Consider the following 227683-nt stretch of genomic DNA (forward strand, 5'->3'; position numbering starts at 1 on the left):
CGGTCGGTCGATTTTCCGCTGGAGGCGCCTGGACATCCCTTCGCGGCATCAATGTCTCTTGATGAAGCCGAGGAAACCGTCCGTACCAATGGGTCCGTGCTGACCGACGGGTCGGTCCAGTATGCATCTCTCAATTACGTCGATCCGCGCCGTTTTGGCTCGAACCGTATGGAGCTGGATTTCAGTGCAAGCCTGAACGCGCGCGTTATTGCCGAGAACGTTTCGATCTCATCCTACTCGCCCGAGACCCAGCAACGCCTCGATTACATCGATGACATCATTCCAGTGCGCAAGGCAGCGGCACTGTCCGACATTCTGGATGGCTCCGGCTATGCGGCCGAACAGTACCAGGCTGCACTCGATGCCCTGACGCAGCAGATCAAGACCGACAAGATCCCCGAGCAAGCGGTGATTCGTGTCGGCGTCGAACAGTCTGGCGAAAGCGCGCGGATCATCCGCATGAGCGTTTACCAGAATTCCAGCCACATGATCACCGTCGCCCTCTCTGATCACGACGGATTCGTCATTGGCAACGAGCCACCGCCAACTCCGACAATCAGATCGGCATTCGACGATACTGCAACGCCAGTTGTGACCGCGCGCGACCTGCCCAACATCTATGACGGGATATACCGTTCCGCCCTGCTCTACGGCATGTCGGCAGACATGGTTGGGCAGATCATCAAGATGCTGGCGAGCAATGTCGATTTCCAGTCCCAGCTGCGCCCGTCCGACACGCTTGAAGCTTTCTTCTCCGTGGCCGACGATAGCGGCACCGCAACAGATGAATCCGAATTGCTCTTCGTCAATGCCAAGTTTGGCGGCAACTCGATCCGGCTCTACCGCTTCCAGCATCCAGAAGACAATTCGATAGACTATTATGACGAGGAAGGTCGCAGCGCCCGGCAGTTCCTCCTGCGCAATCCGGTACCCAACGGCAAGTTCCGCTCCGGCTTCGGCATGCGCCGGCACCCGATCCTGAAATATTCGCGGATGCACACCGGCGTCGACTGGTCTGCTCCACGCGGCACGCCGATCATTGCAGCAGGCAATGGAGTCGTCGAAAAGGCTGGCTGGGATTCTGGCGGATACGGGCGGCAAACCATCATCCGCCACGCCAACGGCTACAAATCGAGCTATTCGCACCAGAACAGCATCGCCAAAGGCGTTGTGCCGGGTGCTCGGGTTCGTCAGGGCCAGGTGATCGGAACGGTCGGGTCGACCGGCCTTTCGACCGGGCCTCATCTTCATTACGAACTGATCGTCAACGGCAACAAGGTAGATGCGATGCGGATCCGTCTTCCTGACGGCAAATCGCTCAAGGGTGACGCCTACGCCATGTTTGCCCGCGAGCGCGACCGCATCAACGCGCTGCTGGATATCGAGACGTCAAACAAGGAACTCGCGAGCCGCTGAGGCCACCCAGCAAGGCGAGGGTATTTTCATAGCGACCAGATCAGCGCTTTGAAGACAGGCCTTCACCGACGTTTCCTTAAGGGAGTTTTCGGATTCACTCCTGCGTCGTCTGGCCTTGCAGTGCCAATCGCTTTTTCCTGCTCAGGCCGGCCAGCACCAAGGCATGGGACTGGCGGACATAATCACACAAGGCCTGATCATCCAGCGTCCGGTCATCAAGACGCTGCAACCATTTGAACCCGCGAGACGCCAAATACGGCGCGGGCCGCACTCCAGGCTCGGTCTTCAACATCTCGAAACTCATCTCCGAGGCCTTGAAAGTAACCCGCGCGGAGTCAGCTGAATCCGTGCGGGTAATCGCGAAGACTTTGCCACCCACCTTGTAGACATCTGAGCCACCCCATTGGACGATATGCGTCGCGCCACACAGCGACATGCAGAATGTGTGCAACGCGGTCAGGTCGTTACCCAAGTGGCCCAAACTCCTCTTTCAAGCCGTCCCTCTCTCAGGAGGCGGAAGTACGTGAAAGTATAATGCTTGCCGTCCTGAAGCTGAGGGGGCCAACAACCATCGACAGGACGAATACAATTGGCCAGGCAATGATGAATGTCGAACTCCAGATATGAAGCCATTCCATTGTGAAGCCCAGATGAAAATAGCTGAATATACCGCTCATGAGTAAGGCCATGAGGCAGGAGATAAAGACCTGGGCGACGATGACGAGTTTCTTGCTGTTGTGCACGTTTGGCTCCATTCGGCGTAAATGAGGAGCGCTGCATCTGCATAGATATACCACAGCGCCCCCTGTTGAGAGGTCGCCGTGGGTTCAAAAAAATCGACTAAATCCCGCTACTGCGAGGGCCGGGATAACCAACCGGCCTGACATTTTTCGGCGGACGAGTGAATAACTTCGACCCGGCAGCACGTCAATTGGCCGCAGAGTTCTTGCTTAACAAGTGAGATGGACCGTGCGGACCTGAACTTCAGAACTAAAAAGGCGGATCCCGGGACCCGCCTTTTTCAGTTCACGCAGCTTAGGCAGCTTCGCCCTGTTGCTCTTCTATGTCGTTGGCCTTCTCTTTCGAGACAGAGAACACCAGCCGGTCGGAGCCTGCGCTCACAGCGACATGGGTACCCTCGCCGACCTCACCGAGCAATATCTTCTCGGCGAGCGGATCCTGCACATATTTCTGTACCACCCGCTTGAGCGGACGAGCGCCATAGGCCGGGTCATAGCCTTTGTCGGCAAGCCAGACGCGGGCTTTATCGTCAAGCGTGACCTCGATCTTGCGGTCGACCAGCAGCTTGCCCAGACGCTTGAGCTGGATATCGACGATCGCGCCCATTTCCGACCGGCGTAACCGGTGGAACAGGATGATCTCGTCAATCCGGTTCAAGAACTCCGGCCGGAACGACGACCGCACCACATTCATCACGTCGGCGCGAGCGGCATCGGCATCCTGATCGTCGGTGAGCGCGGCAAGATACTCCGATCCCAGATTGGACGTCATGACGATCAGCGTGTTGCGGAAATCAACAGTACGCCCCTGCCCATCTGTCAGACGACCATCGTCAAGCACCTGCAAGAGCACGTTGAAAACATCGGGGTGTGCCTTCTCGATTTCATCGAACAGGATCACCTGATAGGGCCTGCGCCGCACGGCTTCCGTCAGCGCGCCGCCTTCGTCGTAGCCGACGTAGCCGGGAGGCGCTCCGATCAGGCGCGAAACCGAATGCTTTTCCATATACTCGGACATGTCCATCCGGATCAGCGCGGTTTCATCATCGAACAGGAACTCAGCCAAGGCCTTGGTGAGTTCCGTCTTACCGACGCCGGTTGGTCCCAGGAAGATGAACGAGCCCATCGGCCGGTTCGGATCCTGCAAACCGGCGCGGGCACGCCGCACAGCCTTGGAAACAGCCTGAACCGCTTCACCCTGGCCGACGACACGCTTGCCGATCTCGTCTTCCATCCTAAGCAACTTGTCGCGCTCGCCTTCCAGCATCCGGTCGATCGGAATACCAGTCCAGCGAGAGACGATATGGGCAATATGATCAGGCGTCACGGTTTCCTCGACCATGGCAGTCAAATCGCTTTCACCGTGGGCTTCCGCTTCCTCGATCTGGCGTTCAAGCGCGGGAATTTCGCCATAAGCCAGTTCACCGGCCCGCTGGTACTCGCCACTACGCTGGGCAATGGCCAGATCATTGCGCGCGGCCTCAAGCTTAAGCTTGAGATCAGCGGCCAGACCCAGCTTCTGTTTTTCAGACTGCCACCGGGCTGTCATTGCGCTGGACTTTTCCTCGATGTCGGAAAGCTCATTGTCGAGCCGCTCAAGCCGATCCTTCGATGCCTGATCGGTCTCTTTCTTCAGAGCCTCGCGCTCGATCTTGAGCTGCATGATGCGCCGGTCGAGCTCATCCAGTTCTTCGGGCTTTGAATCGACCTGCATCCTGAGACGTGCGGCCGATTCATCAACCAGATCGATAGCCTTGTCGGGCAGGAACCGGTCGGTGATGTAGCGGTTGGAAAGAACAGCAGCAGACACAAGCGCCGAATCGCTGATTCGAACTTTGTGGTGCTGCTCGTATTTTTCCTTGAGCCCACGCAGGATGGATACCGTGTCCTCGACTGAAGGTTCTTCCACCATGACCGGCTGGAACCGACGGGCCAGAGCGGCATCCTTCTCCACATGCTTGCGGTACTCTTCGAGCGTAGTGGCACCGACGCAGTGCAGTTCACCACGCGCCAAGGCAGGTTTCAGCAGGTTGGAGGCATCCATGGCGCCATCAGCCTTGCCCGCACCGACCAGCGTGTGCATCTCGTCGATGAACAGAATGATCCCGCCATTGTTGGCTTGGATTTCGGATAGGACCGCCTTGAGCCGCTCTTCGAACTCACCGCGATATTTCGCTCCGGCAATCAGCGCGCCCATGTCGAGCGACATCAGCTGCTTGTCCTTGAGCGATTCGGGCACATCTCCATTCACGATCCTGAGCGCCAGGCCCTCCGCAATAGCGGTCTTGCCAACGCCCGGTTCACCGATCAGCACAGGATTGTTCTTGGTCCGGCGCGACAGCACCTGAATCGTGCGGCGGATCTCGTCATCACGGCCTATCACCGGATCCAGCTTGCCTTCGCGTGCAGCCTCGGTCAGATCGCGGGCATATTTTTTCAGGGCGTCGAAGCCTTGCTCGGCACCCGCGCTGTCAGCGGTACGGCCCTTGCGGATGTCATTGATGGTCTGGTTCAGAGACTGCGCAGTGACACCTGCATTCTTCAGGATCTTGGAGGTTTCAGCCGAAGCTTCGATCACCAGTGCCAGCAGGAGCCGCTCGACGGTGACAAAGCTGTCACCAGCCTTCTTGGCGGCGTCTTCGGCAGCCTGAAAGACCTTCGCGACAGGCTGGGAAAGGTAAAGCTGGCCATTGCCGCCTGTGACTTTCGGCAACTTCGCAATCGCTGCCTCATTGGCGAGCCTCACATCCGCTGGACGGCCACCGGCGCGTTCGATCAGCGATGACGCCATGCCTTGGTCGTCATCCATCAACACCTTGAGCAAATGCTCCGGCATGAACTGCTGATGACCTTCGGCGAGAGCGTATGATTGCGCGGATTGGATGAAACCGCGAACCCGTTCCGAGTACTTTTCAATATTCATGGTCTTCTCCTTTACATGCCCCACCCTTTTCGGCGCAGGACATTGGGTCCGGATGAGCTCCCGTTTGCGGCAAGCCCAATTATAAAATGAATATGGGTATTCACAGTTGCGTGATAAAGGCCTCGTTGGACAATAAAAAACCCCGGTTGCGAACAACCGGGGTTTGCCATTCAATTTCTCAAAGCCTGCGCCTATTCAGCCGCGGCGGGCTCAACAGGAGCCGGCTTGTCGGCAGCCGAACCTTCTGAATCCGCGCCCTCTTCCGTGCGAACCCGCTTCGGACGGCCCCGACGGCGAGGGGCTGGACGTGCGGCCCCATCTGTATCCGGCACCACCTGCTCTATAGCCACTTCCGCCGGCACGCCTTCGATTACTGGCTGCGGTGCGTCAGCATCATAAACTGGCTTCGACGGCTGTTCGGGACGTGGCTTGCGTTCCGGTCGCTCGGATCGGTCGCTACGCTCCTGCCGCTCGGAACGCTCGCCGCGATCCTGACGCTCTGAACGATCCGGGCGCGAATGCCGCTCGGGCCGATCCTGCTGATCGTTCCGGTCGTTGCGCTGGTCCTGCATGTTTCCGTCATTATCGTCATCGGAATCGCGATCATCATCCTGATCCTGCGAATCACGGGACTGTTGTGACGCATTGTCATCGCGCTGGAAGCGTTCCTGCATCTGGGCCTGAGCTGTCAGAATGATCCGATTGTAATGCTCGGCATGCTGCAAATAGTTCTCGGCCATAACGCGGTCGCCGGAACTTTGCGCGTCACGCGCAAGGTTCATGTACTTCTCCGCCACATGCTGGGCGGTTCCGCGGATCTTCACATCGGGACCGGAGCTGTCGTAGGAGCGCGAAAGCGGGTTCTGGCCTTTGCGATTGCCCCCACCATTATTATTATTGTTGTTGTTGTTGCTGCTTCCGCTGCGTCCGCGACCGCGCTTGTTTTGCTGTCCTGGCCTCATTCGATAGTCACCTGGTTTGGTTGTTTTCCTGAAAAAAATCTGTTGGGCGCTTTGGCCAGGGTATCTGGCTCGCAGGTTGCGCCGCGACAAAGGATCGTACTCCGATCCCGTCACCGTTATGGGTTCAAATTCAGATACCCGCGCCAGAGGCTTTCCTGTGAACCAACAGCCAAAAAAGGCGGGTTCCTAGAGCCGAGCCATATCGGATCGAATCTGTTTCAAGACTTGCTATCCGGCACTGCCCCGGAAACTAGCCATGTTTGCCTGTAATTCCAAGCCTTTTCTTGCACACCGCACTAAAAGTCCCAAACCCCGGACATCAGCTAAAGGCGCATTCTGAATAAAAGAACCCTTTCAACGCCTCCAAGATCTGCAAAAGCACCAGCCGGTTCAAACCCGGCATCAACAAACAACGCGGTCACCATGTCGCCTTGTCCGATCCCGATCTCAAGCCCCACATGCCCAGCCGGCTCTAGCCGTGCAGCGGCACCTGCCGCGATCACACGGTAGGCATCGCCCCCGTCAGAACCGCCATCCAGTGCGAGCATGGGATCATGATCAATTACTTCGCGCGACAGTGTCGCCAGATCAGCGGTTGGAATATAGGGAGGGTTTGAAACGATCAGGTCAAACGTCTCCTCAAGGCCGGAAAACCAATCTCCAACCAAGGCTTGATACCGATCTGAAAGTCCGTTGGTCCTGGCGTTTGCGAGAGATGTATTGACCGCCTCGGCGGAAATATCGATGCCGAGACATCGCGCCTCCTCGCATTCGGCAACCAGCGCCAGCCCAATCGCGCCCGTCCCTATTCCAAGATCGAGAATGGAACACACACCTTTGGCTGCAATCGTTGTTCGTACCAGCGCAACAGCGGCATCGACCAGGGTCTCGGTATCGGGTCGGGGCTCAAGCGTCGCAGGCGAAATCCCGAGTTCCAGCCCGTAGAAATCCCGCGCACCGAGGATGCGGTGAACCGGCTTGCCTTCTAGCCGCGTGCTGGCAGCATCACTCAACCGGTCGCGCAGGTCATTGCTGAGCGCCCGGTCGCCGTCAGTCACCAGTTGATGCGATTCCAGGCCTGACAGTTTGGTGACCAGGAGCCGTGCATCAAGGTCAGCAGTTTCAAGTCCGGCGGCGCGAAAGGCAGCTCGTAAAGCCAGCCAGGCCTCCCCGATTGTACCCGCGCCTGACAGCTCAGGCGTCATTGGCGCCCAGTGTGGCCAGCTGCCCCGCCTGATGGTCGGATATCAGCGCATCGACGATCTCGTCAATTTCGCCAATCATCATCCGGTCAAGCTTGTAGAGCGTCAGGTTGATCCGGTGGTCGGTGACCCTGCCTTGCGGGAAATTGTAGGTCCTGATCCGTTCCGAACGATCGCCGGAACCAACCTGGCTCTTCCTATCGGCCGAACGTTCGTTGTCGGCTTTCTGTCGCTCCATATCGAACAACCTTGAGCGCAGAACCTGCATTGCCTTGGCGCGGTTTTGGTGTTGCGACTTTTCTGAAGACGTCACAACGACCCCGGTCGGCAAATGGGTAATGCGAACGGCAGAGTCCGTTGTATTGACGTGCTGACCGCCGGCGCCCGAGGCCCGCATGGTGTCGATCCGGATATCCTCGGACTTGATCTCGATGTCGATGTCCTCCGCCTCCGGCAGAACCGCAACGGTCGCGGCCGACGTGTGAATTCGGCCGCCTGATTCGGTCTCCGGAACACGCTGCACACGATGCACGCCTGATTCGAATTTAAGACGCGCAAACACGCCCTTGCCCGAAACGGTGGCAATGATCTCCTTGTAGCCGCCGGCTTCTCCCTCGCTCGACGACAGAACCTCCACCTTCCATCCCCGTGAGGAGGCATAGCGTTCGTACATGCGAAACAGATCACCAGCGAACAACGCCGCCTCGGAACCGCCGGTACCGGCGCGGATTTCGACAATGGCGCTGCGCTCGTCAGCGGCATCCTTCGGCAACAGCATGATCTCGATCTGCTGTTCAAGCTTTTCAATTCTGCTCTTGAGCGCCTTCAACTCGTCTTCGGCCATCTCCCGCATCTCGCGGTCCGTCGAGCTGTCGGCCATCATCGCCGTCAGATCGGCCCGTTCGGCCTCAACTTTCGCAAGCTCCCTGATTTCGCCGACAAGCGGCTGCAGCTCGGAATACTCGGAAGCCAGCTTCACATAGGTTTCCGCATCCGGCCCCGCAGACATGCGCGCCTCTACCTCGCCGAAACGGCGTTCAAGTTCACGGATTTTCTGGGTCGGCAATCGCGCCATTACTTGATCCTAGAGGCTCACGCCATTGGCGTCGGCAAAGTCCATCAGGAACTCGCGAACGGTTTTTTCGCTTCGCGTATCGGCGATGATTGGCAACAGGGCTTCTTCAAGCTTGGCCAGATCAAGCGACAACAGCATCGATTTGACCGGACCAATTGCTGCCGGCGACATCGAAATGTTGCGGAAGCCAAGCCCCAGAAGCGCCATTGCAGAAAGCGACTTGCCCGCGATTTCACCGCAAAGGGTCAGCGACGTATTGGTCCTGTTCGCCGCTTGGACAATCTGTCGCAACACACGCAGGAACGGCCTTCCCAAAGTGTCAAACCGTTCCGAAACGCGGGAATTGCCCCGGTCCACCGCCATGACGAACTGGAAAAGATCGTTGGAGCCGACGGAAACAAAATCCACCTCCTCCATCAACTCATCAAGCTGCCACAAGAGGCTCGGCACCTCCAGCATCGCGCCGAACTGCAGGCTGCGCGGCAACTGATACCCGAAACGGGAAAGATGTCGGACCTCTTTGTTCAGGAGCTCGCGCGCCAGGCGAAGCTCGTTGACCTCGGTGATCATCGGCAGCATCAGCTTGAGCTCGACGCCTGCCGCTGCTTTCAAGAGTGCCCTCATTTGGGTGCGCAGCAAACCCGGCCTGTCCAGCGAAAGCCGGATGGCACGCCATCCCAGCGCCGGGTTTTCCTCCTCGGCGGAGCGGAAATACGGCACCACCTTGTCACCGCCAATATCCAGCGTCCGAAACGTGACCGGACTTGTGCCCGCCTGCCTCAGAACACTGCGATAGAGATTTTCCTGCTCGTCGACCTTTGGCATGGTCGAGGCAATCATGAATTGCAGCTCTGTCCGGAACAGACCGATACCGCTGGCGCCGGACTCACTCAGTTGCGGCAGGTCCACCAACAAACCCGCGTTCATCTGCAACGTGATGTACTGGCCGTCCCGCGTGCGCGGCTCAACTGTGCGCAACGCCCGGTACTGCTCCTGACGTTTCGCCCGGAACCTGACCTTGTCGGCATAGGCACTCTGAACTTCACTGATTGGCCGCAGGTGGACGATGCCATCCTCACCATCAACGATGATCGAATCACGGTTTTCCGCCAGCGACGCGATGCCCGGCACCTGCCCGACCACCGGAATACCCATGGCGCGAGCAACAATCACCACATGGCTGGTAACTGCGCCATCCTCGAGCACAAGACCGCGGATCGCCTCGCGCGGATAATCAAGCAGTTCCGCCGCACCCATGGCGCGCGCAACAATGATCGCATCCTGCGGCAAGCCCTTGCTGCCCGGCACAAATCCGGTCAGTTGCCTGAGGAGACGGTTTGCCAGATCATCAAAATCGTGCAGCCGCTCGCGCAGATAGGAATCCGTCATGTGGATCATGCGGGCGCGGGTATCGCTCTGCACTTTCTCCACGGCCGCCTCGCAGGTCAGCCCGTTGCGAATCGCTTCCTCAAGCTTCCGCACCCAGCCACGGTCATGGGCAAACATCCGGTAGGCTTCCAGAACAGCCCGGTGCTCACCCTCCATCGACACGTCACGTCGCGACAGCATGTCGTCGATCGAAATTCGCAGCGACCCAAGCGACTCTTCCAGCCGCTTGAGCTCGGAGTCGATATCATCATTGAGAAGCTCGGTCACAACAATGCGCGGCTCGTGCAGTATGACATGGCCAAGGCCGATGCCGTCTCCGTAAGCGTCACCCTCGATTGTTACAGGGCGGTTCAGATCAAGCTCCAGCCCCGGTCGGGTAATTTGCTTGAGCTCGCCCGTGGCGATCATCTCGGCAAGCACCATCGATGTGGTCTCGAGTGCCTCGACTTCGTCCTCACGGTATTTCCGGTGCGCCTTGTTCTGAACCACCAGAACGCCCAGCGAGCGGCCGGCCCTGAGAATCGGCACGCCGAGGAAGGAATTGTAGATTTCTTCCCCTGTTTCCGGCAGGTAGGTGAAGGCGGGATGGGACTGAGCGTCAGAGAGATTGAGCGATCGCGCGCTTGCCGCAATAGTGCCGACCAGACCTTGACCCAATTTCAGTTGAGCCAGATGCACCGCGTCCTTGTTCAGGCCTTCGGTGGCGAACAACTCCAGAGCTCCATCGGCGCGCAGCACGTAAAACGAGCACACCTCGGCAACCATATTGGCCGCGATCTGGCGGACGATCTGGTCAAGGCGCTCCTGCGGCTCAAGGGGCTCCGCCATCAATTCGCGCAGCCGCCTGAGAAGGACGCGCGGACCTGCGGAAAGGTCTCTCATCGCGCTTCATTCTCCCAATTCGTGTGGCCCGCCCGAGACGGTCCCGACCGGCTTGCAGAGTTCGGCTTATGCCGTCTTATCTTGATCCCGTTGGCTAAGTCTTATCCAGACCGTAGGCGGAATGCAAAGTCCTTACCGCGAGCTCTGCATAAGCACCGTCGATCAGAATCGAAATCTTGATCTCGGAAGTTGTTATTGCTTTGATATTGATCGACTTTTCAGCAAGAGCCTTGAACGCACTTGCGGCAACACCCGCATGGCTGCGCATACCGATACCGATAACGGATACCTTCGCCAGGCCTGATTCGCTCTGAACCACGTCATAACCGATCAGTTCCTTCTGACCCGCAAGCACCGACAGGGCCTTCTCGGCATCGGTCGACGGCACCGTAAAGGTCATGTCTGTCCGCGATCCGTCTTCAGAGATATTCTGAACGATCATGTCGACATTGATGTGCGAATCCGCAAGTGGACCAAAAATTGCCGCCGAAACGCCCGGGCGGTCAGAAAGCCGTCTCAGGGAAATCTGCGCTTCATCCTTGGCGTAGGCAATGCCGGTAACGACTTCCTGTTCCACGATTTCTTCCTCGTCGCAAATAAGAGTTCCGGGCGGATTGAGCAGATCCCCCATTCCTGGCGCATCCGGATCGTCAAAGCTTGAGCGCACAAAGGTTCTTACCTTGTGAACCATGGCCAGCTCGACCGACCGGACCTGCAGCACTTTGGCGCCAAGAGATGCCATCTCAAGCATTTCCTCGAACGCAATCTTTTTCATCCGCCGCGCTTTTGGCTCGATCCGCGGATCGGTTGTGTAGACACCGTCTACGTCGGTATAGATATCGCAGCGATCCGCCTTGACCGCCGCCGCGATGGCCACTGCGCTGGTGTCAGACCCACCGCGCCCGAGCGTCGCCAGCCGGTTGTCGGGGCCTACTCCCTGAAAACCTGCAACAACAGCCACCTGCCCCATTTCGAACCTGCGGATCAATTCTGATCCGTCAATATCCACGATCCGCGCCGCGGCATGGGCATTGTCGGTCTTTACAGGAATCTGCCAGCCCTGCCAGGAACGGGCATCCACGCCCATCGACTGAAGCGCAATGGCGAGCAATCCGCTGGTCACTTGCTCGCCCGAGGCAACGATCGCATCGTATTCGCGAGCGTCGTAGAACGACGCACTGGCACCGGCGACCTTTGGCATCTGCTGGACCCAGGTCACAAGCTCGTTGGTCTTGCCAGCCATAGCTGACACCACCACGGCGACCTGATGTCCCGCATCGGCTTCACGCTTGACGTGCCGGGCGACGTTGCGAATCCGGTCAAGGTCGGCAACCGACGTGCCGCCAAATTTCATCACTATGCGGGCCATATTCAATTATCCGCTGACTAACCCGCTGCCGGGCAAGAAAAACCGCCCCGGGATTCCGGCGCGGAAGGTGGCGGTCTCTTAGCCAAAAAACCGGCGGGCTGCAACAGGATCGCTGGTGCGACAGCGCCAACTCTTGACAAGATGGGGCTGACGCCCGAGTTGGTTGTCATAAATGCAACGGTGGAGAGACCCATGAGCCAAACTGCACAGACAACGATCGATCAGGACGAAGTCGCGCGTTTCTCGGCCATGGCGGCAGAATGGTGGAACCCGAAAGGCAAATTTCGTCCGCTGCACAAATTCAATCCGGTTCGCCTGACCTACATTCGCGACCACGTTGCAGCGCACTTTGACCGGGATCCGAAAAGCGACAAGCCGATGGCGGGCCTTAGAGTGCTCGATATCGGCTGTGGTGGCGGGCTTCTTTCGGAACCGATGGCCCGAATGGGTGCCGAAGTGTTGGGTGCCGATGCGTCCCGAACCAATGTCGAAGTCGCTTCCATCCATGCCGAACAGAGCGGCGTCAATGTGAGCTATGAAGCCGTAACATCCGAGGAACTGGCCGCCCGAGGAGAACGCTTTGACGTCGTGCTCAACATGGAAGTTGTCGAGCATGTTTCTGATGTCGATCTGTTTCTCACGTCCTGCGCCGAGATGGTAAAGCCAGGCGGCATGATGTTCGTCGCCACCATCAACCGGACCATGAAAGCACGGGCGCTCGCAATCATCGGCGCGGAATATGTGCTGCGCTGGCTGCCGCGCGGCACTCATCAGTACGAAAAACTGGTGCGTCCGGAAGAAATCGAAACCCCGCTGTCAGCGTCGGGAATGAACGTTATCGACCGTACTGGCGTGTTCTACAATCCGTTGCAGGACCAGTGGAACCTGTCGCGCGATATGGACGTCAACTACATGATGCTCCTGGAGCGCCCGAAGAGCGTCTGAACCACACGGCGGCGAGCCGGCATTCAGACCGGAATGCTCTCGAGTTGCGCCAGCAGATCGCGTTGACCCGGCGCATTCGCCTCGACTAGAGCCTTGATACGGACGCGATCAATCTCCAGACGTTCGCCCTCAGGATCATAGGCCTGCTTGAAAGTGAATGCCCTCGGACCTGGGCCATTGTCATGCAACCACTCCAGCTTCTCGGCGCCCTGTCTCCAGTCCGGACGGCGCCCAGTTCCAACCCACCACAAGACCAGAGGCGGCCAGTCATTCCTGGTGTTCCAGTTGCGCGCGTTCTTGAGCGCCTCAGCGTGAACCCCTGAGTAGGAAAAAGCCATCAAGCTTTCCACGTCCTCCCAAAGCGAGAGTGAGGACGGCCCGCTGTCGAACCCGCTGCCCTTTATGAAACGTGGGAAAACCTGCACGCCCCAGCTAAGGGGACCCGGTTCATCGTCATAGCCGGAACGTCCGACAAACCCGGAAGCTTTTTCAGCCGCAGCAAAATTCAAAGGTTCCCGGCGCAGGAAACCCTGCACCTCGGGCGCATCATAAGGCGCCACGTGCAGACCAAAATTGTACATCGCAAGATGAAAACCGGATGCGTCCATCTCAACTCAGATCTTCCGGAAATTCCGGCAGTGGCGCGATCTCGATGCCTTCCTCGATCAACGACTTTGCATCATCGCTTGAGGCGTGCCCGATAATGCCCCGCGCCTCGGCTTCACCGTGATGGATCTTGCGCGCCTCATCGGCAAACCGGTCGCCGACATCCTCGGAGTTCTGTTTCACCGTCTGCACCATGTCCCGCAGCTTGCGCATCATCTCGCGTTTCTCAGGGTCCATCGCCAGCGGGCGCGGCGTGTCTTCCCGGGAAACCGCCACAGCCGGTGCCATCAGCGCCTTTCCTACCTGCTTCGATCCACAGACCGGGCACTCGACCAGTCCACGTTCACTTTGGCCGTCAAAGTCCTTGCTTGAGGAAAACCATCCCTCAAATTCATGATCCTTGTCACAGAGCAAAGAAAAGCGGATCACGCCACTCTCTCTCCCGCTTTCGCCGGTTCTCCCGTTTCAATTCGATAGCTGCGGGCGTTCTTCAGGTTGGGGATCTTGGCGCGCGCAGCTTTCACCTCGTCAAGCGACAGAGTGGCGACAATCACACCTGGTTCATCGCCGTCAGCTTCCGCGACCACACGTCCCCAGGGATCAATGATCAGCGAATGCCCATAGGTTTCGCGCCCGTCTTCGTGCACGCCGCCTTGCGCCGCCGAAATCATGAAGGCTCCGTTTTCGATTGCTCTGGCGCGTTGCAGCACATGCCAGTGCGCCTCACCGGTCTGGCGGGTAAAGGCGGCAGGTGCTGTCAATATATCAGCGCCGGCCAGTGCCAGATCCCGGAAAAGGTGCGGAAAACGGATATCGTAGCAGATGCCCATTCCCAGCCGCGCCACATCGAGATCAACAGTGCAAGCCGCTTCGCCGGGTTTATAGACGGAGCTTTCCCGCCAGCTCTCGCCATTGTCGAGGTCCACATCAAACATGTGGATCTTGTCATAATGGGCAAGAGAGGCGCCATCAGGGCCGAACACCACACCGCGATTGGCCGCCATGTCGTGGCCGACGTCGATAGCAGTCGATCCGACATGCAGGTAGATGCCAAGTTCGGCAGCAAGAGACGAGGCTGCCTTCAGGACAGGATCGTCGGCTTCCGTTCTGAGGATACTGCGCAGGCCAGCACGGTTTTTCTGCACAGCACCCGTCATTTCCGGGGTCTGCACATAGCGTGCGCCGCGCGACGCAGCTTCGCGAACAAGAGCCTCCATGGCTTCGATGTTCACCTCGGGCGAAACGCCCGAGCGCATCTGAATGGCAGCGACAACCAGTTCACGCATGTTTCAGCCTCCTGTCAGCATCGGGTCAAGTTTTCCGGCGCGATCAAGAGCGTGCAGCTCGTCGCAGCCTCCAACGTGAACACCATCAATGAATATCTGCGGAAATGTCGCCCGGCCGTTTGCCTTGCCAATCATTTCCTGCTTCAGATCCGGAGAGAATGTGGCGTCATGTTCCGTATAGCTGACGCCTTTTCCATCCAGCAAACCTTTGGCCGCGGTGCAAAATCCGCAAAACTGTCGTGTGTAGATGATTACGTCTGCCATGCGGGTCTCCGTTTGTTCTACGGCCTCTGCGGCCCTTCAAGCATATAGGGTTTCCTCGCCCTGGCTTGCAACCCTGGCAAAGGTCAGCACGTTGACCTGAGCCGCACCTGCACGCAACAACGAGCGTGTGGCAGCCTCCACGGTTGATCCGGTGGTCAGCACATCATCGACCAGAAGCACCTTGAGCCCGACAAACCTTTGCGCCTGTTCGGGCACGGTTAAAAAAGCTCCGCGAACATTGTCCTGCCGCGCCTTCAAACCCAGCCCGACCTGTTGGCGTGTGGCGCGAACTCGCCGCAAGACGCCCGGCAGAAACGGCTTGCCCGCGATACCCGCAAGCGTGCGGGCAAGCTCCGCCGACTGATTGTAACGCCGCGCAAATAACCGTCCACGATGCAATGGAACGGCAATGATGACATCGCTGTCATCCACGACGTCCCGCCCTGCCCGTATCATCCATTCGGCCATCATCGCGGCCAGGTCGGCACGGTCAGAATATTTGAGCCCGTGAACTATCTTGCGGGCAACGCCATCATGAAACACCGCAGCCCGCGCCTTCGCATAAGCTGGCGGATTGGCGATCGCCTGAGGCGAAATCAATCCCTCGCCACGATCATGATCAAAAGGCACACCGGTGATATCACAAAATGGCCGCTCTATGAACCGCACCGTCGCCCAGCACTCCGGGCACAAGGCAGCGGGACGCCCCACTATCTTGCCGCAACCTGAGCAAACGGGTGGATACACCAGTTGAATGAGACCCATTCCCGCAGCCTGACAGGAAGCCAGCAATCTGTGCCTGAAGTGAAGGAGATACGCGCGGTCCATCGGTTGACATTACAGCCGTTCCATCCAACAAGCGAGCCACAGCAAGGCAGACAGTGCTTTGCTGCATCCGAAATAGACCGATAGGCCCACGATCATGGACCGCCTCTTTGATCACAGTTTGCTGCGTCAGCGCCGTTTACGCGCCTTGGCCGACTTTGAGCCGGGCGCAGATTTCCTCATCAGCCGAATCGCCGAAGACTTAGCCGAGCGGCTCTCGGTGGTGGAAAGACATTTCGAGAACCCGGTTCTGGTTCACGCTGGCTTACCGCTTGCTGCTGCCATGATGAAAGCAACCGGCAAGACCGGCGATTTCAAGTACGTCGACATGTGCGCGTTGCCCGGCATTGACCCAGGCAGGCAGATTTTCGCCGAGCCGGATTTGGTGCCGTTGGAGCCCGGCAGCGCTGATCTGATCGTTTCAACGCTTGCGCTGCATGTGACCAATGATACGCCAGGCGTGCTCGTACAGTTGCGCCGCGCCTTGAAGCCTGATGGATTGCTGCTTGCCGCAACGCCGGGCGCAGGCACGTTAGGGGAACTGCGTGAATCCCTGCTCGCGGCGGAAAGTGAGCTGACCGGTGGCGCCAATGCCCGGGTTCACCCCTTTGCCGATATTCGGAATTATGGCGCCCTGCTCCAGCGCGCCGGTTTCGCACTGCCGGTCGCCGATATCGATGACATTGTAGTCAGATATGCCGATATGTTCGCGCTGCTGAAAGATCTTCGGGCAATGGGCATGACGTCAATTCTGACAGACAGAAGCCGAAGTCCGATAAGCAGGCAGGTCTTCCTGAGAGCCGGACAGATTTACGCAGACCGATTCTCGGACCCGGACGGCCGTATCCGAGCCAGTTTCCCGGTCATTCATCTCTCAGGCTGGGCGCCCCATGAAAACCAGCAGAAGCCGCTCAAGCCGGGCTCTGCCAAGGCTCGTCTCGCAGACGCGTTGAAAACGCCCGAAAAAAAGCTGCCGCGCTAAAAAAGCAAAAGCCTATTGCGAATCTTTCAGATGGTTCGAGGTGCTATCCATCAGACCATTTATCGAGTCACCCAGCACCGTCGCCCCGCCGATCAGCGCAGCTGTGATCAAGGCCGTAATGAGACCGTACTCAATTGCAGTGGCTCCGGAACAGTCTCTGACAAACCTGGAAAACAAAGATTTCATGACTAATTCCGATTCCGCTCAAATAACTCTTTGGGGTGGTTCAGCAATCGCCGGTCTTCCTGCCATCACTTCGAATGATGCAAAGCGCACCTGGATTGTCCTGAAGGATGGATTTACGAACGGTGTAGGATGTGGTTTTCGAACGTGACGGAATGGATCCGGTCGTGATGTTGTCGAACCTGTCCGGCGCCCACGCAACACTGGCAGAAGGCGATCGATCCGCAACAATTGGCGTCAGGATTGCGGCGATTGCAATCGCCGCAGTACCGAACAGCAGAGCAACGCGGACCGCACCAAATCGCTTTGGCGGGTTCTCCTGTCCATCTCTGTCCATTACCGTCATCCAGAAATCCCCGTCGGTCATAACGCCTCCACTGAGAATCCTTCCGGATCCGTCACACGAGCTATTCTTGCGTGAAGTAAATTGAAGTTTCATTAACGCTAACGACAACATGCGGCAGATTGAATGTCATTTTCATCGCGCAATGCGCAAGCCGTCGCGCACGCGCCGTCACAAAAGGTCGATGAGATACGGAATGAGGGGTTCATCGGCCGGCGGCATCGGATAGTCGCGCATATCGCGCGGACGAACCCACTTGAGGGCTTGGCCTTCGAGGCCGCGAGCCGTTCCTTCAAACCGGCGGCAGACAAAAAGCGGCATCAGCAGATGAAATTCATCGTAGCTGTGGCTGGCAAATGTCAGCGGCGCCAGGCAAGCTTCCTTGGTGATGATGCCGACTTCTTCGGAAAGTTCGCGGATCAAGGCTTCTTCGGGTGTCTCACCCGGCTCCACCTTGCCACCGGGAAACTCCCAGAGACCGGCCAGTTTCTTGCCTTCAGGCCGCTGGGTCAAAAGCACCCGCCCATCTGCGTCAACCAGGGCACAGGCCGCAACCAGCAATATTTTCTTACCGCTCATCGCATCAATACCCCGGCTTCTGGCGATAGGCGTAGCGGTAGACCTCGCCAAAGCCCAGTCCCTTGTAGAGCTCCACCGCGGCAGTGTTGGCGCTTTCGACCTGCAGCCATGCCGTATCGGCACCACGATGGCGCGCCCACCTCAGTGCCGCAGTCACCACATCACGGCCGTGCCCCGCACGACGCACGTCTGCCCGCGTGGCCAACTCAAACAAGCCGGCGAGGTCATTGTCATGAACACAAAGAGCCGTCGAGACCGGGCCGGTCGTCTCTTCCTCCAGCACGAACAGGCCGCTGGGTGGGCGTATCGAACTCAACACTTCGGTGAGTCCCGGCTTGAGTGACTGATCACGGCCATGCACGGCAATGGACGCATCGACATAACGTCCGATGTCGCGCATCGGCAGGTGATCCATGCCATTGTCGATGTCGAGGCTGTCGATCGCGCCGGTCATGACGATGGTTTCGTCGAATCTTCGCCAGCCGAGAGCATCCAGATAAGCCTCCAGCGGCCGCGGCGCCAGGGGCGATTGCCTGAACACCAGCGGCCGGTCATAGGAATCGAAACGGCGAGCAGCACGCTCGACTCGACCTTCAATGCCATCGTAGTCAGACGGATCAAGCGGATTGACGGAATTCAGGCGTTTTGAAGGGTGGCCTGCAGTCAGACGGATCTGCCAACTGCCGTCATACTGGATTGATGCTGCGGGCCAGGCCCGAAATCCAACAGCTTCAAGCCTTCTGACGATTGCAAGGTTTGGCAAAACAGGCCCCGTACTTCTGGTATGTTGGCAAGCCGCTCAACTGCGGTAATCACCGTTGATCTCGACATAAGCCTTGGTCAGATCGCAGGTGAACACGCGGGCCTTGCCGCGACCAATACCGAGATCAACCCTTATGGCGATCTCGTCCTGTTTCATGACATCGGACGCTGCGGCTTCACTGTAGTCAGGATCGCGCTCGCCATCGACAGCCACACGGACATCGCCAAACCAGATCGCCAGCTTGTCGCGTTCGGCCTTCTCGCCCGCCTTTCCGACAGCCATGACGATACGGCCCCAGTTTGCGTCCTCACCGGCGACAGCGGTCTTGACCAGCGGCGAATTGGCGATGGATCGCGCAATCCGTCCAGCTGCCTTCGCCGATGCCGCACCCGTCACCGTGATCTCGACCTGCTTGCGTGCGCCTTCGCCATCACGGACGATCTGGATTGCCAGATCTTCCATCAGATCCGCCAGCGCTTTGGCAAAACCACGTGCCCTCGCATCCGAAGCGGAACTGATCATCCCCGCGCCACGGCCTGCAGCAGCGCCTGTTGCAAAAGCCAGCAACGTGTCCGAAGTCGACGTATCACTGTCGACAGTCACCGCATTGAAGGTCGAACCGACATGACGGCTGAGCATCGCCTGCAGTGCAGAAGGTTCAATGGCGGCGTCGGTCACGATAAAAGACAGCATTGTCGCCATGTCGGGCGCAATCATGCCCGCACCCTTTGCAATGCCGTTGAGCGTCACAGTCTTGCCGTCAATCCGCGCCGTCCGGGTAGCGACTTTCGGATAGGTATCGGTTGTCATGATCGCACGCGCAGCATCAAGCCACCGGTCGCCGGTGGCAGAGACCGCCATTTGATCAAGAACGGTCGAGAATTTGGTCGCGTCCAGAGGTTCGCCGATGACACCGGTCGACGCGAGAAAGACTTCGTCCTCGGTGCAATTGACCGCCTCTGCTGCGGATTTCGCGGTCAGCTCTGTGGCGGCACGCCCCTTTTGTCCGGTAAACGCATTGGCGTTTCCCGAATTGACCACCAGGGCCCGCGCCTTGCCACCAGCAAGATTTGCGCGACAAAAATCAACCGGCGCGGAAGGGCACTTCGATGTCGTGAAGACACCCGCCACTGTCGCCGGTTTGTCGAACACCATCAGCATGACATCGGTGCGGTTCTTGTACTTGATCCCCGCCGCCGCTGTTTCGATACGAACCCCCGCGATTGGCGGGAGTTCGGCATAGGACTTCGGAGCCAGGGGCGAGATGTCGGTGGACATGGAACGATCCTTGAGGCGTCAGTTAGCCTGAAACGGCTGTTACTGCTGCGGTTGCTGGCTGATGGTGTCGTAGGCTGCCTTCAGTTCCGGGTCGAGCACATCGATCTCGATCTCGGTGCGCGCAGCGCGGATGAGTTCGGCGTAACGTTCGCGCATCACCAGCTGTCGAACCTGATCAGCCACTTCCTCAAAAGCCGGCGGCGCTGTTTCACGGCGTTCCTCGACCTTGATGACATGCCATCCGAACTGGGTCTCCACCGGCTCCTTGGCATACTCGCCAGCCTTCAGTGTGAATGCGACGGCTTCGAATTCAGGAACCATGCGGCCCTTGGTGAAAAAGCCGAGATCTCCGCCTTGCGCAGCACTTGGTCCCGTGGACTTCTCCTTGGCCAGTTCTGCGAAATCCTTGCCGGCATCCAATTCGGCAATCACCGCCTTGGCCTCTTCTTCTGTCTTGAGAAGAATATGGCGTGCGCTGATTTCCTCTTCAGGCGGAACCGCGGCAATTTCTTTCTCGTAGCGCGCCTTGATGTCTTCGTCGCTGACAGGGTCAACCACCGTCGACTTGAAGATGGCATTGTGCAAGGCGCGGTCGCGCTGGAACGCCATCAGCTTTTTGAACTCATCTGTCTCGTCAAGCTTTTCCGCTTCAGCCTTGCGAGCGAGCGTCTTGATATCGATGACTGCGGCAAGAGCAGCCACACGACGCTGCTGATCCGGCAGGCGGGCAAACTGCGGGTCTAGGTCACCTTCAGCCAATGTCAGCTCTGATGCACGGATTTCGGCACCGGCGACAGTTGCCACCACCGGATCGGCCTCATCAGCCGCGAAGCTGTGAACAGGAAGAAATGCGACTGAAGTCAGGAATAGTGTGGCTGCAAGCTGCGATAGGCGCATGGATAGACCTTTCATTGTGAGGCTTTTTCTGGTTGGCCGTCCAAGTGCTCTTGGATTTTGGCAACCTTAAGACGGCCTTTCGCCGCCGTTGACATCGTTCGAACCCCCTCTTATCTGTCAGCCAACCGTCCGTCCAGACGGCTTTCACTGGATGAAGGCTATCCGGACAGCGATTTCCAACCGATATACCGGTCGCAGGCCAGCGCCGGTTTTCAACACTGCAGACCGTGCAGCCTCAAGAAAGGACCATTGAAATGGTCAAGTTCGGCGCAATCGCCCGCAAGATTTTCGGCTCGTCAAATGATCGCCGGATCCGGGCCTACCAGCCAAAAGTTGACGCGATCAATGCTCTGGAAGCTGAACTCGCAGGTCTTAGCGATGCTGAGTTGGCGGCCAAGACGGTAGAATTCCGTGAGCAGCTCGCAGCAGGAACAAAACTGGACGACCTTATGGTGCCAGCCTTTGCAACCGTGCGCGAGGCAGCCCGACGCGCCATCGGGCTCAGGCCATTCGACGTGCAGCTGATTGGCGGCATGATCCTCAACGAAAATTCCATTGCGGAAATGAAGACCGGTGAAGGCAAGACACTTGTCGCGACCTTGCCGGTTTATCTGAATGCCTTGTCCAGCGACGGTGTTCATGTGGTGACGGTCAACGACTATCTGGCGCGGCGTGACGCCGAATGGATGGCCAAGATCTACGGCTTTCTAGGAATGACCACAGGCATCATTACCCATGGCATGGACGACGACGAGCGTCGCGAAGCCTATGCCTGCGACATCACCTACGCCACCAACAACGAGCTCGGCTTCGACTATTTGCGCGACAACATGAAGTATGACCGCGCCCAGATGGTACAGCGCGGACACAACTTCGCTATCGTCGACGAAGTGGACTCCATTCTTGTCGACGAGGCCCGCACACCGTTGATCATCTCCGGTCCGCTCGATGACCGCTCGGATCTCTACAACAGCATTGATACGCTGATCCAGAAGCTTGAACCCGACGATTACGAAATCGACGAAAAGCAGCGCTCCGCGACCTTCACCGAATCCGGTACTGAAAAGCTTGAAGGCATGCTCACGGAAGCCGACATGCTCAAGGGTGAATCGCTTTACGATGTCGAGAACGTCTCTGTTGTCCACCACATCAACAACGCCCTGAAGGCGCACCGGCTGTTCACTCGCGACAAGGATTACATAGTCCGCAATGACGAGATCGTCATCATCGACGAATTCACCGGACGCATGATGCCGGGACGCCGCTATTCCGAAGGCCAGCATCAGGCGCTTGAAGCCAAGGAAGGCGTCAAGATCCAGCCGGAAAACCAGACGCTGGCATCGATCACCTTCCAGAACTATTTCCGCATGTATTCTAAGCTCGGCGGCATGACCGGTACGGCCTCCACCGAGGCCGAGGAGTTTGGTGACATTTACGGGCTGGAAGTGGTCGAAGTGCCGACCAATGTGCCGATTGCCCGTCTTGACGAAGACGACGAGGTCTACCGCACCGTCGAGGAAAAATATCAGGCCATTATCGACGACATCAAACAGTCGCGTGAGAAAAAGCAGCCGGTTCTGGTGGGCACCACGTCGATCGACAAGTCCGAAATACTGGCCGAACTGCTGCGCAAGGCAGGCGTCGAGGACTTCAAGGTGCTCAACGCCCGCTATCACGAGCAGGAAGCCTACATCGTCTCCCAGGCTGGCGTCCCCGGCGCGGTCACCATCGCCACCAACATGGCCGGCCGCGGTACCGACATCCAGCTCGGCGGCAACGCCGACATGCGGATCGCCCAGGAACTTGGCGACATGCCCGAAGGTCCCGAGCGGGAGGAAAAGGTCAAGGTCATCCGTGCCGAGATCCAGGCGCTGAAGGACGAGGCCCTGGCGGCCGGAGGCCTCTACGTTCTGGCCACCGAGCGGCATGAGAGCCGGCGCATCGACAACCAGCTGCGTGGCCGTTCCGGCCGTCAGGGTGACCCGGGCCGCTCCAAGTTCTTCCTGTCGCTGCAAGACGATCTGATGCGCATTTTCGGCTCCGAGCGCATGGACGGCATGCTCAAGACCCTTGGTCTCAAGGAAGGCGAGCCGATCATCCACCCCTGGATCAACAAGGCGCTTGAGCGGGCGCAGAAAAAGGTCGAGGCGCGCAACTTCGACATCCGCAAGAACCTGCTCAAATTTGATGACGTGATGAACGACCAGCGCAAGGTGGTGTTCGAGCAGCGCAAGGAACTTATGGACTCGGAATCGATTTCCGAAACCATCGAGGACATGCGCAATGAAGTGATCGACGGGCTGGTCAAGCTTCACATTCCCGAGCGGGCCTACGCCGAGCAATGGAATGTCGACGAGCTCAAGAAGGGCGTGCAAGCCTATCTCAACCTTGATCTCCCCATCGAGCAATGGGCTGCCGAAGAAGGTATCGCCGAAGACGACATCCACACCCGCATTGTCGAAGCCGCAGACAATCTCTCCAAGGAAAGAGCCGAAAGGTTTGGCGCGGAAGTCATGACTTACGTGGAGAAATCTGTTGTTCTTCAGACACTTGATCACCTGTGGCGCGAACACCTGGTCAACCTCGATCACCTTCGCTCAGTCGTCGGTTTCCGCGGCTATGCACAGCGCGATCCGTTGCAGGAATACAAGTCCGAAGCCTTTGAGCTGTTCCAGGCACTGCTCGCCAACCTGCGCCAGGCCGTCATGTCCCAATTGATGCGGGTGGAGATCGTCCGCGAGGCAGCGACGACGCCAGAGCCTGAGTTGCCTGAGGGTATGGAAGCGCACCACATCGATGCCACCACCGGCGACGACGAATTCACCGATACGGATTCACAGTCGGGTCTTGGCATCGTGGCCCCTGAAAACCGCGATCCCGCTGACGAATCCACATGGGGCAAGGTTGGGCGAAACGAAGCCTGCCCCTGTGGATCAGGCAAGAAGTACAAGCATTGCCACGGCGCCTACTGATCGTCGACCGTAGCATCTGAAATAGGCCGGGATCGCCAATGTCGATCCCGGTTTTTTCGCCCGTAGCTGGCTTTTGACACCAGCCGGGACCGGGCACGGCTTCAGACTTTCAGACCCGAATTTCAATCAATGCCTAGCTAATACAACGACAATGGCACAGGTGCAGACCACGATCAGGCTCAAAACAGCCACAATCCGTGATTGTTGGAGGATGGGGTCAAACCGTTTCTTAACGTCGCCATGACAGTGTGGCGCCACAATAACGGGATTGAAGCCTGACCATGACGTTGATCGACACCGCTGGCAGATTGTTGCCTCCGCGCTACGTGGCGCGGCTGACGCCGGTGTTTGATCGGCTCTCCACGATTGCGACTGCGACCGACGGCACCAGCGTCGCGCAGCGAATGGCGATGATTGCCTTCGCCATCCGCATCTTCAGCGCAGCCATTGCGTTCGCCTCCCAGATCATCCTGGCTCGGCTGATGGGTGATTTCCAATACGGTGTGTTCGTGTTCGTCTGGGTCATTGCAATTATCCTAGGCAACCTCTCCTGTCTCGGATTTCACACCGCCGTCATCCGCTTTCTGCCGCAGTACCGCTCTGCAGGCGCCGATGAGGCAGTGCTCGGCCTAGCCGTGACCGCGAGGATATTCTCGATGGTGTCGGCAACACTGATCGCGGGCACAGGCATCGCAGCACTTCATTTCCTGGGCGACCGGATCGAATCCCACTACGTCCAGCCGCTTTTCGTCGGCGCCTTCGTGCTGCCAATGATAGCGTTGGGCGACGTACTGGATGGAACCGCAAGGGCAAATGGCTGGCCCGTTCACGCCCTCAGCCCGACCTATATTGTCCGCCCCCTGCTCATCCTGACCTTCGTCGCCGGTGCCATCTGGCTTGGCCGCATGGCCGATGCCAATACCGCCATCATAGCTGCTCTTGCTGCAACCTATTTCACCACGCTGGCCCAGTTTCTGGTGATGACAACCCGGCTTAGAAAGCGGTTTCCCGCACAGCGCCTGGAGATCCATTTCAAGACCTGGTTGATGGTGGCCTTTCCGATCTTCCTGATCGAAGGTTTCTACTTCATGCTCACCAATGCCGATGTCATTGTCGTCGGTATTTACCTCCCCCCCGAAAAGGTGGCGGTCTATTTCGCCGCGGCCAAGACCATGGCCCTGGTGCATTTCGTCTATTTTGCCGTCAAGGCAGCAGCCGCTCAGCGCTTCTCGACACTCGTTTCAGGCGCGGACCGCATGGCTCTGGCTTCCTTTGCCAAGCAGACAGTGCAGTGGACCTTCTGGCCCTCACTGCTGGTGGGTGCACTGGTCATCGCCGCAGGACCATTCCTGTTGTCGCTGTTTGGCCCAAGCTTTCAGGAAGGCCATATGATCATGGTCATTCTGTTTGCAGGCATTATCGCCAAAGCAATGATCGGCCCCGGCGAGGTGCTTCTGACCATGGCGGGTGAACTCAAGATCTGCGCAACAATCTATGCTACGGCGCTCGCGGCAAATCTTGCTCTCAATGTCCTTTTGATTCCCGTATGGGGTCTACACGGCGCAGCAACAGCCACGGCTGGCGCAATGATGATTGAGGCTGGTCTGCTCCACCTGATCGTCAGGCGGCGACTGGGCATCATCATGTTCATAGCCGCCGCTCCAGTGTCGGGGCGCGACGCTTCTTCCACAGAGGCGAGATAAGCCATGGCCTCCAGTCCCATTGTTCAGGAAGAGGTCGGAAGCCAGGCCAATGCACTGATCGGTGAATTTGCCGATGTGGAATCCGGTCGGCCCTTGGCAGAACGCGAGGTCGCCGTTGGTCGTGAGGGACGGCATCTGACAATCTATCCGGCGCGCGCTGGCTATGAATTGCAGGAAGAACTCGATTTCCTGACCAACCGTGCGCTCGAACCCAACGTTTTCTTTGCTGGCCGCTTCCTGGCCCCCGCGATGCCAAGGCTGGAAGACCGGGTCATCCGCCTCATGCTGATGCGTGACGAAACCGAAAACCATTCCCGCATGCGCATGCTGCTGCCGTTTTCGGTCGAAAAGCCGGGTTTTTCCGTTGGCGCATCCATCATCCGCGCCTGGGCCAATCCGTTTGGTCCATTGGGCACTCCCCTTCTGGATCGCGAAGACGCGGCCGAAACGCTCGACAACATGCTGGAAGGCCTTGCGCGTCCTGATATGGGGCTGCCGGGCATCCTCGTGCTTCCCGATATGCGGCTCGATGGGCCAGTCGCGGGCCTCCTGCGTGCTGTCGCAATGTCCCGCAGCCTTTCGGTCTCTGTCACCGACCAGGCCCAGCGGCCGTTCCTCGACAGCACGCTGGATGCCGACGATTATCTCGCCAAATCCATGTCTCCCCATCACCGTCGTGAAATGCGTCGGCAGTGGCGCAGACTGTCCGAACATGGCGAACTGAGCTACATGGTTGCCCGCCAGCCTGAAGAAATCCGCTATCACCTCGAGGAATTCCTGACGCTTGAAGACACCGGTTGGAAAGGCCGACGGAAATCGTCAATGGTCTCGGATCGCTACCGCGCGGCCTTTGCCCGGGAAGCCATCAACAGTCTGGCCGAGACCGACAGTGTGCGCATTCACTCTATGGCGCTAAATGGCGAGGCCATCGCCTCGATGATCGTATTCGTTTCAGCAGGCGAAGCCTGGACCTGGAAAACCGCCTATAACGAAGAATGGGCCCGCTATTCGCCAGGCAAGCTGTTGGTCGACAGGCTGACGGAGTGGCATCTCGATGACCTCAACATCCGCCGCACGGACTCCTGCGCAGTGCCGGACCATCCGATCATGAGCCGCATGTGGTCGGAGCGTGAGAACATGGGCACCATGGTCATTGGCCTTGCTCCCAAACATGACCGCGATGTCCGCCAGGTAGCGACCCAGCTCCACATCTACCGCAACACCCGCAACATCGCCCGCCTCCTGCGGGAGAAGATCCGCGGCATGGCCAAACGCTGACCAGGCTTCAGTCAGATGTGGCGCTCTTCCTGGCCTCGGCAATCGCCTGATCCCTCAGGATCCGGCGGATGACCTTGCCCGTCGTGGTCAGCGGCAGGCTGTCGACAAATTCGATCTCTCTTGGATACTCGTGCGCAGACAACCGCGTCTTGACCCATTCGCGCACGGACTCGGTGAGTTCAGCGTCGGGTGTGATCCCGGGCGCCACCACGATATAGGCCTTGACGATTTCAGTGCGCATCGGATCCGGTTTGCCGACCACAGCCGCGAGCGCCACAGCAGGATGACCGGTCAGACAATCCTCGATTTCACCCGGTCCGATCCGGTAGCCCGACGACGTGATGACATCATCATCGCGGCCGAAGAACGAGAAGTACCCTTCCGCGTCGCGCACGCCCTGATCTCCGGTGATCATCCAGTCGCCAATGAACTTGGCGTCCGTCGCGGCCTCGTTGCGCCAGTAGCCCAGAAACATCACCGGGTCCGGACGCCGGACGGCAATCTGACCCGACGTGCCATCCGGCACAATGTTGCCCTCATCGTCGATCACCGCCACCTCGTGGCCGGGCACCGGTTTGCCGATTGCCCCGCCGCGGCTGACGCCGAGCATCACACTGGAGGCCAGCACCAGATTGCACTCTGTCTGGCCGTAGAACTCGTTGATGGTCAGGCCCAGAACCTTTTGCGCCCACTCATAGGTCTCCCGCCCCAGCGCCTCGCCACCCGATCCGACAGTGCGCAAATCGAGGCTGTGACGTGACAGCGGATCTGAAACCGTGCGCATGATTCTGAGCGCCGTTGGTGGGATAAAGGCATTGCGGACATTCATCTCGGCCATGATCCGGTAGGCCAATTCCGGATCGAATTTCTGCGCCTGCGACGACACCACCGGCACGCCGAGCAGCAATCCCGGCAGCAACACATTGAGCAACCCTCCAGCCCAGGCCCAATCGGCGGGCGTCCAGAGCTTGTCCCCGGGCTGTGGCATGAATTCGTGATGGATCTGGACCCCGGGAATATGACCGATCAGCACACGGTGCCCGTGGAGCGCGCCCTTGGGCGGGCCGGTGGTTCCGGATGTGAAAATCATCAGCGTGGGATCATCAGCCCGGGTCTCAACCGCAACAGGAGCGTCGGAATGACCGTTTTCAAGCCCGTCGAAACTGACTGTATCCGCCGCACCATCATCGCCGAGACCAGCAACCACGAGGGCTTCAAGGTCGGTCAGCCGTTCCCTGATCGCCGAGACCTTCTCCTGCCCGTTGGGCGTCGTCACCAGGACCTTTGCGCCCGAAGCGGAAAGACGGTGTTCAATGGCTTCCACCCCGAACAACAGCGCAAGCGGCACTGCAATGCCACCCAGCTTGTAAATCGCCACATGCGCGATTGCCGTTTCGAACCCCTGTGGCAGCATCAGCGCCACCCGGTCGCCAGCCTCGACGCCCAGAGACTTCAATCCCCGGGCAAATGCATTGGAGCGTCGTGCGAGGCCATCATAAGTGAGCTGATCCGGCGGACCATCAGGATTGAAATGTTCGAGACAGACGCGGCCCGGCTCGCGTGCAGCCCAGTCATCCGACACCGCACGGCCAATGTTGAAAAACTCAGGCACATCCCACCAAAATCGTGCGGCAATATCTTCAAGAGTTTCTCCGGCTGGCAACAACATGAGCAAAAATCCTTGCGCTAAAGCCCTGAACCGCCCGCAGAAAGGCTGCTCGGCGGCAAGACAGCATATGTGGGCAATCCCTATCAGGCGCTGATCCCGGAATGAAGAGGCCCAGCATTTTTAGCGCAGGTTCGGTTCCAGTAGAGTGATGGTATCGACCAGTTATCATGGCGGCGGCGACTATCAGCACCCACAGGCTGATCCGGATTGATGTCCATCAAGGCAGCAAAACAGGATCAGGCTATCCTTTCACATCGGCAACAAGCCCAAGCTCTGTTCTCCCATGCGTCCGGAAGACAAGCGATTGGGTGTCGGGAACACTTTTCTGCGGCAAGAGGCGACAAACCAATGATCGAGTTCTTGAATGAAAGCAGCGGCAATACAATTGGCATTCGTGCCACCGGCAAGCTGACGAAAGCGGACTATGAAACCGTTCTGATTCCGCGTTTGACTAAGCTGTTCAAGGAACACGGAAAGCTCAACCTCGTCTTCCTCATGGATGAAGGCTTTGAAGGCTGGGATTTGGAGGCCGCATGGGACGACGCCTCTTACGGCCTCATGCACCAAGCCGATTTCGGAAAACTGGCTGTGGTCGGCGGCCCGGCATGGGTCGCCTGGAGCGTCAAACTAAGCGCAATTCTGATGAAGGGCGAGATAAGGGTTTTCGATGCCGGCCATGGGGATGAAGCCTGGCAATGGGTTGGGACTTGATCTGCCGCGACGGCCAGTCGCCCAGATGCCGAATCCTGGCAATGACAAAATGGAGTTTCACCTGATGAACGAAAGCAAAACATTTCGGAAACGCTTGAGAGAATCCAAGCCGTTGAAAAACGATTGGCAGAAAAGCTCGGCGTGATCTTCGGCGCCAGGACGCCAGTCCCTGATGTATCAGACAAAGCAGACGCGATCCGCAGCAAATCGGGTGAGCTCACGAGGAAACTGACCGAAACGGATGACACGGTGTGGGGCGGCATCAAAGAAGAGGTCAATCGCGATCTGCATGCCCTTGAAGGCGATTTTGAGCATTGGATTCAATATCTTGACAATCACTACAGGGACTAGTCAACACCCATTGCGCGAAAGCTGATCTCCCCGCCTGCAATGTTGATCGTCACAAACCAGAAGCACGCGGGCAGCAAAGTGCCGCAAGCGCAAACTACTTGAACAAGGCTTTCAGAGAGGTGGTGCCCCCTTCCGGACTCGAACCGGAACTCCTTTCGGAACCGCATTTTGAGTGCGGCGCGTCTACCAATTCCGCCAAAGGGGCATCCTGCCGGGTGAACCGGTGCGGACGGCGGGACTATAGTCAGCGATTTTCTCCGGTCAAACGCTTTTTCAACATCCGGGCCACATAGAATGATATTGGCGACAGTAACGCCATCGTGCGGTTTACCCCGCAACACTTTCGCCCTAGAAGGCTGGCGTTGCTGCTTGGAAAAGAAGGCCTCCCATGCTCCTGCTTCGCAGACTCTATGACTGGACCATGTCGCTGGCGGCCACCCGTCATGCCGAGAAAGCGCTTTTCAGCGTCTCATTTGCCGAAAGCTCGTTCTTCCCGATCCCGCCCGATGTGCTGCTGATTCCGATGACGCTGTCAAAGCCGCGCAGTTGGGTCCGGTTCGCCGTGATCTGCACAGTTGCGTCGGTCATTGGCGCCTTTGTCGGCTACGCCATCGGCATGTTTCTTTACGAGAGCATCGGTGCCTGGATCCTCGAAACCTACGGCGCCGCGGATAAATTCGAGAAGATTTCAGAATGGTACAACACCTGGGGCGGCTGGGGTGTGCTGTTTGCCGCGATTACCCCGTTTCCCTACAAGGTGCTGACCATATTTTCAGGCGTCACCGGGCTCAATCTGGTCGTGTTCGCCACGGTCAGCGTCATCGGTCGCGCCTTCCGGTTTTTCCTGGTCACCTGGCTATTGTCGAAATTCGGCAAACCTATTCGGCTGTTCATCGAAAAATACCTCGGCCTTCTTTTCACCCTGTTTATGGTCCTCCTGCTGGGTGGATTTTATGCAATCAAATATGTGTTCTGACCATGACAACTTCTGACCTGACTTCGTCCGCTGCCATCCGCACCCGGACGATGACCGCACTTTTCCTTGCTATGGCGATGGCGCTGGTGGTCGGCACAGCGCTGGGTTTTGAGCATATCGGCGGCTACATCCCGTGCGCGCTGTGCCTGGAACAGCGCATACCCTACTATATCGGCGTACCGCTGATGCTGGTCGCAGCCCTCATTTCCAGAGCAGGCGGACCGTCATGGGTCGTGCGCGGATTGCTCGCTGTCGGCGGATTGCTGATGCTTTACGGGCTTTACCTCGGCGTCTACCATTCCGGCGTCGAATGGCATTGGTGGGAAGGCCCTGCGTCCTGCGCGACTTCGGCTGATGCCGTGACCAAGGATGCCGGATCCCTGCTTGGCGATCTCAGCTCGAAGAAGCCTCCATCCTGTGATTCGGCGGCTCTGCGCGTGCTCGGTCTGTCATTCGCCGGATGGAACGTGCTAGCAAGCGCGGCGCTGGCAGCCATCGCGCTGCGCGGCGCATCAATCAAAGGCTGAGCAGCCGATCACGGCTGCAGCTCAACATCCCAATAGAGATAGTCCATCCAGCTTTCATGCAGAAAGTTTGGCGGGAACATGCGTCCGTTGTTGTGCAGATCCTGCACGCTCGGCCGATAGGGCTTTTGCTGCGGTATCATGCCAGCCTGCTTGGGCATGGCCCCACCCTTCCTGAGATTGCAGGGCGAACAGGCCGCCACCACATTTTCCCAGGTTGTTTCTCCACCGCAGCGCCGAGGGATGACGTGATCGAACGTCAGTTCATCGGGCGAGCCGCAATACTGGCACTCAAAACGGTCACGCAGGAACAGGTTGAAACGCGTGAATGCCGGGAACCGCGATGGTTTGATATAGGTCTTCAGACAAACCACGCTTGGCAAGCGCATCGAGAAGGTGGGCGATGAAACCGCGTGATCATATTCGGCAACGATCTGCACGCGATCGAGGAACACAGCCTTGACTGCGTCCTGCCACGACCACAGTGACAGCGGGTAGTAACTCAGTGGTCTGTAATCAGCGTTCAACACGAGCGCTGGCAAGGACTGCGGGGATACAAAAATCGTCAACTTGTTCTCCTGAGAGATAGCGATTCGGCATCTGCGGAGACCATATTAGGCTGGACGTGACAGGATTGTGAAGCACTTGATTTTCGAATCGTTTTTATCCGTACCGGGGGCTGTCTTCAGCCTTCGACAGGGGTCGCATCGCGACGCATAACTGCGGCATAATAAGCCCACAACAGCCTGGCGGCGACACCACGCCAAGGGCTCCACTCTTCTGCCAGAACAGACAGATCCCTTAAGCTGGGTCGCCCCTCCATACCCAAAGCATGGGCCGCAGCAGCCTGCAGCGCCACATCGCCGGACGGGAACACATCGGGATGTCCGGCGCAGAACAACAGATAAACCTCTGCGGTCCACGGCCCAACGCCCTTGATCGCTGTCATTGTGCGGATAGCAGTCCGTCCCTCAAGATTGCACAGATGCTCAAGATCAAGCTCGCCCGCCAGCACCGCTGACCCCACCCGGAAAAGCGTCTCCGCCTTGGCCCGCGAAAGCCCGGCCTGGCGAAGCGCCTCCGGGCTTAGCGCCAGGATCGCCGCCGGGCTGATTTCGCCGGCCGCCAATTCCAGCTTCCGCCACAGCGCATTGGCGCTCGCCTTGGAAACCATCTGCGAAAGGATAATCTCGGCCAGCGCCGCGTAGCCCGGCGGCTTCCGCCGCAACGGCACCGGCCCGGCAAGTTCGATCGCCCGGGCGAGCCGCGGATCAGACTGCGCCAGGACAGTGAGGCCCTCGGCGATATCGTCAGTGCTGTCGACACGGCGCATGCCTGGCTTCCTGCTTTTGTTTGAGCCCGATGATGCGGCTCAACACCCAGTCCGGTGACGAGTATCGTGACGAGCTTCGCGAAAAATGACATGAAACACCATGCCAAACGACAACACCACAGCCAAGCCGCGCTTCAGCGCACCTACCGTCCGCTTTGCTCCCAGCCCCAACGGGTTGCTGCATGTTGGACATGCAAGGTCTGCCATGTTGAACAGGAGCTTCGCGAATGCCCATGATGGCACCTTCCTGCTGCGCATTGAAGACATCGACACCACCCGTGCGCGGCCCGAATTCGAGGCCGCCATCATGGAAGACCTCGCCTGGCTCGGTATCGAATGGCCAAGCCCGGTTCGGCGCCAGTCGGATCACTTCGAAGAGTATCAAGCGGCGCTGTCCGAATTGCGCAAGCTCGGACTGCTCTATCCTGCATTTCTCAGTCGCGCGGAAATCTCGACCAAAGTGTCGGAAATCGAGAGCTCTGGCCAGCTCTGGCCCCGCGATCCCGACGGTGCGCCGCACTACCCCGGCAATGACCGCACGCTATCTGAGTCCGCACGCAACCGCAGGATCTCGGACGGCGATGCCCATGCCTGGCGCCTGGACATGCAGTCTGTGCTCAACGGTCTCGACACACAGCTCTCCTGGGATGAATTCGGATCCGGACCGGCAGACGAGACCGGCCAGATCAATGCTGACCCCGAAGCGTGGGGTGACGTCATTCTGGCAAGGCGCGATGTTCCGGCGAGCTATCATCTCTCGGTGACCCTGGATGACGCCTTCCAGACCGTCACCGACGTGATTCGCGGCGAGGACCTGTTCGCAGCCACCTCGATTCACCGTTTGCTGCAGCACCTGCTCGGCCTTCCCGCACCCCGCTATCACCATCATAGCCTGGTGCTCGATCAGGACGGGCGCAAACTGTCAAAGAGTGACGGGGCCACATCCATCGCTTCACTCCGGCAGCAGGGCGCAACCCTGGAAGACATTCTCGCTATGGCAGGCCTGGCTCCACCTGACTGACGCCGTGTGGCACCGTCAAGAAATCAAGTCTCTTGAGATGGCTCTTTCTTGACCTCGGCAAGTGCGCGTGCCCGCGCCTTGAGAATGGCGGCATTGATTTCCGCGCCGAGAATGAAAATGGCGGCAATGATGTAGAGAAACACCAGTGCGATCATGATCGAGGCAAGCCCGGCATAGGTTGAGACGTAAGTCGCAAATTCCTCAAGGTAACTGGCAAACGCCAGAGCGCCCGCGATCCAGGCAATCAGCGTCACTGCGATACCGGGGATCACATCCATAAGCCGCCTTTTCCCTGCGGGCAGCCACATATGAGACATCACCAGGGCGGTAACCAGAACTGATACAGCTATGAGTATCCGCCAATTGTCGACCGCAGAGATCAACGTGTCCATCCATGGTGCAAACTGACGCGCCAGTTTCAGCGCCAGCGGCGCCAGCACCAGCAGAAAGCTGATCGCGGTGATCACCATCACTGCTATGACAATGAATCCCAGGCTCTGCGCCCGGTTGACATACCAGGCGCGCGTTTCGGTCATGCGGTAGGCGCGGTTGAGTGACACTCTCAGCGCTTCGACGCCATTGGACGAAAAGAAGGCTGCCGCAAGCACCGAAACTGTCAGCAAACCGCCGCGTTCGATCGTCAGCACGTTGATCACCTCGCGCGAAATCGGCGCGGCAATGGCATCGGGCCAGGTATCAAAAATCAGATGCGAGGCTGTTTCCGCGTAGGCATTGGCGCCAAGGAAACTCGCCAGCGCCGTCCCGAAGATCATGAACGGGAACAGCGCCATGAGGATCGACAATGCAACATGACTGGCCATCGCCCAGCCATCATCATTGTTGAAATGGGTAACCGCATCGAGGATAACAGCGCGCGTGCGTCGCAATGGTTGCTCCTTGGCTGACTGACACTCAAACCCAACCGGCATTGTCAGCCTGGCTTGATTATGGGATTTGAATCGCCTCAAGAACAGGGCAGATGACGCAATGAGTGGCAATAACCAACAAAAGACCATCCTCGTGACGGGCTGCTCCAGCGGAATCGGCGCCTATTGTGCCCGAGCGCTCAAGGCCGAGGGCTGGCATGTGATTGCATCGGCTCGAAGCGAAGAAGACATCTCGACACTCAGGAACGACGGAATTGAGGCCTATCGCCTCGACTATGCCGATCCGGACAGCATTGCCACGTTTTTCGCGCAAGCAATGGAAGCCACTGGCGGACGCTGCGATGCGCTGTTCAACAATGGCGGATACGGTCAGGTCGGCGCGGTCGAGGATCTCCCGGTTGATGCGTTGCGAGCCCAGTTCGAGGCAAACTTTTTCGGCTGGCATGACCTGACGCGGCGGGTGCTGCCGGTGATGCGGGCACAACGCCACGGCCGCATTGTCCAGTGCTCATCTATACTCGGTCTGGTCCCGATGCGGTTCCGTGGCGCCTACAACGCCTCAAAACATGCGCTCGAAGGCCTCTCGGTGACACTGGCTATGGAACTTGAAGGAAGCGGCATCCATGTCAGCCTGATCGAGCCCGGCGCAATCAAGAGCAAGTTCAGAGCCAATGCCCTGAAGCTTTTTCACCGCAACATAGACATCGAGAACTCTCTGCACCTTGAGGATTATCAGGCCCAGCTGCGCCGCCTCGAAAAACAGGAACAGTCAGACAGCGGTAAACTTGGACCTGAAGCGGTCCACGAGGTGCTGCGCCATGCCCTCACATCGCCTCGCCCGCGGTATCATTACCCCGTGACCCGTGCGGCGAAACTGGGTGTCCTTGCCCGCAGAATCCTGCCTGCACGAATTTTCTACCCGTGGCTCGCCACGCAGGATTGATCAGACCGCTCTGATGGACTTGCCAGCAAAAGCCCCTATGTTCCCATCCGAAATGCGTCACAAGGAAACTGCCCGATGTCGTCCGTAACCTATGTCCTGTCCATTATCGTCATGCTGGCCGTAGCGGCCGTGCTGGTTCGCGGTCTCGTCAATATGGCGCGCGGCGGCTCGGGCAACCTGTCCAACAAATTGATGCAGATGCGCGTGCTGCTGCAATTTGTCGCGGTGGTTTTGATCGTCGCAACTTTGTGGCTCACCGGCGGCGGTCGCTAACCTTGACGACCCTCACGCTACGCATCCCGCATTAAGTTTCAGAAAGCTTGCTCCATGGTCAAACTCAACAAGATTTACACCAGAACCGGCGATGACGGCACCACAGGTCTGGTGGCGGGCGAGCGGCGCCCGAAATACGATCTGCGGATTGAAACCTACGGTACGATCGATGAGACCAACGCCGTCATCGGAATGGCCCGGCTGCACACAGTCACCATGCCTGACCTCGACGCCATGCTCATGCGGATCCAGAACGATTGCTTTGATCTTGGTGCGGATCTGGCGACGCCTGATACCGGTGAAAAACTGGACTACGAGCCCTTGCGGATTGTTGATGCTCAAGTTGACCGGATCGAAGCCGATATCGATCTGCTTAATGCCGATCTCGAACCGCTCCAATCCTTTGTGCTGCCGGCTGGAACTCCGGCTTCAGCGCATCTGCACCTGGCACGCACAGTGTCACGCCGCGCCGAGCGGCTGATGGTCGAGCTCGCAGCCAGGGACAACGAAACCGTCAATCCGGCTGCCATCCGCTATGCCAACAGATTGTCGGATTTCTTTTTCGTCGCCGCGCGCTGGGTCAACGACAAGGGCCGCACGGATGTGCTTTGGGTTCCGGGCAAAAACCGCTAGGGTCCGTCACCATGGTTTGAGTGCCACCCGCCCATAGGAAAATCGCGCGATGTTCATACCGCTCTACGATTCCAACGATCTCAAACACATCAAATTGCAATGGGTCACATGGTCGTTGATTGCGATCAACTTGCTCGTGTGGGCGGTGACCGGCCTCGCAGGCGATGACAGCGACTTCACCAACGCCGCATTCCTTGGGTTGGGTTATATTCCCTCGGTGGTCAACGATATCGCCGAACTGCCACCTTCGCTCGTTCTGGTGCCGGAAGATGCCACCTACATCACCTACAGTTTCCTGCACGGAAACCTGCTCCATGTCGGCTCGAACATGCTCTTTCTCTGGGTGTTCGGCGACAATGTCGAAGACGCCATGGGCCATATCAAGTTTCTGATCTTCTATTTCCTCTGTGCCGCCGCCGGCGCGTTCATGCACGGATTGCTTCTGCCTGACTCGAACGGCCCGTTGATCGGCGCTTCAGGCGCTGTTGCCGGGGTCATCGCGGCCTACCTCATGCTTCATCCAAGGGTCAGGGTCTGGGTTCTTGTCATGGGCCGCATCCCGTTACCACTGCCGGCCTACATTCCGCTTCTGTTTTGGGTGGGCACGCAGTTCGTCATGGTCTTCACCGACCTTGGTGGCGAAGTCTCTTGGGGAGCTCATATCGGCGGCATAATTGCCGGTGCGGTTCTGGTTCTTGTCTTCCGCCGTTCCGGCGTTCCACTGTTTGACAGGACCATCAAGAGTCCCAAGGCAGTGATCCATGAAACCCAGCCGATCATTCCCGATAAAGCCACCTCGCAAACGCCGCCGCAGAAGTGGGGACGCTAGCAGCTGGAGCGCCAGAATTGACGCGGACGTAAACGTCATTTATCTCGCATTGCAAAATCTCCTGTGCTGTTGCGATTGAATTTGGAGAAAAATCGCGTATCCATGTCGCCAATCGGCTATCCGGCTGGCGTCTGCAAAGGCAAAAATCCGGAGCAACGGTCTGATGCCAGGGCTATCCGGGCTGATCAGGACGCGGCCGAACAGTGAGGCCTAACAAAGTGAGGAAGGCAAACCGATGAAAATTCTCGTGCCGGTCAAGCGGGTTGTTGACTACAACGTCAAGATCCGGGTCAAGCCAGATGGCAGCGGCGTCGATCTCGCCAATGTGAAGATGTCGATGAATCCATTCGACGAAATCGCCATCGAAGAAGCCCTGCGGTTGAAAGAAGCCGGCAAGGCTACGGAAGTGATCGCCGTTTCCATCGGACCGGCCAAGGCCGAGGAAACCTTGCGCACAGCACTCGCAATGGGCGCTGACCGGGCAATTCTCGTCGAAGCCGATACGCTGGTCGAGCCGCTCGCAGTCGCCAAGATCCTCAAGGGAATTGTGGGCGAAGAGAACCCCGATCTTGTGATTCTCGGCAAACAGGCGATCGATGATGACGCCAACCAGACCGGCCAGATGCTGTCCGCCCTGCTCGGCTGGAGCCAGGCCACGTTCGCTTCCAAGGTTGAAATCGGCGATGGCTCGGCCAACGTCACCCGCGAGGTCGACGGCGGCCTGCAGACCATCTCGGTCAAGCTGCCGGCGATTGTCACCACCGATCTGCGTCTCAACGAGCCGCGCTACGCTTCTCTGCCCAACATCATGAAGGCAAAGAAGAAGCCGCTCGACAAGAAGACAGCCGCTGATTACGGCGTCGACATCGCAGCCCGGCTCGAGGTTATCAAGACCGAGGAACCAGGCGGCCGCAAGGCAGGCGTCAAGGTAGGCTCAGTGGCTGAACTCGTCGACAAGCTCAAGAACGAAGCAGGCGTGCTGTAAGCGCGGGAAAGGAAGATCAAATCATGGCCATTCTCATCATAGCCGAACACGACCACGCTTCGCTGTCCGACCAGACCGCAAAGGCTGTCAGCGCCGCAGCAAAGATCGGCGGTGACATTCACGTCCTCGTTGCAGGCAAGGATGCCAAGGCAGCAGCCGATGCGGCAGCCAAGCTCGACGGCGTCGCCAAGGTGCTGCATGCCGAGGGCGACGAATACGCCAACCGGCTTGCCGAACCGCTCGCTGCCCTGGTCGTCTCTCTTGCAGGCGACTACGACACGCTGATGGCGCCAGCCACAACCTCGGGCAAGAACGTCATGCCGAGGGTTGCAGCGCTTCTCGACGTCATGCAGATCTCGGACATCATCGAGGTCATCTCCGCTGATACCTTCAAACGGCCTATCTATGCCGGCAACGCCCTGCAGACAGTAAAGTCGACCGATGCCAAGCGCGTTATTACAGTCCGCACGGCGTCCTTCTCAGTCGTCGGCGAAACTGGATCGGCTTCGGTCGAAACTGTTGCCTCGGCTGGAGATCCGGGACTGTCGTCCTTCGTCAAGGACGCGATTGCCACAAGCGACCGTCCGGAATTGACTTCGGCCAAGATCATCATCTCCGGTGGTCGCGCACTTGGTTCGTCAGAGAAGTTCCAGAGCGTCATCTTGCCGGTAGCTGACAAGCTGGGTGCCGCCGTCGGCGCATCACGCGCAGCGGTCGACGCCGGCTATGCCCCCAACGACTGGCAGGTGGGTCAGACCGGCAAGGTTGTCGCCCCTGATCTCTACATCGCCTGCGGCATTTCAGGAGCCATTCAGCATCTGGCGGGCATGAAGGACTCAAAGGTCATCGTCGCCATCAACAAGGACGAGGAAGCGCCGATCTTCCAGGTGGCCGACTATGGACTGGTAGCCGACCTGTTCGAAGCACTTCCAGAGCTCGAAAAGGCGCTCTGATCCGTCAGAATCTGACGGCGAGATCAATGGCCGGGCTGGACGTCTCCATCCCGGCCATTTAGGTTCAAAATCCGGGCAAGCTGAAATCGATGCACCCGGCAGCATCCTAAAATCAGTCAGGCGGGACAAATGGGCAACCAGATCAAGAGTGTCGGCATTATCGGCGCAGGCCAGATGGGCGGCGGCATCGCACATGTCTGCGCCATGGCAGGTTACAATGTCACCGTTCACGATGTCTCTGCGGACACACTTCAAGAGATGCTCGCCACCATCAGCGGCAATCTGGCTCGACAGGTTTCTTCTGGCAAAACCACGGAAGCCGAACGTGAAGCTGCACTGGCGCGGATTCACTTCGCACCGGATATGAGCGGGCTCGCAACGATGGATCTGGTCGTCGAAGCCGCAACTGAAGACGAGACCGTCAAACGCAAGATTTATCAGCAGCTCTGCCCGCTGCTCAATCCAGAGGCAATTCTTGCCACCAACACTTCATCCCTGTCGATCACTCGCCTCGCCTCGGCGACGGACCGGCCGGAGCGCTTTATCGGCATTCATTTCATGAACCCGGTACCGGTGATGAAACTGGTGGAACTGGTGCGCGGTATCGCCACCGAGGACCTGACGTTCAAGGCAGCACGGGGCTTTATCGAGTCACTCGACAAGACCATCACCGTGACCGAGGATTTTCCGGCGTTTATCGTCAACCGCATCCTGTTGCCGATGATCAATGAGGCAATTTATACGCTTTACGAAGGCGTTGGCACCGTTGACGCGATCGACACCGCCATGAAGCTTGGCGCCAACCACCCGATGGGCCCATTGCAGCTGGCTGACTTCATCGGCCTCGACACCTGCCTGTCGATCATGCAGGTGCTGCATGATGGCCTCGCCGATTCCAAGTACCGCCCTTGCCCGCTGCTGGTCAAATATGTTGAAGCCGGCTGGCTCGGACGCAAGTCCGGCCGCGGATTTTATGACTATCGCGGCGAGACGCCGGTTCCCACCCGCTAGAGTATCCAATGAAAGCCAATGCCCTCCGCCGCGGGATGAACCTGTGGCCGCCATTGCTGTTTTCCGGCATCCGGATCCGCAACATCAGTGACGATTTCCGTGCGGTTGACGTCGAACTGAGGGAGCGGTTTTACAACAGGAACTATGTCGGCTGTCATTTCGGTGGCTCACTGTTCGCCATGACCGATCCGTTCTGGATGATGATGGTGATGCGCAATCTCGATCGCAGCTACACCGTCTGGGACAAATCTTCCGCGATCGACTTCCTGCGTCCCGGTCGCGGCACTGTTTCAGCCCAGTTTCGTCTTACCGATGAAGCCCTCGATGATATTCGCGCCAACACGGAAACTGAAGGTACGCGATATCTCAAGACCTTCTCGATTGATGTTATGAATGAAGACGCAGAGGCTGTCGCGCGGGTCACCAAGACCCTGCACATCCGCCGGAAACCTGACAACCGAAGCCGTATCGGCGGCTGACCTGCACCAGCCTGACTTGCAAGATCTCAGCAATCATTGCTAAATCATTTATATAAAACATATTGAATATATAATATTTAATTGCTATGTATTGCTCATGAAGGCCGCTGGAAACCCAGCGCCGCGGGCAAGACCCGATCAGAAACGAAGGAAATGAAAATGGCGCTTGATCGTGTAATTTTGGCATTCGCGGGATTCATGATTCTCGTATCAGTGGCCCTCGGCGTTTATGTATCGCCTTATTGGTTCTTCCTGACAGTCTTTGTCGGCCTCAACCTGATCCAGTCATCGTTCACTGGTTTTTGCCCGGCGGCCATCATCTTCAAGAAGTTTGGCGTCAAGCCCGGTTGCGCGTTCAACTGACGCCTGCAACACTCGAGACTTATCGCTTGGGCGTGGACGGATTTTTCCGCCCGCGCCCTGTTTTCAGACCCCCTTCAGGGCTCCGACCAAGGCCTTTGCATCCTTGCTGGCCCATTCCGCCGGACCGTTCATTGCGCCCAGCATGCAGCCATCCTTGCCGACCATCAGTGTCACCGGCAGTCCGAAGGCCAGGCCTTCTTTCTTCAGCGTGTTGAACACACCCATGGATGCATCGCGGTAAAGCCCGAGATTGGCCACACCGATCTCGTCAAGAAATGCCTTCGGTTTCGCCGCATCGCCAGTGTCGATATTGATTGTCAGCACCTTGAACTCATCGTCACCCAGTTCAGACTGAAGTTCCGCCAGAGCCGGCATTTCCTCACGGCAAGGCGCACACCATGTCGCCCAGAGATTGACCAGCATGGCCTGGCCGGCAAAGTCGGCCAGTGTCAGCGCATCGCCTTGCTCGGAGACAAAACTCAGGTCAGGAAGTGCCACCGGTTCTTCCCTGACAGCCATCGCAGCCACCTCGCCTTTGGCCAGTGGCTTCAGCTTTGCAAGCATCTCCGGGTCCACCATGCAGGCTGCACCATCAGCAGATGCGAGACTTTCCGTAGCTGGTGCATTGCCAGACGGCGATGCTTTCCAGTATATCCCGGCAGCCCCGACAACGGCGCCCAAGGCAATTGCGATTGCAACCGTGGCTCCGATGGAAAGGCTTTTGCGCGATTGGCTCATGACAAACTCCAAGGCAGGCTCATGTCGACAGATAAGGACAAACAGGCGTCAAACCAGATGTGGGGTGGCCGATTTGCTTCAGGGCCAGACGCCATCATGGAGGAAATCAACGCCAGTATCGATTTCGACCGCAAGCTCTATGCCCAGGATATCCGCGGTTCCCTCGCACATGCGGCCATGCTTGCCAAGACTGGCATAATTTCGAGCGACGACTGCGACAAGATTACTCACGGATTGAACACGATCCTGTCAGAGATCGAAGCAGGCAGCTTTGTCTTCTCACGCCAGCTTGAAGACATCCACATGAACATCGAGTCCCGACTTGCAGAACTGATCGGACCGACAGCCGGACGGCTGCACACAGCCCGTTCGCGCAACGACCAGGTCGCGCTCGATTTCCGCCTCTGGGTCAAGGAAGAGCTGGGCCGAACCGAAGCAGCGCTCACACGGCTGATTGCTGCGTTTCTCGACAAGGCCGAACAGCACGCCGATACGGTCATGCCGGGCTTCACCCACCTGCAGTCGGCGCAGCCCGTCACTTTCGGCCATCACTGCATGGCCTATGTCGAGATGTTCGGCCGCGACCGCCAACGCGTGCGCCACGCCATCGAGCACATGGACGAAAGCCCGATCGGCGCGGCGGCCCTTGCCGGCACCGGCTTTCCGATCGACCGCGAGATGACGGCAAAGGCTCTGGGCTTCCGTGAACCCACCCGCAATTCGATCGATACGGTTTCCGACCGCGATTTCGCGCTGGAATTCCTCTCGCTGGCTTCGATCTGCGCCGTCCACCTGTCACGGCTAGCCGAGGAAATTGTCATCTGGTCGACGCCGCAGTTCGGATTTGTCCGCCTTTCCGACGCCTTCTCCACCGGCTCGTCGATCATGCCGCAAAAGAAAAACCCTGATGCAGCTGAGCTGGTGCGCGCCAAGACCGGTCGCATCAACGGCTCGCTGATTGCCCTTCTGATCATCATGAAGGGGCTTCCGCTGGCCTATTCGAAGGATATGCAGGAAGACAAGGAACAGGTCTTTGACGCTGCCGAAAGCCTTGAGCTGTCGATTGCCGCGATGACCGGCATGATGAGCGATATGGAAATTCGCGCGGATCAGATGCGCAAGGCTGCCGGATCGGGCTATTCGACGGCGACTGATCTCGCCGACTGGCTGGTGCGCGAGGCAGGTTTGCCCTTCCGCGATGCACATCACGCTACAGGTCGCGCTGTCGCAATGGCGGAAGAAAAGCGCTGCGAACTGGCAGAGCTGTCGCTCGCTGACCTTCAAACCATCAATCCGGCAATCACCCAAGGCATCTTTGACGTCTTGACGGTGGATGCGTCTGTCGCCAGCCGCCAGAGCTTTGGCGGCACGGCACCTTCGCAGGTCCGCAAGCAGATTGCCTGGTGGCGCGCGCGCAACTAGATTTTGACGCCTGATGCGCGCGGACAAACCGGGTGCACTTTGCGCTAAAAACTTGTATGCCAAAAACCCGTATGTAAGCCCCCGCGCATTGGAAACTGCGCAGGCCAGTTTGAGGAAAAGCCAATGACGAGCGGCCCGTGGATCAAAACCATATGCGCAGTGGCCCTGCTGAGCGCGATCCTGACCGGATGCGGCCGCAGGGGAGCCCTCGAACGTCCCGGCGTCACAGTCGCCCCCGCAGCCACGGCTGAAGAGGCGTCGACTCCGGCAGCAAAAGAACGGCATTTCATCCTCGACGGTCTTCTCGAATAGGCACACCCAGTGAACCACTTTGAATATCGCGATGGCATTCTGCACGCCGAAGGCGTCAGCCTGCCTGACATCGCAGCCCAGGTCGGCACCCCGTTCTATTGCTACTCGACCGCAACCTTGACCCGACACTACAAGGTGTTTGCGGGCGCGTTCGCAGACATCGATTCAATGGTCTGTTACGCGATGAAAGCCAATTCCAATCAGGCTGTGCTCAAGACGCTGGCGCAACTGGGGTCAGGCGTTGATGTGGTCTCCGAAGGCGAACTCCGCCGCGCGCTGGCTGCGGGTATCCCCTCCTCCAGGATCATGTTTTCCGGTGTCGGCAAGACCGTGCGCGAAATGGACGCTGCCCTTGCCGCCGATATCTCCTGTTTCAACATTGAATCCGAGCCCGAACTCGAAGTGCTCAATGCCCGCGCACTTGCCATGGGCAAGGTCGCGCCGATTTCCTTCCGCATCAATCCCGATGTCGACGCCAAGACCCACGCCAAGATCTCGACCGGCAAGAAGGAAGACAAGTTCGGCATTTCCTGGCAGCGAGCTCAGGCGGTCTATGCCCATGCGGCAACCCTTGAAGGTGTCCGGGTGACCGGTATCGACATGCATATCGGCAGCCAGATCACCGAACTGCAGCCCTTTGACGACGCCCTGAAGCTGATGGTCGAGCTGATTGGCGTTTTGCGCGCAGAGGGCCACACGATCGATCATTTCGATGTTGGCGGCGGCCTTGGCGTACCCTATCGCGACGACAACGCCACGCCACCAGATCCGGACGCCTACGGCGAGATGGTCAAGGCGCGGCTGCGCGGTCTTGACTGCAAGGTGATTCTCGAGCCCGGTCGCCTGATTGTCGCCAATGCGGGTGTTCTGGTGTCGGAAGTCGTCTATATCAAGGATGGCGGCGACAAGACCTTCGTCATCGTCGATGCCGCCATGAACGATCTGATCCGGCCGACCCTCTACGAAGCCTGGCACGAGATCCGGCCTGTAAAGTTGTCGGCCGCAAGCGCACCTCGAATTCGTGCGGATATTGTCGGCCCTGTCTGCGAAAGCGGCGATTACCTTGCCAAGGACCGCGAAATGTCGGCGCTCAAGGCCGGAGATCTGATCGCTGTCGGTTCAGCGGGCGCCTATGGGGCGGTTCAGGCTGGAACCTACAACACACGGCTTCTGGTGCCGGAAGTGCTGGTCAATGGAGATCAGTTCCATGTCGTGCGACCACGCCCTTCCTATGACGACATTATCGGTCTGGATTCACTTCCCGATTGGCTCGATTGAGCGTTCAGCTTTGCCTTAGCGGCATCTCAAGCCGAAGATATTTTCCCTGAGGGCGGCAATCCGCCTTCACTTTCTTGGCACAGGCCTCGCCTTGGCCGCAAAGACTGCTATCTTCAGTGTTGAAGCTGAAGGAAAATGAGATGGCAGGCAAAGCCGACGGCAGACAAACGCACTCAGAAAGCCGAAATCCAGAAGCCCGGGACAACGACACTCGTCGCTCGGTCGCCTTTGGGCGGCTGCGCATGCGGCTCAATTTGTCACTTGGTCGCATTCTCACCTTGTCAGCCCCGCTTCTGGCGGTTGTCGCGCTGTATTTCAGTTTTTCGTGGTTTGGAATTTTCCGGATCGTTCCCGATTGGCTTCGTCTCGTCACTCTTGTCCTGTTCGGCCTCGGATTTCTCGCCTCGCTATGGCCCCTGATCCGTTTCACCTCGCCCAGCCGCACGGAAATCGACGAGCGGCTCGAAGCCCAGAACCAGATCGCCAATCAGGCAATTGCGACCCAGGACGACAAGCTTGAGGCTGCAGATCCGTTTGCCCGCGCGCTCTGGCAAGAACATCGCCGCCGGATGGCCGAGAAGATCGGGACACTCGAGACCGGCATTCCGCGGTCGAGCCTGCCGCAGCGCGATCCATGGGGCATCCGTGTCGCAGTCGCTCTGCTGCTGTTCGTGGCGTTTGGCTATTCCTTCTCCGGAAACGCCGGCAAACCGTCAGATGCCTTCGTCAGCCATGTTGACAACCAAGTGCCCGATGTCCGCATCGACGCCTGGATCACACCACCCTCCTACGTCAATCAGGCGCCGGTCTTCCTCACCGGCGTAATGCGTCCCGATGGCGAGCCTGTGAGTGCCATTGAGGGCAGCGAGATCACCATTCGCGTCGGCGGAAGCGCCACCGATGCCGAAGTGCTGTGGGGCGCCGACGCAAATTCCCTCAACCCGGTCGAACAGTCGGACGCTGCGTCAACGAACCCGGCAACTCCATCCGGTGCAGCAACCTGGACAGTCAAACCGGATGCCGATGGTGAATTAAAGATCAGCGCAGGCAGATCTCAAACCGTCTTCGCCATCCGCCTGATCCCCGACGAAGAGCCTGTTGCAACCTTCGTAGAAACGCCGCGCCGCGCTGCCAATGGCGCACTGGAACTCGACTACACGCTTTCTGACGATCACGGAATTGCGACCGCAGAGGCAGAAATTGTCGCTGGATCCGAGCCTGCGACCGACGCCAGACCGCTGTTTGATCCGCCAAAATACCGGCTGACACTTCCCCGACGCTCATCGACTGACAACCGTGCCACCGCCAGCCATGATCTGACGGAACACCCGCTGGCCGGACAAAAAGTGCGCATTACTCTGGTGGCGACCGACGGCGCGGGTCAGGAAGGCCGCAGCGAAACACTCGAGACCGTGCTTCCGGGACGGCGCTTCTCCGAGCCATTGGCCGCTGCCGTCGTCGAGCAGCGCGGTGTGCTTGCGCTCGATGCCAACAATCTGCAGCGAGTATTCGATCTGCATGACGCGCTGACCATCGCGCCGGATGAAACAATCCCCAATCTCACCCATTACCTGCTGCTGCAATCAATCCGCGGCAGGCTCGAGAATGCCCGTTCGGATGAAGATCTGCGCGAAGCCATCGACTACATGTGGAGCGTTGCCCTGCAGATGGAGGACGGCAATCTCTCACTGGCCGAGCGCCGGTTGCGCGATGCCCAGAATGCGCTCGCAGAAGCACTGGAGAATGGTGCCACGGATGAAGAGATCGCCCAGTTGATGGACGAGCTGCGCGAGGCCATGCAGGAGTATCTGCGCGAAATGGCCCGCCAGAACCCCAATAACCAGAATGGCGAAAACCAGCAGGCCATGCCCGAAAACATGCTGCGCCAGCGCGACCTCGACAACATGCTTGACCAGATCGAGAACCTTGCCCGCTCCGGCGCCCGGGATCAGGCCCAGCAGATGCTGCAGGAATTGCAGCGCATGATGAACAACCTGCAGGCCGGCCGTCAGCAACAACAGCAACAGCAGGGCGGCCCGATGCGCCAGCAGATGGACAAGCTCGGCGAATTGATGCGCCAGCAGCAACAGCTCATGGATGAGACCATGCGCGCCGATCGGAACCGTCAGAGCCAGTCCGGCGAAGGTCGTGACCGGCAGCAGCAGGGTCAGCAACAACCCGGCCAAGGTCAGGACCAGGGGCAGCAGGGACAGGGCGAGCAGTCGCTAGAAGACATGCTCGGAGCGTTGGGCCGCAGCCAGCAGCAACTGCGAGACGCACTTGGGCAGTTGCAGAGCGATCTCGAAGGTCTTGGTATCCAGCCGTCGGAGGGATTTGGCGAGGCCGGAGAAGCCATGGGCGATGCCGCCGGAAATCTGGAGGGCGGAGAAACAGGTCAGGCGCTTGGAGACCAGGGCCGGGCATTGCAGGCGCTCAGGCAGGGCGCCGAGGACATGATGAACCAGATGATGCAGGCAATGGGCCAGCAACAGGGCGAGTCCGAAGGCGAAGGACCTGACCGCAATGGCAACCGCTCGGCTGATGATCGCGATCCGCTCGGCCGACCGCGCGCGACCACCGGGCCGGATTTCGGCAGCCGGGTAAAGGTTCCCGACGAGATTGATATCCAGCGCGCCCGCGAAATCCTTGATGCCATTCGCAAGCGTCTTGGAGACCAGTTTTCCCCGGACGTGGAGAAACGCTACCTGGAGCGATTGCTCGATCTGCAATAGGCCGGCTAACTAAGCTCAGGCAGCCTGTTTTGTGAGCGCGTCAGCGACTGCCTGGCGGATGTCTGGCAGAGAAAACGGCTTGGGGACAACATCGACCACGATCCGCATCAGCGGCTCGGCCCGTTCGCGCTGCTCGGCATAGCCGGTCATCAGCAGGATCGGCATGCCGGGGCTGTGTTCGGCCGTGGCGGTTGCCAGCGCAATGCCATCCATCACCGGCATCCGGATATCGGACAGGAGCAGATCGAAGCTGCTTTCCATCAGATGGTCCAGCGCCTCGGCACCGTCACCAGCTTCGACGATCTCATGCCCGTCCATAACCAGGGCCCTGGCTACAAAGCGTCTGAGAGAGTCTTCGTCTTCGGCGATGAGAATTCTGGCCATGTCTTTTGTTCCCCTCGTGGTCGTGGGAACCTAGAACGCAAAACTTGCCGCAAAGTGAACGTCCGAACCATTCTTCAGACCCGGGCACTCGAACGGCGGTTCCATTCCGTTAAATCACGCGTCGCCCTTGACCACGCCAACAAATGGCAACTCGCGAAAAGCATAAGCCACGTCCATGCCATAGCCAACGACAAAGTAATCCGGACACTCGAAGCCCACATAGTCGGCATCGAGACTGCCTTCGCGACGCGATCGCTTGTCCAGCAAGACTGCAATATCAACATTGCTGGCGCCACGTTCATACATCAGGTCGCGCGCAAACCTGAGCGTCCGGCCAGATTCGAGAATGTCATCGATCAGCAGCACGTCGCGTCCGCGCACATCGCTGTCGATATCCTTGATGATCTTGACGCCCTGGCTCTCGGTTCCGCGACCGTAGCTCGACAGGGTAATGAACTCGACCTCAGGCGCCAGCCCGGCATCATGCAATGCCCGGATAAGGTCGGCGGCAAAAATGAACGACCCCTTGAGGATCGAGATGACCAGAAGATCATTCTTCGGACTGGTCGCAATCTCTGCTGCCATGGTGCGATTGCGGGCCGCAATCATGTCCGGTGTAAACAAGGGTTCGATGATTTTTCCGCGCACAACCGGCATTCGCGCTCTCCCGGACGTTTGGCCAATAATTCCAGCCCACTCCTAGAGGTCTTCGCCATCAATTGAAAGCAATTTGATCCTACATTGTATCTAGGAGGACTCCATTCCATTGCCCGGAACTGTGCGGTCCGGAGCAGCAACCATGAAGCAAAGGCAATTCCGTTTGAAACTGGCCGCCTCTAGTTTCCCGCGGGGCGGATCATCAGGATCGATCCGGCGCGTTCGATACGGGCCGGACGCGGCATGGGGGCTGAGAAGCCGGTGCCAGAGGCCGGGGCCTTCTTGACCGGAATGGAAGACGTGACAACCGGGTCAGGTGGCAACACGGTCCGGGTCGTGATCGAAATCGCCGGCGCACTTGCCCTTGCAGTTGGCTGTTGGCTTCCCGAAGAGAGGACCAAGGCATGGCCCGCTCCCATCCAGAACACGGCAAACGCCGCCGCCGCACAAACCAGGAGTACAAGCACCGACACCGGTGACATCAATGAGCTGGCTGCGTGTGCATGTCCGCTGCCGCTGAACACACCCAGGCGTTCGCTCGGCGCCATGGTTTTACTGGCAAAATCACGCGGGATGGGACCATCAGCCTCGGGATGCGTGATCCGGGATTTGAAAACTCCGCTGGCAGGACCGGGATGTGGCCGCGTCGAAAACACATCACGCGGCACAGAAACCGATTCAAAACAGGCGTCCTCAACGTCACGTATCCGGGCGGCATGGAGCCTCCGGTTTCGGTCTGGCATCAAAAGATCGCCGCTCGCCGGCTCAATCGCATGTGTCGCACGGTTTGAAACGCCCATGAGGCACCCCTTTTCCACCCCTGTCACGCAGGAGGCATTGAAACATCCCTTACTGATCCGTAAATGGAAATGATTAACGCTTGGCGAACAAGCCGCGTATACCAACCGCTTAGGCAGGTATATTAACTCCGCATTAACCATGCCCGGCGACTGTGCGGCGCGGTCGATGCGCCGAATGACCACCGGGACAGGAAGTGACCGTTGATCCATTTCGAAAATGTCGGTTTGCGTTACGGTATGGGGCCTGAGGTCCTCCGCGACCTCACCTTTGACATCCCCAAGGGATCCTTCCAGTTCCTGACTGGGCCGTCCGGCGCAGGCAAGACCACGCTGATGCGTCTGCTGTTCATGTCGCTCAAACCCACGCGCGGCCTGATTCGCATGTTTGATCGCGATATCTCAGTCATCCCGGGCGAAGAATTGCCGCTGCTGCGACGTCGGATCGGTATTGTCTTCCAGGATTTCCGCCTGCTCGATCACATGACCACCTATGAAAACGTCTCCCTGCCCTTGCGCGTGCGCGGCAAGGACGAGGCGAGCTACCGCTCTGATGTGATCGAACTGTTGAAATGGGTCGGATTGGGCGAGCGCATAAACGTGCTGCCACCGGTGCTGTCGGGAGGCGAGAAACAACGTGTGGCCATCGCCCGCGCCCTGATCGATCAACCCGAGGTTCTGCTTGCTGACGAGCCGACCGGCAATGTCGATCCGCCGATGGCAAAGCGCCTGCTCAACCTGTTCACTGAGCTCAATCGGCTTGGCACGGCTGTCGTCATCGCAACTCACGACCTCACCCTGATGGATCGGGTCAATGCGCGCAGGATGATCCTGACAGAAGGACGGCTCGACATTCATGACTGAGCCCGCCGCCAGAACCAGCGACAACCAGAAACGGGAGCGCCTGGTCACCTTGCGCCCAATGGCGCCGATTGTACCGCCGGTCAATGTATCTGGCCACGCACTGATGGTGGTCATCGCCATCATGTCGTTTCTCTGCGCCATGACGCTCGGCGCGGTGACCATGGTGCAGGAGAAGGCCGAAACCTGGCAGGGTGATGTGTCTCGCGAGATCACCATCCAGGTCAAACCCGACGATGGCCTCGATATGGAAGCCGCGCTCACCGAGGTGAGAAATATCGTCCTTGCGTTCCCCGGCACTCTCACTGCCGATATTGTCGACCGCGCCTCCACCGCACGCCTGCTCGAGCCATGGCTCGGCGAAGGCTTCGATATGGATGAACTTCCCGTACCTCGCCTGGTCATCGTCACCATAGACGAGACCGCACCACCGGATTTTGCAGCCATTCGGCAAAACCTTGCAGACAACGTGCCTGCTGCAGCACTGGATGATCATCGCGCCTGGGCCGACCGGTTGATCTCTATGGCCCGGATCACGGTTCTGATCGGAGTCGGCATCCTGACACTGATGTTTGCCACAACCATGCTGACTGTCATTTTCGCCACCCGTGGCGCGATGGCTGGCAACCGACATATCGTCGAGGTGCTGCATTTCGTCGGTGCCGAAACCAGTTTCATCGCATCCGAATTTCAAAAGCGGTTCTTGTTGATAGGCCTGAAGGGCGCAGCCTTTGGCGGGGGCGTTGCCGCTCTCGGGTTTCTGCTGCTTGGCGCCTGGCAATCAAATTCGATGGCTACAGCCCTCAATGATCAGGTAACCGCCTTGTTTGGCCGCTTCACCCTCAGCAGTGCCGGCTATTTCGGCATCGTCGGAATCGTCGTGCTGATATCAGCGATGACGGCGGTTACAACACGCCTGACCGTCACGCGCACGATCCGTGAAATTGATCGCGAGCGTGCTGATCCGTCGTTGGCGGAAATAGGTTAAATTGCCCGGTTTTTGCCGCAAATCCGACTGGCCCTTGCCGGAATCTCGGGGTATTCATGTTTTATGAGCGTGGATACCGCACACCCTGATCCGGCGACGTCCGGAGCCGCCAAGACCGATGCGATCCATCGTCTCCGACGGGTGGGTCACCATGGTCTGCGCCTGCTTACCATCGCCTCAATCATCGGTATCGCCCTGATTGCAATGGGTTTTTTTAAATTCACTGACACTATCGCTGAATTGAGAGCCACCGAGACAACCGATGACGTCGATGGCATTGTGGCGCTGACCGGAGGGTACCAGCGAATCGATCAGGCACTGGCGCTTTTGGAGAAAGGGGTCGGCGAACGTTTGCTGATCTCGGGGGTCAACCCTTCCACCAGTGGCGCTGCGCTGCGTCGAGCCACGGGCACGAAACTGGCCACCTTCGCCTGCTGTGTCGACATTGGCTACGAAGCGCTCGACACCATCGGCAATGCCAACGAAACCGCCAGCTGGATCCGCCAGCGCGGATACAGCCGCGTTCTGGTGGTCACCAACAATTACCACATGCCACGCAGCCTGCTTGAGCTTTCCCAGGCGAGCCCCGACGTGACCTTCCTGGCTTACCCGGTCACCCATGCGGATCTGAAAACCGAGACATGGCTTGCCGATCCGGTGGCGTTGCGGACCCTGTTCGTGGAATACACCAAGTATTCGCTCGCCAGATTGCGCTACTGGAGCGGCACCAAGACCGCGAGCGGCTTGCGGGCGGATGCCGGCGGCAAGTCACCGATGACGGCCATCGTTCACTGATTTTTCCGATGCAACAGGTTTTCGGTTGCCCATCGATGGTGTAACCCGGACGGTAGATTCTGCCCCAGGTGCTGGCAGAGCCCTACGCAAACCCGAGTTCCTCGATGATTGTCTTTCGGTCCATCCTTTTCAACACGGCGTTCTACATCAACCTGATCGTTCGCATGATCGTGTTTTCGCCCTATTACTTCCTGGCCGAGCGCAAGGCGGCATGGAGCGTTCCAAAGAACTGGGTTCGGGCCAACCACTGGCTTCAGGCGAAGATCGCCGGAACGACATTCGAGATTGAAGGCCTTGAGAACATCCCCGAGGGCGGCTACATCTTTGCCCCGAAACATCAGTCGTTCTGGGATGCCTACGCATTGCTGCCATGGCTTGATGACCCGTTCTACATCCTGAAGCGAGAACTGATGTGGATCCCGCTTTTTGGCCAGTACATATCGAAGATGGACATGATTCCGGTCAACCGCGGCGCTCGCGGCAAGGTAATGGCCGAAGTGCTTGAACGCACAAAACAGCAGATAAACAACGGACGCCAGCTCATCATTTATCCGGAAGGCACACGCCGCCCGGCCGGCGCACCGCCGGATTACAAATACGGCATTGCCCGGCTTTACCGGGACCTTCAGGTTCCCGTGGTTCCGGTGGTCATGCATCCCGGCCTGTTCTGGCCACGACGCAAGTTCCTGCGCTATCCGGGGCATTTCAAGGTCCAGATCCTGCCACCGATCGCGCCCGGCCTGCATCCGGATGCCTTCATGGACAAACTGGTCGAGGTCATGGAAACCGCCAGCGACAAGCTGCTTGTCGAGACCATCGAAGCAAATCCGCAGATACCGCTGCGCGAAGACGCGCGGCGCAGGCTGACGGAACTTGGGGCGCTAGCCTCTGATCCCAGGCTTCATTGACTGGCGAGGTCGTTCTGCGGCCGCAGTCGATGAACCACCGCCTCAAGATGATGGTCGCGAATATTCAGTGTCCTGAGATGATCGACCGTGTTGATCACATAGTCTTCGTTGGGTCCTGACTGGCCAACAGCACCCGAGACCTGGGAAAGCGCATCCTCGATCGACAGGGCTCCGGCATACTGCGTATGCGCCCGGTCAACGACATAGGTGAGTGCCCGGACGTCCGCCCCATTGTCCAGCCGCACCCTGCGGGTGGTCTCGAGATACACATTCGTCACCAGTTCCCTTTCGCGCAGATAGTCCGTGACCACATCCCGGTCTTCCTGTCTGACCCTGAATGCAACGCCATGGCAGGAACCGCCACGATCAAGTCCGAGCACCAGTCCTGGCCGCTCTGGCGTGCCGCGATGAACAAAGGAACGCACACACAGTGCCCGATGATAGCCAAACAGCTGCGCCTGACGGGTTTCCTCATGCTCAAAACCTGGCCGCCACATCAGCGATCCGTAGCCAAACACCCAAAAATCGTCCATATCCCGGTCCATGTTGTCGAGCGTAAGTCGCTGTAACAATTCATATCAAGCATCACTGCCCTGCCCGCCCTTATTGCAGCCCATGCCCGGAGAACGCAATGCCATCATCCGCCAACGCCTCGTCTTCGATATCGCGAAAATTTGTCTGGCTGGCGGGCGCGATTGTCGCCGGGGTCCTGCTCTGGACAACCGGGTGGTACTTCTTCGCTACAAAAATCGAGGATCACCTGCCCGCCACGCTGACCGAACTCGCAGGCCCAGGCGCCAGCGCGGAGTGCACCAACGCCGAAGTCCGCGGATACCCATTCCGGGTTGGCCTGTTTTGCGACAATCTGTCTTATACAAACAGTGTGGAAGGAATCAGCGCTGCTGCCGGTGCATTCCGCTCGGCCGCACAGGTCTACAGCCCGCAACATGCGGTCGCAGAGATAGACGGGCCACTTGTGGTTGATGCTACTGGTCTGGTGTTGCGTGCAGACTGGCAACTTATGCAAGCCAGCATTCAGGCTGTTTCCGACGGGCTTGATCGCGGATCAATCGATGCAAGAACCGCCAGCATCAACATCGATGGGGCGGGACTGACGCAGCGCCTTTCCTTGCAGGCCGACCGGATAACGGCCCATGCGCGGCGAAACGGCACGGATCTCGATATCGCAGCCTACGGCGAAAATCTGAAGAACGGCCTCATAGCCGGGTTGAGCACCAAAGCCTTTGCGTTCGAGGCAACCCTGTCCGGTCAATCGGGCCTCCTGCAAATGCCCTTCACCCCGCTCCACGGACCTTTCGATGCAGTGCTGCACCGCGTGGCTATCGAGTTCGACGAAGCCTCATCGCTCGAATTGGCGGGCCCAGTTCAGGTCAGTGCCGACGGCCAGATATCAGGCAATCTTGAACTCACCATCAGCAATTTGCAGCAGTTCTCGCGACTCGCCTCGGATTTCAATCCGGATATTGCCGGGTTGCTCAGCCGGTTCGGCCCGATGATTGCCGCCCTTGACACAAAGCCGGGCGACGATGCCACAACCCTGCCACTAACGATCAGAAACAATCAGGTGTCACTGGGTTTCATCCCGCTTGGCAAACTGCCGTCATTCTGAGATCTACTCAGCAGCACCCGGCGCGTCAGATTTGGTGGCGTTGCGGCCGAAGTTGGGTACATCGGTGTCCTGTCCGGCCTCGACAATGGAGCGGCGAATACCACGCGTTCGGGTAAACAATTCGAACAGCTTGTCGCCGTCACCCCAGCGAATCGCCCGCTGCAGCGAGGAGAGATCCTCTGAAAACCGCGCCAGCATTTCCAGGATCGCGTCCTTGTTGTGCAGGCAGACATCGCGCCACATCACCGGATCGGAAGCGGCCAGGCGCGTAAAATCTCGGAAACCGGACGCGGAGTACTTGATCACCTCTGACTGCGTCACTGCTTCCAGATCATCGGCGGTGCCGACAATGTTATAGGCGATGATGTGCGGAAGGTGCGAAACGATCGCAAGCACCATGTCATGGTGATCCGGATCCATCTGCTCGACCGTCGATCCGCATGCTTCCCAGAATTGCGCCAGCCGTGCGATTGCTTGGGTATCAACACCCGCGGTCGGCGTCAAAATGCACCAGCGGCCTTCGAACAATTCGGCAAAACCCGCTTCCGGTCCGCTTTGTTCGGTGCCCGCAATCGGGTGACCCGCTATGAAATGAACCGTCTCCGGCATGTGGGGCTGCATCTGCCGGACCACTGACGCCTTGGTCGAGCCAACATCAGTAACGATTGCACCTGGTTTCAGATGCAGTCCTATTTCCCGCGCCACCGCCTCCGATGCACCAACCGGAACCGAGACAATCACCAGGTCGGCATTGGCAACAGCTTCCGCGTTGGAGCTGCAATAGCTGTCACCCAGACCAAGCCCGCGTGCCGTCTCAAGCGTCGCTGCACTTCGGGTGGCGACAACGACATGACCGGCCAGTCCCTTGGCACGGATCACGCGCGCAAGGGAGGAACCGATAAGGCCGATGCCGATCAGGGCGATAGTCTCGAATTGCGGTTTGGTCATTTCACTCAGGCCATAAAACTCTTCAGCGCATCGATGACGCCGAGATTGGCCTCCTCGCTACCGATTGTCATTCTCAACGCATCCGGCAGGCCGTAGCCGGCCACACGGCGCAAGACAAAGCCTCGCGCTCCCAGATACTCATCCGCCTCCACCGCGGTCTTGCCCGGTGTATTCGGGAAATGAATCAGCACGAAATTGCCGACCGACGGCGTCACCGACAACCCCAATGCCTCTACGGCCTCAACGACACGGCCAAGCCATGCTTCATTGTGCTCGACTGCGCGGTCTATATGCGCCCGGTCGCCGATCGCGGCAGCACCCGCGGTAATGGCCAGAGCGTTGACATTGAAAGGTCCGCGCACACGGTTGCAGGCGTCGATGATCGCTTCATGCGCATACATCCAGCCAATCCGAAGACCGGCAAGCCCGTGGATCTTCGAAAAAGTCCGCGTCATCACCACATTGGCGTTGGCCGAAACAAGCTCGATACCCGCTTCATAATCATTGCGCCGGACATATTCGGCATAGGCCGCATCCAGCACCAGGATCACGTTGGCAGGCAATCCGGCATGCAGCCTCCGAACCTCGCTGACCGGAATATAGGTGCCGGTCGGGTTGTTTGGATTGGCAAGGAAAACGAGCTTTGTCCGCTCGGTAACGGCTGCAAGAATGTTGTCGACATTGGCAGTCAGATCGGTGTCGAGAACCGACACCGGCGTGGCGCCTGCAGCCATGATCTGGATTTTGTAGACCAGAAACCCGTGCTGCGTGAAAAGTCCCTCATCACCGGGAGCAAGGTAGGTCTGGCACAACAGGCCGAGCAACTCGTCCGATCCATTGCCGCACATGATATTGCCGGGATTGAGGCCGTAGGTCCGGCTGATCGCATCGCGCAGCACATGCGCCGAGCCGTCAGGGTAAAGCGCCAGATCCGCATTTTTCGCCGCGATCGCTTCGGCAACCTTCGGGCTCGGGCCCAATGGCGATTCATTCGATGACAGCTTGTAGACCTTGGCTGCCCCGTGGGCGGTCTCACGCCCTGGCACATAGGCCGCGATTTCCATAACGCCCGGTTTCGGACGAGGCATGTCGGTGCTGCTCATGAAGAAGTTTCCTTGCAAACGAAAAACCAAGGCTGAAGGGGCCGAAATAGCCTCTCGCAGCGATCTTGTCGAGAGCGAAGATCAGTCAGACCGAAGCCTTGTGCGGTTTGGCGTGGCGGGGCGAGGTGCGGGAGGTTTGTGGCGATAGTACCGGGACAAACACCCGCCGCGATGCGCGTGCTGCCACCGGCAAGCCCTGATAGAGCCGCTTTTGCGCCTCAACGATGATCACCCCGGAGAAAACCGGCCACAACTGCCGTCCGATCCGCTCGAAAACCCGCTGCATGCGCAAGATCACTCCGCGTTTGGAGGGCGGAAAAAACAGCGCCTCGGCGAACGCCCCCGGCGTGAAGTTGCTGTCCCGCAAGATACTCACCAGCTGGCCACGCGAATAGGGCCGGCCTGCGCCAAATGGCGTATGTTCGAACCGCGCCCATACGCCACGCCGGTTCGGTGCGACAATCACCAGCCGCCCACCCGGCGCCAGCACACGCCATAGCTCCTTGAGCGTCTCACGGGGGTTCTCGGCAAATTCCAGCGAATGCACCATCAGGATCCGGTCGACAGACGCATCAGGCAAAGGCAGCTCTTCATCGAAAACCAGCGCCGTGGCGGAAGGCCCGCCAGCCGGCCAGTTTACTGCGCCCTGTCCCGCAGGCATGAATGCGAACGTTCGTTCCGTGTCGGGACGAAACCGGTCGAGATAGGGCGTCGCGTAGCCCAGCCCCATCAACCTCTCTCCCGGCAGATTTGCCCAGATCGAAGACAACGCCATGGCCACCGAATGCTCGGCAACCATGCCAAGCCGGGAATGATAGAACTGTCGCAAGTCAACGATATCGGCATGCATGACGGTGGGCCTGGTTGGATCGAACGGGTCTCGAGACCAACACTACACCTGCGGCCTCAAACGAACACCAGCATAAAATCAACATTTACCAGTGTCATACTAATTCCTGACGTTAACCGTAGCAATTCACGGCCTGCAAAGGTGACGGAGCAAGCACTGATGGCTATGCTCGCAAAATTGATTCAAAACGCGCGGTAGGAAAAGCCATGACAAGCCTCATGATCGAGCAATTCACCTGCAGGCAGGACAACTTCGGCGTCATCCTGCGTGATCCTTTGACCAGCGAAACCGCAAGCATCGATGCACCGGACGGATCAAGAATTGCTGCGCGCCTGGATCAGGATGGGTGGAAACTTACGCACCTGTTCATAACCCATCACCACCCCGACCATGTCGAAGGCATCCCGGCCCTTGCACAATCCTATTCGCCAAAGGTCATCGGGCCGGAAGCCGAGGCATCAAAGATCTCCGGACTGACGCAAACGGTCAGTGATGGCGACACATTCGAATTCGCGGGCAGAACCGTGAAGGTCATTTCGACGCCCGGCCACACCTCAGGCCATATCTGTTTCTACATCCCCGATGAGGGGTTGCTTTTCGCCGGCGATACGATGTTCGCGCTCGGCTGCGGTAGGCTTTTTGAAGGATCGCCCGAAGACATGTACGGCTCGCTTTCCCGGCTGGGCGAGCTTCCAGATGAGACGCGCGTCTATTGCGGTCACGAATATACCCAGTCGAACGCGCGGTTTGCGATGTCCGTCGATCCCGACAACGTGACACTCGCCAAACGCATGGAGGACATCAACGATCTCCGCTCGAAAAGACTGCCAACATTGCCGACCACGATAGGGTTCGAAAAGCGAACAAATCCGTTCATGCGAACAGGCGATCCTGCCATCCGCAAACAGCTCGGCATGGAAAAAGCCAGCGATGTCGAGGTTTTCACTGAATTGCGCCGGCGCAAGGACAGTTTCTGACCATGAATGCACAGCTCACCGCCCGCGAAATCATTGATCTTCTCGAAATGAAAGAGCATCCGGAAGGCGGCTGGTATCGCGAGACTTTCCGCGACACGGCAGGCGGCGACCGCGGCAATTCAACCGCCATCTACTATCTGCTTGAAGGCGGCGACTGCTCTCACTGGCATCGCGTCACCGATGCGGTGGAGATCTGGCACTGGCATGGTGGCGGACCGTTGGCGCTCACTCTCTCGTCTGACGGATGCAATGCCCAGTCCTACCGGCTCGGTATGAACCTGGCGTCAGGCGAGCGGCCGCAGATTGTTGTGCCCGCCAATTGCTGGCAATCGGCCGCCTCGCTTGGGGCGTGGACACTTGTGGGCTGCACGGTTGCACCGGGCTTTGAATTCTCAAGCTTTGAAATGGCTCCGCCCGACTGGCGTCCCTCGCCATTCGAAGGCGCACCTATCAAGCCAGAAGGCCAAGCGTGATCAACATCTGTCCTGCATAATACAGCACCCAGACAGCCGGGCTCGCCAACCGACGCAGCGAACTGGTCTCGGACATGAGAAACTTCTCCGATCCCAGAATGGCATCGGACGCCATGAACAGCACAGCACCGATCAGCGCCAGCCCGCCGAGCGTCACGCCGCCAAGCCCCATGCCGGCGATTGCCAGAACATAGGCCGCTACCGGCAGCGCCAAGGCGCCCGCGTTGCGGACCATCACAATTCCCATTCCAACAGCAAACACCATTACAGCTAGGAGGCCCGGCGGCGGTGCGGCGGCAAGCCCCGGACCGGAGGAGACGAACAGCACCGCATAGACAATATGGGCCACGAGAAAACTGCCCAGTCCGCCCAGAAACGCGGAATCGCCTTCGTGGGCCAGGAAAGCATCTCCAACCGCCGAAAGAGCCAGCGCAATCACCAGCAGCATAGGGCCGCCCAGATCCAGCGCCAGCCCAGCAATGGCACCCACGGCAACCGTCTTGGCGATCGTCCGCACCAGGGATGTGTGCTGATGAAGCATGAAAAGGTAGAGCACGAAACCCAGCCCGGAAATCGTCAGTAGCCCGGCTCCAATGGTGTCCAGAGTGGCGAACAACCCGCTCACGCAGACAGCTTCGCTCTATCTCTATCCGCCGCCTTGCCTCTGAGGAGATCCTTTGCCGCCAGAAAAGCCCCTCCGGTAATCAGCAGGCAGGCAACGGCAATCGTGATGCTCGCCTTGCCATGACCGAACAGGATAAGGATCAGCGTCGAGAGCAGGGGCGCCGCGTAACTCGCCACGCCAAGAACCTGGATGTCGCCCTTCTTGACCCCGTAATCCCAGGCGTAGAATGCCAGTCCTACAGGTCCGAGACCAAGGCCAATGACCGCGAGCCATTGACCAGAAGTCTCCGGCCAGACAGTGGTCTCAAGAAAGACATGGCAGACCGCTGAAAGCACTGCCGAGATGACGCAGAACCCGGCGATGACATCGGTTGGCGTCGCCCCAAATCGCCTCGACATCAGCGAATAGCCCGACCAGGTCAGCGCGCAAAGCCCAGCGGCCCCGTATCCGATGAGACTGCCGCCGCCGAAACCGCCTTCAGCGCCCCGCATCAGGATCAGCGCTGTTCCGGCCAGCCCCATCACCGCGCCGGTGACATGGTGCCAGCCGAGCCGCTCACCCGGCAGCAACGCAGACCCGACAACAATCAGCAATGGCCAGAGATAGGCAATCAGCCCGGCCTCAACGGCAGGCGCGTTTCTGAGCGCAGTAAAGTAGAGAAAATGATAGCCGAACAGGCCAAACAGCCCGAGCGCCCATACTTTTGCCGGTTGCCGGAAAGCCCGGAAACGCTTCGGATCCCGAACCATCGCGGTCAGACCGATCAGTGATCCAATGAGGAAGCAGATCGCCGAAAGCTGAAAAGGCGGCATCGTGCCCGATGCGGCAGTCAGCACCGCCAGCGCCGACCACATCACAACGGCGGAGAAGCCGATGAGTGTTGGGATGTTTCGCAATTTCCGCCCCGCTTGCCGGGCACTAGGATGGCCCGGCAATACCTATCGAACAAACGTATGAATGATGTCGGCTTAACCGCGAATCCTCGTGGCGGCAACAATCACCTTGCCAATCTTCGTCGGCACCTTGGCGTAAACCGGTCCATACAGCCCCACGCTCTCATACTTGGCAAACCAGACTTCCATGCCCTTGAGCCCTTCAAGGTACTTGATGCTGGACGAATTTTTCCGATAGCCGGAATTTGGCTCGAACCGAACCGTGCAGACAATCGCATCGCCCTTGAAGCCCTTGGTGCTGTAGGGGCGCACGCTTTTTGGCGTCAGATGCAGGGTGGCGCGGGATTCGCCATCAAAGATCGGCAGACTGCGCGGACAAACAGCAGAACCGGCAGGAAAGACCATGCCTGAGAGCGGATCAAGCACTGCGCGCAGATGGCCTTCGAGCAACGGCACCCAATCGTCAGGCTTTGTCTTGGTCTCCGGCTCAACGGTCGTTGAGCGAACGTTGCCGTTGGCGAAGGTGATGGCTGTCCGGTGCGCCTTCTTGCCGCTCGTGTAACTGACAAGGAAGTCCGACGCCAAAAGCTTGTCCGCGGCCACGGTTCCCGAGACGCTGGCATTTCCGCGGGTCTTGGAAAACAGATCCGAGAAAGCCGACGACCGCATATCGCCCGATATCTTGAAGGACTTGCCATCCACTTCGGTGACGAAATTGGCTGATGCCACGGGAAAGCCAACCAGCGAAACCCGATAGTCGGTTTGGACCTGAACCGGTTCTGCTGTCGCTTGCTGGGTTGCACCCAGCGCCATGACCACTGTCAGACCTGAAAGAACCTTGTTAAAACGTGTCATAGGGTTTCCTTTCCCAAGATCTCATCGACCGCGTTTATCCATTCCTGACGATGAACCCAGGCTGAACATGGTAGCATTTCCATCCCACAGTCACTATAAACGACTTTGTTGCGGCTTTGAGGGCTCGATCACCGGTTTCAGATCAATGGCGACTTGACGCGGCTGGCTGGTCTGACTATAGACACGCGACTTCCGATAAAGGCCTGCGGTCCTTTGGGTGAGCCTAACATCTGGCTCGGCCCGTCCGCTGGCGAAGAGATAATAGGTGCAAAATGTCACGCAGCTGTGAATTGACCGGCAAGGCTGTACAGTCCGGAAACAATGTCAGCCACGCCAACAACCGGACTCGTCGCCGGTTCCTGCCGAACCTGTGCAACGTCACGCTGATCTCCGATGCACTCGGCCAGCGTTACCGTTTGCGCATTTCAGCAAATGCTTTGCGCACGGTTGAGCATCGCGGCGGCCTCGACGCATTCCTGGCGAAAGCCAAGGACGGCGACCTTTCGATGCGCGCACGTCTGCTCAAGCGTCAGATCGCCAAGAAAGTCGAAGAAAAAGCTGCTGCCTGAACAAGGCTGAAAGCTTATCGAATGTGATGGCGGGCCTTGAGCCCGCTTTCATCGTTTTCCACTGGTGGCATCAACCCAGGATAAAAAAATGCGAATGATCTCCTCTGTATTGCCGTTCATGGCCCTGATGGCTGCTGTCGTCGTGGCGTCCAACTTCCTGGTTCAGTTCCCGGTAGATTACGCTATTGGCGCGCTCAATCTTGCCGATCTCTTGACCTGGGGCGCGTTCACCTATCCGGTGGCATTCCTCATCACCGATCTTGCCAACCGCCGCTTTGGCGCAGCAACCGCCCGTCTGGTGGTGTTCTGCGGCTTCGTGATAGCTGTCGCCTTGTCGGTATGGCTTGCCACGCCACGCATCGCTGTGGCCTCGGGATCAGCCTTTCTGCTGGCGCAGCTTCTTGATGTCTCGATCTTCGACCGGTTACGCAACAGGATCTGGTGGCTGCCGCCGCTGGTCTCGACCATCATTGGCTCCGGTCTCGACACCGTGATCTTTTTCGGCCTGGCATTCTCTCAAGCCGCCAACATCATCGGGCCTGGCGACGCCTTTGCCAGCGAAGCCGCTCCTTTGCTAGGCGTCTTCGCCATGGAAGCGCCGCGCTGGATGTCCTGGGCGCTGGGTGATCTTGGCGTCAAGCTGATCGTCGGATTGTCGATGCTTCTGCCCTATGGCGTCCTGATGCCGGTTCTGGCGCCTCAGAACCGCGCCTGATACTGTCGGCTCCCGAACCGGGAACGCAGCTGACTACTTGTTGTCGCCGAGGTAGCGGAACTCCAGAACCAGGTTCCGCTGCAGAATTGAATGGTTGTCGTCAGACACCAGCGTGACAAAAGTCTGGCCCGCCTCATCGGTGCTCACGTCAAGGCCTTCCATATTGTCGATCTGGTCGCCGAAATCGGCCTCCAGCAGAACCGGCCCGTCTACCAGGTTTCCTGGCACCAGACGGCTTCCCTCAATCCGGCGAATACGCATGCCGATGCCTTCGGCGATCGAGAATCGACGCTCGAGCAGAAGCAGGTCGCCATTGGGCAGGAAGTCGCCATCCGTGACATCGTAAGGCGCATGCCGCTTGACGAAGAACACACCTTTCGACGGCCCGGTCAGCACGGCGGCATAGATATCACCATTGGTGTTCAGGCTTTTCTCAGAGACAACAACCACCTCTCCCGCCAGCGGCGAAGCGTCCGGGGCGACCATGATCGCCTCCAGACCGCGATTGTTGCGAAGCTCGTTGAGCGGAATCTGCAACGGCAGGGAACCCAGCGGCCTTGAGTTGCCGGGAGCGTTGGCGGGATAGATATCCACCCGGCTCTGGCGCTCGAAACTGACAAGTACCTCGTCACCGCGCAATGCCAGGCCTTCCGCGTCGACCCGCCATTTCTGGTCTGAGGATTCACCGTCCTTGTCCAGAATGGGAGAGACTGAAAAATCGGTTATTCCCGTCGGCACGCCATCGGGATCACGTTCGAGGCGGCCGGCATACCAGAAGCCGGTATCCATCACGCCAAGAAACCGATGCCTGTCTGCGGACAATCGAATGGCCGACATCGCTCCCAGCGCCGCACTGGAAGAGCTGAGCTCAAGTCCGCCGACGAATTCGAAATCGCCAAACCGGGTCTGATCGGATCCAACCTTGAAAGTTGAGATCAGCCGCGATCGGATCTGCAGCATCTCATCGTCAGCGCGAAGCGGGAGAACAGTGGAGGCCGTCAAGACGGCAACAGCGCTGGCCAGCATCGACAGCCGCGCCATGGTGCGGAGTCTGATCACGCCCGCTTACGTCCACGGCGGGATTGCCGGTCGCTGGCTTCATCAGCAAACAGCGCGGCCAGTTGCTCGGTCATTGCACCGGCAAGTTCCTCGGCATCAACGATGGTTACGGCCCGGCGGTAGTAGCGGGTCACATCATGCCCGATGCCGATCGCAAGAAGTTCAACCGGTGACCGGGTTTCGATTTCCTCGATGACCGCACGCAGGTGCCGCTCGAGATAATTGCCGGGATTGACCGAAAGCGTTGAATCATCAACCGGTGCACCATCGGAAATCATCATCAGGATTTTCCGCTGTTCCGGCCGACGCGCCAACCGGGAATGCGCCCACATCAGCGCTTCGCCGTCGATGTTTTCCTTGAGCAAGCCTTCACGCATCATCAGGCCGAGATTGCGTCGGGCGCGGCGCCACGGTGCATCGGCAGACTTGTAGACGATATGGCGCAGATCATTGAGTCGACCCGGCGTTGCCGGCTTGCCACCGGTCAGCCATTTCTCGCGGCTCTGGCCGCCCTTCCACGCCTTAGTGGTAAAGCCCAGCAGTTCAACCTTGACGCCGCACCGTTCCAACGTGCGCGCCAGAATGTCGGCGCAGGTCGCAGCTACTGTAATCGGGCGACCGCGCATCGAGCCGGAATTGTCGATCAGCAAGGTCACAACGGTGTCGCGGAAATTGGTGTCGCGCTCCATCTTGAATGACAGCGGCTGCATCGGATCGATGATCATGCGGGTCAGCCGCGCGCTGTCGAGATAGCCTTCCTCGAGATCGAAATCCCAGGCCCGGTTCTGCTGCGCCATCAGACGGCGCTGAAGCCGGTTGGCAAGCCGCCCGACAACGCCCTGCAAATGCGCCAGTTGCTTGTCGAGAAACGCGCGCAAGCGTTCCAGTTCAGCCTCGTCGCAGAGCTCTTCCGCTGAAATTTCCTCGTCGAACTCGGTGCTGAAAACCTTGTAGTCGATCTTCTCGTTGAGATCACCGAAAGGGTCGCTGGATTTACGGGTCTCGCCCGGCGTGTCGGCGTCCTCATCGCTGTCGTCGATGGTGTCATCGTCACCGGCTTCGGCGCCATCCATTTCGCCGGAGTCCATCTGCTCTTCGGAGGTTTCGCTTTCCTCGGCCGGGGCGGCATCAGAGCCGGCCTCCTCCTGCGAGGACTGGTCGTTCTCCTCGTCGCTGCGTGGCTGATCCTCGTCCGAGACCTCGTCCTGATCGTCCTGCTCGCTGTCGTCGTCGCCGTAATCCTCGGCCATCTCCATCGCCGAGAGCATTTCGCGCACAACGCGGGCAAAGGTCTGCTGGTCCTCAACCGATCCTTCGAGCGTCTCAAGCACGTCGCCGGCCTTGCCCTCGATGAAATCGCGCCACAACTCGACCACCTGCCCAGCCGCATGCGGTGGCTTGCGGCCGGTCAGCTTCTCGCGCACCATCAGCGCCACCGCTTCTTCAAGCGGCGCATCCTCGCGGTTGACGATACCCTGATAGTTGGCGCGCTGGTATTTGTCCTCGAGCATCGAGGTCAGATTGTCGCCGACCCCGGTCATACGCCGTGCGCCGATCGCCTCTACACGGGCCTGCTCGACCGCATCATAGACCGCACGGGCATCAGGGCCCTGCGGCGCCATGCGCGCATGCACCACATCATCGTGGCAGGCCTTGCGCAGCGCCATGGAATCACCGAGCCCGCGGGTGACGGCAAAATCGTTGCGTGTCGGACGCTTTGGCAGATCAGGCAAACGAGCCCGCTCGCCCGAGATCCCCGGTCGGTCTGTGCCGAACGCAACCTCAAGCTCATGATCGCCTGCAATCGCGCGCACGCAACCAGTCAGTGCCCGCCGGAACGGCTCGGCGTCAACCATTCCAGTTGGTTTGGATCGGGAATTGTCGCCGCGTCCGGCCATGGCATTATCCGTCAGGCGGTTGCGCTGAGAACGATATTGGCGGCGCTTTCCTTCAACTCGACGCCAAACGCCCGTTGATAGTGTTCGGCCACCAGCGCCCGTTCCAGCTCATCGCATTTGTTGAGGAAGGTCAGGCGGAAGGCAAACGCCACATCGCCGAAGATCTCCGCGTTTTCAGCCCAGGTGATCACGGTACGCGGGCTCATCACCGTGGAAAGGTCGCCATTGATGAATGACGAACGGGTCATGTCGGCGACCCGAACCATGCGTGAAATGGTCTCGCGACCCTCGCCCTTGGCAAATCCCTTGACCTTGGAAGCGACAATATCGACCTCCTGATCATGCGGCAGATAGTTCAGCGTAGTCACGATCGACCAGCGGTCCATCTGGGCCTGGTTGATCTGCTGTGTGCCATGATAGAGCCCCGTGGTGTCGCCAAGGCCAACGGTGTTGGCAGTTGCGAACAGGCGGAAGGCAGGGTGCGGCCGGATGACGCGGCTCTGGTCGAGCAGCGTCAGGCGACCTGAAGATTCGAGAACCCGCTGGATAACGAACATCACGTCCGGGCGACCTGCGTCGTACTCGTCGAACACCAGCGCCACGTTGTGCTGGTAGGCCCAAGGCAGAATGCCATCCTTGAATTCGGTGACCTGCATGCCTTCGCGCACGACGATGGCGTCCTTGCCGACAAGGTCGATACGGCTGACATGGCTGTCGAGGTTGACACGCACGCAAGGCCAGTTGAGGCGCGCAGCGACCTGTTCGATATGGGTCGATTTGCCGGTGCCGTGGTAGCCCGACACCATCACGCGGCGGTTATGGGCAAAGCCGGCGAGAATGGCGAGCGTAGTGTCACGGTCGAATAGATAATCCGGATCAAGGTCAGGCACATAGGAGTCCCGCTCCTTGTAGGCCGGGACACTGATGTCCGAGTCGATGCCGAACACCTCACGTACTTTTACGGTGGTGTCTGGCAGGTTGGTGATGTCGAGGTCGATCTTACTCATCATATCTCCAAGGCCTGGCTTAATAAGCCCGCGGGCCGTCTCTCCTGTCCGATCCTGCTTAGACTGTTCGCTTAGCAGAAACCAGACTGCTTTAACAATTGGTAGGCCTGGATGACGGCGCGAAAACGGTCTTCAGAACCGCGGTCGCCGCCATTGGCGTCAGGGTGGTGTTGCTTGACCAGATCCTTGTAACGGGTCTTGATCTCTGCCGATGTCGCATTTGCGGCCAGACCAAGCGTATCAAACGCCTTTGACTCCAGCGTCTTGACCTTGCGCGCACGAACCGGTCGGTTGGGTCGGGTATCGTTGAAAAGACCATGCGGATCACGCATCCGGGCCTGGGCCCCTGCAGAACCCGATTTCGCCTTCGATTGCGTTGGCCCGCTTGCTGCGGACCGATCCACGCCCATTTTCCAGGTCGGCCGGTGTCCTGTCAGCGCCTCTTTCTGATAACGCGCAATCTCGCCATCCGACAGGCCGGAGAAGTAATTGTAGCCCTTGTTGTACTCGCGCGCATGGTCAACGCAGAACATGAAGTACTGTCCTTCCGCATCGCGGCCCACAGGAGCGCGGTGGGTCCCCGGCTTGCTACACCCGTCCCACTGGCATTCGGGCGTCTCGGGCTCCGCCGGACGGGCACCTTTGCGGCGGACCCGAATGCGGTCAAAATATTTGGAATCCAGTTTCATATCGACAATTATGGTGCTCTACAGGTTTGCGAACAAGGATTGACAAGGGTGATTCAAGCTGCGTACCCCGTCTCGACTTCGAATGCCACCACGCAAATGGAGACAGTCGAAATTTGTGACCGTATCTGATACCCTAGGAGCATCTTAATGTCCCGCCAGAACCGCATTGAATCTGCACTTACCGAACGTTTTCATCCAGAACGGCTTGTGGTGATCAATGAAAGCCATCTGCACGCCGGGCATCATCACACCGACAGCGATCATCATGATACATTCGACGGCACCGGAGAAACCCATTTTCGCATTCGCATTGTAGCGCCTGCGTTTTCCGGCATGAGCCGTATCGAGCGCCACAGGGCCGTCAACGACGTGCTCAAACAGGAGCTTGACGAAGGGCTCCATGCCTTGGCGATTGAAGCCTCGGCTCCCGGCGAACCCACCCGCCGGTAACCTCTCAGAGCCTCTGGCCGTTCAGGACAGTCAATGACAAGATCAGGTCAGCGTCATGCCTTGTCCATCGGCTTGATTCTCAGCCGCGTAATCCTGTTTCGATCCCGCTTCATCACGATAAAGCGCTTGCCGTGGAAGGTGAACGCCTGCTTTTCCTCGGGGATAGTCTGGGATTCATGGATCACCAGACCCGCCACAGTTGTGGCCTCGTCATCAGGAAGCGACCAGTCAAGCGCCCGGTTGAGATCGCGAATCGGAACCGACCCGTCGACGACAATCGAGCCGTCCGCCTCCGTCCTGACGCCTTGAACCTCGGTGTCATGCTCGTCGGCAATGTCGCCGACGATCTCTTCGAGAATGTCCTCAAGCGTCACCAGCCCTTCAACCTCGCCATATTCATCGACGACGATGGCGATGTGGGCCTTGCGCCTCAAGAACGCATTGAGCTGGTCCGGCACACTGGTGGTGTCCGGCACAAACCAGGGTTTCTGGGCAATCTTGACCACGTCCATCTTGTGCGGCTCGGTCGGATTTTCGGCCAGCACCCGCAACACGTCCTTGGCATGAACTATGCCGATGATGTTGTCGGTTGAGCCGCGCCAGATCGGCATTCTGGTATAGGGGCTCTCAAGAACCGCCCGGACATTGGTTTCAGGCGTCTCGTCGGCATTGAGCATCCGCATCGAGGTGCGGTGAATCATCACATCCGAAACTTCCAGCTCGCCCAGGTCAAGCACCCCGCCCAGCCGGTCACGGTCCGCCTTGATCACCGATCCCTCGCGATGCAGCAGATCAACCGCGCCCCGAATTTCCTCATGGGCCGACAACATCGAGGTTTCCGACGCAAAGGTAACGCCGAACACCGACATGATTTTGCGCACGATCCAGTTGATGAAGCTCGACAAGGGACCAACCACGACGACGAAGGCCTTGACCACGGGCGCCACGAACATGGCGAAGCGGTCGGGTGCCGAGATCGCCCAGCTTTTTGGCAAAACTTCGGCAAAGATGACCAGCAGCAAGGTCATGGTCAGCGTCGCCACCGCGACGCCTGAATCACCAAAGATCGACAGGAGTACGCTCGTCGCCAGCGCAGATGCCAGAATATTGACCAGGTTATTGCCGATCAGCAGCGCACCGATCAGCCTGTCCTTGCGCTCGATCAGCGTGTTGACAGTCGCCGCACGCGCATCACCGCTCGTCTCGAGCGAATGCATGCGGGCACGTGATGCCGCGGTCAGGGCTGTTTCGGACCCCGAAAAGAAACCCGACAACCCGATCAATACCAGTATCGCCAGGATGGTCAGGCCATTATCAGCCAGGATTGCGCCTATGGTTTCGAAAATCATGATGCCCGCTTTTCCTCAAGGAATCGAAACACTTCATCAGCCGACACATTGTCGGCAACAAAGGATTGGCCGATGCCGTGCGTCAGGATGAAGGTCAACGCACCGCGCCTGACCTTCTTGTCCTGCCCGATGTGTTTCATCAGTATATCGGTCGGCGGCAGCTCACCTTCAATATCCGACATCCGTGTCGGTAAGCCAACCTCTTGGAGATGGCGCTCAACGCGCGCCGCGTCATCGGGGCTCGCAAGGTTGACCCGGGCTGAAAATTCATGTGCCAGCACCATTCCGATAGCCACCCCTTCGCCATGCACCAGCCGTCGCCCGTCGTAACCGGTCGCCGCTTCCAGCGCGTGGCCAAATGTATGGCCCAGATTGAGCAGGGCCCGCGCGCCTGTTTCGCGTTCATCGGCGGCCACAACGTCCGCTTTCGCCTGACAACCGGTGGCGATTGCCTTGATCCGCGCCTGCCCGCCGGCAAAAACCTCGCGCCAGTTCTGTTCAAGCCAAGAAAAGAACTCGGGCCGGTCAATCAGGCCGTATTTTGCCAACTCGGCATAGCCAGCCCGGAATTCACGGATCGGCAAGGTGTCCAGCACATCGGAATCGGCCAGCACCAGATCCGGCTGATGAAACACCCCGATCAGGTTCTTGCCATGGGAGGAATTGATCCCGGTCTTGCCGCCGACCGATGAATCGACCTGCGCCAGCAAGCTGGTGGGCACCTGGATGAAGCGCATGCCGCGCCGGACGATGCCTGCCGCGAAACCCGACAGATCGCCGATCACGCCGCCACCCAGCGCCACAACCGCGTCGCCGCGTTCCAGCCTGGCGCCCAGCACATGATCGCAAACCCTGACAAGCTCGTCGAACCTTTTGGTCTTTTCGCCGGGCTCAAGCACCAGCGGCGCCGCATCCACGCCGCTCGCAGCAAGGCTCTCGAGTAGCGCATCGAGATGCGCCTCGGCGACATTGCTGTCTGTCACCACCGCACAGCGGACACCGGGATTGCGTGCCGCGATCTCTGCACCAGCCTGGGCGATCAGTCCGGGCCCTATGACAATGTCATAGCTGCGCTCGCCAAGATCAACACGGACAATTTCGCGAGGAGAGGTTGGGGTCATGCAATCGGCACCGTTTCCTGGCCACTGTCCAGCCGCGCAAGCGCCAGAACCGTTTCAGCAGCGATAATATCCTTGTCGTCGTCACGTGACTGCACCGTCACGTCGGCCTTGGCATAGACCGGGTAGCGCTGGTCAAGCAGATCAGACAGCGTTTGTTTCGGATTTGCGGTCTTCAGAAGCGGTCGCGAATCCCGCTTCGAAACACGAGTCCACAACACATCAAGATCCGCTTTCAGCCAAACCGACAATCCATTGGCAATCACCATCCCGCGGGTCGTGTCATTCATGAACGCCCCGCCTCCAGTCGACAACACGCGAGGACCGGTTTTCAGGAGCCGTTTGATCACGCGCGCTTCCAGAGCCCTGAACTCAGGCTCGCCATAGGCTACGAACAGCTCGGGAATCGTCATCCGGGAAACCCGTTCGATCTCATGATCTGAATCGACAAAGGGGACTTCCAGCATCTGCGCCACCAGCCGGCCGATGGCCGATTTGCCGGCGCCCATCAGGCCGACGAACACAAGATTGCGTTGGCCGAGCACACGCCGCGCCTTCTCGATATCCTGCTCCAGCTTGATCGCCTGCGGTTGCGTCAACTCTCTCCCCCGGCCCTCGGGTCAACAATCAGCGCTCTCTATTGGACATGTCCGGCGGCGCGTCAAGCACACCCGGGTTTCCGTATCAACCTTGAAACGGCGCGCCTGCTGCCGCATAACACCCCGGTCACCAGTTCGCCGGAGTTTTCATGCCATCCCTGTTTAGGTTCCTTTTCCTGTGCGCTGTGCTTGCCGGCATTGTCTATGGCGCCATGTTCGCATTGATCATCTATGTTGAACCCGTGGACCGCGAAGTCACCGTGCGCGTGCCGACCGAAAAACTCAACAACTGACAGGACCCGTCCAACTCATGCGCGATCTCAGCGCCGCCAACGCCGAAGCTTTCCTCGAAATGATGAGTGCGGAACGTGGTGCGGCCGACAACACGCTTGATGCCTACCGCCGAGACCTTGATGACGCATCCGCCGTGCTCAAGTCGCTTGGAACCTCGCTCGTCAAGGCCCAGGCCGATGACATCCGCGGCGTGATCGGCGATCTGGCAACCCGAGGCTTCTCCGCCGCTTCCCAGGCCCGACGGTTGTCCGCCCTGCGCCAATTTTACAAGTTCCTGCATGCAGAAGGGTTGCGCGGCGATGATCCGACCGGCGTGATCGATTCCCCGCGCAAGACCCGTTCCTTGCCAAAAGTGCTCAGCATAGATGATGTATCGAGGCTGCTGGCTCAGGCAGAAACCGACATCACGATGGCACAGGACAAGGAGGAAACCCTGCGACGCATCCGTTTTCGCGCGCTTCTGGAACTGCTCTATGCCACCGGAATGCGGGTCAGCGAACTGGTCAGCCTGCCCTATCGCGTTCTCGCCGATGACGGCCGGTTTCTGGTCATTCGCGGCAAAGGAGCCAAGGAGCGCATGGTGCCGATGTCACGGCCCTCGCGCGCAGCCCTCGACGTCTGGCTGGCGGCAATCGGGGATACGGCCGAAGAAGCAGGCTTTCTTTTTCCGGCAAATTCAGCGGAGGGGTATCTTTCGCGCCAGGTTTTCGCCCGCGAATTGAAAGAGGTCGCCGGACGCGCCGGCATTCCGGTGGCGAAAGTCTCGCCGCATGTGCTGCGACACGCGTTTGCGAGCCATTTGCTGGCCGGCGGCGCCGATCTTCGCGCTGTTCAGGAATTGCTCGGCCATGCCGACATTTCAACCACTCAAATCTACACGCACGTACTTGATGAGCGCCTGCGGCAGCTGGTCAATGAACACCACCCCCTTGCAAAAGCCACAAAAAGTCGCGATTAAGCCCGCTCGCAACACGCCAAACTAAGGCGTGACAGACATGTCAGACTAGGCTTGACTGGTCTCGGCGACTAAAAATGCGATGGCCCGCGTGGAAAAGCTCAATGCACAATTATCTTGATTTCGAAAAACCGATTTCCGACCTGGAAGGCAAGATCCTCGAATTGAGGAAGCTCGCGACTGAGGATGAGAGCATCGACACAGGCGATGAAGTTGCCCGGCTCGAAACCAGGGCCCGTGATGCGATGGCCGAGATCTATGGCAAGCTCAATCCATGGCAGAAGACGCAGGTTGCGAGACATCCCGACCGGCCGCATTTCAGTGATTATGCCAAATCGTTGTTCGACGAATTCACACCACTTGCCGGTGACCGCAAGTTTGCCGAGGACGCCGCCATTCAGGCAGGCTTTGCCCGCTTCCGTGGACAGCCGGTTGTGGTCATTGGGCAGGAAAAGGGCCACGACACAAAAACCCGCATCCGCCACAATTTCGGCTCCGCCCGCCCGGAAGGCTATCGCAAGGCCATCCGCATCATGGAGCTGGCCGACCGATTTCAGATTCCCGTCATCACGCTTGTCGACACCGCAGGGGCCTATCCGGGCGTCGGTGCGGAAGAACGTGGCCAGGCAGAAGCCATTGCCCGCTCGACCGAGACCTGCCTCAATCTCCGCGCGCCGCTGATCTCGATTGTCATTGGAGAAGGCGGTTCTGGCGGTGCCATAGCGATTGCCACGGGTAACCGGGTCTACATGCTCGAACACGCAATCTACTCTGTGATTTCGCCCGAAGGCGCGGCCTCGATTCTCTGGCGTGATTCAACGCGGGCGCGCGATGCGGCCACATCAATGAAAATCACAGCCGAAGATCTGCTCGGCCTAGGCGTCATTGACGGCATCATTCCCGAACCGGTTGGCGGCGCCCATCGCGATCCTGAAAGCGTGATTGCGCGCGCTGGCGACAAGATCGCGGCCGCCCTGGAAGAGATGTCAGGGCGCACGGGAGACGAGCTGCGGGCGGACCGCCGCAAGAAATTCCTAGAGATCGGTCGGCATATCGGTTGATGATCGCCTAATTGGGGCCACATTTGGAACGCCAATAAAGCGATCTGCTGATCAGCGCAGTGGAACCCTTGGGGTTTCCAGGATCGCCGCTGATCTGAAATGACCTCGTGCAATCCGGTGCTTGCCTGATTGGCAGGCGACGGGACATGCCGCAATGCCACCCGAATGGTAATGCTTCATGAACCATGTTGGTAGTATTATTGCGTTGAAATGCCTGACCTGAGATTGCTCTCGACGCGATCCAGGAGGTCCAGAACTGGCAACTGCAAAGTCCAAGAGACCCAATGAAACCGATCCGTACGCTGCGCTTCCTTCCTATCCTTCTCCTGGGCCTGACCGGCTGTCAGGATGCGCTCGATTCCGTTTCCAACAAAGTCGAACACCCGCTGCCCGCCAAGCTCGTCAACAAGATGAAGGCTCAGGACATGAGCACGCGGTCGCCGATCATGATGCGTATTTTCAAGGAAGAGGGCGTTCTCGAGGTCTGGAAGCAGAAGGGCAACGGCCGTTTCGAAATCATAGCCTCCTACGAGATCTGCAAATGGTCGGGCAAGCTCGGCCCCAAGTTCAAGGAAGGCGACCGCCAGGCGCCTGAAGGCTATTATCGGATTTACCCGGCGCAAATGAACCCGAATTCGAGCTATTACCTGTCCTTCAACATGGGCTACCCCAACAGCTACGACCGCTCCTACGGCCGCACCGGGTCCAATCTGATGGTTCATGGCGCCTGCTCTTCGGCCGGCTGCTACTCGATGACTGACGAGCAGGTCCTGGAAATCTATGGCTTCGCCCGCGATGCCTTCAAGGGCGGGCAGGAATATTTCGTGGTCGAGGCTCTGCCGTTCCGCATGACACCGGAGAACATGGCACGGCATCGCGACAGCGAGCATTTCGAATTCTGGAAAATGCTGAAGGTGGGCTACGATCATTTCGAGCTGACCAAGCGGCCGCCTAAGGTCGATGTCTGCGATCGGCAATATGTGTTCAACCAGTTCCCGCAGCTCGAGAACGCCAGTTTCCAGGCGAACGCGGCTTGCCCCCCGGCAAGCGTGCCGGCCACACTGGCTTCCGCCTATTACGCCTTTGAGAAAAACTGGAACCAGGACTTTATCAAGGCGGTTGCCAAGTTTGACCGCGAGGAAGCCAATCAGATCGCCGCCAACGAAGCAAAGGCAGAAGCCGAAGCAAAACGGGCCGAGCGCGAAGCCGAAAAAGCGGCGCGCATCGCCGCCAACGGCGGCCAATCACCCGCCGTACCGGTTCTCAGCCTGTTTTCAACCGGCAATCCTCTCAAGGCCCTGGTCCCGAATTCCGCCCCAGCCGCACAGGTCGAAGACACGCTTCCTGCTGCACAGGCGTCAGGTGAAGCTGCGACCGCGCAAGCCGTTCCGGCTCCCGCAGCAGCTGACGTGCCCGTACCCACGCCAAATCCGGCGATCTCGCCACAGATCGCGAACGCCGGACCAGCACCTCGGGCTGACCAGTCCAACAAGCCGTTCTGGAAAATCTGGAGCAGCAATTGAGTGGTGGCAATGAAAGCGTGCTCGACCTTCGCGGTCTGAAATGCCCACTTCCGGTCCTCAAGACCCGCAAATACATGCGTGATCTGTCTACCGGCACGCAGATCCGGATTGAAACCACTGATCCGCTGGCCGTAATTGATATTCCACATTACTGCCGTGAAGACGGGCACCAGTTGCTCGACAGCAGTCCTGTTGAAGGCGGCCACGTCTTCGTTATCGAAAAAGGCTGACAGGGTTCAGCAGGCATCTGCCGAAGACCTTTGCTAGCGCCGCGCCGGCATCCCCGGAATGGCCAGCGGATTGTCAGTGAGTGCATCACGGTCGGGCCGCCCAATGCCAGGCTCCCCGGCGAAGGCCGAAAACAACTCCGCAACAAACCCTTCCGGCATGTCGCGTGTGATCACCACGAGCCTCGTCTCGTGTTTGGCGCCGTCCGGCCAGGCATGCAGTCTCATCGGCTCGGACATCAGGGCCTGCACAGCGTGCAGCACCAGAGGCCGTGACGGATCATCCGCGAGCTTGATGATGCCTTTCATGCGCAAGAGCTTCGGCCCGTGAGCCGATCGCAACAGGTCAAGAAACATCGCAAGCGCCTCGGGGGCGATAGGCCTCTCGAAAACAAGCGAGTCCGCGCGGATATGCTGATCATGCCGGTTCACATCATGCGAGTGGGCGTGATGCCCCCCATGATGATGGCCGGAATGGTCATGTGCGTGATCGTCCTGCCCCGAGCTCAGCCACCGCGCCACATCAAGGCTATGGGCCACAGGATCATAGGCGCCAGTGTCGAACAGGCCTTGAGCGGTCAGGTCGGCGCCCTCGGCGCTGATTACACGCGCCAGCGGATTGAGGGTCTCAAGGCGAGACCTGAGATCATCGCAGTTGGCCGCTAGGGATGTTTTTGACAAGACCAGCGAATCCGCAACCGCCACCTGCCTGCGCGCTTCCTCGTGGTCCGCGAGCGTCGCCAGACCATTGACGGCATCAACCACCGTCACCAGTCCCTCAAGCCGGTAGGACTGGCCAAGTGCCGGATGCCCGATCACCGACTGCATCACCGGCACAGGATCCGCGAGACCCGTGGTTTCGATCACCACGCGCGAGAACGGCCTGATGCGCCCAGTCTGCATGCGGTCCATCAGATCGGCCAGCGTATCCACCAGATCGCCGCGTACCGTGCAGCAGAGGCAGCCGTCTGACAGTTCAATCACGCCATCGTTTGAGCTTTCGACCAACAGGTGATCAATACCGACATCGCCAAATTCGTTGATGATCAGCGCTGCATCGCTGAGCCACGGATCGCCGATAAGGCGGTTGAGCAGCGTTGTTTTACCCGCCCCAAGAAAACCGGTCAGGATCGACACAGGAACTGCGCGCGGAGCGCTCCAGGCGCGCGCTGGTTGGGTCTCGGCAGTCATCGGCTGTTTATCCCTCGGGATCAGATTTCTGGACGCGGAACAGGAACCGGTACTGTTGGCCTGAGCGGCATCACATCGGCGGCCTTTGATGCTTCAGCAGGCGCAGTAAAAGCTGACGCGGCAAAAGGCTCGACCTGGCCGGAAAGCGTACTGCCTGGTCGCGGCACCGGAATAGGAATTCGTGAAAGGGCAACTTCGACACTGGCGCGTGGAAGCCCTGCTGGCGCCTGCACCAGACGCGGTTCGCGGGTCATCGGCACCAGATAAGGCGAATTGAGCACCATCTTGCCATCCTCATCGCGGCCCTCGAAGCGAGCGGCGCGCGCTTTGGGCGTGCAGATGTCGCCGGAAATATCAGCTACCTGATCGCGACCATCACCATAGGGCGCCAGGGTCCGAATGGTCGAGCTGCCCCAGGCAGTGGTCGTCAGCGCCTTGTGAAGAAGCGCTGCGGATTCTTCCGCCCGCGCCTCCAGTGAAGGAGCGCCAAACACTACGCTGACCACGGTTTTCCCCTTCCGGGTCGCCGATGAAACCTGGTTGAAACCCGACGCACAGATAAACCCGGTCTTCATGCCGTCGGCATCTGGAAACCGTCCAATCAGCAAATTGTAGTTGGTGTAGCTCTTTTTGCCATAGGCGAAGCCTTCGTAGCTGAAGTAATGCGCATACTCGGGAAACTCGCGCCTGAGCGCAACGGCCAGCAGCGCCATGTCGCGCGCGGTCGAGTACTGCCCATCACCTGGCAATCCGTTGGGATTGACGAACCGCGTCGAATTCATGCCCAACTGCCGGGCGGTGACATTCATCTCCTGAACGAACGCTTCCTCCGTGCCTGAGACCGCTTCCGAAATGGCCACGGCGATATCATTGGCCGATTTGACCATCAGGTATTTGAGCGCCGAATCCAGCGGGAATCGTTCTCCCGGCTTGAAATACATCTTGCTCGGTGGCTCTTTGGCGGCATTGACCGACATGGTCACCGGTGTGTCCGTCGCCAACTGACCCGATTTGAGCGCTTTGAAGACGATATAGATGGTCATGAGTTTCGTCAGCGACGCCGGATACCAGCGCTGGAAGGCCTGTTCGTGTTCAATGACACGGCCTGAACTTACATCCACAGCAATCTTCGGATTGGCAACTGCATTGCCCGGAGCCATCGATACAGACACAAGAACGGCCAATGCTGCGCCCATCAGGCGCGACTGTAACAGTAAGCTCATTCCGGGGTTCCGATTTTCCAGTGTTTAGACGATTTCTCGATGCGATTGATGGCAAGCAACGGTAGGTTCGCAGTCGCTAATCCACCGCTTTTCGCTCGTCATGATCTTCTACTTAGCCTATATGGCAGACAGATGGCAAAAGGCGACTGCAAGTTTTCCCGTTTGCCGGACATCGCAATTACACAGCCACAGAGGTGAAAAATGCAGCTGGTCGATGATGTTGTTTCAATGAAGGACGAAGTTGCAACCTGGCGCCGCACTCTGCACGCCGATCCGGAATTGCTGTATGATGTGCACAACACTGCAGCTTTCGTTGCCGACAAGCTGACATCATTCGGATGTGACGAAGTCGTGACCGGCATTGGACGGACCGGCGTCGTCGGCATCATTCATGGCCGTCCCGGCGGCAATGGACCTGCGATCGGCCTGCGAGCCGACATGGACGCACTCCCGATCACTGAAATCACCGGCGTGCCCTGGGCCTCCCGCACGCCCGGCAAGATGCATGCCTGCGGTCACGACGGCCACACTGCGATGCTCCTGGGTGCTGCCCGCCACCTTGCTGCGACCCGCAATTTCACTGGCTCCGTTGCCGTGATCTTCCAGCCTGCAGAAGAAGGTGGCGCCGGTGGCCGCGAGATGGTCAATGACGGCATGATGGAGCGTTTCGGCATCACCAAGGTGTTCGGTATGCACAATCTGCCCGGTCTTCCGGTTGGCCAGTTCGCCATCCGCAAGGGTCCGATCATGGCCGCGACCGACATCTTTGATATCACCGTCAAGGGCCGCGGCGGCCACGGCGCGATGCCGCACCAGACCATCGATCCCATTGTCGCAGCATCGGCAATTGTAACTTCGCTCCAGTCGATCGCCTCGCGCAATGCCAATCCGCTCGAATCGGTGGTTGTCTCGGTCACCAAGTTCAACGGTGGATCGGCCTACAACATCATCCCCGAGACGGTTGACCTGGCTGGCACGGTTCGCACGCTGTCACCGGAAATGCGGGATATGGCCGAAAGCAGGATCAACGAGATTGTTCAAGGTGTTGCCGCAGCCCATGGCGCGGAAGCCACGGTGAATTATCTGCGGAATTACCCGATCACCTTCAACCATTCCGAAGAGACCGATTTCGCCGCCGACATCGCCGAAAGCGTTGCTGGCGCAGGCATGGTCGAACGTGAACAGCCGCCGACAATGGGCGGCGAGGATTTCTCCTTCATGCTTGAAGCCCGCCCCGGCGCCTTCATCTTCATGGGCAATGGCGACACCGCAGGTCTGCACCACCCGGCCTACGACTTCAACGACGACGCCATTCCTGTCGGCGTGTCCTACTGGGTCAAGCTCGCCGAAAAGGCGCTGGCCGCCTGAACCTGACGCCCGGCGGAGCGCGTGAACACGCCACCCGCCGGGCCTCGCAAATCCTTACAAGGTCTACAGCATCCGTTGTTGAAGTCGGGCCGCGGTTTCTGTATGCAGATTACCGCGTGGTCCCGTAGCTCAGGGGATAGAGCACAGGATTCCTAATCCTGGGGTCGAAGGTTCGAATCCTTCCGGGATCACCAATTTTTAGATATTTCTAATATTAAGACAACCCCGCAATCTGGCTGGGAAGAAGCGGCTCAATAAGTTTCGGCTAAAACCGTCCATGGCCATTGCGTAAAACTCCCCTACTTCATCAAGTCTGAAGCTTGGCAAGAGGACTTGATGATCATGCAAACCCGGACGGCTTTGACATTTGGTCGATCAGAAGCACTGGCACATGAGTGACAAACCCGGCCAGGGTCGACCATCCCCGGTGCCCTCGCATCGCCTTTCTCGCCTTGCAGGCTTTGGCTTGTTGACGGCAGGCATCGCTACCCGGACCATGTTCGAGGGTGCGCGCAGGTTGAGCCGCGGCGAGCTGCCCACACCCGCAGATCTCCTGATCACCCCCACAAACATCCTGCGGGTCTCGGATGAATTGGCGCGAATGCGAGGCGCTGCGCTGAAACTTGGCCAATTGCTGTCGATGGATGCGGGGGATTTTCTGCCGCGCGAACTGGCCGAGCTGATGGCGCGATTGCGGGCAGATGCCGATTTCATGCCGCCACAGCAACTCAATTCCGTTCTGGTCAGCAATTGGGGACCCGGCTGGAGAGCCAGGTTCAACCGTTTTGACATGCGTCCGCTCGCTGCGGCCTCGATTGGCCAGGTTCACCGGGCAACAACAGTCGATGGCCGTGAACTGGCGATCAAGGTGCAATATCCAGGCGTGGCGCGGAGCATCGACAGCGACATCGACAATGTCGTGTCACTGTTCCGGCTGACCGGACTCGCGCCTCCCAAAGCAAGGCTCGAAAGCCTGATTGCCGAAGCCAAGAAACAATTGCATGAGGAGGCGGACTACATACGGGAAGCTGACAACATCAAGCGCTTTACCGAACAGCTTCGCGGCATCGATGGATTTGTGATGCCCGTCGTGCAGGAGGATTTCAGCACCGGCAACATCCTTGCCATGACCTTCGTCCCGGGCCTGCCGATCGAAACATCTGAAGGTCAAAGCCAGGACATCAGGGACCGGACCATGACGCGGCTTATCCGCCTAGCGCTTGATGAGCTGTTCAGCTTTGCCTTTGTGCAGACCGATCCAAACTTCGCAAACTACAGCTACGATGCAGCCAACGGGACTATCGGCCTCCTCGATTTTGGCGCAGCGAAAGAGCTTTCGGCCGAAACAGTCAGCCTCTACAGGCAGTTGCTTTGCGCCGGGCTGGAAGGGGATCAAGGCAGGATTGCAGAAATCGCAGTCAAGCTGGGGCTGTACAACGAGCAGACCCGCCCGCATCACCGAACCATGATCATTGAGATCATCACGCTTGTGTTCGACGCGGCAAGGCGGAGACCGACTTTTGACTTTGCCAATGATCAATTGCTACAGCGTCTGCGGTCGATGGGAACGGACATGGCGCTCGATCAAAGTTTTGACCAGATCCCGCCGGTGGAGGTGCTGTACCTTCAAAGAAAGGCAGCCGGGCTCTACCTGCTCGGACGCCGCTTGCGCGCATCAGTGCCGCTGCTGGAGATTTTGCGGGACTACACCCATGACACCGTACCGCCTTCAGCCGAACGGCAAGACTAAATTGCCGGCCCGCTGATTTTGGCCCCTGACGACGTAACCCAAGTCAGAGATCTGAAGTGGTGTCAGGCAGGCACCACATCCCCACGTCTTGCCCGCGACTTGATGAGGATCAGGCTGATGATCCCAATGTTGAGGAAGTTCCAGGCGATCCCGTTGAGGAAGGCGGCCTGATAGGATCCGGTCAGGTCGTAGATCCATCCCGACATCCAGCCGCCGAGCGCCATCCCGAGGATGGTCGACATGATGACGAAGCCGACCCGGGCGCCGGCTTCCTTTGCCGGGAGATATTCCCGCACGATCAGCGCGTAGCTTGGAACGATCCCGCCCTGCGACAGGCCAAAGATCAGGCTGACCAAATAGAGCGGCACCATCGCGTCAAACGGCAGATACAGAAAAAGCGCGATGCATTGCAGCGTCGATCCGATCAGCAGGGTTCTGACCCCGCCCAGCTTGTCGGCGATCAGTCCTGAAACCAGTCGCGAGACGACGCCGCCCATCAGCATCAACGACAGCATCTCCGCGCCAACCGTCGGACCATAGCCGAGGTCAGTACAGTAGGAGACAATATGGACCTGTGGCATGGACATCGCCACGCAACAGCCGATGCCGGCAAGTCCCAGCATCCATTGCAGCGCGGTTGGCGAAAACCGCACCGATTGCGCATTGGCGAGCGACATCCTGTTGGCGTGCGCCGTTGCGTCGTCAGGAATCCGGCGCTTGAGCAGCAGCGACAGCGGAATGATCAGCACTACCGGTACGATTGCCAGCACCATATAGGCAGAGCGCCAGCCATGCTCGGTTAGCACGCCGCTCAGAAGAAGCGGCCAGATTGCCCCCGACAGATAATTCCCGCTTGCGGTGATCGCGACCGCAATGCCGCGCCGTCGGTAAAACCAGTGCGAGATATCGGCAATCAGCGGACCGAAACCCACTGCTGTGCCAAAGCCGACAATAAACTGCATCGCCGACAGCATCACGATCGACCCGCTCACTGCTGCAAGCCCGAAGCCTGCGGCCATGGTGAGCGCTGATACGATCAAGGCACTCGTGACGCCAAACCGATCGACGGCGCGTCCTATCACCAGATTGCCCAGCGCAAAGCCAACCATGGTCAAAGTGTAGGGAAGCGATGCATCAGCGCGGGCAACGCCAAATTCTGCCTGCACTGCCGGCATAATGACAATGATCGACCACATGCCAACATTGCCGAGCACGGCTATGGCCAGGGTCACGCCCAGCCGCGTCCACGAATACCGGCTGTCAAGAATTTCAGACTCACTCATGTCCGGCACGATATTTGGGACAATGGCGATTGTATAGGAAATTGCATGATCTCCGCATCCGTCGGTCCACTCTGCGCACAACACGATTGGAAATTGCCACTTCCCTCTGGCATCTATACTGCTTCCAGCGACAATGGGATGCGTGAGGGGAATTCAGACATGACAACATCGATTGCATTGCTCGGCACCGGACTGATGGGGCTGCCAATGGCGCGCCGACTGCTTGGCGCAGGGCATCAACTGACGGTCTGGAACCGCGATGCCTCAAAGGCCATACCACTTGCGGGTGAAGGCGCCCATGTGGCGGCCAGCGCCGCAGATGCGGTCAAGGGTGCAAACCACATCATCACCATGCTGACCGATGGTACTGTCGTGGAAAAGGTTCTGTTTGAAACCGGCGTGGCCGAGGCCATCAGCGCCGGCGCAACTGTCATCGACATGAGTTCGATCCAGCCGAGCCAGGCCCGCGCCCACGCCGAGCGTCTCTCCAGACTGGACATTTCACACCTTGATGCGCCCGTCAGTGGCGGCACCGGCGGCGCGGAAGCAGGCACACTGGCAATCATGGTCGGTGGGGACAGCAAGGTGTTCGATAACGCCGCAGGTATGCTGGGCGCCATGGGCCGCGCCATCCGCGTTGGCCCCACGGGTGCCGGTCAGCTTGCCAAACTCGCCAACCAGGCCATCGTCGGCATCGCCATCGGCGCGGTCTCGGAAGCAACCCTTCTCGTCTCCGAAGGTGGAGGCGATCTCGACGCATTCCGGGCAGCACTCGCTGGCGGCTTCGCCGATTCGACAATCCTTCAGGTGCATGGCCAGCGGATGCAGGCTAACGACTTTGCACCCCGCGGTCGCGTATCCGTTCAGATCAAGGATCTCGACAACGTCCTTATCGAAGCCCGCGCGCTTGGCATCAAACTGCCGTTGGTGGAAGCCGTGCGCGACCGTTTCGTGCGCTTGGCGGGCGAACTTGACGGCGGCAATCTTGACCATTCGGCCTTGTACGTCGAATTGCTTGATTTGAATGGCCGTTCGACAGCGCCGCGCGTTTGACCGCAATATCCCAGTCCTCCATGGTAAAGCATGAACACTAGCTCCCTGACCACCAAACGCCGCATCTCCATTCTCGGATCGACAGGCTCTATCGGCTGCAACACGCTTGATATCATGACCCATCTGGGTGGACGTGAGATGTTTGAAGTGCCCGCCATCACCGGAATGGGCAATATCGAGCTTCTGGCCAAACAGGCGCGGCAAACCGCTGCCGGCTTTGCCGTCACTGCAGACCCGGATCGCTATGAAGATCTGAAGTCGGCTCTGGCGGGGTCCGGCATCGAGGCGGGTGCCGGTCCGTCGGCACTCGTCGAGGCAGGCGCAAGAGACACCGATCTTTTGCTCGCTGGCATTGTTGGCATTGCAGGTCTGGCGCCGACGCTGGCGGCGGCTGCAGGTGGCGCGGATATCGCGCTTGCCAACAAAGAGTGCCTGGTGTCCGCCGGCGATCTGTTCACCGCAGCAATTGCCAAGGGCGGGGGCAAGCTGCTGCCTGTCGACAGCGAGCACAACGCCATCTTCCAGGTGCTGGAAGAGCACCAGCGTCACGCCGTCGAACGCATCATCCTGACCGCATCCGGCGGACCTTTCCGCGATTTCACCCGCGAACAGATGGCTGCCGTCACCCCGGAGATCGCGGCAGCCCATCCCAACTGGTCTATGGGCCTCAAGATCTCGATCGACAGTGCGTCGATGTTCAACAAGGCGCTCGAGATGATCGAGGCGCGCCACCTGTTCGGCATGCGCCCGGACCAGATCGAGGTCATCGTCCACCCGCAATCGATCATCCATTCGATGGTCGGCTATACTGACGGCTCGGTGCTGGCCCAGCTCGGCGCCCCGGACATGCGGCACGCGATCGGTTACGCCATCTCCCATCCCCGCCGCGCCAACCTGCCGATCGAACGTCTGGATTTCGCCAAGCTTGCCCGCCTCGATTTCTTTGCACCCGACGAGATCCGCTTCCCTGCTCTCGCCCTCGCCCGCACCGCCATGCAGCGCGGCGGCCTTCAGGGAGCGATCCTCAACGGCGCCAAGGAGGCTGCCCTCGAAGCCTTCATCGCTGGCCAGATCGGTTTTCTCGACATCGCCGACATTGTCGCCTCTGTCATGGACCGGCTCAATGACGGGCGTAAAGCCCAGTCCATCGAAGAGGTATACGCGGCGGATCGGGATGCCCGCAGGGTCGCGGCGGAGTTGATGCGAAAGTCAGCCTGAATGCTCCCTTCAATGAAAAAGGGCAGATCTGAGGATCCGCCCTTTCTCATTGATACTGATTCTTTGAACCCGATCAGCCTGCAGCTGTCACCGCCCGCTTGGCCATCACCTTGACCAGGTTGGCGCGATAGGCCGACGAGGCATGGATATCGGACATCAGGTCCGAATCGTCGACCGTGATGCCATCAAGCGCACCGGCCGAGAAGTTCGAAGCCAGCGCCTGCTCCATATCCGCAGACCGGAACACACCATCCGAGCCAGCTCCGGTGACCGCGACCCGCACAGATCCATCGCCGTGCTTGGCCACAAACACACCGGCCATCGCGTAGCGCGATGCAGGGTTGGGGAACTTGGCATATCCAGATTTGGACGGAGCATTGATCTCGACCGCCACGATCAGTTCGCCGTCCTCAAGCGCCGTGTCGAACATGCCGGTGAAGAACTCATCGGCACCGATGGAGCGCTTGTTGGTAACGATTGTGGCATTGAGCGCCATCAGCCCCGCCGGATAGTCCGCCGCCGGGTCGTTGTTGGCAATTGAGCCACCGACAGTGCCCATGTGACGCACATGCGGATCTCCGATATGGGCAGCCAAATGAGCAAGCCCCGGGCAGGCTGAAGCGATCTCCGAAGAGTTCGCCACTTCCGCGTGGGTGGTCGCAGCCCCGATCCGGATGGCCCCGCCATTGACCGAGATGCCTTTCATCCCGGCGATATGGCGAAGATCGACAAGGTCTGAAGGAGCGGCGAGCCGCTGCTTCATTGTCGGCAGCAGGGTTTGCCCACCGGAGAGGTACTTGGCCTCGTCATTGGACGAAGCCAGCTTGACTGCATCCTCGACCGAGGAGGCGCGGTGATAGTTGGTTGCATACATGATGTCTGCCTCCCTTTCCTACTGGTTTGACCCGAGCGCTGCCCAGACCCGTTGCGGGGTTGCAGGCATCGTCAGGTCATTGTTGCCGATTGCGTCGGTAATGGCGTTGATCAGCGCCGGCGGGGATCCGATCGCACCGGCTTCGCCGCAACCCTTGATGCCAAGCGGGTTGGACGGGCACGGCGTGGTCTGGTGCGAGACGTTGAATGACGGCAGATCGTCGGCGCGCGGCATGGTGTAATCCATGTAGCTCGCTGTCAGCAGCTGACCGGTTTCCGGATCGTAATGCGTGCCTTCCAGCAGCGCCTGACCGATGCCTTGCGCAACCCCGCCATGCACCTGGCCCTCGACAATCATCGGGTTGATGATGTTGCCGAAATCATCGGCGGCCACAAACTGGATGACTTCGGTTTTCCCGGTTTGCGGATCGACCTCCACTTCGCAGATGTAGCATCCGGCCGGGAAGGTGAAATTGGACGGATCGTAGAAAGCGCCCTCTTTCAGTCCCGGCTCCATGCCTTCGGGCATATTGTGCGCGGTATAAGCCGCCAATGCCATCTGGAACCACGGCACGCTCTTGTCAGTGCCTGCTACCTTTAGCTCGCCGTTCTCGATGACGATATCGCTTTCATCGGCTTCCATCAGGTGCGCTGCAAGTTTCTTGGCCTTGAGTTCGACCTTGTCGAGCGCCTTGACCACTGCCGACATTCCGACGGCACCCGATCGCGACCCGTAAGTGCCCATGCCCATCTGCACCTTGTCGGTGTCGCCATGAACGATGGAAACCGTGTCGATGCCAACGCCGAATCGATCAGCGACAAGCTGGGCAAAGGTGGTCTCATGGCCCTGGCCATGGCTGTGCGACCCTGTCAACACTTCGACCGTGCCCACAGCATTGACCCGTACTTCAGCCGATTCCCAGAGCCCGACGCCGGCACCGAGTGATCCGACTGCGGCTGACGGCGCAATGCCGCACGCCTCGATGTAACAGCTCATGCCGATTCCGCGCAGTTTGCCGCGGCCCTTGGCTTCAGCCTTTCGTGCGGGGAAGCCGGCATAGTCAGAAGCTTCCATCGCGGCGTTGAGAGACGCCTCGAAATCACCGGCGTCGTAACACATGATCACAGGCGTCTGGTGCGGGAACTCCCGGATGAAGTTGGTCTTGCGCAATTCAGCAGGCGAGACACCAAGCTCACGCGCTGCAGTCTCCATCGTACGCTCGACCAGATAGGTGGCTTCCGGGCGCCCGGCACCGCGATAGGCGTCCACCGGCACAGTGTTGGTGTAAACCGTGCGCACATTGGCGTGGACCGCCGGGATATTGTATTGGCCCGAAAGCAGCGTCGCGTAGAGATAGGTCGGAACCGAACTCGAAAACAGCGACATGTAGGCACCGAGATTAGCGATCGTGTCGACCTTGAATCCGGTGATCTTGTTGTTGGCGTCAAATGCCATCTTGACCGTCGAGACATGGTCGCGGCCATGCGCGTCGGTCAGAAACGCCTCGGTCCGATCGCAGTTCCATTTGACCGGGACACCGGTGCGCTTGGATGCCCAGAGGCAGACAATCTCTTCGGGGTAGATGTAGATCTTTGAGCCGAAGCCGCCACCCACATCGGGTGCAATCACCCGGAGCTTGTTTTCAGGCGCCACGTTGTAGAATGCACTCAGCACCAGCCGCGCCACATGCGGGTTCTGCGACGTGGTCCAGAGCGTGTAGTGATCTTCACCCTCGTCATAGACCCCAAGCGCAGCACGCGGTTCCATCGGATTGGGAACCAGCCGATTGTTGATGATCTTCATTTCAGTGACATGCGCCGCCGAGGCGATTGCCGCATCGGTTGCAGCAGCATCACCGAGCTCCCAATCGAAGATCAGGTTGTTCTTTGCCTCAGGATGGAGCTGCGGAGCGCCGTCCTTCAGCGCCTCTACCGCAGACGTCACCACAGGCAGTGTCTCGTAATCAACAACCACGGCCTCAGCCGCATCCCGCGCCTGTGCCTTGGTGTCCGCCACAACGATGGCAACCGCATCACCGACATAGCGAACGGTATCCTGTGCCAGCGGACGCCATGCGCCCATGTTCATAGGCGAGCCGTCCTTGGAGTGGATCATCCAGCCACAGATAATGTTGCCGATCGCATCGTCGGCAAGCTGATTGCCATTGAGAATGCCGATGACGCCCGGCATCTTTTCGGCAGCGGAAGTATCGATGCCCTTGATCTTCGCATGTGCGTGCGGCGAACGGATAAAATGAGCATGCTTCATGCCCGGCACGACCATGTCGTCAGTGTACCGGCCCTTGCCGGTTATGAACCGCTTGTCTTCCTTACGCGCCACCCGGGCGCCAATACCTTCCATTCCCATGTCTCAAACTCCTCCGGTTGAGTGTAGGTGAAAAGCTGGTGCGGAAACTATCGTTTGCGCTAGAGGGCAGAACCTTGAAGCTGATGCAGGCATCCGAGTTTCAGCCGGCCCATGCTCTTCAGATCTGGATCCTCTGCCCGCCTCACGATCATCCGCAGTATCCGCAGCCTTTCGCCATTGCCTGTTCAGGCATGTCTATTCAGCTGCGACCTTCGCTCCGGCGCCCATCTTTGATGCGGCATCGAGCACTGACTTGACGATATTGTGGTAGCCCGTGCAGCGGCAGATATTGCCTTCGAGCTCCTGCCGGACGGTTTTTTCGTCCAGCTGGCCGCCGTGCCGATTGATCATGTCAACAGCCGACATGATCATGCCCGGCGTGCAAAACCCGCACTGCAGGCCATGGTTCTCGCGAAAGGCAACCTGAACCGGATGCAGCTCACCACCGGAAGCCAGACCTTCTATGGTCATGACATCCGAACCGTCAGCCTGAGCGGCAAGCATGGTGCAGGATTTGACGGCCTTGCCATCAACATGGACCACGCAAGCCCCGCATTGCGAGGTGTCGCATCCGACATGGGTTCCTGTAAGTCCGAGGTTTTCACGAATAAACTGGACCAGAAGGGTCCGGTCCTCACATTGACCTGAAACGGAGCGCCCGTTCACAGTCATCGATACATTGGCCATTAAATTCCTCCCTGGGGTGCGCAGTCCTCACTGACACATAGGGCATCTTTTTCCTTTTTTGAGAAAGGATCAACAGCTAAACTTGGTTTTCTGTTCGACCATGTCACTACTTGAGCAGGAGTCGCCGAGCACAAGGCTCGGTCTCCTTTAGCAGTGACACCTCGATCATGGGTAGAGACTTTGCTGCGACATCAACGCTTCAGACTGGCAGTGCCGCGAAAGGTGCCGGAATCGCTGAGGTTCAGCATCAGATTGCGCCAAGAAATCTGTTGCCGCATAACCCGTTTCAAACTATAAACTGACCGGACGGTCGATTAATATCAACCGGAGTTGGAGGGGAACACTATCCGAAAGGCTGATGCCGCCACACCGGGATACGCTTCCCGATGGCAACATCAAGTGACATAACTCTATCGGTGGCGCCCATGTTCTATATGCGGCAAGCCCTAGGCAGTTACAAAAAATGCCCCTAATTTCCGGGGCGATACGCGAATTTGAAATCGCAAACCGATCTGGGAGGATACAATGAAAAAACGCAATTTCCTGAAGTCCGCTGCTGTTGCAGCACTGGCACTTTCCGCAATGGGCGCGTCGTCGATTGGCGCGGCCGCGCAGGAAGTCACCCTGCGCATGCACCAGTTTTTGCCGGCTCAGGCCAATGTGCCGGCCGAGCTGCTCATTCCATGGGCTGAAAAGATCGGCACCGAATCCGGTGGCCGCATCAAGATCGAAGTGTTTTCGGCCATGTCGCTCGGTGGCACCCCGCCACAGCTGATGGACCAGGCCCGCGATGGCGTTGTCGACATCGTCTGGACCCTTCCAGGCTACACCCCGGGCCGATTCCCGCGCGCGGAAGTGTTTGAACTGCCGTTCACCATGACCAATGCAGAAGCCACCTCGCATGCCTACTGGGACCTGTTCAAGTCGGACATGGAAGAGCAGGAATTCAAGGGCGTCAAGATTCTCGCCACCTGGGTCCATGGTCCCGGCGTAATTCATGCCAAGGGCAACGGCGTGCGAAAGCTTGAGGACATGGAAGGCCTGAAGGTGCGCGGTCCGACCCGCGTCATCAACGGCATGCTCGCGGAACTCGGAGCAGAGCCGGTCGGCATGCCGGTTCCGGCGATTCCGGAAGCTCTGTCCAAGGGCGTGATCGACGCCACAGTCATTCCATGGGAGGTGACCCCGGCACTCAAGATTGCAGAACTGGTTGATACCCATACCGAGTTCTCGGGCGATCGTGCACTTTACACTGCCGCATTCGTGCTGGCGATGAACCAGGCGAAGTACGACAGCCTTCCCGACGATCTCAAGAAGATCCTCGACGACAACACCGGCGCTGACTTCTCCGCTTTTGCGGGCAAGACCCAGGCCTCGTTTGATGCACCCGGCCGAAAGATCGCGGAAGCAACAGACAACGAAATCGTTGTTCTTGATGAGGCTGAAGTGGCCCGCTGGCAGGCCGTTGCCGAAACCGTTCGCGACAACTGGTTCGACGAGATGGAAGCCAAGGGCATCGACGGCGAAGCACTTTATGCCAAGGCTCAAGAGCTGATCGCCAAGTACACCAAGTAAGTCGATCGACTTTCAAAAACCGGCGGGGATTGCCTGAAAGGGCCAACCCCGCCGGACTCATATCAAGTGCATCAACGACCAGCATGCGGCCAAAATGGTGCAGCCTTTCCAGGCCGAACGTCGCACTGGCACTGTCGCAGACCAAGCATTCCGGATAAACCAGTCGGACAGTGCGGCGAAATTCGCCGGTTCGAAAACATCGTCGGGCATTCGGGTGGTTTTATCCGAAATTGCCATAGATTTTTGCCGCGGACCAGTTTCGCGGCCACGCCCGGGAGGGAGGGTTCAAAATGTTTGACCGGATTGACCGCCTGATGCGGTCCATTGCAGCCTTCATGGCAATCCTGGGCGGGCTTGTATTGATCGCCGTCATCCTGGCAACCGTCGCCTCGGTCAGCGGCCGCGCCCTGCTCTGGATTGGACTTAGCCCGATCCGCGGTGATTTCGAACTCGTGGAACTCGGAACCGGGTTCGCAGTCTTCTCGTTTCTGCCCTGGGTTCAGATCAACCGTCAGCATGCATCGGTTGAAATCCTCACCATGCATATGGGCGACACGGCCAACCGGCTGATCGACATGGCATGTGATCTTTTGATGCTTGCCATTGCAATCCTTCTGACCTGGAAGCACTGGGACGGCACACTCGATAAATTGGCCTATGGCGAGACCACGTTCATCATTCAGTATCCGATCTGGTGGGCCTATGCTTCAGGTCTGATGGGTGCATTCGGCTTTGTCCTGATCAGCTTCTGGTGCGTGATCCTGAGCGCCAAAGCACTGCTGACCGGCCGGAACCAGTCCCATGGAGAGACGGTACATTGACCAATATCGACATCGCCCTTCTCTCATTCCCGGTTCTGCTGGTGCTGATTTTTCTGCGCGTGCCGATCGGGCTTGCAATGCTGCTCACCGGGATTGGCGGAAGCTATTTCATCAATGGCTCTTTCCTGATGATTTTCGCCCAGCTCAAGAACCTGACCTGGGGCACGTTTTCCGCCTACTCGCTCTCTATCATTCCGCTGTTTCTGCTGATGGGCCAGTTCGCCACGCTTGGCGGCATGTCGCAGGCACTGTTCAAGGCAGCGGAAACATGGATGGGACACAAGAAGGGCGGCGTCGCCATGGCCGCTGTTGGCGCATGCGCCGGCTTCGGCGCGATCTGCGGCTCGTCGCTGGCAACCGCTGCGACAATGGGCCAGGTCGCCCTGCCTGAACTCAAGCGCTACGGCTATTCCGGCGAGCTCGCCACCGGCGCACTCGCTGCCGGCGGCACACTCGGCATTCTGATACCGCCCTCGGTTATCCTGGTGCTCTACGCCATCCTGACCGAGCAGAACATCGCCAAACTCTTTGTTGCTGCCTTCATTCCGGGCTTTCTTGCAGCCATCGGCTACATGATTGCCATCGCCATCTATGTCAGGATAAAGCCTGAATCTGCTGGCCACAGGGACCGTGCGCCCTATTCAGAACGGTTTCGGAGCCTGATTGCTGTCTGGCCGGTGTTGATCGTGTTCATCGCCGTCGTCGGCGGCATTTATGGCGGCATCTTCACCCCGACCGAGGCTGCTGCCATCGGCGCCTTCGGCACCGGTGTGATCGCACTCTTCAATGGCGGGTTGAACAGCTCGACCTTGAAGACCTCCATCCTGGCCACCGCCAGCGCCACCGGCATGATCTTTCTCATCGTCTTCGGCGCAGGCGTCTACAACGCCTTCCTGGCACTCAGCCAGCTGCCACAAACAGCCGCCGCCTATGTTGGAAGCCAGGGCTTCAATCCCTGGCTGGTGATGGTCGGCGTCCTGCTGCTCTATCTGGTTTTCGGGTGCATCATGGACTCGCTGTCGATGATCCTGCTGACAGTGCCTATTTTCTTCCCGATCATGTCAGCGCTTGATTTCGGCCTGACGCCCGAGGAATTCGCACTCTGGTTCGGCATCCTGGTGCTGATTGTCGTGGAGGTGGGGCTGATAACGCCACCGGTGGGGATGAACCTCTTCGTCATCAACTCGATGGCCAAGGACACGCCATTGTCCGCGACCTATCGCGGCGTGTTCCCCTTCGTCATGACCGACATCATTCGTGTCGCCATCCTGACCATTTTCCCGGGCATCACGCTTGTCGCCGTCAGGATGCTTTACTGACGGCGGGGTTGACGGTTCCCAACCTGGCTCGGCTCAGAGGCCGATTGCGCGGATAGCCTCGGCCAGCGCGGCGTCAACAGGAATTCCGTTCGCAAGATAATCGCTGCGGATCTGCTGCCGCCGGCGTCCGGGTATACGGGCTCCCTCGGTGCCTGCCACCATATCGGCCATCAACGCCATGCGCTCCGCACCGCCAGGCCCGAATGCATCCGGGTCGATCGCGATGATCGCCTGCCCGGTGCCAGGCGGGTCGCCCTTGTCGTCAAAGAACGATGTCGCCTGCCAGGCATAATTTGCCCCGGTCAATCCGGCGCAGAGAAGCTCGACCATCAAGGCCAGCGCAGTCCCCTTGGCATCCCCGAGCGGGATCATCGTCCCCGCCATCGCAGCTTTTGCATCGGTAGTGGGCTGGCCATCGGGGTCAAGCGCCCATCCTTCCGGAATTGGCTCACCCTTTTGTAAGGCAGCCATGATCTTTCCGCGGGCAACCTTGGACAGGGAGATATCGACCACCACCGGCGCGCCGTCTGAAAGCGGTGCGGCAAAGGCAATCGGGTCAGTCCCGAACAGCGGCCGACGTCCGCCCCATGGCGCCATCGCCGCCGGCGCGTTGGCCACCATCAGCGCAGCAACGCCCCGATCAGCAAGCGCTTCGACGATCACGCCAGCGACCCCACAATGATGCGAGCGGCGGATACCGGCAATGGCGATACCTTGCTTCTTTGCAGCTTCGGGCAACCACTCGAGCGCCAGATCCATAGCCGGATAGGCAAAGCCATTGGCGGCATCGATCGCAAGCGCACCAGGCCTTGTCACTTCTGCTGTCGGAACCGCAAAGCCATCAACCTTGCCCGCCCGCGCCTGTGCCGAATAGGCATCCACCCTGCGCAGGCCATGACCGTTCTGCCCCGCCAGTTCTGCCGCCAGAAGCGCCCGGGCAACCGAAGTGGCATTCGCCTCCGAGGTTCGGCTGCGCATCAGCGCCCCGGTTATCAACTCGGTGACGGCCTCTGGCGTCATCGTCAGCATGTCACTCATGCCTTGTTCCCCAGCGCTTCAAGCACTTTGTCAGCGATCAGATGACTGACCCGCTCGTTGGATTCACCTGTAACTCCAGCAATATGAGGTGTCAGGACAAGATTTCCGAGCCCCTTAAATTTCTCGCCCGCCTCGGCGGTCAGCGGTTCGGTCTCGAACACATCAAGCGCTGCTCCGCCCAGCCGCTCCGCCTTGAGCGCGTCGGCCAGTGCCGCCTCATCGACGATGCCGCCGCGGGCCGCGTTGATCAGGATCGCATCCGGCTTCATCCTGGAAAGCGCCTCGGCGTCAATCATGTTCCGCGTCGCATCGGTCAGCGGCGTATGCAGCGAAATCACATCGCTGAATTCCAGCACACCGTCGAGCGACACGTTGCGAGCGATCTGCCAGCCCGGATGATCCGCCATCAGATAGGGGTCATAGGCAACAATCTGCATGCCCATCATATGCGCTCGCCAGGCGACTTCGCGGGCAATCGAGCCGTAGCCGATGAGACCCATTGTCTTGCCCGCGAGCTCGCGACCCATCATCGATTGCCGCGGCCAATCGCCCGCCGCAACTTCCGAAGACCGCAGATAAGCGCCGCGCAACAACATCAGCGCCGAGGTGATAACATATTCGGCCACTGAAAGGTCATTGGCGCCGGTTGCCGGAATGACGGCAATCGAGCGCGCCTTGCAGGCCGCCACATCGATATTGTCGAGCCCGACGCCCAGCCGCCCAACCACACGCAGCCTGGGACCCATGCTCAGAAGGCTCTCGCGCACCTGGGTGCGGTTGCGAACGATCAGTGCACGCGCTGATGTCAGATGATCATGCAGCTTTGCCGGATCATCGACCAGTTTCGGATCGTAAAGCGTATCATATGCGTGAGCGAGGCGGCCAACAGCCGCCTCGTCCATGAATTCGGTGATGACGATATCTGCCATGAAAACTCCGTCTGTTCCCCGGTTTTAAGCGGAACGATAGAGTTTTGTCATGGAGAATTCGCGGTGACCAAGCGCTTCGGCTGCTGTCGCGCGACCGTTGGATGTGCGAATGATCATCTCGATCAGCGCATCGCCGGCTTCCTCAATTGTCATTTCACGCGTCAGCACACCGGTCACGTCCACGTCGATGTGTTCGCTCATGGTGCGCAGGGTGCGCGGATTGCCTGAGATCTTGATCACCGGCACAATCGGATTGCCAACCACGTTGCCCTGCCCGGTCGGGAAGGTATGGATCACCGCGCCACCGGCAGCCATCAGGGTCACGCATTCAGCGGCAGCCGACGACGAATCCATGAAATAGAGACCCTTGCCTGATTGCGGTGCTTCGGCTGGTTCCAAAATGTCGATGAACTGCGAGGTGCGGCCGATCTTCTCGAGATTGCCCAGCGCCTTTTCCTCGATCGTCGTCAGGCCGCCCTCGATATTGCCCTTGGTCGGCTGGCTGTCAGAAAGGTCGTCTGTCTGATGCGCGAAGATGACGTCGTTCTGATAGGCTTCCCACATCTTGTACCAGCGCTCGCCAACTTCCTCGTTGATCGCCCGCGTCTTGCAGATATGCTCTGCCCCGGTAATCTCGGATGTTTCGCCGAAGAAGCCGGTGATCCCTTCGGGCAGCAACTTGTCATACATATTGCCGACCGTCGGGCACGAACTCAGGCCGGTCGTGGTGTCGCTCTCGCCGCATTTGGTCGAGACCCACAGTTCCGAGATCGAGCATTCTTCGCGCTGCAACTCGGAGGCAAAATGCACATATTCCTTTGCCACGCGCGACGCATCCATGATGGTCTTGAGATCACCATTCTGCTCGATCGACAGACCGGTCACCGGCTTGCCGGTGGCGGCGATGCCATCGACGATCTTCTTGGTCCAGCCAGGTTCGATGCCGATCACCACCACGGCCGCCACGTTCGGGTTCGACCCGGTGCCGATCATGGTGCGGAAGTGGACATCAAGGTCTTCGCCGAACTGAAGACGGCCATAGGCATGCGGGATTGCCAGTGTGCCCTTGATGTTGTTGGCGACCGCTTCGCAGGCCGCATTGGAGATATCGTCAACCGGCAGGATGACGACGAGATTGCGAACGCCGACCCGGCCATTCTCGCGCCGATAGCCCTGAAAAGTCATGTTTGAATATTTCGATGCCATGATGAGGGCTCCTACCAGCGCTTGGTTTTCAGATTTTGTGTGTGGACATGAGCGCCCTTGGCAACGTCGGCGACGAACTTGCCGATATCCTCGCCGTATTTGGTAGCGGTATCGCCCGCCTTGATGTCCTTCAGCGCGATCTTGTGGCCAATCGGCACATCCGCGTTCGACACAAGCTCGAAGCTCGAATTGTCATGGGTGACGACACAGAGCATCTTGGTGCCGGCCTTCAGGCCTTCGACAACAACGACGCCGACATTGTCTGCGTGGTCATGAACTAGCAAATGGGGGGTGGTCACGTTTGTCCTCCAGTGTGAAAAAAGTGTATTGGTATGGCGTCCGACGAACAAGTCTTATATAAGACATAAGATACGATATGTGCACGAGTCAACCGGGGCAGGGCATGGAAAAGAACAATCAAGTCGCCGATGGCGCAGAAAGCGGCGAGGCAATCGGGTTCAAGCCGCTCTACGCCCAGGTCCGCGAAAGGCTGATGCGTCGTCTGGTCGAAGGGGCATGGCCACCAGGCATGTTGCTGCCCAGCGAAATGGAGCTGGCGCGGCAACTCAACGTCAGCCAGGGCACCGTGCGCAAGGCGCTCGATTCGATGACGGCTGACAATCTGCTGCTGCGCCGCCAGGGCCGCGGCACCTATGTGGCCGAGCCCGAAGAAAGCCGCATCCTGTTTCAGTTCTTCAGGCTGTCGCCGGATGAAGGCACTGCGAGCTTTCCAGATTCACAGGTGCTCAGCACGGGCAGCGCCAAACCGACCGCGACAGAATTGAAGGCGCTGCAGCTGACCGACTCCGATGACGTCATCCGCATCGAACGCATCCGCTCGCTGTCGGGCCAGCCGATCCTGATCGAAACCATAACGCTGCCGTCAAACCGCTTTCCGGATTTCGATCACCTGAGCATCATCCCGAACAATGTCTACAGGCTCTACTCCGAGCGTTGGGGCATCACCATCGGCAGCGCCGAAGAAAGGCTCAAGGCGATATCCGCCAGCGCCCGCGACGCCACCAAGCTGGGCTGCGACAAGGGTGAACCGCTTCTGCTGATCAGCCGCGTCGCCCGCGATCTGGAAAATCGCCCGGTGGAACTGAGATGGTCGCGCTGCATAAGCCGCGACATCCACTACGCGGTCAATCTGCGGTGAACCTCACAGACTGATGGCAGCACCGGTCTTGGCGGATTGCTCCGCTGCCAGCCCGATCCGCACCGCTTTCATCCCGTCTTCAAGCGATACCTCTGGCACGCCGCCGGTGCGGATCATCGCCAGGAATTTCTGGTGCTGGAAAAACGTCGATCCGTGATGATCGCCAACCGCAAGAATGGCGGCATCGACATCGACAATCTCGCGGATCTCCCGCTTGGTATCGCGCGGTGACAGCACGAATTCCGAATGCCGCTCCTTGCCATCAGGCGAAAACCGCGAAGGGCCAGGAACAAACGCCTCCGCCTTGGCGACATCACCGGTGACGGCAATCGCCTCCTGCCAGCTCGAGCCTTCGGCGAACATGCAGAGGTCCAGCATGGCGCGCATGCCATTGTCAAAATCGATCACCACGAAGGCATTGTCGAGAATGTCGGGGCGTTTGCCGTCATACTCTTCATCAAGAAAATTGACGTCCACACCGCCCGACGCATAGACGCGAACCGGCTCGGCCTGGGCGATCAGCCGCATCAGATCGAAAAAATGGCAGCATTTCTCAACCAGGGTGCCGCCCGTCTTGTGCTCAAAGCGGTTCCAGTCGCCAACCTTCTTCAGAAACGGAAACCGGTGCTCGCGAATTGCAATCATGCGCGGCGTACCCGTCTGTCCGGACCGCACAGCCTCGATCAGGCGCTCCACCGGCGGAATGTAGCGGTATTCCATCGCCACCCAGACCTGAGAGGTCCGCCCCGCAGCGCGGGCAAGAATATCCTCGCAATCAGACAGCGTCGTGCACAGCGGCTTCTCCACCAGGATAGGCAGATCCGCTGGCAGCACGTCCAACAGAATCTGGTGATGCAGGTGATTGGGGGTGGCTATCACCAGCGCGTCGCACAGCCCGGATTGCAGCAGGTCAGCATGATCTATGAACCCGGCACAGCCTTGCCCGGCCATGAACGCAGCACTTGAGCGCATGCCCTCATCCGGATCGCTGACCGCCGTCACCTGCGCACCGTCCAGGAGACCGATGGTGCGGATATGCTCCTGCCCCATCATGCCCGATCCGATGATGCCGTATCTGATGTCTGTCATGGGGCTGGCCTCAAAGGTGGATGACGGGCAGGCCTGCGGCTGCAGCGAAACTTTCGAGTGCTGCGACATGGTCGCCATAGGCAAGCGCCATGTGATGCTCGAGCCCGCTGTCGATAACGCGTTTCAGCATCTCACGCGCAGGGCGCTCGAATTTCACCACGCCGGAGGTGCCGGTGAAGGCCATTGCGCGCTTGAGCACCTCGCCTCGGGCAATCACGAGGCTCTGCCGCCCGCGCGCCTGGCTCAGCCGGACAAAAGTGACCGGACCTGGTTTGAGCGGAAATTCAAACAGCAACGGCATTTTTCGGTTGGTGTGGATGGTGGCGCGGGCGGCCACGTCCGGATCCGCCATCGAGATCGGCGCCTGGCCGCAATGCCAGACCACGCCGGTGTCATCGCTCTCGTCCATGTCCACCAGATCCACGAGGAACACCGGCTGGTCGCTCGCCGCCTGCAAGAGCAGTTGCGTTGCCGCGCCATAGACATCTGCCTCGCAGGCGCATGGCACCCGGCCCTCGCCCATCATCGAGGCCGGACCACATACCGCGCCGCCATATTCGGTAAATGTTTCCGGCCAGCAACGAATGGCGAACGCATCAAAGGCCCCGTCGGTCTTCATCCCGTCCAGCGCCAGCTTGAGCCTCAGTGATCGATCAAGCTCCACCTGATCGACCTGATCAAGCTCTGACAGGGTTTCGGCAGCCGCAGCTCTAAGGTCGCTCGCCGCCGCATCGGGCGCTGCGCGGGCACGTGAAAACAGATCAGAGAGCTCGAAGCCGCTAACCGTCATTCCGGTCAGCGCCGACAACCGTTCGCTATCGTAGGCACAGGTGTCAAACCCGTCCGGATGCGCCCCGATCCGGGCGATTTGTTTGCCACGCAAACCGCTCAACAGAGCCTCGCCATACTCCGGGTTTGCGGCGGTTTCCTGCGGAATCAATGGACGAACCATCGGCGTATCGGTCAAGATCGCATCAATACCCGGAGTATGTGGCGCGGCATAGCGCCAGGAAAACAACCGGTCGCGAAGGCCTAGCGCATGCGAGGCCAGATTGAGCCCGCAGAAGGCATTGAGCCTGAGCCGCCCTCCCAGACGGGGTTCCGGCACGGCCCATATGGCAAGCGGCTGCTCGAACGCCTCGGCGATGCGGCAAGTCATCGCAGCATCGGTGAAGGTAACCTGCAGAATGAGGATTCTGTCTGTCTTTTCGCCGGCAACCTCTAGCATAGCCGCTTGCGTGGAAGCCGCATCCATCAGCAGCTTTCCCGGGCCAACCAGTCGGTGACCGGTTGCTTTGAGGTCGTCCAGCATGGCCGCCAGCATGTCTTCGGCAAAGGGCACATCAAATGTAGGCCGACCCAGCGGCAAGACACCGATCGTGAGCATTTCAACAGACATCAATATGCCCCCTTACATCACCGGGTAAAAACACTAGATTGAGGTCATGAAATTGATCTTCAGACGTTGGCCTGCGGCCGTCATCCTTGCAATGGCCATCGTCACCATTGCCCCGCCCACCAAGGGCTTTGCCACCGAGGCAGCCTGGGCGCGTCTGGCGGAGGGCGGATACACAATCCTGCTCGGATATGCGCGCACGCCAGGAAGCGGCGAACCACTCAGACCCGACCTTGGCGATTGCGAGAACACCAAAAGTTTGTCCGACCGCGGCATCCAGGAAGCCCGTCGCATCGGCATGCGGTTTGCCGCTCGCGCCGTCTCGATCAGCGCCATCTATGCCGGTGAATTTTGCCGCGCTTTGGAGACCGCTGAAACCGCCTTCGGACGCCGCGAAGTCGAGACAAGGGCCTTTCTCAACTCGATCGTCGGTGGTGGCGATCCCTACACCATCCCAGCCGAACTCATCACTGCTGTGGAAACCTATGACCGCGCCGGCAATCAGTTGATGGTCACCCATCCCGTTCTGATCAAGGCGATCTCCGGCTCTACGCCGCGCGAAGGCGAAGCCATCATCATTGCCCGAGGGGTAAATCCGGGTGACAAGCCGCGCGTCATCAACCGGTTGCTGCTCGACTGAAAGTCGACGCTCCATCACCCGAAATCCTTGTAGGTATGACGGAAGCCCTGGTCTGCAGGACTAAACTGCGCACCATCGGGTCCGAACACCGAATGCTGGCTCCACGGTGTAGCAGCTTGGTCTGTGAGCGCATTGAGCTCACGCATATAGTCGACCGACCCTGTTTCCAGACCTTTGCGCATGCCGTCCCAGTCCGGATAGAGCCCGAAAGGCTCAAGCCAGATCGCCCTTCCGGCAAGATAGCCCGACGCACCTGCCCGATAAGCATGAGTGAGTATATTGCGGAACTCTGTCTTGCCGGCGCCAGCTGACAGCATCACCCAGGGGCGTCCCGCGAGCCGCCCCATCTCGTCGAACGCCGCCTGCACATCCGGGTCTTCACCCTCTGGCACATCCTTGGCCGCAATCGGGCTCTCCAGCTTGAAAACGTCAATCCCGAACTCAGGCGCGGCAAAGTCCGCTACCGATTGCAGCACATGGTCAGTGCGCTTGCCTGTCATCTCCACGTAATCGCTGGTCTGGTGGGCATCGCTCGCCAGCGGATAGACCAGCAACTCGAACAGGAACGGAATGTCATGGCGCGCGCAGGCCTCGCCGATCCGCTTGGTGAAATCCTTTTGCTTCTGACGATTGTGCTCGGGCGCATCTGGCCGGTACCAGGCCAGCACCTTGACAGCATCGCCACCCATCCGCTTGATCTTGGCCACCGACCAGTCATCAATCTCGCTCGACAGCCTTCCATCCGGCGTCTCCTCGAAAACCGAATCCTCAAGCGTCACGATCAGCCCCTTGGTCGGCGAGAGTTTGCCGATACCGCGCGGGATAGCATAGTGCGGATCGAGCAGCATTGCCGAAGATTGCCCCTGCAGCGTCTCGATCAGCAGCGTCTTGAAATCGGCCACCTCCTCCCATGGAGCTTCCACAACTCCGTGATGTTTGGCAATCGGCCCCTTGATCGGCGGCCGCTGATCCACCGCCGTCATCTTGAACAACCCGGCGTCATCCGCCATGCGCCGCATGCCCCACAGTTTACCTGCGCTTAGCTGCATGACTGAGCCTCTTTCATGAAGGTTTCGGTTTCTGCGCGTGTCGGATAACCGGCACGGCCATTGGTCCGGGTGCACTTGACCGCCGCAACAGCGCTGGCAAAGCGGATTGCCTCCGGCGGCGACGCACCCTCGCCGAGCCGGAGCGCGAAGGCGCCGTGCCAGACATCGCCAGCGCCCAGCGTGTCGAGCGGGGTGATCACGAACGCAGGCTCAAAACCGGACAACGCGCCGTGCCGCCAGGCCACACCCGCGGCGCCATCGGTGACGCAAACGAATGCTCCTGTTACGGCAGCAACATCGGCGAGCGCCTTGTCGAGATCATCATGCTCCGCCCAGTCGCGCAGCCCCTGCGCCGAAAAAGCAATGTGACTTGCCAGATTGAGCGCCGCTTCCGCCTCCCGGATCGGCGCCTCGCCGTCAAGCACACCGGGCAGACCGCGCTCACGGGCGGTTCGCATCAGCACTTCCGCACCGTCAGGCCATCTCGTATCGGCCAGCGCCGCATCAAAATCATCAGGCAAGGTCGCTTTCAGCCAATCGGCGTCCATCGGCAACTCCGGATCGCGAAAATTGACAATCTGGCGTTCACCACCCTGATCGATAAACACTGACGAAAACGAGGATCGTCTTCCCTCAAACCGGCGCAACATGGCGCAGTCGACGCCATCGCCCTCAAGTCCTGCGGCAATCATATCCGCCACCTGATCCGATCCAAGCCGGCTCGCCAGCATCGCATGACCGCCAAGCCGGGCAATCGCTGCAGCGGCGTTCGCGGCACCGCCACCACCGGTGATCTCAGCGCCTTTCGCCCGATATTTTTCAGCCAGGCGCGGCATCTCGTCCAGAAAGAAGACGAAATCCACCACGGCGACCCCTGTGGTCACGATCTTTGTCATTGCAATCTCTATCCCAGGCGCATTTCAAGCCAGCGAAGCTCCGCCCGGAGAGACCCCGGGCGGTTCGGTATTCAGCCCACAAGAGGTTGGGCTTTACTGCATATCCTTCATCGCGGCACCATCGATCATCTCCGAGGCCTTCGCTGCTTCAGCTACCAGGAGATCATAGAAGGTCGTGCCGCCCTGGACGTTGGTCTTGAACCATTCGAACACCGGGGCTGCGGTTTCCTTGAACTTGGCCTTCTCTTCCATGGTTGGCACATAGACAGACCCGCCAACCGCGGCGAACTCCTTGTAGGCTTCGATGGACTTGCGCTTCGGCGAGGCAAAGGTCGCTTGCTGGAGTGCTGCGAAGCCGTCCACCACCACACGGCGCATGCCCTCGTCCAGCCCCATGAACCGGTCATTGTTCATGTACCACAGCGCGCCCATGTAGGAGTGGCCATCAAGGGTCAGATACTTCAGGCCCGCATCAGGGAACTTCATGCCCATGATGTCGGTGATGCCGTTCTGGGTGCCTTCGACCACACCGGTCTGGAACGACGTGAACAGTTCAGGCCAGGGGATCGGCGTTGGCGAGGCACCCATGGCGCGCACAAGTTCCTGCGGCAGGTCGGCAACCACGGTCCGGATCTTGAGGCCCTTCATATCTGCTGGCGAGCGTATTTCACGCTCGGTATTGGCGAAATTGCGCCAGCCACCGGTGTTGCCGATCGTCATAAGGCGGATCATGCCGCCGGAATCCGCCAGCATCTGTTCCCGCATGGCGCGGGTGAACGTGCCTTCGGTCAGCACCGCTTCGGCAATGCGGTCGTCCCGCAGGAGATAGGGCAGATCCAGCACCTGCACATAAGGGAAGATGCCCGAAGCGCCGCCCGATGTGGAGATGTAGATATCGATCGATCCGTCAGCGATTCCCTGCAGGCATTCCGCCCCGGTCGAGCACAGCTGGGTGCCGATGAACAGCTCGACGGCAATGGCACCGTTGGAGGCTTTCTCGACAAAGTCCTTGAACACGACAAGACCATCATAGTCCTCGTCGTTTTCATTGGAGTTGGCAGTGGCGCGCAACGTGATCTCGGCAGCCTGCGCCGCGGTGATCGCGCCGCCGGCCAGCACCGACAGGCCGAGTGCGGCCGCGGTGAATGTTTTCATTGCCTGTTTCAGTAACATTGGAATCCTCCCTTTTGTGTCTTCTTCCCGTTTAGTCTTATATAAGACTAAAATTTACGAGCACCCGACGCTTGTCAAGCACTGGCATATCGCATGTGATGTCCCAATCCGAAACTGATCCTCATTGCGCAAATCCGAACAATTGCGGCACGAAAAGTGAAATCTGCGGAATGTAGGTGATCAGGAAAATCACCACGACTTCCACCAACAGGAACGGCAGGATCGCCTTGGCGATGGTTTCAACCCGTTCGCCTGACACGCTGGACGTGACAAACAGCACAAGCCCCATAGGTGGCGTCGCCAGTCCGACGGTCAGATTGACGCTCATGATGATGGCGAAATGAACCGGATGGACGCCGAGGTCGGTAAAGATCGGCCCCAGAATCGGTCCCAGGATGATGATCGCAGGTCCCGCATCCAGAAACATCCCGACGATGAACAGCAGCACATTGATCAGGAACAGAAGCATGTACGGGTTGTCGGACAGGCCGAGAATGAAATTGGCGAGGATCTCCGGCGTATGCGACAGGCTGACCACCGTCTTGAACGCCATCGCGGCACCAACCAGGAGCAGCACCACCGAGGTGGTCATTGCAGCCTTCGTCAGCACTTGCGGAAGATCAGCCCAGCCCATTGTCTTGAGGATGAACAGCGAGACGATGAACGCATAAACCGCAGCCACCGCAGAGGCTTCGGTCGGTGTGAACACGCCGCCCAAAATGCCGCCCAGAATGATTACCGGGGTCAGCAGCGGGAAGAATGCCTTCAGGCTCGCCTGCCCGCGCTCTGGCCAGGTGGCCCTGCGCGAGGCAACCGGGAAATCATGCCGCTTCGCCATGAAGGCGACGACAGTCATGAGCCCTGCGCCGACCAGAACGCCGGGCACGATGCCAGCCAGAAACAGCGCCGCAACGGATTCGCCCATCACATAGGCGTAGATGATCATGATCCCGGATGGCGGAATGATCGGCCCGATCACCGACGAGGCCGCCGTCACCGCAGCGGCAAACTTTCGTGTATAGCCGTTCTTCTCCATCGCCGGGATCAGCATCGACCCGAGAGCGGACACGTCGGCCACGGCTGATCCGGAGAGACCGGCAAACAGCATCGAGGACAGGATGTTGACGTGGGCAAGGCCGCCCTTGAGATGGCCGATCAGCGCCTGGCTGAATTCGACGATCCGCATGGTGATGCCACCGCGGTTCATCAATTCCCCGGCTAGCATGAAGAACGGGATCGCCATCAGCGGAAACGAATCCATGCCGGTGTAGACATTGCGATAAAGCAGCGCGATGTCACGCTCCTGGCCGTTGAACCAGAGCAGCAGGCCGGGGGCTGCGAGCATGCCGAAAAACACCGGCAGGCCGATCATCAGGAAAACCAGAAACAGCGGCAGGAAGAAGAACAGCATCGCCTACTCCACAGCCACGATCATGCGATCATGATCCTCAGGCAGCTCCGCCTCGGGATCGATGAGGTGGGCGATCGCCTTGAGGCACAGTTCGGTGTTGACCAGGATCATCATCATGAGGCCGACAGGCAGCGACATGTACATCCAAGCCAGCTTTATCCGGACCAGCCCCAGCCCTAGGAACTCCAGCGGCAGCTTCAGTGAACTCGAATTGAACAGCCATCCGGAACTGACATGATTGAGCCCGAGCCGGAATCCGTAGACGAGCACTGTCAGCGACAGCGCCAGCAGCAACAGGCCCAGAAACGCACCAAGCCGCGCGGGCAGCAGGTCCTTGACCATCTCGATGGAGACAAATCCGCCCCAGCGATAGGCGGTCGGCGCGATCACCGCCGTCATCCAGAGCATCAGGAAGCGCGCACCCTCGTCGGGCCAGGCCAGCGCATTGCCGAGTATGTAGCGGAAGACCACCTGCAGGATGATGATGAGCACCATCAGTCCCATCGCCACCCAGGCAAAGGTGCGCCCCATGCGCAACAACAGTGTGTTGAAGCCCGCCAGCGGCCAAAGCACCGCCAGAATAACCGTCATGGTCACGCCCCTCCCAAGAGCCAGCAGCCAAAGCATATCTGCATGTCTTATATAAGACTTGCTCTATGGGCTTCTATTTCGGGGCGTCTGTCAAGACCGGAGATACTTGCCGCATTATGACTTCAGCTCTTGATAAACACATGTTCCGTGTGCTGGACCAGCTTTTCGCCGGGCCTGAGCACGGCCCCGGCAAACCCGGGATGGTTCGGACTGTCAGGCCAGCTTTGCGTTTCAAGACAGAACCCTGACGAGGCCGAATAGAGTTTCCCGGCCAGACCGGGAACCGTCGGCTTGATCTTGAAGCCGGTGTAAAACTGCAGCCCCGGCTCGGTCGAGCGCAACTCCATGGCAATTCCCGAGCTCATCGATCGCGCAAGCGCTATGGTGCGAACCGCTTCGCGTTCACGCGAGAGGCAGAAATTGTGGTCATAGGCCACTTGCCCGCCCGGACCGGTGCGGCGGATTGGCCGCATCTCGCGGAAATCGAAGTCCGTGCCTTCCACAGGGCGGATTTCGCCAGTCGGGATCTGCTCCGCATCGACGGGCAGATAATGATCCGCTGCAATCATCAATTCATGATCGAGAATATCGTCAGCGTCATCGAGGGTGAAGTAGCTGTGATGGGCAATATTGGCGAGCGTCGGCCGGTCCGTGACGCTCGTGTAGGTGATGGCCATGCAGCCGCCCGCGCGAAGCTCGTAGCGGGCTTCGATTTTCATCGTGCCGGGATAACCCGACTGGCCATCCGGGTCGACAATCGAGAATACGGCATGATCACTTCCGTGGCTGTCGAGTGTCCACAGCCGTTTGGCAGTCCCGGCGCTACCGCCGTGCAAATGATGGATGCCAGCTTCATTGCAATCCAGTTGGTAGGTAACCCCGTCCAGAACAAACCGCCCGCCGGCAATCCGGTTGGCATGCCGGCCCGGCGTCTGCCCGAAATAGGGGGAATGGGCGGGATAGCTCTCGAAATCGGGAAAACCGAGCGTCAGCGGCGCTGCGTGGCCTTCCAGCCTGAGATCCTGCAAGGTCGCACCCCAGGTCATGATTTTCGCGGTCAGTCCACCGCCTTCAATCGTCACCCGGTGCACAGTCTGGCCGTCTGCAGTCTGTCCAAAAGCTTCAATCGCCATCGCGTGTCTCCCCCTCATTCAGGTTTTGGTTATGCCCGAAAAAGGCATGGCCCGGTTTTCAGTGTAGTGCAAGACCGTGTCAGCGCGTCAGCTGACGGGTTGCCGATTCCAGCCCGCTGAGGGTCATCGGAAACATTCTGTCGCCAAACAGCTGCCGGATCAGCGAGGTCGAATGGGTATGCGGCCAATAGGCCTCAGGCGTCGGATTGAGCCAGGCCACCTTGTGAAAATGGTTGAGTAGCCGCGTCAGCCAGACCTGACCAGGTTCTTCGTTCCAGTGCTCCACGGAACCGCCTGTCGAGACGATCTCATAGGGGCTCATGGCCGCATCGCCAACGAAGATCACCCGGTAGTCGGAGCCGTAAGTGCGCAATACGTCCGATGTCGGCAGCAATTCCTGACGCCGCCTGCTGTTATCGCGCCAGACGCCCTCATAGACGCAATTGTGGAAGTAGAAATATTCCATATGACGAAACTCGGCGCGGGCCGCAGAGAACAGCTCTTCGACCACCTTGATGTGATCATCCATCGAGCCGCCCACATCAAAGAACATCAGGAGCTTCACGGCATTACGGCGCTCCGGCCGCGTCTTGACGTCTAGCCAGCCATGTTCCGCGGTCGACTGGATCGTGCCGGGCAGGTCGAACTCCTCTGCAGCGCCCTCACGCACCCAGCGGCGCAAACGCCGCAGCGCCACCTTGATGTTGCGCGTGCCGAGCTCGACCTTGTCATCGAGGTTTCTGAACTCGCGCTTGTCCCAGACCTTGACTGCGCGGCGGTGACGGCTTTCGTTCTGCCCGATCCGCACCCCCTCGGGATTGTAGCCATAGGCGCCAAAGGGCGAGGTGCCGGCAGTACCGATCCATTTCGATCCGCCCTGATGCCGCTTCTGCTGCTCTTCGAGCCTCTGCTTGAGGGTTTCCATCAGCTTGTCGAAGCCACCAAGGCTCTCGATCAGCTTTTTCTCGTCCTCGCTCAGATGCTTGTCAGCCATCCGCCTGAGCCACTCTTCAGGCAGGTTTCGCGCATCCACGCCACTTTCGCCGCCGATCGCCTCGACACCTCGGAAATAATGCGAAAACACCTGGTCGAACCGGTCGATGTGACGCTCGTCCTTCACCAGCGCTGCGCGCGCCAGATAGTAGAAACCCTCGACGTCATAAAGCGCCAGCCCGGCCTCAAGCCCTTGCATAAGGGTGAGATATTCGCGCAGCGAGACCGGCACTTTGGCGGCTTTGAGCTCTAGAAAAAATGGCAGAAACATGCCGCGACAATAGCCGCAATGCGGATCGGTTGCCAACCGGTTTAGCTCTCTTTGAGTTCCGGATTGGGAAAATAGCCCGGACCGATGGTCAGCGGCTTGTCCGGAACCACGGTATCGTCGATCTGGCTGACGAAGTCCTTCTCTCCGACCCAGATCAGTCTCGTCCGGCTGTAATCATAAAGCCGGAGCGTGACATGATAAGGCGTGCCCGCCTTCACCCCGCGCACACTGGGGGAGTGGACTCCATAGCGAACGCTCCGCGCATGCAGTCTGGTTTCGACAGTGAGCGGCGGCCCGCCCCCCGGATCTTCAAAATCGGCAATCAGCCATGTCCCGACGGGCAGCGGTTTGAGCACGTTGGCAACAAACCCGTATACACAATGGCTTCGCGGTAGTTATAGACAAACCCGCCACCGACAATGCCGAGAAAGGGTTTTTCCGCAGGGTCGTCCCGCGTTGCCCATCCCACTGCCAGAAGCACGATCACAAGGCCTGCGGCGGCCCCGATGATTTTCTCGAATGTCCGGTCTTCACGCACGGCCATGTCCGCGCTCCCCAACAGAAGGACTGCACCATAACAACTGCAATTCTCTCACAGGTATCGGCAGTAAACCAAAAAATCATCGGCGCGGCTCACACAAGGATCCGCCAAAGCCCGCTCAAGCCAGACCGGCAGAGACGCCTTCAAGGCTAGCGGCTGTATTTGACAAACGGTGTCAGGGTGGCAATGCGGTCATAGAGTTTGCGGGCAGTCGCGTTGAACTCCTGCGTCATCCAGTAGACGCTCGGGCAGCCATCCGAATCCGCCCGCGCATAGACCGCCTCGATAAGCGCGCGGCCAATGCCTTTGCCCCGAACGTCCGGCGCTGCATAGAGGTCCTGCAGATAGCACACCGGCTCAATCTTCCAGCCATGCCGGTGATAGAAATAATGCACCAGACCGGCAGGCTTGCCGTCCACAAGCGCCAGCATTCCGCGCGGCTCATAGAACGAGGCCTCACCAGCCACATGCTCACCAAGTATCCGCGACAGCGTTGTCCGGTAGACCTCCTCCGGTACAGTCGATTCATAGAACTCGAGATAGAGCGTCCACAACCGGCGCCATTCGGCTTCGTCGCTGGCCTTGATCGGCCGGATTTCAACTTTCCCGGTCATTCACTCACTCCCTTGGCTTCGTCCGGCAACCGATCCTCGCCAATATCTTCCATGTCGAACGGGGTGGTCTGATAGACCTGATTGATCCAGTTGCCAAACAACAGGAAGGCGTGGCTACGCCAACGATTCTGAGGCTTGATGTCCGGGTTGTCATTCGGAAAATAGTTCGCCGGCGGCTTGATGCGCGTTCCCGACTTCACGTCGCGGAAATACTCTTCCGCAAGCGTTCCGGAATCATACTCGATGTGATTGAAAATATAGAGCCGGTTGGCGAAAGCCTCATGCAGCAGGCACAGCCCGGTCTGCTCGCTTTCCATCAGCACGTCGAAATCAGACGTCAGATCTTCGCGCCGGACCTCCGTCCAGCGGGAAACCGACACCTGAAAATCGTCCGAGAAACCCATCAGGTAGGGCGATGCTGGATTGAGATTGCGGTGCCGGTAGACACCGAAAGCCTTCTCCTCAAGCGCCCGCTTGGGCACCTTGTGGAAGTGCCATGCTGCAGCCATTGCACCCCAGCAGACAAAGAAACTGGAATGCACATGCGTGGTTGTCCAGTCGAGGATCTGCTCCATCTCCTGCCAGTAGGTCACGTCCTCGAACGGCAGCGTCTCGATCGGCGCACCGGTGATAATGAAGCCGTCAAACTTGCGGTGCTTCACCTCGTCCCAGGTGTGGTAAAAATTGATCAGATGTTCTTCGGACGTGTTCTTGGCGACATGCGATCCGATACGCACCAGCGTCAATTCCACCTGAAGCGGCGAAGCGCCGATCAGCCGCGCAATCTGTGTTTCAGTGGCAATCTTGTTGGGCATCAGGTTCAAAAGCCCGATGTGCAGCGGGCGAATGTCCTGCCGTACGGCAATGGATTCATCCATGATTTGCACGCCCTCGCGCACAAGGGCGTCGCGGGCAGGAAGACCATCGGGAATACGGATCGGCATGACGCTCTCAGCTCCAACAAAAAACCGGCTGCGAATACAACGCTACCGGTCCGGTGGGAACGCGCCCAGTCGGCCATTTAGCGAGTTGTTTAACGTGGCTGCAAGCCGGCCGGCCAAATCACCACGAGAGCAATCTAGATCCGCGCGGGCACAAGGTCAATCTTGGGCACTCGCGAGCACTGAGCCCGCATTCCACTGAATGGCGCAACGAAGAGGTCAGACAGCGATAGAGACTTGGTCAGGCCTAACAATGTCGCCGGGCTCGGCTGATACGGCCGCAGCCTCCCGAACCAGGTTACGGCCATCGTTCTTCGCCTGATATACGGCCGCATCGGCACTGACCATCGCAGTTCTCAGGTCGTCGCCGGGCTCAAGCTTGCAGTAACCGAAACTCGCGGTCAGCTGCAGGCTTCCCCCCCTGATTTCAATCTGTAACCGTTCAACCGACCCTCGAAGATGTGCAGCCTGAAGCCTGATTGCTTCATCATTGACACCTGCAAGCACAATGCAGAATTCCTCGCCGCCAAGACGTGTGCAAATTGCAGTATCCGGTGTCTCCTGCTCCAGCAGCTCGGCAAATGCCTTCAGTGCCCGATCTCCCACCTCATGCCCATGGCTGTCATTGACACGCTTGAAGTGGTCGATATCGCAGATGATCAGACCAGTCGGTAAAGGCGCCGAAGCTACCCGCAGCGCCTGCACCTTGGTTTCGAATGCTCGGCGGTTGAGAAGACCCGTCAGCGGGTCGGTTTCCGCAAGACGCTTGAGCTGCATCACCAGGGTCACAGAATAGCGCGAAAAAAGCGCGAGGCCGATGATAATCGCAAAGATTGCGTTCTCGGTCTGCATCGACGGCGCAAGAAGGGAACTTTTGAAGGCGCTGTGCGTCGAAAGATCGAAATCTGCAAAAAAGATCCGGACAATCCGGTTGAACGTGACCAGGGCCTGCGCGAAGAACACCACTGCCACCACCGTGTCGACGCGGTGGCTTCTTGCCCGCCAGACCAGCAGACAGCAGATAAGATCCACCGAAACCGTGAACCCGCTGATGGCGGCCAACCGCAGCCAGAAAACCGATCCCGTCACATTTGCATAGACCAGTACGCTTGCGACGAGGAAAACCACAAACCCGACTGTATATTGAGGAACTTGCTTCCCGAAAAGCGAAGCCACACCCCAGATCATCAGGAAATGGCCGACGAGCACCGAAATCAGGATGCTCGCTTGGTAAGTCGGCTGAAGGTCGGTATCGACCACCATAACCGCGACGAATCCGATGAGCGAGAAAAAGTACGCACCTGAAAGTATAAGGGCTGGCATCTGCTTGCGGTCGGTCAGATACAACAACAGGAATGCACAGCCGGCTGCCACAAATATGACAGGCCCGAGCAATTCATATGTCAGGTTGGCATTCAGCAACTGGAGTGGCCTTTCGCGCTTGTCCGAACCAGAACACGCTATCAGCCAAACCTAGCCAATTAATTACCAGCCAAAACTAATTGCCTCGCTGCCGCGCCAAAAATGCCAGCCGCTCGAACAGATGCACATCCTGCTCGTTCTTCAAAAGCGCTCCGTGCAGCTTGGGAAGCGCGTTCTTGGCGTCCCCGCGCAGGGTTTCCGGCGCCACATCATCGGCAACCAGAAGCCTGATCCAGTCGAGAGCTTCGGAGGTGGAAGGCTTCTTTTTCAGGCCCGCCGTCTCGCGGATCTCGTAAAACTGGGTCAGGGCCTCGCGAACCAGCGCCTGCTTGATGCCCGGGTAGTGCACATCGACAATGCGCTGCAACGTTTCCATGTCGGGAAAGCGGATATAGTGAAAGAAGCAACGACGCAGGAACGCGTCTGGCAGCTCCTTCTCATTGTTCGATGTGATGATGACAATCGGCCGCTGCCGGGCGCGAATGGTTTCACCTGTCTCGTAGACATAGAACTCCATCCGATCGAGTTCCTGCAGCAGATCATTCGGAAACTCGATGTCCGCCTTGTCGATCTCGTCAATCAGCAGCACGGTTTTCTTGTCAGCTGCAAAGGCTTCCCACAGCTTGCCGCGACGAATGTAATTGGCCACGTCATTGACACGCTCATCGCCAAGCTGGCTGTCGCGCAGTCGGCTGACGGCATCATACTCATAGAGACCCTGTTGCGCCTTTGTGGTGGATTTTACCGACCATTCGATCAGGTCCAGTCCAAGCGCGCTGGCAATCTGGACAGCAAGTTCGGTCTTGCCTGTACCGGGTTCACCCTTGACCAGGAGCGGCCGCTCCAGCCGGATCGCGGCATTGACCGCAACGGTGAGATCCTTTTCCGCCACATAGGCGGATGTGCCTTCAAACTGCATACTTCCTCCATACGCCGCAAATCCGGCCGCTTGGTTCCATACCGTCTTCAACACCATACTCGGGCCGGTGACGCAACCCGCTGGCAACAACAACGCATTGCGCCAGATCAAGGCGAGGAACTAAGGGCCGGGATAGACTGAACCTGAACTCGCTTATCCCATATACTGGAGAATGACATGACGCTTTACCACATCCATCTGGTCATGGCCCGCAACAAGGAATTCCCCGAAGGCAATCTCCATCGCGGTTATGACATTCACGCGCCGCTGGATCAGGACGGTCATCTCGACAAGGAAGCCTGGGAGAAAGCACCATCTGCCTCGACTGTTGTGCGTTTCTGGGATGGCGAGCGCTCGGAACTGGGCTATCTCGTCCACCACCCAAAAGGCGGTTGGGCCTTCGACTATGACCCTGCTGACGACGATGATGATGAAACCGGCTACCGGCTCTCGAACCATATTTTCAAGACCGGCGAGTACATCTCGGTGCGCGATCACAGCGAGGATGAACTGCACACATTCGTCATCAATTCAGTCACCAAAGTGGCCTGAAGCTTCAGTGATTTGAACGAGAACAACCGCGTTGCGCTCAAGTCTATCCCCTTGAACGTGACGCGCTTCAGCTGCCCTCGATTTCCTCGCGCAATATCTCGAGCTCCATCCATTCACCTTCCATCGCCTCGATCTCGCCCTTGAGCGCATCATGGGACTTGGCGCGGGCGGCAAAACCGTCGGGGTCCTTGGCAAACAGCTTGGGGTCAGCCATTTCCGCTTCGATCTTGGCGAGCTTGGCTTGAGCTTCCTTGATCTTCACCGGCAGCGATTCGAGCGTGAATTTCTGCTTGTAGGAAAGTTTGCGCGCGGCGTCGCGGCTGGCCGTCTGCGGCTTCGGCGCGGAAGTGGTGTTGGCTGCTTCCTGAGCGGACCGGGCCTTTTTCTCCCGCGCCTCGACACCGCGCTGCGTCAGCATATCTGAATAGCCGCCGGCATAGGCGATCCATCGCCCGTCAGGTTCTGCAGGGTTTGCCGGCGCCAGGGTCGACGTGACCGTGCGGTCGAGAAAGTCACGGTCATGGCTGATCAGGATAACCGTGCCCGGATAGGACGCGACGACCTCCTGCAGCAGATCCAGCGTTTCCATGTCGAGATCGTTGGTCGGCTCATCAAGGATCAGCAGGTTTGACGGCCGCGACAGGATGCGCGCCAGCACCAGCCTGGCTTTCTCGCCGCCGGACAGGTTGCGGATCGGGGTCCGCGCCTGTTCCGGCTGGAACAGGAAATCCTTCATGTAGCCGGTAACATGCTTGGCTTCGCCATTGACGATCAGGCTGTCGCCACGCCCGTCGGTCAGATAATGCGCGAGCGTCTCCTCTGGATTAAGCACATCGCGACGCTGGTCCAGAACCGCGATGTCGAGCTTCGATCCGTGCCGGACGAAACCGGTGTCAGTCTCGAGTTCCCCGATCAGCATCTTCAACAGGGTGGTCTTGCCCGCACCATTTGGCCCGACAATACCGATGCAGTCGCCACGATTGATCCGGATCGAGAAATCACGAACCACTGCCGGCGCACCGTCATAGCTCTTTGAAATATCTTCCGCTTCGATCACCAGCTTGCCCGAATCACGACTCTCGGCAACCTGCGCATTGATCCGCCCCTGCGGACCCTTGTGGCCGCGATGCTCGGCCCGCATTGTATGGAGATCGGACAATCGCCGCATGTTACGCTTGCGACGCGCCGTGACACCGTAGCGGAGCCAGTGTTCCTCGCGTTCGATCTGCCGTCCAAGCTTGTGCTGCTCAAGCTCTTCTGCCTCCAGCACGGTATCGCGCCAGGCTTCAAAATGGGCAAAGCCGCGGTCCAGCCTGCGTGAGCGCCCCCGATCGAGCCAGATGGTGGCCCGACTGACACGCTCGAGAAACCGACGGTCATGCGAGATCACCAGAAGCGCGCCACGGCTGCGGATCAACTCCTCTTCCAGCCATTCGATGGTTGGCAAGTCGAGATGGTTGGTCGGCTCGTCCAGCAGCAGAATATCAGGCTCCGGCGCCATCACACGCGCCAGCGCAGCGCGGCGGGCTTCGCCGCCCGAAAGCGTCTGAGGATCGGCTTCGCCGTCAAGACCAAGATGCTCCAGCAGGTAATTGACCCGGTGCACATCGTCATTGGGGCCAAGACCTGCTTCTGCATAGGCCTGGACTGTCGAAAACCCTTCGAAATCCGGCGCCTGTGGCAGATAACGAATGGTCGAGGACGGATGTCGGAAAATCTCGCCCGACTGCGGCTCGACCTGCCTCGTGGCAATCTTCAGCAATGTTGATTTGCCCGAGCCGTTGCGGCCGACAAGGCAGATCCGGTCGCCCGGTTCGACCTGCAGCTCGGCACCGTCAAGCAGCGGAGCGCCACCAAAGGAAAGGCTGATAGCGTCAAGTTTCAGAATGGGAGGCGCCATGTTCAGGCTCCTGAAAAATCATGAGGACGGGCGATGATGAGGGCGCGCCCGGAAACAAGGCTGGCGGTCAGACGACCCTCAGCCACATTCGAGATGGTGCGTGACGCGCCAAATGCAATATCCGCTTCATCGAGCGGATACTTTGCGCCCGACAGGCTGAGCCCGGCCAGCGCGGTGAACGCAATCACCGAAAACAGCGATCCGGCAGGAAGATCGAGATCGCGTGACCCGGGCAGCAGCGGGACGGCCTCTTCGACGCCGGAGGTCAGCACCACATCAAGCCCCCGTTCCGCGAGAGTGACCGCCTGCAACAGATGCGACAGAGCATGATCGGTCCGCGGACCGCCAAAGGCTCCAATGAGCACCAGCCGGGTTGCACCGCGCTCGATCGCCTGTTCGATGGCCAGTTCACCATCGGTGAAATTCTTTTCCGCTGGAAACGGCATCCGCGGAGTGGCGGCATGAAATTCGGACAGACCAGCCGGTGTCGAATCGAAATCCCCGACCCAGACTTCAGGCAAGATGCCGAGAGCTTGCGCATGCGCCATGCCGCCATCGGCAGCGATTGACCGCACGCCCTCGGTCAGCGCCAGAACACGGTCGTCAATCTCGAGCGCCCCGCCAAGCAGGATTGCAAATGTTGAATGAGATGTCATGGCGCAAGCCAATAGCAGCTTTGCGCGCACTTGCCAGCGTCTGGAAGAAATTCTATGTCTTGTCTCGCTCTAACGGGGTGCCTGGCGTTCGCGTCATGCTGAGAGACCAGATGGTCAACCCGAAGAACCTGATCCGGTTTGTACCGGCGGAGGGATTAGACGTGCAAATCGCGCCTATTCCTGTTTTTTCTGAACCAAGGAGGCGCGAACAATGCGCAGATCTCGATTTTTACCCGCTGTCCTGACAGCCCTTTTTCCCCTTATTGCAAGTCCTGCAGTTGGCGCCGACAAGACGCTGACCGTCTACACCTATGAGAGCTTCATCGCCGAATGGGGCCCTGGCCCCAAGGTTGAAGCCGCCTTTGAAGCCCAATGCAGCTGCGATCTGAAGTGGGTCGGCGTCGCCGATGGCGTGGCGCTCCTCAATCGCCTCAAGCTTGAGGGCGAAAAGGCGGAAGCCGGCGTTGTGCTCGGACTGGACACCAATCTGGTTGCCGAAGCTAAAGCCACCGGCCTGTTCGAGGCCCATGGTCTCGACACATCGGCGGTCAAGGTGCCCGGCGGCTACATCGATGACGTCTTCATTCCGTATGATTACGGCCATTTCGCCGTAATTTATGATACAGAGACAATTTCCAGTCCGCCTGCGAGCCTGAAGGAACTGGTCGAGGGCGATCCGGGCCAGAAGATCGTCATCCAGGATCCCCGCACGTCGACGCCGGGGCTGGGGCTGCTGCTTTGGGTGAAGTCGGTCTATGGCGACGATGCCGCCGCCGCCTGGGAAAAACTCTCGAAGCGCGTTTTGACCGTGACGCCGGGATGGTCGGAAGCCTACGGGCTGTTCACCTCGGGCGAAGCACCAATGGTCCTGTCCTACACGACCTCGCCCGCCTACCACATGGTCGCCGAGGAGACGAACCGCTATCAGGCAGCGGAATTCGCGGAAGGCCATTATCTGCAGATCGAAGTTGCCGGCCTGCTTGCCAACGCGCCCGATAAGGATCTGGCGCGGCAGTTCCTGAGCTTCATGACGACCCCGGGCTTTCAGAACGAGATCCCAACCAACAACTGGATGATGCCGGCGGCAGCCGTCACCATGGAACTTCCCGAGGCCTTCGCCAGGCTGGTCTCGCCGGAAAAGACATTCCTTTACTCGCCCGAGGAAGTCGCACAGAACCGCGCCGCCTGGATCGAGGAATGGCTCGGCGCCATGAGCCGCTGATCCTACCGCCATGCTGACCCGGGCCGAACATCGCACATCACGAGCGGCAGGACTTGCTGCGCTCATGTGCGTCGGCCTGGCTCTGGCGACGCCGATCGCGGTTCTCGTCTCCCATGGAGGCGAAGCCGGGGTGTCTTCTGCACAGGGCAACTACCTGTTGCGGATCACCCGGTTCACCCTGCTGCAGGCTGGGCTCTCGACCCTTCTCAGTCTGCTCTTCGCGGTGCCGCTGGCTCGCGCTCTTGCCCGTCGCCCTGCCTTTGCGGGGCGGCGCTGGCTGATCAGCCTTTTTGCAGTTCCGCTCGGATTGCCGCCGCTGGTCGCAGCCCTTGGCCTGATCGAGATCTGGGGCCGCAATGGCGTCGCCAACAAGGGGCTTGGCCTGCTCGGCGTCGAAACGCCGTTTTCCATCTATGGCCTGAGCGGCATTCTGATCGCGCACGTCTTCTTCAACCTGCCGCTTGCCGTTCGGCTGATCCTGCCGGGACTTGAGCGCCTGCCGCCCGAATACTGGAAGACCGCCGCCAATCTCGGCATGAGCGGCATCTCCCTGTTCCGCCTGATCGAGTGGCCGGCCATGCGAAGGTCCGCCGCCGGCGCCGCAGGACTTGTCTTCATGCTCTGCGCGACATCCTTCACGCTGGTGCTGGTACTGGGTGGAGGCCCGGCCGCGACTACGCTGGAAGTCGCGATCTATCAGGCGCTGCGTTTTGATTTCAATCCCGGCCGAGCGGTGCTTCTGTCCCTTATACAGGTCGGCATGACCCTGGTGGTGATGCTCGCGCTCAAGCTGATGTCAGTCCCCACCGAAGCTGGCGACACCAAGGGCGGCGCCACAAGCCGTCCCGATGTCCGCGGCGGATTGCACGCGCTCCCCGACGCAGCCCTGATCGGCCTCGGCGGGCTCTTTGTAGGCGGCCCCATGGTTGCGGTGATCGTCTCCGGATTGAGCGCCGACTTGTCCCGGTTGCTCGGCGACACGCTGTTCTGGCGGGCAGCAGCGACCAGCCTGCTGATTGGTGTTGCCGCCGCGACGCTTTCCGTCATGCTCGCAAGTCTGTTGGTGCGGGCCCGCTATTCAGCTGAGGCCAAACCGGGTTCGCCAACGCTCAGCCTGTTGGCCAGCCTGTCGAGCGCCGCAGGTTCGCTCACGCTTCTGGTGCCGCCGGTCGTCCTCGGCGCTGGCTGGTTCCTGATGCTGGGCGGCGGTACAGGCCAGTTGCTGGCGCCTTTGGCAGTCATCGTTCTGGTCAATGCACTGATGGCGTTGCCCTTCGTCATGCGAGTGATCGAACCGGCTCATCTGAGCACCATGGAGCGCAATGGACGGCAGGCTGTTTTGCTCGGGGTGACTGGTATCAACCGTCTTTGGCAGATCGATATTCCAGCCATGCTGCCGCCGCTGGCGACAGGATTTGTCTTCGCGGTAGCCCTGTCACTCGGTGATCTTGGCGCCATCGCACTGTTTGGCAGTGACCGCATCGTCACCCTGCCCTGGCTTTTGTACCAGAAACTGGGAAGCTACCGCACCAGCGATGCCGCTGGACTGGCACTGCTTCTGGGAGGCATGACCATGGGGTTGATGATCATGGCCGACAGGCTGGGCAACCGGAACGGATACGGGCAGAAATGACACAAGAGCCCGCAATTGTGTTTGATGGTGTCACCTATGGCATTGGCGATCTCAGCGCGGAATTCTCATTCCGGCGAGAGCCCGGAACCGTGACCGCCATTCTCGGACCTTCCGGCGCCGGCAAGTCGACCCTGCTCAATCTTGCCGCCGGCTTTTTGATGCCGGCTTCCGGTCCTATCCGGCTTGACGGCCGCGACGTCACCGATCTTGCGCCATCCGAACGCGGCATCTCGATGGTGTTTCAGGACAACAACCTGTTTGCCCACCTCGATATACGCACCAATATCGGTCTTGGTCTAAAGCCTTCGCTGCGGCTGGATAAGAGCGCTTGGGCTCAGGTCGAGATGGCGCTCGAACGGGTGGGCCTTGCCGGGTTCGGCAAGCGGATGCCGGGGAGCCTGTCGGGCGGCGAGCGGCAGCGCGTTGCGCTCGCCCGTGCCTTCGCCCGCCGCCGTCCTCTGCTGTTGCTCGATGAGCCGTTCGATGGCCTTGGTCCCGGCCTTGCCGCAGACATGCTTGGACTGATGCTGGAGATCCGCGCTGAAGTCGGCGCAACCGTGCTGATGGTCACACATGACCCTGATGAGGCTCGAGCCGCAGCCGATCAGATCCTGTTCATTAGCAAGGGCCGAATCGGCGCTGACGCGCCTGCGTCGGGATTTTTCGAACGCCACGATCTGCCCGATCTGGAAGCTTACCTTGGCAAGGCAGCGAAAAACTGAGGCTTCGCCACAATTTCGACGTCAGCGTTTGCCACTGGAGAACCGGCGCAAATTGGGATAGACCCAGAGCCAAATGTCCTGGCTTGTGAAAATTTCAAGCTTCCGTCCCGGCATCAAGATGACAGAACCACAATCCGGACCATGGCCAAGATCGCTGCGCCCCGCTCAAAGATGAAACCGCCAATCGGCAACAAGCTCCGCATCGCTCTTGCGTTGGTAGGGGGCGTGTCTCTGCTGACTGGCTGCCAGACGCTTGGGTTTGACGTCTATCAGCCGACCGTTGAACCATCAGCTACGCCCCAAACGGCAGAAAAAGCCGGCGCGTCTGACCCCCGAACCCGTATTGGGGCGAACGAGCATCCGCGCATCATCGCAAGCTATGGCGGCGAATTCCGCGACGAAAAGACCGAACGGCTGGTGGCACGCATCGTTGGCGCTTTGACGCTGGTGTCGGAAAACCCGAGCCAGGCCTATCGCATCACCGTTCTCAATTCGCCCGCGGTCAACGCCTTTGCCCTGCCCGGCGGCTATCTCTACGTCACGCGCGGGCTGCTGGCGCTCGCCAATGACGCCTCGGAAGTGGCGGCTGTGCTTTCGCATGAAATGGCACACGTCACCGCCAATCACGGCCTTGAACGCCAGCGGCGCGAACAGGAAGTCGAACTTGCCGGACAGGTGGCGGAGGAATTGTTCGCCAATTCCATCGCCGGACGCCGGGCTGTTGCCCGAGGTAAACTGTCCCTTGCCGCCTTCTCCCGCAATCAGGAACTGCAAGCCGATGTGATCGGGGTCAGAATGCTCGGCGAGGCCGGCTACGACCCCTATGCAGCCCCGCGGTTTCTTGAATCCATGAATGCCAACCAGCATTTCAGCTCCGTTGATCCAGACGCCGATTCAAGCCTCGACTTTCTGGCCAGCCATCCGAACGCGCCGCAACGTGTGCAGCTCGCCAAGAACCACGCGCGGGCATTCGGACAGGAAGGCGTTGGAGATCGCGGCCGCGAGTATTATCTCGAAGGGATCGACGGGCTGCTGTTTGGTGACAGTCCGAACGAAGGCTATGTGCGCGGCACAGAGTTTCTGCACCCGGTTCTGGGAGTGAAGTTCAGAGTTCCTGCCGGTTTCCGCATCGATAACAATGCAGACGCGGTGCTCGCGACCGGACCTGGCGATCTGGCGATCCGCTTTGACGGCGTGACCGACGACAGCCGGCAGTCGCTGAAGGATTATATAGCGAGCGGCTGGGTGACGGGGCTCGATCCGAGCTCCATCCGGGAGACCCGTATAGATGGACTGCCGGCCGCAACAGCGCGCGCCAGCGCTGATCGCTGGGATTTCGATATCACGGTGATCAGGTTCAAGGATCGCATCTACCGGTTCTTGACCGCAGCCCCGCGCGGAAGTGACCAATTGGACGCGACCGCTTCAGTGGTTCGGGGTGGATTTCGAAAGATGTCCAACACCGAAATCAGGGATATCCAGCCGCTGCGAATCCGCATCGTCACCGTCGCACCCGGCGATACGGTCGCCTCTCTGGCATCAATGATGAAGGGTGTTGAGCGCAAGGTTGAACTGTTCCAACTGCTCAACGCCATTTCATCTGGGTCTACTTTGTCACCTGGTCAGAAGGTCAAGATCGTCTCCGACCGTTAAAGCATGAATGGTTCGCCCATTGAGTCTCTCTCGAGAAGATCAGAGGCTTGCGATTTCGGGTGTCTCGGTGGTCAGCACGGCCCGCAGTTTTTCAAGCGCGCGGTTTTCGATCTGACGCACCCGCTCCTTGGAAATACCGAGCTCCGAACCAAGCGCTTCCAGTGTCGCTCCATCTTCGCTCAGCCGCCGCTGGCGGATTATCCGGAGTTCGCGCGGATTGAGTGTATTGAGCGCGTCACCAAGCCAGATATTCCGACGTTCCTCGTCGATCATGGTCGACACCTGTTCATCGGGTAGCGGCTCATCGCTTCTGAGAAAGTCCATCCGGTCCGAGGATGCGCCATCTTCACCATTCGACATCGGCGCATTCAGTGACGAATCCGACCCAGACAGTCGCGCGTTCATCACCTCGACATCCTTGGCATGAACGCCAAGCGTATTGGCAATCTGGGAGTGAATGGCGCTTTCCGGAAGGGTAGGGTCATCCTGAGCAAGCCGCGCTCTCAGCCGTCGCAAATTGAAAAACAGTGCCTTCTGGGCAGAACTCGTGCCTCCGCGAACGATCGACCAGTTCCGCAACACGTAATCCTGGATCGAAGCCCGGATCCACCATGTGGCGTAGGTCGAAAAGCGGACTTCCCGTTCAGGATCGAAACGGGCTGCTGCTTCCAGCAGGCCGACATGGCCTTCCTGGATCAGGTCATTCATGGGCAGACCGAAGTTGCGGAACTTGGCCGCCATGGAGATGACAAGTCGCATGTGCGCCATGGTGATCTGGTGCAGAGCATCCTGATCCTTCTGGTCTTTCCAGCGCACCGCCAGATCGTGTTCTTGTTCACGTTCAAGATACGGCGCTGCCATTGCAGCACGCACCATCTGTCTGTTTGCGGAAATCGCTTTCATGACACCCTCCGGTCTTTTCGACTGATTACTCAAGTCTACGTGGGCTCTTGCTCAACGGATCATCACGCCAGATGACATAGACGTGATCGGACACCGCCGAACGATGGGAAGCAACAACCCGCAAGATAAAGGCGTGTTGCCGCAAATGGTTCCGAGCAATTCTGATAAAGCCATTCAAGGCTGCGACGTCGCCATACCAAGGGTATGTTGTCGCGTGGCGAAGTCCACCATGCTCCCGCTCCAAACTGGCGGCCCCGTTTCAATCCGCTCATGGCGTCTGGCGTAAAACATACCCAAAGTATGTCAGCGCACATTTTGTGTTTGCAGACACCTCAATCACATAACGGATTGGCCCCCGCAAAGAATCTGTAACGCATTGATTTAGTGAAGGTTCGTTATCGCTCGAATGACAATCCATTTGAACGCGACATGCAGGAGTGTCCTTCGCCAACGGAATTCATCGCCGTCATATATCCCGCCAGAATGAAAAAACCCGGGCTCGCAGTGCGGCCCGGGCTTCAATTTCCAAAGGTGACAAATGAGCGGCTTAGGCTGCCTCTTCCTGTGCACCCTCTTCATCATTGGCCTTGCCGCGCTTCGGTCCCTTGTTGAGGTTGACCTCAATCAGGCGAACCGCTTCGGTGTCCGACATCTTGTTGACTGCACCAAGTTCACGAGCCATACGGTCGAGTGCAGCTTCATAAAGCTGACGCTCTGAATACGACTGCTCGGGCTGGTTTTCGGCGCGATAGAGGTCGCGAACCACTTCCGCGATCGAAATCAGATCGCCGGAGTTGATCTTCGCATCATATTCCTGCGCGCGGCGAGACCACATGGTCCGCTTTACCCGGGCACGCCCTTGAACAACTTTCAATGCGCGCTCGACAAAATCTGTTTCCGACAGTTTGCGCATGCCGATTGTCGACGCCTTGGCGACCGGCACCTTGAGGCGCATCTTGTCTTTTTCGAAATCAATCACAAACAGTTCGAGTTTGTGTCCTGCAACTTCCTGCTCTTCGATTGCAACAATCTGTCCGACACCATGGGCTGGATAGACGATCGATTCACCGGTCTTGAAACCCTGTCTCTGTGAAGGTATTTTTTTCTGCTGGGTTGTCATGCGTTTTCAAAACTCCCTGTTACGGAAACGGACGCTGGGAGCCGGGCATGGCTTGCCCGGACCGGTCCTGCGACGGCCGGCAGGCCCATCGCACTGACAACGCTTTCAAAAGCAAGACAAGGCAAAGAGCCGCAGGCGATCACCGCGCGGATTATGGCAATCCGACAGCTTTGCGCTGCAAGGAAAGGGCCACCGCTGTAAGGGACGTTTGCTTCCGTTTTTGCTTCTTGTTTCGCCCTGACGGCGCCTTGAAGATGTCAGTAATATGATATGTATCACAAAAATTGTCGTAAATCAATGATTTGCGTGAGCCGCTAAACGGATCACGCCAAAACATGTTACGATTTGCTTAAGCATGCGGCGGCGCATAGAGCAAACGGCCGCATTGCAGCAATATCAGCCCCCGAAACCGGGCTATCAATCGCCTTCGCCTGGCTCAGCCGAGAAATATTGCTCGAACTTGCCTTCCTTGCCATCAAATTCCTTAGCGTCATCGGGCGCTTCACGCTTGATGGTGATGTTGGGCCATTTGTCGGCATATTCGGTGTTGACCTCAAGCCATTTCTCAAGCCCCGGCTCTGTGTCCGGCTTGATAGCTTCGGCAGGGCATTCGGGCTCGCACACACCGCAATCGATGCATTCGTCAGGATGGATGACCAGCATGTTCTCGCCCTCGTAGAAACAATCCACCGGGCAGACTTCAACGCAATCCATGTATTTGCAGCGAATGCAATTGTCAGTCACCACATAGGTCATACGTCTCTCCTGAGGCTCTTTGCATGCCATTGTCCGGTGTACTGCAGGGCAAACAGGACATGCATCATTTCAGAGCGTTACAGCTTCCATGGCACCTATGGCAAGGTGGCCGAGCTGCAGCGAACAACGGCGCTGAGGTACCGGCTTTGAGGGTGTATTGCAAGACTTGAGATTTTGTCAAAGCGCCGCAGCCGCTGACCAAAGGGCAAACCTCGCAACGATATGAAGAAACGGCGAACAGGCTTCCCCGGATCAGCTGAAATCAAGAAACATTCAACCGTCGCTATCGGGATTGCGAAACTGATCAATTTTTCGCCGATCCCGCTTGGTTGGCCGGCCCGAGCCAGGCTCGCGCTCAGCCGCAACCGTTTCGGTCTTGCTCGCCTCTGTCGACTTGGGCGTAATATCCTCATAGAGCAGTTGCGCTTCCGGCGCCGGGCCGCGGCGGTTGCCGCAACCCAGTATCTTCAGCACCAGAATGCGCCGCTCCATGGTGATTGTCAGCACATCGTCCGGCTTGATCAGAACGCTCGCCTGATCCACTTTTTCACGGTTGACCCTGACATTCCCAGCCGACACAAATTTGCCGGCCAGAGTTCGGGATTTGATCACCCGTGCGAAAAACAGCCATTTGTCGATGCGCTGTTTTGCAGGCTGCTCCACCGGATAAAGACCTATTTTTTCAGCTGGTCACGCAAGGCTGCGAGCGCTGCGAAAGGTGAATCCGGATCGATAGGCTTCTCCTTGCGCACCGGCCGGTCGTTGCGGCTTCCACGATTGGCGTCGCCGCCCGTGCCGCCCTTGCCTTGGCCGCCCTTGCCCTCGCCACCCTTGCCATGACCGCCCCTACCGGGGCCGGCTTTGCCGCCTGGCTTTCCACGATGGCCTCTGTTGGGCCGGCCTTCACCATCAGCAGCTGCTTCGCCTTCCGGCCTGTCGCCTGTGCGGGGATTGCGATTTCCACCGTCACGGCGGCCACGCGCCTCGCCGGGAGCATTGCGGGGCCCGCGTTGCGCATCCTGGCGGCCACCCGGGCGCCACAAGAGCACTGGACGTGGCGCTTCAGCTTCTTCCGCAGCCTCCGCCTTTGGCGCATCACTTGCAGGGCTCTGGTCTGAAACCGCTGTTTCGCCCTGTTCCGCCGATACGTCAGCTGACACTTCGGCCGGCTGAGTGCCCGCCTCTTCGCTTTTCACCGGCTCTTCAGTAGAAGCGGCATTTTCTGTGGGTGCCGAAGCAGGCTCTTCAGGAGCCGGCGAAACCGGCTTGTGCGGACGATCAGCAGCGGTGCGGGAAACAACGACCTCCACGACAGGCCCGGTGCCTGCCGTGCCGCCAGTTTCCGCCTGTGTCGCGTCGAGACCTGCGATATGGCTCTGTGCCTCTTCGGCTGGAACCGCATCGGCACGGTAGCCAAGGCCCTTGAGGATTTCTTCGATGTCATCCTGCGTGGCGCCGAGAATGGAGAGCATTCCGGTCGTGGTGATGAACCGGCGGCCATCATAGGCAGCTTCCGGACGCGCGGCCTGGGTGCCCGGTTTCCATTGCAGCGCCGGCCTGATCAGATCGGCTAGCCGTTCGAGAATATCGATGCGCACTGCGCGTTTGCCGAGGAACCGGAAACCGGCAAGCCGGTAGAACTCGCGGTCAATCTCGGGATCGGTAGCAACAGATGTGCGTCCCGCAGCCAGCATCGGCGTGACATCACCGTAACCGGACTTGGAAAACCCGTCATTGGCAAGCGCCCACAGCAGCGTCACCAGCTCGGCCGGTGCGGGCTTTAGCAGCGCCGGCATGAAAATGTGATAGGCGCCGAACCGGATGCCGTACTTGCGCAGGCTGGCGCGCGCCGACTGGTCAAGATCCTTGATCATCTCAGCGACATCGCGGCGGAACAGAACACCAAGGTTTTCAGCCAGCCTGAAAGCAAGCCCGCGCGCCAGACCATCAAGGTCCTCGGCGCGGGTCAGATCGTCGAGCGGCTTGAGCACGGTGGCGATATGGTGATTGACGAAGCGGTCGATGCGGGCGACGACAAAATCCCGGGCAGTGCCGGTCAGCTGGTCGTCGGCGAGCAGGATGGTGCGCGGCTTGAGAATGTGATCCCCGGTGGCAAGCTTTGCCACGGGATCTCCAAGCCAGCGGACCGTTCCATCAGCACCGATGGCAAAGTCGGAATTGCCCGAAGCGTGCAGGCGCGCCGCCCGCGCTTCAAACTCCAGCGCCAGCGCTTTCTGCGCAGCACCGAGCACGGCCTTGGCATCCGGCCCATCGGCTGACGCATCCGCCATGAAACGGAATCCGGCTAGTTGTCCAATATGGTGACCTTCAACAAAGACATCACCGTTTACACTGATTTCAGCTTCGAGCATCGCGTTCTCTCTCAGGCGCCTCATGAGCACAGATGTCCTGCGGTCAACAAAGCGTTTCGTCAACCTTTCATGCAACGCATCGGACAAACGGTCCTCAATTTCGCGCGTCTTTTCCTGCCAGTGTGTCGGATCGGCAAGCCATTCAGGTCTGTTGGAAACATAAGTCCATGTCCGGATCTGTGAAATCCGGGCCGACAATGTGTCGATTTCTCCGTCTGTAGAATCGGTTCTGCGCACCTGTTCTGCCAGAAAATCCTCGTTCACCGAACCGGTGCGAATCAGATCCCGGTAGATCGTCGCAATCAAGTCCGAATGTTGTGCAGGTGCAATCCGCCGGTAATCTGGCAGTGAGCAGACGTCCCACAACGTGGCCACATTCTGCGGAGTACTCGCCAGATCCCGCACTTCCATATCATTGACCAGATGCTCAAGCGCACGCTGGTCGACGGCAGGCAAGGCGCGGGTCAGCCCCTGCACCGCAGGTATCTGTTCGAGACTCTCCCGCAGCGTCGCCAGAGTGGAAAAATCGAGCTGCTTTGAACGCCATTGAAGGATCTTAACCGGCTCGAAAACATGGCTTTCCAGCCGCTGCACCAGATCGTCGGGCAAGGGGTCAACCTGACCGGTGACCCCGAAGGTGCCGTCGCGTAGATGCCGGCCGGCGCGACCGGCAATCTGGCCGAACTCGGATGCCGTCAGCTGACGGTAGGAATAGCCATCAAACTTCCGGTCCTGGGCAAAGGCCACATGGTCAACATCAAGATTGAGCCCCATTCCAATCGCATCGGTTGCCACCAGATAGTCAACGTCTCCGTTCTGGTAGAGCTCGACCTGGGCGTTGCGGGTGCGCGGGCTAAGTGCGCCAAGCACCACCGCAGCGCCGCCGCGTTGGCGCCGCACCAGTTCGGCAATCGCATAAACTTCCTCCGCCGAAAACGCCACGATGGCAGTGCGCCGAGGCAATCGGGTGATCTTTTTCGATCCGGCGTAATGCAACTCAGACAGACGCGGCCGCTCAACAACGGTAATTCCCGGCAGCAACTGCTCCAGAATTCCGCGCACCGTGGATGATCCCAGCAGCAGGGTTTCTTCCCGGCCTCGCAGCGACAGGATGCGGTCGGTGAACACGTGGCCACGCTCGAGATCGCCGGCGATCTGCACCTCGTCGATGGCGACGAAGGCAGCGTTTGTTTCCTGCGGCATCGCCTCGACAGTGCAGACCGAATAGCGGGCACCGGGAGGTGTGATCTTTTCCTCGCCGGTAACCAGAGACACATGCTGAACGCCGACCTTTTCGACCATCCGGCCATAGACCTCACGCGCCAGCAGCCTTAGCGGCAGGCCGATCACACCTGACGAATGCGCCGCCATCCGTTCGATAGCGAAATGCGTCTTGCCGGTATTGGTCGGGCCAAGCACGGCGGTGACGCCGCGTCCGGACAGGATCAAGGGCTTTGGGGGATGGCTGCGGAAAGCGGGCATTATAGTCCGTATCAAGCGAAAGACGGCTGTTACCTAACACATCGGGGCAGCCGAAACAGCGGGAATCTCAAAGATCCGAAACCTCGCATTTTAACCATTGGAACAGTGGCAGAACGAATCAGCGACGAATCGATGACTCGATCTGATTCCGTTTTTGTTCACCCCAACATCTACTCCACCGCGGGTTCAACGCCACCATATGATGAATCGCCCGAGATGCGTTTGCTACTCAACGACGCGGCACCGTTAACCTTTGCATCTTGCTCGGTTACATCCTTCGTCGTCACGCGTTGTGCCCCGACGCGAATTTACATTCTATTAACAATTCCAAACACTTCGTTAATCACATATCACGCATTTGAACCGTTTCATTAACCTTCAGAACAGCCGCGGAACGAATCGGCTACGAATCACAGACCTGGCAAGGTTGGCTGTTCGTTCACCACAGCATGTGGGCACGCGGCCAGAGTGCCGCACCATATGCGGAACCGCCCTCAGGCCGGGATGACCGGTTCATCCGTTCCTGTTAACTTTTGGCACCTTCCGGAGACGCATTTTTCTTGACCCAACCATCTTGGCGTTAATGATTTGGCAATGATTCCAAAGACTTCGTTAATTGGAAATGGCCTATTTGAATGACCTCATTAACTTTCAGAACAGCGCCGGAACGAATCGGCGACGAATCAGAGATCTCGCCTGGTTGGCTCTTTGTTCACCGCAACATCTGGATTTCCTGATTGCACTGGCTACCAGATACCGAACCGACCCAGTCGCGAGTTCAGGAAAATAGCGCCGGGCGTTAACCTTTGGGAACGCTCCAGTCACCGCTGTGAGCAGGATCTAAATCGCTCCATGCGCGTTTGTGATTTGTTAAATATTCCAAATACTTCGTTAAACCAATTCAGCGCATTTGAATGACCCTGTTAACTTTCAGAACAGCGCCGGAACGAATCGGCGACGAATCAGAGATCTATGCAGGTTGGCTCTTTGTTCACCGCAACATCTTGGGTTTTGCGCAATCGCGGACACCAATTTCGGCCTGCAGACCACCGCAGGACGGCTGTTTACGCAGCAAAAATTAACCTTTGCGATAGTCCGGGGCATGTTTACCCGGCACTTCCCAACAAAAACGGCCCCCGAAGGAGCCGCTTTGTTGCTGCAAAGGCTGCAGGGTGTCAGCTGAAGTACTGACCGCCATTGGCGGAGATCGTCGAACCGGTGATAAAGCCGGCGTCGTCGGCAGCAAGGAACACCACCGCCCGCGCAATCTCCTCGGGCTCGCCGAGACGACCGACCGGAATTTGCGGGATGATACGTTCGTTGAGCACCTTCTCGTCGATGGCACGCACCATGTCGGTGCCGATATAGCCCGGGCAGATCGCATTGACAGTGATGCCGGCCCGCGCGCCTTCCTGAGCCAGAGCCTTGGTAAAGCCGATGTCGCCGGCCTTGGCCGCCGAGTAATTGACCTGACCGGCCTGGCCCTTCTGTCCGTTGATCGAGGATATGTTGATCACGCGGCCGAACTTGCGATCGCGCATCCCGCCCCAGACCGGGTTGGTCATGTTGAACAGTCCGGTGAGGTTGGTGTTGATCACCTCGCCCCACATCTGCGGTGTCATCTTGTGGAACATCCCGTCCCGCGTAATGCCGGCATTGTTGACCAGCACCGCGACCGGACCGAGATCGGCCTCGACCTGGGCAATACCGGCAACGCAGGCATCATAATCGGCGACAGACCATTTGTAGGTCTTGATGCCGGTTTCTGCGGTGAATTTCGCCGCCGCCTCGTCATTGCCGGCATAGTTGGCGGCGACCGTGTAACCGGCCGCCTTCAACGCGATCGAAATCGCTGCCCCGATCCCGCGTGACCCTCCGGTCACGATTGCTACCTTGCTCATGCCAATCCTCCCAGACTGTTACTTTACTATATCCGCGCTCAGCCGCGCTCGACGCAGAGCGCCACACCCATGCCACCGCCGATGCAAAGCGTCGCAAGACCCTTCTTGGCATCGCGGCGGGCCATCTCGAACAACAACGTGTTGAGAATACGCGCGCCCGATGCGCCGACCGGGTGGCCGATGGCAATCGCGCCGCCATTCACGTTGACGATGGCCGGATCCCAGCCCATGTCCTTGTTCACCGCGCAGGCCTGTGCCGCAAACGCTTCATTGGCTTCGACCAGATCAAGATCGTTTACGGTCCAGCCGGCCTTTGCCAGCGCCTTGCGCGACGCCGGGATCGGGCCAGTGCCCATGATCTGCGGATCAACACCGGCGGTCGCCCATGAAACAATCCGCGCCATCGGGGTTATACCGCGCTTGGAAGCTTCGGCTTCGCTCATCAGCACGGTTGCAGCAGCGCCGTCATTGATGCCTGAAGCATTGGCCGCGGTCACTGTGCCTTCCTTGTCGAAGGCCGGGCGCAGCTTGGAAATACCTTCAATGGTGGTGCCGTGCTTGATGTACTCGTCTTCCTCGACGACCGTATCGCCCTTGCGGCCCTTGATCGTCACAGCGGCGATTTCGTCCTTGAATTTGCCGGCCTTCTGCGCAGCCTCTGCCTTGTTCTGCGAGTTGACCGCGAAGGTGTCCTGCTCCTCACGCGAGAGCTGCCACTGCTTGGCGACGTTCTCGGCGGTGTTGCCCATCAGGTAATTGTAGAAAGCGTCGGTCAGCGCATCGAGCATCATCGTGTCGACCATGCCGGCAGGCCCCATCTTGACGCCGTTACGCAGATGCATCGCGTGCGGAGCCAGCGACATGGATTCCTGGCCGCCGGCAACGATGATGTTGGCATCGCCAGATGCAATCTGCTGCATGCCAAGAGCGACCGCGCGCAAGCCCGAGCCGCAGAGCTGATTGAGACCCCAGGCCGTTGCTTCCTGAGGGATACCGGCAGCCATCGCCGCCTGCCGCGCCGGGTTTTGGCCCTGGCCTGCGGACAGAATCTGCCCGAGGATGACTTCATCGACTTCGCCGGGCGCAACACCGGCGCGCTCGAGCGCTGCCTTGATGGCGACCGCGCCCAGATCATGGGCAGCGACGGAGGACAAAGCGCCATTGAAAGACCCGACCGGGGTGCGGGCAGCGCTGGCGATAACGATAGAACTCATGATGGATTTTCCCTGTCATGTAATTGTGAGGAATTGCCCAGAACGTGACGGAGCTTGATGTTTCTGTCAAATGCCTGAACGCCGAATTTTTCATGCAATCGGTTTAATCATGACCATAGACGGATGATTTTCCGCTGCTTTCGCCGCATCGCACAAAGGAATTGTCTTTATCAACCGTTTTCGCCTACAGTCTTGGCATATTGGCGAGGTTCGGGTCTGGGGAGACCTTTGAGGAGATTGAACATGGCGAAGAACACCGGCACCATCACGATCAAGAAATATGCCAATCGCCGTCTCTACAACACGGGCACGAGCACCTATGTGACGCTTGATGACCTGGCTGTCATGGTCAAGAAGGGCGAAGACTTCGTGGTGCTCGATGCCAAGAGCGGCGACGACATCACTCACTCCGTGCTGACCCAGATCATTTTCGAGCAGGAATCCAAGACCGGCAACACATTGCTACCTGTCTCCTTTCTTCGGCAATTGATCTCTATTTATGGTGATCAGCTGCAAATGGTGGTTCCGAGTTATCTCGAACACTCCATGTCTGCGCTGACCGAACAGCAGGAACAGGTTCGCGAGCAGATCACCAAGTCCTTTGGCGATAATCCCGTAGCACGCAACATCCAGTTGCCGATCCAGCTCGTTGAGGAGCAGGTCCGTCGCAACACCGAGATGTTCCAGAAGGCGATGCAGATGTTCTCGCCCTTCGCCCTTGCCCACTCTGGCAAGCCTTCGGATGAGGCTGCGAAGAAGTCGGACACTTCCAAGGATATCGACGACCTCAAGTCCCAGCTCAAGCAGTTGCAGGACAAGATCAACTCCATCGACAGCTGATCAAGCAGGCAGGGGTTTTGCCCCTGTGCTTGCATCGGAACTCAATCACCTCATCGCGGCGTGGCTTGCTTTCCTGCGCGTTTGTGAGGCCCGGCACTAGGCCACCCGACCATTGTTTCCGTTCCGGCGAAACAGCTTTCCTGTGTCCGGTCCGGCCAAATCGGTGGCGCCCGGCACAATTCAGGTCCTATAAGCAGCAGAACTGTTTCTGACATTGACCTGAAAGGCATTCAGCATGACCGACCTTCCCTTGGCCAAGGCACTCAAAATCATCAACACAGCGCTCGCAAAGGGCAAGGAACTCAGCCTAAAGCCTTTGGCTGTGGTGGTGCTGGATGCCGGCGGGCATGTCAAAGCCTTCCAGCGCCAGGATGGCGCGTCGATGATGCGGTTCGAGATTGCCAGCGGCAAGGCCTATGGCGCGCTGGCCGTCGGCGTCGGCTCGCGCTGGCTCAACACCCAGGCAGAAACCAGGCCGCATTTTCTTGAGGGCCTTTCGGCCGTTTCCGGCGGGAAGATCGTTGCCGTTCCCGGAGGTGTGCTGATCAAGGATCGCAAGGGCGGGATTATTGGCGCGGTCGGGATTACAGGCGACACGTCCGACAATGACGAGCTTGCAGCCATTGCCGGCATCGAAGCTGCCGGCTTCACGCCCGACGCGGGTTAAGGCAGCTCGGTCAAACATGCGATCGTCGGGTTACAACCCGATCGAAACGTCCCGGCCAGCCGAGCGGATCGAGACGGAAAATCCGGCGATCACATCGATGAATGCAATCACCATCAGGATGAAGAAGACCTGGGTTGCGGCATCGCGCACGAGCAGGAACTCGACCAGAAACGCCACGAACACGAACATCGACAGCATGTGATCAATCACCGACCATGATCCCGTGCGGGTCGCCTTCAGCACCTCGATGAACAACAGGCCCAGCGAAACGACAATCAGCAGGTCACCGAGGTTCATCGTCCAGGTAGCACCCGACATCATCGACAAGGATGTGATTGTTGTGCCCAGGCCGGCAACGCCGCCGCCAATCAATCCGATCATCACCAGATTATACGCTATCAATGGCACGATCATCAGCGGTATGGCGGCAAGCATGGAAAGACCTCGTAACTGGAACGGCCCGCACGGACCATCGACTTCGTTCAGCGGCGTTCCGTCCCCGGCGCAACCGCTGCGACAATGCGAAAACAATCGGCCAAGCGCAAGCCGTTCGATCAGCACATGATCATATTATTGTCACGCGTTGCCCGCAGGCTCGAACTCAGCCGTAGACGATCAAAAGATCCTTGGCATCGATCTGATCACCGATCTTGACCAGAACTTCGGCCAGCACCCCGTCGCGCTCGGCATGGATCGCCGTTTCCATTTTCATGGCTTCGATCGATACCAGCACATCACCCGCAGTGACTTCCTGGCCTGCGGCAACCGAAACGGTCGAGATCACGCCAGGCATCGGTGCCGCGACATGCATGTCATTGCCAAGCTCGGCCTTGCGCCGCACAGCCGAACCTGATGCACCATGCGCCCTGTCAGGCACCTTGACTCTCCTTGGCTGACCATTGAGCTCAAAGAACACCGTGACCATACCCTTGTCGTCCGGTTCGCCCTGGGCCAGGTTCTGGACCACCAGGGTCTTGCCCTTCTCGATCTCGATGAACAGCTCGCCGCCGACAGGAATTCCGTAGAAATAGGCCGGTGTCGGCAACATGCTGACCGGGCCGTAGGTTTCGGTCACAAGCGCAAAATCCGTGAACACCTTCGGATACATCAGGTAGGACGCGAATTCGTTCTCACTGATCTCGCGTTCCAGCTTGGTCTCGATTTCCTTGCGCTCGGATGCAAGATCCGCATCCGGCAGCAACGAGCCGGGCCGAGCGGTATAGGCTTCCTCGCCCTTGAGAACCTTGCTCTGCAGGGCCTTGGGCCACCCGGCTGGCGGCTGGCCAAGATCGCCGCGCATCATCGAGACCACAGAATCGGGGAAGGACACATCCTTGGCCGGGTTCTCGACGTCAGCGACGCTCAGATCCTGGCTGACCATCATCAGCGCCATGTCGCCCACAACCTTGGAAGAGGGCGTCACCTTGACGATATCGCCGAACATCTGGTTGGCGTCGGCATAGGCTTGCGCTACCTCGTGCCAGCGGGTCTCCAGCCCAAGCGAACGCGCCTGTTCCTTGAGATTGGTGAACTGTCCGCCCGGCATCTCGTGCAGGTAGACTTCCGATGCCGGTCCCTTGAGATCACTCTCAAACGCCGCGTACTGATTGCGTACGGCTTCCCAGTAGAACGAGATCCGGCGGATCCATTCGGTATCGAGCCCGGGATCACGCTCATGACCCTTCAGCGCCTCGACAATCGAGCCCAGGCAAGGTTGCGACGTGTTGCCCGACAGCGCGTCCATTGCCGCATCGACCGCATCCACGCCGCTGTCGACCGCGGCAAGCACGGTGGCCGCGGAAATCCCCGATGTATCATGCGTATGGAAATGGATCGGCAGGTCGGTGGCCTCGCGCAACGCCTTGAACAACTGCCGCGCCGCTGCCGGCTTCAGCAATCCGGCCATGTCCTTGACCGCGATGATATGCGCTCCGGCCTTCTCGAGCTCCGACGCCAGCGCCGTATAGTATTTCAGATCATATTTTGGCCGGGCAGAGTTAAGGATGTCGCCGGTGTAGCAGATGGTCGCTTCGCACAGCTTGTTCTCTTCACACACCGCGTCCATCGACACGCGCATGTTCTCGACCCAGTTGAGGCAGTCGAACACTCGGAACAGATCGATTCCCCCCTGCGCCGCCTGGCGCACGAAATGCTTGACCACGTTGTCGGGATAGTTCTTGTAGCCGACGCCATTGGCGCCGCGCAGCAGCATCTGCAACAACAGATTCGGCGCACCCTGCCGCACCAGTTCAAGCCGCTCCCAGGGATCCTCAGTCAGAAACCGCATCGACACGTCAAAGGTCGCACCGCCCCAGCATTCCAGCGACAAGAGATTTGGCAGCGCCCTTGCATAGGCGCCGGCAACGGCAGCGATATCGTGCGTGCGCATACGTGTCGCCAGAAGTGACTGATGGCCGTCACGCATCGTCGTATCGGTGATCAGCACGCGCTCCTGGGCTCGCATCCAGTCGCCGAAGCCCTTCGGGCCAAGTTCATCAAGCAATTGCCTGGTTCCCGGCTCGACAGTACCTTCGACATGCGGAACACGCGGTGCCGCGGCATCTGCCGCAGGCAATGGCCGGCCCTTGGTTTCAGGATGGCCGTTGACGGTTACATCGGCCAGATAGGTCAGCAGCTTGGTAGCACGGTCCTGGCGCTTGACCTGCTCGAACAGCGCCGGCGTGGTGTCGATAAACCGCGTCGTATAGGTGTTGTTGAGAAACTCGGGATGGCCGATGATCGCTTCAAGGAAGGTAAGGTTTGTGGCCACACCACGGATACGGAATTCGCGCAACGCACGGTCCATCCGCTTGATGGTTTCCTCAGGTGTCGGCGCCCAGGCTGTGACCTTTTCCAAAAGCGGATCATAAAACCGGGTAATCACAGCGCCGGAATAGGCGGTGCCGCCATCAAGCCGGATGCCAAAGCCTGTAGCGCCGCGATAGGCGGTGATCCGGCCATAGTCAGGAATGAAATTCTGCTCGGGGTCTTCCGTGGTGATACGGCACTGCAGTGCATGACCATTGAGCCGGATATCGGCCTGCGCCGGCACGCCCGACGCCGGGGTGCCGATGACTTCGCCTTCGAGGATATGGATCTGCGCCTTGACGATATCGATACCGGTGACTTCCTCAGTCACCGTATGCTCGACCTGGATGCGCGGATTGACCTCGATGAAGTAGAACGCGCCGGTGTCGATATCCATCAGGTATTCGACCGTGCCCGCACCGACATAGCTGGTGGCGTTGGCGATTTTCAGCGAATAGGTCGCCAGTTCCTGACGCTGGGCGTCTGTCAGGTAAGGTGCCGGCGCCCGCTCGACGACTTTCTGGTTGCGGCGCTGCACGGAGCAATCGCGCTCGAACAGGTGCACCGCGTTGCCATGGGTATCGCCCAGGATCTGGCTTTCGACATGACGCGCCCGTTCAACCAGCTTTTCGAGATAGACCTCGTCCTTGCCGAAGGCGGCCATCGCCTCGCGCTTGGCCTCAACCACTTCACGGGCAAGGTCCTTCGGATCACGAATGGCCCGCATACCACGGCCGCCGCCGCCCCATGAGGCTTTGAGCATGATCGGATAACCGATCTCGTCAGCCATTCTGGCCACTTCTTCCATGTCGGCGGGCAGCGGGTCAGTGGCAGGAACCACCGGAACGCCGATTTCAATGGCGAGGTTGCGAGCAGAAACCTTGTTGCCAAGACGGCGCATCGTTTCAGCCCGCGGACCAATAAATGTGATCCCGGCTTCATCGCAGGCATCAACGAATTCGGGGCTTTCCGACAGCAGACCATATCCGGGGTGGATCGCATCGGCACCCGAAAGCTTGGCAACCCGGATGACCTCGTCAATCGAAAGGTAGCTTTCGATTGGCCCGAGATCACGCGCCAGATGAGGCCCGCGTCCGACCTGATAGGACTCATCCGCCTTGAAACGGTGCAGAGCGAGCTTGTCTTCCTCAGCCCAGATCGCGACTGTTTTCATGCCCAGCTCATTGGCTGCGCGAAACACGCGAATGGCAATTTCCGAACGGTTAGCAACGAGAATCTTGGAAATCGGCACAGACAGCCTCCCGGTTTTGGGCGAAGGAAACGGGGTCGGAACCAACCCCGTTTTCAATTCTTAACGACTGTTTTGCTGCAGTGCAAATTAAGAGATGAGACCCAACCTGAATGCGATCGCCACCACATGGTGGCGGTTTTTGGCGTGCAGTTTGTCCTGAATGCCGTTCATGTACCAATCAACCGTGTGCGCTGAAAGGCCGAGCGTGGCTCCCATCTCGTTGGAGGTCATGCCATATCCCAGATACTCCAGCGTCTCCATTTCACGGCGGGTCAGCGGCAACGAAACCGGTCGGCTTATCCGCTCGTGCGCATCAGGATCAGTGGCTTCAAGCAGCTCCCAGAAGGCTTTCTTGGCCATCGCATCCATCATCGCCATTTGTGCCGGTGACAAATCAACCGGCCGCCCAGCTACCGTCAGCACACCGACCAGGCCACGCCGCCCGTGAACAGGAAAAACATATCCGTCCTCCAGGCCAAAACGGCGTGCATCGACCATCATTCGTTCCATCCGCTTGTGTTGCGGATCGTCCTTGAAAGCTGCAATAGGCTCGCGCCAGCGATAGCCGCGCTGGCTATGACCAAGATAGCGGATGACAGGGTCGATCGTGGCATATTTGCGTTTTACATAAAGCTCTGGCCAGCCTTTTGGCCATTTTCCTTCGAGCATGATGTCGCTTGCCTGGCTCTCGGGTCCAGGTTGCCGGACAAGCGTAAAATAGTCAAATCCGAGCTCGTTGATGACATTTCGGATACGCGCGCGGATGCTCTCTGCGCCTTCCTCTTCGTTTCTTTTCGCGTCAAGAAACTGCAGAATGGCGTTCAGATTCATGATATCCTCCAGAGGATCAAATTTGGCAGTTTTCACTAAAAATCAGTAATATTTGACAGTAAATCAGGCTTCGAATTCCATTGTAATGCTAAACTTTGCAGTTGCGCCAGTTTTTCTTTGCAATCTCACCACGAGATAAACGGTCGCTTGATGTTGTGCAAAACGAAAAACCGGCCCGCGCAACTGGCGCGAACCGGCTTGGTAAGGACGACGATTACTCAGCGAAAACGGGCGGTCAGATGCAAGCCTCGAACAGTGCCTTGGTGTTTTCTGTCGTCAACTCGACCGGATTGCCGCCGGCGCTTGGATCCTCAAGCGCCATGGCCGTCATTTCATCGATACGGTCACGCCCTACGCCAAGCTCAGCCAGCTTGTCGGGTACGCCCAAGTCTGCACGCAGCTTTAGCACGTAGTCGTAAAACCCGTCAAAGCCGCCGCCAATGCCCATGTAGTCAGCAGCGCGGGCAATCCGCTCCTCGATGACCGGGCGGTTCATCATGAGCACCGGAGGCATTACAACCGCATTGGTCATGCCGTGGTGGGTGTTGTAGACCGCGCCGATCGGGTGCGACAACGCATGGATGGCGCCCAACCCCTTCTGGAACGCCACCGCACCCATCGCCGCAGCACTCATCATTTCAGCACGCGCCGCAATGTTGGATCCGTCCGCAACCACCAGCGGCAGGTTTTCCTTGACCAACCGCATACCCTCGAGTGCGATGCCCTGGCTCATCGGATGGTAGAACGGCGAGGAATAGGCTTCCAGGCAATGCGCGAACGCATCCATGCCTGTGCCCACCGTGATAATCTTTGGCATGCCGACAGTGAGTTCCGGATCACAAATTGTGACCGCCGGAAGCAGCTTCGGATGGAAGATGATCTTTTTGACGTGCGTCACCGAGTTGGTCAGAACGCCGGCGCGGCCGACTTCCGACCCTGTCCCCGCCGTTGTCGGCACGGCGATGATTGGCGCGATGCCATCAGCATCGGCGCGGGTCCACCAGTCGCCGATATCTTCAAAATCCCAGACCGGGCGGGTCTGACCGGCCTGAAACGCGATCAGCTTGCCCAGATCAAGACCGGACCCGCCGCCAAAGGCGATGACGCCGTCATGACCACCGGCCTTGAAGGCTGCGACACCGGCTTCGAGGTTTTTCTCGTTCGGGTTCGGATCCACCTCGGCGAACATTGCGCGGCCAAGACCCGCGGCCTCCAGAAGGTCGAGCGCCTGAGATGTTATCGGCAGAGAGGCAAGCCCACGGTCAGTGACCAGAAGCGGCTTCTTCATGCCGGCAGCGGCACATGCTTCGGCGAGTTCCGAAATGCGGCCAGCACCAAATCGGATTGCTGTGGGATAGGACCAGTTGGCGCGCGGGCTCATGCGGATTTCTTTCTCAGATGATAGGATTTTGGACGGGTGAGGTTATGGAAGCCGATTTCAGATAATGATCCGCCACGGCCGGTGGACTTGCAGCCGGTCCAGCACAGAGCCGGATCAAGATAGTCGGCACGGTTCATGAATACGGTGCCGGTCTCGATCTCGGCACCAATACGGGCTGCGCGCTCGGCGTCATTGGTCCACAGGGAAGCGGTAAGGCCAAACTGGCAGTCATTCATCAGCGCAAGCGCGTGCTCGTCGCTGTCGACCGGCATGATACCGACGACCGGACCAAAGCTTTCATCACGCATTACCCGCATGTCATGGGTTACGTCGACCAGCACCTGAGGCATCAGATAGGCCCCGCCATCATCGGCAGGGTACTGCTTGGGATCGATAAGTCCGCGTGCGCCGCTTGCGATGGCTTCCGACGTCTGCGCCCGTACCTCGCTTGCGAAGCGCACATTGGCCATAGGTCCGATTGTTGTCTCCTGCTCCAACGGATTGCCGAGCTTAAGACCGGACGAGACCCAGGCCGCGGCCTTGTCGATAAAAGCGCTGTAAAGCGGGCGAGCAATATAAAGCCGCTCAATACCGCAGCAGCATTGCCCTGCGTTAAACATCGCGCCATCCATCAGCACGTCGACAGCCCAGTCGAGGTCGGCGTCTTCCATCACGTAGCCGGGATCCTTGCCGCCAAGTTCCAGACCAAGGCCCGTAAACGTGCCGGCCGCCGCCCGCTCTATTGCCTTGCCGCCACCGACCGAACCAGTGAAATTGATGAAATCGAAGCTGCCGGCCGCGATCAGCTTTTCCGTTCCCTGGTGATCAAGAAACAGGTTGATGAAGACGTCCTCCGGCAATCCTGCCTCGCTGAACGCGCGAGCCATGCGCTCGCCAACGAGAAGCGTCTGAGTCGCGTGCTTGAGCACCACCGTGTTACCGGCAACCAGAGCCGGAACCACCGTATTGATCGCCGTCATGTAGGGGTAGTTCCACGGAGCAATGACGAAAACGACGCCATGGGGAACGCGCTCGATCCGCCGTTCGAACTGCGCCGAGCTTTCGATCTCGATCGGCGCCAGTGCCCGTGCGGCAATATCGGCCATGTAATTGGTACGCTCGTTGACGCCACCGAACTCGCCACCATAGCGGATCGGCCGACCCATCATCCAGGCCAGTTCCGGCACCACTTCGTCGCTCATCTCGTTGAGCCGCGCCACACCGGCGCGAACCAGCGCAATGCGTTCCTCGAGGGGTCGTTTGGCCCAGTCCTTCTGCGCCTTGCGCGTCCGCGCTACAGCTTCTGCTGCGGCATCGACGCCCATGACCGGGCGTTCGGCATAGACCGAACCGTCAACCGGCGATATCAGTTTCAAACTGCTCATTGCTTGGTCTCCCTGGGCGGCCCACCCTGTCTCCGAGCGGCGCCAGCCATATATCATCTCATTTCAGTGGTCAGGCGCGCTCGAAACCGCGTGCGATTTCCCAGTCAGTGACGGCCTTGTCGAATTCTTCCTGCTCCCACTCGGCGCAGCGGACATAGTGATCGATCACTGCATCTCCCATGGCTTCACGCAGCATTTTCGAATTGCGCAACGTCTCGGTCGAGGCACGCAGCGTCGACGGAATGTGCTTGGCTTCGGCGTTGTCATAGATGTCACCGCCTGTGGGCGGCGCCAGTTCCAGCTTCTGCTCGATCCCCTTGATGCCGGCTGCCAGCAAAGCCGCCTGTGCAAGATAGGGGTTCATGTCTGATCCGCCGATGCGGCATTCGACTCGCACCGCCTTGCTGCCCTCGCCGCAGAGACGGAAACCGGCAGTCCGGTTATCGACCGACCAGACGGTGCGGGTGGGCGCAAAACTGCCCTTCATGAACCGCTTGTAGCTGTTCACATAGGGCGCCATGAACCAGGTGTAGTCGGACGCATATTCGATCAGACCGGCCATGAAATGACACATCAGCTCCGACATGCCGTGCTTGCCGTTCTCATCCCGGAACGCAGGCGTCTTGCCGCTCCACAGCGACATGTGCACATGCGAGGAGGAGCCCACCTTCTTCGGGTTCCATTTCGGCAGGAACGTCACCGAACGGCCATGGGCCCAGGCGATCTCCTTGACCGCATGCTTGGCGATTGTGTGGTGGTCAGCACAGTCGAGCGCCTCGGCGTAGCGGATGTTGAGCTCTTCCTGGCCGGTCTCGGCTTCGCCCTTGGAGTTTTCAATCGGAATGCCAGCCGCGAAGAGATGATTGCGCACCGGGCGCATGATCGACTCTTCCTTGGTGGTCTGCAGGATATGATAATCCTCGTTGTAAGCGCTGATCGGCGTCAGTTCGCGATAGCCCGACTGGGCCAGGTCGCGAAAGCTCTGCTCGAACAGGAAGAACTCCAGTTCGGTGGCCATCATCGCCTCGTAGCCGAGTTCCTTGAGCCGTGCGATCTGCACCTTCAGGATCTGGCGCGGCGACTGCGCCACCGGTTCGTGAGTGTGGTGATCGAGAAGATCGCACAACACCATGGCGGTACCTTCAAGCCAGGGCACGCGCCGCATGGTGGAAAGGTCAGGCTTCATCACGTAGTCGCCGTAGCCCGCCTGCCAGCTGGTCGTGGCATAGCCATCCGGCGTCGCCATTTCGATGTCAGTCGCCAACATATAGTTGCAGCAATGGGTTTCTTCGTGGCTTGAATCGATGAAATTCTGGACATGGAAACGCTTGCCCATCAGGCGGCCCTGCATGTCGACACAGCACACCAGCACCGTATCGATTGCGCCGGAGCCGGCATCGGATTTCAGCTCGTCAAAGGTAAGGTTTCCAGCCATGTGATCTGATCCTGGTAAGCGGCCCCGCAGGGCTTGTATTTTGGGAGGCGCTGTAGCGGCAAACCGCCCCCCGGCGCAAGCCGGGAGGCGGAAACTTTAAAGGCCGTCGGCTCAGCTTTCGCCGTAAGGGAAACCGGCCTTGTTGATGACGCCGTTGTATTCCTTGAAGATCGAGATGACCTTCGCCTTGGTTTCGCTTTCAGCGCCGATTTCATCCCAGAACTTGACGGCCGCATCTTCGACCTGCTTCCAGTCCGAAGCGGGAACCGAACGCAGTTCCAGCTTATCGCCGGTGGCGCGAAGCTTTGCTTCGCCGCCCCAGTACCACTGATTGCGGAACGTGTGGCTGGCTTCCATGCAAGACATGTAGAGCGCCTTGAGGTGTTCGGGCAGCGCGTTCCACTTTTCCTCATTGGCAAACCAGGAGCCGATCCAGGCACCTGAGATGTTGTTGGTCAGGAAGTAGTCGGTCACATTGGCCCAACCGACGGTGTAGTCTTCGGTGATGCCCGACCAGGACATGCCGTCAAGTTCGCCGGTCTGAACCGCGACTTCCGCGTCTTCGTAAGGAATCGACACCGGCACAACGCCGAACTGGGTGAGGAAGCGGCCGGCGGTCGGGAAGGTGTAGAGCTTCAGACCGTCGAGATCGGCAACGCTCTTGATCTCCTTCTTGGTGTTGAAGTTGCAAGGGTCCTGACCCGCAGCCGAGAGCCAGACAACGCCGGTCCCGGAATAGGCTTCTCGCCAGATGTCGGCCAGGCCGTACTGCTGGAACAACACCGGCACATCGAGGATCGAACGCGTGGCGAACGGGAAATAGCCGCCAAACAACCCGACTTCCACCGGCGAGGCCATCGAATCATCATCCGAATGCACCGCGTCGATGGTGCCTGCCTGCATGGCGCGGAACAGTTCGCCGGTCGGTACGATCTGGTCGGCAAAGAACAGTTCGATCACCATTTCGCCATTCGCCGCCTTGTTGAAGGCATCGACGAAAGGCTGGGTGACGAACTGGCCCAGTGTTGCGCCGGCATAGGTCTGCATGCGCCAGCGGATCGGCTCCTGTGCGATCGCAGCCGGGGCTGCGAGAGCGGTACCAGCCGCGGCACCGGCAGCAACGCCGGCCTTGGTGAGAAATTGACGCCTCTTCATATTGCTCATGCTGTTCTCCTTTTGGTTTCGTCTTCTTCGGGTGTGCTCACTTCAGCCTTGAAGCTTGCCCAGGAACTGATGCGGTAGCCACAAGGCCAGCTCCGGGAACATCATCACGATCACCAATGTGAGCAGCATGACCGCGACGAAGGGAATGACAGACTGATAGATATGACGCAGCTTGATCTCTGGCGGCGCCATGGCGCGCATCAGGAACAGATTGTAGCCGAAAGGTGGCGTCATGTAAGCGATCTGGCAGGTAATGGTGTAGAGCACGCCGTACCAGACCAGATCGAAGCCCAGCACCTTGACCAGCGGCACATAAAGCGGCGCCACGATCACCAGCATCGCCGTGTCATCGAGGAATGTTCCCATCAGCAGGAAGCTCAGCTGCATCAGGATCAGCACATGCCAGGGCTCGAGGCCAAGCTGGCCGAGGAAGAAGTTCTCGATTGCACGCACTGCGCCTAGACCGTCGAATACCGCGCCGAAGCAAAGTGCTGCCAGGATGATCCACATGAACATGCAGGAAATGCCGAGCGTCTTGCGCATGACGTTCTCCATCACCTCGCGTGACAGCCGGCCCTTGATAAAGGCTGCGCCCATCGAGGCCACCGCGCCGACAGCCGAGCTTTCCACCAGACTGGTGTAGCCCATCAGGAACAGGCCGTTCATCAGGAAGAAGATCATGAACGGCAGGAAGCCGGCTCTCAGAAGGCTGATCCGTTCTTTCCAGGTGATGGCATCTCGCTCTTCCCTGGACAGGGGTGGTCCGAGATGCGGCTGCAACTGACAGCGAATCGCGATGTAGAGAATGAACAACCCGGCCATCAGCAGGCCCGGGAAAACGCCCGCGAGCCACAGCTGACTCACCGGCTGCCGCGCGATCATGCCGTAAAGCACCAGAACCACCGAGGGCGGGATTAGGATACCCAGAGACGATCCGCCCTGGATCACCCCGGTGATCATCACCTTGTCGTAGTTGCGCCTCAGCAGTTCCGGCAGCGCAATGGTCGCGCCAATCGCCATACCGGCAACCGACAGGCCGTTCATGGCAGAGATCACCACCATCAGGAAGATCGTGCCGATCGCCAGTCCGCCCGGCACAGGGCCGAACCAGACGTGAAACATCCGGTAGAGATCATCCGCGATCCGGCTTTCAGACAGCATATAGCCCATGAAGATGAACATCGGCAGCGTCAGCAGCGGATACCATTTCATCAGCTTGATCGATTGCGTAAACGCGATTTCGACGCCGCCCGTACCCCAAAGCGGCAGCGCCGCGATCACCGCAACAGCACCGATGACACCGAACACACGCTGCCCGGTCAGGAGCAGCGCCATCATCGAGGCGAACATGAAGAGCGCGATTAGTTCGTAACTCAAAGGCCCGCCTCACTTGCATGGTTTACGCTGACGCCGCGCAGGAAAAGAATGTCACGGAACAGTTCCGCAATGGTCTGAAGCAGCATCAGCAGGATGCCGAAAACGGCAACGAGCTTGACCGGCCACATGTAGGGCCGCCAGACCGAATGGGCCCGCTCGCCCCACTCGATGGCATAGGTCGCGCTTGATATCCCGCCGTAGAGCAGGACGCAAAGATAGAAGATCAGGAACAGCACCGTGATCGAATCAACCGCGGCCTTGCGACGCGGAGACCAGCCGCCATAGATCAGGTCCATCCGCACGTGATCGCCCATCTGCATCGAGTAGGCGCCGCCGAGCAAGTAATAGCCGACCATGATGAACTGCGCTAATTCCAGGGTCCAAAGCGCAGGCGAACCGGCATATTTCGTCACCGAAGACCAGAAAAGCACGCCCATCAGCGCGAAGATCAGATACATCGCAAACCGTCCGATACGCCTGTTGAAGGCATCAACCGCACGAATATAGCTCTCGATGAATTTCATCAGCAGACGCCTCCAAGGCAGCTTGCCGTACCTGGTCCGCCCGTCGGAATGGCGCAATCATGCATGAAGACGTCCCTCTTCTGTTTTCAACCGCTCAACTGACGCATTGAGCAGCTCCCCGATTCGGGCGGCCCAGATAGCCCGGCCGGTATCGTCGCAAATAAGATCGTTGCGGACCTCAAGCATGACGTTGGCAATTTGTCTGGTCAATCCATGCCGCTTGAGTGTGTGGGTCACCCCGTCCTCCGGGCCGTAGGGATAGTTGCGACTAACCTGGCTCAGCTCCAGCGAAGCGGCTGCATCAAGCATGGCATCTGCCAACCGGCTGTCATCATCATGCAGGATACCCAGATGCCCATCCCTTTGCTTGCCGAAATAAACTGGCGTGAAAGAATGGATAGTAACCAGCACAACACTGCGCCCCTGCGCCAGCCGCTCGTCAATGACGCCGTCGATCGCCTGATGGAAAGGATGATAAAGTGCATCTGCCCGGCGCGCCTTGTCGCTGGCGCTAAGCCCTGCATTTCCCGGGACGTCAAAGATCTCGCTGCGCTCGGGATAGGCACCGGGTGACTCTGGCGGGCGATTGCAATCATAGGCCAGTCGTGAAAACCGATGCGAAACTAGCGTCGCATCCAGCCTGTCCGACAGCATCTCCGCCAACCGTTGGGCGCCGATATCCCAGGCGATATGACCCGAAAGCGCTGCCTCGTCGAGCCCCATTGTCCCAAGCGCCTTTGGCATGATTTTCGACGCATGCTCGCAGATCAGCACGACCTCGCTCGCCCCGTCGGGACGGCGGACGGCAAAGGCAGGCCCTTCTGATGGTTCTATCAGCGTATCGTTGTGCATTCTGGTTCGGGTTCCCGGCAGGCGTCGGCAGGAATTTCAACGCTCGTAACAATGATTAGGATTGCCTCCCGATTGTCAATGCTGTAATTTTTATTACATCTTCGCGACCAACTGAACCGAGAGCAGCCATGGCGATAAGAGAACAGGTTCAGGCAGCACTCGGGACATTGCCCGGCGCCGAGAAAAAGGTCGCCCATTCGTTTCTTGCCAATTACCCCAGCATCGGGTTGTCGACCATTGCCGAACTCGCGGCCCTTGCCGGCACCAGTGCACCGACGGTCTTGCGCTTTGTCGCCCGGCTCGGCTTCGATTCCTACCCCGAATTCCAGCGCGTCCTACGCAGCGATGTCCAGGCGCAGCTGATGTCACCGCTTGAACGCGCCCGCAGCACCGGCCCTGTCACCGACAATCCGGCGCTAAAGGCAAGTTTCGCAAGCATTGCCGACAATCTCGACGCCACCCTGAAGGCCGTACCCGAAAGTGAATTCGAGGCTGCATGCGATTTGCTCTCGGATCAGAAAGCCTCTGTCTATCTTCTCGGCGGCAGGTTCACTGATACGATTGCGGCCTACATGGCCGCCCATCTCCGTATCATCCGCCCGAATGTCAGACATTTTGACGGGCAGACATCAACCTGGCGCGACCAGCTTCTCGATGTGCGCCCCGGCGACGTCGCCGTATTGTTTGATATCCGCCGCTACCAGTCCGACCTGGTGCGGCTCGGAGAGCTGCTGGTCGAGCGCAAGGCCCGCATCCTGCTGATCACCGATCCCTGGCTGTCGCCGATCGCCCGCTCGGCGCGTGTGGTCCTGCCATGCGTCGTGGATGCCAACCGCACCTGGGATTCAAATGTTGCATTGCTGGCGCTGGCGGAGGCGCTGATCGACCGGGTCTCACGGGCACAGTCAGACAGTGCCCGCACCCGCATGCAGACTCTGGAGGATATCCACTGGAACAATTTACAGGGCAGATAGGACACCACGCAGACGTTTGAATGCACCGCGGTGCTGGCACAGGGTTGTATGCGCATGCTTGCACAAACCGACGGCATCAAATACCCATCGAGTATGGAGCAGCAAACCGCATTGGACGCCTTCTCGGCTCTCAGTCAGGAAACCCGGCTTGCGGTGTTCCGGCTGCTTGTGTCTGCCGGCCCGGAAGGCATGACATCCGGCGATATCGGTGAACGTCTGAATGTCCGCCAGAACACCATGTCGACCAATCTCGGCATTCTGCTCAAGGCAGGGCTTGTGCGCCGGGTCCGCGACGGACGTAATGTGCGTTACCACGCCGATCATTCAGGCATCAGCGGCCTTTTGGGTTTTCTGCTCGAAGACTGTTGCGGTGGCAATCCCGAACTTTGCCAGCCAATAATCCGACAGCTCTCCTGCACCTGATCCCGCCTCAGACGGGCGAAGTCGCCCGACGGTAGAGATGCCAGGTCGCGTGTCCCAGGACCGGCAAGACCAGCAACAGTCCGGTGAATGCCGGAAGCAACGCGACAAGCGTACAAACGCCGACAATGAACCCGAATCCGAGCATTGGCAGCGGGTTTTTCATAACTGTCGCAATGCTGGTGATCATCGCCGTGACGAAATCAACCTCGCGCTCGGCGAGCATCGGCAGGGCAATCACGGTAGTTGAAAACAGCACCGTCGCCAGAAACGCGCCAACGATGGTTCCGACCACCAGAAAGCCCCAGCCTTCAGGTGTCGACAAGACGATATCGACAAAGCGGCCCCAACTGGAAAAAGACTTGAAACCCAGAAAAAGCGCCAGCAGCAGCCGCACCTGGTAGACCCATATCCAGAAAATGAACATCACGACAAAGGCCATCCAGCCAAGCTGGCGTTCGCGCTGATAAAACACCTGCGCCAGCACTCCTTTGGGCGTGATCGGCTCGCCCATCCTGCGCCGGCGGCTGACCTCGTAAAGCCCGACCGCGACAAACGGACCAAGCAACGGAAACCCGATGGCCAGCGGGATGATCATCCATGGTGATCCGATGCGGGTTAGAAATCCGAGGATCAGCAGGCCGCCAAGCATGAATATACCTCCGAAGAAGAGGCCGTATCCGGGATGCGCGCGGAAGTCGTCCCACCCGTCTCTCAGGCTGGCACGAACATCATGCAGCGATAGTTCGCGGATCTGTGGTGCACCAATCTGAGTATCTTCGGTCAATCCCGCAGTCTTGTTGGTCATGATGTCCTCCCTCAACCCCCTCAAATCAGATCATGATTGTGCCCAAGACCGCCCACTTCAACAATGATCCTGATCAACAAAGGCAGTGAATGCCACATCGGTGCAGATAGTACTGCATTGCCGCTACCGGCAGCGGAAAATTGGCTCCCCAAGCACAGTGTCACGGACCACTCTGGTAATATCGCCTCTGCCACACTACCTTTGACGGATTACCGGCGATCCCGTTTCACCCGCGTCACGCGGTCTGTCCAAGCCGGCCCGGGAGTTTGAAATGTCCGCAATCATCATTGCCCTTCTGGTCATAGCAACAGCATCGAGCGGCAGCATCTTCAAGCCCGGCGAGTGGTATCGCAGTCTGCGGAAGCCCTCATGGACCCCACCGGGCTGGGCCTTCCCAGTTGTCTGGAGCATTCTCTACATTGCCATCGGCGTCTCCGGCTGGCTTGTCTGGCAGGCTCAGGGCATGGGCATCGCCATGGGACTGTGGCTCTTGCAGCTGGTCTTCAATGGCGCCTGGTCGTGGCTGTTCTTCGGCCGGAGACGGATGGATCTGGCGTTTGGCAACATCTGTCTCATGTTCCTGACGATTATTGCCTACATGATTACCGCTTGGCCTGTCTCGCAAACAGCTGTCTTGTTGTTCCTGCCCTATGCGGCCTGGGTGGCAACCGCCGGAACGCTCAATCGTGCTGTCTGGCGTCTCAACCCGGACGCGACACCTCGCTGACGCCTATGAAGGTGCGTGCGGCCAGCTTGCCCGTCACCAGAGCTCCTGGCGCGAATTCATCCCATCAAACCGCTTCCAATTCGCAGTCCGGCGTTTTAGGAAAGTGAGCACACCGAAGGCACCCGCCTTCGCAGACAGCAAACCGAGGCCAGCATGACCATTTCCCCTTTTGTTGCCCCTCAAGCCCGACGTGCAAGCGTCGCGGTGGATGTCGGCGGCGTCTTGGTTGGCGGCGGCGCGCCGGTTGTGGTGCAGTCCATGACCAATACCGATACTGCCGATATTGACGGTACCGTCGCGCAGGTCGCAGCCCTCCACGAGGCCGGCTCGGAAATTGTCCGGATCACCGTTGACCGTGATGAAAGCGCTGCCGCCGTGCCGAAAATCCGCGAGCGTCTCGAACGCCTCGGCCTTAATGTGCCGCTCGTCGGCGACTTCCACTACATCGGCCACACATTGCTCGCCAATCATCCGGCATGCGCGGAAGCACTCGCCAAATACCGTATCAATCCGGGCAATGTCGGCTTCAAGGACAAGAAGGACCGCCAGTTCATCGAGATTGTCGAGATGGCGATCCGCCATGGCAAACCGGTCCGCATCGGGGTCAATTGGGGATCACTCGATCAGGTGCTTCTGACCAGGCTGATGGACGAGAATGCCGCTAACGGATCTCCCCTGAGCGCCCGTGACGTCACCCGCGAGGCCATCATCCAGTCGGCGCTGCATTCGGCTGCACTGGCAGAGGAAACCGGCCTTGAGCGCAACCGCATCATCCTGTCGGCCAAGGTCAGCCAGGTACAGGATCTCATCGCGGTCTATTCCGAACTGGCCCGCCGCTCGGACCACGCCCTGCATCTGGGACTGACCGAGGCAGGCATGGGCTCGAAGGGCATTGTCGCCTCATCTGCCGCTATGGGCATCGTCCTGCAGGCTGGCATCGGCGACACTATCCGGGTGTCCCTCACGCCCGAGCCTGGTGGTGACCGCACCCGCGAAGTGATCGTCGCCCAGGAACTGTTGCAGGTCATGGGCTTCAGGCAGTTTGTCCCGGTCGTTGCCGCCTGCCCCGGCTGTGGCCGCACCACCTCAACGGTGTTCCAGCAACTGGCACGGACCATCGAGGATGACTTGAGGCGCAACATGCCGGCATGGCGTGACAAATACCCCGGCGTAGAAGGTCTGCAGGTCGCCGTCATGGGCTGCATCGTCAATGGCCCGGGCGAATCCAAGCACGCCGACATCGGCATCTCGCTCCCCGGCACCGGCGAAAGCCCGGCTGCACCGATTTTCATCGATGGCAAGAAGGCGGCAACCCTGCGCGGCCCGAACATAGCCGAGGACTTCCAAGTCATGGTCGCCGATTACATCGAGAAGCGCTTCGGCCAGTCAGCCTGATCAGGCTTTCAGCATTGGTCAGCCAATCAGGCTGATTTGACGCGAGCCTGATCGGCTGGCAACCAGCGGTCGATCATCGCGCCAAGCTTTTCGGGTGAGATCGGCTTGGAAAGATAGTCGTCCATCCCGGCGGCGAGGCAACGGTCTTCGTCTCCCTTCAACGAATGCGCGGTGACGGCGATGATCGGCGTCGGGACAAGCCCTTCCCGCTCCTCTATCTCCCGGATTGCCGCAGTCGCCTCCAGTCCGTTCATCTCTGGCATCGACACATCCATCAACACCAGCGTGGGCCTGAGTTCGCCCCACATCCGGACAGCTTCGCGCCCGTTGACGGCTAGCTCATGCGACAGCCTGAGCCCTTCCAGCGTTTGCTGGAACACAATCTGGTTGATCGGGTTGTCTTCCGCCACAAGCACCAGCGGCTCGGTGCGTTCCACGATCGCAGGTTTGATCTCTGCAACTGGCGCAACCGGAGCAACCGGTTCAGGCGGTCGACTGGAAGACATCTTGGCTTCGGGCGCTGACGCTACCTTCTGCGGTTTGTTGTCTATATCGCATCGGCGCAAAGCCGCTTCGACAGTCTTGCGCAACTGCGCGGTACGGACCGGCTTGGTCAGTTGCGCAAAGATCTCCAGATGATTGAGCGCTTCCAGCTGGTCAGCCTGGTCGACCGAAGACAAGATCAGGATCGGCGTATCCGCGATCTCCGGATCAGAGCGTATCGCCTGCGCTACTTCAGCACCCGACATACCAGGCATCTGGAAGTCCAGCACCACCAGATCTATGCCGATCCCCAGGCTAGACCGTGCATGTCGCAGGAGATCCAGACCGATTTCTCCACCTTCCACCGCCACACAGTCAAAACCCCAATCGCGAATCTGCTCGGTCAGGATCATCCGGTTGATCGCGTTGTCATCGACCACGAGAACGCGGCGGCCCGGCAGCAGGCTCGACGGCGCATCGGCCACACTGATTTGCCCGTCCACATCCATTTCGATGGTAAAGCTGAAGGTCGAGCCAACTCCGACCTGGCTTTCAAGCTCGATCTTTCCGCCCATGAGTTCAACCAGCCGCGTGGCGATCGCCAGGCCAAGCCCGGTGCCCTCGTGTTTCCTGGTCGAAGAGCCATCAACCTGGCTGAATTTTTCAAAAATCGTGTTCTGCTTGTCGGTGGGAATACCCATACCGGTGTCACGCACAGCGATCGATACCGCCAGACGGTCCGCGGCGTTGACTGCCTTGACCTTGCTCCAGTTGATCTCGACCATGACATGACCGTGTTCGGTAAACTTGACGGCGTTGCCAATCAGATTGGTCAGGATCTGCCTGATCCGCCCAGGATCGCCGATAAGCTTGTCAGGCAAGCCTGGCGCGATACGGACAACCAGCTCGATATCTTTCTCGACGACGCGAGACGACATCAGCGTCGCCACATCCTCGGTCGTATCCACCAAGTTGAAGGGCTTCGGGCTGAGCGTCAGCTGACCGGCGTCAATCTTGGAGAAATCGAGAATGTCGTTGATGATCTCAAGCAGCGCATTGCCGGATTTGAGGATAACATCGGTAAAGGTGCGCTGCCTGGTATCAAGCTCGGTTCGGGTCAGGAGTTCGGCCATGCCAAGCACACCGTTCATCGGCGTGCGGATTTCATGGCTCATCGTTGCGAGGAATTCCGATTTGGCCCTGTCACCAAGTTTGGCCTTGGTCAGCGCCGCATCGACATCGCGGGTCTTGTCCTGCAGTCGTTTGATCATCTGCCGGATGATGATGTCGATGGGGACGAAGACGCCCAGGCCGAGTACCAGCAAGATACCCATTGTCGCCAGCAGGTAGCGCTGCAACAGCTCACCCTGCGCCAAAGACTGCTGCGCAAGATAGTCTCGAAATTGCTCATGTACGAAGAGATTTGAGGGCTGAATAACCTCGGCAAACAGGGCGCTGATTTCCCGACCAGCCCAGTACATGTCCTTTTTTGTGCGCGCCGTGTCGAGGCGTTCAGCACCAAGCATCTGCTTGTGGTTCAAAAAGGCATCGTCATTCGTCATGTAACGGGATCGCGACTTGATGGCCTGCGTCAGCTCCGTTGGCAATGCATCCCATTTTTCACTGAGATGCTTGATCTTCCAGCGGGCTCGTTCAAACCGGAAACGCAAACTGGACAAGGCGGATACAATATCCGGGTCGACCTTCATATTGGCTCGGATCTGGCGTTTTTCTGCCAGAGTTGCCCCGTCAAGCCTCTTGTCCACGAAGGCCTGGAAGTTGACGTAGGTCTGCGCAAGCCGTTCGCTGCGTTCCGCAATCGCGCGCAATGCATGATCGACTTCAGCAAAATCTGCGGAAACCGCGCCGATTTGCTGGATTGCATGATTGCGTTTGCTCTGTTCGGTAAAAAAGAACGTGCAAATTACTGCAATCGCAGTCAACGAGACAATATATCCGATGCGCAGCGATATAATTGATCGGCGCGCAACGGCGGTTTCATCCTGATCTTTAAATGTTTCGGTCATTTTTTTCGCAGCATCCGTTTGAGTGGATATTGCCGCGAGTTGGTTAATTAAAAACGTACAGAAAGGCTTTCATCCGCATTTGAAACACCTGCCACATTCAGGCGACCCGAATCAACGCTCCCGGCTGGCAATAAAACTTGCAGCCTGTCGCAATGTATCCGCCTCTTCACCAAATGGCTCAAGCAACAACGCGGCCTCTTCGACCAGCTGGTCCAGCCGTTGCCGCGCTGAAGCAACGCCGTGCAGCGACACCAAGGTCCCCTTGCCGCGCCCGACGTCCTTGCCCGCAGCCTTCCCAAGGGTCGCTGCGTCGGAAGTCACATCAAGCAGGTCATCCGCCAGCTGGAAGGCAAGTCCGATGATTTCACCGAACCTCGTCATCCGGAGCACTACTTGATCATCGGCGCCTGCGGCAATTGCCCCGGCCGCACAGGCATAACGCAGCAGCGCTCCGGTCTTCATCGCCTGCAGCTGCACGATGCCAGCTTCGTCCGGGGTCACCCGTTCAGCATGCAGATCGAGGACCTGACCGCCAACCATTCCGCCGATGCCGGACGCGCGCGCCAGTTGGTTGATCAGCGTCAGTTTGGCCTTTGCAGGCAGATCGGTCTCGGTCGAGGAGAGAACATCAAAGGCCAGCGTCAGAAGCGCATCACCGGCCAGAATTGCCGATGCCTCGTCGAAAGCTATGTGAACCGTGGGCTGACCACGCCTGAGATAATCATCGTCCATCGACGGCAGATCGTCGTGAATGAGCGAGTAGCAATGAATGCATTCCAGCGCCGCAGCGACCCGCCTAGCCGGAAGCTCCGCCGCGCCCAGCAGCCGCGCCGTTTCAACCACCAGAAATGGGCGCAACCGTTTCCCACCATTGAGAACGCCATGCCTCATGGCAGCCAGCAGATGCTCCGGGCGTGCGATTTCACCGTCCAGCACGGTGTTCGAGAGCAACGCCTCCAGCAGCGTTGCGACCTCCTGTGCCGTCGTTTCAAGCCGTTTGGCGAAACTGTCTGTCATATGCTTGCTCATCGCGGTTTCTTGCCACGCCGCGCCCCGGGCGGCAACGGTTTGTTTGCAGCTTTCATCGCTACAGTTCGGCATGCTTGGCCCGGCTGTGTTCTTCTCTGGTCTGGCATTGAGCCGACAAGATCGCTATGCACACACACTCACCGGTCGTCTTCGACGGCGTCATTCAGGGAAAGCAAGGTGGCCAGACAGAATTCCAGAGGGACCTCCCGGTCCGAGTCAGGGGCAGGCAAGAAACCTCGCCGGTCGTTTCTGCGTCGCCTTATCGGATGGAGCCTCTTCATCATTTTTCTGGTGCTGATTCTGCCCTATCTGCTGATCCCGATCTATTCCCTGCAACAGGTCCGCCCGGTTTCAACATTGATGCTTGGCGAAACGCTCACCGGTCGGGCCTATGAGCGCCAATGGATCGATTTTGATGGCATTGCACCAGTGCTGGTACAATCGGTGATGATGTCCGAAGACGGGCAGTACTGCGCCCACTCAGGCATAGACTGGCAAGCACTCAATCTGGTGATCGACGATGCGCTGGACGGCGAAGCCACGCGCGGCGCCAGCACCATTCCGATGCAGACAGCAAAAAATCTGTTTCTGCCGTCGACCCGCTCGGTTGTTCGCAAGGCTATGGAGATCCCGCTGGCAATGTGGATGGATCTGCTCTGGTCCAAGCGGCGAATGATGGAGATCTATCTCAACATCGCCGAATGGGCGCCAGGCATCTACGGCGTGGAGGCTGCAGCACAGGCCTATTTCGGCGTGCCCGCGGCAAAACTATCTGGCCGTCAGGCGGCATTGCTGGCTGTCACGCTGCCCAACCCTGTCAAACGCAATGCCGCCAATCCCTCAAGCGGCATGAAGCGCCTTGCTGGCGTTATCGAAAAAAGAGCCAGTCAGTCGGGCGCGTACATCAAATGCCTTTATGATTGAGTTCAACAGAATTGGCTTTTCCGTCCTCTGGCCGCATGCGAGAGATGAGCTCTCCATCAGCTTGAGGTGCATTTCATGGCCGACCCCGTCCTCTATATTGGTAACAAGAACTACTCATCCTGGTCATTTCGGCCATGGATAGGCATGCGCACAACGGGCATCGCTTTCGAGGAGAAACTGGTGCCGTTCGACATGCCCGCAGGCAACCCTGCCTTCAGGACGTTCTCACCCACAGGCAAGGTGCCGGTTCTGGTCGATGGCGAAGCGACGGTCTGGGAATCCCTGGCCATCCTTGATCACGCCGCACGCACGCATCCGGAATCAGGCCTCTGGCCAGACAATGCGACAGACCGCAGCAAGGCAATGGCCATGAGCGCAGAGATGATGTCGTCATTTCCAGCACTGCGCTCGGCTTGCCCGATGAACATGCGTCGTGAGCGCAAGCCGATCCAGACCACACCAGCCATTCTTGCCGACGTGGACCGCATCCAGGCGCTCTGGAGCGGCTGTCTGGAGCGGTCTGGCGGTCCGTTCCTGTTTGGGGCGTTCTCGATTGCAGACGCCATGTTTGCCCCCGTGGTCAATCGTCTCGACGTTTACGCTTTCGAGACCGGTTCGGTCGTGAGCGATTACATGGCCCGCATGAAAGCCCTGCCCGCTTGGCGCGAGTGGGAAGCGGCCGGCCGCGCCGAGCCATGGATCGTCGATGAAGACGAAGCGTGACCGCGTGGCCTGCGACCATTTGGGCGGATTGGCTGACCCGGAGTCAAAAAAACACGCTCACCGCTGGTCAAACCTGCAAATGCCATGTATAAGCCCGGCAAATTTCCGAAATCGGCATGTGTCAGTTTCGGCCCTTGGGTCGACCGTTGGACATGCCTGTACGCTCAATAGGAGTTTATAATGGCTGTTCCAAAGCGAAAAACTACCCCGTCCAAGCGCGGCATGCGCCGTTCGGCTGACGCCCTCAAGGCCCCGACCTATGTCGAGGACAAGAATTCCGGCGAACTGCGCCGTCCGCACCACATCGACCTGAAGACAGGCATGTACCGCGGCCGCCAGGTTCTGACGCCTAAGGAAAGCGCATAAGCCTTTCAAAGCTTAAGCAGATTAAAAGCCGGTCCCTCAGGGGCCGGCTTTTTGCTTTTGTGGCTCTGCAACAACATCAATGTCTGAGATTGCCGTTTCCGCGGCAGTCTGAATGCCGCCCTTGGGCCGGGCCATATCCAGACACAAAAACGCCCGGGAACCGAAGCTCCCGGGCGAAATCAACTCAGAGCGACCAGCCTAGCCAGCCGACCTCTGTTGTGGCTTTTCAGGCAGCTTCGATAGTCGAAACTGCAGTCTTGCCTGTGCGGCGGTCTTCAGCGGTGTCGAAAGACACCTTCTGGCCTTCGGCCAGACCGCGCATGCCAGCACGCTCAAGTGCAGTTGCATGGACGAAAACGTCCTTGCTGCCGTCGTCAGGTGCGATGAAGCCGAAGCCCTTTTGGTCATTGTAGAATTTAACGGTACCGGTTTTCATGGGGGAAGTCCTTTATGTCCATGAATGTAATTTCCAGCGCAAGCGCTCTTTAAAGCGCTCGGCGCAGGCGTTCGTCATCGAGTTTAAGTGAAGTGTTGAGCGTGTCTCCGCCTAAAGCGGTGAGCGACCAAGTCGTCCGGTCCAAAAATCGATAGACTGTTAGTACACTGTTTTTAATGCCAACACAAGCCAAAGCGCGTTAGGCCCTCAAGCAGGCCGGAATTTCCGGCCCGCCAGCGTCGGCTAGGCTGCCAATATCAGCCGTCCTCAAGCCGCCACAGCGGCTGCGGGAGCCCGTCCGCGAACAGACCGGAACGGAACCAGTCGGCGCCGCTCTTCGTCCCACAAGGTCAGCGGCACACAGCGCAGGCTCTGCCAGAACGTCAGTCGACCGATCTGTCCAAGCTCAGGGAAATCCCTCAGAACCTGGGGCAGGCGGTAAAACGGAATACGGCTCGACAGGTGATGAACATGGTGGATGCCGATATTGCCGGTCAGCCACATCAGCGGCTTGGGCAGGTCATAGAACGAACTGCCATGCAGGGCCGAGTATTCCCGCTCCCATTCAGGCGCGCGATCCCAATGGGTCGGATCGAACTGATGCTGGACATAGAACATCCAGACGCCGATAGATGCGCCGATCAGCATGATCGGCAGGTGGATAATCAGAAATGCCTTGAAACCGACCAGCAGCCCCAGTGCGCCCCACATCACGAGGATCGCAAGATTGGTCACCATCACGCTCTTCCAGGACATGATACCGTCCTTCAGTGCCGTCACCGGCAGGCGATGCTGCAACATGAAGATAAAGGCTGGTCCGATACCGAACATGACCAGCGGATGCCGGTAGAGGCGGTATTTCCAGCGTCCAACGCTCGACAGGGCAAGGTATTCCTCAACCGTCAGCGTATCGATATCGCCAATGCCGCGCCGCTCGAGATTGCCCGATCCGGCATGATGGATCGCATGCGACCGGCGCCAGTAATCGTAAGGCGTGAGTGTAATCACCCCGAGAACCCGGCCAACCCGGTCATTCCACTTGGCGGTGGTAAACATCGAGCCGTGGCCGCAATCATGCTGGATGATGAACAGCCGCACCATCAACAACGCAGCCGGAATCGAAAGCACAAGCGCCAGAATGATGCTGTAGGAAAGCGCGAACCACATCAGCGCCCAGAAGGAAACCAGAAGTCCGAATGTCAGGACCGTCTCGAAGGCACTCCGTCCATCACTCGGCAACCTGTAGGGCTGCAGTCGACGCACCCACTCCCGAGCTGTTCCTGACACCATGCGTATTCTCCCGATTTTGATTCCTCTTGGCCGGACAATTGTTGCTGCTCTCGGCACATAGTTGGGGCGCCATACCACGCCGGCTGACAAAACGGCATCTTTTTCTCTCCAGATCCCCAGATCACGATGTGTCACATCGTCACTGCGAGTTTGACCGAAGCACAGATTTACCCGGGCAAGAAACAGTTGTACCCAGCTTCAATCGATTTAGTCTGGAGCATTGAATGTCGACCCCGAGCCTTGTTGCGCCGCCGCTCTTGTCCCCGCAACGATTTGCGGTCTCCCTCATGTTTCTGGTCAACGGGTTTGTCGTTGGCAGCTGGGCGCCCAAGATCCCCGAATTCGCCGCACGTCTGCAACTCGATGAAAGCGACCTCGGGCTGATGATCATGTGCTTCGGCATAGGCTCACTCTGCTCAATGCCTGCTGTCGGTGCGCTGATCTCGCGGAATGGCTCACGCACGGTAACGAGAGTCGTCGCAGCATTGACCATCCCGTGTCTGATATTCGTCACGGTCGCGCCATCGATCTGGACCGGCGCGCTGGCGCTGTTTGTTATCGGGGCGCTGGTGGGCGGCATGGATGTCGCCATGAACGCCAATGCGGTCGAGGTGGAAAAGCGTCAGGGCCGGGCCATCATGTCGTCCTGCCACGGCTTCTGGAGCCTGGGTGGCGTGGCCGGTGCAGGCCTGGGCGGCGTCCTGATTGCACTCTATGGCGTGCATGTGCATGCGATCGCCGCTTCTGTGCTCACCGGTGTTGCAGTGGCGCTGGCATGGCCAAGGGTCTTGGCCGACCCGCCGCACAAGGTCATGCCCGAGCCCGGAGAGGCGCTCGCAAGCGTCTCCCGGCCAGGACTTCTCACCGCTGGTGCCGCGGTCTGGCTGACCGGCATCATCTGCCTGATCATGATGACACCCGAAGGCGCCATCCTTGATTGGGGCGCGCTCTACCTGCGCCAGGAGCTTGGCGCCGACGCAGCATTGTCAGGCCTGGCTTTCGGAGCCTTCTCCGCCGCCATGGCCTTGATGCGGTTTCTCGGCGACCTGGTTCGAGACCGTTTCGGTGCGGTCAGGACATTCCGGGTTTCGTGCGTTCTGGCCATGGCAGGCCTTGCCATGGCGGGAACGGCGCAATCCGCGGAACTGGCCATTGCCGGTTTCGCGATCGCCGGGCTCGGTTTTGCCAACACCGTTCCGATCGCCTTTTCGGCTGCAGGCAACCTGCCCGGTCTGCCACAGGGGCTGGCCATATCGGTGGTCACTTTCATGGGCTATTCAGGCATTCTGTTCGCGCCATCCGTGATCGGGTTCATAGCCGAGCATACCGGATTCTCGGCAATCTATCTGGCGCTCCCGATCTTTGTGGTGATGCCTCTCGCCTTTTCAAGCCTGATGCGGCACGCCGACAGGCAAGCTTCATAAACCCGGCCTGCTCAAGACAAGAGCTTAACTTCGGTTGGCCGATTTCAGCCAGCCAAGACCGTCCAGCGTGCCGGCCCTGGGCCGGTACTCACACCCGACAAAGCCCTCATAGCCAAGATCATCCAGCGCATGGAATATCCGGCTATCGTCCAGCTCGCCCGTTCCCGGCTCATTTCGCCCGGGCACCGAAGCGATCTGGATATGGCCGATAAGCGGCAACAGGGCTTTGAGCCCCATCAACACATCGCCGTGCAGTATCTGCCGGTGATAGATATCGAACTGCAGCTTGAGGTTGGCCCGACCCAGGCTTTCGATCAGTTCGGTGGCAGGCGCAAAATCATTGAGGAAATAGCCCGGCATGTCCCGTCTGTTGATAGGCTCGATCAGCAGGCAGACACCCTTCTCAGCCGCCGCATCGGCCGCGTAAGCGAGCGAATCCCGATAGCAGTCCTGATGCGCAGGGTCAGCCGGATCGGCAAGCCCGGCCATCATGTGCAGACGCGGCGTCCCGATAACCCCCGCATAGTCGAGAGCGGTCTGTACCGACCTGCGGAATTCATCCCTTCGCGCCGGCAGAGCCGCCATGCCCCGGTCACCTGCCGCCCAATTCCCCGGTGGCAGATTGAAAAGCATCTGATCGACACCCGCCGCCTGACACCACCGGGCAATATCCTGGGCCGGATAATCATAAGGAAACAGGAACTCGACCGCACCAAAGCCAGCATCGGCGGCCGCCTGAAAGCGATCGGGAAACGCATGTTCGGTGAACATCATCGAAAGGTTGGCGGCAAAACGCGGCATCGGCGGGTCTCAAACTTGCATTGGTTCGCCGTAATGATCAGGAATCCGACAACGGCCCGACCCCAACTTTGCCCGATCACGCAGTCAGCGCAAGCACCGAAAGACACAAATCGCCGGATCAGCTTGCGCCTCCGGCGATCTGGATTTCAGCGGTCGCGCTCAACCGAAAGCGAGCACTCCCCGGCAGCAAAGATCAGGCATTCCAGTTCGCATACCAGCTCTTGAACAGGCGATACTGGCTTTCAGCATAGTTTCTTTGCGAGTCCGTCAGCGCATCTGTCTCGTAGAAATGCAGCGTGTATTCAGCATCGCCATTCAGGACCATCAGGTACTTGTAATAGAGAACAAGATCGGCGCCCTCGTCGAACGAGGACAACACACCAAGCGCCTCCTCCAACTCCATTGCCTTCACCCGTGCCTTGGCGTCGCCGGCGGCAGCCTTCTTGCACAGATCCACCAGGTGCAGCACTTCGCGCGGCAGGGCATTGCCGATGCCGGTAATCGCACCGGTGGCGCCGCAATTGACGAAGCCATGGTAGACATTGGTGTCAACGCCCACCATCAGGGTAACGCTGTCATCGGCAGAGGTGATGTTTTCTGCCGCATAGCGCAGATCAGCCGCGCCGCCGAACTCCTTGAAGCCGATCAGGTTGGGATGATCCTTGCGCAGCGCGAAGAACAGGTCAGCGCGGGTGGCAAACCCGTAATAGGGGCTGTTGTAGATCACCGCCGGCAGCTCAGGCGCCGCCGACAAGATCGCCTTGAAGTGCGCCGACTGGGCATGGACCGAGCTTCCGCGCGAGAGCACCCGCGGAATGACCATCAGCCCCTGCGCGCCGACTTTCGCTGCATGCGCCGCATGCGCCACTGCCGAAGCGCTGTTGATCGCGCCGGTGCCGACCACTGTCGGAATACCCGCGGCAACAAGACGCTCAACGCCTTCCATGCGCTGCGCATCGGTCAGAAGCGGCCAGTCGCCCATCGAGCCGCAATAGACAACCGCCGACATCCCGTCAGCAATCAGTTCCGCCGCCTTGCGCACCAGCGCGTCAAAATCCGGTGTGCGATCAGCCTTGCAGGGTGTCATCAGGGCCGGCATGCAGCCGGTGAAAATCGAGTTGTCCATCGTGTGTTTCCTTTGATTTCACTGAAGCGGTATCAGAAGCCGACAATCTGGAGGTCTGTCCAAGGACAAACGGAACCACACAACAAGCACCCGGCAACAAGAGGTTTTATCAGACCATACATCATTGTATTTTTGTTGTCGACATAGATCATTTGGAGCAAAGCAAACGTCTGCGCCCCTCCATCACGCCCAACGCCGCATCGCCCCAGGATCGTTCAAAAAGACCTAGAGGCTTATATCGGCATTCAATCGGCGATCCTCGGTAATGTAGGCCTGAATCTGGCGCACGATCTGCTGCGCGTGAGCCTGCGCGATCTGGTCTGCCGCCTCAATATCCTGCCGATCGATCGCTGCGATCATGTCCTCATGCTCCTGCAGATAGATCCGTGGCAACGCATCATTGTGGGAGGAGTAATACAGCCGCAGCAGCCGTCGGCCCTCATCAAGCAGGCGGGTGAAAAGGTCGGTGTAGTAGCGATTCTTTCCGGCGCGCGAGATCTCGACATGAAAGTTGCGATTGACCTCGATCATCGTCGGAACATCCCGCGCCTCCACGGCCCTCGTGTAGGCATCCTGGAGATCGCGGATCTTGGCGAGCTCGCTCTCGGTTCTGTTCACCGCCGCCAGCCGTGTCGTCACCCGATACATCAGGGACAGCGCGTCAAAGAACTGAGACAGGTTGGGGAAATCGATCGGCGCAACAATGGTGAACCGGTTTGGCAGGGTGACGACCAGCCCTTCACCAGCGAGTTTGACCATCGCTTCGCGGACCGGTGTGCGCGAAATACCGAACCGCTCGGCAAGCTTGACCTCGTCAATCGGACTGCCGGGTTCAAGCGTCAGGTTCAGAATCTCGTGCCTGAGCGTATCATAGACCGCGCCAACACCCTGCCCGCGTTTGCGCTTTGCCTCCGGAATCTGTGCCGAAACCGGCTCATCAAGGCTCATGATTCACTCCAGATCGCCGCTGCGCCACCCTGCTCCCAAACGACTCAGTCACAATTCACGGTGGCGACTAAGAAATCATCCCTACGTACAACAGCTTTCCGGGTCAATTCTGCCCAGACCTGGCACCGCTGCGTCCTTTACAGGCCGCAGCCATCGCAAATGCCATTCGTCAGATTGGCATTCTTCCGTCAGATCACGCGGCGACACAGTCGGCAAAATAGGCCATCACGCCATCGCTGCCAACTTCCTGCACCAGTCCATGGATATCCGTTTCAAAGCCCGGACACTCGTGCGCGAATTCCCGGTTGAACTTCAGATATTCCACGATCTTCTTGTTGAACACCTCGCCCGGGATCAACAGCGGAATACCGGGTGGATAAGGCGTCACCAGACTTGTGGTGATGCGACCTTCGAGCTCGTCGATCGGCACGCGCTGCGTTGTCCGGTGCGCAATGTGGGCAAAAGCGTCAGCCGGTTTCATCGCAGGCGTGTGGTCACTCAGATACATATCCGTCGACAGGATCGCCACATCATACTTGGCATAAAGCGCATGCACATGCTGGCACAGATCGCGCAAGCCCATCTTTTCATAGCGAGGCTGTTTGGCACAGAACTCGGGCATGATTTTCCACATCGGCTGGTTCTGGTCGTAGTCGTCCTTGAACTGCTGCAACTCTGTCAGCAGCGAGTTCCAGCGGCCTTTGGTGATGCCGATGGTGAACATGATGAAGAAGCTGTAGAGGCCGGTTTTCTCAACTACCACGCCATGCTCGGCCAGATATTTGGTCACGATCGAGGCCGGAATGCCTGTTTCCTCGAACCTGCCGTCCAGGTTGAGCCCGGGCGTGATCAACGTTGCCTTGATCGGATCGAGCATGTTGAAGCCCGGCGCCATATCGCCAAAGCCATGCCAGGAATCCTCACCGTCCGAGGACTGCACGCCGTCGGCATCAGTGCGCTTGAGCACCCAGTCCTTGGTGCGGCCAATACCTTCCTCTTCCAGCTCGACCGGAGGCCCCCAGACCTGAAACCACCAGTCATCATCCCCAAACTCGTCATCGACCTTGCGCATGGCGCGGCGGAAATCGAGCGCCTCGGCAATGCTTTCCTCAACCAGCGCCGTGCCGCCCGGAGGCTCCATCATCGCTGCCGCCACGTCGCAGCTGGCAATAATCGAATATTGCGGGCTGGTCGACGTGTGCATCAGATAGGCCTCGTTGAAGAGGTGACGATCGAGCTTGGTGTCCTGGCTGTCCTGGACCAGCACATGGCTCGCCTGGCTGATGCCCGCGAGCAGCTTGTGAATTGATTGCGTGGCATAGGTGACCGAATGCATCGGCCGCTCCCGCTTCAGCCCCATCGAGTGGTAGGTGCCGTAAAACGGGTGGAAGGCTGCATGCGGCAACCAGGCCTCGTCGAAATGCAGATTGTCGACATAACCATCAAGCAAATCCTTGATGGTCTCGGTGTTGTAGAGAACTCCATCATAGGTCGACTGCGTCAGCGTCATGATCCTTGGCTTCACCGTGTCGGCATCGACGTCTTTCAGCAGCGGATTGGCGCGGATCTTGGCCTTGATGGACTCCACCTCGAACTCGCTCTGCGGGATCGGTCCGATAATGCCGTAATGGTTGCGCGTGGGCTTCAGAAAGACCGGGATTGACCCCGTCATGATGATCGAGTGCAGGATCGACTTGTGGCAATTGCGGTCCACCACCACCACGTCGCCCGGCGCCACTGTGTGGTGCCAGACCATCTTGTTCGACGTCGAGGTGCCGTTGGTGACGAAGAAGCAATGGTCGGCGTTGAAGATCCGCGCGGCATTGCGCTCTGACGCGCCGATGGCGCCGTTATGATCAAGCAGCTGGCCCAGCTCTTCCACTGAGTTGCAGACGTCGGCGCGCAGCATGTTTTCACCGTAGAACTGGTGATACATCTGGCCGATCGGGCTTTTGAGGAACGCCACGCCGCCCGAGTGTCCGGGGCAATGCCAGGAGTAGGAGCCATCTTCCGCATAGTTTAGCAAGGCCTTGAAGAATGGCGGCTTGATGCCCTCTAGATAGCTCTTGGCCTCGCGGATGATATGGCGCGCCACAAATTCCGGCGTATCCTCGAACATGTGAATGAAGCCATGCAGCTCGCGCAGGATGTCGTTGGGCAGGTGGCGACTGGTCTTGGTTTCGCCGTAGATGTAGATCGGCACATCGGCGTTCTTCCAGCGCACTTCCTCAATGAAATTGCGCAGGTTGAGCACAGCAGGATCGAGATCCGGCCCGGGGCTGAATTCCTCGTCGTCAATCGACAGGACAAACGCACTGGCGCGCGACTGCTGCTGCGCATATTGCGAAAGGTCGCCATAACCCGTCACCCCCAGAACTTCGAACCCCTCGCTCTCAATGGCCTGCGCCATGGCGCGAATGCCAAGACCCGACGAGTTTTCAGAGCGAAAATCTTCATCGATAATAACGATGGGGAAGCGAAACTTCATGGCAATTTCCTAGCGGGAAGACGGGACGGGCGGCTATCAGGAACTGTAGCCTGGCAATTTGGCGCGGGGCTGGCTCCGCATATGCGAGAGTCAGCGTGTTTTGGATTCGTGGCATATATGAGGCTGCATAATGTCATAGTGGGCCGTGACATAGCACAGGTCCACAACGATCTGTCGCACCCTCCACAATTCAGCCTGTGATTTCAAGGATTGCATCATAGACAGAGGTGCCCAAATCCGGGGGGAACCTGAATGAAACGCAAGGCCTCAATGAAGGCAAGCGTCATGAGCAACTCATTCCGCGGAGTCCAGGTCAAGAAAAATCCGCGAGCAGCAAATGGCTGCTCGCGGAGGACAGTATACTGCAAAGGCAGATCCAGCGCGATTATCTCAGACGGCACCGTGCCTGAGGTCGCGGCACCTGCGCTGTTGATGCATCAGAATTCCATCCATTCGTCGGATTTGACAGCAAGATTGCCCTGCGGCGCGACCCGCTTTCGTGATGCCAAAGGCTTCGCCATGGCGGTCGCGGTTTGACGCAGCGCAGTGGCACTACGGCTTGTGACCCCGTCGAGGCGGAACTGGCCGATCAGCTGACCCAGGCGGCTGGCTTCGTCCGACAGCGTAGTGCTGGCAGCCGTGCTTTCCTCCACCATCGCCGCGTTCTGCTGTGTGACCTGATCCATCTGATTGACCGCAATATTGACTTCGGACAGCCCGACTGACTGCTCGGTTGCCGCATTCGCGATGGCTTTCATATGATCATTGACCGTGACGATATAGGTCTCGATCGCCTTGAGCGCCTCGCCTGTTTCGTTCACCAGCCGGACACCGCCAGCAACCTCGACCGAGGAATTGCGGATGAGATCCTTGATTTCCTTTGCAGCCTGGGCAGAGCGCTGCGCCAGCTCGCGGACTTCCTGGGCAACGACTGCGAAGCCTTTTCCTGCCTCGCCGGCACGGGCAGCTTCCACGCCGGCATTGAGTGCCAGCAGGTTGGTCTGAAAAGCGATTTCGTCGATAACGCCGATGATGTTGGAGATCTGGTTTGAGGACTGCTCGATCTTGCCCATGGCCTCCACGGCATCCGACACGATCGCACCCGATTGCACCGCGCTTTGATTTGCCTGCACCGCGACCGTTCTTGCCTCTTCGACGCGTTGTGTGGAATTGGCGACATTGGCGGTGATCTGGTCAAGTGCCGCGGCGGTTTCTTCAAGCGACGCAGCCTGCTGTTCCGTGCGCTTGGAGAGATCCTGAGCCGACTGGCTGATCTCGCGCGAACCTGTGTCGATCTGGATCGAAGCCTCTGCAACGGACCGCAATGTATTGCCGAGCTGTGAAACGGCGTCATTGAAGTCCGTCCGCAACCCTTCGAAGTCCGCGGCAAAAGGTTCTGTCAGCTGGAAAGAAAGATCGCCGCCGGCAAGATGCTTCAGCCCCTCGCCCAGGCCGGAAGTTGCCTGCTGCATTTCCTGCGCTCTGATCTGTTCCGCTTCGCTGCTGCGATTGCGCGCTTCTTCCGAGAGATTTCTCTGCGCGTCGGCCTCTTGCTCGAGGCGGATTTTTTCAAGGCCGGCTTCCTTGAAGACCTGAACCGCCCGGGCCATGGCGCCGACTTCGTCAGAACGATCCTGATCACGAACGTCAACAACCAGATCACCATTGGCCAGACGAGCCATGGTTTCTGTCATCTTGCTGATCGTGCCCGAGAAGGAGCGGGCATAGAAGAAGAAGCCCAGCAGCGACAGGACCGAAACAATGATCGTCCCTACAATAGACGCCCAGGTCGCACTCTGGCCTGCAGCAACCACTGGCGTGACATCAGCGGCAATTTCAATAACGCCAATTTTATCACCGGAGAAATTTTCCAGTACCTTTCCGGCAACGGCATAATCATGATTATTGGCTACAACCATCATGATCGGTTGACTGCCGGCAAAGGCCGCCTGGATCTGTTCCGGCGACATCATTGTGGCATCACCGAATGTCGAGGACTGGATTTCGAATTTGCCATCTTTGAGAATGTGAACGGCAATCTTTGAATCGGTTTTCTCTGCGATGCGACTGAAATAGTCAGCCGATAGCGCGCTTCCGACATCCACGATACCGGCAATCTCGCCATCTTTCATCACAGGAGCGGTTGCGAACACGTTGACCGAGGTCCGGCCCGGCTCGACGCCGGCGTGCAACTTGCCGTCGTTCAGTGTTGCGACGATCATCTTCCGACGGCCTCTGATGTCATCTCCGAACTTTTCGGGTGCGTGAACGCGTGCCACGGCAACGCCGTTTCGGGTGAAGGTGATCAGACCAAGACCGCTGTTTTCGTTCACACTGGCCAGGCTGCCGGAATATCTAGCCACCAGCACGTCACGCGCATCGTTGGCAATCAGGTCAGCCATATCGGGTTCACTGGCAAGCGTCAGCGCCAGGGCCGAGGCGGCCCGCTTCTGCGCGGCCATGTCTGCCTCAAGCACTTCAACGTCGGAACTGAATTCCTTCAGCACTGCCCGCTGGTTCATCGAGGATTGGCTGTACCAGGCCAAGCCGCCAATGGTGGCGCTGGCAAAGAGTACGGCTGCAAATCCGTATGCCGTCATTTTGACCCACATGGGTCGCTTGATATCAGTCGCAGTCATATTTCTGCCCCCAGGCTTAAAAAGCACATTTCCTTCAATGACATGGACTAGGCGACTAATTCGATTAAAATTCTATCTTGTTCGCTGTATCAAATCTCGGAATCGCTGCGACAAAACCCGTTTGGAACGGCGACCAAAACCCTAAGCTTTAGGATTCTTGCGAAGACATCGTCGGTATCGGAAGTGCTGATGGGTTTTCGCTGTAAACTGAACCGCACCGGTTTTGTCGGAGGCATTAGACGTAGGGAGATATGGACCAACAAATCCGAGGTCGGCGCTGGCAAAAGAGCGCGCCTGGCGAGCGTTGGGTCGCCCCCGCCCCGCGAAATGAAATCCAGCGGTGGTGAGGCGATCAGGCGGAGTTGAGCAGGCGATCCGGGCCAGTCTCCTGCTTGGCAGCCTTTCCATCAACAGATCGAAGCAATGTGGCGATGGTTTCCCCATCGACTGGACGGAAATAGTGATAGCCTTGCCCCAGGGGGCAGCCGATCTCGAGAAGGCGTTCTGCCTGTTCGGCCGTTTCAATCCCCTCGGCAATGATGCCGATCTTCATTTTCTGCGCCATGCTGATCAACGCTTCGACAATAGCGCTACAGGCGACGTCCGTAAGCAGGCTGTCGACAAACGATTTGTCAATCTTGATATAGTCGAGCGGGAAATCCTTGAGGTGGCTGAGTGAGGCAAATCCGGTACCGAAATCGTCAAGCGCGACCTGCATCCCTTGTTCCCGCATACGGGCAACCTGGCTGGCCACATCCTGATCCATCAGCACATTCTCGGTGACTTCAATCTGAAGGTAGTGCAGCGGCACGTCATGGGCCTCGAAGGGTGCCCGCAGACGGTCTTCGAGATCGCCGCGCTGAAAGTCGATGGTCGACAGGTTGACGGCCACATGGCGCAGTTCCAGTCCCTCATCCATCCAGCCGCGCATTGCGCTGGCAATCTGTTCCAGCATGCAGCTGGTCAGACGAAAGGCATTCTTTGAATCAGTCAGACCCATGGCAAAGGCGCCTGCACTGATAATCTCCCCCTCGTCCGTCCGGATGCGGGCAAGCGCCTCGACACCAACGATCTTGGCCCGGCGTATGCAGATCACCGGCTGAAAATGTGCGAAGACCCTGTTTTCATCCAGCGCTTTGGCCAGCAGGGCAATCTGTTCCGTGCGACACTGGATTGAAGTGCGCAAACCGGGATGGAAATGAATATATCCACCCCTGGCCGTCTGCTTGGCGTGATAAAGCGCCAAATCGGCATTCTGACGCAGCAAATCAGCGCTGGAGCCGTCCTCGTTGCTCAGAACCCCGCCGATTGTGACCTGCAACAAGATGGTGTTTCCGTCGGATTCGTAGGGCAGATCCATCTCGCCCAGCAGTCGATCGGCGAGCATGGCCAAGGCGGCGGCGTCGTTGCAGTCGGGGCAAAGAACTGCAAACTCGTCGCCGCCAAGCCGGTAAACACTCACGCGAGGGCTGACCTTGGCGAGCCGTCGGCCGGCTTCGCAGATCAGGCCATCACCAACCGAATGGCCCATGCTGTCGTTGACCTGTTTCAGATTGTCGATGTCGATCAGCAACAAACCGAAGCCGCTTGTCGGAGCGCTCATGCTTTCGTTAAGCACTTCGTCAAAGGCATAGCGGTTGGACAGACCCGTCAACTGGTCATGATAGGCCAGATGCTGCAGACGGCGAATGACCTCGTCCCGCTCCATCGCGATGGAGCAAAGATGGACGCACATATCAACGAGCTGGCGCTCCATGGCACTCGGCCCGCGAGGTTCGCGATAGTAGAATGCAAACGTGCCGACTACACGTCCTTCGGGCGACTTTATCGGGCTCGACCAGCAAGCCTTCAATCCAAACTCGAGGACAAGACCCTTGTAGTCTTCCCAGCGGGCATCTGTCGCGATATCGGTCACTTCAACAGGCGCGCCCAAATAGGCCGCACTGCCGCAGGAGCCGACCAACGGTCCGATGGGAATGCCATCAATTGCTTCGCCGTACGAGCTCGGCAGGCTCGGCCCGGCGACGGGATGAATAAGGCCTTCGGCATCAATCGCGGCGATTGTGCAATTGGCTCCGGGAGCGAGCATCTCGGCACGACGACAAAGGATATCCGCCACCTCGGCAAAGGCAATGCCTGTGGCCACGGCCTCCAGTATCTCGTTTTGCAATGCAGACAATTCGGATTCCCGTCGAATTTGCATTGGCCACTCCTTCGCGTGCAACCCGCGCACAGCAACACAAGCAAATGAGCAATTTCTTTACAAAGGCCAAAAAGGATAGTCTTCGGGCAGATATTGCCCCGAAGATTTCACGGTGGTTAACACATGATTGCAACAAGACCGTAATGTCGAGTGGCACTAAATAGCCCTGGCAAGCCGATGCAAAACGGCTTCCTGGAAAGCTGCAACGGCCGGAAACGCGAGCAGGTGTTGAACCAACACTTGTATTATAATCTGCTGCATGAATATCGCGATGCCGCGCAGACTTTTTTAAATGGCGTATCGCTACATCCATTTCGGGACATCGACTTTTCGGAAATTGACCAGCCCATCCAGCAATGCCACAGGATCGGAAGCCAGGACAATGGAGTTCCGGTGCGCAGCCGGCAAAAAGGACTGAGAAATCATGTGGTCAATGAAGCCCATGAATGGCTCGTAATAGCCTTCCACGTTGAACAGTCCTGCCGGCTTATCGAATTCACCGAGCTGATTCAATGTCCAGACCTCCATGAACTCCTCCAGGGTTCCGATCCCTCCGGGAAGCGCGATGAAGGCGTGGGCAAGCTCCATCATGCGGTGCTTGCGCTCCTTCATTGTCGGCAGGATTTCGTGCCTTGAAAGCCTTTCATGAAGGTGGCCCTTGTCGCGCAGCCGCTCGGTGATGACACCATGAACCATCCCGCCTTCGGCGAGAGCCGCGTCAGCCAGAGCCCCCATCAGTCCCTTGTGGGTGCCGCCATAAATGATCCCGATGCCGGATTTGGCCAGATGCCGTCCAAGTGCATCTGCAGCCCGCAGATAGGTATCCCCCTTGCCCGTGTTGGAGCCACAATAGATCGCGATCGAATTCAAACGGCGCAAGGCGGTGTTCCCACATGGTCTCGGATCAGGCGAGTTCGAAGCTGATGTCGTGAGCACCTTTCCAGAGAACCGCATTGCCAAGTGTCATCAGGTTCTCCAGACCGGAAGTCAACGTGATGAAATGGTTGCCCGCAAGCTGGCCCATCTTGCTCGAAAAATCGACGCCGCCATAGGCCAGAAGAATCTCGGTCTCGCTGATGCCGCCGGGATAGAGAATGATATGGCCTGGCGCAGGGTGACTGGTGTGGTTCTCGTATCCGACGCCGAAATTCGTGTCGCCGAGCGGAATCCAGACGCCCTCGCCGGACCAGCGCACATGCACGATCTTGCCCTGGTAGGGCAGCAGAGCCTTGAAGGCCGCGGTTGTTGCGGGTGCGGCCTCTTCCTCGAGATGGCCGCCGAAGACGAAGTCTCCGGCCCGGACAATAAGCTTGGTCATGCAGGTGTTCCTTTCAGTGATGTGTAAATGATTGCAACCGGTCCACCGCCGTCGGGCCCCTGATGCTCTGCGCCACCCGAGACGAAAAGCTCGGTATGACCGATGAGGCACGCCAGCAGCCCGCCAACAAAGCCGCGCGCGTGGCGGGTGGACGAAATGTCGCTGTCCTCCAGCATTGTGTGTCTCTTGCCGCGGATCTGGCCCGAGCTTGAAGCCTCCGCCTTGGCAAGAACCGCGATCAGACCGGCTTGCGCCTCCTGCAGGCCAGCGCCGGGTGCGGCTTGCCCGAGAAGCCGGGCGACCGCGGGCGCGTCAATCGCATCCTGCATGACCTCGTGACCGATGCGCAACGGACCGGACCAGCTGCGCGACAGGCCAAGCACGACGATCTCGCAGGCCATCAGCTCGATCCCGGCAGAGCACGAAGCCCGGCTCGACCAAATCGACATGTCTGTCCCTATCTGCGCATCGGTGATGGTGTCGATCTCGCCAAGCGCCAGTGCCACTCCAAGAGCAGAAGCGCCGCGGGACAGCCCCATCGACTTGAGCATGTTGTCGGTCGCCACATCGCCGCCGACGTAAGTGGCGCGCTCGGCGGTCAGCAGCGGACACTTGATCTGAACAAAATGGACATCTTCAGGGTCTGCGATATCGGCCATCGCCATGGCTTCCAGCATGGCGGAACGCACCAGCTCCGCCTGGGCGCTGCGTCCGATCTCGCGCGGGTCGAGCGGACGGGTGATAATGCCTGCCATCGCCAGTGCAGGGGCATCTGTCCCCGCCTCGACAGAACCAGATCCCTCAATCCGGCTGAGAACGATCCAGTGCGGCGATAGTCCTCCTTCCGTTCCGCCCGACATCACCAGTGGAATCCGTTCGATGTCTGCTGCGCTCAGATGCGTGGCCAGCATGGCGCGCAGGGACTGGGTGGCATAGCCTCGGGTAAAATCGTTGACGCAGCCATTGCCCTCGGTCTTGCCAAGGATAGCAATGATCTGCTTGGGGTCGAGCCTGCCGTCAGTGATCAGGGACACGATTCCGGACACATCGTCGGGCCCGCTCATGGGCAGACGAAACACCTGTGCTTGGCCGGGCATCAGCAGCACCCCCGATAGAAGCTGCCGATTGCGGCTTCGATTTTTGGCCAGGCCGCAACCAACGGTGCCTTTGCCGGCAGACCGGCGCGATAGGCGGCGCGCAGACTTGTTTCGAGCGCTGGAAGGTCCACGCCCAGAACGGTGCCGCCCGCCAGAACTTGTTGGCCTTTCGAGTATGCCTCAACGATATGGGCCTGTCCGGCGCGGGCGAAGAGATAATCCGTTGGGTCCACCGGCATCAGCGCATCCCGGTCGAGAGCCACCATATCGAGAAGCAGGATATCGGCCGGCAGGCCGGCGGCCAGAACGCCACCCTTACCAAGCCCAAGGCCCGCGCGACCCACAGAGCACGCTGCGCGCAGTGCGGTTTGACGGGTCAGGCCGCTGTCACCAGATCCACCGTCGCCAAATCCGGGCGCATGATTGAGAAGATGGAACAGCCGCATCTCTCTGAGTGCATCGTCGTCCTCGTCTAGTGCGCACCCGTCGAGGCCCATCGCCACCGAAACCCCTGCGGCCAACATGGCGGGCACCGGGGCAATACCCGAGTAGAGATGCAGGTTTGAGGAAGCATTGACCGCGATCCGCGCACCCGCGGCGGCGATCAGAGCCAGTTCGTCCGGCTGCGCCCAGACACAATGGGCCAGCGTCAGCCGCGGCGACAGCAGGCCGATCTTATCGAGAAAGGACACGATCCCGTCCGGGTAGGCACTATCTGCCCAGACCCTTTGCGGTCTGGTTTCCAGAAGATGCATATGGATCCGCCGTCCGGTCTGCTCGGAACCCCTGGCTATCGCCTCAAGCAGTTCCTCGGAGCACCATTGCACGCCTGTCGGACCATATTGAACGTCGATGTGCCCGGGCATGTCGGACACCGCGTTGGCAACAGCATCGACCAGCGCCATCTGCTCGCCGACCAAGGGAAGAGGCCGAAGCCAGGTGTGTATGACGAGATCGCGCTCGGACGGGTCCAGCCCGTTCAAAACCTCGGCATGATCGCCATAGATGAGCGGATTGCGGTCGCGCATGGAGATGGCAAAACCGATGGAGACGCCGACGTCATGCGCTGCGCGGGCGATTTCGCGTGCTTCCTCGGTCAGCGGCGTCAGCCCCATGGCGCGCGTAAGGTGCACCATGATCGATGTCACGCCACCGCGCAGCGAGCGGGCAAAGGACGCGGCGGCGGCCGTATAGGGATCGACGGATGGCATGACGGCAAGCTGGGGCAGCCATGTCTCCAGAGGCTTGCCACCGCAGCCGAAAGATGTGCTGGAAAGCGGTCGCGCATGGTTGTGGGCGTCTGAAAGAGCTGGAATGGCCAATAGGCGCGGACCATCCATGGTCGGCGCAGACAAGGGACGGACCGCCTCGATCAGACCGCCGGATATAACGATTTCCGAGGGGCCGGTCAGCGCATAGTCCTCGCCGACGAGCGCTGCTTCAACTTGAATGATGGTTGTGTCTGCCATGATGATCCCGGGGGTCACCCCGGGGCATTGCCCCGGGGATTTGGTTTCAGAACGTCCGCAATTCCTTGGCGGGCAGAAATGCATCATTGAAAACGGCACTCGCCTCCGGGGTATTGGGCAGGTCATAGAGCTTCTGGATGACGGCAATTGACCGGGTCAGTCTTTCCGGGTCGATGGCCCCGATGCCGTTGGCCTTGCTTTCATCTGAATAGATCAGGTTGTTCAAGGCAAACTCCATCCGCTTCTGCTCAAGTTCGCCATTGGAAAGCGGTTCCGTCTTGACGATGATGTCGACGCCCTCCTGAGGATTCGCGATCACATCTGCCATGGCCTTGGCGATGGCCGAAACCAGCCCCTTCACCGCTTCGGGATGGTCCTTGATGAGCTTCGGCGAAACCATCACACCGTTGGAATAGATGTCCAGACCGGCTTCGCCATAGGGGAACCATTTGAAGTCCTTGTCCGGATCCATGCCCTGACCCAGGATGTTGAGATAGCTGGTCACGTTGAAGACAAGGCTCGCATCGACCTGACCCTGGATCAGCATCTGTTCCTGCAGGTTGGGAGCCACATTGATGATCTCGACCTTTGCCGCATCGAACCCGGCGGCTTCCGCCAATGCGGGAAACAGCTTGGTCGAGGCCGATCCGGCGGGACCGCCGACCTTGAGGCCTTCGAGGCCCGCAAGGCTTTCGATCTTTGCGTCCGCCTTGGTCAGAACTGCGAACGGCGGCTGGTTGTAGATCTGGTAGACCATCACAGGTGCCGCATCCGGATTGGTCGCAGCATTCTGGATGATCGCATTCATGTCGCCGAAGCCCGCGTCATAGGCACCCGACATGATGCGGGTAACGGTCGCCGCTGACCCTTCGCCCTGGTCGATGGTGACGTCCAGACCTTCGTCGGCAAAATAGCCCTTTTCCTTGGCCAGGTAGAACCAGCTGTGCACGCCCTGGATCTTCCAGTCGAGAGTGAACTTGATCGGGATATCTTCGGCAACGGCGGTTCCTGCCATCAAAATCACGCCAAATGCTGCTGTCAGCAATCTTTTCATTTTCAAATCTCCGGTTGGTTGGCGGTTGATTGTTGTTTCGGTTGTTATTTGCGCAGCGCCCATCCGACCATCCGCCGCTCGACTACCGAGAAGATCGCGTAAAGCGTGATCCCCATGATCGCGAGGATCATCAGGCCAGCGAACACGAGCGGCACGTTGAAGGAGGATGAAGCAATCAGCATCATGTTGCCGACGCCCTTGTTGGAGGCGACGGTCTCGGCAATCACGGAGCCAACAAAGGACAGGGTGATGGCCACCTTGAGGGAAGCAAAGAAGTAGGGCATCGATCGCGGCAGACCGACGTTCCACAGCATCTCCCACCGCTTTGCCTTGAGCGAGCGCATGACATCTTCGAGTTCGGGCTCGACCGTGGCAATGCCGGTGGAAACGTTGACGACGATCGGGAAGATGCAGATGATCATTGCCGTCAGGATCGCAGGCACCGTGCCTGCGCCAAACCACAAGACCAAGATCGGAACAACGGCCACCTTGGGGATCGAGGAGATCCCCACCAGCAACGGATAGGCGGTGTCGTATGCCAGTTTCGAAGAGCCGATCAGGACCCCCAGCGACAGGCCGATCATCACCCCGAAGGTGAAGCCGACAAGGGTCGTGTACAGGGTCTGCCAGGCGTGGGGCCAGATCGCAGGCGCGTACTCGAAAAAGGCTGCGAGGATCCGTGTCGGACGAGGAAGAACTAGTTCCGAGATCCCGGCGGCCAGACAGAAGAATTCCCAGAAAACGAAGACCCCGACGATCAGGATCACCGGCGCGAATTTCCGCAATGTCGGTTTCATGTGGCGTCCACCTTTCTGGCTTTGGGGGCATGGACGATGAGGCCGCGCAGTTCCTGAACCAGCGTCACGAAATCAGGTTCGAAGGTCAGATCGATCGGTCGTGGCCGCGCGAAGCTCACCTGCCGGTCATCGATGATGCGGCCTGGCCGCGGGCTCATGACGCAGATGCGATTGGCGAGATAAGCGGCCTCGCGCAGATCGTGGGTGACCAGCATCACAGTTGATTTGCGGTCGATCCAGAGATCCTGAAGCGTCTGCCAAAGCTCTTCCCGGGTGAACTGGTCCAGCGCACCAAAGGGTTCGTCAAGCAGCAGGATATCGGGATCATGGATCAGGGCGCGACAGAGGTTGGCCCGCTGCATCATGCCGCCCGAAAGCTGCCACGGGCTCTTGTCGGCAAAATCCTCGAGGCCCACCTGCTCCAGCAATGCGTTCGCCCGCTCCAGATATTCTCCGTGCTTCTTTTTGCGGAATCCGGCCTTGAAGGGCGGCACGATCTTGAGCGGCAGCATCACGTTGTCGCGCACCGACATCCAGGGCAGCAGCGACGCGCTTTGAAAGGCCATGCCGACGCGCACCGGTTTCGCCCCCAGCTCGCGCCCACCGAAAAAGATGTTGCCCGTGGTCGGTCGCAGCAATTCGCTCACAAGCTTCAGGATCGTTGATTTGCCACAGCCGGACGGGCCGACAAAGGCCAGGAAATCGCCCCGTTCGACGGTCAGGCTGGTGGGCTGCAGGGCTTCAGTCTGCTCCGGCCCCTCACCAAAAGTGACGCCGACATCCTCGAGTTCAACAAACCGCGCGTTGCTCATGCCGATGCACCCGCGCTGAGAAGATGGGCCATGCTCATCTCGGTGTTCTGTGGCTTTGCTTCGGGCATGGACTGGATGCTGGTGACCTGTTTGCCGTGCCCGGCCATACCTTCAACAAGCTTCCTGTCGCGCTGGACGAAGCGCCCGCGCACCAGCGTGTGCACCGGAGCACCGGCCGTCTTGCGTCCCTCAAACGGCGTGATCTTGCCTCGGCTGTGAAGCCGCTCGGCTTGCACGATCTCCTCGCGCGTCATATCGAGCACGGCGATATCGGCATGTGCGCCGATCGCCAGACGTCCCTTCATCGGATAGAGACCAAAGGCGCGGGCGGGATTGGCGGACGAGATGCGCACATAATGCTCAAGCGTCATGCGCCCTGCGGCAACTTCGCTCAGCATCAGCGGCATCTGGGTTTCGACGCCGGGAAAGCCGCAATCGGCCTGCCAGATGATGTCTTTCTGCTTTTCCTCGGGCGTGTGCGGCGCGTGGTCGGTGGCGATCATGTCAATGACGCCCGACTGCAACGCCTCCCAGATAGCTTTGGAATCCTTTTCCTCGCGTACCGGCGGATTGACCCTGATGATGCTGCCCAGCCGGTCATAATCGCGGCTGTCGAGGAAGAGATAACAGGGACAGGTCTCGCCCGTCACATCAACGCCGCGCACCTTGGCCTCAGCGAGGGGCCGCAGTTCGCCTGCTGAAGAAATGTGCAACACATGGATGCGTGCCCCGGTCCATTCAGCCAGAATGGCAGCCCGGGCCACGGCCTCGATCGCCACGACTTCGGGCCGCGCCGCGATGTGATGAAGTGGAGCGTTCAGCCCGGCGGCTACCAGTTTGGCCTGCCGCCACGCCATGATCGAAGCGGTTTCGGCGTGCAGCGAGATGCGCAGGCCGGAAGCTGCAATCAGTTCGAACCCTTCAAGCATCGCGCCCGTCGAGGGCGAAGGCAGGTTGCCGAACGTGTTGCCCATAAAGCATTTGAAGGCATTGGCGCCCGCCGTGATTAGCCCGGGGATCTCGTCGATATTGTCCTCGGCCAGAAGCCCGTAGAGGCCGAAATCGACGCAGGCCTTTTTTGCGCAGTCCTGCTTTTGCCGCAGCTCGGTGGCCGAGCGCGTTGGCGGGTTGGTGTTGGGCATCTCGAAGACGGTGGTCACCCCGCCCATCGCCGCCGCCTGCGTGCCTGTGCCCCAGTCTTCCTTGTGGGTGTAGCCCGGCTCGCGGAAATGGACATGCATGTCGATGCCGCCCGGGATCAGGTGATGGCCGCACACATCAACCACCTCGCAAGCGTCTCCCAGGGTTCCGGGCGCACCAATGCCAGAGATCAGCTCTCCGGTAATCGCGATATCGGCAAGCTCGCGTCCGCTTTCGTGGACGACCGTGCCGCCTTTGAGAATGAGATCCGTCATGGAAGTCCTTAAAGTGCTGCCCAACCACCATCGACAGGCAGGTCGACACCGGTGATCTGGCGGGATTGTTCAGAGGCAAGGAACAGCGTGGCTGCGGCAATGTCCTCGTCGGTACTGATGCGTGCGAGCGCATAATCGCTGGCGTGCAGTTCTGCGGCCTTCTCCTCGGAGATGCCGTGCTGGGCCGCGACCTGCGGAACGACCTTGGTACGAAAACGCGGGCCTTCGACCATGCCGGGGGCGACCAGATTGACGTTGATGTTGTCGGGCCCGAGTTCCAGCGCGAAACTCTTGGTTATGCCGCGCAGACCCCATTTCGAGCTCGAGTAAGCCATCCGCATGGCGCGTCCGCGCATGCCGAACGTGCCGCCGACATTGACGATCTTGCCGCTCTGCTGGCGCTGCATCGTCGGGGCAACCGCCCGGATCAGGTTGAACGGGCCGCGCATGTTGAGGTGGATGATGTCGTCAAACTCGATCGCGGTTGTCTCCACTCCGCTCTTTCCGATCGGACCGGTTCCGCCGGCGACATTGACCAGAATGTCGATCCGGCCTCCGAACCTCGCCAGTACGTTTGTGATGGCGGCTTCGACCGCATCCGTATCTGTGACATCGCAGGAGAAGATCTCCGCCTCAACGCCCAGGGCCTTGGCCTCGCTGGCGACGGGTTCGATGGCGCCGGTATCGCGACCCAGCAGGGCGAGGTTCGCGCCTTCACGCGCGAACCCCAGGGAGATCGCGGCGCCCATGCCCTTGGCCGGGCCTGTGACCACCACGATCTTGTCTTTGAGTTGAAGGTCCATGCCCTGATCTCAGAGAAGCTTGTAGATGCGATCTTCAGCGGACGGCAGGAACGCGTCGGTGAAGATCTCTGACGGGGCCGGGGTTCGCTCCAGACCGTCGGCCTTGACCACCAGATCGATGGATTCCTTGAAGCGGGCCGGGTCGACATCACCCAGACCGGTCTTTGCCAGCTCGGGATGGTTCATCTCGTCCTGCAGGGTCGCGATCAGCCGTTCCTTCTCAACTTCCTTGTTGATCAGCGGCTCACGCATTGCGACGGATTCCACCGCCGCGTCCAGATCAGCGAGCGTGTCCTTGACGCCCTTGTTGATGGCCCAGACCATGCCCTTGACCAGTTCCGGGCTTTCAGCGGCCAGCTTTTTCGAGATGATGATCCCGTTCGAATAGAGGTCCATCCCGTAATCACCGTAATTGATGAAACGAATGTCCTCGTCAGGATTCATGCCCGAAAGCTTGGCCGAGAACCGGATCGTGTTGACGTAGCCGAACACACCATCGACCTGTTCGGATTTCAGCATCTGCTCGCGCAGGTTGGACTGAAAGTTGAGGATCTCGATGCCTGAAGTGTCGAGCCCGGCAACATTGGCAAAGGCCGGGAACAGCTTGAGCGCGCCGTCATTGGCGGCACCGCCAAGCTTGCGCCCCTGCAGATCGGCTGCGGTCTTGATGTCGGATTTCGACAGCACCGCCACCGTGAAGGGCGGCTTGTTGTACATCTGGTAGACGCAGATCGGCGTCTCTTCCGTGGTGGTTCCGGCGAGACGGATCAGCGCGTTGACGTCGCCAAAGCCCACGTCATAGGCGCCGCCTGCGACCTGGCCGACGGCCGCGCCGGAGCCCTTGCCCTGGTCGATCGTAAGATCGATGCCGACCTCGTCAAAATAGCCGTTGTCCTTTGCCTGGAAAAACCACGACTGTGGCCCCTGATAGGTCCAGTTGAGGATCATGTTCAGCTTGGTCTTGCTTTGGCCGATTGCCGGCGAGGCGAGGCCTGATGCAAGTCCTGCTGCGGCGAGTTGTGTGAAACGGCGTCGAGTAATGGTCATGCTGTCTCTCCAATGTCTGTTTCGATTGCTTCGAGAAGCGCCTGGGTCTGGGTGGTAAAGCCGTAGAGAAGCCGGATGAGGTAGAGGATGGCGTCGCTGACATAGCCAGGCGAAACCGTGGTCGTTGCGTCCTCGACCAGCACCGCGTCGTATCCCTGAAAGCAACCGTCCATCAGGGTGGCAAAGACGCAGCGGTCGAGGTTCACGCCGGTGTAGAAGATCGTCGTGATGCCAAGGCGGCGCAGGATCTGATCCAGTTCATTGTCCTGAAAGCCCGACAGCCGATGCTTGAACACCGTGATGTCTGCATCGGCCTGATCGATCGCCGGCACGCTGGCTGCGCCCCAGCTGCCTTCAACCAGCACGTCGCCTGAAGCAATAGTGTCGCCGTAGCCAGGGATCTGTCCGCAGGACGATCCCTTGTCGACCACATTGGCCGGCAAGTTGGCCACATCGGCGCGCACACCCCAGTTGAGATGGATGACCGGCGCACCTTGGCCCCGAAAGGCAGAGGAAAGTGCGTTGATGCGTGGAATGATGCCGCCGAGCGGTGCAACCTCCGCATTGCGGACAGCAGCGAACCAGCCCTCGGCATCCAGAAAATCATTCTGCATGTCGATGATGATAAGGGCAGAGCGCGCAACATCGACCGCCACCGGCTCGGGCTCAGCGGAAAATCTGATCGGACGCGGTTCGAATGCTGGGCGCACAAGGCTGATCCCGGACGCATCACGCGACCATCGATCTCTCCGTTGCCTTTGCTCTTGGGTGTTGTCCACGCCACTCTCCTGTTGGGAAGAGTGTTGACGTGTTGCCGTGTAGCTGTCTTGTGCTAAATTTTCTCGGCCGCGTTGCTCAAAACGCAACGCGTGATAGGGTCACGTGCATGAAACATCTCGTCACCTTTCGCATGATCGACGCAATCGCACGCACGGGCTCCATCCGCTCTGCGGCCGAGCAGATGAATCAGACGCCGTCAGCTGTGCAGCGCCGCTTGCAAAACTACGAAGACGAGCTCGGGTTCGAGATTTTCCAGCGCACCAGCAAGGGTGTCCGGCTCAATGCGGCCGGTGAAATGGCCATCCAGCACATAAGGCAGACGCTTGCAGACACCGAACGGCTCAATTCGCTGATCGCTGATCTCGCCGGTCTCAGGCGCGGGCATGTCAACATAGGCTGCAGCCAGGCCCTCATGCCGTATTTCCTCCCGGCGCAGATCGCCCGCTACCAGGCCAGGTATCCGGAAGTTACCTTCAACGTCCAGGTCATGGAACACAGCCGCGCCGCCGAAGCGCTGGAAGCCTTTCAGGTGGATATCGCGCTGGTGTTTGATGAGAAGACCGTGCCCGACTACGAGGTGCATCTGGCTGTACCGCAACGCCTGGCGGCGATCATGGCGAGCGACCACCCGCTTGCCCGCCACAAGATCCTGCGGCTCAGGCAATGCTATGAGTATCCGGTCGCCCTCGCCCTTAGGGGCTTCAGCGGACGCATGCTTCTCGAACGCGCCTTGCATGGCAAGACCTTCAAAAAACCGCCGATCGTGCAAAGCGATTCCTTCGAATTCCTCATGGCCCATGTAGCGACGACGGACGCGATCACCTTCCAGATTCAGATCGGCGCCCCGGGCGCGTCTCAGGTCGCCGCCCAAGACAGGGGCATCATCAGCCGCGAAATCGATACACGTGATGTGACCGGCGGTATGCTCCTGCTCGGCCTCAAACGAAGCCGCGCCTTGCCGGTCGCCGCGTCCCGTTTCGTCGAGCAGATCACCCTGTCCCTCTCCGACGAATACCGACCCTCAGTGGATTGATGAACCGTGCAGCACACATTCCCGGTTTCTGTCATTGAAGCGAGCCCGTGCTTTGTGCGGCAGGCTTCGAACACCACTGAATTTGCTCCTGTCCAGCGGAGTTGCAATGAAGGCTGATCAACGCCCTCTTGGTAAGCTGGCTTACAGGGCTTGCAATGAAAAAGGGTGCATCGTTCCCTTTTTCATTGACGGGTTCGGTCCGCACAAGTTTCATGAAAGGCGCAAATGTTGATTTTGATTTTTATCAGCTCTCAGGAAACACGCAGACAGCAAAATTCTCTCTGCTGGGCAGAGCCAAAGCTCTCGATGCTGCCACGAACTACAAATGAATAAGCTGGCCAGGCTGCCTTTATCTTAAGAAGCAACGGAAAGATGCCCTTGCGTGCTGGGGTCCGGATCGACCTGATCCGTGGCCATTCCGCCCGTGGCAAGATTGTGAGCGGGGACACAAGAAACACATCAGTAGGCACGGGAATAGGTAACAGATGCCGTCACTTTAAATTTGTTTACGAAATTCAGAAACGTAAAAAATTCAATGGCGGAGAGGGTGGGATTCGAACCCACGGTGGAGTTGCCCCCACGCCGCATTTCGAGTGCGGTACTTTCGACCACTCAGCCACCTCTCCGCGTCTTTGGTCGGCGCAATATCAGTGCGCGGGCGCTTCCATAACTGGCGTGGCTCGCTTACACAAGAGGTAAGTTTGCCTATCGCACCCAAACCGGGCTCGAACAGCCAAATTGGCTTGACTCCCGATCCTCTCTCACGTATCTCGCGAACCGAATGCGGCGTGGGGCTTCCTGCGCCGTTGGCCTGTGTTTGGGCAATCCGGAAGACCGGAACTCAGACAGGCTTCACCCGGCTGCGTCCGCGATGGACCGGCCGATTAGTTCCGACTGGCAAAAAGACGGCCCGCTGAAAGGCGAGAGCCGGACGAACACGAAAGGACAAAAGATGTTCGCAGTCATTAAAACCGGCGGTAAGCAGTACCGCGTCGCCGCCAATGACGTTCTGACGATCGAAAAGCTCGAAGGCGCCGCTGGCGATACCGTTGAGTTCAACGAAATTCTCATGGTCGGCGAAGGCGCCGGCGCAACTTTCGGCGTACCCTTCGTTGAAGGCGCCATGGTTGTTGCCGAAGTTGTCGAGCAGGGCCGTGCCCGCAAGGTTCTCGCTTTCAAGAAGCGTCGCCGTCAGAATTCCAAGCGTATTCGCGGTCACCGCCAGCATCAGACTGTCGTCAAGATCACCGACATCCTGACCGGTGGTGCAAAGCCGTCGAAGAAGGCTGCACCGAAGACTGAAGCCCCCAAGGCTGAAACCGCAGCGGCACCCATGTTCAAGGCGCCAAAGGGCGAGCCGGACGATCTGACCACGATCAAGGGCATCGGCCCGGTCGCGGCCGGTCAGCTCAACGAGCAGGGCATCACCACCTTTGCCCAGATCGCCAAGCTGAGCGACAAGGACGTCGCCCGCATTGACGAAGCCATGCCGTTCAGCGCCGACCAGATCTCGGATTGGCGCGACCAGGCCAAGGCACTCGCGAAGTAATCAACCGCCCGTTCGGGCCCTGGCGGCGTCAAGCCGCAAACAGACTAACGCCCTTGAGGGCGAAACAGGAGCAGACCCATGGCACACAAAAAAGCTGGCGGTTCAACGCGTAACGGTCGCGATTCGAACTCCAAGCGTCTCGGCGTTAAGAAGTTCGGCGGCGAAGCCGTGATTTCCGGCAACATCATCATTCGCCAGCGCGGCACCAAATGGCATCCCGGCACAGGCGTAGGCCTTGGCAAGGACCACACCATTTTTGCCGTGCAGCCAGGCAATGTTGACTTTCGCAAGACAGCCAACGGCCGAACCTATGTGTCCGTTGTCGCGAAAGCGGAAGCAGCGGAATAAGCCGGATCGCATTTTGCAAGCCGGTGTCTCATTTGACCCGGCCTGACAAGGCATCCTCCGGAGAACCGGAAAAAGGACAGGGGAGATGGGACACCATCTCCCCTTTTCTTTTGTCCAAAACCGGAGAACGACCATGAGACAAGAACCAGGCAGCAGCCCGAGCGTCAGTGCACGGGCCCCCAGAGACAACCTCAGCGATTGTATAAGCTCAAGCGACACGGAAAGTTTCGAACGGACGGCATCAGGCTATGATTGCCCGGTCCTTCTGACTGAAAATCTGGTCCTGCGCGCGCCCCACGCCGAGGACATCGACGCAATTGCCATTCTCGCCGATAATCCGGCCATCGCCACCATGGTGTCACGCATTCCGCATCCCTACGGCCGCGCGGACGCCGAAACCTTTGTGCGAACTGCCGTCAAACGCGGGAATGGCAATTGCGTCTACGCCATCACCGAAACCGAAACCGGCAAGCTGCTTGGTTGCTGTTCGCTGGAAATCACTGCGGACGGAAAGGCGCTCGAACTGGGTTACTGGGTCGGAGAGCCGTTCTGGGGACGCGGCATCGCCACCCAGGCTGTTCATGCCCTTGTCGACATGGCCTTCAGAACCCGTGAGATAGAGCATATCGACGCCCGGTGCAGGGTCATCAACCCGGCATCCCGCCGGGTGCTGCAGAAAAGCGGTTTCCAGTTCCAGGGAACCGGTATGATCAACGTCCTGGCGATCAATGCCAGTGCTGCAGTCGAATGGTTCAGACTTGACCGCAAGACCTGGGTTTCACTGATCAGCTGGTCAAATGAAAACAGGCCAAACGCGCGGTAGATCAAAAACGGCGGGCCGAGAAATCCGGCCCGCCCGCAACAGCGTAGAAGGAACATGACCCCGAAAGGAATTCAACATGACCCTTCTGCGCCCCCTCGCTCTTCTCCTCTTTGCGGCTCTAGCCTCGTTTCCCGCCCACGCAGCCGATCTCCGGCTTGAGGATTTCTTCAAGGGCAAGACCTACGCCTACGGCAGCTTTGGCGCCATCAATGGAATGAGCCGCAGCTTCCGCGTGGACCTGACCGGGCATGTCCGCGGCAAGGTATTGAGTTTGCGCGAAGATTTCCGCTACGATGACGGCGAGCGTGATACCAAGACCTGGATTTTCACCCGCACCGGTCCCAAGACCTATACCGGCACCCGGGAAGATGTGCTGGGCGAAACCACAGTGCATATCTCCGGCAACACAGCCCGCTTCACCTATCGGGTGGATCTCAACCCGGGTGGTGACCCCAACATTGTCCGTTTCTATGACAAGCTGGTGCTTCAGGATGATGGCACTCTGCGCAACACCGCGTTGGTGACAAAATTCCTGTTTCCGGTCGCCCGCGTCAGGGTCAATTTCGCCCCCACATTGGCAGGTGCCAAGGCCATCAAACCCTGACTGGCGCTGGCCCGCGCCTTTACCACCTGAAGCAATAGGCTTTGACCTTGCGTGCCGAGCCGTTTATCGATGCGCGCAAAGCCGGAGGTGCACGCCAGTCCGGCGTCCGCAGGATTGCTTGAATCAAACACGATTCAAGGTAAAAATCGTGCGACAAATGTAAACTGCTGAAGCGTCCTGTGTGATCTAGATAAACCACACAGCTCTTCACACGCGTTGAAAGCCCGGATCGGTAAAGCCAGATGAAATTCCTCGACGAAACCAAAGTATATATCCGCTCAGGCGACGGCGGCGGCGGCAGCGTCTCTTTCCGGCGTGAGAAGTACATCGAGTTCGGCGGCCCCGATGGCGGCGATGGCGGCCGTGGCGGCGATGTCTGGGTGGAAACCGTCGATGGCCTCAACACGCTGATCGACTACCGCTTCCAGCAGCACTTCAAGGCCAAGACTGGCGGCCATGGCATGGGCCGCAACCGCACCGGCGCCGGTGGCGACAGCGTTACCATGAAGGTGCCTGCGGGAACCCAGATCTTCGAAGAAGACAACGAGACCCTGATCTGCGATCTCACCGAGATCGGCCAGCGTTACCGCCTGGCAGTCGGCGGCAATGGCGGCTTCGGCAATGCACATTTCAAATCAGCCACCAATCAGGCCCCCCGCCACGCCAATCCCGGATTGGAAGGCCAGGAAAAGACCGTCTGGCTAAGGCTCAAGCTGATCGCCGACGCCGGCCTGATCGGCCTGCCCAATGCCGGCAAGTCGACCTTCCTCGCATCGGTGACCCGGGCACGACCGAAGATCGCCAATTACCCCTTCACGACGCTGCACCCGAACCTGGGCGTCGCCACCATCGACGGTCGTGAATTCGTGCTTGCCGACATTCCCGGCCTGATCGAGGGCGCCCATGAGGGCGTCGGTATCGGTGACCGTTTCCTCGGCCATGTCGAGCGCACCCGTGTGCTTCTGCATCTGGTTTCAGCGCTGGAGGAAGACGTCGCCAAGGCCTACAAGACCGTCCGCCACGAACTCGAGGCCTACGGTCACGGCATCGCCGACAAACATGAAGTCGTGGCCCTCAGTCAGGTCGATGTGGTTGAGGCAAAGGAACGGGCTGAAAAGGTCCGGGCTTTGAAGAAGGCCGCCGGGCGGACGCCTTACGAAATTTCAGCCATCACCGGCGAAGGCATGACCGGTGGGCTGCGCGCGCTCCGCGATGTCATTGTCGGCGCCAAGGCGGAAGAAGATGATGCGGCAGCCGCAAACAGCAAGGGCGGCAAGGGCGATACGAAAGACTGAAGATGGCAGCCCACCGCAAACCTGTTTCTGCGCACAAGCGCATTGTCATCAAGATTGGCTCCGCTCTGCTGGTTGATCGCAACAGCGGCTTGAAAGCCGCTTGGCTCGAATCGCTCTGCGCCGACATTTCGGCTCTGAAACGGACAGGTGCCGAGGTTCTGGTCGTCTCTTCCGGCGCCATAGCCATGGGCCGTACCGTGCTTGGCCTGCCCAGCGGACCGCTGCGGCTTGAGGAAAGCCAGGCCGCCGCAGCCGTTGGCCAGATCGCGCTCGCCCGGGCCTGGTCGTCGAGCCTGTCGACCCACGGCATTGTCGCCGGACAGATCCTGCTGACGCTGGGAGACACGGAGGAGCGCCGCCGCTATCTCAACGCCCGCGCCACCATGGCCGAACTGATGCGTCATGGCGCGGTGCCTATCATCAACGAGAACGACACTGTCGCCACCAGCGAAATCCGCTATGGCGACAATGACCGGCTGGCCGCCCGCGTTGCCACCATGGCCGGCGCCGACCTGCTGGTGCTGATGTCCGACATCGACGGGCTTTACACCGCCCCGCCGCATCTTGATCCCGAAGCCCGGTTTCTCGAAACCATTGACGCGATCACGCCCGAGATCGAAGCCATGGCGGGCGATGCCGGATCTGAACTCTCGCGCGGCGGAATGAAGACCAAGATCGATGCCGGCAAGATCGCCACCGGTGCGGGATGCGCCATGATCATCGCCTCGGGTAAGACCGATCATCCGCTCTCAGCCATCGATCAGGGCGCCAGATCAAGCTGGTTCCAGCCATCGGGCACACCCCAGTCGGCCCGCAAGATCTGGATCGCGGGTCAGCTTGAGCCTGCCGGCAGGCTGACAATCGACAGCGGCGCGGAAACAGCACTTCGCTCCGGCAAGAGCCTGCTGCCTGCTGGTGTCCGGGATGTGACCGGCGACTTCCATCGTGGCGACCCAGTCGCGGTCTGTGACAGCCAAGGCCGCGAAATCGCGCGCGGCCTTTCGAGCTATGACGCGGACGAAGCGCGCCGCATCGCCGGCCGCAAATCAACCGAGATCGAGGCCATACTGGGCTACTCCGGCCGTGCCGCCATGATCCACCGCGACGACATGGTGATCAGCTAGCGCGTGACCGTTTGGGTCGAAGTCGCTTTGAAGAACGGCACATGCTGACGGTCTGTCCGGACATGCAGTGCATCCCGGCTTTACGACTTCACCCCGATTGCGTAAGAAACCTGCCTGATCGCAAGCCGGGAGTACCCTCATGCTCGACAAGACCGATAGCAAAGCAGACATTATCGCACTGATGGCCGAAATCGGCCGCAAGGCGAAGGCTGCCGCGCGACCGCTTGCGATTGCTGGCACGGATCAGAAGAACGCAGCGCTGAACGCCATGGCTGACGCAATTACCGCGCACCGTCAGGATATTCTCGCTGCCAACGCGCTTGATGTCGAAGCAGCACTCGCGAGTGATATGGCAGCCTCGTTTGTCGACCGGCTGAAACTTGATGACAGCCGCATTGACGGCATCATCGAAGGGATTCGCGCCATTGCTGAACTGCCCGATCCTGTCGGCGATGTGATTGCCGCCTGGGACCGTCCCAACGGGCTCAAGATCGAGCGGGTCCGCACGCCTCTAGGTGTTATCGGCGTGATCTATGAAAGCCGCCCCAATGTCACCGCTGACGCCGGCGCGCTGTGCCTCAAGGCAGGCAACGCGGTGATCCTGCGCGGCGGATCGGATTCGTTCCATTCCTCCCGCGCCATTCATGCCTGTCTGGTCGAAGGGCTCACAAGCGCCGGCCTGGCTGCCGACGCCATCCAGATGATACCGGTCAGCGATCGCGCTGCAGTCGGTGCGTTGCTCACCGGCCTGAATGGCACCGTCGATGTCATCGTGCCGCGCGGCGGCAAGAGTCTGGTCGCCCGCGTTCAGGCCGATGCGCGCGTTCCCGTCTTTGCCCATCTCGAGGGCCTGTGCCACATCTATGTCGACAAATCCGCTGATCCCGCCATGGCACGCGCCATCGTGGTCAATGCCAAGATGCGGCGAACAGGTGTGTGTGGCGCGGCCGAAACCCTGCTGCTCGACAGCGCCATGGATCGGAACGTGGCTGCCGACATCCTCGCCGATCTTGCCGCCGCAGGCTGCGAAGTCCACGGCGACAACGCGGTCATCAACCTGATGCCCGCAGCGATGCCCGCAACGGAAGACGACTGGCGCACCGAATATCTCGGCGCCATCATCGCCGCACGCTTTGTCGACGGCATCGATGAAGCAATCGCCCATATTGCTGAGTGGTCGTCCAGCCACACCGAAGCCGTCATTGCCGAAGACCCCGCTGTGGTCGAGCGCTTCTTCACGGAAGTTGATTCGGCCATTCTGCTGCACAATGCCTCCACCCAGTTTGCTGACGGTGGCGAGTTCGGCATGGGCGCGGAAATCGGCATTGCCACCGGCAAGATGCATGCCCGCGGCCCGGTCGGCGTCGAACAGCTGACATCGTTCAAGTACCGCGTCCGCGGCACCGGCCAGATCCGGCCTTGAACCAACAGTCCACCAGGACCCCGCCCTACCTGAAGATGCCGTATGTCGAACCGGGTATGAGCGTCGGCCTGTTTGGCGGCTCATTCAACCCGCCACACCGGGGCCACGAACTGGTTGCCGAAATCGCGCTCCGTCGCCTGGGCCTGGATCAGCTGTGGTGGATGGTGACGCCTGGAAACCCGCTGAAGAGCCACAATGAGCTCGCGAGCCTCGATGAACGCGTGGCCTTGAGCAGGCGGATGGCGCCCGGACCAAAGGTCAAGGTCACCGCTTTCGAGGCCGCCAGCAATCTCCATTACACCGCGCAGACGCTGGCTTACGTCAAGGCGCGCAATCCCGGCATCAACTTCGTCTGGATCATGGGCGCGGACAATCTCAAGCAGTTTCACAAATGGCAGGACTGGCGCGGTATTGCCCAGACTTTCCCCATAGCCGTGATTGATCGGCCAGGATCGACGCTTGCCTACCTTTCATCAAAGATGGCCAAGACGTTCAGCAATGCCCGCATCGATGAAGACGATGCAGCCAGGCTGCCCTTTCTCAAGGCGCCGGCCTGGACCTTCATCCACGGCCCGCGTTCGTCGCTCTCTTCCAGCGCAATCCGCAGCGAGCGCGCCACGAATAAAACCACCACATCTTGAAAAACCCCACGGTCCGTGACTATCTTTAGGTTGCGTCGCACTTGCTTTGGCGATTGGGACGCTTGTTGGACTGTTCAGGATAATGAAAGGAACCACCCTGAGAACAGAACACGTGAAGGGGAACGCCAACGGCGATTTCTCGCAAGCCACGGGAAGCGACGAACATGCCGCTCTGCGTGAGCTCACACTGGTCCGCGACAGTTTGGCGGACTCCAAGGCAGAAGACATCGTAGCCATCGACATCGCAGGGAAATCAGCGCTGGGCGACCATATGGTTGTTGCCTCGGGCCGATCGAGCCGCCACGTCGCATCTATCTGCGATCGCCTCATCAGCGAACTCAAGGACGCCGGTTTCGGCAATCCCCGGGTCGAGGGTCTGGCGAACGGCGATTGGGTGCTCATCGATGCAGGTGATGTCATCATCCATGTTTTTCGGCCTGAAATTCGGCTGTTCTACAACATCGAGAAGATGTGGCAGACCCCCGAAATCGAAGACGGAAAACTGCACTGACCAGACCAATCTGACAGGCCTTTGTGCTTGCCGGTTTGACTGGTTTTCAGGATCAGGTTCGACACCGCACGGTCATGCGTGGCAGTGCGGGAATGGGTTTTTTGCGCTGATCTCGGTAAAGAAACGCAGGTATCATGCGCATCACTCTTTTTGCCGTCGGACGGCTCAAGGCAGGTCCTGAAAGCGAGCTCTCGAGCCGTTATCTTGATCGCTTCGCCAAATCGGGCGGCGCGTTGGGGCTGGATTTCGCCAAAACCATCGAAGTTGCGGAAAGCCGCGCCGCCACCGCCGATCTCCGCAAACGCGAGGAAGCAGCCATGCTGACCCGCAGCATGCCCGACAGCGCTGCCCTCATTCTGCTCGATGAACGCGGCAAGACACCTGATTCGCCCGGCTTCGCCGATACGCTTGCAAGGCTGCGTGATGATGGCCGCCGCGATCTGGTCATTGCTATCGGCGGCGCTGATGGCTTGGATCCGGAATTGCACGCCCGGGCCGATGCCGTGATTTGCTTCGGTCGAATGACGTGGCCGCATCAATTGGTGCGCATCATGGCTGCCGAACAGCTCTACCGCGCCGTCACCATTCTCTCCGGCCATCCCTATCATCGCGCCTGAACGCCGCCTATGGTGGCTTTGCAGCTTCACGTTCCGGCATGGGCCGGGTCGTTCAGACGCCACTGCCTGCGGTCGGCCTCGCAAAGAAGTGATCCCGTGAGGCAATATGGTTCATGGAGCGTTAACACGAAATTCGTTAGGGTGAGGTCATGTGGAGCTCCCGATCCGTGCAGACACTGTCCGGCACAGCAATGGCTGTGATCAGCCGTCGGCTGCGCTTGGGCCAGGCACTGCACGGGGCTCTTGCAATTGGTCTGCTCGCCTCGACACTGATTGTCCCCTTTGGCGCCGCACCCGCCCACGCGACAGACGCGACAGAACCCGAATCTGCCAGCGTCGCCACCGAACTCGAGCAGGAGCAGGAGGCCAGCCGGCAGGAGCTGCAATCGGTCGCCGACGAATCGGCACTTGCGGCCAAGGCGCTTGCGGCGCTCGAAGCCGATATTGCGGCACTACGCACCGACCAGCAGGAACTTGACCGCAAGGTTGCCGAGACCGCCTCCCGGCGGGCAGAGCTCGACCAGCGAATCACCTCCGGCGAACAAGCGATGACCGGTCTGTCGGAGCGGCAGGAATCGGTGCGTCTGTCGCTTGTCTCCCGCCGGTCGGTTCTTGCAGAAGTGCTTGCCGCCCTGCAGCGAATCGGTCGAGATCCGCCTCCTGCGCTTCTGGTTAGCCCCGAGGACGCGCTATCATCCGTCAGAAGCGCCATTTTGCTCGGCGCCGTGGTGCCTGAGATCCGTGCCGAGACTCAAGCCCTTGCATCGGATCTGAAAGAACTGGCCGCCCTTCGCCAGGCCATTGCGTCCGAGCGGGTCTCTCTTGCCACGGCGCTTGAGGAAAATGCGGACGAGGAGCAGCGCCTGGCCAATCTGGTCTCGGAGAAAGCCGCCCTTCAGGAAGAAAGCCGGCGGCGCCTTGATCGTGAACGCCAACGGGCTGAAGCCCTTTCTGTGCGTTCAGGCGAGCTCGAATCAGTCATCGCCACGCTGGCGGATGAAATTGGCTCTCTGAGGCAGGCGGCCGAGCTGGCCCGCAAGGCCGAGGAGGAACGTCAGCAGCAACTGGCTGAGCGGCTGGAGCGGGCGCGGGCCTTTGCCGCAGTCGCGGTGCCCGACAAAAACCGTATTATGCCCGCATATGCATTTTCGAAACTAACCGGTACGCTGTCACTCCCGGTAAAGGGCGATGCGGTACGCTATTTTGGCGCGGACGACGGAGCCGGACACACCTTGGCAGGCGAAGTTCTGGCCACGGAAAAGGGCGCGACAGTTTACGCCCCGGCTGACGGCTGGATCGCCTATGCCGGCCCGTTCCGCAGCTATGGGCAGGTGGTTATTATCGATGCCGGCGAAAATCACCATGTGGTTTTGGCTGGAATGGAAAAGATCAAGGTCTCGGCTGGCCGGTTCGTGGTCGCTGGAGAGCCCCTGGCGACAATGGGACAGACGAGATTTGCAGGTTCGGCGGCTTTGTCGCTGGCATCGGAGCGTCCAACGCTCTACATTGAGATACGAAAAGACGGTCAACCGGTCGATCCTCGGTCGTGGTGGAAAGACGATATGTCTTCGAGAAAGGCAAGCAATGATACGTAAGGTGACACTTCTGACGGTAGGCGCATTGATGGGCGCCACAGCCGTGAGCGCGATCAACTCCTATGGCGGTTCAGCCAATGCTGCGGGATCCGAGACCTATCGGCAGCTTGCCATCTTCGGCAACGTCTTTGAGCGCGTGCGCGCTCAGTACGTGACGCCGCCGGAGGAAGACAAGCTGATCGAGAGCGCCATCAACGGCATGCTCACCTCGCTCGATCCGCATTCGAGCTACCTCAATCAGCAAGACGCAGATGACATGCGAACCCAGACCCGCGGAGAATTCGGCGGCCTTGGCATCGAAGTCACGATGGAAGATGAGCTGGTCAAGGTCATCACCCCTATCGATGACACGCCTGCATCGAAAGCGGGCGTTCTGGCTGGCGACTTCATTTCCGAAATCGATGGCGAGGCAGTCCGCGGTCTTTCGCTCGGCGAAGCTGTCGACAAGATGCGCGGTCCGGTCAACACCGCGATCGAGCTGACCGTTCTGCGCGAAGGTGCCGATCAGCCGATCAAGATCAAGGTCGTCCGCGATATCATCGCCGTCAAGGCGGTCCGGTTCCGGGTCGAAGAGGACGTTGGCTATCTCAGGGTGATCTCGTTCACCGAGAAAACCTATGACGATCTCTCCGATGCGATTGAAAAGATCACTGACGAAGTCGGCAAGGACAAGCTCAAGGGCTTCGTGCTCGATCTCAGGCTCAATCCGGGCGGCCTGCTCGATCAGGCGATCAGCGTCTCCGACGCTTTTCTTGATCGTGGCGAGATTGTCTCCACCCGTGGCCGCAATCCGGAAGAAACACGCCGCTTCAACTCCCGTCCCGGCGATCTGGTCGGCGGCAAACCGGTCATCGTCCTGATCAACGGCGGCTCGGCTTCTGCTTCGGAAATTGTGGCTGGCGCGCTGCAGGACCACCGTCGCGCCACCGTTCTTGGCACGACATCGTTCGGCAAGGGCTCGGTGCAGACCATCATTCCGCTGGATGCAAAAACCGCACTCCGCCTCACCACGGCGCTCTATTACACGCCGTCGGGCACTTCGATCCAGGGGACCGGCATCAAGCCCGATATCCGCGTCGAGGAGCCTGTGCCGGAAGAACTTCGTGGCAGGGTGAAGCCTTCAGGGGAAAGCGCTTTGCGCGGCCATATCCAGGGCGAGAACGAATCCGAGGAAGGCTCCGGCTCGATTGCCTATGTCCCGCCGGATCCAAAGGACGATGTCCAGCTCGGCTATGCGCTGGATCTTTTGCGCGGCGTGAAAACCGACCCGGCTTTCCCGCCCAACCCGGATCAGGCCTCGATCAAGAACTGACGCACCTTTGTTCCGCCGCCCCGCCTGCACCAGATCAGCTCTGGCTTGCATGCGGGGCGGCGGACTGATTCAATCAAGCCGCATCGGGATTCGGACAGAAGATCGTGGGCGATAAGATCCATCAACCGCTGGGGCAGGACCGCAAGCCGGGGAGAAATCCATCGGCACGGTCAAAACGTGCCTGGTCAACTGTTCTGTTCACCTCAGTCGCAGTCTGCGCGGTGATTGGCGGGGCCGCCTGGATGGCGCTCTCAGGCACTCTTCTTCAGCCTGGAAAATCCGTGGTGATGCTGGACCAGCCGGAAACAGCAGCAACCGAAAACCTCGCGGATGTAACCCCTGATCCAGACCAATCTCCGGGATTGCTCGGCTCACCTGATGCCGTGACCAGTACGGATGGCGCCATCAATGCCCAGAACGGCCAGTCCGGCGCCGATGTGGCTACGACACTTGGCGACAATGGCGAGGAGATCAACAAGATCACACCGATCCAGCGTCCGGACAATCGCCCGGTTCTGCTCAACCCACCCGGCCGGGTCGGACAAAACCCGCATCTGGCGCATCTGCCGGACCCTGCGGTAACAGAAGACACCCAAGAAGGCCCGCTGCCTGTGCGTGGCGCGAACGGCGAGCGCGCGTTCGACATCTATGCCAGGCCCTGGTCAGGCGCCCGTGGGGCACGCATCGTCATTGTTGTTGGTGGGCTTGGCCTCAGCCAGACAGGCACGCAGTATGCTATCCAGACGCTTCCGGAAGAAATCACGCTGGCTTTCGCGTCCAACGGCAACAGTCTGCAGCGCTGGATGCAGGAGGCCCGTCGCGAAGGGCATGAAATCCTGCTGCAGGTTCCGTTTGAACCCTTCGATTACCCCGCCAACGACCCCGGCGCCGGAACCCTGACCGTCGATGCCGGTGCATCAGGCAACTTGGCGGATCTTCACACGGCCATGGCGCGCATAACCAATTACACAGGCATCACCAATTTCATGGGCGGCCGGTTTCTGGCCGATGCGGACGCACTCGATCCGGTCATGCGCGACCTAGCCGGACGCGGCATCATGTTTCTCGATGACGGAACCTCGGCGCAGTCGCTGACCGGGCAGTTCTCCAAGACGCTGGGCATTCCCTTTGCCGCGTCCGACATGGTGCTCGACGCGACCCAGGAGCGCGGTTACATTCTTTCCAAGCTTGACGATCTTGAGCGGATCGCCAGACGCAACGGCACGGCGATAGGTGTCGCCTCGGCTTTCGAAGTCAGCGTGGACGCTGTCGCGACCTGGGTCGAGGAAGCCAAGGCGCGAGGAATAGAAATCGTCTCTGCCTCCGCCGCCGTTGACGACCCTGAGAGATAGGCAACACCGCCATGGCCAAGAAGGACCCTCGCAGAATGGACCCCAACAGCCTGCCCTACCGCCTGTGCGTCGGCATAATGGTGCTCAACAGCGATGGCCTGGTCTGGGCAGGTCACCGGATCGCTGAAGGCAACACCGAGTATGATGGCTCGCCTCAGCTCTGGCAGATGCCACAGGGCGGTATCGATGATGAAGAAGTGCCCTACAAGGCAGCCTTGCGTGAACTCTATGAGGAAACCGGGATGCGCTCGGTGGAACTGCTTGCGGAAGCACCGAACTGGATCGACTACGATTTGCCAGAGCACATGATGGGAATTGGCCTGAAAGGCAAGTTCCGCGGCCAGCGGCAACGATGGTTTGCAATGCGCTTCACGGGCAACGAGAGCGAGATCAGCATTAACCCGCCCCCCGGCGGTCACACGGCCGAGTTTGACGCCTGGGAATGGAAATCCATGCACGATCTGCCCGGTCTGATCGTGCCATTCAAGCGCAAGGCCTATGATCAGGTTGTCGCAGCCTTCACTCACCTTGCAGGTGTCAGGGCATAAGGCCTACTTTAAGGTCGCAAGACGAGGACTTTCATGGTTGAGCGCAAAAGCATAGCCGGCAAGGCATCCTATCGGGAGAGCAAGTCCGAGGACCGGGCGAGTATCCGCGGGCTTCAGGCAGCAGTTTACACCAACGCTGTCGCCGGCGTTTCCGAAGCACTCATCTCCGGCCCTGCGGACACACTATCACTGGTCGCTGAGCTTGATGGAGAGATCGTCGGCCACATCCTGCTGACTCCGGTCAACGGACCAGAGCGCGCCCTGGCGCTGGCGCCGCATGCCATCCTTGCCGCGTGGCGCGATATGCAGATCGGCACAGAACTGGTCCGCCACGCCATTCGGCTGGCGAGAGAACGCGGCTGGCGATGTGTGTTCGTGTTCGGTCAGCCGGATTACTATTGTCGCTTCGGCTTCAAATCCCACACTGCTGACGGCGCCCAGATCGCCTGGCAGGGTCCGCGCTTTCTGGCCCTCGAGCTCGAGGCGGACGCGCTCCGCGGCTGGTCCGGGCCGCTTGAGTACCCCGAGGCCTATAAGGCCATGGCCAGCGCCATCCACAAATAGCAAAAAGGCGGCCCGAAGACCGCCTTTAGAAACCTTGCTATCTGTCCGATTAGGTCAGATAGCTGCTTCCAGCGTCGCCAGATGATCGAGATATTCCTGTGCCTTCTGCCTGGCTGCGTCGTTCGACGCGTCGGTAACATCCTCGCGCGCATCCTGAAGCCGTTTGCTCAGGTCGCTACGATCGATATTGTTCACCGATACGGCCGACTCGGCAAGCAGCGTGCAGCCTTCGGGAATGATGTCGGCAAAACCTCCAAACACCACGAACCGCTCGCTCTTGCCTTCGGCAGTCACAACAGTGACGACGCCCGGCTTGATCGTGGTCATTGTCGGTGCGTGATGGGCCATCACCGTCATTTCGCCGTCAGTGCCGGGAATGACTACTTCGGTCACGGTTGCCGAAAAGAGCAGCCGTTCCGGTGATACGAGTTCAAAATTGAAGCTATCAGCCATGACGTTCACTTTATCGCAGTGCTGTTCGGATGCACCGCGCAGACAAGCCGTGGCTGGTCTGCGCGGGCAATTTCATGATTAGGCGACTTCAGCGGCGAGGCGCTGGGCCTTTTCGACGGCTTCTTCGATGGTGCCAACCATGTAGAAAGCCGGCTCCGGAAGATGATCGTAATCACCGTTCACAAGGCCCTTGAAGCCCTTGATGGTATCGGCCAGGTCAACCAGCTTGCCAGGCGCGCCGGTGAACACTTCAGCCACGAAGAACGGCTGTGACAGGAAGCGCTCAACCTTACGAGCGCGGGCCACGGTGACCTTATCTTCTTCCGACAGCTCGTCCATACCAAGGATGGCGATGATGTCCTGAAGCGACTTGTAACGCTGCAGGATTTCCTGCACGCCACGGGCAACTTCGTAATGCTCGTCACCGATGATCAACGGGTCAAGCATACGCGAGTTGGAGTCGAGCGGGTCAACCGCCGGGTAGATGCCCTTTTCAGCGATCGAACGGTTCAACACCGTTGTCGCATCCAAGTGAGCAAATGTCGAAGCAGGCGCCGGGTCGGTCAAGTCATCGGCCGGCACGTAAACGGCCTGCACGGATGTGATCGAACCCTTGTTGGTGGTCGTGATGCGCTCCTGCATCGCACCCATGTCGGTGCTCAATGTAGGCTGATAGCCCACAGCAGAAGGAATACGGCCAAGAAGCGCGGACATTTCCGAACCGGCCTGGGTAAAGCGGAAGATGTTATCCACGAAGAACAACACGTCCTGGCCTTCGTCGCGGAACTGTTCCGCAATTGTCAGGCCTGTGAGCGCAACACGGGCACGCGCACCTGGAGGCTCGTTCATCTGACCGAACACAAGCGCGCACTTCGAGCCATCGCCGCCGCCTTCCTTGTTCACGCCGGATTCGATCATCTCATGGTAGAGGTCGTTACCTTCGCGGGTACGCTCTCCAACACCGGCAAACACCGAGTAACCGCCGTGGGCTTTCGCGATGTTGTTGATCAGTTCCTGAATGAGAACGGTCTTGCCAACGCCGGCGCCACCGAACAGGCCGATCTTGCCGCCACGTGCGTAAGGTGCGAGCAAATCGACAACCTTGATGCCCGTAACCAGAATTTCGGCCTCAGTGGACTGCTCACTGAATGTAGGAGCGTCCTGGTGGATCGAGCGACGTGCCTTGGTTTTCACCGGACCAGCGTCATCGACCGGCTCACCAATCACGTTAAGAATGCGACCGAGTGTTTCTTCGCCTACCGGCACCGTGATCGAGTCGCCGGTGTCGACGACCTTCTGGCCGCGGACCAGACCTTCGGTCGAGTCCATAGCGATGGTGCGAACTGCGTTTTCACCCAGGTGCTGTGCAACTTCCAACACCAGGCGGTTGCCCATGTTGTCGGTTTCCAGCGCGTTCAGGATCGCTGGCAACGTGCCTTCATCGAACGTTACGTCAACAACGGCGCCGATAACCTGAGTCACGCGACCCTCGGCACCGGCTTTCGCCGGAGCACTCTTGGATGCGCTCGCCTTTGTCGTCGCTGCTGCTGCAGGCTTCTTTGCCGCTGCGGGTTTTTTTGCCGCTGCGGGCTTGGTCGCCGGGGTAGCTGCCTTAGCCATGTATCTTACCCTCTTCCGTGTACCTTAGAGCGCTTCCGCGCCGGAAATGATTTCAATGAGTTCCTTGGTAATCTGGGCCTGCCGCTGGCGGTTGTAGCTCATCGACAACTTGTCGATCATCTCGCCAGCATTGCGGGTTGCGTTGTCCATAGCGGACATTTTCGCGCCCATCTCACCTGCAACATTCTCAAGCAGCGCCCTGAAGATCTGCACCTTTATCGAACGTGGCAGCAAATCCTCCAGGATTTCCTCGGCACTCGGCTCGTAGTCGTAGGTTGCGGATGAACTTGCATCCGCTTCTTCCGTACCAGTCGATGCAGGGATCAGCTGCTGAGCCGTAGGCACCTGGCTGATGACCGATTTGAACTCCGAATAGAACAGAGTGCAAACATCGAACTCGCTCTGTTCAAACAGGCCCATGACCTTTTCCGCGACTGTCTCGGCCTGAGCAAAGCTCATCTGCTTGACTTCGCGGAAATCGACCCGGTCGATAATCAGCGACGCGTATTCACGGCGCAGAATATCATAGCCCTTCTTGCCGACGCAGAGGATCTTGACCGACTTTCCGTCGGCCAGCAACTTGCGCACGCGATCCCGGGCAAAGCGGGCGATCTGCGAATTGAAGCCGCCGCACATTCCGCGTTCTGCGGTGCACACGACCAGAAGATGCGTCTGGTCCTTCCCGGTGCCTGTCATCAGGCGTGGCGCGTCGTCACCGCTTCCGACAGCATCGGCGATATTTGTCATCACCGCTGCCATCCGCTGTGAATACGGACGCGCGGCCTCGGCCGCCTCCTGCGCACGCCGAAGCTTCGCCGCGGCGACCATCTGCATCGCCTTGGTAATCTTCTGCGTCGCCTTGACGGAGGCGATCCGGTTTTTCAGATCCTTGAGTGAAGGCATCCGTTATCCGTCCTCGGTCTGTTGCCGTTAGGCAAAGGTTTTGGCGTAGGTGTCGATAGCTTCCTTGAGCTTCGACTTGACGTCATCGCTGATGGCCTTTTCCTTGCGGATGGCTTCCAGCACGTCCTTGCCTTCGCTGCGCATGTAGGCCAGCAGGCCCTGCTCGAACTTGCCGACCTGACGGACGGCGATCTTGTCGAGGTAGCCATTCACACCGGCAAAGATCACAGCAACCTGTTCTTCCGTCTTGAGCGGGGAGAACTGTGGCTGCTTGAGCAGCTCGGTCAGGCGCGCACCGCGATTAAGCAGACGCTGGGTAGCGGCATCAAGGTCGGAGCCGAACTGCGCGAACGCAGCCATTTCACGATACTGTGCAAGCTCACCCTTGATCGAACCGGCAACCTGCTTCATCGCCTTGATCTGGGCCGACGATCCCACGCGGGACACCGACAGACCAACGTTCACGGCCGGGCGGATACCCTGGAAGAAAAGGTCGGTTTCAAGGAAGATCTGGCCGTCGGTGATCGAGATCACGTTGGTCGGAATATAGGCCGACACGTCGTTGGCCTGGGTTTCGATCACCGGCAGAGCGGTCAAGGAACCCGAACCATTGTCTTCATTGAGCTTCGCAGCGCGCTCAAGCAGGCGCGAGTGAAGATAGAAAACGTCGCCGGGATAAGCTTCACGACCCGGAGGACGACGCAGCAGCAGCGACATCTGGCGATAGGCAACAGCCTGCTTGGACAGATCGTCATAGGCGATCAGGGCATGCTTGCCGTTGTCGCGGAAATATTCGCCCATGGCGCAGCCGGCAAAGGGAGCCAGGAACTGCATCGGAGCAGGGTCGGACGCCGTCGCGGCGATCACGATCGAATACTTCATCGCGCCCCGATCCTCGAGGACCTTGACGAACTGGGCAACGGTCGAACGCTTCTGTCCAACCGCCACATACACGCAGAAAAGCTTTTCAGCTTCAGGGCCATTCTCGTGGATCGGCTTCTGGTTAAGGAAGGTGTCCAAAATGATCGCGGTCTTGCCGGTCTGACGGTCACCAATGATCAACTCGCGCTGGCCGCGACCGACCGGGATCAGAGCATCGATCGCCTTGAGGCCGGTCGCCATCGGCTCATGCACCGACTTACGCGGCATGATGCCTGGAGCCTTGACGTCCACACGGGCGCGCAGCTTGGTCTTGATCGGACCCTTGCCGTCGATCGGGTTGCCAAGCCCGTCAACGACGCGGCCCAGCAGTTCCGGACCAACCGGCACGTCGACGATGGCGCCGGTCCGCTTGACGATGTCGCCTTCCTTGATGTCACGGTCGGAACCGAAAATCACGACGCCGACATTGTCGGCTTCAAGGTTGAGCGCCATGCCGCGAATTCCACCAGGGAATTCGACCATTTCACCAGCCTGGACATTGTCGAGACCGTAAACGCGGGCGATACCGTCACCGACGGAAAGGACCTGACCAACTTCGGAAACTTCGGCTTCCTTGCCGAAATTCTTGATTTGGTCCTTGAGAATTGCGGAAATTTCCGCGGCGCGGATATCCATCAGCCAACCTCTTTCAGTGTATGCTTAAGGGTGGAAAGTTTAGTGCGAAGCGATGTGTCGACCTGACGCGAGCCAATCTTGACGATCAGACCACCCAGCAGCGACGCATCGACTGTGACGTCAAGCGTCACGGTTTTCCCAGTCACGCTTGCGAGCGCGGCCTTGAGTTCCTTTTCCTGAGCCGCCGACAGCGCGTGCGCCGTCTTGACGTCTGCAGTGACTTCGCCGCGCTCGCGCGCAGCGGTCTCGTGATAGGACTGGATGATCGCAGGCACGGCAAAAAGCCGGCGATTGCGGGCAACAACCTTGAGGAAGTTGCCGACCAGACCGGAGATGCCCGCCTTGCCGATCAGCGCCACAATCGAGCGCGACTGGTCTTCAGCGGAAAAAACGGGACTGCTGACGAGGCGCTGCAGATCAGCGCTGCTGTCGATCATCGCCTGAAAACGGTCAAGATCCTTCGCCACAGCGTCAATGGACTTGGCGTCAGCCGCCAGCTCATAGAGCGAGGAAGCATACCGTTCGGCGACACCGGAAATATGATGGGAGTTATCTGCCACGGGCGGGATTGTCTCTCATTGCCATCCAGACACCTGCACTTGACCGAAAGCCGGAAAGGCAAGCCTCTGAATTTGTTACGGTAAATTTCAGGCCGTCAAAGCTGTTAAACTTGTTTTTCCCGAAATGCGCGGTCCGTCTAGCATAGAGCGTCGGGACTCGCAACACGCCCGGTGCGGCATAACGCACCTGCTTTAGGATGAGAGACCCGGTCTGTCACCCTGCTCTGGACACCAAAGCCTGTCGATTCCTCTCAGATCCAGCCGAGCCCATATAGAAGCGGGCCTGCCGCCAGCAAAATCTCGATCACCACGGAAGCAAGATTGAAAAGCGTCACACCCCGGTCCGACATGATCGAAATGATTCGCCCGAACGCCGTAAACGCCCATCCGGCCCCCAGCGCCAGATAGATCAACGGTTGGGCGAACAACATCGCGCAGATCCCCACCCCGAGGTAGAAACCAGCCATCGTGCCGCGCGCTTCCGACACCGCTTCGGGATGATCCGGCGCAGTCTGAAGCCTGAGGATCCTGAGCGAGATGCGGGGCGCGAACATCAGCAGCAAACCGAACAGGATCGTCACCAGCGCCGAGGACCAGGCCACCCACTCGCCCTGGGTCATCGGCCAATAGAATTCAATCATTCAAGCTTCTCCGTTTCTTACCCGGCATCTCAAGCGCTCAGGCAGCGCTAAAGTGACGCATCCATCAAACCATGACAGGTTTCGTCATCGCTTTATCATGCCCCGCCCGTCGGCCAAAGTCCCGACCGGCTCCGCAAAGCCGCTTCGGCATCAGCGCTGGGCTTCGGCCTTACGCTCATTGCGGGCAATCTGCCGCTCACGGTTCATGATGTAGATGCCGCTCATGCAGATGATCGATGCCCCCAGCACGGTCCAGCCATCTGGGACATCGCCAAACACGACAAAGCCGAGCGCGGTCATCCACAGGAGCTGACTGTAGACAAAAGGCGCCACCTTCGATGCGCTGGCCAACCTGCTCGCCTTCACAAGCAGGGCATGACCTCCCATGCCAAGCACGCCAAGGCCAGCGAGCAGCACCACATCAAATGCGGAGTCCGGAACCTGGCCATAGATCAGCGCCGACGGCGCCATCAGAATTGTCGCGAAAATGCAGGAATAGAACACCAGGCTGCTTTGGCTTTCCTGCATTGCCAGCTTGCGGGTCACAATCGAGTAGAGCGAATAGGTGATAGTGGCAAGGATTGACCAAATGATCGCCGGCGAGAACACATCCGTGCCAGGCCGCACCACAATCAGCACCCCGATGAAGCCGACCATGATCGCAGCCCAGCGCCGCGGGCCGGCCCATTCACCCAAAAGCGGTCCGGCCATCGCCGTCACTGTCATCGGCACGGTCAGAAATATGCTGACAGTCTGCGCCAGTTGCAGATCCCGCAACGCGAGAAAGTTGAAAAGGGTGGTAACCGGCAACAACAGCCCGCGCAGAACCTGCAGCGGCACACTGTTCATCCGGTACATGTCGACCCGGCGCCAGCCCTGGAAAGCAAAGAAGGCAATCACCGTGTGGCTGAGAAACCGGCACCAGACCACGAACACCGCAGCATAGCCTGCAGTGACAAGATATTTGGCCGTCGTATCAAGCACGGCAAAACACATGAATGTCGAAAGTGCCATGACCATCGCCACGGGCGGCATGGCCTCGCGGTCGACATCGTGTCGCGCCGGACGGGAATTGGGGATGAGATCCAAGACGATGCTTTCTTCAGGGTTGCGGCATCAGATCTGATGCCGTGCCATCCCCCAGACATGCACCGCCCGTCCCGATCTGTCAAAGGTTGCCGATGGCACTTGGGTCCAGTGGTCCGCCGCTCCCGTCAGACCCCGCAATCACCCTTGTAGGCAATCTCGCTCGAAGCGCCGTTGCGCGATACCTTGATCGTCCCCGAGAACGCCGTGCTCTCATAGCCTTGGGCCCCTTTGAGGGTTTTCATCTCGACCACATAGGGAACCGCGTCATGGGACGTGTAGGTCCGGGCCAGCCCGCCATCGATCTTTTGAGCGCCGGTCTGGGCCAGTTGCTTGAGTTGTCCGTCAAGCCGCATGAATGGCGTATCGAGCGGGTCGGCCCCATCCTCGCCGGGAAGATTGGAAAACAGCACCCACCGCCAGCTGTCAGGATCATTGTAATCAAAAGAGTGATCAGCCCGCATGAAGGAACAGTAGCTGTCGATATAGACCCAAACGATATCGTCTATCCGCGGCGCGCCATCCTGGGCGTCGGCCTGTCCCGACTGCAGCCCGCCGACAAGGATCGCTGCTCCGGCAATAATCATCTGCCTCATGAAACTCTCCCCATTCATGATCAAACCTAAACAATGCTACCGGGCGCAGTCAGTTTCGGGAAGCCTCGCCAAACATCTCCCGGATGATCTTGCCAGCATTACGCGCCTCGAATTCGGATTCACGCACCAGCGCATCAAAATGCTCCGTCAACGCGGCTACCTGTCGGCTGTCGCGATAAACCAGGTAGAATTGCCCGACATAGACCGCCGCAAGCAACCGCCCGAACACCGAGATTGGTGCCGAGAAAATCTTCTTGGCATCGTAGAAATAGAGCCTCAGTGACGGATAGAGCAGGTCACACCGCTCGGCCATGAAGTCGAGCTGTTCGGCACGGACATCAGCGCTGAGGCCCTGCCAGTATCCCTCACCCCGCGCCAGCGACCTGATCTTGTCCACCGAGACACAGATTTCATAATCCGAACCCGGCGCCCGCAGCCAGGCGGTGGTCTCGCGCATGACACCGCGCGCCTGTTCCGGCGTCTTGTCGAGAAAAGCGGCATATTCCCATTCCAGCACCGCTTCCGTTTTCAAAATATCGGGAAGCGTTGCCGGGACGTGCCGGATCTTGTGACCGGCGGCTTCCTGGTGCCATGCAATGATCTGCTCGTCCGCCGGCGTCCGCTGCGCCGTCGCCATCCTGAAATTCGCCGACAGCACTTCCGCCGCCGATTCGGGCCGGTCAGACAGACCCAGCAGCCAGTCGGCACTCACCCCCAGCGCCTCCGCGCATTCGGCAGCCAGATGCGCATTCGGCAGCCGCAGCTCGTCACCCGCCAGCAATTGCGCAATCGTCGACCGGTCGACGCCTGCGGTCCGTGCCAGCGCGCTGCGGCTCATCCCGGTCAGCGTCAGTCGGGCAGCCAGACGGTTGCGAAAAAGCTCTGCGCGTTCATTCTTGTGCATTGATGATAATTCGCACGTCTGGTGTTTTTTATCAACAAATGCTTGTTTTCGTCGCGAAGACACAGAATTCCGCGCAAATGCCGAAGCCGTTAGAAAGAGCGCATCCAAGCAACACCAACCGGACACGATCGCAGACCATGGACTCCAATCTCAGAACCATCACGAAAGCAGTCACCTGGCAGATCATCGGCCTGCTGACGACAAGCTTGATCGCATGGTTCCAGACCGGCTCTGTCATCACCGCACTCACCTTCGCCCTCTCCACCTCCGCCTCAGGTTTTGCATTCTTTTTCCTGCATGAGCGGATCTGGTCACGCGTCAGCTGGGGCCTTGCTCGCCGCCAGGCCTGAGGCTGCGGGGAGTTGACCGAAGCCGTCCGGTAACAGCTTCCAGCCCGACCAGAACATCCGGTGGATTCGTGTTAATGGTCCGTTCGGGTTGATGCATCTGTCAACTCCGCTATCATTTTAGGCAAAGCTAACGCCAAAAGAATGCTGCGGTCGAAACGGCAGCACCCGAACAGGAAACTTCATGCCCCCGATCTGCCGCCCGCTGCTGAAGAGCGCTGCCCTCGTCCTTTTCACCCTCATACTTGCTGCCGTGCCACTGACCACTTCGGCCTGGGCGCAGTCGCCGCTGACCACCACTACAAGCGAAACAGCTGGAACGACAGACGAGGTGATCAAGCCGTTGCTCGACGTCCTCAAGGACGATGCTGCGCGCGAAAAACTCATCCAGTCCCTGCAGCAAAGCTCCACAGGGGAACCTGCAAATTCAGACGCGAACGATTCGGCTGCTGAAACCACGGTGGCCAACCAGCTCGCCGGAATAACGAAGAACGCAATCGACGAAGCACTGACCATCGGCCAAAGGTTTATCAACGATATTTCGGGACTAACCACCCTGTTTGACGGGCGGTCCAATCTCGACTGGGGTCAGATCGCAGGCATGCTGACGCCGCTGTTGGCAACTGTGGCAGTCTCGTTCTTACTATATTTCTTCGCCAAGAGGCTCCTGCGAGCAGGACTTGCAAGGATTTCGGCACGCTTCCGAAATCGCGGCATTTTTGCCGCGCTGGCGCTCGTGGTGATGTATTTCCTGTCTGAAATCCTTTCGCTGGCGATCGCCTATTTTGCAGCAAGCGCCTTGGCTGCAACCTTGTTCGGCACCCTCGGCGTTTCGATCTACCAGACGCTTTATCTCAATGCCTTTCTGGTCCTGGGCGTCACCGCCATCATCATCCGTGTGGTCACCGGGATCGTCGATGGCGAATATGCTGTTCTGCGACTGACGCCATCGGTGCGGAAAATGCTGCGCCAGCGCGGCATCGCGCTTTCCGGCATTCTGATTTACGGCATAGCCTTCGTGGTGCCGGTGGCCAACAGCCTGATCTCGTACACCGTCGGCCGAAGCCTGCGCGTGGTGGTCTACAGCATTGCCGCAATCTATGCCGTGCGTGCGATCCGGGCGATCTCAAACCTGCAACAAACGCTCGCAAAATTGCCCGACGAAGAGCCAACCGAAGAGGGCGACGCCGCCGTTGAAGAGGCTTTGCCCGAACCGGTGCAATCAGCCTTCATGCAGATCTGGCCACTGATTGCCTACGGCTATGTGGCCGTCAGCTATGTGATTGCTCTTTCACGGCCCGCACTGTTTGTCGATTTTGTCGGCGGAGCGACACTGAAGACCGCACTGGCGCTTATTGTCGGCGGGCTTGTGCTGCGCGCCTGTGGCTATCTGTCAACGCTGAGCGTCCACACACCAGCCTTCCTGCCGCTTGACAGCCAGGCGCTCTCCACACGGCTGACATCCTTCATCCCGGTCCTTCTCAGGGTGGTCTGGCTGCTGGTCAGCATCGCCATCCTAGCCGTGGTGCTCGACGCCTGGGCGATCCTTGATGTCGGCGGCTGGATCGACGGCGAACGCGGCAGCGCCATGATCGCCGGTTTGATGAGCAGCCTGATCGTGGTGATCGTCTGCGTCATCCTCTGGGCAGCCTCCTCGTCCTGGATCGACTACCGGATGGAGAGCGGTCACGGCTCGGCCTTGCTCAGTGCCCGATATCGCACGCTTTATTCATTGCTCAAGAACGCGCTGACCGTCGCCCTCGTGGTGTTCGGCGGCATGATCGCCCTGTCGGAATTAGGCATCGATATCGGCCCATTGCTGGCCGGCGCAGGTGTCCTCGGCCTCGCCATCGGCTTTGGTGCGCAGAAGCTGGTGCAGGACATCATCAGCGGGGTTTTCATCCAGCTCGAGAACGCCATGAATGTCGGCGACGTGGTCGGCGCCGGCGGAATCACCGGTGTGGTCGAGCGGCTGACCCTGCGTTCGGTGTCGCTGCGCGACCTGTCAGGCGTCTACCACATCATTCCATTCAGCTCTGTGGACTCGGTGTCGAACTACATGCGCATCTTCTCCTACCATGTCGAGGAGGTCGGCATCGCCTACAAGGAGAATGTCACCGACGGCAAGGATGCGATGCAGGAGGCCTTCGACCGGCTCATGGAGACCGAGCACAAACCCGACATCCTGGCGCCGCTGGAAATGCATGGCGTCACCGGCCTGGGCGACAGCGCCGTGCTGATCCGCGCACGGATCAAGACCGCCCCCGGCAAGCAATTCGGCCTCGGCCGCGCCTATACGGAACTGGTCAAGCAGGTGATGGATGAACGCGGTATCGAGATCCCGTTCCCGCACACGACCTTCTTTCTGGGTCGCGACAAGGACGGCAAGACTGACGAGTTTCCCATAAAGATGGATGCCTTGCCGCCTCAGGCAGAGGAAAATGGGACCGATAAATGATCGCTCCCACACACGCCCGGGCATCTTTATCACCGACATGAATGCTGTTTTCGAACTGCGATCAGACGTTGTCTGCCTCAAGCTTCAAAGAAAACTCTACGGATCAATGTCCACCTGAACCAGCGTTTACGCCTTGGGCTCGCGGCCAAACCAATCCAGGAAGCCAAGCCGCTCCAGCAGGATCGTGCAGACAAACCAGATGCCGCCAGAGCATTTGGAACGCCAATGCCGCCTGCAAGCTAAGCTGTCAAACTGATCAATCTCACGCGATCCAGCTGAGCCACCAAAGCGCGCTTGACATGTAGTACAACATCGCACTATATAGTGCAATATTGTACTATTAAAGGATCACAACATGTCCCTGTCTCGTCGTAAAATGCTCTCCATCATTGGTGGGGGAACGATTGTCGCAGCCGCTGGAGGCGCCGGTGCGTTTCTAACCACACGCACCCCGAAGAAGGCGCTCGCGCCCTGGTCTGCAGCCGGAACCTATTCCGATCCGCGCCGCAACGCGCTGTCGCATGCGTTGCTCGCTCCCAACCCTCACAACCGTCAGCCCTGGCTGGTTGATCTGGACACGCCCGAAGTCATTGATCTCTATCGTGACAAGAGCAAGGACCTGCCCCATACCGATCCGTTCTCGCGGCAACTGACCATCGGCATGGGCTGCTTCATCGAATTGATGGTGATGGCAGCAGCACAAACCGGTCATGCCGTGGAGCTTGCCCTTTTCCCCGATGGTGAGGACGGCCCCGTCGCAAGGGCGCACCTTGTCGAAAGCGGCGCCGAACCCGATCCGCTCTTTGCCGCTGTCCAGCACAGGCGTTCCTGCAAGGAGCCTTTCGAAGCCCGACCGGTCACGCCTGAACATGCAGCCTTGCTGGAACCGTTTGCGGACTTGATCACTGCCCCCGAAAAGGTCTCGGAACTCATCGAGCTGACCTGGTCTGCGTGGAAAGTCGAGGTTGAGACACCCCGCACATACAAGGAGAGTGTGGATCTGATGCGGATCGGCAAGGCCGAAATCAACGCACAGCCGGACGGTATCGATCTCGGCGGTCCGTTTCTGAGTTCGCTCGCGCTGCTGGGCCAGCTTTCACGCGAAGGACAGCTCGATCAGACATCATCCCAGTATACCCAAGGCGTTGCGGTCTATGAGGAGATGCTGCACGCAACACCGGCCTATGCGGCGCTCACAAGTGCGAGCAACCAACGCACCGACCAGATCGAGGCCGGTCGTCGCTGGCTGCGCCTTAATCTCGCCGCCACGACCCACGGGCTGGCGCTTCACCCCGTCAGCCAGTGCCTGCAGGAATATCCGGAGATGCGTCACCACTACGACCGGGCTCATGAACTTCTTGCACCAGAAGGCCATACGGTTCAAATGCTAGGCAGACTGGGCTATGGACCGACGACACCACACTCGCCACGCTGGCCTCTGGAGGCGAAGATCATTGACACCTGACGAACGGACACCGCTCTATTTTCGCCTCTTCAACGAGATCGGAATCATCAACCAGTTGTCGACGGCGGTTCTCGAAAGCCGCTTGCCCGAAGGGCTGCTGGCCCCGCATTTCTCGGTCCTCAACCATCTCGTGAGGGTCGAGGACGGCCGCACGCCGCTGGAAATGGCCAAGGCCTTCCAGGTCCCCAAAACGACCATGACCCATCAGGTATCCGTGCTGGAGCGCCGCGGCCTTGTCTCCCAGGCGCCCAACCCAGACGATGGACGCTCGAAGCGGGTCTGGCTAACCGACGAAGGCCGGTCTTTGCGCGAAAGCATCGTGCACGGATTTGGCGACATCATCGACCGCTGGTCAGAGGTCATCAGCGTCGAGGAGGCTGCCGATCTGGTGCCCCAACTCGAACGCATCCGCAAATATCTCGACGCGGCACGGTCAACCGATATTTAGAGCCGATCATCGGCTCTGGTTTGGCTTGGGTTGACGCCTGGGAAACCACCAAACTCGACCGTTTTACACCCCTTCATCTGAGCGTCCGCCCGACAAGAATTCCAACAAGCCTGATACCCGTCTGAAGAATTTCATCCCGAAAAGTCGGGAACAGCCGTGCATCCAACGCAACTGATCGCGCAAATTTCCGTACCGAAACGCCTTGCTACCCGCCCCTCACAAAAAGCTGGGTGGATCTATATTCACCTGAACCGAGCCCTACGCCTTAGGCCAGTAAGGTGTGGGGGCAGACACGGGGAATGGGCTCGGGACACAAGGGCCTGCAGCGTCAGATGGCCGGCGCGCGCCATTTTGGAACTCAGCCAGCAGATTGCCATGGGGTATATCGACATTGACGCCTCGAAGCAATTCAGTCATCTGCGCCAAATGCTGTTCGGTTAGAGCCCGAACTCAAATCGAAAACCCGCATTGGATTTCTTGTGACAAGTGAGATTACAACCGGCCACAAGCACAATCTGCTTGGCAGTATTTGGATGATCGCTGCGATGGCCTTCTTTGCCATCGAAGACGCATTTATCAAAGCAGTCTCTGAGACCCTGCCCGTCGGTGAGATCCTTGTCATCTTTGGTCTGGGCGGGGCTTTGCTTTTTGCGTGCCTGGCACGCTACAAGAAACAAGCCCTCTTCAGTCGCGAGGTCGTTTCACGCCCGATGCTGGTTCGCGTGGTCTTCGAGATCATCGGCCGTTTGTTCTACGTGCTCGCCCTTGCCTTGATCCCGTTGTCTGCAGCTACCGTGATCCTGCAGGCGACCCCGCTTGTCGTGGTTGCAAGCGCAGCATTGGTGTTTGGCGAGAAGGTCGGATGGCGCAGGTGGACCGCAATTGCCCTCGGCATGATCGGAGTTCTGATCATTCTGAAGCCTGGAACGGATAGTTTCAGCGTGCTGTCGATTCTGGCCGTCATCGGAATGATCGGCTTTGCAGGACGGGATCTCGCCAGTCGCGCGGCTCCTGCCAAGGTCAGCACCATGATCCTTGGACTCTACGGCTTTCTGTCCATCGTCATTGCCGGGGTGTTGTTCTCAGTCTGGCAAGCCGCACCTTTTGTCAAACCGGATATCGAGACTTCGCTGTATCTTCTGGGCGCCATGATCATGGGCGTTACCGCCTATTCGTGCTTGATGAAAGCAATGCGCACCGGCGAGGTCTCCGCGGTCACCCCGTTCCGATATACACGCCTGCTATTCGGAATTGCCTTGGGGATGGTGTTGTTTGGCGAGAAGCTGAGTTCTTCGATGATCGCCGGGTCTTGCCTGATTGTTGTTTCAGGTCTTTTCATTCTTTGGCGTGGAAAGCAGGTCCGCGCGTCAAGACAGGTTCCCTAAAGCGTGGTCCGAAGAGTGGGAACCGGTTTTCGGAGAAAGCACGCGACAAAACACAAACCTGATGCACGTTGCATGAATACGATTCAGTGCAACGAGCTTTAAGACGGCAATGCCGTTGGATGGGCTGGCACAGCCACTACAAAAAGCTCTGCGGATCGATATCCACCTGCACCTGAATCGAGCCCCGCACCTTTGGCCCCTGCGCCAGCATCTGCCTTATGAACCCCTGCATGTCCTTGCCACGCGCGCCATGCACCAGCAGACGGAACCTGTAGCGTCCGCGGATCAGCGCCAGCGGCGCCTCCGCCGGGCCGAGCACCATGATGCCGGGGATGGTAGGGGCCGCGACGCGCAGGGCACGTGCATGGCCCTCGGCCTCGGGCCGGGTGGCGGCCGAAATGATCACGGAAGCCAGCCGCCCGAACGGCGGCAGCGCGGCGCGATTCCGTTCATCGGTCTCCCGCTCGTAGAACGCTTCCGGTTCGCCCGACGCCAAGGCCTGCATCACAGGGTGCTGCGGCTGGAAGGTCTGGATCAGGCCCAGGCTCTTGCGCCCGGACCGCCCGGCACGACCTGTCACCTGCGACAGCAGCTGGTAGGTCCGTTCGGCAGCGCGCGGATCGCCGTTCGACAGGCCCAGGTCGGCGTCAACCACGCCCACCAGCGTCATCAACGGAAAATTGTGCCCCTTGGCCACCAGCTGCGTGCCGATCACGATATCGGCCTCGCCCTTGGCGATCGCCTCAAGCTCGATCCTGAGCCGCCGCGTGCCGCCCACCATGTCGGACGACAGCACGATGACACGCGCATCGGGGAAATGCTTGTCCGCTTCCTCGGCGATCCGCTCGATCCCCGGCCCACAGGCGGTGAGATGATCGAGCGCCCCGCAGGACGGACATGCCTGCGGCGTCGGCTCGTTATGGCCGCAATGGTGGCACTGCAATTGCCCGCGAAACCGGTGCTCGACCAGCCAGCTTGAACAGTCCGGACATTCGAACCGGTGCCCGCAGACCCGGCACAGCGTCAAGGGCGCATAGCCACGGCGGTTGAGAAACAGGAGCGACTGTTCCTTGCGTTCCAGCGTCTCGGCCATCGCCTTGAGCAGCAGCGGCGACAAGAACCCGCCTCGCCCTGGTGGATGCCGCCTGAGATCCACCAGCTTCAGATCCGGCAACCCGGCATCGGCATAGCGGCTCGGCAGCAGCAAATGGCTGTAGCGGCCCTGCTGCGCATTGACCCGGGTCTCGATCGAAGGCGTCGCCGAGGCAAGAACCACCGGAATATCGGCCAGCCGCGCCCGCACCACCGCCATGTCGCGTGCATTGTAGAACACGCGGTCTTCCTGCTTGTAGGCCGGGTCGTGCTCTTCATCGACGATGATCAGGCCAAGATCCTTGAACGGCAGAAACAGCGCCGAGCGCGCACCGGCGACCACGCTCACGCGCGCCTCAGCCGTCTGCCGCCAGACCTTTTCGCGCGTTCTGGGCGCAAGTTCCGAATGCCATTCCGCCGGCCGCGCCCCGAAGCGCGCGTGAAACCGGTCGAGAAAGGCGGATGTCAGCGAGATTTCCGGCAGCAGGATCAGCACCTGCCGGCCTTGTCGCACGGCTTCCGCGATCGCCTCGAAATAGACCTCGGTCTTGCCAGACCCGGTGACCCCATCAAGCAGCGTCACGCCGAATCCGCCCTTGGCAACGCTCACACGCAACGCATCCGCCGCCTCGGCCTGTTCAGCCTCCAGCACCGCCGGTTTGTATTCAGGGTCAGGTGCTGGAACCACCGGCGGCGGCGGCAATCTCACCGGCTCGAACACGCCCTGGGCTGACAATCCGTCGATCACGCTCGGCGTCACGCCTGCCGCATGGGCAAGCCCGCTCTTGGTCCAGGCCAGACCGTTGTCAGCCTGCTCAAGCACCCGTTCGCGCGCCGCCGTCAGCCTCTCGGGCCGGGCGCTGGTCAGCTGCAACGCATCGATCATCGGCTCGGGATCAAACGCCGCCGGCGCTCTCAACGCCATCCGCGCCACCAGTCCCGGGGGCGACAGCGTGTAGGCAGAAACCCAGTCGATGAACCGACGCATCGGCTCGACAATCGGCGGGCAGTCAAACACCTGGGTCACTTCGCGCAACTTGTCGGGATTGATCACATCCGCCGGGCCATCCCAGACGATGCCTGCCACCAGCCGCGGCCCGAGCGGCACCTGGACGATCTGTCCCGGGCTCGCATCCACGCCCTCGGCCAGCGCATAGGAATAGGCCCGCTCTGCCGGCATCGGAATGAGCACGGGAACAACTTTGCGCGGGAACAGCCCGCCTGCATTTTGTCGCGAATCTTTGTTCATGTGGCGTGACCTTGCCCCCGCTTTGGGCTAAAGGGAACCCAGATTTGTACTTTGGCGCGCTGGATCAGTCCGGCTTGCGCAATTCGGGAGTGTGAAATGAAATTCTTTGTCGATACTGCTGACGTCAGCGAAATCAGGGAACTCAACGACCTGGGCCTGATTGATGGCGTCACCACCAATCCTTCGCTTATCATGAAATCCGGCCGTGACATCCGCGAAGTCACCAAGGAAATCTGCTCGATCGTAGACGGCCCGGTTTCCGCCGAAGTGGCTGCGACCGACTATGAGACGATCATGAAGGAAGCAGCGGTTCTGGCCAAGATCGCAGACAACATCTGCATCAAGCTGCCCTTGACGCTTGACGGCCTCAAGGCCTGCCGGGCGCTGACATCGGACGGCCACATGACCAATGTGACGCTCTGCTTCTCCGCCAACCAGGCCCTGCTTGCCGCAAAGGCCGGCGCCAGCTTCATCTCGCCCTTTATCGGACGGCTCGACGATATGGGCATTGAGGGCATGGACCTGATCCGCGAGATCCGTCAGATCTACGACAACTACGGTTTTGACACCGAAATTCTCGCCGCCTCGATCCGCACCGTGGGTCACGTCAAGGAAGCAGCCCTGATCGGCGCCGATGTCGCCACCATCCCGGCCTCTACCATCAAGGCGCTGGTCAAGCACCCGCTCACCGACAAGGGCCTGGACGCCTTCCTCGCCGACTGGAAGAAGACCGGCCAGACGATTGCGTAATCAGAGACGCTGATTCAAACAGACTTCAACGGCCCGGTCATCCCGGGCCGTTTTTGCGAGCGCAATTGATTAAAAACTCAGAATCGCGGGCTTCCCCCGATCCTCTCAGATACCAACATTTCAGAAAATCACGCCGTCCGTCAGCGGCTCAGGCCGCCTGCGACCAGCCCTTCGGTGCAGCTTCGAACACCCGGTCCGGGTCAGCCGCAAGGCCATGCACGGTGTGATACTCGAGCGCCTTGACCGCTTCCGCCGGATCACCGTCCAGCGCATCCGGCATAATAGGCTCGCCAACCGTAAAGCGGAACGTGTGGTGCTTCTTGTTGAGAAGCTCGTGAAACACCGTCATGTCGCGCAATTCGGTCGAATGCTTAGACAACCAGTAGAACAGCCCTGAATTGCGGGCCGAGATATTGACCGGGATCACCGGCAGATCATGCCGCCGCGCCAGCGTCACCGCCGAGGCCTTCCATGGCCTTTCGGTCAGCTTGCCCTCGTTCCAGAAGGCGATCCGGCCCGATGGAAACAGCACCGTCGCCTTGCCGTCCTGAACCGCACGATTGGTCAGCTGCAGTGTCTCGCGGGTCTTGTCGCGGCTCTTGTAGTCATCGCGCCATTCCACCGGAATGATGATTTCATTGAACCGCGGGCTCACACGCACCGCGTCGCGATTGGCGAAAATCATCATGTCGGGCCGGTGGCGGCTGAGAAAATCAAACATCGCCACGCCGTCGGCTATGCCGGTCGGATGATTGGCCACAAGCAGAAAGCCGCCCTTCTTGGGGATCCTGTCCTCGCGCCGGGACTGGATTTCAAGCTTGAGAATGTCGCTGATATGCTGAAACGCGCCGTGGCCGGACATCGATCCGATTGCATCGGCCATCCTCACGGCCGCGCCATATTTCAGCGTGGCATAGAGAAACGGCCGCATCACCGGCCAGGCAGGATGTTCAACCAGGCGACCGCCGCGCTCGGCAATCAGCCGATCGATGATATGGCCGGGCCGACCATGGGCCAATACCTGCAACCGGTCTGAAATCTCAGCCACATACGCCATGGATTCGACCCTCTTTAGTCCAATTGGTAAAACCTATGGCAACAGATTGTGATACCATGATGACATCAGCCAATCGCATCTGTTTACCCCCCGCTAAGGCCACCATGCTATAGTCCGACCACGTTTTCGCCGCAAGTCCGGCAGCGAAGTCTCGCCGCCTGAGATGCCCGGCACACAGTCCACAATGACGGACCCATCATGCAGCAACCACTTGTAATCGCAGCACCTGACGTCATCGCCGAGCAGCAGCACTGGCTCAACCAGCTGACCGATGAGCGGCGTCTGTCGCCCAAGACGGCGGATGCCTATGAGCGCGACTTGCGCCAGTTTCTGAGCTTTCTGACCACACATCTGGCTGGACCGCCGCGGATTGCCGATCTCGCCGATCTGCGCCCGCTCGACCTTCGCGCCTTCATGGCTGAGCGCCGACGCGGCGGAGCGGGCGCAAGAACGCTTGGACGTGGCCTTGCCGGCATCCGCTCATTTCTGCGTCATCTCGAGCGCAAGGGCATGGCCAATGCCGCCGGCGCCTCGGCAACACGGGCTCCGCGTCAGCCCAAATCGCTGCCAAAACCACTCAGCGCCCGCGATGCCATGCGCGTGGTCGATGCCGATCTTCAACTTTCCGACGAGCCATGGATCTCCGCCCGCTCCGCCGCTGTGCTGACCCTGCTCTACGGCTGCGGCCTGCGCATTTCCGAAGCCCTGTCGCTGACCGTCAACGATCTGCCGCGCGACGGCGAAACACTGAGAATTACCGGCAAGGGCGGCAAGACCCGGATCGTTCCGCTTCTGCCCGTTGCCAGAGAAGCAATCAGCGAGTACCGCAAGCTCTGCCCCTACTCTCCAGATCCGGACACGCCTGTGTTCCGCGGCGCGCGCGGCGGGCCGTTGCAGCCGGCCATCGTGCAGAAGGAAATGCGCCGTTTGCGCGGTGCACTCGACCTGCCAGAAACCGCCACACCGCATGCACTCAGGCATTCCTTCGCCACGCATTTGCTGGCCGGCGGCGGCGATCTCCGCACCATCCAGGAGCTGCTCGGCCATGCGAGCCTCTCGACCACGCAGGTCTATACCGCTGTCGACGCCAGCCGGCTGATTGACATCTACGATCGCGCCCACCCGAGAGCATAATCAAGGACTTGGTCCAGCCAATAAGCCCGCCACCCCTTGCATTGGGGTGGCTATTCTGGTCGAAACCAGTGGTCACCACGTCCGATCAAGGCCCAGCATCCAACGAAAGAGCCATGTCAGCATCTGATATTCTCCCAATCATCCTCCGGTTTGCGGTGATTTCCGCGGTTATCTATTTTCTGATCGCGTTCGGATTGATTCTCTCCCAGAGCGCCTCGGAGTCCATCTCCGGCGAAACGATCGATTTTTCAGGTCAGTCCGGCAGCGCGAGCCCCGATCCGGCGCCACTTCAGACCTATCAGGCGCGTGACGGCGCAACGCTGAGCTACCGCCACTACGGCAGCGGCAATTCAGATGCACCCCTGCTGATCTTCATTCACGGCTCTGGCTGGCACGGCGGTGCATATGACGCATTGGCCCGCAACATTGCCGAGAAATCAGGCATCGAGGTCGCCCTGCCGGACCTGCGCGGCCACGGGCCCTCACCGCAAACGCGCGGCGACGTCGCCTATATCGGCCAGCTCGAGGATGACATCACTGATCTGGCTGCAGCCCTGCGCAAACCCGGCCAGAAGCTGGTGCTCGCGGGACATTCAAGCGGCGGCGGTCTGGTGATTCGCTATGCCGGAAGCGCGCAGGGCTCGACGCTGGACGGCGCGGTGATGCTGGCGCCGTTCCTCAAGTACAACGCGCCCACCACACGTCCCAATTCCGGCGGCTGGGCCCGGCCACTCACCCGCCGCATCATCGGTTTGTCCATGCTCAATGCCGTGGGGATCAAGGCGCTCAACGGCCTCACCGCGATCCAGTTCAACTTTCCGGACGCGGTTCTCGAAGGAGCCGAGGGCAAAACCGCGACCGCAAGCTACAGCTACCGCCTGAACACATCCTATGCGCCACGCAGCGACTACCTCGCGGACATCGCAGCCCTGCCACCATTCCTGCTGATTGCCGGCAGCGATGACGAATCTTTCATCGCTCCGGCCTATGAACCGCTGATGAAAACCGCAAATCCGAACGGCCAGTATCAGTTGCTCGACGGACAATCCCATCTCGGGGTCATCTCGGATGATCGAACCGCGGGCTTGATTACCGGTTTTCTTGAGGCGCTGCCCGGCACCAGGTAGGCCGGACTGCGTTCAAGCCGGGCAAGGCCTTGGGTTAACACCGTGGTTACCACAGTTAGAATTTTGGTGGAGGTTAACCGGATTGTCAGATGCCAGGCACTACTAATGACAGGTTAGATCCAGAAGGAACGGCCTGCCATGCATCACCAGCACGTTTTGTCTCGCTTTAGGACCACATGTGCCCGATTTCCAAATCTGGTCTTCGGCGTGGCGGTTTCGCTGCCTTTCGCACTTCTGATACTGCTTGTAGCGGGTCTTGTCTGGGGAACCGGCCAGGCCAGGGCCGAAGATGGACCCGGCTGCGGCGGTGTCAGCCTGGTGAAAGCACTGGCTGCCTCCAATCCGCAGAAACTGGCCGAGGTGCGGGCAAAGGCCAGCGGCACCCGCAACGGCAGCGGTCTTTTGTGGAAAGTCGAGAAAGACGGCATCGCCCCTTCCTTTCTGTTCGGGACAATGCATGTCACGGACCCGCGGGTAACAAAGCTGCCGGCAGCCGCCCAGAAAGCATTTGACGCCGCCGGAACAGTGGTGATCGAGACGGTTGAAATCCTCGATCCCGCCAAGGCACAGGCGTTGCTGCTGTCAAAGCCGGAACTCACCATGTTCACCGACGAAACCACGCTGACATCGCTTCTTGACGAGGATGAGACGAAGCTGATCGAGGCGGAACTGTCACGCCGCGGCATCCCGCTTGCTGCAGTCTCCAGGATGAAACCGTGGATGATCGCTGGCATCGTAGCCCTGCCTGCCTGCGAAATGGCCCGCAAGACGCTTGGCGTTGAGTTCCTGGATATCAGGATCGCCAAGACAGCCAAGACGGAAGGCAAGGAACTGCTCGGGCTGGAAAGCATCGGCGAGCAGATGGCTGCTATGGCCGATCTGCCGATGGAGTTCCACGTCCGCGGTCTGATCGAAACCATCAAACTCGCCGATCTGATGCCTGACATCATGGCGACCATGACCGACCTGTACCTCAAGGGCGAAATCGCCCAGATCATGCCGGTTATCCTGGCAGCAGGGCCTCAGGACATGGAAAGCGACACCAGCGGCTACGCCGCCTTCGAGGAGCGGATTGTGCGCATGCGCAACCATGTCATGGCCGAGCGCGCCACACCGATCCTGGACGCAGGCAACGCCTTCATTGCAATCGGAGCGCTGCATCTGCCGGGCGAAGAAGGCGTGGTGGCCCTGCTGCAGGACGCCGGATACACTGTAAAACTGGTAAAATGAGCCATCTGCCGCGTGCTCATCAAAGCTGGCGACACAAGGCAAACAGGCCACCCCGGGAAGATATGCCGAGCTTCTCATAGGCGCGACGTCGGTAGGTGACGATAGTCGCCGGCGACAGGCCCAGCTCTCCGGCAATCATTTCGGTCTTTTTCCCGTCGAGAACACCCAGACAGACCTGGCGTTCACGCTCGCTCAGCGCGGCCAGACACGCGGGATAACTGCTCGCCGGCCGGGCTTCAAAGTGCACCAGCACCATTCTTGCGACAAGCGAGAGCAGCGCCTCGTCAGGCTCAGTCACGACTGGCTCGCTGTGATAGAAATTGACCATCATTCGCCGTGTCGATCCCGCAGCAAGAACCGTTTTCTTGCCGGCAAGGCCCGGTTGGTTGAAGAAGATATCGAGATAATCAGGCGACATCGATGATACGATATCCTCCATCCGCCACAGGCTGGTCTGCCCGGCGCGTATATTCATCAGCTCTGGCAGCAGCGGATCTTGCCGAAACCAGCCGTCCATATAGCGACGGGCCAGCAACTCGCCTGTTCTGTGCCGTGAGTAATTGCGCGAAAGCAGGCAGACGACGTGGTCGTCGACCATCTCGAAGACCATCAACTGGCTGGCACCCATCCACTCGACCAGCGTGAGAACGCGCGGGATGAAGTCATCGCCGCCACTGCCGGCAGCAATGCAGTCCTCGATCAGGCGATAAACGCTGGTCACATCCACTCCTCGCTGCACGCGATGTCATCCCCGTTAGGGGACATACAAATCAGCGCCACAAGAGTAAATTGGCATTCAAAGAGTGGTGAGGGAGGAATTCCATGAGGCCTGCCGGTCGAAGCGAAACGGATTCGGTCTATTTCGATTACCCGCGTTTTGACGAGCCGAGGGGAAGTCGGAGGGCGATTCTAGGAGACCCTGCCCGGGTCGCAATCGTCGGCGCCGGGCCGATCGGAATGGTTGCGGCGCTCACCCTGGCGCGCGAGGGCATCCGCTCGGTTCTCCTCGAATCAAAATCCACCTTCAACGACGGAAGCCGCGCGATCTGCATTGCGCGCCAGAGCCTCCACATCCTTGAGAGTATCGATGCAGCCGAGCCTTTCCTGGCAAAGGCTCTTGGCTGGACAACCGGGCGCAGCTTCTATCGCGGCAAGCAGTTCCTCGAATTCCACATGCCGGACGGCCCGTCGGAAAAATTCCGGCCGATGTACAATCTCGAACAGCAATATATCGAGCAGTATCTCTGGCAGGCGATCGACCGAAACCCGCTCATTGACCTGAGGTGGCGGAGCGAAGTGACCGGGCTGCAGTCAGGCCCGGCTGGCGTCCAGCTGACAATCACCGATCCGCAAAAGAACTATGCACTGAAGGCCGATTGGCTGCTCGCCGCCGATGGCGCGCGAAGCGCATTGCGCCGGATGATGGGCCTGAAGCTGCGCGGAGAGAATTATGAAGGCCGCTACGTCATCGCCGATGTCCAGATGCAGCACGACTACCCAACGATCAGACGTGCTCTGTTCGACCCAAAATGCCGACCAGGGGGAACCGTGCTGATCCACAAGCAGCCCGACAACATCTGGCGCATCGACTATCAGCTCGCCAGCGGCGAAAGCGAAAGCGAGGCTGTGAAAGAGGACACAGTCCGCAAGAGCGTTGCCCTGGTGCTTGAAGACATCGACTATCAGGGCAGCTGGGATCTGGAATGGTGGAGCGTCTACTCCGCCAACACACTGGCGCTCGACGAGTATCGCCATGGCCGCGTGTTCTTCATCGGCGACAGTGCCCATATCGTCCCGATTTTCGGTGTCCGTGGTCTCAACAACGGCATCGCCGATGCCCACAACATCGGATGGAAACTCGGCTGGGTGCTCACTGGCCGCGCCGGCGAAAAACTTCTCGACAGCTACACGCCGGAAAGGCGCGGTGCCACGCTTGATGTCTTCGCCAACGCAACCAAGAGCGCCCGCTTCATGACGCCGCCGAGTCCGGGATGGCGGATCATGCGCGATGCCGCCCTCGGTCTGGCGCTCGAGCACCCGTTCGCAGCCGAACTCGCCAATCCCCGCCAGATGACGCCTTTCACCTATGCCGGCAGTCCGGCAGTGCTCCCCGACGATCCGGAATTTGCCGGTGGCCCGGCCCCCGGCGCCGCCATGCCCGATGCGGCGATTGACGCCGGCTTCCTGTCAGACCGGATCGGCAGCGGCTTCACCCTCGTCTGTTTTGACAAGGAGCTGTCAGATGCAGTCGGCAGACTGCCGGATGCGCCGGAAGTGGTTTGTCTCGCCTGTCCCGGCGATGCATCCCGGATCCTTGGCTCGGGTCCTGCGTCCGCCTATCTGGTTCGCCCCGATCTTCATATCGGCGCGCGATGGATGAACGCATCAGCCGACAAGATCGCCGCAGCGTTAGAAACGCTCAGTTTCAGGAAGGACTAACGCCATGCAGCAACAGGACATCGAATCCGTCTACGAGGAACTGGCGACCGCAATCGACATTGCCGGCGAGCAGCAAGCGGCAATTTTCCTGGCTCAGGTCTGCCTTCTGCTCGCACGCGATCTGAACGACAGGGACCGCGCGATCGAACTCATCCGTCAGGCGGCGCGGCCTTATCAGGACATAACAATAACATCACCAGCGAGAGACCAGCAGCCGCGGAAACGTCATGACGACGCGCGCCGCTCAAGAAGAGTGGCTACAAGGTCAGTCTTGTGCGGTAACAAACCGTGACCGGCAGCGTGTGATAGAGCGGGAACCTATCTCCTGATCCGGGCGTTCTTACCCTGTGACAGAAAAGGAGATGTCCAATGGTCGATTATACCACGCATACTCGCAATTCCGAGCAGGGTCGTTCGCACCGGCATGTTCGGCAAACAACTGTCAGATCAAATAATTCAACCGGCGTATTGGCTGCGATCGTACTGTTCGTCCTGCTGGGCATGACAGCTTTCGTTTTCTGGACAGCCGATGATTATCAGCCGGCAAACAACCCTGTCCCAGCTGCACAGAGCAATGACCCGTTTGCTCCTGGCGCCAACCCCGCGCGTCCCGTTCCCGCACCCGATGGGCCCCTGATCGCCCCGGATGCTGCAGCTCCGGCTGCCCCTGGCACAACCACTTCCCCGGCGCCGGCCTCCAACGGCTAAGCCGCAGGCGTTCCATTACGCCAGTTGCCTCCACCCATACGTGATGGAAACGCAAGAACCGCCCGGCCCCACACCGGGCGGTTTCGCGTTTCAACGAGAGTCTCTCAAAAACGTCAGCCGACCCGCGACAGCGTGCTTTTCACGATCAGCTTGTGAAACGGCATGATGAGTGCCAGATAGCAGCGGCCAAGCAGGTTGTGCCGCTCGACCAGCGTCATCAATCGCACCGCTGTCTGCTTGCCCTGCAAAGCTTGGGTTTCAACAACGATTCTGAAATCGAGATGCCGGTCATCAAACCCCAGAACGCATTCCGCCGGCGTTCTGCTGATCACCGGAAACATGCCGATCCGCGGCGCACCCGCTGATGCGACTTCTGGGTCGCCTTTCAAGCCGAACGGTTTGACCAGAAGATTGCGCAAGGCCATCAGCTGGCTTGCCCATCGCGGCATCGTCTCGAACGCCTGCCGAGCGGCGGCTTCAGCCGTCAGCCCCGCATCGCCGCTCACCGTCTCGAAACAGTCGCCCCAATCCGCACCCGGCAAGGCCGGATGCGGCAGCGATATGGTAATCTCGCGGGCTTTCATTGCTTCTGATTTCCCGCAAGCTTCACTGAAGTGCGCCTAGAGATGGATCGGCTTGAAGAAGGTCGCGAGTGCGGCTTCCTTGACCGCTTCCGACATGGTCGGATGCGCATGGCAGGTGCGGCCGAGATCTTCGGATGACCCACCAAATTCCATCAGCACGGCGGCTTCGTGGATCATCTCGCCGGCGCCAAGGCCGATGATGTGGACACCCAGAACCCGGTCGGTTTCGGCATCTGCCAGCACCTTGACGAAGCCGTCCGATGCTTCCATCGCCCTTGCCCGACCATTGGCCGAGAACGGGAACTTGCCGGACTTGTACTTGACGCCTTCGGTCTTGATTTCTTCCTCGGTCTTGCCGACGGACGCCACTTCCGGCTGGGTATAGACCACGCCAGGAATGACATTGTAGTTCACATGACCTGCCTGGCCAGCCATGATTTCGGCCAGCGCCACGCCTTCGTCCTCGGCCTTGTGCGCCAGCATCGGGCCGACGATGACGTCGCCGATGGCATACACGCCCGGCACATTGGTCTGGTAATGATGATCGGTGCGCACCCGGCCACGCTCGTCAAGCACCACGCCGGCCTCTTCAAGACCCAGACCCTCTGTGTAGGGTTTGCGGCCGGTGGCGATCAGCACGATATCGGCATCAATCGTCTCGGCATCGCCGCCCTTGACCGGCTCAAACGAGACCTTGGCGCCCCCCTTGCCATCCTTGTCGGCTTTCTCGACGCCGGTCACCTTGGCGCTGAGCTTGAAGTCCATGCCCTGCTTGGCAAGAATGCGCTGGAACTGCTTGGAGACTTCGCCGTCCATGCCCCCGAGGATCTTGTCGAGATACTCGATCACGGTCACTTTCGCGCCGAGCCTGCTCCAGACCGAACCCATTTCCAGACCGATCACGCCGCCGCCGACAACGACGATGTGCTGCGGCACCTTGTCGAGCGCGATCGCCCCGGTCGAGGACACGATGATCTTCTCGTCGATATCAACCTGAACGCCGGGAATACCAGCGACATCAGAGCCGGTTGCGATCACGATGTTCTTGGCCTCGAGTTCTTGCGTCTTGCCGTCATCGCCGGTCACCGACACCTTGCCTTCGCCCAGCACCTTGCCGGTGCCGATGAAGCTTTCGACCTTGTTCTTCTTGAACAGGAAAGCGACACCGTCGACGTTAGACTTCACTGTCGCGTCCTTGTGCGCCATCATCTTTTCAAGATTAAGCGTCGGCTTGCCGATCTCGACGCCGAGGCTCTCCATGCCGTGATTGGCGTGCGCGAACACTTCCGACGCATGCAGCAGCGCTTTCGAGGGGATACAGCCGATGTTCAGGCAGGTGCCGCCGAAAGTCGCGCGCTTTTCAATAACAGCGACCTTGAGGCCAAGCTGCGCCGCCTTGATGGCGCAGACATAGCCGCCGGGTCCGGAACCGATAATGATGACGTCGTAGCTCATGGTCTTGTCCTTATGATCCGAAATTCATTCCTGGCAGGCTTTCAGCTTGAACACATCGCCGGGAAGCATTGTTACCTGTCGGGCCAGCCATGCCTGCGACCGCATCACTGCAGCGCCGAAGTCCGGCAGCAGCAGGCTGTCGCCGGCGGTGCTATTCGCGTCCAGCACAGGCAGCCAGCCGGCCTCGCCAGTGCTGCCGATCGTATAGATGACGCCTTCCCAGACGGTGCAGGCGTCAATCTCGGCACCGGTCGCATCGCCCTGGGGGCAATTGTGCAGGATCACGCCCCAGGGCCGATCCGGCTCGCCCGCCATCATCACCACACCCTCCATCCTGACATCGTTTTCAGCAAATGTCAGATGGAACCGGTGCTGCATGCCGTCTGCTTGGGACAGCGGCCCCGAGAATGCGATTTCCGCGCCCGATGCCGCGTCACTGTATACCGCCAGTGCCTGTGGGCAAGCAGCTTGTGCCGGCGCTGAAACAAGCGCCAGCATCAAACACACTGCCCATATCCGGCCACGGCCATGCATCTTGTCAGCCTGCCTTCTCGGTTGCGAGTTTCAGCCCGAAGGCAATAAACACAAGGCCGCTGGTGCGATTGATCCATTTACCGGCACGCTCAAATCCTGCGCGCATTTTCGGAATTGTCAGAAAAAACGACATCGCGACAAACCAGGCAATCAGGCAGCTCGCCATGACCAGACCATAGCCAAACTTGATCGTGGCCGGGGTATCATGGCTAACCACAGTCGAGAAAATCGACAAGAAGAAAAACACTGGCTTCGGATTGAGCGCGTTGGCCATGAAGCCGAGCGCAAATCCCTTGAACCCGGATTGGGATGACGCTGCGCCCGGTCCCACCACTCCGGCATCAATCGTCACCGAACCGGCGCGAAAAGACTGGATGCCGATATAGATCAGATAGGCAACGCCCGCCCATTTGATGATGTTGAAGACCGTGATCGACTGAGAAATAATCAGCCCCAGACCAAGAATGGTGTAGGTCACATGCACCATCAGGGAAACCCCGATGCCGACACTGGTGAGGATAGCGGCCTTGCGCCCGTGGACCACAGCCTGACGCATCACCATCGCCGTATCAGCGCCGGGAGCAACGATACCGAACGAGAAAATTGCCATCAGGGCAGCAAGTTCGATCAGGTAGTGGTGCATCTCATACATTCCCATATCGGCTGATAGCAGCCTGACGGTTCTTTGCTGGGCCCGATGTCAGTTCAGCATTGGAGCCCGCTGTCAAACCACTTCCCGGCTAAGCCAAAAACAGGGCCCGGACCGGCACACGCCAGCCCGGAACCAGATGCGTGTCAAAGATCGAGAACGAGACGCTCCGGATCTTCCAGGCTGTCCTTGACCCGGACCAGGAAGGTCACGGCGTCCTTGCCGTCGACAATCCGGTGGTCATAGGAGAGTGCCAGATACATCATCGGCCGGATCACAACCTGGCCGCCGACAGCCATCGGGCGTTCCTGGATCTTGTGCATGCCCAGGATACCGGACTGCGGCGAGTTGAGGATCGGCGAGGACATCAGCGAGCCGTAGACACCGCCATTGGAGATGGTAAAGGTGCCGCCCTGCATGTCGGCCATCGACAGTTCGCCATCGCGTGCAGCCCGTCCCAGACGGCCGATCTCCTTCTCGATCTCGGCAATGCTCATCTGGTCCGCATCGCGCACCACAGGAACCACCAGGCCCTTGTCGGTGCCGACAGCGACGCCGACATGGCAGTAGTTCTTGTAGATCAGGTCTGTGCCGTCGATCTCGGCATTGACCGCCGGGATTTCCTTGAGCGCATGGGTCACCGCCTTGGTGAAGAAGCCCATGAAGCCAAGCTTGACGCCGTGCTTCTTCTCGAACAGGTCCTTGTACTTCTTGCGCATATCCATCACCGCGCTCATGTCCACCTCGTTGTAGGTGGTCAGCATCGCAGCCGTGTTCTGCGCTTCCTTCAGGCGGCGCGCGATGGTCTGGCGCAGGCGGGTCATCTTCACCCGCTCTTCGCGTGGTGCGTCATCAGCCGATGAGCTTGAGCGAGCCGCTGCGGGTGCAGCAGCCGGAGCCGAGCCCTTGCCGATGGCATCAAGCACGTCGCCCTTGAGAACCTGGCCGCGCTTGCCTGAGCCCGACACGTCGCCAGCATCGATCTTGTTTTCCGCCATCAGCTTCTGCGCCGAAGGTGCAGCCGGCATGTCGCTCTTGGTTGCGGCTCCGGGAGCCTCAGCCTTCGCAGCTGGTGCTTCGGCTTTCGCCTCGCTCTTTGCAGGTTCGGACTTCGCAGGTTCAGACTTTGCAGGTTCAGACTTGGCCGGCGCCGCAGCACCTTCGCCCTCGGAAATGTTTGCCAAGAGGGCGTTGACCTCGACCGTCTCGCCGTCCTTGGCGAGAATTTCGCTCAGGACGCCGGAGACAGGCGATGGAACCTCGATCGACACCTTGTCGGTTTCAAGCTCCACCAGCGGCTCGTCCACCTTCACGGTGTCGCCAACTTGTTTGAGCCAGGTGCCGATGGTGGCTTCGCTGACAGATTCACCAAGGGTCGGGACGCGAACTTCAGTAGCCATGATATTTGTTTCCGTTCTTTTTCAGTCAGACAGACAATTGTGCGGCAGCGCGGGCGGCATCAGCCACCCAGCGCATCCTCAAGGAAGGCTTCAAGCTGGGCAAGGTGACGGGACATCAGACCCGTTGCAGTTGACGCCGAGGCCGGACGGCCGGTGTAGCGAACCCGCTGGAACTTGGCGTCGATATGCGCCAGAACCCACTCGAGATAGGGATCGATGAACGACCATGCACCCATGTTCTTGGGTTCTTCCTGACACCATACCATTTCGGCATTGCGGAAGCGCGACAGTTCGTTGATCAGCGCCTTGGCCGGGAACGGATAAAGCTGTTCCAGGCGCAGCAGGTAGACATCATCAATGCCGCGCTTTTCGCGTTCTTCGTACAAGTCGAAATAGACCTTGCCCGAGCACATCACGACGCGGCGGATCTTGTTGTCCTTGACCAGCTTGATCGGCTCGTTCTTGAGCACTTCGGCGTCGTCCCACAGCAGTCTGTGGAACGAGCTTTCGCCCGACATTTCGGCCAGTGTCGACACGGCACGCTTGTGGCGCAGCAGCGATTTCGGCGTCATCATGATCAGCGGCTTGCGGAAATCGCGCTTCACCTGACGTCGCAGGATATGGAAGTAATTCGACGGCGTGGTGCAGTTGGCAACCTGCATGTTGTCTTCCGCACACATCTGCAGGAAGCGCTCGAGGCGGGCCGACGAGTGCTCCGGACCCTGTCCCTCATAGCCATGCGGCAGCAGGCAGACGAGACCGGACATACGAAGCCACTTGCGCTCGCCTGACGAGATGAACTGGTCAAACAGCACCTGTGCGCCGTTGGCGAAATCGCCAAACTGGGCTTCCCACAGTGTCAGCGCGTTGGGTCGCGCCAGCGAATAGCCGTATTCGAATCCGAGCACTGCCTCTTCCGACAGCATCGAGTTGATCACTTCGTAACGCGCCTGGTTGGCAGAAAGGTTGGCAAGCGGGATGTAGCGTTCTTCGGTCTCCTGATCGTAAAGCACCGAATGCCGTTGCGAAAACGTACCGCGCTCCACATCCTGGCCGGAAAACCGGATCTTGGTGCCTTCCACGCACAGCGATCCGAAGGCCAGCGCCTCGGCAAACGCCCAGTCGATGCCTTCACCGGTCTCGACCATCTTGGCGCGGTTATCCATGAACCGCTGGATGGTGCGGTGCGCATTGAAATCTGCCGGAACCTCCGACAGTTTCTTGCCGATCTCGCGCAGCTGCTTGAGCGGCATCGCGGTCTTGCCCCGGCGCTGCTCGTCCTGATTGTCGGCGGTGCGCAGACCCGACCATTGACCGTCGAGCCAGTCGGCCTTGTTCGGCTTGTAGCTCTGGCCGATGTCGAATTCGGTTTCCAGATTGGCGCGCCAGTCGGCCTTCATCTTTTCGAATTCGCCTTCGGAAATCACGCCCTCCTCGATCAGGCGGCGCGAATAGATCGTGACAACCGTCTCGTGGCTGCGGATCTTCTTGTACATCTTCGGCTGTGTGAACGCCGGTTCGTCGCCCTCGTTGTGGCCGAAGCGACGGTAGCAGAACATGTCGATGACCACCGGCTTGTGGAAGGTCATGCGGAATTCGGTGGCCACCTTGGCGGCATAGACAACCGCTTCCGGATCGTCGCCATTGACGTGGAAGATCGGCGCCTCGATCATCTTGGCCACATCCGAAGGATAGGGCGAAGAGCGCGAGAAGCCCGGATTGGTGGTGAAACCGATCTGGTTGTTGATGATGAAATGCACCGTGCCGCCGACGCGGTGACCGCGCAGGCCCGACAGGCCAAGAATTTCAGCCACAACGCCCTGGCCGGCAAAGGCCGCATCGCCGTGCAGCAGCAGCGGCATGACCTTGACGCGTTCCCTGAGCGGAATGATGTCGCCCTCGAATTCGGTCGCCAGCAGATCCTGCTTGGCGCGGGCCTTGCCCATCACCACCGGATTGACGATTTCAAGGTGCGAAGGGTTGGCCGTCAGCGACAGGTGAACCTTGTTGTTGTCGAACTCGCGGTCTGAGGAGGCGCCAAGGTGATACTTGACGTCGCCCGAGCCTTCGACCTCATCGGGCTTGAACGACCCGCCCTTGAACTCGTGAAACACCGCGCGGTGCGGTTTGCCCATCACCTGGGTCAGCACGTTGAGCCGGCCGCGGTGAGCCATGCCGAAGACGACTTCCTTAAGGCCCATATTTCCGCCGCGCTTGATAATCTGCTCGAGCGCAGGAATCAGCGATTCGCCGCCATCAAGACCAAACCGCTTGGTGCCCTTGTATTTGACATCGATGAACTGCTCGAAGCCTTCCGCCTCGATCAGCTTCTGCAGGATCGCCTTCTTGCCGTTCTCGGTGAACTCGACACCCTTGTCGGGCCCCTCGATGCGTTCCTGGATCCAGGACTTCTCTTCCGGATTCGAAATGTGCATGAACTCGACACCCAGCGTCGAGCAGTAGGTGCGCTGCAGAATGTCCATCATCTCGCGGATGGTGGCGTATTCGAGCCCGAGCACGAAATCGATGTAGATCCGGCGGTCATAATCAGCTTCGGTGAACCCGTAGGCTTCCGGTGACAGCTCGTTGTAATCATTGTCGGGTTGCTGGGCGATTCCGAGCGGATCGAGCTTGGCGTGCAGATGGCCGCGCATGCGGAATGCGCGGATCATCATCAGCGCTTTGACTGAATCGCGCGTCGCCTGCGTGACATCGCCACTGTCTGCCGGCTTGCCTGCGGCTTCCGCCTTGCCCTTGAGCTTGTCGGCGACGATTTTCTCGACAGTGCCCCAATCTCCATCAAGCGCCGAGACGAGCTCGCCATTGGCCGGAATCGGCCAGTTCGGCTGCTTCCAAGAAGCGCCGGCGGCGGATTTGCGGACCTGGTCCGGATCGTCCTTCAACTCGGCAAAGAACGACTGCCATTCGGCCGGCACACTGCCCGGATTGTCTTCGTAGCGGGCATACATCTGCTCGATATAGGCAGCATTGCCGCCGTACAGGAACGATGTCTGCGCCAGAATGTCGTTGGCTTCGTCGTTGCGTGCCATGGGTCTCACCTTTTTCCGGGCTTTTCAGGCCCTATCCCTAGACTTTGAGGCTTGCGCGGCACTCACGCCGCTGCAAGCCTTCCCAACCCGGTCCCCAGCGCTGCCGTGTCGCTGAAAACCTGGTACCGGACGATCTTGCCGTCGCGTAATGTGAACATGTTGACCGTTTCGGTCCGCACCTTGCGTGCGTTCGCCTTGACCGTCCATTCACCCTTGAGCACCGTGATGACGGTCTCGCCGGCGACATGGATTGCAAGCGGTTCGACCCTGTCGATCACCAGATGATCGCCCAGGGTCTTGATGAACGTTTCGAAGCCATCGAACCCGGTCCAGTTTCCGGCCCAGGGCAGAAGCCCGTCAGGCGCCGGATAATGAACCTCGATATCATCCGAGACGACGTCGCGCAGGGCCACCCTGTCGCCCGCTTTCAGCGCGGCGTAGTAGCGGTCCAGCGTTTCGCGCACGGCGTCGCTCATGGATTTTGCCTCGAACGTTTAGTCGACAATGAACAGTTTCGCGCCGCCGACCGAACTGGAGCGATGCGGCTCCGCTCCGTCGGCAACTTGATAACTTGTTCCCGGTTTCATCTTGAACGCACGACCGTCTGCAAGAACCGTATCCATCTCGCCTTCAAGACAAAGAAGGATATGTCCCTTTTCGCACCAATGGTCTGCTTCATAACCCGGAGAATACTCCACCATCCGAACCCGGACAGGGTTATCCTCCGGACCAAAAGTGCGGGTGCGCCACATTGCATGTCCCGCATCACCGGAATGGTGAACCGGCTCGACGCCGTCCCACTCCGTGATGCCGAAAGCAATGTCGGTCATGCGCATAGGCTTGCTCTATCCCTTGAGGACTTCGACCAGTGTCTTGCCAAGACGCGCAGGCGACGGCGAAACACGGATGCCCGCGGCTTCCATGGCCTTGATCTTGTCGTCAGCGCCGCCCTTGCCGCCCGAAATCACCGCGCCTGCATGGCCCATGGTGCGTCCGGGAGGTGCCGTGCGGCCGGCGATGAAGCCTGCCATCGGCTTCTTGCGGCCCTTCTTGGCCTGTTCGATCAGCCACTCTGCTGCATCTTCTTCAGCCGAACCGCCGATTTCGCCGATCATGATGATCGATTCAGTTTCCGGATCGTCGAGATAGAGATCGAGAATATCGATGAACTCGGTGCCTTTGACCGGGTCGCCGCCAATGCCGACAGCGCTTGACTGGCCGAGGCCTTCATTGGTGGTCTGGAACACAGCCTCATAGGTCAGCGTGCCGGAGCGCGACAGGATGCCCACCGAGCCCTTCTTGAAGATGTTGCCCGGCATGATGCCGATCTTGCACTGGTCCGGCGTCATGACGCCGGGGCAGTTCGGACCGATCAGCCGTGACTTCGACTTGTCAAGGATCGCCTTGGCGCGGATCATGTCGGCCACCGGGATACCCTCGGTGATGCAGACGATCAGCTCGACCTCGGCCTCGATGGCTTCGATGATCGCAGCCGCGGCACCTGCCGGCGGCACGTAGATCACGGAGGCGTTTGCGCCGGTCTGGGCCTTGCCTTCAGCAACAGACGCGAAGATCGGCAGCTTCTCGCCGCCCGAACCTTCCCAGGTGGAGCCGCCCTTTTTCGGGTGGATACCGCCAACCATCTGCGTGCCGTGATAGGCCAGCGCCTGCTCGGTGTGGAAGGTGCCGGTCTTGCCGGTCAGGCCCTGAACCAGGACCTTGGTGTTCTTGTCGATAAGAATGGACATGGTCTCAGTTTCCCTTCACCGCGGCGACAATCTTCTGCGCTGCATCGTCGAGATCGTCGGCGGCGATCACGTCGAGGCCGCTTTCGTTGATGATCTTCTTGCCGAGCGCCACATTGGTGCCTTCGAGACGAACCACCAGAGGAACCTTGAGGCCGACTTCCTTCACCGCAGCGACAACGCCCTCGGCAATGACGTCACACTTCATGATGCCGCCGAAGATGTTGACCAGAATGCCTTTGACAGCCGGGTCAGCAGTGATGATCTTGAACGCAGCCGTCACCTTTTCGGTGGTGGCGCCGCCACCAACGTCGAGGAAGTTGGCAGGTTCCTGGCCGTAGAGCTTGATGATGTCCATGGTCGCCATGGCGAGGCCTGCACCGTTGACCATGCAGCCGATATTGCCGTCGAGCGCCACATAGGCGAGGTCGTATTTCGACGCCTCGATTTCCTTGGCATCTTCTTCGGTCAGGTCACGCAGCTCGACAATGTCGTCGTGGCGGAACAGCGCGTTGTTGTCGAACGACACCTTGGCGTCGAGCACCCGCAGACGACCGGTTTTCATCACGATCAGCGGGTTGATTTCCAGAAGCGCCATGTCCTTTTCGACA

General features: G+C 59.2%; 220 protein-coding genes, 3 tRNA genes, 1 pseudogene and 2 riboswitches (2 of these 226 only partly in view). Of the genes and pseudogenes, 93 read left to right on the forward strand and 131 right to left on the reverse strand.

Going from position 1 to position 227683, the window contains the following annotated elements; genetic code table 11:
* On the forward strand, positions 1–1416 hold the 3' portion of the coding sequence (locus WNZ14_RS01750) for a M23 family metallopeptidase (RefSeq protein WP_342866888.1). The gene continues 534 nt to the left of window position 1, outside the view; 1416 of the gene's 1950 nt are visible here — the last part of the coding sequence; its start codon lies beyond the left edge, outside the window; the stop codon is at positions 1414–1416.
* A gap of 94 nt (positions 1417–1510) precedes the next feature.
* Here WNZ14_RS01750 and WNZ14_RS01755 read toward each other — a convergent pair whose 3' ends face one another.
* The 8 genes from WNZ14_RS01755 to WNZ14_RS01790 all read right to left on the reverse strand — a co-directional run bounded on the left by WNZ14_RS01755 (position 1511) and on the right by WNZ14_RS01790 (position 11958).
* Positions 1511–1888 carry an MmcQ/YjbR family DNA-binding protein gene (locus WNZ14_RS01755; protein ID WP_342866889.1) on the reverse strand — a complete coding sequence of 126 codons (378 nt, stop codon included), beginning with the start codon at positions 1886–1888 and terminating at the stop codon, positions 1511–1513.
* Between the two features lie 34 nt (positions 1889–1922).
* Positions 1923–2159: a DUF2798 domain-containing protein gene (locus tag WNZ14_RS01760; RefSeq protein WP_342866890.1), complete on the reverse strand. Its 237-nt coding sequence runs from the start codon at positions 2157–2159 to the stop codon at positions 1923–1925.
* Positions 2160–2451: 292 nt separating this feature from the next.
* The gene (gene clpB, locus WNZ14_RS01765; protein WP_342866891.1) at positions 2452–5079 is read right to left on the reverse strand and encodes an ATP-dependent chaperone ClpB; all 2628 of its coding nucleotides are present in this window, start codon (positions 5077–5079) and stop codon (positions 2452–2454) included.
* 191 nt (positions 5080–5270) lie between these two features.
* Positions 5271–6041 carry a DUF4167 domain-containing protein gene (locus tag WNZ14_RS01770; RefSeq protein ID WP_342866892.1) on the reverse strand — a complete coding sequence of 257 codons (771 nt, stop codon included), beginning with the start codon at positions 6039–6041 and terminating at the stop codon, positions 5271–5273.
* Between the two features lie 323 nt (positions 6042–6364).
* Positions 6365–7246, reverse strand: a complete 882-nt coding sequence (gene prmC / locus WNZ14_RS01775) for a peptide chain release factor N(5)-glutamine methyltransferase (protein WP_342866893.1) — start codon at positions 7244–7246, stop codon at positions 6365–6367.
* Positions 7236–8318: a peptide chain release factor 1 gene (gene prfA / locus WNZ14_RS01780; RefSeq protein WP_342866894.1), complete on the reverse strand. Its 1083-nt coding sequence runs from the start codon at positions 8316–8318 to the stop codon at positions 7236–7238. Before prfA ends, prmC begins: the two co-directional genes overlap by 11 nt.
* A 9-nt stretch (positions 8319–8327) precedes the next feature.
* A complete protein-coding gene (gene ptsP / locus WNZ14_RS01785; RefSeq protein WP_342866895.1) occupies positions 8328–10589 on the reverse strand; it encodes a phosphoenolpyruvate--protein phosphotransferase in 2262 nt (753 codons plus the stop codon).
* A 94-nt stretch (positions 10590–10683) separates the two neighbouring features.
* A complete protein-coding gene (locus WNZ14_RS01790; protein WP_342866896.1) occupies positions 10684–11958 on the reverse strand; it encodes an aspartate kinase in 1275 nt (424 codons plus the stop codon).
* Positions 11959–12150: 192 nt separating this feature from the next.
* Here WNZ14_RS01790 and ubiG point away from each other — a divergent pair, with 192 nt between their 5' ends.
* The gene (gene ubiG / locus WNZ14_RS01795) at positions 12151–12903 is read left to right on the forward strand and encodes a bifunctional 2-polyprenyl-6-hydroxyphenol methylase/3-demethylubiquinol 3-O-methyltransferase UbiG (protein WP_342866897.1); all 753 of its coding nucleotides are present in this window, start codon (positions 12151–12153) and stop codon (positions 12901–12903) included.
* A 23-nt stretch (positions 12904–12926) separates the two neighbouring features.
* On the opposite strand, the gene WNZ14_RS01800 is transcribed toward ubiG, so the two are convergent.
* Genes WNZ14_RS01800 through WNZ14_RS01820 form a run of 5 tightly spaced genes read right to left on the reverse strand, consistent with a single transcriptional unit; the run spans position 12927 to position 15824 of the window.
* Positions 12927–13511: a DUF3291 domain-containing protein gene (locus tag WNZ14_RS01800; RefSeq protein ID WP_342866898.1), complete on the reverse strand. Its 585-nt coding sequence runs from the start codon at positions 13509–13511 to the stop codon at positions 12927–12929.
* A gap of 1 nt (position 13512) precedes the next feature.
* Entirely contained in the window at positions 13513–13938 is a 426-nt protein-coding gene (locus tag WNZ14_RS01805) for a DUF1178 family protein (protein WP_342866899.1), read from the reverse strand.
* Positions 13935–14795, reverse strand: coding sequence for a carbon-nitrogen hydrolase family protein (locus WNZ14_RS01810; protein WP_342866900.1), 861 nt, complete (start codon positions 14793–14795; stop codon positions 13935–13937). The genes WNZ14_RS01805 and WNZ14_RS01810 overlap by 4 nt, the downstream gene beginning before the upstream one ends.
* Before the next feature lie 3 nt (positions 14796–14798).
* Positions 14799–15059, reverse strand: a complete 261-nt coding sequence (grxC, locus tag WNZ14_RS01815) for a glutaredoxin 3 (protein ID WP_342866901.1) — start codon at positions 15057–15059, stop codon at positions 14799–14801.
* Between the two features lie 36 nt (positions 15060–15095).
* Positions 15096–15824: a ComF family protein gene (locus WNZ14_RS01820; protein ID WP_342866902.1), complete on the reverse strand. Its 729-nt coding sequence runs from the start codon at positions 15822–15824 to the stop codon at positions 15096–15098.
* Positions 15825–15981: 157 nt separating this feature from the next.
* Here WNZ14_RS01820 and WNZ14_RS01825 point away from each other — a divergent pair, with 157 nt between their 5' ends.
* Entirely contained in the window at positions 15982–16866 is an 885-nt protein-coding gene (locus WNZ14_RS01825; RefSeq protein ID WP_342866903.1) for a methyltransferase domain-containing protein, read from the forward strand.
* 12 nt (positions 16867–16878) lie between these two features.
* On the opposite strand, the gene WNZ14_RS01830 is transcribed toward WNZ14_RS01825, so the two are convergent.
* From WNZ14_RS01830 to WNZ14_RS01855, 6 genes are all read right to left on the reverse strand, one after another.
* A complete protein-coding gene (locus WNZ14_RS01830; RefSeq protein WP_342866904.1) occupies positions 16879–17052 on the reverse strand; it encodes a Flp family type IVb pilin in 174 nt (57 codons plus the stop codon).
* Positions 17053–17092: 40 nt separating this feature from the next.
* Complete coding sequence (locus WNZ14_RS01835) at positions 17093–17416, reverse strand: hypothetical protein (protein WP_342866905.1); 324 nt, start codon at positions 17414–17416, stop codon at positions 17093–17095.
* A gap of 147 nt (positions 17417–17563) precedes the next feature.
* Complete coding sequence (mutT, locus tag WNZ14_RS01840; RefSeq protein WP_342866906.1) at positions 17564–17971, reverse strand: 8-oxo-dGTP diphosphatase MutT; 408 nt, start codon at positions 17969–17971, stop codon at positions 17564–17566.
* A gap of 4 nt (positions 17972–17975) precedes the next feature.
* Complete coding sequence (locus tag WNZ14_RS01845) at positions 17976–18734, reverse strand: GNAT family N-acetyltransferase (protein WP_342866907.1); 759 nt, start codon at positions 18732–18734, stop codon at positions 17976–17978.
* Positions 18735–18770: 36 nt separating this feature from the next.
* Positions 18771–20012: a bifunctional glutamate N-acetyltransferase/amino-acid acetyltransferase ArgJ gene (gene argJ, locus WNZ14_RS01850; RefSeq protein WP_342866908.1), complete on the reverse strand. Its 1242-nt coding sequence runs from the start codon at positions 20010–20012 to the stop codon at positions 18771–18773.
* 39 nt (positions 20013–20051) lie between these two features.
* Positions 20052–20909 carry a peptidylprolyl isomerase gene (locus WNZ14_RS01855; protein WP_342866909.1) on the reverse strand — a complete coding sequence of 286 codons (858 nt, stop codon included), beginning with the start codon at positions 20907–20909 and terminating at the stop codon, positions 20052–20054.
* A gap of 254 nt (positions 20910–21163) precedes the next feature.
* Here WNZ14_RS01855 and secA point away from each other — a divergent pair, with 254 nt between their 5' ends.
* The 3 genes from secA (at position 21164) to WNZ14_RS01870 (ending at position 26862) form a co-directional block, all read left to right on the forward strand.
* Positions 21164–23881: a preprotein translocase subunit SecA gene (gene secA / locus WNZ14_RS01860; RefSeq protein ID WP_342866910.1), complete on the forward strand. Its 2718-nt coding sequence runs from the start codon at positions 21164–21166 to the stop codon at positions 23879–23881.
* A gap of 281 nt (positions 23882–24162) precedes the next feature.
* Positions 24163–25584, forward strand: coding sequence for a lipopolysaccharide biosynthesis protein (locus tag WNZ14_RS01865; RefSeq protein ID WP_342866911.1), 1422 nt, complete (start codon positions 24163–24165; stop codon positions 25582–25584).
* Positions 25585–25587: 3 nt separating this feature from the next.
* The gene (locus WNZ14_RS01870) at positions 25588–26862 is read left to right on the forward strand and encodes a GNAT family N-acetyltransferase (protein ID WP_342866912.1); all 1275 of its coding nucleotides are present in this window, start codon (positions 25588–25590) and stop codon (positions 26860–26862) included.
* A 7-nt stretch (positions 26863–26869) separates the two neighbouring features.
* On the opposite strand, the gene WNZ14_RS01875 is transcribed toward WNZ14_RS01870, so the two are convergent.
* The gene (locus tag WNZ14_RS01875; RefSeq protein WP_342866913.1) at positions 26870–28531 is read right to left on the reverse strand and encodes an AMP-binding protein; all 1662 of its coding nucleotides are present in this window, start codon (positions 28529–28531) and stop codon (positions 26870–26872) included.
* A 210-nt stretch (positions 28532–28741) separates the two neighbouring features.
* Here WNZ14_RS01875 and WNZ14_RS01880 point away from each other — a divergent pair, with 210 nt between their 5' ends.
* Positions 28742–29242: an STAS/SEC14 domain-containing protein gene (locus tag WNZ14_RS01880; RefSeq protein WP_342866914.1), complete on the forward strand. Its 501-nt coding sequence runs from the start codon at positions 28742–28744 to the stop codon at positions 29240–29242.
* Positions 29243–29365: 123 nt separating this feature from the next.
* Positions 29366–29593 carry a hypothetical protein gene (locus WNZ14_RS01885; RefSeq protein ID WP_342866915.1) on the forward strand — a complete coding sequence of 76 codons (228 nt, stop codon included), beginning with the start codon at positions 29366–29368 and terminating at the stop codon, positions 29591–29593.
* A 120-nt stretch (positions 29594–29713) separates the two neighbouring features.
* Here the strand turns inward: WNZ14_RS01885 and WNZ14_RS01890 are convergent.
* Positions 29714–29798: transfer RNA gene (locus WNZ14_RS01890), tRNA-Leu, on the reverse strand.
* Between the two features lie 189 nt (positions 29799–29987).
* Between WNZ14_RS01890 and WNZ14_RS01895 the strand changes: the two genes are divergently transcribed.
* The gene (locus WNZ14_RS01895; RefSeq protein WP_342868481.1) at positions 29988–30569 is read left to right on the forward strand and encodes a YqaA family protein; all 582 of its coding nucleotides are present in this window, start codon (positions 29988–29990) and stop codon (positions 30567–30569) included.
* Positions 30570–30571: 2 nt separating this feature from the next.
* Positions 30572–31096, forward strand: a complete 525-nt coding sequence (locus WNZ14_RS01900) for a disulfide bond formation protein B (protein ID WP_342866916.1) — start codon at positions 30572–30574, stop codon at positions 31094–31096.
* An 8-nt stretch (positions 31097–31104) separates the two neighbouring features.
* Here WNZ14_RS01900 and WNZ14_RS01905 read toward each other — a convergent pair whose 3' ends face one another.
* Positions 31105–31662, reverse strand: a complete 558-nt coding sequence (locus WNZ14_RS01905) for an HNH endonuclease (RefSeq protein ID WP_342866917.1) — start codon at positions 31660–31662, stop codon at positions 31105–31107.
* A 116-nt stretch (positions 31663–31778) separates the two neighbouring features.
* On the reverse strand, positions 31779–32426 hold the full coding sequence (locus tag WNZ14_RS01910) for a DNA-3-methyladenine glycosylase 2 family protein (RefSeq protein ID WP_342866918.1): 648 nt from the start codon (positions 32424–32426) through the stop codon (positions 31779–31781).
* A 100-nt stretch (positions 32427–32526) separates the two neighbouring features.
* On the opposite strand from WNZ14_RS01910, the gene gluQRS reads away from it, so the two are divergent.
* On the forward strand, positions 32527–33447 hold the full coding sequence (gene gluQRS / locus WNZ14_RS01915) for a tRNA glutamyl-Q(34) synthetase GluQRS (protein ID WP_342866919.1): 921 nt from the start codon (positions 32527–32529) through the stop codon (positions 33445–33447).
* A 23-nt stretch (positions 33448–33470) separates the two neighbouring features.
* On the opposite strand, the gene WNZ14_RS01920 is transcribed toward gluQRS, so the two are convergent.
* The gene (locus tag WNZ14_RS01920; RefSeq protein ID WP_342866920.1) at positions 33471–34376 is read right to left on the reverse strand and encodes a YihY/virulence factor BrkB family protein; all 906 of its coding nucleotides are present in this window, start codon (positions 34374–34376) and stop codon (positions 33471–33473) included.
* A gap of 58 nt (positions 34377–34434) precedes the next feature.
* Between WNZ14_RS01920 and WNZ14_RS01925 the strand changes: the two genes are divergently transcribed.
* The 9 genes from WNZ14_RS01925 to WNZ14_RS01965 all read left to right on the forward strand — a co-directional run bounded on the left by WNZ14_RS01925 (position 34435) and on the right by WNZ14_RS01965 (position 40803).
* Positions 34435–35277, forward strand: coding sequence for an SDR family oxidoreductase (locus tag WNZ14_RS01925; RefSeq protein WP_342866921.1), 843 nt, complete (start codon positions 34435–34437; stop codon positions 35275–35277).
* 75 nt (positions 35278–35352) lie between these two features.
* On the forward strand, positions 35353–35550 hold the full coding sequence (locus WNZ14_RS01930; protein ID WP_152011365.1) for a twin transmembrane helix small protein: 198 nt from the start codon (positions 35353–35355) through the stop codon (positions 35548–35550).
* A 54-nt stretch (positions 35551–35604) separates the two neighbouring features.
* Positions 35605–36183, forward strand: a complete 579-nt coding sequence (locus WNZ14_RS01935) for a cob(I)yrinic acid a,c-diamide adenosyltransferase (protein WP_342866922.1) — start codon at positions 35605–35607, stop codon at positions 36181–36183.
* Between the two features lie 49 nt (positions 36184–36232).
* Positions 36233–37012, forward strand: a complete 780-nt coding sequence (locus tag WNZ14_RS01940; protein WP_342866923.1) for a rhomboid family intramembrane serine protease — start codon at positions 36233–36235, stop codon at positions 37010–37012.
* Between the two features lie 235 nt (positions 37013–37247).
* On the forward strand, positions 37248–37997 hold the full coding sequence (locus WNZ14_RS01945; RefSeq protein ID WP_342866924.1) for an electron transfer flavoprotein subunit beta/FixA family protein: 750 nt from the start codon (positions 37248–37250) through the stop codon (positions 37995–37997).
* 23 nt (positions 37998–38020) lie between these two features.
* Positions 38021–38950, forward strand: coding sequence for an electron transfer flavoprotein subunit alpha/FixB family protein (locus tag WNZ14_RS01950; RefSeq protein WP_342866925.1), 930 nt, complete (start codon positions 38021–38023; stop codon positions 38948–38950).
* 129 nt (positions 38951–39079) lie between these two features.
* On the forward strand, positions 39080–39961 hold the full coding sequence (locus WNZ14_RS01955; RefSeq protein ID WP_342866926.1) for a 3-hydroxybutyryl-CoA dehydrogenase: 882 nt from the start codon (positions 39080–39082) through the stop codon (positions 39959–39961).
* A gap of 8 nt (positions 39962–39969) precedes the next feature.
* Positions 39970–40440, forward strand: a complete 471-nt coding sequence (locus WNZ14_RS01960) for a DUF4442 domain-containing protein (protein WP_342866927.1) — start codon at positions 39970–39972, stop codon at positions 40438–40440.
* A gap of 159 nt (positions 40441–40599) precedes the next feature.
* Positions 40600–40803, forward strand: a complete 204-nt coding sequence (locus WNZ14_RS01965) for a DUF2892 domain-containing protein (RefSeq protein WP_342868482.1) — start codon at positions 40600–40602, stop codon at positions 40801–40803.
* 63 nt (positions 40804–40866) lie between these two features.
* On the opposite strand, the gene WNZ14_RS01970 is transcribed toward WNZ14_RS01965, so the two are convergent.
* On the reverse strand, positions 40867–41541 hold the full coding sequence (locus tag WNZ14_RS01970) for a TlpA disulfide reductase family protein (protein WP_342866928.1): 675 nt from the start codon (positions 41539–41541) through the stop codon (positions 40867–40869).
* A 21-nt stretch (positions 41542–41562) separates the two neighbouring features.
* Here WNZ14_RS01970 and argH point away from each other — a divergent pair, with 21 nt between their 5' ends.
* The 4 genes from argH to WNZ14_RS01990 all read left to right on the forward strand — a co-directional run bounded on the left by argH (position 41563) and on the right by WNZ14_RS01990 (position 47285).
* Complete coding sequence (argH, locus tag WNZ14_RS01975; protein ID WP_342866929.1) at positions 41563–42963, forward strand: argininosuccinate lyase; 1401 nt, start codon at positions 41563–41565, stop codon at positions 42961–42963.
* Between the two features lie 123 nt (positions 42964–43086).
* Positions 43087–43275 carry a lipoprotein gene (locus WNZ14_RS01980; protein WP_342866930.1) on the forward strand — a complete coding sequence of 63 codons (189 nt, stop codon included), beginning with the start codon at positions 43087–43089 and terminating at the stop codon, positions 43273–43275.
* A 9-nt stretch (positions 43276–43284) separates the two neighbouring features.
* Positions 43285–44553 (forward strand): diaminopimelate decarboxylase, encoded by a 1269-nt coding sequence (gene lysA / locus WNZ14_RS01985; RefSeq protein ID WP_342866931.1) that lies wholly within the window; start codon positions 43285–43287, stop codon positions 44551–44553.
* A gap of 140 nt (positions 44554–44693) precedes the next feature.
* Positions 44694–47285 carry a TIGR02302 family protein gene (locus WNZ14_RS01990; protein WP_342866932.1) on the forward strand — a complete coding sequence of 864 codons (2592 nt, stop codon included), beginning with the start codon at positions 44694–44696 and terminating at the stop codon, positions 47283–47285.
* A gap of 15 nt (positions 47286–47300) precedes the next feature.
* On the opposite strand, the gene WNZ14_RS01995 is transcribed toward WNZ14_RS01990, so the two are convergent.
* The 3 genes from WNZ14_RS01995 to WNZ14_RS02005 form a co-directional block, all read right to left on the reverse strand.
* The gene (locus WNZ14_RS01995) at positions 47301–47669 is read right to left on the reverse strand and encodes a response regulator (protein WP_342866933.1); all 369 of its coding nucleotides are present in this window, start codon (positions 47667–47669) and stop codon (positions 47301–47303) included.
* A 114-nt stretch (positions 47670–47783) separates the two neighbouring features.
* The gene (hpt, locus tag WNZ14_RS02000; RefSeq protein WP_342866934.1) at positions 47784–48326 is read right to left on the reverse strand and encodes a hypoxanthine phosphoribosyltransferase; all 543 of its coding nucleotides are present in this window, start codon (positions 48324–48326) and stop codon (positions 47784–47786) included.
* 179 nt (positions 48327–48505) lie between these two features.
* Positions 48506–49126, reverse strand: coding sequence for a hypothetical protein (locus tag WNZ14_RS02005; RefSeq protein ID WP_342866935.1), 621 nt, complete (start codon positions 49124–49126; stop codon positions 48506–48508).
* 201 nt (positions 49127–49327) lie between these two features.
* Between WNZ14_RS02005 and ftsE the strand changes: the two genes are divergently transcribed.
* The 4 genes from ftsE (at position 49328) to WNZ14_RS02025 (ending at position 52675) form a co-directional block, all read left to right on the forward strand.
* Positions 49328–49987: a cell division ATP-binding protein FtsE gene (ftsE, locus tag WNZ14_RS02010; protein ID WP_342866936.1), complete on the forward strand. Its 660-nt coding sequence runs from the start codon at positions 49328–49330 to the stop codon at positions 49985–49987.
* Positions 49980–50972, forward strand: coding sequence for an ABC transporter permease (locus tag WNZ14_RS02015; protein WP_342866937.1), 993 nt, complete (start codon positions 49980–49982; stop codon positions 50970–50972). The genes ftsE and WNZ14_RS02015 overlap by 8 nt, the downstream gene beginning before the upstream one ends.
* A gap of 63 nt (positions 50973–51035) precedes the next feature.
* Positions 51036–51767: a YdcF family protein gene (locus WNZ14_RS02020; RefSeq protein WP_342866938.1), complete on the forward strand. Its 732-nt coding sequence runs from the start codon at positions 51036–51038 to the stop codon at positions 51765–51767.
* 104 nt (positions 51768–51871) lie between these two features.
* Positions 51872–52675 (forward strand): 1-acyl-sn-glycerol-3-phosphate acyltransferase, encoded by an 804-nt coding sequence (locus WNZ14_RS02025; RefSeq protein ID WP_342866939.1) that lies wholly within the window; start codon positions 51872–51874, stop codon positions 52673–52675.
* On the opposite strand, the gene WNZ14_RS02030 is transcribed toward WNZ14_RS02025, so the two are convergent.
* Positions 52669–53208 (reverse strand): gamma-glutamylcyclotransferase, encoded by a 540-nt coding sequence (locus tag WNZ14_RS02030; protein ID WP_342866940.1) that lies wholly within the window; start codon positions 53206–53208, stop codon positions 52669–52671. The two genes, WNZ14_RS02025 and WNZ14_RS02030, sit on opposite strands and share 7 nt — an antisense overlap.
* Before the next feature lie 98 nt (positions 53209–53306).
* On the opposite strand from WNZ14_RS02030, the gene WNZ14_RS02035 reads away from it, so the two are divergent.
* Positions 53307–54305 carry a DUF2125 domain-containing protein gene (locus tag WNZ14_RS02035; RefSeq protein ID WP_342866941.1) on the forward strand — a complete coding sequence of 333 codons (999 nt, stop codon included), beginning with the start codon at positions 53307–53309 and terminating at the stop codon, positions 54303–54305.
* 3 nt (positions 54306–54308) lie between these two features.
* On the opposite strand, the gene WNZ14_RS02040 is transcribed toward WNZ14_RS02035, so the two are convergent.
* From WNZ14_RS02040 to WNZ14_RS02050, 3 genes are all read right to left on the reverse strand, one after another.
* Positions 54309–55253 carry a prephenate/arogenate dehydrogenase family protein gene (locus WNZ14_RS02040; RefSeq protein ID WP_342866942.1) on the reverse strand — a complete coding sequence of 315 codons (945 nt, stop codon included), beginning with the start codon at positions 55251–55253 and terminating at the stop codon, positions 54309–54311.
* A 5-nt stretch (positions 55254–55258) separates the two neighbouring features.
* Positions 55259–56356, reverse strand: coding sequence for a histidinol-phosphate transaminase (gene hisC / locus WNZ14_RS02045; protein ID WP_342866943.1), 1098 nt, complete (start codon positions 56354–56356; stop codon positions 55259–55261).
* 85 nt (positions 56357–56441) lie between these two features.
* On the reverse strand, positions 56442–57206 hold the full coding sequence (locus WNZ14_RS02050) for a class I SAM-dependent methyltransferase (RefSeq protein WP_342866944.1): 765 nt from the start codon (positions 57204–57206) through the stop codon (positions 56442–56444).
* Positions 57207–57412: 206 nt separating this feature from the next.
* Here WNZ14_RS02050 and gloB point away from each other — a divergent pair, with 206 nt between their 5' ends.
* Both gloB and WNZ14_RS02060 read left to right on the forward strand, forming a co-directional pair.
* A complete protein-coding gene (gene gloB / locus WNZ14_RS02055) occupies positions 57413–58183 on the forward strand; it encodes a hydroxyacylglutathione hydrolase (protein WP_342866945.1) in 771 nt (256 codons plus the stop codon).
* Between the two features lie 2 nt (positions 58184–58185).
* The gene (locus tag WNZ14_RS02060; protein ID WP_342866946.1) at positions 58186–58656 is read left to right on the forward strand and encodes a cupin domain-containing protein; all 471 of its coding nucleotides are present in this window, start codon (positions 58186–58188) and stop codon (positions 58654–58656) included.
* Here the strand turns inward: WNZ14_RS02060 and WNZ14_RS02065 are convergent.
* From WNZ14_RS02065 to WNZ14_RS02075, 3 genes are all read right to left on the reverse strand, one after another.
* Positions 58634–59281, reverse strand: coding sequence for a lysoplasmalogenase (locus tag WNZ14_RS02065; protein ID WP_342866947.1), 648 nt, complete (start codon positions 59279–59281; stop codon positions 58634–58636). The genes WNZ14_RS02060 and WNZ14_RS02065 overlap by 23 nt on opposite strands.
* The gene (locus tag WNZ14_RS02070) at positions 59278–60177 is read right to left on the reverse strand and encodes a DMT family transporter (RefSeq protein ID WP_342866948.1); all 900 of its coding nucleotides are present in this window, start codon (positions 60175–60177) and stop codon (positions 59278–59280) included. The genes WNZ14_RS02065 and WNZ14_RS02070 overlap by 4 nt, the downstream gene beginning before the upstream one ends.
* A 72-nt stretch (positions 60178–60249) precedes the next feature.
* Entirely contained in the window at positions 60250–61029 is a 780-nt protein-coding gene (locus WNZ14_RS02075; protein WP_342866949.1) for a DUF3108 domain-containing protein, read from the reverse strand.
* Between the two features lie 272 nt (positions 61030–61301).
* Here WNZ14_RS02075 and rpmB point away from each other — a divergent pair, with 272 nt between their 5' ends.
* The gene (gene rpmB / locus WNZ14_RS02080; protein WP_342866950.1) at positions 61302–61598 is read left to right on the forward strand and encodes a 50S ribosomal protein L28; all 297 of its coding nucleotides are present in this window, start codon (positions 61302–61304) and stop codon (positions 61596–61598) included.
* 88 nt (positions 61599–61686) lie between these two features.
* On the forward strand, positions 61687–62313 hold the full coding sequence (locus WNZ14_RS02085) for a queuosine precursor transporter (RefSeq protein WP_342866951.1): 627 nt from the start codon (positions 61687–61689) through the stop codon (positions 62311–62313).
* Between the two features lie 33 nt (positions 62314–62346).
* On the opposite strand, the gene WNZ14_RS02090 is transcribed toward WNZ14_RS02085, so the two are convergent.
* From WNZ14_RS02090 to WNZ14_RS02105, 4 genes are all read right to left on the reverse strand, one after another.
* A complete protein-coding gene (locus WNZ14_RS02090; protein ID WP_342866952.1) occupies positions 62347–63372 on the reverse strand; it encodes an esterase-like activity of phytase family protein in 1026 nt (341 codons plus the stop codon).
* Positions 63369–65270, reverse strand: a complete 1902-nt coding sequence (cobT, locus tag WNZ14_RS02095) for a cobaltochelatase subunit CobT (protein WP_342866953.1) — start codon at positions 65268–65270, stop codon at positions 63369–63371. The genes WNZ14_RS02090 and cobT overlap by 4 nt, the downstream gene beginning before the upstream one ends.
* 11 nt (positions 65271–65281) lie before the next feature.
* Positions 65282–66277, reverse strand: a complete 996-nt coding sequence (gene cobS, locus WNZ14_RS02100) for a cobaltochelatase subunit CobS (protein ID WP_342866954.1) — start codon at positions 66275–66277, stop codon at positions 65282–65284.
* Positions 66278–66348: 71 nt separating this feature from the next.
* Positions 66349–66975 carry a J domain-containing protein gene (locus WNZ14_RS02105; RefSeq protein ID WP_342868483.1) on the reverse strand — a complete coding sequence of 209 codons (627 nt, stop codon included), beginning with the start codon at positions 66973–66975 and terminating at the stop codon, positions 66349–66351.
* 138 nt (positions 66976–67113) lie between these two features.
* On the opposite strand from WNZ14_RS02105, the gene WNZ14_RS02110 reads away from it, so the two are divergent.
* Positions 67114–67416, forward strand: coding sequence for a BolA family protein (locus WNZ14_RS02110; protein ID WP_342866955.1), 303 nt, complete (start codon positions 67114–67116; stop codon positions 67414–67416).
* A 53-nt stretch (positions 67417–67469) separates the two neighbouring features.
* On the opposite strand, the gene WNZ14_RS02115 is transcribed toward WNZ14_RS02110, so the two are convergent.
* Genes WNZ14_RS02115 through WNZ14_RS02125 form a run of 3 tightly spaced genes read right to left on the reverse strand, consistent with a single transcriptional unit; the run spans position 67470 to position 70482 of the window.
* Complete coding sequence (locus tag WNZ14_RS02115) at positions 67470–68762, reverse strand: HlyC/CorC family transporter (RefSeq protein ID WP_342868484.1); 1293 nt, start codon at positions 68760–68762, stop codon at positions 67470–67472.
* The gene (gene aroB, locus WNZ14_RS02120; protein WP_342866956.1) at positions 68762–69886 is read right to left on the reverse strand and encodes a 3-dehydroquinate synthase; all 1125 of its coding nucleotides are present in this window, start codon (positions 69884–69886) and stop codon (positions 68762–68764) included. The genes WNZ14_RS02115 and aroB overlap by 1 nt, the downstream gene beginning before the upstream one ends.
* Positions 69883–70482: a shikimate kinase gene (locus WNZ14_RS02125; RefSeq protein ID WP_342866957.1), complete on the reverse strand. Its 600-nt coding sequence runs from the start codon at positions 70480–70482 to the stop codon at positions 69883–69885. The genes aroB and WNZ14_RS02125 overlap by 4 nt, the downstream gene beginning before the upstream one ends.
* A 149-nt stretch (positions 70483–70631) precedes the next feature.
* Between WNZ14_RS02125 and WNZ14_RS02130 the strand changes: the two genes are divergently transcribed.
* The 5 genes from WNZ14_RS02130 to WNZ14_RS02150 all read left to right on the forward strand — a co-directional run bounded on the left by WNZ14_RS02130 (position 70632) and on the right by WNZ14_RS02150 (position 74545).
* On the forward strand, positions 70632–70775 hold the full coding sequence (locus WNZ14_RS02130) for a histidine kinase (RefSeq protein WP_290775619.1): 144 nt from the start codon (positions 70632–70634) through the stop codon (positions 70773–70775).
* A gap of 17 nt (positions 70776–70792) precedes the next feature.
* On the forward strand, positions 70793–71734 hold the full coding sequence (locus WNZ14_RS02135) for a site-specific tyrosine recombinase XerD (RefSeq protein WP_342866958.1): 942 nt from the start codon (positions 70793–70795) through the stop codon (positions 71732–71734).
* Between the two features lie 101 nt (positions 71735–71835).
* Positions 71836–72792 (forward strand): acetyl-CoA carboxylase carboxyltransferase subunit alpha, encoded by a 957-nt coding sequence (locus WNZ14_RS02140; protein WP_342866959.1) that lies wholly within the window; start codon positions 71836–71838, stop codon positions 72790–72792.
* Positions 72793–73076: 284 nt separating this feature from the next.
* Entirely contained in the window at positions 73077–74315 is a 1239-nt protein-coding gene (locus tag WNZ14_RS02145) for a murein L,D-transpeptidase family protein (protein ID WP_342866960.1), read from the forward strand.
* On the forward strand, positions 74312–74545 hold the full coding sequence (locus WNZ14_RS02150; protein ID WP_342866961.1) for a sulfurtransferase TusA family protein: 234 nt from the start codon (positions 74312–74314) through the stop codon (positions 74543–74545). Before WNZ14_RS02145 ends, WNZ14_RS02150 begins: the two co-directional genes overlap by 4 nt.
* A gap of 33 nt (positions 74546–74578) precedes the next feature.
* Here WNZ14_RS02150 and WNZ14_RS02155 read toward each other — a convergent pair whose 3' ends face one another.
* Both WNZ14_RS02155 and WNZ14_RS02160 read right to left on the reverse strand, forming a co-directional pair.
* Positions 74579–75733, reverse strand: a complete 1155-nt coding sequence (locus WNZ14_RS02155) for a GTP-binding protein (protein ID WP_342866962.1) — start codon at positions 75731–75733, stop codon at positions 74579–74581.
* Positions 75734–75753: 20 nt separating this feature from the next.
* A complete protein-coding gene (locus tag WNZ14_RS02160; RefSeq protein WP_342866963.1) occupies positions 75754–76956 on the reverse strand; it encodes a D-alanyl-D-alanine carboxypeptidase family protein in 1203 nt (400 codons plus the stop codon).
* Between the two features lie 201 nt (positions 76957–77157).
* Here WNZ14_RS02160 and WNZ14_RS02165 point away from each other — a divergent pair, with 201 nt between their 5' ends.
* From WNZ14_RS02165 to WNZ14_RS02175, 3 genes are all read left to right on the forward strand, one after another.
* Positions 77158–78324, forward strand: coding sequence for a M20 aminoacylase family protein (locus WNZ14_RS02165; protein ID WP_342866964.1), 1167 nt, complete (start codon positions 77158–77160; stop codon positions 78322–78324).
* 118 nt (positions 78325–78442) lie between these two features.
* A tRNA-Arg gene (locus WNZ14_RS02170) sits at positions 78443–78518 on the forward strand.
* 197 nt (positions 78519–78715) lie between these two features.
* On the forward strand, positions 78716–80074 hold the full coding sequence (locus WNZ14_RS02175) for an AarF/ABC1/UbiB kinase family protein (RefSeq protein ID WP_342866965.1): 1359 nt from the start codon (positions 78716–78718) through the stop codon (positions 80072–80074).
* 62 nt (positions 80075–80136) lie between these two features.
* On the opposite strand, the gene WNZ14_RS02180 is transcribed toward WNZ14_RS02175, so the two are convergent.
* Positions 80137–81357, reverse strand: a complete 1221-nt coding sequence (locus WNZ14_RS02180) for an MFS transporter (protein WP_342866966.1) — start codon at positions 81355–81357, stop codon at positions 80137–80139.
* 159 nt (positions 81358–81516) lie between these two features.
* Here WNZ14_RS02180 and WNZ14_RS02185 point away from each other — a divergent pair, with 159 nt between their 5' ends.
* Together WNZ14_RS02185 and dxr are read left to right on the forward strand one after the other, a co-directional pair.
* Positions 81517–82410, forward strand: coding sequence for an NAD(P)-dependent oxidoreductase (locus WNZ14_RS02185; RefSeq protein ID WP_342866967.1), 894 nt, complete (start codon positions 81517–81519; stop codon positions 82408–82410).
* A 30-nt stretch (positions 82411–82440) separates the two neighbouring features.
* A complete protein-coding gene (dxr, locus tag WNZ14_RS02190; RefSeq protein ID WP_342866968.1) occupies positions 82441–83628 on the forward strand; it encodes a 1-deoxy-D-xylulose-5-phosphate reductoisomerase in 1188 nt (395 codons plus the stop codon).
* Between the two features lie 73 nt (positions 83629–83701).
* Here dxr and WNZ14_RS02195 read toward each other — a convergent pair whose 3' ends face one another.
* From WNZ14_RS02195 to WNZ14_RS02205, 3 genes are all read right to left on the reverse strand, one after another.
* Complete coding sequence (locus WNZ14_RS02195) at positions 83702–84502, reverse strand: xanthine dehydrogenase family protein subunit M (RefSeq protein WP_342866969.1); 801 nt, start codon at positions 84500–84502, stop codon at positions 83702–83704.
* Positions 84503–84520: 18 nt separating this feature from the next.
* Positions 84521–86869 (reverse strand): xanthine dehydrogenase family protein molybdopterin-binding subunit, encoded by a 2349-nt coding sequence (locus WNZ14_RS02200; protein ID WP_342866970.1) that lies wholly within the window; start codon positions 86867–86869, stop codon positions 84521–84523.
* A 195-nt stretch (positions 86870–87064) separates the two neighbouring features.
* Positions 87065–87556: a (2Fe-2S)-binding protein gene (locus tag WNZ14_RS02205; protein WP_342866971.1), complete on the reverse strand. Its 492-nt coding sequence runs from the start codon at positions 87554–87556 to the stop codon at positions 87065–87067.
* A 525-nt stretch (positions 87557–88081) separates the two neighbouring features.
* On the opposite strand from WNZ14_RS02205, the gene WNZ14_RS02210 reads away from it, so the two are divergent.
* The 3 genes from WNZ14_RS02210 (at position 88082) to WNZ14_RS02220 (ending at position 91271) form a co-directional block, all read left to right on the forward strand.
* Positions 88082–89131, forward strand: a complete 1050-nt coding sequence (locus tag WNZ14_RS02210) for a TRAP transporter substrate-binding protein (protein ID WP_342866972.1) — start codon at positions 88082–88084, stop codon at positions 89129–89131.
* A 290-nt stretch (positions 89132–89421) separates the two neighbouring features.
* Complete coding sequence (locus WNZ14_RS02215) at positions 89422–89952, forward strand: TRAP transporter small permease subunit (RefSeq protein ID WP_342866973.1); 531 nt, start codon at positions 89422–89424, stop codon at positions 89950–89952.
* The gene (locus WNZ14_RS02220) at positions 89949–91271 is read left to right on the forward strand and encodes a TRAP transporter large permease (protein ID WP_342866974.1); all 1323 of its coding nucleotides are present in this window, start codon (positions 89949–89951) and stop codon (positions 91269–91271) included. Before WNZ14_RS02215 ends, WNZ14_RS02220 begins: the two co-directional genes overlap by 4 nt.
* A 33-nt stretch (positions 91272–91304) precedes the next feature.
* On the opposite strand, the gene WNZ14_RS02225 is transcribed toward WNZ14_RS02220, so the two are convergent.
* From WNZ14_RS02225 to WNZ14_RS02240, 4 genes are read right to left on the reverse strand one after another with little or no spacing between them, the layout of a single operon-like run.
* Positions 91305–92309 (reverse strand): Ldh family oxidoreductase, encoded by a 1005-nt coding sequence (locus tag WNZ14_RS02225; protein ID WP_342866975.1) that lies wholly within the window; start codon positions 92307–92309, stop codon positions 91305–91307.
* Complete coding sequence (locus WNZ14_RS02230; RefSeq protein WP_342866976.1) at positions 92306–93238, reverse strand: hydroxyacid dehydrogenase; 933 nt, start codon at positions 93236–93238, stop codon at positions 92306–92308. The genes WNZ14_RS02225 and WNZ14_RS02230 overlap by 4 nt, the downstream gene beginning before the upstream one ends.
* A gap of 24 nt (positions 93239–93262) precedes the next feature.
* Entirely contained in the window at positions 93263–94444 is a 1182-nt protein-coding gene (locus tag WNZ14_RS02235) for a UxaA family hydrolase (protein WP_342866977.1), read from the reverse strand.
* 11 nt (positions 94445–94455) lie between these two features.
* Entirely contained in the window at positions 94456–94743 is a 288-nt protein-coding gene (locus tag WNZ14_RS02240) for a UxaA family hydrolase (protein ID WP_342866978.1), read from the reverse strand.
* A 104-nt stretch (positions 94744–94847) separates the two neighbouring features.
* Here WNZ14_RS02240 and WNZ14_RS02245 point away from each other — a divergent pair, with 104 nt between their 5' ends.
* Complete coding sequence (locus WNZ14_RS02245) at positions 94848–95603, forward strand: GntR family transcriptional regulator (protein WP_342866979.1); 756 nt, start codon at positions 94848–94850, stop codon at positions 95601–95603.
* Positions 95604–95606: 3 nt separating this feature from the next.
* Here WNZ14_RS02245 and WNZ14_RS02250 read toward each other — a convergent pair whose 3' ends face one another.
* Entirely contained in the window at positions 95607–96692 is a 1086-nt protein-coding gene (locus WNZ14_RS02250) for a Gfo/Idh/MocA family oxidoreductase (RefSeq protein WP_342866980.1), read from the reverse strand.
* A 10-nt stretch (positions 96693–96702) separates the two neighbouring features.
* Positions 96703–98091, reverse strand: coding sequence for a hypothetical protein (locus WNZ14_RS02255; RefSeq protein WP_342866981.1), 1389 nt, complete (start codon positions 98089–98091; stop codon positions 96703–96705).
* A gap of 46 nt (positions 98092–98137) precedes the next feature.
* On the opposite strand from WNZ14_RS02255, the gene WNZ14_RS02260 reads away from it, so the two are divergent.
* Positions 98138–98728 carry a histidine phosphatase family protein gene (locus WNZ14_RS02260; protein ID WP_342866982.1) on the forward strand — a complete coding sequence of 197 codons (591 nt, stop codon included), beginning with the start codon at positions 98138–98140 and terminating at the stop codon, positions 98726–98728.
* 14 nt (positions 98729–98742) lie between these two features.
* Here WNZ14_RS02260 and WNZ14_RS02265 read toward each other — a convergent pair whose 3' ends face one another.
* The 13 genes from WNZ14_RS02265 to WNZ14_RS02325 all read right to left on the reverse strand — a co-directional run bounded on the left by WNZ14_RS02265 (position 98743) and on the right by WNZ14_RS02325 (position 110682).
* Complete coding sequence (locus WNZ14_RS02265) at positions 98743–99777, reverse strand: tagatose 1,6-diphosphate aldolase (RefSeq protein ID WP_342866983.1); 1035 nt, start codon at positions 99775–99777, stop codon at positions 98743–98745.
* Positions 99768–100673: a PfkB family carbohydrate kinase gene (locus WNZ14_RS02270; RefSeq protein ID WP_342866984.1), complete on the reverse strand. Its 906-nt coding sequence runs from the start codon at positions 100671–100673 to the stop codon at positions 99768–99770. Before WNZ14_RS02270 ends, WNZ14_RS02265 begins: the two co-directional genes overlap by 10 nt.
* Before the next feature lie 93 nt (positions 100674–100766).
* Complete coding sequence (dctP, locus tag WNZ14_RS02275; RefSeq protein ID WP_342866985.1) at positions 100767–101846, reverse strand: TRAP transporter substrate-binding protein DctP; 1080 nt, start codon at positions 101844–101846, stop codon at positions 100767–100769.
* 121 nt (positions 101847–101967) lie between these two features.
* Positions 101968–103257 carry a TRAP transporter large permease gene (locus WNZ14_RS02280; protein WP_342866986.1) on the reverse strand — a complete coding sequence of 430 codons (1290 nt, stop codon included), beginning with the start codon at positions 103255–103257 and terminating at the stop codon, positions 101968–101970.
* Positions 103258–103260: 3 nt separating this feature from the next.
* Entirely contained in the window at positions 103261–103848 is a 588-nt protein-coding gene (locus tag WNZ14_RS02285; protein WP_342866987.1) for a TRAP transporter small permease subunit, read from the reverse strand.
* A 122-nt stretch (positions 103849–103970) separates the two neighbouring features.
* Positions 103971–104981, reverse strand: coding sequence for an aldose epimerase family protein (locus WNZ14_RS02290; protein WP_342866988.1), 1011 nt, complete (start codon positions 104979–104981; stop codon positions 103971–103973).
* A 79-nt stretch (positions 104982–105060) separates the two neighbouring features.
* Positions 105061–106245, reverse strand: coding sequence for a VWA domain-containing protein (locus tag WNZ14_RS02295; RefSeq protein ID WP_342866989.1), 1185 nt, complete (start codon positions 106243–106245; stop codon positions 105061–105063).
* A 41-nt stretch (positions 106246–106286) separates the two neighbouring features.
* Positions 106287–106601 carry a hypothetical protein gene (locus WNZ14_RS02300; RefSeq protein WP_342866990.1) on the reverse strand — a complete coding sequence of 105 codons (315 nt, stop codon included), beginning with the start codon at positions 106599–106601 and terminating at the stop codon, positions 106287–106289.
* Positions 106568–106789, reverse strand: a complete 222-nt coding sequence (locus tag WNZ14_RS02305) for a hypothetical protein (RefSeq protein WP_342866991.1) — start codon at positions 106787–106789, stop codon at positions 106568–106570. Before WNZ14_RS02305 ends, WNZ14_RS02300 begins: the two co-directional genes overlap by 34 nt.
* A gap of 146 nt (positions 106790–106935) precedes the next feature.
* Complete coding sequence (locus tag WNZ14_RS02310) at positions 106936–107400, reverse strand: GNAT family N-acetyltransferase (protein ID WP_342866992.1); 465 nt, start codon at positions 107398–107400, stop codon at positions 106936–106938.
* Entirely contained in the window at positions 107397–108344 is a 948-nt protein-coding gene (gene metA / locus WNZ14_RS02315) for a homoserine O-succinyltransferase (RefSeq protein ID WP_342866993.1), read from the reverse strand. Before metA ends, WNZ14_RS02310 begins: the two co-directional genes overlap by 4 nt.
* A 57-nt stretch (positions 108345–108401) precedes the next feature.
* A riboswitch (SAM riboswitch) is annotated at positions 108402–108479 on the reverse strand.
* Positions 108480–108560: 81 nt separating this feature from the next.
* On the reverse strand, positions 108561–109763 hold the full coding sequence (locus WNZ14_RS02320) for a GGDEF domain-containing protein (RefSeq protein WP_342866994.1): 1203 nt from the start codon (positions 109761–109763) through the stop codon (positions 108561–108563).
* 76 nt (positions 109764–109839) lie between these two features.
* Positions 109840–110682: a MoxR family ATPase gene (locus WNZ14_RS02325; RefSeq protein ID WP_342866995.1), complete on the reverse strand. Its 843-nt coding sequence runs from the start codon at positions 110680–110682 to the stop codon at positions 109840–109842.
* 177 nt (positions 110683–110859) lie between these two features.
* On the opposite strand from WNZ14_RS02325, the gene WNZ14_RS02330 reads away from it, so the two are divergent.
* Positions 110860–111234: a hypothetical protein gene (locus WNZ14_RS02330; protein ID WP_342866996.1), complete on the forward strand. Its 375-nt coding sequence runs from the start codon at positions 110860–110862 to the stop codon at positions 111232–111234.
* A gap of 67 nt (positions 111235–111301) precedes the next feature.
* Here the strand turns inward: WNZ14_RS02330 and WNZ14_RS02335 are convergent, their stop codons facing one another.
* Both WNZ14_RS02335 and WNZ14_RS02340 read right to left on the reverse strand, forming a co-directional pair.
* On the reverse strand, positions 111302–113134 hold the full coding sequence (locus WNZ14_RS02335) for an ABC-F family ATP-binding cassette domain-containing protein (RefSeq protein ID WP_342866997.1): 1833 nt from the start codon (positions 113132–113134) through the stop codon (positions 111302–111304).
* 2 nt (positions 113135–113136) lie between these two features.
* Positions 113137–113790: a thiamine diphosphokinase gene (locus tag WNZ14_RS02340; protein WP_342866998.1), complete on the reverse strand. Its 654-nt coding sequence runs from the start codon at positions 113788–113790 to the stop codon at positions 113137–113139.
* Between the two features lie 63 nt (positions 113791–113853).
* A riboswitch (TPP riboswitch) is annotated at positions 113854–113962 on the forward strand.
* Positions 113963–114001: 39 nt separating this feature from the next.
* Here WNZ14_RS02340 and thiB point away from each other — a divergent pair.
* From thiB to WNZ14_RS02360, 4 genes are all read left to right on the forward strand, one after another.
* A complete protein-coding gene (gene thiB, locus WNZ14_RS02345) occupies positions 114002–115012 on the forward strand; it encodes a thiamine ABC transporter substrate binding subunit (protein ID WP_342866999.1) in 1011 nt (336 codons plus the stop codon).
* A 64-nt stretch (positions 115013–115076) separates the two neighbouring features.
* Positions 115077–116645, forward strand: a complete 1569-nt coding sequence (locus WNZ14_RS02350) for a thiamine/thiamine pyrophosphate ABC transporter permease ThiP (RefSeq protein ID WP_342867000.1) — start codon at positions 115077–115079, stop codon at positions 116643–116645.
* Positions 116642–117367, forward strand: coding sequence for an ATP-binding cassette domain-containing protein (locus WNZ14_RS02355; RefSeq protein WP_342867001.1), 726 nt, complete (start codon positions 116642–116644; stop codon positions 117365–117367). Before WNZ14_RS02350 ends, WNZ14_RS02355 begins: the two co-directional genes overlap by 4 nt.
* 171 nt (positions 117368–117538) lie before the next feature.
* Entirely contained in the window at positions 117539–119020 is a 1482-nt protein-coding gene (locus tag WNZ14_RS02360; RefSeq protein ID WP_342868485.1) for a M48 family metalloprotease, read from the forward strand.
* Positions 119021–119059: 39 nt separating this feature from the next.
* Here the strand turns inward: WNZ14_RS02360 and WNZ14_RS02365 are convergent, their stop codons facing one another.
* From WNZ14_RS02365 to WNZ14_RS02395, 7 genes are all read right to left on the reverse strand, one after another.
* A complete protein-coding gene (locus tag WNZ14_RS02365) occupies positions 119060–119923 on the reverse strand; it encodes an RNA polymerase factor sigma-32 (RefSeq protein ID WP_342867002.1) in 864 nt (287 codons plus the stop codon).
* A 547-nt stretch (positions 119924–120470) separates the two neighbouring features.
* Positions 120471–121043 (reverse strand): CarD family transcriptional regulator, encoded by a 573-nt coding sequence (locus WNZ14_RS02370; protein WP_342867003.1) that lies wholly within the window; start codon positions 121041–121043, stop codon positions 120471–120473.
* Positions 121044–121460: 417 nt separating this feature from the next.
* Positions 121461–121799 (reverse strand): ferredoxin FdxA, encoded by a 339-nt coding sequence (fdxA, locus tag WNZ14_RS02375; RefSeq protein WP_342867004.1) that lies wholly within the window; start codon positions 121797–121799, stop codon positions 121461–121463.
* Between the two features lie 273 nt (positions 121800–122072).
* Positions 122073–122462, reverse strand: a complete 390-nt coding sequence (locus tag WNZ14_RS02380) for an RNA-binding S4 domain-containing protein (RefSeq protein ID WP_342867005.1) — start codon at positions 122460–122462, stop codon at positions 122073–122075.
* Between the two features lie 11 nt (positions 122463–122473).
* On the reverse strand, positions 122474–125653 hold the full coding sequence (locus WNZ14_RS02385) for a helicase-related protein (RefSeq protein WP_342867006.1): 3180 nt from the start codon (positions 125651–125653) through the stop codon (positions 122474–122476).
* 1175 nt (positions 125654–126828) lie between these two features.
* Positions 126829–127554 carry an acetoacetyl-CoA reductase gene (phbB, locus tag WNZ14_RS02390; protein WP_342867007.1) on the reverse strand — a complete coding sequence of 242 codons (726 nt, stop codon included), beginning with the start codon at positions 127552–127554 and terminating at the stop codon, positions 126829–126831.
* Between the two features lie 38 nt (positions 127555–127592).
* The gene (locus tag WNZ14_RS02395) at positions 127593–128768 is read right to left on the reverse strand and encodes an acetyl-CoA C-acetyltransferase (protein ID WP_342867008.1); all 1176 of its coding nucleotides are present in this window, start codon (positions 128766–128768) and stop codon (positions 127593–127595) included.
* Positions 128769–129011: 243 nt separating this feature from the next.
* Here WNZ14_RS02395 and phaR point away from each other — a divergent pair, with 243 nt between their 5' ends.
* Together phaR and WNZ14_RS02405 are read left to right on the forward strand one after the other, a co-directional pair.
* On the forward strand, positions 129012–129608 hold the full coding sequence (phaR, locus tag WNZ14_RS02400) for a polyhydroxyalkanoate synthesis repressor PhaR (RefSeq protein WP_342867009.1): 597 nt from the start codon (positions 129012–129014) through the stop codon (positions 129606–129608).
* Positions 129609–129843: 235 nt separating this feature from the next.
* The gene (locus tag WNZ14_RS02405) at positions 129844–130275 is read left to right on the forward strand and encodes a heme-binding protein (protein WP_342867010.1); all 432 of its coding nucleotides are present in this window, start codon (positions 129844–129846) and stop codon (positions 130273–130275) included.
* A 30-nt stretch (positions 130276–130305) separates the two neighbouring features.
* On the opposite strand, the gene WNZ14_RS02410 is transcribed toward WNZ14_RS02405, so the two are convergent.
* The 10 genes from WNZ14_RS02410 to WNZ14_RS02455 form a co-directional block, all read right to left on the reverse strand.
* Positions 130306–130710 carry a hypothetical protein gene (locus WNZ14_RS02410; RefSeq protein ID WP_342867011.1) on the reverse strand — a complete coding sequence of 135 codons (405 nt, stop codon included), beginning with the start codon at positions 130708–130710 and terminating at the stop codon, positions 130306–130308.
* Between the two features lie 166 nt (positions 130711–130876).
* Positions 130877–134335: a pyruvate carboxylase gene (gene pyc / locus WNZ14_RS02415; protein ID WP_342867012.1), complete on the reverse strand. Its 3459-nt coding sequence runs from the start codon at positions 134333–134335 to the stop codon at positions 130877–130879.
* Positions 134336–134422: 87 nt separating this feature from the next.
* Positions 134423–135166, reverse strand: coding sequence for an autoinducer binding domain-containing protein (locus WNZ14_RS02420; protein WP_342867013.1), 744 nt, complete (start codon positions 135164–135166; stop codon positions 134423–134425).
* Positions 135167–135401: 235 nt separating this feature from the next.
* The gene (locus WNZ14_RS02425; RefSeq protein ID WP_342867014.1) at positions 135402–136547 is read right to left on the reverse strand and encodes an iron-containing alcohol dehydrogenase; all 1146 of its coding nucleotides are present in this window, start codon (positions 136545–136547) and stop codon (positions 135402–135404) included.
* Positions 136544–137932, reverse strand: coding sequence for an aldehyde dehydrogenase family protein (locus tag WNZ14_RS02430; protein WP_342867015.1), 1389 nt, complete (start codon positions 137930–137932; stop codon positions 136544–136546). Before WNZ14_RS02430 ends, WNZ14_RS02425 begins: the two co-directional genes overlap by 4 nt.
* Positions 137933–138002: 70 nt before the next feature.
* Positions 138003–139367 (reverse strand): glutamine synthetase family protein, encoded by a 1365-nt coding sequence (locus WNZ14_RS02435; protein ID WP_342867016.1) that lies wholly within the window; start codon positions 139365–139367, stop codon positions 138003–138005.
* Positions 139368–139478: 111 nt separating this feature from the next.
* Entirely contained in the window at positions 139479–140531 is a 1053-nt protein-coding gene (locus WNZ14_RS02440; RefSeq protein WP_342867017.1) for a TRAP transporter substrate-binding protein, read from the reverse strand.
* Between the two features lie 42 nt (positions 140532–140573).
* A complete protein-coding gene (locus tag WNZ14_RS02445; RefSeq protein WP_342867018.1) occupies positions 140574–141908 on the reverse strand; it encodes a TRAP transporter large permease subunit in 1335 nt (444 codons plus the stop codon).
* On the reverse strand, positions 141905–142432 hold the full coding sequence (locus WNZ14_RS02450) for a TRAP transporter small permease subunit (RefSeq protein WP_342867019.1): 528 nt from the start codon (positions 142430–142432) through the stop codon (positions 141905–141907). Before WNZ14_RS02450 ends, WNZ14_RS02445 begins: the two co-directional genes overlap by 4 nt.
* A 57-nt stretch (positions 142433–142489) precedes the next feature.
* Positions 142490–143284 carry an N-formylglutamate amidohydrolase gene (locus WNZ14_RS02455; RefSeq protein ID WP_342867020.1) on the reverse strand — a complete coding sequence of 265 codons (795 nt, stop codon included), beginning with the start codon at positions 143282–143284 and terminating at the stop codon, positions 142490–142492.
* A gap of 128 nt (positions 143285–143412) precedes the next feature.
* Here WNZ14_RS02455 and WNZ14_RS02460 point away from each other — a divergent pair, with 128 nt between their 5' ends.
* Together WNZ14_RS02460 and WNZ14_RS02465 are read left to right on the forward strand one after the other, a co-directional pair.
* Complete coding sequence (locus tag WNZ14_RS02460; RefSeq protein WP_342867021.1) at positions 143413–144258, forward strand: MurR/RpiR family transcriptional regulator; 846 nt, start codon at positions 143413–143415, stop codon at positions 144256–144258.
* Between the two features lie 93 nt (positions 144259–144351).
* A complete protein-coding gene (locus WNZ14_RS02465; protein WP_342868486.1) occupies positions 144352–144681 on the forward strand; it encodes a helix-turn-helix domain-containing protein in 330 nt (109 codons plus the stop codon).
* A 7-nt stretch (positions 144682–144688) separates the two neighbouring features.
* Here WNZ14_RS02465 and WNZ14_RS02470 read toward each other — a convergent pair whose 3' ends face one another.
* Positions 144689–145486, reverse strand: coding sequence for a DUF2189 domain-containing protein (locus tag WNZ14_RS02470; protein WP_342867022.1), 798 nt, complete (start codon positions 145484–145486; stop codon positions 144689–144691).
* A 271-nt stretch (positions 145487–145757) separates the two neighbouring features.
* On the opposite strand from WNZ14_RS02470, the gene WNZ14_RS02475 reads away from it, so the two are divergent.
* Positions 145758–146213 carry a TspO/MBR family protein gene (locus tag WNZ14_RS02475; protein ID WP_342867023.1) on the forward strand — a complete coding sequence of 152 codons (456 nt, stop codon included), beginning with the start codon at positions 145758–145760 and terminating at the stop codon, positions 146211–146213.
* 153 nt (positions 146214–146366) lie between these two features.
* Positions 146367–147608: a flavodoxin-dependent (E)-4-hydroxy-3-methylbut-2-enyl-diphosphate synthase gene (gene ispG, locus WNZ14_RS02480; protein WP_342867024.1), complete on the forward strand. Its 1242-nt coding sequence runs from the start codon at positions 146367–146369 to the stop codon at positions 147606–147608.
* A 26-nt stretch (positions 147609–147634) separates the two neighbouring features.
* Here ispG and WNZ14_RS02485 read toward each other — a convergent pair whose 3' ends face one another.
* Entirely contained in the window at positions 147635–150118 is a 2484-nt protein-coding gene (locus tag WNZ14_RS02485) for a response regulator (RefSeq protein WP_342867025.1), read from the reverse strand.
* 111 nt (positions 150119–150229) lie between these two features.
* Complete coding sequence (locus WNZ14_RS02490) at positions 150230–151135, reverse strand: polyprenyl synthetase family protein (RefSeq protein ID WP_342868487.1); 906 nt, start codon at positions 151133–151135, stop codon at positions 150230–150232.
* Between the two features lie 261 nt (positions 151136–151396).
* On the opposite strand from WNZ14_RS02490, the gene WNZ14_RS02495 reads away from it, so the two are divergent.
* The 3 genes from WNZ14_RS02495 to rpmF all read left to right on the forward strand — a co-directional run bounded on the left by WNZ14_RS02495 (position 151397) and on the right by rpmF (position 153160).
* Positions 151397–152071, forward strand: a complete 675-nt coding sequence (locus WNZ14_RS02495; RefSeq protein ID WP_342868488.1) for a transglycosylase domain-containing protein — start codon at positions 151397–151399, stop codon at positions 152069–152071.
* A 75-nt stretch (positions 152072–152146) separates the two neighbouring features.
* The gene (locus WNZ14_RS02500; protein ID WP_342867026.1) at positions 152147–152794 is read left to right on the forward strand and encodes a glutathione S-transferase family protein; all 648 of its coding nucleotides are present in this window, start codon (positions 152147–152149) and stop codon (positions 152792–152794) included.
* A gap of 180 nt (positions 152795–152974) precedes the next feature.
* Entirely contained in the window at positions 152975–153160 is a 186-nt protein-coding gene (gene rpmF / locus WNZ14_RS02505) for a 50S ribosomal protein L32 (protein ID WP_097106820.1), read from the forward strand.
* Between the two features lie 226 nt (positions 153161–153386).
* On the opposite strand, the gene WNZ14_RS02510 is transcribed toward rpmF, so the two are convergent.
* Together WNZ14_RS02510 and WNZ14_RS02515 are read right to left on the reverse strand one after the other, a co-directional pair.
* Positions 153387–153596, reverse strand: coding sequence for a cold-shock protein (locus tag WNZ14_RS02510; RefSeq protein ID WP_152011254.1), 210 nt, complete (start codon positions 153594–153596; stop codon positions 153387–153389).
* Between the two features lie 267 nt (positions 153597–153863).
* Positions 153864–154886: a fatty acid desaturase gene (locus WNZ14_RS02515; protein WP_342867027.1), complete on the reverse strand. Its 1023-nt coding sequence runs from the start codon at positions 154884–154886 to the stop codon at positions 153864–153866.
* A gap of 224 nt (positions 154887–155110) precedes the next feature.
* Here WNZ14_RS02515 and WNZ14_RS02520 point away from each other — a divergent pair, with 224 nt between their 5' ends.
* Entirely contained in the window at positions 155111–156310 is a 1200-nt protein-coding gene (locus WNZ14_RS02520) for an MFS transporter (RefSeq protein WP_342867028.1), read from the forward strand.
* A 24-nt stretch (positions 156311–156334) separates the two neighbouring features.
* On the opposite strand, the gene otnI is transcribed toward WNZ14_RS02520, so the two are convergent.
* From otnI to WNZ14_RS02550, 6 genes are all read right to left on the reverse strand, one after another.
* Positions 156335–157111, reverse strand: a complete 777-nt coding sequence (gene otnI / locus WNZ14_RS02525) for a 2-oxo-tetronate isomerase (protein WP_342867029.1) — start codon at positions 157109–157111, stop codon at positions 156335–156337.
* Positions 157112–157304: 193 nt separating this feature from the next.
* Positions 157305–158237, reverse strand: coding sequence for a dihydrodipicolinate synthase family protein (locus tag WNZ14_RS02530; protein WP_342867030.1), 933 nt, complete (start codon positions 158235–158237; stop codon positions 157305–157307).
* Positions 158238–158462: 225 nt separating this feature from the next.
* Positions 158463–159185 carry a GntR family transcriptional regulator gene (locus WNZ14_RS02535; protein WP_342867031.1) on the reverse strand — a complete coding sequence of 241 codons (723 nt, stop codon included), beginning with the start codon at positions 159183–159185 and terminating at the stop codon, positions 158463–158465.
* A 193-nt stretch (positions 159186–159378) separates the two neighbouring features.
* A complete protein-coding gene (locus WNZ14_RS02540; protein ID WP_342867032.1) occupies positions 159379–161673 on the reverse strand; it encodes an arginine/lysine/ornithine decarboxylase in 2295 nt (764 codons plus the stop codon).
* Positions 161674–162110: 437 nt separating this feature from the next.
* Complete coding sequence (locus tag WNZ14_RS02545) at positions 162111–164312, reverse strand: methyl-accepting chemotaxis protein (protein ID WP_342867033.1); 2202 nt, start codon at positions 164310–164312, stop codon at positions 162111–162113.
* A gap of 352 nt (positions 164313–164664) precedes the next feature.
* Positions 164665–166515, reverse strand: a complete 1851-nt coding sequence (locus tag WNZ14_RS02550) for an EAL domain-containing protein (protein ID WP_342867034.1) — start codon at positions 166513–166515, stop codon at positions 164665–164667.
* 145 nt (positions 166516–166660) lie between these two features.
* Here WNZ14_RS02550 and WNZ14_RS02555 point away from each other — a divergent pair.
* Positions 166661–166776: pseudogene (locus WNZ14_RS02555) on the forward strand (integrase core domain-containing protein); the annotation flags it as partial.
* A 42-nt stretch (positions 166777–166818) separates the two neighbouring features.
* Here the strand turns inward: WNZ14_RS02555 and WNZ14_RS02560 are convergent.
* From WNZ14_RS02560 to WNZ14_RS02610, 11 genes are read right to left on the reverse strand one after another with little or no spacing between them, the layout of a single operon-like run.
* On the reverse strand, positions 166819–167394 hold the full coding sequence (locus WNZ14_RS02560; protein ID WP_342867035.1) for a TIGR00730 family Rossman fold protein: 576 nt from the start codon (positions 167392–167394) through the stop codon (positions 166819–166821).
* Between the two features lie 25 nt (positions 167395–167419).
* The gene (locus WNZ14_RS02565; protein WP_342867036.1) at positions 167420–167833 is read right to left on the reverse strand and encodes a DUF3830 family protein; all 414 of its coding nucleotides are present in this window, start codon (positions 167831–167833) and stop codon (positions 167420–167422) included.
* Positions 167830–168930 carry a ring-opening amidohydrolase gene (locus tag WNZ14_RS02570; RefSeq protein ID WP_342867037.1) on the reverse strand — a complete coding sequence of 367 codons (1101 nt, stop codon included), beginning with the start codon at positions 168928–168930 and terminating at the stop codon, positions 167830–167832. The genes WNZ14_RS02565 and WNZ14_RS02570 overlap by 4 nt, the downstream gene beginning before the upstream one ends.
* Entirely contained in the window at positions 168930–170399 is a 1470-nt protein-coding gene (locus WNZ14_RS02575) for an amidohydrolase family protein (protein WP_342867038.1), read from the reverse strand. The genes WNZ14_RS02570 and WNZ14_RS02575 overlap by 1 nt, the downstream gene beginning before the upstream one ends.
* A gap of 46 nt (positions 170400–170445) precedes the next feature.
* Positions 170446–171453, reverse strand: a complete 1008-nt coding sequence (locus tag WNZ14_RS02580) for an ABC transporter substrate-binding protein (RefSeq protein WP_342867039.1) — start codon at positions 171451–171453, stop codon at positions 170446–170448.
* A gap of 44 nt (positions 171454–171497) precedes the next feature.
* The gene (locus WNZ14_RS02585; protein WP_342867040.1) at positions 171498–172250 is read right to left on the reverse strand and encodes an ABC transporter permease; all 753 of its coding nucleotides are present in this window, start codon (positions 172248–172250) and stop codon (positions 171498–171500) included.
* A complete protein-coding gene (locus tag WNZ14_RS02590; protein WP_342867041.1) occupies positions 172247–173062 on the reverse strand; it encodes an ABC transporter ATP-binding protein in 816 nt (271 codons plus the stop codon). The genes WNZ14_RS02585 and WNZ14_RS02590 overlap by 4 nt, the downstream gene beginning before the upstream one ends.
* Entirely contained in the window at positions 173059–174477 is a 1419-nt protein-coding gene (gene allB, locus WNZ14_RS02595; protein ID WP_342867042.1) for an allantoinase AllB, read from the reverse strand. Before allB ends, WNZ14_RS02590 begins: the two co-directional genes overlap by 4 nt.
* Before the next feature lie 8 nt (positions 174478–174485).
* On the reverse strand, positions 174486–175280 hold the full coding sequence (locus WNZ14_RS02600) for an SDR family oxidoreductase (protein WP_342867043.1): 795 nt from the start codon (positions 175278–175280) through the stop codon (positions 174486–174488).
* Positions 175281–175289: 9 nt separating this feature from the next.
* Positions 175290–176327 carry an ABC transporter substrate-binding protein gene (locus WNZ14_RS02605; protein WP_342867044.1) on the reverse strand — a complete coding sequence of 346 codons (1038 nt, stop codon included), beginning with the start codon at positions 176325–176327 and terminating at the stop codon, positions 175290–175292.
* On the reverse strand, positions 176324–177106 hold the full coding sequence (locus WNZ14_RS02610; RefSeq protein ID WP_342867045.1) for an isochorismatase family cysteine hydrolase: 783 nt from the start codon (positions 177104–177106) through the stop codon (positions 176324–176326). The genes WNZ14_RS02605 and WNZ14_RS02610 overlap by 4 nt, the downstream gene beginning before the upstream one ends.
* A 107-nt stretch (positions 177107–177213) precedes the next feature.
* On the opposite strand from WNZ14_RS02610, the gene WNZ14_RS02615 reads away from it, so the two are divergent.
* Both WNZ14_RS02615 and WNZ14_RS02620 read left to right on the forward strand, forming a co-directional pair.
* On the forward strand, positions 177214–178140 hold the full coding sequence (locus WNZ14_RS02615) for a LysR family transcriptional regulator (RefSeq protein WP_342867046.1): 927 nt from the start codon (positions 177214–177216) through the stop codon (positions 178138–178140).
* A gap of 155 nt (positions 178141–178295) precedes the next feature.
* Positions 178296–178469 (forward strand): hypothetical protein, encoded by a 174-nt coding sequence (locus WNZ14_RS02620; RefSeq protein ID WP_342867047.1) that lies wholly within the window; start codon positions 178296–178298, stop codon positions 178467–178469.
* A 207-nt stretch (positions 178470–178676) separates the two neighbouring features.
* Here the strand turns inward: WNZ14_RS02620 and WNZ14_RS02625 are convergent.
* Positions 178677–178766: transfer RNA gene (locus WNZ14_RS02625), tRNA-Ser, on the reverse strand.
* 326 nt (positions 178767–179092) lie between these two features.
* Here WNZ14_RS02625 and WNZ14_RS02630 point away from each other — a divergent pair.
* The 15 genes from WNZ14_RS02630 (at position 179093) to WNZ14_RS02700 (ending at position 192446) form a co-directional block, all read left to right on the forward strand.
* On the forward strand, positions 179093–179689 hold the full coding sequence (locus tag WNZ14_RS02630; protein ID WP_342867048.1) for a 50S ribosomal protein L21: 597 nt from the start codon (positions 179093–179095) through the stop codon (positions 179687–179689).
* Positions 179690–179767: 78 nt separating this feature from the next.
* Positions 179768–180037, forward strand: a complete 270-nt coding sequence (rpmA, locus tag WNZ14_RS02635) for a 50S ribosomal protein L27 (RefSeq protein ID WP_342867049.1) — start codon at positions 179768–179770, stop codon at positions 180035–180037.
* Between the two features lie 133 nt (positions 180038–180170).
* Positions 180171–180860 (forward strand): GNAT family protein, encoded by a 690-nt coding sequence (locus WNZ14_RS02640; RefSeq protein WP_342867050.1) that lies wholly within the window; start codon positions 180171–180173, stop codon positions 180858–180860.
* A gap of 76 nt (positions 180861–180936) precedes the next feature.
* On the forward strand, positions 180937–181464 hold the full coding sequence (locus WNZ14_RS02645) for a DUF3833 family protein (RefSeq protein ID WP_342867051.1): 528 nt from the start codon (positions 180937–180939) through the stop codon (positions 181462–181464).
* A 242-nt stretch (positions 181465–181706) separates the two neighbouring features.
* Positions 181707–182759, forward strand: coding sequence for a GTPase ObgE (gene obgE / locus WNZ14_RS02650; RefSeq protein ID WP_342867052.1), 1053 nt, complete (start codon positions 181707–181709; stop codon positions 182757–182759).
* Positions 182760–182761: 2 nt separating this feature from the next.
* Positions 182762–183883 carry a glutamate 5-kinase gene (proB, locus tag WNZ14_RS02655; protein ID WP_342867053.1) on the forward strand — a complete coding sequence of 374 codons (1122 nt, stop codon included), beginning with the start codon at positions 182762–182764 and terminating at the stop codon, positions 183881–183883.
* 139 nt (positions 183884–184022) lie between these two features.
* Positions 184023–185306 carry a glutamate-5-semialdehyde dehydrogenase gene (locus WNZ14_RS02660; protein ID WP_342867054.1) on the forward strand — a complete coding sequence of 428 codons (1284 nt, stop codon included), beginning with the start codon at positions 184023–184025 and terminating at the stop codon, positions 185304–185306.
* A 35-nt stretch (positions 185307–185341) separates the two neighbouring features.
* The gene (locus WNZ14_RS02665; RefSeq protein WP_342868489.1) at positions 185342–185947 is read left to right on the forward strand and encodes a nicotinate-nucleotide adenylyltransferase; all 606 of its coding nucleotides are present in this window, start codon (positions 185342–185344) and stop codon (positions 185945–185947) included.
* Between the two features lie 82 nt (positions 185948–186029).
* Positions 186030–186458, forward strand: coding sequence for a ribosome silencing factor (gene rsfS / locus WNZ14_RS02670; protein ID WP_342867055.1), 429 nt, complete (start codon positions 186030–186032; stop codon positions 186456–186458).
* A 134-nt stretch (positions 186459–186592) separates the two neighbouring features.
* Entirely contained in the window at positions 186593–187075 is a 483-nt protein-coding gene (gene rlmH / locus WNZ14_RS02675; protein ID WP_342867056.1) for a 23S rRNA (pseudouridine(1915)-N(3))-methyltransferase RlmH, read from the forward strand.
* A 167-nt stretch (positions 187076–187242) separates the two neighbouring features.
* Complete coding sequence (locus tag WNZ14_RS02680; protein WP_342867057.1) at positions 187243–188670, forward strand: murein hydrolase activator EnvC; 1428 nt, start codon at positions 187243–187245, stop codon at positions 188668–188670.
* Positions 188660–189982: a S41 family peptidase gene (locus tag WNZ14_RS02685; protein ID WP_342867058.1), complete on the forward strand. Its 1323-nt coding sequence runs from the start codon at positions 188660–188662 to the stop codon at positions 189980–189982. Before WNZ14_RS02680 ends, WNZ14_RS02685 begins: the two co-directional genes overlap by 11 nt.
* Positions 189983–190086: 104 nt before the next feature.
* Positions 190087–191334 carry a divergent polysaccharide deacetylase family protein gene (locus tag WNZ14_RS02690; protein WP_342867059.1) on the forward strand — a complete coding sequence of 416 codons (1248 nt, stop codon included), beginning with the start codon at positions 190087–190089 and terminating at the stop codon, positions 191332–191334.
* Between the two features lie 11 nt (positions 191335–191345).
* A complete protein-coding gene (locus tag WNZ14_RS02695) occupies positions 191346–191882 on the forward strand; it encodes an RNA pyrophosphohydrolase (protein ID WP_342867060.1) in 537 nt (178 codons plus the stop codon).
* Positions 191883–191915: 33 nt separating this feature from the next.
* Positions 191916–192446, forward strand: a complete 531-nt coding sequence (locus tag WNZ14_RS02700) for an N-acetyltransferase (protein ID WP_342867061.1) — start codon at positions 191916–191918, stop codon at positions 192444–192446.
* 54 nt (positions 192447–192500) lie between these two features.
* On the opposite strand, the gene WNZ14_RS02705 is transcribed toward WNZ14_RS02700, so the two are convergent.
* From WNZ14_RS02705 to WNZ14_RS02745, 9 genes are all read right to left on the reverse strand, one after another.
* Positions 192501–192899 (reverse strand): F0F1 ATP synthase subunit epsilon, encoded by a 399-nt coding sequence (locus WNZ14_RS02705; protein WP_342867062.1) that lies wholly within the window; start codon positions 192897–192899, stop codon positions 192501–192503.
* A 78-nt stretch (positions 192900–192977) separates the two neighbouring features.
* Positions 192978–194519, reverse strand: a complete 1542-nt coding sequence (atpD, locus tag WNZ14_RS02710; RefSeq protein ID WP_342867063.1) for a F0F1 ATP synthase subunit beta — start codon at positions 194517–194519, stop codon at positions 192978–192980.
* A gap of 24 nt (positions 194520–194543) precedes the next feature.
* Complete coding sequence (locus WNZ14_RS02715) at positions 194544–195422, reverse strand: F0F1 ATP synthase subunit gamma (protein WP_342867064.1); 879 nt, start codon at positions 195420–195422, stop codon at positions 194544–194546.
* A gap of 27 nt (positions 195423–195449) precedes the next feature.
* Entirely contained in the window at positions 195450–196979 is a 1530-nt protein-coding gene (atpA, locus tag WNZ14_RS02720) for a F0F1 ATP synthase subunit alpha (RefSeq protein WP_342867065.1), read from the reverse strand.
* Positions 196979–197539, reverse strand: coding sequence for a F0F1 ATP synthase subunit delta (locus WNZ14_RS02725; RefSeq protein ID WP_342867066.1), 561 nt, complete (start codon positions 197537–197539; stop codon positions 196979–196981). Before WNZ14_RS02725 ends, atpA begins: the two co-directional genes overlap by 1 nt.
* Before the next feature lie 251 nt (positions 197540–197790).
* On the reverse strand, positions 197791–198177 hold the full coding sequence (locus tag WNZ14_RS02730; RefSeq protein WP_342868490.1) for a DUF4345 family protein: 387 nt from the start codon (positions 198175–198177) through the stop codon (positions 197791–197793).
* Between the two features lie 153 nt (positions 198178–198330).
* Positions 198331–199269, reverse strand: coding sequence for a DMT family transporter (locus WNZ14_RS02735; RefSeq protein WP_342867067.1), 939 nt, complete (start codon positions 199267–199269; stop codon positions 198331–198333).
* Between the two features lie 125 nt (positions 199270–199394).
* On the reverse strand, positions 199395–199862 hold the full coding sequence (locus WNZ14_RS02740) for a hypothetical protein (RefSeq protein ID WP_342867068.1): 468 nt from the start codon (positions 199860–199862) through the stop codon (positions 199395–199397).
* A gap of 49 nt (positions 199863–199911) precedes the next feature.
* Positions 199912–200766 carry a helix-turn-helix transcriptional regulator gene (locus tag WNZ14_RS02745; RefSeq protein ID WP_342867069.1) on the reverse strand — a complete coding sequence of 285 codons (855 nt, stop codon included), beginning with the start codon at positions 200764–200766 and terminating at the stop codon, positions 199912–199914.
* Between the two features lie 137 nt (positions 200767–200903).
* Between WNZ14_RS02745 and WNZ14_RS02750 the strand changes: the two genes are divergently transcribed.
* The 5 genes from WNZ14_RS02750 (at position 200904) to WNZ14_RS02770 (ending at position 206869) form a co-directional block, all read left to right on the forward strand.
* On the forward strand, positions 200904–201116 hold the full coding sequence (locus tag WNZ14_RS02750; protein ID WP_342867070.1) for a DUF2061 domain-containing protein: 213 nt from the start codon (positions 200904–200906) through the stop codon (positions 201114–201116).
* A gap of 181 nt (positions 201117–201297) precedes the next feature.
* Positions 201298–203571, forward strand: a complete 2274-nt coding sequence (locus tag WNZ14_RS02755) for a mechanosensitive ion channel domain-containing protein (protein ID WP_342867071.1) — start codon at positions 201298–201300, stop codon at positions 203569–203571.
* A 355-nt stretch (positions 203572–203926) separates the two neighbouring features.
* The gene (locus tag WNZ14_RS02760; protein ID WP_342867072.1) at positions 203927–205036 is read left to right on the forward strand and encodes a twin-arginine translocation pathway signal protein; all 1110 of its coding nucleotides are present in this window, start codon (positions 203927–203929) and stop codon (positions 205034–205036) included.
* On the forward strand, positions 205026–205484 hold the full coding sequence (locus WNZ14_RS02765) for a MarR family transcriptional regulator (protein ID WP_342867073.1): 459 nt from the start codon (positions 205026–205028) through the stop codon (positions 205482–205484). Before WNZ14_RS02760 ends, WNZ14_RS02765 begins: the two co-directional genes overlap by 11 nt.
* Before the next feature lie 479 nt (positions 205485–205963).
* Complete coding sequence (locus WNZ14_RS02770; RefSeq protein WP_342867074.1) at positions 205964–206869, forward strand: DMT family transporter; 906 nt, start codon at positions 205964–205966, stop codon at positions 206867–206869.
* A 136-nt stretch (positions 206870–207005) separates the two neighbouring features.
* On the opposite strand, the gene WNZ14_RS02775 is transcribed toward WNZ14_RS02770, so the two are convergent.
* Positions 207006–209210 carry a primosomal protein N' gene (locus WNZ14_RS02775; RefSeq protein ID WP_342867075.1) on the reverse strand — a complete coding sequence of 735 codons (2205 nt, stop codon included), beginning with the start codon at positions 209208–209210 and terminating at the stop codon, positions 207006–207008.
* 96 nt (positions 209211–209306) lie between these two features.
* Here WNZ14_RS02775 and fsa point away from each other — a divergent pair, with 96 nt between their 5' ends.
* Positions 209307–209960 carry a fructose-6-phosphate aldolase gene (gene fsa / locus WNZ14_RS02780; protein ID WP_342867076.1) on the forward strand — a complete coding sequence of 218 codons (654 nt, stop codon included), beginning with the start codon at positions 209307–209309 and terminating at the stop codon, positions 209958–209960.
* A gap of 148 nt (positions 209961–210108) precedes the next feature.
* On the opposite strand, the gene WNZ14_RS02785 is transcribed toward fsa, so the two are convergent.
* Positions 210109–211017 (reverse strand): 1-acyl-sn-glycerol-3-phosphate acyltransferase, encoded by a 909-nt coding sequence (locus WNZ14_RS02785; protein WP_342867077.1) that lies wholly within the window; start codon positions 211015–211017, stop codon positions 210109–210111.
* A 198-nt stretch (positions 211018–211215) separates the two neighbouring features.
* On the opposite strand from WNZ14_RS02785, the gene WNZ14_RS02790 reads away from it, so the two are divergent.
* The 3 genes from WNZ14_RS02790 to WNZ14_RS02800 all read left to right on the forward strand — a co-directional run bounded on the left by WNZ14_RS02790 (position 211216) and on the right by WNZ14_RS02800 (position 214508).
* Complete coding sequence (locus WNZ14_RS02790) at positions 211216–212151, forward strand: tyrosine recombinase XerC (RefSeq protein WP_342867078.1); 936 nt, start codon at positions 211216–211218, stop codon at positions 212149–212151.
* 113 nt (positions 212152–212264) lie between these two features.
* Positions 212265–213278 carry an alpha/beta fold hydrolase gene (locus WNZ14_RS02795; RefSeq protein ID WP_342867079.1) on the forward strand — a complete coding sequence of 338 codons (1014 nt, stop codon included), beginning with the start codon at positions 212265–212267 and terminating at the stop codon, positions 213276–213278.
* Between the two features lie 138 nt (positions 213279–213416).
* Positions 213417–214508: a TraB/GumN family protein gene (locus WNZ14_RS02800; protein ID WP_342867080.1), complete on the forward strand. Its 1092-nt coding sequence runs from the start codon at positions 213417–213419 to the stop codon at positions 214506–214508.
* A 19-nt stretch (positions 214509–214527) separates the two neighbouring features.
* Here the strand turns inward: WNZ14_RS02800 and WNZ14_RS02805 are convergent, their stop codons facing one another.
* Positions 214528–215229: a helix-turn-helix transcriptional regulator gene (locus WNZ14_RS02805; protein ID WP_342867081.1), complete on the reverse strand. Its 702-nt coding sequence runs from the start codon at positions 215227–215229 to the stop codon at positions 214528–214530.
* 101 nt (positions 215230–215330) lie between these two features.
* On the opposite strand from WNZ14_RS02805, the gene WNZ14_RS02810 reads away from it, so the two are divergent.
* Positions 215331–216947 (forward strand): FAD-dependent monooxygenase, encoded by a 1617-nt coding sequence (locus tag WNZ14_RS02810; protein WP_342867082.1) that lies wholly within the window; start codon positions 215331–215333, stop codon positions 216945–216947.
* Between the two features lie 4 nt (positions 216948–216951).
* On the forward strand, positions 216952–217239 hold the full coding sequence (locus WNZ14_RS02815; RefSeq protein ID WP_342867083.1) for a hypothetical protein: 288 nt from the start codon (positions 216952–216954) through the stop codon (positions 217237–217239).
* 529 nt (positions 217240–217768) lie between these two features.
* Here WNZ14_RS02815 and WNZ14_RS02820 read toward each other — a convergent pair.
* The 10 genes from WNZ14_RS02820 to sucC all read right to left on the reverse strand — a co-directional run.
* Positions 217769–218239 (reverse strand): DUF2867 domain-containing protein, encoded by a 471-nt coding sequence (locus WNZ14_RS02820; RefSeq protein ID WP_342867084.1) that lies wholly within the window; start codon positions 218237–218239, stop codon positions 217769–217771.
* A 36-nt stretch (positions 218240–218275) separates the two neighbouring features.
* A complete protein-coding gene (gene lpdA, locus WNZ14_RS02825; protein WP_342867085.1) occupies positions 218276–219694 on the reverse strand; it encodes a dihydrolipoyl dehydrogenase in 1419 nt (472 codons plus the stop codon).
* Positions 219695–219718: 24 nt separating this feature from the next.
* Positions 219719–220201 carry a hypothetical protein gene (locus WNZ14_RS02830; protein WP_342867086.1) on the reverse strand — a complete coding sequence of 161 codons (483 nt, stop codon included), beginning with the start codon at positions 220199–220201 and terminating at the stop codon, positions 219719–219721.
* A gap of 31 nt (positions 220202–220232) precedes the next feature.
* Complete coding sequence (locus tag WNZ14_RS02835) at positions 220233–220871, reverse strand: LysE family translocator (protein ID WP_342867087.1); 639 nt, start codon at positions 220869–220871, stop codon at positions 220233–220235.
* 152 nt (positions 220872–221023) lie between these two features.
* Positions 221024–222277, reverse strand: coding sequence for a 2-oxoglutarate dehydrogenase complex dihydrolipoyllysine-residue succinyltransferase (odhB, locus tag WNZ14_RS02840; protein WP_342867088.1), 1254 nt, complete (start codon positions 222275–222277; stop codon positions 221024–221026).
* A gap of 59 nt (positions 222278–222336) precedes the next feature.
* Positions 222337–225327 (reverse strand): 2-oxoglutarate dehydrogenase E1 component, encoded by a 2991-nt coding sequence (locus WNZ14_RS02845; RefSeq protein WP_342867089.1) that lies wholly within the window; start codon positions 225325–225327, stop codon positions 222337–222339.
* Between the two features lie 62 nt (positions 225328–225389).
* Positions 225390–225803 carry a nuclear transport factor 2 family protein gene (locus WNZ14_RS02850; protein WP_342867090.1) on the reverse strand — a complete coding sequence of 138 codons (414 nt, stop codon included), beginning with the start codon at positions 225801–225803 and terminating at the stop codon, positions 225390–225392.
* A gap of 18 nt (positions 225804–225821) precedes the next feature.
* Positions 225822–226163: a DHCW motif cupin fold protein gene (locus tag WNZ14_RS02855; protein WP_342867091.1), complete on the reverse strand. Its 342-nt coding sequence runs from the start codon at positions 226161–226163 to the stop codon at positions 225822–225824.
* A 9-nt stretch (positions 226164–226172) separates the two neighbouring features.
* On the reverse strand, positions 226173–227075 hold the full coding sequence (sucD, locus tag WNZ14_RS02860) for a succinate--CoA ligase subunit alpha (RefSeq protein WP_342867092.1): 903 nt from the start codon (positions 227073–227075) through the stop codon (positions 226173–226175).
* 4 nt (positions 227076–227079) lie between these two features.
* Positions 227080–227683 carry the 3' portion of an ADP-forming succinate--CoA ligase subunit beta gene (sucC, locus tag WNZ14_RS02865; protein WP_342867093.1) on the reverse strand. Its footprint extends 593 nt past the window's final position, so the window shows 604 of its 1197 coding nt (coding positions 594–1197); the start codon falls outside the window, past its right edge; the stop codon is at positions 227080–227082.

Origin of the sequence: Hoeflea sp. AS60, from assembly GCF_038900115.1 — a bacterium.
In the GTDB taxonomy this organism is placed as follows: domain Bacteria; phylum Pseudomonadota; class Alphaproteobacteria; order Rhizobiales; family Rhizobiaceae; genus Hoeflea.

Bases quoted from the DNA above. Each gene is read 5' to 3' on its own strand.
- clpB (WP_342866891.1), bottom strand. From the start codon at position 5,079: ATGAATATTGAAAAGTACTCGGAACGGGTTCGCGGTTTCATCCAATCC.
- WNZ14_RS01770 (WP_342866892.1), bottom strand. From the start codon at position 6,041: ATGAGGCCAGGACAGCAAAACAAGCGCGGTCGCGGACGCAGCGGAAGC.
- prmC (WP_342866893.1), bottom strand. From the start codon at position 7,246: ATGACGCCTGAGCTGTCAGGCGCGGGTACAATCGGGGAGGCCTGGCTG.
- prfA (WP_342866894.1), bottom strand. From the start codon at position 8,318: ATGGCGCGATTGCCGACCCAGAAAATCCGTGAACTTGAACGCCGTTTC.
- ptsP (WP_342866895.1), bottom strand. From the start codon at position 10,589: ATGAGAGACCTTTCCGCAGGTCCGCGCGTCCTTCTCAGGCGGCTGCGC.
- WNZ14_RS01790 (WP_342866896.1), bottom strand. From the start codon at position 11,958: ATGGCCCGCATAGTGATGAAATTTGGCGGCACGTCGGTTGCCGACCTT.
- ubiG (WP_342866897.1), top strand. From the start codon at position 12,151: ATGAGCCAAACTGCACAGACAACGATCGATCAGGACGAAGTCGCGCGT.
- WNZ14_RS01800 (WP_342866898.1), bottom strand. From the start codon at position 13,511: ATGGACGCATCCGGTTTTCATCTTGCGATGTACAATTTTGGTCTGCAC.
- WNZ14_RS01810 (WP_342866900.1), bottom strand. From the start codon at position 14,795: ATGCGTGAACTGGTTGTCGCTGCCATTCAGATGCGCTCGGGCGTTTCG.
- grxC (WP_342866901.1), bottom strand. From the start codon at position 15,059: ATGGCAGACGTAATCATCTACACACGACAGTTTTGCGGATTTTGCACC.
- WNZ14_RS01820 (WP_342866902.1), bottom strand. From the start codon at position 15,824: ATGGGTCTCATTCAACTGGTGTATCCACCCGTTTGCTCAGGTTGCGGC.
- WNZ14_RS01825 (WP_342866903.1), top strand. From the start codon at position 15,982: ATGGACCGCCTCTTTGATCACAGTTTGCTGCGTCAGCGCCGTTTACGC.
- WNZ14_RS01830 (WP_342866904.1), bottom strand. From the start codon at position 17,052: ATGAAATCTTTGTTTTCCAGGTTTGTCAGAGACTGTTCCGGAGCCACT.
- WNZ14_RS01835 (WP_342866905.1), bottom strand. From the start codon at position 17,416: ATGACCGACGGGGATTTCTGGATGACGGTAATGGACAGAGATGGACAG.
- mutT (WP_342866906.1), bottom strand. From the start codon at position 17,971: ATGAGCGGTAAGAAAATATTGCTGGTTGCGGCCTGTGCCCTGGTTGAC.
- argJ (WP_342866908.1), bottom strand. From the start codon at position 20,012: ATGTCCACCGACATCTCGCCCCTGGCTCCGAAGTCCTATGCCGAACTC.
- WNZ14_RS01855 (WP_342866909.1), bottom strand. From the start codon at position 20,909: ATGCGCCTATCGCAGCTTGCAGCCACACTATTCCTGACTTCAGTCGCA.
- secA (WP_342866910.1), top strand. From the start codon at position 21,164: ATGGTCAAGTTCGGCGCAATCGCCCGCAAGATTTTCGGCTCGTCAAAT.
- WNZ14_RS01865 (WP_342866911.1), top strand. From the start codon at position 24,163: ATGACGTTGATCGACACCGCTGGCAGATTGTTGCCTCCGCGCTACGTG.
- WNZ14_RS01870 (WP_342866912.1), top strand. From the start codon at position 25,588: ATGGCCTCCAGTCCCATTGTTCAGGAAGAGGTCGGAAGCCAGGCCAAT.
- WNZ14_RS01875 (WP_342866913.1), bottom strand. From the start codon at position 28,531: ATGTTGTTGCCAGCCGGAGAAACTCTTGAAGATATTGCCGCACGATTT.
- WNZ14_RS01880 (WP_342866914.1), top strand. From the start codon at position 28,742: ATGTCCATCAAGGCAGCAAAACAGGATCAGGCTATCCTTTCACATCGG.
- WNZ14_RS01900 (WP_342866916.1), top strand. From the start codon at position 30,572: ATGACAACTTCTGACCTGACTTCGTCCGCTGCCATCCGCACCCGGACG.
- WNZ14_RS01910 (WP_342866918.1), bottom strand. From the start codon at position 32,426: ATGCGCCGTGTCGACAGCACTGACGATATCGCCGAGGGCCTCACTGTC.
- gluQRS (WP_342866919.1), top strand. From the start codon at position 32,527: ATGCCAAACGACAACACCACAGCCAAGCCGCGCTTCAGCGCACCTACC.
- WNZ14_RS01920 (WP_342866920.1), bottom strand. From the start codon at position 34,376: ATGCCGGTTGGGTTTGAGTGTCAGTCAGCCAAGGAGCAACCATTGCGA.
- WNZ14_RS01925 (WP_342866921.1), top strand. From the start codon at position 34,435: ATGAGTGGCAATAACCAACAAAAGACCATCCTCGTGACGGGCTGCTCC.
- WNZ14_RS01930 (WP_152011365.1), top strand. From the start codon at position 35,353: ATGTCGTCCGTAACCTATGTCCTGTCCATTATCGTCATGCTGGCCGTA.
- WNZ14_RS01935 (WP_342866922.1), top strand. From the start codon at position 35,605: ATGGTCAAACTCAACAAGATTTACACCAGAACCGGCGATGACGGCACC.
- WNZ14_RS01940 (WP_342866923.1), top strand. From the start codon at position 36,233: ATGTTCATACCGCTCTACGATTCCAACGATCTCAAACACATCAAATTG.
- WNZ14_RS01945 (WP_342866924.1), top strand. From the start codon at position 37,248: ATGAAAATTCTCGTGCCGGTCAAGCGGGTTGTTGACTACAACGTCAAG.
- WNZ14_RS01950 (WP_342866925.1), top strand. From the start codon at position 38,021: ATGGCCATTCTCATCATAGCCGAACACGACCACGCTTCGCTGTCCGAC.
- WNZ14_RS01955 (WP_342866926.1), top strand. From the start codon at position 39,080: ATGGGCAACCAGATCAAGAGTGTCGGCATTATCGGCGCAGGCCAGATG.
- WNZ14_RS01960 (WP_342866927.1), top strand. From the start codon at position 39,970: ATGAAAGCCAATGCCCTCCGCCGCGGGATGAACCTGTGGCCGCCATTG.
- WNZ14_RS01965 (WP_342868482.1), top strand. From the start codon at position 40,600: ATGGCGCTTGATCGTGTAATTTTGGCATTCGCGGGATTCATGATTCTC.
- WNZ14_RS01970 (WP_342866928.1), bottom strand. From the start codon at position 41,541: ATGAGCCAATCGCGCAAAAGCCTTTCCATCGGAGCCACGGTTGCAATC.
- argH (WP_342866929.1), top strand. From the start codon at position 41,563: ATGTCGACAGATAAGGACAAACAGGCGTCAAACCAGATGTGGGGTGGC.
- WNZ14_RS01980 (WP_342866930.1), top strand. From the start codon at position 43,087: ATGACGAGCGGCCCGTGGATCAAAACCATATGCGCAGTGGCCCTGCTG.
- WNZ14_RS01990 (WP_342866932.1), top strand. From the start codon at position 44,694: ATGGCAGGCAAAGCCGACGGCAGACAAACGCACTCAGAAAGCCGAAAT.
- WNZ14_RS01995 (WP_342866933.1), bottom strand. From the start codon at position 47,669: ATGGCCAGAATTCTCATCGCCGAAGACGAAGACTCTCTCAGACGCTTT.
- hpt (WP_342866934.1), bottom strand. From the start codon at position 48,326: ATGCCGGTTGTGCGCGGAAAAATCATCGAACCCTTGTTTACACCGGAC.
- WNZ14_RS02005 (WP_342866935.1), bottom strand. From the start codon at position 49,126: ATGGGCGTTTCAAACCGTGCGACACATGCGATTGAGCCGGCGAGCGGC.
- WNZ14_RS02015 (WP_342866937.1), top strand. From the start codon at position 49,980: ATGACTGAGCCCGCCGCCAGAACCAGCGACAACCAGAAACGGGAGCGC.
- WNZ14_RS02020 (WP_342866938.1), top strand. From the start codon at position 51,036: ATGAGCGTGGATACCGCACACCCTGATCCGGCGACGTCCGGAGCCGCC.
- WNZ14_RS02025 (WP_342866939.1), top strand. From the start codon at position 51,872: ATGATTGTCTTTCGGTCCATCCTTTTCAACACGGCGTTCTACATCAAC.
- WNZ14_RS02030 (WP_342866940.1), bottom strand. From the start codon at position 53,208: ATGGACGATTTTTGGGTGTTTGGCTACGGATCGCTGATGTGGCGGCCA.
- WNZ14_RS02035 (WP_342866941.1), top strand. From the start codon at position 53,307: ATGCCATCATCCGCCAACGCCTCGTCTTCGATATCGCGAAAATTTGTC.
- WNZ14_RS02040 (WP_342866942.1), bottom strand. From the start codon at position 55,253: ATGACCAAACCGCAATTCGAGACTATCGCCCTGATCGGCATCGGCCTT.
- hisC (WP_342866943.1), bottom strand. From the start codon at position 56,356: ATGAGCAGCACCGACATGCCTCGTCCGAAACCGGGCGTTATGGAAATC.
- WNZ14_RS02050 (WP_342866944.1), bottom strand. From the start codon at position 57,206: ATGCATGCCGATATCGTTGACTTGCGACAGTTCTATCATTCCCGGCTT.
- gloB (WP_342866945.1), top strand. From the start codon at position 57,413: ATGACAAGCCTCATGATCGAGCAATTCACCTGCAGGCAGGACAACTTC.
- WNZ14_RS02060 (WP_342866946.1), top strand. From the start codon at position 58,186: ATGAATGCACAGCTCACCGCCCGCGAAATCATTGATCTTCTCGAAATG.
- WNZ14_RS02075 (WP_342866949.1), bottom strand. From the start codon at position 61,029: ATGACACGTTTTAACAAGGTTCTTTCAGGTCTGACAGTGGTCATGGCG.
- rpmB (WP_342866950.1), top strand. From the start codon at position 61,302: ATGTCACGCAGCTGTGAATTGACCGGCAAGGCTGTACAGTCCGGAAAC.
- WNZ14_RS02085 (WP_342866951.1), top strand. From the start codon at position 61,687: ATGCGAATGATCTCCTCTGTATTGCCGTTCATGGCCCTGATGGCTGCT.
- cobT (WP_342866953.1), bottom strand. From the start codon at position 65,270: ATGGCCGGACGCGGCGACAATTCCCGATCCAAACCAACTGGAATGGTT.
- cobS (WP_342866954.1), bottom strand. From the start codon at position 66,277: ATGAGTAAGATCGACCTCGACATCACCAACCTGCCAGACACCACCGTA.
- WNZ14_RS02110 (WP_342866955.1), top strand. From the start codon at position 67,114: ATGTCCCGCCAGAACCGCATTGAATCTGCACTTACCGAACGTTTTCAT.
- aroB (WP_342866956.1), bottom strand. From the start codon at position 69,886: ATGACCCCAACCTCTCCTCGCGAAATTGTCCGTGTTGATCTTGGCGAG.
- WNZ14_RS02130 (WP_290775619.1), top strand. From the start codon at position 70,632: ATGCCATCCCTGTTTAGGTTCCTTTTCCTGTGCGCTGTGCTTGCCGGC.
- WNZ14_RS02135 (WP_342866958.1), top strand. From the start codon at position 70,793: ATGCGCGATCTCAGCGCCGCCAACGCCGAAGCTTTCCTCGAAATGATG.
- WNZ14_RS02140 (WP_342866959.1), top strand. From the start codon at position 71,836: ATGCACAATTATCTTGATTTCGAAAAACCGATTTCCGACCTGGAAGGC.
- WNZ14_RS02145 (WP_342866960.1), top strand. From the start codon at position 73,077: ATGAAACCGATCCGTACGCTGCGCTTCCTTCCTATCCTTCTCCTGGGC.
- WNZ14_RS02155 (WP_342866962.1), bottom strand. From the start codon at position 75,733: ATGACTGCCGAGACCCAACCAGCGCGCGCCTGGAGCGCTCCGCGCGCA.
- WNZ14_RS02160 (WP_342866963.1), bottom strand. From the start codon at position 76,956: ATGAGCTTACTGTTACAGTCGCGCCTGATGGGCGCAGCATTGGCCGTT.
- WNZ14_RS02165 (WP_342866964.1), top strand. From the start codon at position 77,158: ATGCAGCTGGTCGATGATGTTGTTTCAATGAAGGACGAAGTTGCAACC.
- WNZ14_RS02175 (WP_342866965.1), top strand. From the start codon at position 78,716: ATGAGTGACAAACCCGGCCAGGGTCGACCATCCCCGGTGCCCTCGCAT.
- WNZ14_RS02180 (WP_342866966.1), bottom strand. From the start codon at position 81,357: ATGAGTGAGTCTGAAATTCTTGACAGCCGGTATTCGTGGACGCGGCTG.
- WNZ14_RS02185 (WP_342866967.1), top strand. From the start codon at position 81,517: ATGACAACATCGATTGCATTGCTCGGCACCGGACTGATGGGGCTGCCA.
- dxr (WP_342866968.1), top strand. From the start codon at position 82,441: ATGAACACTAGCTCCCTGACCACCAAACGCCGCATCTCCATTCTCGGA.
- WNZ14_RS02195 (WP_342866969.1), bottom strand. From the start codon at position 84,502: ATGTATGCAACCAACTATCACCGCGCCTCCTCGGTCGAGGATGCAGTC.
- WNZ14_RS02200 (WP_342866970.1), bottom strand. From the start codon at position 86,869: ATGGGAATGGAAGGTATTGGCGCCCGGGTGGCGCGTAAGGAAGACAAG.
- WNZ14_RS02205 (WP_342866971.1), bottom strand. From the start codon at position 87,556: ATGGCCAATGTATCGATGACTGTGAACGGGCGCTCCGTTTCAGGTCAA.
- WNZ14_RS02210 (WP_342866972.1), top strand. From the start codon at position 88,082: ATGAAAAAACGCAATTTCCTGAAGTCCGCTGCTGTTGCAGCACTGGCA.
- WNZ14_RS02215 (WP_342866973.1), top strand. From the start codon at position 89,422: ATGTTTGACCGGATTGACCGCCTGATGCGGTCCATTGCAGCCTTCATG.
- WNZ14_RS02225 (WP_342866975.1), bottom strand. From the start codon at position 92,309: ATGAGTGACATGCTGACGATGACGCCAGAGGCCGTCACCGAGTTGATA.
- WNZ14_RS02230 (WP_342866976.1), bottom strand. From the start codon at position 93,238: ATGGCAGATATCGTCATCACCGAATTCATGGACGAGGCGGCTGTTGGC.
- WNZ14_RS02235 (WP_342866977.1), bottom strand. From the start codon at position 94,444: ATGGCATCGAAATATTCAAACATGACTTTTCAGGGCTATCGGCGCGAG.
- WNZ14_RS02245 (WP_342866979.1), top strand. From the start codon at position 94,848: ATGGAAAAGAACAATCAAGTCGCCGATGGCGCAGAAAGCGGCGAGGCA.
- WNZ14_RS02250 (WP_342866980.1), bottom strand. From the start codon at position 96,692: ATGACAGACATCAGATACGGCATCATCGGATCGGGCATGATGGGGCAG.
- WNZ14_RS02255 (WP_342866981.1), bottom strand. From the start codon at position 98,091: ATGTCTGTTGAAATGCTCACGATCGGTGTCTTGCCGCTGGGTCGGCCT.
- WNZ14_RS02260 (WP_342866982.1), top strand. From the start codon at position 98,138: ATGAAATTGATCTTCAGACGTTGGCCTGCGGCCGTCATCCTTGCAATG.
- WNZ14_RS02265 (WP_342866983.1), bottom strand. From the start codon at position 99,777: ATGCAGCTAAGCGCAGGTAAACTGTGGGGCATGCGGCGCATGGCGGAT.
- WNZ14_RS02270 (WP_342866984.1), bottom strand. From the start codon at position 100,673: ATGACAAAGATCGTGACCACAGGGGTCGCCGTGGTGGATTTCGTCTTC.
- dctP (WP_342866985.1), bottom strand. From the start codon at position 101,846: ATGTTACTGAAACAGGCAATGAAAACATTCACCGCGGCCGCACTCGGC.
- WNZ14_RS02280 (WP_342866986.1), bottom strand. From the start codon at position 103,257: ATGCTGTTCTTCTTCCTGCCGCTGTTTCTGGTTTTCCTGATGATCGGC.
- WNZ14_RS02285 (WP_342866987.1), bottom strand. From the start codon at position 103,848: ATGACGGTTATTCTGGCGGTGCTTTGGCCGCTGGCGGGCTTCAACACA.
- WNZ14_RS02290 (WP_342866988.1), bottom strand. From the start codon at position 104,981: ATGGCGATTGAAGCTTTTGGACAGACTGCAGACGGCCAGACTGTGCAC.
- WNZ14_RS02295 (WP_342866989.1), bottom strand. From the start codon at position 106,245: ATGTTTCTGCCATTTTTTCTAGAGCTCAAAGCCGCCAAAGTGCCGGTC.
- WNZ14_RS02305 (WP_342866991.1), bottom strand. From the start codon at position 106,789: ATGGCCGTGCGTGAAGACCGGACATTCGAGAAAATCATCGGGGCCGCC.
- WNZ14_RS02310 (WP_342866992.1), bottom strand. From the start codon at position 107,400: ATGACCGGGAAAGTTGAAATCCGGCCGATCAAGGCCAGCGACGAAGCC.
- metA (WP_342866993.1), bottom strand. From the start codon at position 108,344: ATGCCGATCCGTATTCCCGATGGTCTTCCTGCCCGCGACGCCCTTGTG.
- WNZ14_RS02325 (WP_342866995.1), bottom strand. From the start codon at position 110,682: ATGCAGTTTGAAGGCACATCCGCCTATGTGGCGGAAAAGGATCTCACC.
- WNZ14_RS02330 (WP_342866996.1), top strand. From the start codon at position 110,860: ATGACGCTTTACCACATCCATCTGGTCATGGCCCGCAACAAGGAATTC.
- WNZ14_RS02335 (WP_342866997.1), bottom strand. From the start codon at position 113,134: ATGGCGCCTCCCATTCTGAAACTTGACGCTATCAGCCTTTCCTTTGGT.
- WNZ14_RS02340 (WP_342866998.1), bottom strand. From the start codon at position 113,790: ATGACATCTCATTCAACATTTGCAATCCTGCTTGGCGGGGCGCTCGAG.
- thiB (WP_342866999.1), top strand. From the start codon at position 114,002: ATGCGCAGATCTCGATTTTTACCCGCTGTCCTGACAGCCCTTTTTCCC.
- WNZ14_RS02350 (WP_342867000.1), top strand. From the start codon at position 115,077: ATGTGCGTCGGCCTGGCTCTGGCGACGCCGATCGCGGTTCTCGTCTCC.
- WNZ14_RS02355 (WP_342867001.1), top strand. From the start codon at position 116,642: ATGACACAAGAGCCCGCAATTGTGTTTGATGGTGTCACCTATGGCATT.
- WNZ14_RS02360 (WP_342868485.1), top strand. From the start codon at position 117,539: ATGAAACCGCCAATCGGCAACAAGCTCCGCATCGCTCTTGCGTTGGTA.
- WNZ14_RS02365 (WP_342867002.1), bottom strand. From the start codon at position 119,923: ATGAAAGCGATTTCCGCAAACAGACAGATGGTGCGTGCTGCAATGGCA.
- WNZ14_RS02370 (WP_342867003.1), bottom strand. From the start codon at position 121,043: ATGACAACCCAGCAGAAAAAAATACCTTCACAGAGACAGGGTTTCAAG.
- fdxA (WP_342867004.1), bottom strand. From the start codon at position 121,799: ATGACCTATGTGGTGACTGACAATTGCATTCGCTGCAAATACATGGAT.
- WNZ14_RS02385 (WP_342867006.1), bottom strand. From the start codon at position 125,653: ATGCCCGCTTTCCGCAGCCATCCCCCAAAGCCCTTGATCCTGTCCGGA.
- phbB (WP_342867007.1), bottom strand. From the start codon at position 127,554: ATGAGCAAGGTAGCAATCGTGACCGGAGGGTCACGCGGGATCGGGGCA.
- WNZ14_RS02395 (WP_342867008.1), bottom strand. From the start codon at position 128,768: ATGAGTTCTATCGTTATCGCCAGCGCTGCCCGCACCCCGGTCGGGTCT.
- phaR (WP_342867009.1), top strand. From the start codon at position 129,012: ATGGCGAAGAACACCGGCACCATCACGATCAAGAAATATGCCAATCGC.
- WNZ14_RS02405 (WP_342867010.1), top strand. From the start codon at position 129,844: ATGACCGACCTTCCCTTGGCCAAGGCACTCAAAATCATCAACACAGCG.
- WNZ14_RS02410 (WP_342867011.1), bottom strand. From the start codon at position 130,710: ATGCTTGCCGCCATACCGCTGATGATCGTGCCATTGATAGCGTATAAT.
- WNZ14_RS02420 (WP_342867013.1), bottom strand. From the start codon at position 135,166: ATGAATCTGAACGCCATTCTGCAGTTTCTTGACGCGAAAAGAAACGAA.
- WNZ14_RS02425 (WP_342867014.1), bottom strand. From the start codon at position 136,547: ATGAGCCCGCGCGCCAACTGGTCCTATCCCACAGCAATCCGATTTGGT.
- WNZ14_RS02430 (WP_342867015.1), bottom strand. From the start codon at position 137,932: ATGAGCAGTTTGAAACTGATATCGCCGGTTGACGGTTCGGTCTATGCC.
- WNZ14_RS02435 (WP_342867016.1), bottom strand. From the start codon at position 139,367: ATGGCTGGAAACCTTACCTTTGACGAGCTGAAATCCGATGCCGGCTCC.
- WNZ14_RS02440 (WP_342867017.1), bottom strand. From the start codon at position 140,531: ATGAGCAATATGAAGAGGCGTCAATTTCTCACCAAGGCCGGCGTTGCT.
- WNZ14_RS02450 (WP_342867019.1), bottom strand. From the start codon at position 142,432: ATGAAATTCATCGAGAGCTATATTCGTGCGGTTGATGCCTTCAACAGG.
- WNZ14_RS02455 (WP_342867020.1), bottom strand. From the start codon at position 143,284: ATGCACAACGATACGCTGATAGAACCATCAGAAGGGCCTGCCTTTGCC.
- WNZ14_RS02460 (WP_342867021.1), top strand. From the start codon at position 143,413: ATGGCGATAAGAGAACAGGTTCAGGCAGCACTCGGGACATTGCCCGGC.
- WNZ14_RS02465 (WP_342868486.1), top strand. From the start codon at position 144,352: ATGGAGCAGCAAACCGCATTGGACGCCTTCTCGGCTCTCAGTCAGGAA.
- WNZ14_RS02470 (WP_342867022.1), bottom strand. From the start codon at position 145,486: ATGACCAACAAGACTGCGGGATTGACCGAAGATACTCAGATTGGTGCA.
- WNZ14_RS02475 (WP_342867023.1), top strand. From the start codon at position 145,758: ATGTCCGCAATCATCATTGCCCTTCTGGTCATAGCAACAGCATCGAGC.
- ispG (WP_342867024.1), top strand. From the start codon at position 146,367: ATGACCATTTCCCCTTTTGTTGCCCCTCAAGCCCGACGTGCAAGCGTC.
- WNZ14_RS02485 (WP_342867025.1), bottom strand. From the start codon at position 150,118: ATGACCGAAACATTTAAAGATCAGGATGAAACCGCCGTTGCGCGCCGA.
- WNZ14_RS02490 (WP_342868487.1), bottom strand. From the start codon at position 151,135: ATGACAGACAGTTTCGCCAAACGGCTTGAAACGACGGCACAGGAGGTC.
- WNZ14_RS02500 (WP_342867026.1), top strand. From the start codon at position 152,147: ATGGCCGACCCCGTCCTCTATATTGGTAACAAGAACTACTCATCCTGG.
- rpmF (WP_097106820.1), top strand. From the start codon at position 152,975: ATGGCTGTTCCAAAGCGAAAAACTACCCCGTCCAAGCGCGGCATGCGC.
- WNZ14_RS02510 (WP_152011254.1), bottom strand. From the start codon at position 153,596: ATGAAAACCGGTACCGTTAAATTCTACAATGACCAAAAGGGCTTCGGC.
- WNZ14_RS02515 (WP_342867027.1), bottom strand. From the start codon at position 154,886: ATGGTGTCAGGAACAGCTCGGGAGTGGGTGCGTCGACTGCAGCCCTAC.
- WNZ14_RS02520 (WP_342867028.1), top strand. From the start codon at position 155,111: ATGTCGACCCCGAGCCTTGTTGCGCCGCCGCTCTTGTCCCCGCAACGA.
- otnI (WP_342867029.1), bottom strand. From the start codon at position 157,111: ATGCCGCGTTTTGCCGCCAACCTTTCGATGATGTTCACCGAACATGCG.
- WNZ14_RS02530 (WP_342867030.1), bottom strand. From the start codon at position 158,237: ATGGACAACTCGATTTTCACCGGCTGCATGCCGGCCCTGATGACACCC.
- WNZ14_RS02535 (WP_342867031.1), bottom strand. From the start codon at position 159,185: ATGAGCCTTGATGAGCCGGTTTCGGCACAGATTCCGGAGGCAAAGCGC.
- WNZ14_RS02540 (WP_342867032.1), bottom strand. From the start codon at position 161,673: ATGAAGTTTCGCTTCCCCATCGTTATTATCGATGAAGATTTTCGCTCT.
- WNZ14_RS02545 (WP_342867033.1), bottom strand. From the start codon at position 164,312: ATGACTGCGACTGATATCAAGCGACCCATGTGGGTCAAAATGACGGCA.
- WNZ14_RS02550 (WP_342867034.1), bottom strand. From the start codon at position 166,515: ATGCAAATTCGACGGGAATCCGAATTGTCTGCATTGCAAAACGAGATA.
- WNZ14_RS02565 (WP_342867036.1), bottom strand. From the start codon at position 167,833: ATGACCAAGCTTATTGTCCGGGCCGGAGACTTCGTCTTCGGCGGCCAT.
- WNZ14_RS02570 (WP_342867037.1), bottom strand. From the start codon at position 168,930: ATGCCCGGCCAAGCACAGGTGTTTCGTCTGCCCATGAGCGGGCCCGAC.
- WNZ14_RS02575 (WP_342867038.1), bottom strand. From the start codon at position 170,399: ATGGCAGACACAACCATCATTCAAGTTGAAGCAGCGCTCGTCGGCGAG.
- WNZ14_RS02580 (WP_342867039.1), bottom strand. From the start codon at position 171,453: ATGAAAAGATTGCTGACAGCAGCATTTGGCGTGATTTTGATGGCAGGA.
- WNZ14_RS02585 (WP_342867040.1), bottom strand. From the start codon at position 172,250: ATGAAACCGACATTGCGGAAATTCGCGCCGGTGATCCTGATCGTCGGG.
- WNZ14_RS02590 (WP_342867041.1), bottom strand. From the start codon at position 173,062: ATGAGCAACGCGCGGTTTGTTGAACTCGAGGATGTCGGCGTCACTTTT.
- allB (WP_342867042.1), bottom strand. From the start codon at position 174,477: ATGACGGATCTCATTCTCAAAGGCGGCACGGTCGTCCACGAAAGCGGA.
- WNZ14_RS02600 (WP_342867043.1), bottom strand. From the start codon at position 175,280: ATGGACCTTCAACTCAAAGACAAGATCGTGGTGGTCACAGGCCCGGCC.
- WNZ14_RS02605 (WP_342867044.1), bottom strand. From the start codon at position 176,327: ATGACCATTACTCGACGCCGTTTCACACAACTCGCCGCAGCAGGACTT.
- WNZ14_RS02615 (WP_342867046.1), top strand. From the start codon at position 177,214: ATGAAACATCTCGTCACCTTTCGCATGATCGACGCAATCGCACGCACG.
- WNZ14_RS02620 (WP_342867047.1), top strand. From the start codon at position 178,296: ATGAAAAAGGGTGCATCGTTCCCTTTTTCATTGACGGGTTCGGTCCGC.
- WNZ14_RS02630 (WP_342867048.1), top strand. From the start codon at position 179,093: ATGTTCGCAGTCATTAAAACCGGCGGTAAGCAGTACCGCGTCGCCGCC.
- rpmA (WP_342867049.1), top strand. From the start codon at position 179,768: ATGGCACACAAAAAAGCTGGCGGTTCAACGCGTAACGGTCGCGATTCG.
- WNZ14_RS02640 (WP_342867050.1), top strand. From the start codon at position 180,171: ATGAGACAAGAACCAGGCAGCAGCCCGAGCGTCAGTGCACGGGCCCCC.
- WNZ14_RS02645 (WP_342867051.1), top strand. From the start codon at position 180,937: ATGACCCTTCTGCGCCCCCTCGCTCTTCTCCTCTTTGCGGCTCTAGCC.
- obgE (WP_342867052.1), top strand. From the start codon at position 181,707: ATGAAATTCCTCGACGAAACCAAAGTATATATCCGCTCAGGCGACGGC.
- proB (WP_342867053.1), top strand. From the start codon at position 182,762: ATGGCAGCCCACCGCAAACCTGTTTCTGCGCACAAGCGCATTGTCATC.
- WNZ14_RS02660 (WP_342867054.1), top strand. From the start codon at position 184,023: ATGCTCGACAAGACCGATAGCAAAGCAGACATTATCGCACTGATGGCC.
- WNZ14_RS02665 (WP_342868489.1), top strand. From the start codon at position 185,342: ATGCCGTATGTCGAACCGGGTATGAGCGTCGGCCTGTTTGGCGGCTCA.
- rsfS (WP_342867055.1), top strand. From the start codon at position 186,030: ATGAAAGGAACCACCCTGAGAACAGAACACGTGAAGGGGAACGCCAAC.
- rlmH (WP_342867056.1), top strand. From the start codon at position 186,593: ATGCGCATCACTCTTTTTGCCGTCGGACGGCTCAAGGCAGGTCCTGAA.
- WNZ14_RS02685 (WP_342867058.1), top strand. From the start codon at position 188,660: ATGATACGTAAGGTGACACTTCTGACGGTAGGCGCATTGATGGGCGCC.
- WNZ14_RS02695 (WP_342867060.1), top strand. From the start codon at position 191,346: ATGGCCAAGAAGGACCCTCGCAGAATGGACCCCAACAGCCTGCCCTAC.
- WNZ14_RS02700 (WP_342867061.1), top strand. From the start codon at position 191,916: ATGGTTGAGCGCAAAAGCATAGCCGGCAAGGCATCCTATCGGGAGAGC.
- WNZ14_RS02705 (WP_342867062.1), bottom strand. From the start codon at position 192,899: ATGGCTGATAGCTTCAATTTTGAACTCGTATCACCGGAACGGCTGCTC.
- atpD (WP_342867063.1), bottom strand. From the start codon at position 194,519: ATGGCTAAGGCAGCTACCCCGGCGACCAAGCCCGCAGCGGCAAAAAAA.
- WNZ14_RS02715 (WP_342867064.1), bottom strand. From the start codon at position 195,422: ATGCCTTCACTCAAGGATCTGAAAAACCGGATCGCCTCCGTCAAGGCG.
- atpA (WP_342867065.1), bottom strand. From the start codon at position 196,979: ATGGATATCCGCGCCGCGGAAATTTCCGCAATTCTCAAGGACCAAATC.
- WNZ14_RS02740 (WP_342867068.1), bottom strand. From the start codon at position 199,862: ATGAGGCAGATGATTATTGCCGGAGCAGCGATCCTTGTCGGCGGGCTG.
- WNZ14_RS02745 (WP_342867069.1), bottom strand. From the start codon at position 200,766: ATGCACAAGAATGAACGCGCAGAGCTTTTTCGCAACCGTCTGGCTGCC.
- WNZ14_RS02750 (WP_342867070.1), top strand. From the start codon at position 200,904: ATGGACTCCAATCTCAGAACCATCACGAAAGCAGTCACCTGGCAGATC.
- WNZ14_RS02755 (WP_342867071.1), top strand. From the start codon at position 201,298: ATGCCCCCGATCTGCCGCCCGCTGCTGAAGAGCGCTGCCCTCGTCCTT.
- WNZ14_RS02760 (WP_342867072.1), top strand. From the start codon at position 203,927: ATGTCCCTGTCTCGTCGTAAAATGCTCTCCATCATTGGTGGGGGAACG.
- WNZ14_RS02775 (WP_342867075.1), bottom strand. From the start codon at position 209,210: ATGAACAAAGATTCGCGACAAAATGCAGGCGGGCTGTTCCCGCGCAAA.
- fsa (WP_342867076.1), top strand. From the start codon at position 209,307: ATGAAATTCTTTGTCGATACTGCTGACGTCAGCGAAATCAGGGAACTC.
- WNZ14_RS02785 (WP_342867077.1), bottom strand. From the start codon at position 211,017: ATGGCGTATGTGGCTGAGATTTCAGACCGGTTGCAGGTATTGGCCCAT.
- WNZ14_RS02790 (WP_342867078.1), top strand. From the start codon at position 211,216: ATGCAGCAACCACTTGTAATCGCAGCACCTGACGTCATCGCCGAGCAG.
- WNZ14_RS02795 (WP_342867079.1), top strand. From the start codon at position 212,265: ATGTCAGCATCTGATATTCTCCCAATCATCCTCCGGTTTGCGGTGATT.
- WNZ14_RS02800 (WP_342867080.1), top strand. From the start codon at position 213,417: ATGCATCACCAGCACGTTTTGTCTCGCTTTAGGACCACATGTGCCCGA.
- WNZ14_RS02810 (WP_342867082.1), top strand. From the start codon at position 215,331: ATGAGGCCTGCCGGTCGAAGCGAAACGGATTCGGTCTATTTCGATTAC.
- WNZ14_RS02815 (WP_342867083.1), top strand. From the start codon at position 216,952: ATGCAGCAACAGGACATCGAATCCGTCTACGAGGAACTGGCGACCGCA.
- WNZ14_RS02820 (WP_342867084.1), bottom strand. From the start codon at position 218,239: ATGAAAGCCCGCGAGATTACCATATCGCTGCCGCATCCGGCCTTGCCG.
- lpdA (WP_342867085.1), bottom strand. From the start codon at position 219,694: ATGAGCTACGACGTCATCATTATCGGTTCCGGACCCGGCGGCTATGTC.
- WNZ14_RS02835 (WP_342867087.1), bottom strand. From the start codon at position 220,871: ATGCACCACTACCTGATCGAACTTGCTGCCCTGATGGCAATTTTCTCG.
- odhB (WP_342867088.1), bottom strand. From the start codon at position 222,277: ATGGCTACTGAAGTTCGCGTCCCGACCCTTGGTGAATCTGTCAGCGAA.
- WNZ14_RS02845 (WP_342867089.1), bottom strand. From the start codon at position 225,327: ATGGCACGCAACGACGAAGCCAACGACATTCTGGCGCAGACATCGTTC.
- WNZ14_RS02850 (WP_342867090.1), bottom strand. From the start codon at position 225,803: ATGAGCGACGCCGTGCGCGAAACGCTGGACCGCTACTACGCCGCGCTG.
- WNZ14_RS02855 (WP_342867091.1), bottom strand. From the start codon at position 226,163: ATGCGCATGACCGACATTGCTTTCGGCATCACGGAGTGGGACGGCGTC.
- sucD (WP_342867092.1), bottom strand. From the start codon at position 227,075: ATGTCCATTCTTATCGACAAGAACACCAAGGTCCTGGTTCAGGGCCTG.